The 230686-nt window shown below is 50.5% G+C and carries 208 protein-coding genes, 1 tRNA gene, 18 pseudogenes and 1 riboswitch (1 of these 228 cut by a window edge); of the genes and pseudogenes, 90 read left to right on the forward strand and 137 right to left on the reverse strand.

The features are described from left to right. Positions 1-217: 217 nt before the first annotated feature. Together ACM1PF_RS14255 and thiD are read right to left on the reverse strand one after the other, a co-directional pair. On the reverse strand, positions 218-724 hold the full coding sequence (locus ACM1PF_RS14255; protein WP_416675619.1) for a hypothetical protein: 507 nt from the start codon (positions 722-724) through the stop codon (positions 218-220). A gap of 57 nt (positions 725-781) precedes the next feature. Then, entirely contained in the window at positions 782-1597 is an 816-nt protein-coding gene (gene thiD, locus ACM1PF_RS14260; protein WP_416675620.1) for a bifunctional hydroxymethylpyrimidine kinase/phosphomethylpyrimidine kinase, read from the reverse strand. Between the two features lie 404 nt (positions 1598-2001). Here thiD and ACM1PF_RS14265 point away from each other — a divergent pair, with 404 nt between their 5' ends. Then, entirely contained in the window at positions 2002-4281 is a 2280-nt protein-coding gene (locus tag ACM1PF_RS14265; RefSeq protein WP_416675622.1) for a WD40 repeat domain-containing serine/threonine protein kinase, read from the forward strand. Between the two features lie 152 nt (positions 4282-4433). Here the strand turns inward: ACM1PF_RS14265 and ACM1PF_RS14270 are convergent, their stop codons facing one another. The 6 genes from ACM1PF_RS14270 to rpmI all read right to left on the reverse strand — a co-directional run bounded on the left by ACM1PF_RS14270 (position 4434) and on the right by rpmI (position 9873). Further along, the gene (locus ACM1PF_RS14270) at positions 4434-5810 is read right to left on the reverse strand and encodes a cytochrome P450 (RefSeq protein WP_416675624.1); all 1377 of its coding nucleotides are present in this window, start codon (positions 5808-5810) and stop codon (positions 4434-4436) included. Positions 5811-5888: 78 nt separating this feature from the next. Then, positions 5889-6989 carry an anthranilate phosphoribosyltransferase family protein gene (locus ACM1PF_RS14275; RefSeq protein ID WP_416675627.1) on the reverse strand — a complete coding sequence of 367 codons (1101 nt, stop codon included), beginning with the start codon at positions 6987-6989 and terminating at the stop codon, positions 5889-5891. A gap of 45 nt (positions 6990-7034) precedes the next feature. Beyond that, complete coding sequence (locus ACM1PF_RS14280) at positions 7035-7988, reverse strand: LysR family transcriptional regulator (protein WP_416675629.1); 954 nt, start codon at positions 7986-7988, stop codon at positions 7035-7037. A 240-nt stretch (positions 7989-8228) separates the two neighbouring features. Continuing rightward, on the reverse strand, positions 8229-9104 hold the full coding sequence (locus ACM1PF_RS14285) for a transporter substrate-binding domain-containing protein (RefSeq protein ID WP_416675630.1): 876 nt from the start codon (positions 9102-9104) through the stop codon (positions 8229-8231). Between the two features lie 137 nt (positions 9105-9241). After that, on the reverse strand, positions 9242-9592 hold the full coding sequence (rplT, locus tag ACM1PF_RS14290; RefSeq protein WP_416675632.1) for a 50S ribosomal protein L20: 351 nt from the start codon (positions 9590-9592) through the stop codon (positions 9242-9244). 83 nt (positions 9593-9675) lie between these two features. Continuing rightward, complete coding sequence (gene rpmI / locus ACM1PF_RS14295; protein ID WP_106170131.1) at positions 9676-9873, reverse strand: 50S ribosomal protein L35; 198 nt, start codon at positions 9871-9873, stop codon at positions 9676-9678. A gap of 515 nt (positions 9874-10388) precedes the next feature. Here rpmI and ACM1PF_RS14300 point away from each other — a divergent pair. Together ACM1PF_RS14300 and ACM1PF_RS14305 are read left to right on the forward strand one after the other, a co-directional pair. Beyond that, positions 10389-11102, forward strand: coding sequence for an NnrU family protein (locus ACM1PF_RS14300; RefSeq protein ID WP_416675635.1), 714 nt, complete (start codon positions 10389-10391; stop codon positions 11100-11102). Between the two features lie 47 nt (positions 11103-11149). Continuing rightward, entirely contained in the window at positions 11150-11515 is a 366-nt protein-coding gene (locus ACM1PF_RS14305; RefSeq protein ID WP_416675637.1) for a thioredoxin family protein, read from the forward strand. Between the two features lie 10 nt (positions 11516-11525). Here ACM1PF_RS14305 and ACM1PF_RS14310 read toward each other — a convergent pair whose 3' ends face one another. From ACM1PF_RS14310 to ACM1PF_RS14340, 7 genes are all read right to left on the reverse strand, one after another. Beyond that, positions 11526-13481, reverse strand: coding sequence for a serine/threonine-protein kinase (locus tag ACM1PF_RS14310; RefSeq protein ID WP_416675638.1), 1956 nt, complete (start codon positions 13479-13481; stop codon positions 11526-11528). Between the two features lie 158 nt (positions 13482-13639). Next, a complete protein-coding gene (locus tag ACM1PF_RS14315; RefSeq protein ID WP_416675639.1) occupies positions 13640-14293 on the reverse strand; it encodes a V4R domain-containing protein in 654 nt (217 codons plus the stop codon). A gap of 107 nt (positions 14294-14400) precedes the next feature. Next, a complete protein-coding gene (locus tag ACM1PF_RS14320; protein ID WP_416675641.1) occupies positions 14401-14901 on the reverse strand; it encodes a hypothetical protein in 501 nt (166 codons plus the stop codon). A 157-nt stretch (positions 14902-15058) separates the two neighbouring features. Then, complete coding sequence (locus ACM1PF_RS14325; protein WP_416675644.1) at positions 15059-15367, reverse strand: hypothetical protein; 309 nt, start codon at positions 15365-15367, stop codon at positions 15059-15061. Continuing rightward, the gene (locus ACM1PF_RS14330; protein WP_416675647.1) at positions 15364-16047 is read right to left on the reverse strand and encodes a V4R domain-containing protein; all 684 of its coding nucleotides are present in this window, start codon (positions 16045-16047) and stop codon (positions 15364-15366) included. The genes ACM1PF_RS14325 and ACM1PF_RS14330 overlap by 4 nt, the downstream gene beginning before the upstream one ends. An 807-nt stretch (positions 16048-16854) precedes the next feature. Beyond that, positions 16855-17247, reverse strand: a complete 393-nt coding sequence (locus ACM1PF_RS14335; RefSeq protein WP_416676648.1) for a flavin monoamine oxidase family protein — start codon at positions 17245-17247, stop codon at positions 16855-16857. Next, positions 17211-18527, reverse strand: a complete 1317-nt coding sequence (locus tag ACM1PF_RS14340) for a flavin monoamine oxidase family protein (RefSeq protein ID WP_416675650.1) — start codon at positions 18525-18527, stop codon at positions 17211-17213. Before ACM1PF_RS14340 ends, ACM1PF_RS14335 begins: the two co-directional genes overlap by 37 nt. Positions 18528-18560: 33 nt before the next feature. On the opposite strand from ACM1PF_RS14340, the gene ACM1PF_RS14345 reads away from it, so the two are divergent. The 3 genes from ACM1PF_RS14345 (at position 18561) to ACM1PF_RS14355 (ending at position 20563) form a co-directional block, all read left to right on the forward strand. Next, complete coding sequence (locus tag ACM1PF_RS14345; protein WP_416675653.1) at positions 18561-18827, forward strand: YciI family protein; 267 nt, start codon at positions 18561-18563, stop codon at positions 18825-18827. A 13-nt stretch (positions 18828-18840) separates the two neighbouring features. After that, entirely contained in the window at positions 18841-19308 is a 468-nt protein-coding gene (gene smpB, locus ACM1PF_RS14350) for an SsrA-binding protein SmpB (protein WP_416675654.1), read from the forward strand. 799 nt (positions 19309-20107) lie between these two features. Continuing rightward, entirely contained in the window at positions 20108-20563 is a 456-nt protein-coding gene (locus ACM1PF_RS14355; RefSeq protein ID WP_416675656.1) for an RNA recognition motif domain-containing protein, read from the forward strand. Positions 20564-20945: 382 nt separating this feature from the next. On the opposite strand, the gene ACM1PF_RS14360 is transcribed toward ACM1PF_RS14355, so the two are convergent. Next, on the reverse strand, positions 20946-21998 hold the full coding sequence (locus ACM1PF_RS14360; RefSeq protein WP_416675658.1) for a DUF1611 domain-containing protein: 1053 nt from the start codon (positions 21996-21998) through the stop codon (positions 20946-20948). A 63-nt stretch (positions 21999-22061) separates the two neighbouring features. Beyond that, positions 22062-22550 carry a hypothetical protein gene (locus tag ACM1PF_RS14365; RefSeq protein ID WP_416675661.1) on the reverse strand — a complete coding sequence of 163 codons (489 nt, stop codon included), beginning with the start codon at positions 22548-22550 and terminating at the stop codon, positions 22062-22064. Between the two features lie 351 nt (positions 22551-22901). Here ACM1PF_RS14365 and ACM1PF_RS14370 point away from each other — a divergent pair, with 351 nt between their 5' ends. Then, the gene (locus ACM1PF_RS14370) at positions 22902-23501 is read left to right on the forward strand and encodes a DUF2721 domain-containing protein (protein ID WP_416675664.1); all 600 of its coding nucleotides are present in this window, start codon (positions 22902-22904) and stop codon (positions 23499-23501) included. A gap of 12 nt (positions 23502-23513) precedes the next feature. Here the strand turns inward: ACM1PF_RS14370 and ACM1PF_RS14375 are convergent, their stop codons facing one another. The 3 genes from ACM1PF_RS14375 to ACM1PF_RS14385 form a co-directional block, all read right to left on the reverse strand. Then, positions 23514-24029, reverse strand: a complete 516-nt coding sequence (locus tag ACM1PF_RS14375; protein WP_416675667.1) for a hypothetical protein — start codon at positions 24027-24029, stop codon at positions 23514-23516. Next, the gene (locus ACM1PF_RS14380) at positions 24026-24919 is read right to left on the reverse strand and encodes a DUF3084 domain-containing protein (RefSeq protein ID WP_416675669.1); all 894 of its coding nucleotides are present in this window, start codon (positions 24917-24919) and stop codon (positions 24026-24028) included. The genes ACM1PF_RS14375 and ACM1PF_RS14380 overlap by 4 nt, the downstream gene beginning before the upstream one ends. A 152-nt stretch (positions 24920-25071) precedes the next feature. Continuing rightward, entirely contained in the window at positions 25072-25212 is a 141-nt protein-coding gene (locus tag ACM1PF_RS14385; protein ID WP_416675672.1) for a hypothetical protein, read from the reverse strand. Here ACM1PF_RS14385 and ACM1PF_RS14390 point away from each other — a divergent pair. Beyond that, positions 25211-26472, forward strand: a pseudogene (locus ACM1PF_RS14390) (lipid-A-disaccharide synthase-related protein). The gene ACM1PF_RS14385 and the pseudogene ACM1PF_RS14390 overlap by 2 nt on opposite strands. A 188-nt stretch (positions 26473-26660) precedes the next feature. On the opposite strand, the gene ACM1PF_RS14395 reads toward ACM1PF_RS14390, so the two are convergent. Further along, entirely contained in the window at positions 26661-27098 is a 438-nt protein-coding gene (locus ACM1PF_RS14395; protein WP_416675674.1) for a DUF4079 domain-containing protein, read from the reverse strand. Between the two features lie 365 nt (positions 27099-27463). Between ACM1PF_RS14395 and hpt the strand changes: the two genes are divergently transcribed. From hpt to speB, 3 genes and pseudogenes are all read left to right on the forward strand, one after another. Continuing rightward, entirely contained in the window at positions 27464-27976 is a 513-nt protein-coding gene (gene hpt, locus ACM1PF_RS14400) for a hypoxanthine phosphoribosyltransferase (protein WP_416675676.1), read from the forward strand. A 350-nt stretch (positions 27977-28326) separates the two neighbouring features. Next, entirely contained in the window at positions 28327-29163 is an 837-nt protein-coding gene (locus ACM1PF_RS14405; RefSeq protein WP_416675678.1) for a creatininase, read from the forward strand. 199 nt (positions 29164-29362) lie between these two features. Continuing rightward, positions 29363-30330 (forward strand): annotated as a pseudogene (gene speB, locus ACM1PF_RS14410) (agmatinase). A gap of 116 nt (positions 30331-30446) precedes the next feature. Here speB and ACM1PF_RS14415 read toward each other — a convergent pair. Both ACM1PF_RS14415 and ACM1PF_RS14420 read right to left on the reverse strand, forming a co-directional pair. Then, complete coding sequence (locus tag ACM1PF_RS14415) at positions 30447-30683, reverse strand: hypothetical protein (RefSeq protein ID WP_416675681.1); 237 nt, start codon at positions 30681-30683, stop codon at positions 30447-30449. Positions 30684-30919: 236 nt separating this feature from the next. Next, positions 30920-31147, reverse strand: a complete 228-nt coding sequence (locus ACM1PF_RS14420; RefSeq protein WP_416675684.1) for a hypothetical protein — start codon at positions 31145-31147, stop codon at positions 30920-30922. A gap of 625 nt (positions 31148-31772) precedes the next feature. On the opposite strand from ACM1PF_RS14420, the gene ACM1PF_RS14425 reads away from it, so the two are divergent. From ACM1PF_RS14425 to ACM1PF_RS14450, 6 genes are all read left to right on the forward strand, one after another. After that, complete coding sequence (locus ACM1PF_RS14425) at positions 31773-34421, forward strand: hybrid sensor histidine kinase/response regulator (protein ID WP_416675687.1); 2649 nt, start codon at positions 31773-31775, stop codon at positions 34419-34421. Positions 34422-34454: 33 nt separating this feature from the next. Next, on the forward strand, positions 34455-35168 hold the full coding sequence (locus ACM1PF_RS14430; protein ID WP_416675690.1) for a hypothetical protein: 714 nt from the start codon (positions 34455-34457) through the stop codon (positions 35166-35168). A gap of 46 nt (positions 35169-35214) precedes the next feature. Further along, positions 35215-35703, forward strand: coding sequence for a GNAT family N-acetyltransferase (locus tag ACM1PF_RS14435; protein ID WP_416675693.1), 489 nt, complete (start codon positions 35215-35217; stop codon positions 35701-35703). Positions 35704-35851: 148 nt separating this feature from the next. Then, positions 35852-38047 (forward strand): PAS domain S-box protein, encoded by a 2196-nt coding sequence (locus ACM1PF_RS14440; protein ID WP_416675696.1) that lies wholly within the window; start codon positions 35852-35854, stop codon positions 38045-38047. Further along, complete coding sequence (locus ACM1PF_RS14445) at positions 38047-39018, forward strand: putative bifunctional diguanylate cyclase/phosphodiesterase (protein ID WP_416675698.1); 972 nt, start codon at positions 38047-38049, stop codon at positions 39016-39018. Before ACM1PF_RS14440 ends, ACM1PF_RS14445 begins: the two co-directional genes overlap by 1 nt. Before the next feature lie 281 nt (positions 39019-39299). After that, positions 39300-40676 carry a cytochrome P450 gene (locus ACM1PF_RS14450; protein WP_416675701.1) on the forward strand — a complete coding sequence of 459 codons (1377 nt, stop codon included), beginning with the start codon at positions 39300-39302 and terminating at the stop codon, positions 40674-40676. On the opposite strand, the gene ACM1PF_RS14455 is transcribed toward ACM1PF_RS14450, so the two are convergent. Further along, positions 40660-41547, reverse strand: a complete 888-nt coding sequence (locus tag ACM1PF_RS14455; protein ID WP_416675703.1) for a bile acid:sodium symporter family protein — start codon at positions 41545-41547, stop codon at positions 40660-40662. The genes ACM1PF_RS14450 and ACM1PF_RS14455 overlap by 17 nt on opposite strands. Before the next feature lie 297 nt (positions 41548-41844). Beyond that, positions 41845-42081 carry a hypothetical protein gene (locus ACM1PF_RS14460; RefSeq protein ID WP_416675705.1) on the reverse strand — a complete coding sequence of 79 codons (237 nt, stop codon included), beginning with the start codon at positions 42079-42081 and terminating at the stop codon, positions 41845-41847. 452 nt (positions 42082-42533) lie between these two features. Here ACM1PF_RS14460 and ACM1PF_RS14465 point away from each other — a divergent pair, with 452 nt between their 5' ends. Continuing rightward, entirely contained in the window at positions 42534-43847 is a 1314-nt protein-coding gene (locus ACM1PF_RS14465) for an aminopeptidase P N-terminal domain-containing protein (RefSeq protein WP_416675708.1), read from the forward strand. 204 nt (positions 43848-44051) lie between these two features. Here ACM1PF_RS14465 and ACM1PF_RS14470 read toward each other — a convergent pair whose 3' ends face one another. Both ACM1PF_RS14470 and rnc read right to left on the reverse strand, forming a co-directional pair. Then, positions 44052-44252 carry a hypothetical protein gene (locus ACM1PF_RS14470; protein ID WP_416675710.1) on the reverse strand — a complete coding sequence of 67 codons (201 nt, stop codon included), beginning with the start codon at positions 44250-44252 and terminating at the stop codon, positions 44052-44054. A gap of 393 nt (positions 44253-44645) precedes the next feature. Continuing rightward, complete coding sequence (rnc, locus tag ACM1PF_RS14475) at positions 44646-45326, reverse strand: ribonuclease III (RefSeq protein ID WP_416675714.1); 681 nt, start codon at positions 45324-45326, stop codon at positions 44646-44648. Positions 45327-45729: 403 nt separating this feature from the next. On the opposite strand from rnc, the gene ACM1PF_RS14480 reads away from it, so the two are divergent. Further along, positions 45730-45948, forward strand: coding sequence for a hypothetical protein (locus ACM1PF_RS14480; protein ID WP_416675717.1), 219 nt, complete (start codon positions 45730-45732; stop codon positions 45946-45948). A gap of 1 nt (position 45949) precedes the next feature. Here ACM1PF_RS14480 and ACM1PF_RS14485 read toward each other — a convergent pair whose 3' ends face one another. Then, positions 45950-46492, reverse strand: a complete 543-nt coding sequence (locus ACM1PF_RS14485) for a GAF domain-containing protein (protein ID WP_416675719.1) — start codon at positions 46490-46492, stop codon at positions 45950-45952. A gap of 338 nt (positions 46493-46830) precedes the next feature. Between ACM1PF_RS14485 and ACM1PF_RS14490 the strand changes: the two genes are divergently transcribed. Both ACM1PF_RS14490 and ACM1PF_RS14495 read left to right on the forward strand, forming a co-directional pair. After that, a complete protein-coding gene (locus ACM1PF_RS14490) occupies positions 46831-48240 on the forward strand; it encodes a right-handed parallel beta-helix repeat-containing protein (RefSeq protein ID WP_416675722.1) in 1410 nt (469 codons plus the stop codon). 66 nt (positions 48241-48306) lie between these two features. Continuing rightward, complete coding sequence (locus ACM1PF_RS14495) at positions 48307-49260, forward strand: glycosyltransferase family 2 protein (protein ID WP_416675725.1); 954 nt, start codon at positions 48307-48309, stop codon at positions 49258-49260. A 16-nt stretch (positions 49261-49276) separates the two neighbouring features. On the opposite strand, the gene ACM1PF_RS14500 is transcribed toward ACM1PF_RS14495, so the two are convergent. The 6 genes from ACM1PF_RS14500 to ACM1PF_RS14525 form a co-directional block, all read right to left on the reverse strand. Beyond that, a complete protein-coding gene (locus ACM1PF_RS14500) occupies positions 49277-49540 on the reverse strand; it encodes a hypothetical protein (RefSeq protein WP_416675727.1) in 264 nt (87 codons plus the stop codon). 135 nt (positions 49541-49675) lie between these two features. Then, entirely contained in the window at positions 49676-50215 is a 540-nt protein-coding gene (locus ACM1PF_RS14505) for a hypothetical protein (protein WP_416675730.1), read from the reverse strand. Between the two features lie 62 nt (positions 50216-50277). After that, a complete protein-coding gene (locus tag ACM1PF_RS14510) occupies positions 50278-51411 on the reverse strand; it encodes a glycosyltransferase family 4 protein (RefSeq protein WP_416675733.1) in 1134 nt (377 codons plus the stop codon). A gap of 222 nt (positions 51412-51633) precedes the next feature. Then, positions 51634-52785: an NAD-dependent epimerase/dehydratase family protein gene (locus ACM1PF_RS14515; protein ID WP_416675735.1), complete on the reverse strand. Its 1152-nt coding sequence runs from the start codon at positions 52783-52785 to the stop codon at positions 51634-51636. A gap of 217 nt (positions 52786-53002) precedes the next feature. Then, the gene (locus ACM1PF_RS14520) at positions 53003-54310 is read right to left on the reverse strand and encodes an NF041680 family putative transposase (RefSeq protein WP_416666339.1); all 1308 of its coding nucleotides are present in this window, start codon (positions 54308-54310) and stop codon (positions 53003-53005) included. A gap of 200 nt (positions 54311-54510) precedes the next feature. Continuing rightward, positions 54511-54864: a hypothetical protein gene (locus ACM1PF_RS14525; protein ID WP_416675738.1), complete on the reverse strand. Its 354-nt coding sequence runs from the start codon at positions 54862-54864 to the stop codon at positions 54511-54513. Positions 54865-55179: 315 nt separating this feature from the next. Here ACM1PF_RS14525 and ACM1PF_RS14530 point away from each other — a divergent pair, with 315 nt between their 5' ends. The 4 genes from ACM1PF_RS14530 (at position 55180) to ACM1PF_RS14545 (ending at position 59534) form a co-directional block, all read left to right on the forward strand. After that, complete coding sequence (locus ACM1PF_RS14530) at positions 55180-56631, forward strand: lysozyme (RefSeq protein ID WP_416675740.1); 1452 nt, start codon at positions 55180-55182, stop codon at positions 56629-56631. A gap of 244 nt (positions 56632-56875) precedes the next feature. Beyond that, positions 56876-57460, forward strand: a complete 585-nt coding sequence (locus ACM1PF_RS14535; RefSeq protein WP_416675743.1) for a DNA-3-methyladenine glycosylase I — start codon at positions 56876-56878, stop codon at positions 57458-57460. Between the two features lie 175 nt (positions 57461-57635). Further along, entirely contained in the window at positions 57636-59177 is a 1542-nt protein-coding gene (locus ACM1PF_RS14540; protein ID WP_416675746.1) for a sulfatase, read from the forward strand. 75 nt (positions 59178-59252) lie between these two features. Further along, on the forward strand, positions 59253-59534 hold the full coding sequence (locus tag ACM1PF_RS14545; protein WP_416675748.1) for a hypothetical protein: 282 nt from the start codon (positions 59253-59255) through the stop codon (positions 59532-59534). Between the two features lie 101 nt (positions 59535-59635). Here the strand turns inward: ACM1PF_RS14545 and ACM1PF_RS14550 are convergent, their stop codons facing one another. The 3 genes and pseudogenes from ACM1PF_RS14550 to thiC form a co-directional block, all read right to left on the reverse strand. Next, complete coding sequence (locus ACM1PF_RS14550) at positions 59636-60394, reverse strand: Uma2 family endonuclease (RefSeq protein WP_416675750.1); 759 nt, start codon at positions 60392-60394, stop codon at positions 59636-59638. Between the two features lie 227 nt (positions 60395-60621). Next, complete coding sequence (locus ACM1PF_RS14555; RefSeq protein WP_416675752.1) at positions 60622-62289, reverse strand: CTP synthase; 1668 nt, start codon at positions 62287-62289, stop codon at positions 60622-60624. 219 nt (positions 62290-62508) lie between these two features. Further along, positions 62509-63880, reverse strand: a pseudogene (thiC, locus tag ACM1PF_RS14560) (phosphomethylpyrimidine synthase ThiC). Between the two features lie 9 nt (positions 63881-63889). Continuing rightward, positions 63890-63988, reverse strand: a riboswitch (TPP riboswitch). A gap of 490 nt (positions 63989-64478) precedes the next feature. Between thiC and ACM1PF_RS14565 the strand changes: the two are divergent. Next, positions 64479-64613, forward strand: coding sequence for a hypothetical protein (locus ACM1PF_RS14565; RefSeq protein ID WP_416675755.1), 135 nt, complete (start codon positions 64479-64481; stop codon positions 64611-64613). A 150-nt stretch (positions 64614-64763) separates the two neighbouring features. Here the strand turns inward: ACM1PF_RS14565 and ACM1PF_RS14570 are convergent, their stop codons facing one another. Continuing rightward, entirely contained in the window at positions 64764-64901 is a 138-nt protein-coding gene (locus ACM1PF_RS14570) for a hypothetical protein (protein WP_416675757.1), read from the reverse strand. Positions 64902-65049: 148 nt separating this feature from the next. Here ACM1PF_RS14570 and ACM1PF_RS14575 point away from each other — a divergent pair, with 148 nt between their 5' ends. After that, positions 65050-65859 carry an SDR family NAD(P)-dependent oxidoreductase gene (locus ACM1PF_RS14575; protein WP_416675758.1) on the forward strand — a complete coding sequence of 270 codons (810 nt, stop codon included), beginning with the start codon at positions 65050-65052 and terminating at the stop codon, positions 65857-65859. Positions 65860-66165: 306 nt separating this feature from the next. Here the strand turns inward: ACM1PF_RS14575 and ACM1PF_RS14580 are convergent, their stop codons facing one another. The 9 genes from ACM1PF_RS14580 to ACM1PF_RS14620 form a co-directional block, all read right to left on the reverse strand. After that, a complete protein-coding gene (locus tag ACM1PF_RS14580) occupies positions 66166-69063 on the reverse strand; it encodes an ATP-binding protein (RefSeq protein ID WP_416675761.1) in 2898 nt (965 codons plus the stop codon). 33 nt (positions 69064-69096) lie between these two features. Continuing rightward, complete coding sequence (locus ACM1PF_RS14585; protein WP_416675763.1) at positions 69097-69720, reverse strand: hypothetical protein; 624 nt, start codon at positions 69718-69720, stop codon at positions 69097-69099. 4 nt (positions 69721-69724) lie between these two features. After that, positions 69725-70348 (reverse strand): restriction endonuclease subunit R, encoded by a 624-nt coding sequence (locus tag ACM1PF_RS14590; RefSeq protein WP_416675766.1) that lies wholly within the window; start codon positions 70346-70348, stop codon positions 69725-69727. A gap of 5 nt (positions 70349-70353) precedes the next feature. Further along, entirely contained in the window at positions 70354-73608 is a 3255-nt protein-coding gene (locus ACM1PF_RS14595; protein ID WP_416675769.1) for a DUF559 domain-containing protein, read from the reverse strand. A gap of 65 nt (positions 73609-73673) precedes the next feature. Then, positions 73674-74096, reverse strand: a complete 423-nt coding sequence (locus tag ACM1PF_RS14600) for a DUF2281 domain-containing protein (protein ID WP_416675772.1) — start codon at positions 74094-74096, stop codon at positions 73674-73676. Then, positions 74093-74437: a DUF6883 domain-containing protein gene (locus ACM1PF_RS14605; protein WP_416675775.1), complete on the reverse strand. Its 345-nt coding sequence runs from the start codon at positions 74435-74437 to the stop codon at positions 74093-74095. The genes ACM1PF_RS14600 and ACM1PF_RS14605 overlap by 4 nt, the downstream gene beginning before the upstream one ends. Next, positions 74434-77415 carry a helicase-related protein gene (locus ACM1PF_RS14610; protein ID WP_416675778.1) on the reverse strand — a complete coding sequence of 994 codons (2982 nt, stop codon included), beginning with the start codon at positions 77413-77415 and terminating at the stop codon, positions 74434-74436. The genes ACM1PF_RS14605 and ACM1PF_RS14610 overlap by 4 nt, the downstream gene beginning before the upstream one ends. Then, positions 77334-77894: a hypothetical protein gene (locus tag ACM1PF_RS14615; protein ID WP_416675781.1), complete on the reverse strand. Its 561-nt coding sequence runs from the start codon at positions 77892-77894 to the stop codon at positions 77334-77336. The genes ACM1PF_RS14610 and ACM1PF_RS14615 overlap by 82 nt, the downstream gene beginning before the upstream one ends. Before the next feature lie 83 nt (positions 77895-77977). Next, positions 77978-78136: a helix-turn-helix domain-containing protein gene (locus ACM1PF_RS14620; RefSeq protein WP_416675783.1), complete on the reverse strand. Its 159-nt coding sequence runs from the start codon at positions 78134-78136 to the stop codon at positions 77978-77980. Between the two features lie 524 nt (positions 78137-78660). Between ACM1PF_RS14620 and ACM1PF_RS14625 the strand changes: the two genes are divergently transcribed. After that, the gene (locus tag ACM1PF_RS14625; protein ID WP_416675786.1) at positions 78661-79980 is read left to right on the forward strand and encodes an FAD-dependent hydroxylase; all 1320 of its coding nucleotides are present in this window, start codon (positions 78661-78663) and stop codon (positions 79978-79980) included. A 45-nt stretch (positions 79981-80025) separates the two neighbouring features. Here ACM1PF_RS14625 and ACM1PF_RS14630 read toward each other — a convergent pair whose 3' ends face one another. The 3 genes from ACM1PF_RS14630 to ACM1PF_RS14640 all read right to left on the reverse strand — a co-directional run bounded on the left by ACM1PF_RS14630 (position 80026) and on the right by ACM1PF_RS14640 (position 82802). Beyond that, the gene (locus tag ACM1PF_RS14630) at positions 80026-81492 is read right to left on the reverse strand and encodes an NYN domain-containing protein (protein ID WP_416675788.1); all 1467 of its coding nucleotides are present in this window, start codon (positions 81490-81492) and stop codon (positions 80026-80028) included. 48 nt (positions 81493-81540) lie between these two features. Continuing rightward, positions 81541-82485, reverse strand: coding sequence for an isoaspartyl peptidase/L-asparaginase (locus tag ACM1PF_RS14635; protein WP_416675791.1), 945 nt, complete (start codon positions 82483-82485; stop codon positions 81541-81543). A 155-nt stretch (positions 82486-82640) separates the two neighbouring features. After that, positions 82641-82802, reverse strand: a complete 162-nt coding sequence (locus ACM1PF_RS14640) for a DUF2256 domain-containing protein (RefSeq protein WP_416675793.1) — start codon at positions 82800-82802, stop codon at positions 82641-82643. A gap of 67 nt (positions 82803-82869) precedes the next feature. Here ACM1PF_RS14640 and ACM1PF_RS14645 point away from each other — a divergent pair, with 67 nt between their 5' ends. The 3 genes from ACM1PF_RS14645 to ACM1PF_RS14655 all read left to right on the forward strand — a co-directional run bounded on the left by ACM1PF_RS14645 (position 82870) and on the right by ACM1PF_RS14655 (position 85898). Further along, positions 82870-83853 carry an RNA methyltransferase gene (locus ACM1PF_RS14645; RefSeq protein ID WP_416675796.1) on the forward strand — a complete coding sequence of 328 codons (984 nt, stop codon included), beginning with the start codon at positions 82870-82872 and terminating at the stop codon, positions 83851-83853. Beyond that, positions 83846-84088, forward strand: coding sequence for a hypothetical protein (locus ACM1PF_RS14650; protein ID WP_416675799.1), 243 nt, complete (start codon positions 83846-83848; stop codon positions 84086-84088). Before ACM1PF_RS14645 ends, ACM1PF_RS14650 begins: the two co-directional genes overlap by 8 nt. 115 nt (positions 84089-84203) lie before the next feature. Continuing rightward, entirely contained in the window at positions 84204-85898 is a 1695-nt protein-coding gene (locus ACM1PF_RS14655; RefSeq protein WP_416675802.1) for a serine hydrolase, read from the forward strand. Between the two features lie 15 nt (positions 85899-85913). Here ACM1PF_RS14655 and obgE read toward each other — a convergent pair whose 3' ends face one another. Further along, positions 85914-87005 (reverse strand): GTPase ObgE, encoded by a 1092-nt coding sequence (gene obgE / locus ACM1PF_RS14660; RefSeq protein ID WP_416675804.1) that lies wholly within the window; start codon positions 87003-87005, stop codon positions 85914-85916. Between the two features lie 149 nt (positions 87006-87154). Here obgE and ACM1PF_RS14665 point away from each other — a divergent pair, with 149 nt between their 5' ends. Together ACM1PF_RS14665 and ACM1PF_RS14670 are read left to right on the forward strand one after the other, a co-directional pair. Beyond that, positions 87155-87796: a Uma2 family endonuclease gene (locus ACM1PF_RS14665; RefSeq protein ID WP_416675807.1), complete on the forward strand. Its 642-nt coding sequence runs from the start codon at positions 87155-87157 to the stop codon at positions 87794-87796. A 35-nt stretch (positions 87797-87831) separates the two neighbouring features. Next, a complete protein-coding gene (locus tag ACM1PF_RS14670) occupies positions 87832-88266 on the forward strand; it encodes a gamma-glutamylcyclotransferase family protein (protein ID WP_416675810.1) in 435 nt (144 codons plus the stop codon). A 418-nt stretch (positions 88267-88684) separates the two neighbouring features. Here ACM1PF_RS14670 and ACM1PF_RS14675 read toward each other — a convergent pair whose 3' ends face one another. Both ACM1PF_RS14675 and ACM1PF_RS14680 read right to left on the reverse strand, forming a co-directional pair. Beyond that, entirely contained in the window at positions 88685-89245 is a 561-nt protein-coding gene (locus ACM1PF_RS14675) for an anti-sigma factor family protein (protein WP_416675812.1), read from the reverse strand. Positions 89246-89433: 188 nt separating this feature from the next. Next, positions 89434-90093, reverse strand: coding sequence for a sigma-70 family RNA polymerase sigma factor (locus ACM1PF_RS14680; RefSeq protein ID WP_416675814.1), 660 nt, complete (start codon positions 90091-90093; stop codon positions 89434-89436). 103 nt (positions 90094-90196) lie between these two features. Here ACM1PF_RS14680 and ACM1PF_RS14685 point away from each other — a divergent pair, with 103 nt between their 5' ends. Then, positions 90197-90448 (forward strand): hypothetical protein, encoded by a 252-nt coding sequence (locus ACM1PF_RS14685; protein WP_416675817.1) that lies wholly within the window; start codon positions 90197-90199, stop codon positions 90446-90448. A gap of 165 nt (positions 90449-90613) precedes the next feature. Here ACM1PF_RS14685 and ACM1PF_RS14690 read toward each other — a convergent pair whose 3' ends face one another. The 7 genes from ACM1PF_RS14690 to ACM1PF_RS14720 all read right to left on the reverse strand — a co-directional run bounded on the left by ACM1PF_RS14690 (position 90614) and on the right by ACM1PF_RS14720 (position 98352). Then, positions 90614-91630, reverse strand: a complete 1017-nt coding sequence (locus ACM1PF_RS14690) for a glycosyltransferase family 2 protein (RefSeq protein WP_416675820.1) — start codon at positions 91628-91630, stop codon at positions 90614-90616. 216 nt (positions 91631-91846) lie between these two features. Continuing rightward, positions 91847-92806, reverse strand: coding sequence for a glycosyltransferase family 2 protein (locus ACM1PF_RS14695; RefSeq protein WP_416675822.1), 960 nt, complete (start codon positions 92804-92806; stop codon positions 91847-91849). Further along, on the reverse strand, positions 92803-93768 hold the full coding sequence (locus ACM1PF_RS14700) for a glycosyltransferase family 2 protein (RefSeq protein ID WP_416675825.1): 966 nt from the start codon (positions 93766-93768) through the stop codon (positions 92803-92805). The genes ACM1PF_RS14695 and ACM1PF_RS14700 overlap by 4 nt, the downstream gene beginning before the upstream one ends. Positions 93769-93851: 83 nt before the next feature. After that, positions 93852-94859, reverse strand: a complete 1008-nt coding sequence (locus ACM1PF_RS14705) for a glycosyltransferase family 2 protein (protein WP_416675827.1) — start codon at positions 94857-94859, stop codon at positions 93852-93854. 67 nt (positions 94860-94926) lie between these two features. Then, positions 94927-96150, reverse strand: coding sequence for a glycosyltransferase (locus ACM1PF_RS14710; RefSeq protein WP_416675830.1), 1224 nt, complete (start codon positions 96148-96150; stop codon positions 94927-94929). Further along, positions 96110-97486, reverse strand: coding sequence for an ABC transporter ATP-binding protein (locus ACM1PF_RS14715; RefSeq protein WP_416675832.1), 1377 nt, complete (start codon positions 97484-97486; stop codon positions 96110-96112). The genes ACM1PF_RS14710 and ACM1PF_RS14715 overlap by 41 nt, the downstream gene beginning before the upstream one ends. Beyond that, positions 97486-98352: an ABC transporter permease gene (locus tag ACM1PF_RS14720; protein ID WP_416675834.1), complete on the reverse strand. Its 867-nt coding sequence runs from the start codon at positions 98350-98352 to the stop codon at positions 97486-97488. The genes ACM1PF_RS14715 and ACM1PF_RS14720 overlap by 1 nt, the downstream gene beginning before the upstream one ends. A 452-nt stretch (positions 98353-98804) precedes the next feature. Here ACM1PF_RS14720 and ACM1PF_RS14725 point away from each other — a divergent pair, with 452 nt between their 5' ends. Continuing rightward, on the forward strand, positions 98805-99128 hold the full coding sequence (locus tag ACM1PF_RS14725; RefSeq protein ID WP_416675836.1) for a hypothetical protein: 324 nt from the start codon (positions 98805-98807) through the stop codon (positions 99126-99128). Between the two features lie 156 nt (positions 99129-99284). Next, positions 99285-99767 carry a Tic20 family protein gene (locus ACM1PF_RS14730; protein ID WP_416675838.1) on the forward strand — a complete coding sequence of 161 codons (483 nt, stop codon included), beginning with the start codon at positions 99285-99287 and terminating at the stop codon, positions 99765-99767. Between the two features lie 34 nt (positions 99768-99801). Here ACM1PF_RS14730 and ACM1PF_RS14735 read toward each other — a convergent pair. Beyond that, a pseudogene (locus tag ACM1PF_RS14735) lies at positions 99802-100613 on the reverse strand (fumarylacetoacetate hydrolase family protein). 158 nt (positions 100614-100771) lie between these two features. Between ACM1PF_RS14735 and rpsF the strand changes: the two are divergent. Next, positions 100772-101089 carry a 30S ribosomal protein S6 gene (gene rpsF / locus ACM1PF_RS14740; RefSeq protein ID WP_416675840.1) on the forward strand — a complete coding sequence of 106 codons (318 nt, stop codon included), beginning with the start codon at positions 100772-100774 and terminating at the stop codon, positions 101087-101089. Between the two features lie 221 nt (positions 101090-101310). On the opposite strand, the pseudogene cysS reads toward rpsF, so the two are convergent. Together cysS and ACM1PF_RS14750 are read right to left on the reverse strand one after the other, a co-directional pair. Further along, positions 101311-102821, reverse strand: a pseudogene (gene cysS / locus ACM1PF_RS14745) (cysteine--tRNA ligase). Beyond that, a complete protein-coding gene (locus ACM1PF_RS14750) occupies positions 102784-102954 on the reverse strand; it encodes a hypothetical protein (RefSeq protein ID WP_416675842.1) in 171 nt (56 codons plus the stop codon). Before ACM1PF_RS14750 ends, cysS begins: the two are co-directional and overlap by 38 nt. Positions 102955-103189: 235 nt before the next feature. Here ACM1PF_RS14750 and ACM1PF_RS14755 point away from each other — a divergent pair, with 235 nt between their 5' ends. From ACM1PF_RS14755 to ACM1PF_RS14775, 5 genes are all read left to right on the forward strand, one after another. Then, a complete protein-coding gene (locus ACM1PF_RS14755) occupies positions 103190-104386 on the forward strand; it encodes a CobW family GTP-binding protein (RefSeq protein WP_416676650.1) in 1197 nt (398 codons plus the stop codon). A gap of 9 nt (positions 104387-104395) precedes the next feature. Continuing rightward, the gene (locus ACM1PF_RS14760) at positions 104396-104842 is read left to right on the forward strand and encodes an HIT family protein (RefSeq protein WP_416675845.1); all 447 of its coding nucleotides are present in this window, start codon (positions 104396-104398) and stop codon (positions 104840-104842) included. 116 nt (positions 104843-104958) lie between these two features. Next, positions 104959-105618 (forward strand): sporulation membrane protein YtaF, encoded by a 660-nt coding sequence (gene ytaF / locus ACM1PF_RS14765; RefSeq protein ID WP_416675847.1) that lies wholly within the window; start codon positions 104959-104961, stop codon positions 105616-105618. Positions 105619-105688: 70 nt separating this feature from the next. After that, positions 105689-106147 carry a D-aminoacyl-tRNA deacylase gene (dtd, locus tag ACM1PF_RS14770; RefSeq protein WP_416675850.1) on the forward strand — a complete coding sequence of 153 codons (459 nt, stop codon included), beginning with the start codon at positions 105689-105691 and terminating at the stop codon, positions 106145-106147. Between the two features lie 154 nt (positions 106148-106301). Beyond that, positions 106302-107114, forward strand: a complete 813-nt coding sequence (locus ACM1PF_RS14775) for an HAD family hydrolase (RefSeq protein ID WP_416675853.1) — start codon at positions 106302-106304, stop codon at positions 107112-107114. Between the two features lie 79 nt (positions 107115-107193). Here ACM1PF_RS14775 and mreD read toward each other — a convergent pair whose 3' ends face one another. The 3 genes from mreD to ACM1PF_RS14790 form a co-directional block, all read right to left on the reverse strand. Then, a complete protein-coding gene (gene mreD, locus ACM1PF_RS14780) occupies positions 107194-107772 on the reverse strand; it encodes a rod shape-determining protein MreD (RefSeq protein WP_416675855.1) in 579 nt (192 codons plus the stop codon). 81 nt (positions 107773-107853) lie between these two features. After that, a complete protein-coding gene (gene mreC, locus ACM1PF_RS14785) occupies positions 107854-108660 on the reverse strand; it encodes a rod shape-determining protein MreC (RefSeq protein ID WP_416675858.1) in 807 nt (268 codons plus the stop codon). A 35-nt stretch (positions 108661-108695) separates the two neighbouring features. Continuing rightward, a complete protein-coding gene (locus ACM1PF_RS14790) occupies positions 108696-109742 on the reverse strand; it encodes a rod shape-determining protein (RefSeq protein WP_416675861.1) in 1047 nt (348 codons plus the stop codon). 464 nt (positions 109743-110206) lie between these two features. Between ACM1PF_RS14790 and ACM1PF_RS14795 the strand changes: the two genes are divergently transcribed. Beyond that, a complete protein-coding gene (locus ACM1PF_RS14795; protein ID WP_416675864.1) occupies positions 110207-110572 on the forward strand; it encodes a single-stranded DNA-binding protein in 366 nt (121 codons plus the stop codon). 52 nt (positions 110573-110624) lie between these two features. Here ACM1PF_RS14795 and ACM1PF_RS14800 read toward each other — a convergent pair whose 3' ends face one another. The 5 genes from ACM1PF_RS14800 to ACM1PF_RS14820 form a co-directional block, all read right to left on the reverse strand. Continuing rightward, positions 110625-111524 (reverse strand): IS982 family transposase, encoded by a 900-nt coding sequence (locus ACM1PF_RS14800; RefSeq protein WP_416670324.1) that lies wholly within the window; start codon positions 111522-111524, stop codon positions 110625-110627. A gap of 78 nt (positions 111525-111602) precedes the next feature. After that, a complete protein-coding gene (locus ACM1PF_RS14805; RefSeq protein ID WP_416675867.1) occupies positions 111603-112076 on the reverse strand; it encodes an NUDIX hydrolase in 474 nt (157 codons plus the stop codon). Between the two features lie 72 nt (positions 112077-112148). Then, complete coding sequence (locus ACM1PF_RS14810) at positions 112149-112616, reverse strand: DUF3531 family protein (protein WP_416675870.1); 468 nt, start codon at positions 112614-112616, stop codon at positions 112149-112151. Positions 112617-112891: 275 nt separating this feature from the next. After that, positions 112892-113839 carry an amino acid ABC transporter substrate-binding protein gene (locus ACM1PF_RS14815; RefSeq protein WP_416675873.1) on the reverse strand — a complete coding sequence of 316 codons (948 nt, stop codon included), beginning with the start codon at positions 113837-113839 and terminating at the stop codon, positions 112892-112894. 32 nt (positions 113840-113871) lie between these two features. Then, on the reverse strand, positions 113872-114732 hold the full coding sequence (locus ACM1PF_RS14820; protein WP_416675876.1) for a shikimate dehydrogenase: 861 nt from the start codon (positions 114730-114732) through the stop codon (positions 113872-113874). A 320-nt stretch (positions 114733-115052) separates the two neighbouring features. On the opposite strand from ACM1PF_RS14820, the gene gltX reads away from it, so the two are divergent. Continuing rightward, positions 115053-116510: a glutamate--tRNA ligase gene (gene gltX / locus ACM1PF_RS14825; RefSeq protein WP_416675879.1), complete on the forward strand. Its 1458-nt coding sequence runs from the start codon at positions 115053-115055 to the stop codon at positions 116508-116510. 40 nt (positions 116511-116550) lie between these two features. Beyond that, positions 116551-117066 carry a hypothetical protein gene (locus tag ACM1PF_RS14830; RefSeq protein ID WP_416675882.1) on the forward strand — a complete coding sequence of 172 codons (516 nt, stop codon included), beginning with the start codon at positions 116551-116553 and terminating at the stop codon, positions 117064-117066. A 134-nt stretch (positions 117067-117200) separates the two neighbouring features. On the opposite strand, the gene ACM1PF_RS14835 is transcribed toward ACM1PF_RS14830, so the two are convergent. Then, the gene (locus ACM1PF_RS14835; RefSeq protein WP_416675885.1) at positions 117201-117590 is read right to left on the reverse strand and encodes a VOC family protein; all 390 of its coding nucleotides are present in this window, start codon (positions 117588-117590) and stop codon (positions 117201-117203) included. Positions 117591-117918: 328 nt separating this feature from the next. Between ACM1PF_RS14835 and ACM1PF_RS14840 the strand changes: the two are divergent. Further along, a pseudogene (locus tag ACM1PF_RS14840) lies at positions 117919-118326 on the forward strand (universal stress protein); the annotation flags it as partial. A 13-nt stretch (positions 118327-118339) separates the two neighbouring features. Here the strand turns inward: ACM1PF_RS14840 and ACM1PF_RS14845 are convergent. The 3 genes from ACM1PF_RS14845 to ACM1PF_RS14855 all read right to left on the reverse strand — a co-directional run bounded on the left by ACM1PF_RS14845 (position 118340) and on the right by ACM1PF_RS14855 (position 120171). Continuing rightward, positions 118340-119218, reverse strand: coding sequence for a glycosyltransferase family 2 protein (locus ACM1PF_RS14845; protein ID WP_416676652.1), 879 nt, complete (start codon positions 119216-119218; stop codon positions 118340-118342). 159 nt (positions 119219-119377) lie between these two features. Beyond that, positions 119378-119872 (reverse strand): HpsJ family protein, encoded by a 495-nt coding sequence (locus tag ACM1PF_RS14850; RefSeq protein WP_416675888.1) that lies wholly within the window; start codon positions 119870-119872, stop codon positions 119378-119380. Beyond that, positions 119842-120171, reverse strand: a complete 330-nt coding sequence (locus tag ACM1PF_RS14855) for an HpsJ family protein (protein WP_416675891.1) — start codon at positions 120169-120171, stop codon at positions 119842-119844. Before ACM1PF_RS14855 ends, ACM1PF_RS14850 begins: the two co-directional genes overlap by 31 nt. Before the next feature lie 376 nt (positions 120172-120547). On the opposite strand from ACM1PF_RS14855, the pseudogene ilvB reads away from it, so the two are divergent. Continuing rightward, positions 120548-122441 (forward strand): annotated as a pseudogene (gene ilvB / locus ACM1PF_RS14860) (biosynthetic-type acetolactate synthase large subunit). Positions 122442-122598: 157 nt separating this feature from the next. Here the strand turns inward: ilvB and ACM1PF_RS14865 are convergent. The 3 genes from ACM1PF_RS14865 to ACM1PF_RS14875 form a co-directional block, all read right to left on the reverse strand. Next, entirely contained in the window at positions 122599-124275 is a 1677-nt protein-coding gene (locus tag ACM1PF_RS14865) for an ATP-binding protein (RefSeq protein ID WP_416675894.1), read from the reverse strand. Between the two features lie 658 nt (positions 124276-124933). After that, on the reverse strand, positions 124934-125419 hold the full coding sequence (locus tag ACM1PF_RS14870; RefSeq protein WP_416675897.1) for a 2Fe-2S iron-sulfur cluster-binding protein: 486 nt from the start codon (positions 125417-125419) through the stop codon (positions 124934-124936). Positions 125420-125444: 25 nt separating this feature from the next. Further along, complete coding sequence (locus ACM1PF_RS14875) at positions 125445-126320, reverse strand: hypothetical protein (RefSeq protein ID WP_416675899.1); 876 nt, start codon at positions 126318-126320, stop codon at positions 125445-125447. Positions 126321-126761: 441 nt separating this feature from the next. On the opposite strand from ACM1PF_RS14875, the gene ACM1PF_RS14880 reads away from it, so the two are divergent. Genes ACM1PF_RS14880 through ACM1PF_RS14895 form a run of 4 tightly spaced genes read left to right on the forward strand, consistent with a single transcriptional unit; the run spans position 126762 to position 131908 of the window. Continuing rightward, on the forward strand, positions 126762-127775 hold the full coding sequence (locus ACM1PF_RS14880) for a LysR family transcriptional regulator (protein WP_416675902.1): 1014 nt from the start codon (positions 126762-126764) through the stop codon (positions 127773-127775). A gap of 22 nt (positions 127776-127797) precedes the next feature. After that, positions 127798-129285 carry a protein kinase domain-containing protein gene (locus ACM1PF_RS14885; RefSeq protein ID WP_416675904.1) on the forward strand — a complete coding sequence of 496 codons (1488 nt, stop codon included), beginning with the start codon at positions 127798-127800 and terminating at the stop codon, positions 129283-129285. 48 nt (positions 129286-129333) lie between these two features. Continuing rightward, positions 129334-130758 carry an ABC transporter substrate-binding protein gene (locus tag ACM1PF_RS14890; RefSeq protein WP_416675906.1) on the forward strand — a complete coding sequence of 475 codons (1425 nt, stop codon included), beginning with the start codon at positions 129334-129336 and terminating at the stop codon, positions 130756-130758. Positions 130759-130777: 19 nt separating this feature from the next. Further along, complete coding sequence (locus tag ACM1PF_RS14895) at positions 130778-131908, forward strand: PstS family phosphate ABC transporter substrate-binding protein (RefSeq protein WP_416675909.1); 1131 nt, start codon at positions 130778-130780, stop codon at positions 131906-131908. Positions 131909-131940: 32 nt separating this feature from the next. Here ACM1PF_RS14895 and ACM1PF_RS14900 read toward each other — a convergent pair whose 3' ends face one another. Continuing rightward, positions 131941-132639, reverse strand: a complete 699-nt coding sequence (locus ACM1PF_RS14900) for a Crp/Fnr family transcriptional regulator (protein ID WP_416675912.1) — start codon at positions 132637-132639, stop codon at positions 131941-131943. A gap of 1259 nt (positions 132640-133898) precedes the next feature. On the opposite strand from ACM1PF_RS14900, the pseudogene ACM1PF_RS14905 reads away from it, so the two are divergent. Beyond that, positions 133899-134042: pseudogene (locus ACM1PF_RS14905) on the forward strand (hypothetical protein); the annotation flags it as partial. Between the two features lie 271 nt (positions 134043-134313). Here the strand turns inward: ACM1PF_RS14905 and ACM1PF_RS14910 are convergent. From ACM1PF_RS14910 to ACM1PF_RS14925, 4 genes are all read right to left on the reverse strand, one after another. After that, positions 134314-135045, reverse strand: coding sequence for a C40 family peptidase (locus ACM1PF_RS14910; protein WP_416675915.1), 732 nt, complete (start codon positions 135043-135045; stop codon positions 134314-134316). Between the two features lie 161 nt (positions 135046-135206). After that, a complete protein-coding gene (locus ACM1PF_RS14915; protein WP_416675916.1) occupies positions 135207-135677 on the reverse strand; it encodes a hypothetical protein in 471 nt (156 codons plus the stop codon). 122 nt (positions 135678-135799) lie between these two features. Beyond that, positions 135800-136936 carry a CobW family GTP-binding protein gene (locus tag ACM1PF_RS14920; RefSeq protein WP_416675918.1) on the reverse strand — a complete coding sequence of 379 codons (1137 nt, stop codon included), beginning with the start codon at positions 136934-136936 and terminating at the stop codon, positions 135800-135802. A gap of 117 nt (positions 136937-137053) precedes the next feature. Beyond that, on the reverse strand, positions 137054-137503 hold the full coding sequence (locus tag ACM1PF_RS14925) for a SufE family protein (protein ID WP_416675921.1): 450 nt from the start codon (positions 137501-137503) through the stop codon (positions 137054-137056). Between the two features lie 356 nt (positions 137504-137859). On the opposite strand from ACM1PF_RS14925, the gene ACM1PF_RS14930 reads away from it, so the two are divergent. Together ACM1PF_RS14930 and ACM1PF_RS14935 are read left to right on the forward strand one after the other, a co-directional pair. Continuing rightward, a complete protein-coding gene (locus ACM1PF_RS14930) occupies positions 137860-138567 on the forward strand; it encodes a Uma2 family endonuclease (protein ID WP_416675924.1) in 708 nt (235 codons plus the stop codon). Positions 138568-138659: 92 nt separating this feature from the next. Then, the gene (locus ACM1PF_RS14935) at positions 138660-139298 is read left to right on the forward strand and encodes a type I restriction endonuclease subunit R (protein WP_416675927.1); all 639 of its coding nucleotides are present in this window, start codon (positions 138660-138662) and stop codon (positions 139296-139298) included. Positions 139299-139368: 70 nt separating this feature from the next. On the opposite strand, the gene ACM1PF_RS14940 is transcribed toward ACM1PF_RS14935, so the two are convergent. Genes ACM1PF_RS14940 through ACM1PF_RS14950 form a run of 3 tightly spaced genes read right to left on the reverse strand, consistent with a single transcriptional unit; the run spans position 139369 to position 140081 of the window. Continuing rightward, positions 139369-139569, reverse strand: a complete 201-nt coding sequence (locus ACM1PF_RS14940; protein WP_416675929.1) for a helix-turn-helix transcriptional regulator — start codon at positions 139567-139569, stop codon at positions 139369-139371. Continuing rightward, positions 139556-139714 (reverse strand): hypothetical protein, encoded by a 159-nt coding sequence (locus ACM1PF_RS14945; protein WP_416675931.1) that lies wholly within the window; start codon positions 139712-139714, stop codon positions 139556-139558. The genes ACM1PF_RS14940 and ACM1PF_RS14945 overlap by 14 nt, the downstream gene beginning before the upstream one ends. Then, a complete protein-coding gene (locus ACM1PF_RS14950) occupies positions 139704-140081 on the reverse strand; it encodes a nucleotidyltransferase family protein (RefSeq protein ID WP_416671345.1) in 378 nt (125 codons plus the stop codon). Before ACM1PF_RS14950 ends, ACM1PF_RS14945 begins: the two co-directional genes overlap by 11 nt. 191 nt (positions 140082-140272) lie before the next feature. On the opposite strand from ACM1PF_RS14950, the gene ACM1PF_RS14955 reads away from it, so the two are divergent. Together ACM1PF_RS14955 and ACM1PF_RS14960 are read left to right on the forward strand one after the other, a co-directional pair. Continuing rightward, the gene (locus ACM1PF_RS14955) at positions 140273-142372 is read left to right on the forward strand and encodes a GNAT family N-acetyltransferase (protein WP_416675932.1); all 2100 of its coding nucleotides are present in this window, start codon (positions 140273-140275) and stop codon (positions 142370-142372) included. Positions 142373-142395: 23 nt separating this feature from the next. Further along, positions 142396-142875 carry an ASCH domain-containing protein gene (locus ACM1PF_RS14960; RefSeq protein ID WP_416671339.1) on the forward strand — a complete coding sequence of 160 codons (480 nt, stop codon included), beginning with the start codon at positions 142396-142398 and terminating at the stop codon, positions 142873-142875. Positions 142876-143007: 132 nt separating this feature from the next. Here the strand turns inward: ACM1PF_RS14960 and ACM1PF_RS14965 are convergent. The 9 genes and pseudogenes from ACM1PF_RS14965 to hemB all read right to left on the reverse strand — a co-directional run. Beyond that, positions 143008-143150, reverse strand: a pseudogene (locus ACM1PF_RS14965) (metal ABC transporter permease); the annotation flags it as partial. Between the two features lie 69 nt (positions 143151-143219). Next, a pseudogene (locus ACM1PF_RS14970) lies at positions 143220-143512 on the reverse strand (hypothetical protein). After that, positions 143509-143733: a hypothetical protein gene (locus tag ACM1PF_RS14975; protein WP_416671335.1), complete on the reverse strand. Its 225-nt coding sequence runs from the start codon at positions 143731-143733 to the stop codon at positions 143509-143511. Before ACM1PF_RS14975 ends, ACM1PF_RS14970 begins: the two are co-directional and overlap by 4 nt. 89 nt (positions 143734-143822) lie before the next feature. Further along, positions 143823-144170, reverse strand: a pseudogene (locus tag ACM1PF_RS14980) (ImmA/IrrE family metallo-endopeptidase); the annotation flags it as partial. 321 nt (positions 144171-144491) lie between these two features. Beyond that, complete coding sequence (locus ACM1PF_RS14985) at positions 144492-147089, reverse strand: fused MFS/spermidine synthase (protein WP_416675935.1); 2598 nt, start codon at positions 147087-147089, stop codon at positions 144492-144494. 26 nt (positions 147090-147115) lie between these two features. Next, positions 147116-147949, reverse strand: coding sequence for a metal ABC transporter permease (locus tag ACM1PF_RS14990; protein ID WP_416675938.1), 834 nt, complete (start codon positions 147947-147949; stop codon positions 147116-147118). Positions 147950-147961: 12 nt separating this feature from the next. Next, complete coding sequence (locus tag ACM1PF_RS14995) at positions 147962-148726, reverse strand: metal ABC transporter ATP-binding protein (protein ID WP_416675941.1); 765 nt, start codon at positions 148724-148726, stop codon at positions 147962-147964. Positions 148727-148737: 11 nt separating this feature from the next. Continuing rightward, positions 148738-149939: pseudogene (locus ACM1PF_RS15000) on the reverse strand (metal ABC transporter solute-binding protein, Zn/Mn family). A gap of 88 nt (positions 149940-150027) precedes the next feature. Continuing rightward, positions 150028-151107, reverse strand: coding sequence for a porphobilinogen synthase (gene hemB, locus ACM1PF_RS15005; protein WP_416675944.1), 1080 nt, complete (start codon positions 151105-151107; stop codon positions 150028-150030). 48 nt (positions 151108-151155) lie between these two features. Between hemB and ACM1PF_RS15010 the strand changes: the two genes are divergently transcribed. From ACM1PF_RS15010 to ACM1PF_RS15020, 3 genes and pseudogenes are all read left to right on the forward strand, one after another. Further along, positions 151156-151341 carry a hypothetical protein gene (locus ACM1PF_RS15010; protein WP_416675946.1) on the forward strand — a complete coding sequence of 62 codons (186 nt, stop codon included), beginning with the start codon at positions 151156-151158 and terminating at the stop codon, positions 151339-151341. Positions 151342-151369: 28 nt separating this feature from the next. Next, the gene (locus tag ACM1PF_RS15015; protein ID WP_416675948.1) at positions 151370-152302 is read left to right on the forward strand and encodes an MbnP family copper-binding protein; all 933 of its coding nucleotides are present in this window, start codon (positions 151370-151372) and stop codon (positions 152300-152302) included. A 10-nt stretch (positions 152303-152312) separates the two neighbouring features. Then, a pseudogene (locus ACM1PF_RS15020) lies at positions 152313-153487 on the forward strand (MbnH family di-heme enzyme). Between the two features lie 59 nt (positions 153488-153546). Here the strand turns inward: ACM1PF_RS15020 and ACM1PF_RS15025 are convergent. The 3 genes from ACM1PF_RS15025 to ACM1PF_RS15035 are packed head-to-tail and all read right to left on the reverse strand — an operon-like array spanning position 153547 to position 157111. After that, positions 153547-154272: a hypothetical protein gene (locus tag ACM1PF_RS15025; RefSeq protein ID WP_416675951.1), complete on the reverse strand. Its 726-nt coding sequence runs from the start codon at positions 154270-154272 to the stop codon at positions 153547-153549. Beyond that, complete coding sequence (locus ACM1PF_RS15030; protein ID WP_416675953.1) at positions 154254-156422, reverse strand: CAAX protease; 2169 nt, start codon at positions 156420-156422, stop codon at positions 154254-154256. The genes ACM1PF_RS15025 and ACM1PF_RS15030 overlap by 19 nt, the downstream gene beginning before the upstream one ends. A 2-nt stretch (positions 156423-156424) precedes the next feature. Next, positions 156425-157111 (reverse strand): YIP1 family protein, encoded by a 687-nt coding sequence (locus ACM1PF_RS15035; RefSeq protein WP_416675955.1) that lies wholly within the window; start codon positions 157109-157111, stop codon positions 156425-156427. A 73-nt stretch (positions 157112-157184) separates the two neighbouring features. Here ACM1PF_RS15035 and ACM1PF_RS15040 point away from each other — a divergent pair, with 73 nt between their 5' ends. The 6 genes and pseudogenes from ACM1PF_RS15040 to ACM1PF_RS15065 all read left to right on the forward strand — a co-directional run bounded on the left by ACM1PF_RS15040 (position 157185) and on the right by ACM1PF_RS15065 (position 160154). Next, positions 157185-157733, forward strand: coding sequence for a DUF2887 domain-containing protein (locus ACM1PF_RS15040; protein WP_416675958.1), 549 nt, complete (start codon positions 157185-157187; stop codon positions 157731-157733). A gap of 18 nt (positions 157734-157751) precedes the next feature. Next, positions 157752-157937: pseudogene (locus ACM1PF_RS15045) on the forward strand (DUF4351 domain-containing protein); the annotation flags it as partial. A 10-nt stretch (positions 157938-157947) separates the two neighbouring features. Next, complete coding sequence (locus ACM1PF_RS15050) at positions 157948-158223, forward strand: BrnT family toxin (RefSeq protein WP_416675960.1); 276 nt, start codon at positions 157948-157950, stop codon at positions 158221-158223. After that, on the forward strand, positions 158204-158494 hold the full coding sequence (brnA, locus tag ACM1PF_RS15055; protein WP_416675963.1) for a type II toxin-antitoxin system BrnA family antitoxin: 291 nt from the start codon (positions 158204-158206) through the stop codon (positions 158492-158494). Before ACM1PF_RS15050 ends, brnA begins: the two co-directional genes overlap by 20 nt. Positions 158495-158743: 249 nt before the next feature. Then, positions 158744-158971 (forward strand): hypothetical protein, encoded by a 228-nt coding sequence (locus ACM1PF_RS15060; RefSeq protein WP_416675965.1) that lies wholly within the window; start codon positions 158744-158746, stop codon positions 158969-158971. Positions 158972-159204: 233 nt separating this feature from the next. Beyond that, positions 159205-160154: pseudogene (locus ACM1PF_RS15065) on the forward strand (IS1595 family transposase). Between the two features lie 40 nt (positions 160155-160194). On the opposite strand, the gene ACM1PF_RS15070 reads toward ACM1PF_RS15065, so the two are convergent. Both ACM1PF_RS15070 and ACM1PF_RS15075 read right to left on the reverse strand, forming a co-directional pair. Continuing rightward, entirely contained in the window at positions 160195-161118 is a 924-nt protein-coding gene (locus ACM1PF_RS15070; protein WP_416675968.1) for an Rpn family recombination-promoting nuclease/putative transposase, read from the reverse strand. A gap of 60 nt (positions 161119-161178) precedes the next feature. Beyond that, positions 161179-161301, reverse strand: a complete 123-nt coding sequence (locus ACM1PF_RS15075) for a hypothetical protein (protein ID WP_416675970.1) — start codon at positions 161299-161301, stop codon at positions 161179-161181. An 85-nt stretch (positions 161302-161386) separates the two neighbouring features. On the opposite strand from ACM1PF_RS15075, the gene petJ reads away from it, so the two are divergent. Beyond that, positions 161387-161722: a cytochrome c6 PetJ gene (petJ, locus tag ACM1PF_RS15080; protein ID WP_416675972.1), complete on the forward strand. Its 336-nt coding sequence runs from the start codon at positions 161387-161389 to the stop codon at positions 161720-161722. 195 nt (positions 161723-161917) lie between these two features. Here the strand turns inward: petJ and ACM1PF_RS15085 are convergent, their stop codons facing one another. From ACM1PF_RS15085 to ACM1PF_RS15100, 4 genes are read right to left on the reverse strand one after another with little or no spacing between them, the layout of a single operon-like run. Further along, the gene (locus ACM1PF_RS15085; protein WP_416675974.1) at positions 161918-162658 is read right to left on the reverse strand and encodes a metallophosphoesterase family protein; all 741 of its coding nucleotides are present in this window, start codon (positions 162656-162658) and stop codon (positions 161918-161920) included. Positions 162659-162695: 37 nt separating this feature from the next. Continuing rightward, positions 162696-163397: a class I SAM-dependent methyltransferase gene (locus ACM1PF_RS15090; RefSeq protein WP_416675977.1), complete on the reverse strand. Its 702-nt coding sequence runs from the start codon at positions 163395-163397 to the stop codon at positions 162696-162698. 2 nt (positions 163398-163399) lie between these two features. After that, positions 163400-164236 carry a metallophosphoesterase family protein gene (locus ACM1PF_RS15095; protein WP_416675980.1) on the reverse strand — a complete coding sequence of 279 codons (837 nt, stop codon included), beginning with the start codon at positions 164234-164236 and terminating at the stop codon, positions 163400-163402. Beyond that, positions 164233-165006 (reverse strand): GTP-binding protein, encoded by a 774-nt coding sequence (locus tag ACM1PF_RS15100; protein WP_416675982.1) that lies wholly within the window; start codon positions 165004-165006, stop codon positions 164233-164235. The genes ACM1PF_RS15095 and ACM1PF_RS15100 overlap by 4 nt, the downstream gene beginning before the upstream one ends. Before the next feature lie 110 nt (positions 165007-165116). Here ACM1PF_RS15100 and ACM1PF_RS15105 point away from each other — a divergent pair, with 110 nt between their 5' ends. After that, positions 165117-166382 (forward strand): FAD/NAD(P)-binding protein, encoded by a 1266-nt coding sequence (locus ACM1PF_RS15105; RefSeq protein ID WP_416675985.1) that lies wholly within the window; start codon positions 165117-165119, stop codon positions 166380-166382. A 72-nt stretch (positions 166383-166454) separates the two neighbouring features. Here ACM1PF_RS15105 and ACM1PF_RS15110 read toward each other — a convergent pair whose 3' ends face one another. Next, positions 166455-166664 carry a hypothetical protein gene (locus ACM1PF_RS15110; RefSeq protein ID WP_416675986.1) on the reverse strand — a complete coding sequence of 70 codons (210 nt, stop codon included), beginning with the start codon at positions 166662-166664 and terminating at the stop codon, positions 166455-166457. A gap of 122 nt (positions 166665-166786) precedes the next feature. Continuing rightward, entirely contained in the window at positions 166787-167494 is a 708-nt protein-coding gene (locus tag ACM1PF_RS15115; protein WP_416675988.1) for a Coq4 family protein, read from the reverse strand. Between the two features lie 225 nt (positions 167495-167719). On the opposite strand from ACM1PF_RS15115, the gene ACM1PF_RS15120 reads away from it, so the two are divergent. The 4 genes from ACM1PF_RS15120 (at position 167720) to ACM1PF_RS15135 (ending at position 172412) form a co-directional block, all read left to right on the forward strand. Beyond that, a complete protein-coding gene (locus tag ACM1PF_RS15120) occupies positions 167720-168382 on the forward strand; it encodes a TetR/AcrR family transcriptional regulator (protein ID WP_416675990.1) in 663 nt (220 codons plus the stop codon). A gap of 198 nt (positions 168383-168580) precedes the next feature. Next, entirely contained in the window at positions 168581-170005 is a 1425-nt protein-coding gene (locus ACM1PF_RS15125; protein WP_416675993.1) for a sensor histidine kinase, read from the forward strand. Next, complete coding sequence (locus ACM1PF_RS15130; protein ID WP_416675996.1) at positions 170002-170448, forward strand: response regulator; 447 nt, start codon at positions 170002-170004, stop codon at positions 170446-170448. The genes ACM1PF_RS15125 and ACM1PF_RS15130 overlap by 4 nt, the downstream gene beginning before the upstream one ends. Before the next feature lie 14 nt (positions 170449-170462). Then, the gene (locus tag ACM1PF_RS15135; RefSeq protein ID WP_416675998.1) at positions 170463-172412 is read left to right on the forward strand and encodes a hybrid sensor histidine kinase/response regulator; all 1950 of its coding nucleotides are present in this window, start codon (positions 170463-170465) and stop codon (positions 172410-172412) included. Positions 172413-172452: 40 nt separating this feature from the next. Here the strand turns inward: ACM1PF_RS15135 and surE are convergent, their stop codons facing one another. Next, entirely contained in the window at positions 172453-173304 is an 852-nt protein-coding gene (gene surE, locus ACM1PF_RS15140; protein WP_416676001.1) for a 5'/3'-nucleotidase SurE, read from the reverse strand. A gap of 377 nt (positions 173305-173681) precedes the next feature. Between surE and pheS the strand changes: the two genes are divergently transcribed. Continuing rightward, positions 173682-174683 (forward strand): phenylalanine--tRNA ligase subunit alpha, encoded by a 1002-nt coding sequence (pheS, locus tag ACM1PF_RS15145; protein ID WP_416676003.1) that lies wholly within the window; start codon positions 173682-173684, stop codon positions 174681-174683. Positions 174684-174740: 57 nt separating this feature from the next. Here the strand turns inward: pheS and ACM1PF_RS15150 are convergent. Both ACM1PF_RS15150 and ACM1PF_RS15155 read right to left on the reverse strand, forming a co-directional pair. After that, positions 174741-175357, reverse strand: a pseudogene (locus ACM1PF_RS15150) (chorismate lyase). A 132-nt stretch (positions 175358-175489) separates the two neighbouring features. After that, a tRNA-Leu gene (locus ACM1PF_RS15155) sits at positions 175490-175570 on the reverse strand. Between the two features lie 171 nt (positions 175571-175741). Here ACM1PF_RS15155 and ACM1PF_RS15160 point away from each other — a divergent pair. Then, the gene (locus tag ACM1PF_RS15160) at positions 175742-176338 is read left to right on the forward strand and encodes a prepilin-type N-terminal cleavage/methylation domain-containing protein (protein ID WP_416676006.1); all 597 of its coding nucleotides are present in this window, start codon (positions 175742-175744) and stop codon (positions 176336-176338) included. A gap of 60 nt (positions 176339-176398) precedes the next feature. Here ACM1PF_RS15160 and fabI read toward each other — a convergent pair whose 3' ends face one another. Both fabI and ACM1PF_RS15170 read right to left on the reverse strand, forming a co-directional pair. Further along, positions 176399-177175, reverse strand: a complete 777-nt coding sequence (fabI, locus tag ACM1PF_RS15165) for an enoyl-ACP reductase FabI (RefSeq protein WP_416676009.1) — start codon at positions 177173-177175, stop codon at positions 176399-176401. A gap of 219 nt (positions 177176-177394) precedes the next feature. Continuing rightward, positions 177395-179005, reverse strand: a complete 1611-nt coding sequence (locus tag ACM1PF_RS15170) for a serine/threonine protein kinase (protein ID WP_416676012.1) — start codon at positions 179003-179005, stop codon at positions 177395-177397. Positions 179006-179504: 499 nt separating this feature from the next. Between ACM1PF_RS15170 and ACM1PF_RS15175 the strand changes: the two genes are divergently transcribed. Then, the gene (locus ACM1PF_RS15175) at positions 179505-180368 is read left to right on the forward strand and encodes a M48 family metallopeptidase (protein ID WP_416676015.1); all 864 of its coding nucleotides are present in this window, start codon (positions 179505-179507) and stop codon (positions 180366-180368) included. A gap of 345 nt (positions 180369-180713) precedes the next feature. Here ACM1PF_RS15175 and ACM1PF_RS15180 read toward each other — a convergent pair whose 3' ends face one another. Further along, positions 180714-180899 (reverse strand): hypothetical protein, encoded by a 186-nt coding sequence (locus ACM1PF_RS15180; protein ID WP_416676958.1) that lies wholly within the window; start codon positions 180897-180899, stop codon positions 180714-180716. Positions 180900-181067: 168 nt separating this feature from the next. Here ACM1PF_RS15180 and dnaK point away from each other — a divergent pair, with 168 nt between their 5' ends. Both dnaK and ACM1PF_RS15190 read left to right on the forward strand, forming a co-directional pair. Then, positions 181068-183797: a molecular chaperone DnaK gene (dnaK, locus tag ACM1PF_RS15185; protein WP_416676018.1), complete on the forward strand. Its 2730-nt coding sequence runs from the start codon at positions 181068-181070 to the stop codon at positions 183795-183797. Between the two features lie 314 nt (positions 183798-184111). After that, positions 184112-185160 (forward strand): annotated as a pseudogene (locus ACM1PF_RS15190) (DnaJ C-terminal domain-containing protein). A 323-nt stretch (positions 185161-185483) separates the two neighbouring features. Here the strand turns inward: ACM1PF_RS15190 and accB are convergent. Together accB and efp are read right to left on the reverse strand one after the other, a co-directional pair. Next, positions 185484-185978, reverse strand: coding sequence for an acetyl-CoA carboxylase biotin carboxyl carrier protein (gene accB, locus ACM1PF_RS15195; protein ID WP_416676021.1), 495 nt, complete (start codon positions 185976-185978; stop codon positions 185484-185486). 147 nt (positions 185979-186125) lie between these two features. Next, positions 186126-186683: an elongation factor P gene (efp, locus tag ACM1PF_RS15200; RefSeq protein WP_416676024.1), complete on the reverse strand. Its 558-nt coding sequence runs from the start codon at positions 186681-186683 to the stop codon at positions 186126-186128. Positions 186684-186987: 304 nt separating this feature from the next. On the opposite strand from efp, the gene ACM1PF_RS15205 reads away from it, so the two are divergent. Next, positions 186988-188049 (forward strand): peptidylprolyl isomerase, encoded by a 1062-nt coding sequence (locus tag ACM1PF_RS15205; RefSeq protein WP_416676027.1) that lies wholly within the window; start codon positions 186988-186990, stop codon positions 188047-188049. Further along, positions 188046-189107 (forward strand): thiamine-phosphate kinase, encoded by a 1062-nt coding sequence (gene thiL / locus ACM1PF_RS15210; RefSeq protein ID WP_416676030.1) that lies wholly within the window; start codon positions 188046-188048, stop codon positions 189105-189107. The genes ACM1PF_RS15205 and thiL overlap by 4 nt, the downstream gene beginning before the upstream one ends. 79 nt (positions 189108-189186) lie before the next feature. On the opposite strand, the gene ACM1PF_RS15215 is transcribed toward thiL, so the two are convergent. Beyond that, a complete protein-coding gene (locus tag ACM1PF_RS15215; RefSeq protein ID WP_416676032.1) occupies positions 189187-189381 on the reverse strand; it encodes a hypothetical protein in 195 nt (64 codons plus the stop codon). 580 nt (positions 189382-189961) lie between these two features. Here ACM1PF_RS15215 and ACM1PF_RS15220 point away from each other — a divergent pair. The 4 genes from ACM1PF_RS15220 to ACM1PF_RS15235 all read left to right on the forward strand — a co-directional run bounded on the left by ACM1PF_RS15220 (position 189962) and on the right by ACM1PF_RS15235 (position 192463). After that, positions 189962-190261: a ferredoxin gene (locus ACM1PF_RS15220; protein ID WP_416676035.1), complete on the forward strand. Its 300-nt coding sequence runs from the start codon at positions 189962-189964 to the stop codon at positions 190259-190261. A 226-nt stretch (positions 190262-190487) separates the two neighbouring features. Further along, positions 190488-191372, forward strand: coding sequence for a carbohydrate ABC transporter permease (locus tag ACM1PF_RS15225; RefSeq protein WP_416676654.1), 885 nt, complete (start codon positions 190488-190490; stop codon positions 191370-191372). Between the two features lie 18 nt (positions 191373-191390). Next, the gene (sfsA, locus tag ACM1PF_RS15230; protein WP_416676038.1) at positions 191391-192119 is read left to right on the forward strand and encodes a DNA/RNA nuclease SfsA; all 729 of its coding nucleotides are present in this window, start codon (positions 191391-191393) and stop codon (positions 192117-192119) included. Positions 192120-192247: 128 nt separating this feature from the next. Then, a complete protein-coding gene (locus ACM1PF_RS15235; protein ID WP_416676041.1) occupies positions 192248-192463 on the forward strand; it encodes a hypothetical protein in 216 nt (71 codons plus the stop codon). A 5-nt stretch (positions 192464-192468) separates the two neighbouring features. On the opposite strand, the gene ACM1PF_RS15240 is transcribed toward ACM1PF_RS15235, so the two are convergent. Then, the gene (locus ACM1PF_RS15240; RefSeq protein ID WP_416676044.1) at positions 192469-192636 is read right to left on the reverse strand and encodes a hypothetical protein; all 168 of its coding nucleotides are present in this window, start codon (positions 192634-192636) and stop codon (positions 192469-192471) included. A gap of 35 nt (positions 192637-192671) precedes the next feature. On the opposite strand from ACM1PF_RS15240, the gene ACM1PF_RS15245 reads away from it, so the two are divergent. After that, a complete protein-coding gene (locus ACM1PF_RS15245) occupies positions 192672-192989 on the forward strand; it encodes a thioredoxin family protein (protein ID WP_416676047.1) in 318 nt (105 codons plus the stop codon). A 349-nt stretch (positions 192990-193338) separates the two neighbouring features. Continuing rightward, positions 193339-195633 (forward strand): hypothetical protein, encoded by a 2295-nt coding sequence (locus tag ACM1PF_RS15250; RefSeq protein ID WP_416676049.1) that lies wholly within the window; start codon positions 193339-193341, stop codon positions 195631-195633. A gap of 12 nt (positions 195634-195645) precedes the next feature. Here the strand turns inward: ACM1PF_RS15250 and ACM1PF_RS15255 are convergent, their stop codons facing one another. From ACM1PF_RS15255 to ACM1PF_RS15265, 3 genes are all read right to left on the reverse strand, one after another. Continuing rightward, positions 195646-197211 (reverse strand): tetratricopeptide repeat protein, encoded by a 1566-nt coding sequence (locus ACM1PF_RS15255; protein WP_416676052.1) that lies wholly within the window; start codon positions 197209-197211, stop codon positions 195646-195648. Positions 197212-197527: 316 nt separating this feature from the next. Then, positions 197528-198022, reverse strand: coding sequence for an alpha/beta hydrolase (locus tag ACM1PF_RS15260; RefSeq protein ID WP_416676054.1), 495 nt, complete (start codon positions 198020-198022; stop codon positions 197528-197530). Between the two features lie 252 nt (positions 198023-198274). Beyond that, positions 198275-198988, reverse strand: coding sequence for an alpha/beta hydrolase (locus tag ACM1PF_RS15265; RefSeq protein ID WP_416676057.1), 714 nt, complete (start codon positions 198986-198988; stop codon positions 198275-198277). A gap of 701 nt (positions 198989-199689) precedes the next feature. On the opposite strand from ACM1PF_RS15265, the gene ACM1PF_RS15270 reads away from it, so the two are divergent. Beyond that, on the forward strand, positions 199690-200178 hold the full coding sequence (locus tag ACM1PF_RS15270) for a DUF2127 domain-containing protein (protein ID WP_416676060.1): 489 nt from the start codon (positions 199690-199692) through the stop codon (positions 200176-200178). Between the two features lie 15 nt (positions 200179-200193). On the opposite strand, the gene ACM1PF_RS15275 is transcribed toward ACM1PF_RS15270, so the two are convergent. The 3 genes from ACM1PF_RS15275 to ACM1PF_RS15285 all read right to left on the reverse strand — a co-directional run bounded on the left by ACM1PF_RS15275 (position 200194) and on the right by ACM1PF_RS15285 (position 202416). Beyond that, on the reverse strand, positions 200194-200583 hold the full coding sequence (locus ACM1PF_RS15275) for a hypothetical protein (RefSeq protein WP_416676063.1): 390 nt from the start codon (positions 200581-200583) through the stop codon (positions 200194-200196). Between the two features lie 51 nt (positions 200584-200634). Beyond that, positions 200635-200949 (reverse strand): helix-turn-helix domain-containing protein, encoded by a 315-nt coding sequence (locus ACM1PF_RS15280; RefSeq protein ID WP_416676656.1) that lies wholly within the window; start codon positions 200947-200949, stop codon positions 200635-200637. A 576-nt stretch (positions 200950-201525) separates the two neighbouring features. Beyond that, positions 201526-202416, reverse strand: a complete 891-nt coding sequence (locus ACM1PF_RS15285) for a hypothetical protein (protein ID WP_416676066.1) — start codon at positions 202414-202416, stop codon at positions 201526-201528. Between the two features lie 875 nt (positions 202417-203291). Between ACM1PF_RS15285 and ACM1PF_RS15290 the strand changes: the two genes are divergently transcribed. Together ACM1PF_RS15290 and ACM1PF_RS15295 are read left to right on the forward strand one after the other, a co-directional pair. Further along, complete coding sequence (locus ACM1PF_RS15290; protein WP_416676069.1) at positions 203292-204755, forward strand: AAA-like domain-containing protein; 1464 nt, start codon at positions 203292-203294, stop codon at positions 204753-204755. Beyond that, positions 204745-208242: an AAA-like domain-containing protein gene (locus tag ACM1PF_RS15295; RefSeq protein ID WP_416676072.1), complete on the forward strand. Its 3498-nt coding sequence runs from the start codon at positions 204745-204747 to the stop codon at positions 208240-208242. Before ACM1PF_RS15290 ends, ACM1PF_RS15295 begins: the two co-directional genes overlap by 11 nt. A 139-nt stretch (positions 208243-208381) precedes the next feature. On the opposite strand, the gene ACM1PF_RS15300 is transcribed toward ACM1PF_RS15295, so the two are convergent. The 9 genes and pseudogenes from ACM1PF_RS15300 to ACM1PF_RS15340 form a co-directional block, all read right to left on the reverse strand. Then, the gene (locus tag ACM1PF_RS15300; protein ID WP_416676075.1) at positions 208382-210907 is read right to left on the reverse strand and encodes a glycogen/starch/alpha-glucan phosphorylase; all 2526 of its coding nucleotides are present in this window, start codon (positions 210905-210907) and stop codon (positions 208382-208384) included. A gap of 144 nt (positions 210908-211051) precedes the next feature. Next, entirely contained in the window at positions 211052-212077 is a 1026-nt protein-coding gene (locus ACM1PF_RS15305) for a 2-hydroxyacid dehydrogenase (protein ID WP_416676078.1), read from the reverse strand. A gap of 196 nt (positions 212078-212273) precedes the next feature. Then, a pseudogene (pgi, locus tag ACM1PF_RS15310) lies at positions 212274-212511 on the reverse strand (glucose-6-phosphate isomerase); the annotation flags it as partial. A 38-nt stretch (positions 212512-212549) separates the two neighbouring features. Next, a complete protein-coding gene (locus ACM1PF_RS15315; protein WP_416676081.1) occupies positions 212550-213014 on the reverse strand; it encodes an EF-hand domain-containing protein in 465 nt (154 codons plus the stop codon). Positions 213015-213329: 315 nt separating this feature from the next. Continuing rightward, entirely contained in the window at positions 213330-215729 is a 2400-nt protein-coding gene (locus tag ACM1PF_RS15320) for a phosphoketolase family protein (RefSeq protein WP_416676083.1), read from the reverse strand. Between the two features lie 448 nt (positions 215730-216177). Then, complete coding sequence (locus ACM1PF_RS15325) at positions 216178-216747, reverse strand: hypothetical protein (RefSeq protein ID WP_416676084.1); 570 nt, start codon at positions 216745-216747, stop codon at positions 216178-216180. A gap of 8 nt (positions 216748-216755) precedes the next feature. Continuing rightward, positions 216756-216920 (reverse strand): hypothetical protein, encoded by a 165-nt coding sequence (locus ACM1PF_RS15330; RefSeq protein WP_416676085.1) that lies wholly within the window; start codon positions 216918-216920, stop codon positions 216756-216758. An 873-nt stretch (positions 216921-217793) separates the two neighbouring features. Beyond that, on the reverse strand, positions 217794-218456 hold the full coding sequence (locus ACM1PF_RS15335) for a potassium channel family protein (RefSeq protein ID WP_416676086.1): 663 nt from the start codon (positions 218454-218456) through the stop codon (positions 217794-217796). A 39-nt stretch (positions 218457-218495) separates the two neighbouring features. After that, entirely contained in the window at positions 218496-219392 is an 897-nt protein-coding gene (locus ACM1PF_RS15340) for a polyphosphate kinase 2 family protein (RefSeq protein ID WP_416676087.1), read from the reverse strand. A gap of 758 nt (positions 219393-220150) precedes the next feature. Between ACM1PF_RS15340 and ACM1PF_RS15345 the strand changes: the two genes are divergently transcribed. Then, positions 220151-220675, forward strand: a complete 525-nt coding sequence (locus ACM1PF_RS15345) for a hypothetical protein (RefSeq protein WP_416676657.1) — start codon at positions 220151-220153, stop codon at positions 220673-220675. Here ACM1PF_RS15345 and ACM1PF_RS15350 read toward each other — a convergent pair. After that, positions 220672-222378, reverse strand: a complete 1707-nt coding sequence (locus ACM1PF_RS15350) for an alpha/beta hydrolase (protein ID WP_416676089.1) — start codon at positions 222376-222378, stop codon at positions 220672-220674. The two genes, ACM1PF_RS15345 and ACM1PF_RS15350, sit on opposite strands and share 4 nt — an antisense overlap. A 661-nt stretch (positions 222379-223039) precedes the next feature. Here ACM1PF_RS15350 and ACM1PF_RS15355 point away from each other — a divergent pair. Beyond that, positions 223040-223993 (forward strand): helix-turn-helix domain-containing protein, encoded by a 954-nt coding sequence (locus ACM1PF_RS15355; RefSeq protein WP_416676091.1) that lies wholly within the window; start codon positions 223040-223042, stop codon positions 223991-223993. 180 nt (positions 223994-224173) lie between these two features. Next, a complete protein-coding gene (bchD, locus tag ACM1PF_RS15360; RefSeq protein WP_416676094.1) occupies positions 224174-226183 on the forward strand; it encodes a magnesium chelatase ATPase subunit D in 2010 nt (669 codons plus the stop codon). A gap of 44 nt (positions 226184-226227) precedes the next feature. On the opposite strand, the gene cobW is transcribed toward bchD, so the two are convergent. The 5 genes from cobW to ACM1PF_RS15385 form a co-directional block, all read right to left on the reverse strand. Further along, a complete protein-coding gene (gene cobW / locus ACM1PF_RS15365; protein WP_416676096.1) occupies positions 226228-227274 on the reverse strand; it encodes a cobalamin biosynthesis protein CobW in 1047 nt (348 codons plus the stop codon). A 20-nt stretch (positions 227275-227294) separates the two neighbouring features. Then, positions 227295-227675, reverse strand: coding sequence for a DUF1636 domain-containing protein (locus ACM1PF_RS15370; RefSeq protein ID WP_416676099.1), 381 nt, complete (start codon positions 227673-227675; stop codon positions 227295-227297). Positions 227676-227729: 54 nt separating this feature from the next. After that, positions 227730-229037 (reverse strand): class I SAM-dependent methyltransferase, encoded by a 1308-nt coding sequence (locus ACM1PF_RS15375; RefSeq protein ID WP_416676102.1) that lies wholly within the window; start codon positions 229035-229037, stop codon positions 227730-227732. Next, positions 229027-229872 (reverse strand): acyl-CoA desaturase, encoded by an 846-nt coding sequence (locus ACM1PF_RS15380; protein ID WP_416676104.1) that lies wholly within the window; start codon positions 229870-229872, stop codon positions 229027-229029. The genes ACM1PF_RS15375 and ACM1PF_RS15380 overlap by 11 nt, the downstream gene beginning before the upstream one ends. 416 nt (positions 229873-230288) lie before the next feature. Next, positions 230289-230686, reverse strand: partial view of a hypothetical protein gene (locus tag ACM1PF_RS15385; RefSeq protein ID WP_416676106.1) — the 3' portion only. The gene runs 52 nt beyond the window's last position; the window shows 398 of its 450 coding nt (coding positions 53-450); its start codon lies beyond the right edge, outside the window — the gene reads right to left on this strand; it ends in the stop codon at positions 230289-230291.

Raw genomic sequence — 230686 nt, forward strand, 5'->3', positions numbered from 1 at the left:
AACATATTCGATCAAAAAAATTCGGGAATTCCGAAAACCTCCTCACAGCAATCACTTCAGCTCTTCTCCCAACTCATCTCACACCCCCCTTCTCCAAACTCATTAAAGCTTCTTTCTGTCAATCCGGTTTTCTCTCCCCTGACCGTACATGATCTGAACCTGATTCTGATCGCAGTACTGGAGCAGTACTGGATAGGATTGGGAATCCTACAAAGCTTTATGCGTCTGACAGACTAGAAAAAATTTGCTCGATCGCCTGCCTGGCTTTTTGGTCTAAACGTTGCCAATCCACATCATTGCCTTCCTGATTGATCAGACTGGTATCGATTTCAACCACTAAGTCTTTGTCTAGGGCGTTGAGCACAGGGCTGTAGTTTCGGAAGCAAATCTGGTAGCAAAGTTGCCAGATATCGATCGTTACCCTATGTTCGTTACGCTCCAGACAGAGCTGATAGCCTGGATAGGGGCTGGGCAGGGTATCCAGTCTGCTCTGAATTTCCGCAGCTTCCTGGGGGGTTGCGGTTACCAACTGTTTTTGTAGTTCAACCACCAGTGCTTTTGTTTCTTCAGGGGTTCCTTCGGCCCATACCTGAATATCAGTGTAAGTACCCTTCCAATTGGTCTGCTCCAACTGCTTACCAATGTTGTCAATAATCCGAATAAAGGCAGGCTGCATGATCAATTCAGCTTGTTGCCAGGAGAGCATGTTGGCGAATTTAGGCATAAGTTTTGCGGAGATATGAAACGACAGCGGACAATCTTCTTCACTTCAGGAGGCTGGTTATTGTACCAGTGGGAAAAAATGTCCGACTGGGCCTTGCCCTTTACCAATATGGAGCGCATGGTGTAGAGCATTAGTCACGTAGGTTTTAGCAGATTTGACCGCTGTAAACGGCTCTTCTCCCAACGTTAGGTTAGCCACGATCGCCGCAGATAAAGTACAGCCCGTACCATGGGTATCGGTAGTATCAACGGTTTCAGTTTTGATCACCTCCAGACGATCGCCATCAAACCAGACATCCACCCCTCTCAATTCCCCCGACATATTGCCTCCTTTAACCAGCACCGCTCTCGAGCCTAATTTGTAAATGCGTCGAGCGGCCATCTGCATATCTTCTAGAGAATTGATTTGTAGTCCACCTAACATCTGGGCTTCATACCGATTAGGCGTGAGGATGTTTGCCAGCGGAATGAGCTGAGTGCGCAGGGTATGAATCGCGTCGTTGTCAATCAACTGCATACCGGTGCGGGATACCATGACTGGATCAACCACCAATGTGGTTAAACCGACTTGTGGCAGAGTCTGAGCTACCGCAGTAATGATTTCACGGTTCAGCAACATTCCTGTTTTAACTGCTTGAATGTCAATATCCTGGGCAACTGTCATGATCTGAGCAGCCACCGCCTCAGGGGGTAGGGCATCAACTCGATCGACTCCAAGCGTGTTTTGAGCTGTGATACAGGTGAGGGCACTGGTGCCGTGAACCTTATGAAAAGCAAATGTGCGAAGATCAGCCTGAATGCCCGCACCACCACCGCTATCAGAACCAGCGATCGTCATAGCAACTGGCACGGTTTTGTTGGTTGTTGAACCCATAGGGAATATTTCACCTGCTCACTTTTGATCATCACCTACCTGCTAGATTAGCGGTTTCGGGAATGGCTGAGATCCTTCTGGTGCCACTGCTGTCTCCAAAGGTAGACTTTCCAGACGTGGAATCCTCCAGAGGGGGGATATTAGAAGGGTGGACTGTGTGAAGTTCTGAATAAGAGATCGAATTGTACTGCCGTGATCCAGTTGGCGACCTTGAAACGCTATATAGTGGGTATATCGATGTCCCAATGGTTGTTGCCCGCATTCGCTGATCGCTGCTGCTTGTATCCGAAGATTGGATGCAGGTCTTGTGGAGCGGGAAGTGGTTTAGTTCAGTTCGCCCCGTTTGAAACTAAAAGCTTGAGAAGTTGAACTGAAAATTTTGTCGATTGGATGGAGTCTGACCCATGCACTCCTCTCAACCACTAGATGCCTGGTACGGGCGTTTGATTGGGGATAATCAGCGGTATCGAATTGAACAGCACTTGGGTGGCGGTGGTATGGGGGATGTGTTCCTGGCGACTGATATGTCGTTGGGGGGGCGCGTCGCCCTGAAACTGCTGAAAGAGAAACTGGCGATCGGTGAGCTGAGGAAACGGTTTGAGCGTGAGGTTGCGGTTTGCGTTGCCCTTCGCAGTGAGCATATTGTTCAAGTCAGTGACTATGGAGTCACACCTGAAGGGTATCCGTTCTATGTCATGGAGTATTTGAACGGACAAACGCTGCGGCAATTGTTGCGGAGTGAACCATTACTGTCTGTTGAGCGGGCGGTGCAAATTGTGGTGCAAGTCTGCGATGGGTTAAACCTGGCTCATCGGGGCGTGATCTTGTCTGCTTCAGGCACCCATGACACCCGTGGTCGCAATGGGGATCAAGTCAAAATTGTTCACCGCGATCTCAAACCAGACAATATTTTTCTAGTGCCGACTGCCCTGGGCGAGCTAGTCAAAATTTTGGATTTTGGCATTGCCAAGTTGCGGAGCGAGCAACCAGAGCACACGATCGCCACCACAATGTTCCTGGGCACGTACCGCTATGCAGCCCCGGAGCAGTTGGAAATTGAGCAGGACTTAGATGAACGAGCGGATATCTACAGTCTGGGAATGATTCTGTATGAAATGCTGAGTGGGACGGATCCCTTTGGGCTGGGGATGTCCCCAACTCCTGTCAGTGGAGTGACCTGGGCAGTTGCGCATTGCTCTAAACCTCCCATCCCCCTGCGGCAACAACCTGGATGTGCAGATATTTCACCTTCCCTGGAAGCGATCGTGATGCGCTGTTTGCATAAATCCCCCAGCGATCGGTTCTCCTCGGTGAATGAGTTGCAAAGGGCCCTGCGAGCAGCAATTCACCTCCCGCTTGATTCATCTTCAGAAACCGATGCAACCCGTCTGGTGGTTACAGCCGATACAACGGCCCATATAAATGCGACGGATTGGGGTACGACTGGTTTGGGTACGACTGATTTAGGTACAAGCTCCATCACCTCTGCGACCCAGGATCTGACTCCCACGGTGCTCCGAGCAGAATACAAAACCGTATTTGATAGCCCAGTCAATCGGTTCAAACTGTTCCGCAACCCTGTTTCCCTGGTGGTGGTGGTAGGGCTAACGGCGGTCTGCCTGGGCTTTGGGGTTCATTATGTGTCCCAATCCTCCACGGTTTCTGGCTTGTTCCCTGAAGCGATCGCAGAGGGTGCAGGTGCTTCAGAGGATTTAGAACATTCTGGTAATCCAGACCGATCGCCAGTTCAATCCGCGCCAATGGCTGGCATAACCTCAGGCAGTGCTTCGGGAGCGATCGAGGTCTCTTCTGCCCTTGTTAAATCTCTGGCAGGCCATTCAGACACGGTTTGGGCGGTTGCGCTGGCTCCGGATGATCAAACCATTGTCAGCGGAGGATTTGATGCAAGCATCAAGCTGTGGGATTTGCCAACGGGAACCCACCGGACTCTTTTAGGGCACTCCGATGCTGTGCGGAGCGTTGCCATCACTCCGAATGGGAAAACCCTGGTGAGCGGCAGTTCCGATACCACGATCAAGCTCTGGGATTTGCCAACCAGAGAATTACTGCAAACGCTCTCTGGGCACTCTGGGCCAATCTGGTCTGTTGCGGTTAGTGCAGATGGGCAAACGATCGCCAGTGGCAGCTATGACGGCACAGTGCGGGTCTGGGATCTGCCAACCGGGCAACTGATTCACACCTTACCCGAACACTATGACTCGGTTTGGTCTGTTGCCATCAGTCCCGATGGGGAAACCCTGGTGAGCGGCAGCTATGACGGCACCGCAAAAATCTGGAACCTGCGCACAGGGGAATTGATTCGATCGCTGTCTCGACATTCAGAACCCGTGCGATCGGTGGCAATTAGCCCCAACGGTCAGCTTTTAGCTACTGCCAGTTGGGACAAGACGGTCAAAATCTGGAATTTACAAACGGGAGAGCTGGTTCACACCTTAGAGGGGCATAGCGATCGCGTGATTTCCGTTGCCTTCAGTCCCTCTGGGGAAATGCTGGCCAGTGGTAGCCTCGATCGCACGATTAATCTCTGGAACCTCGCTGCGGGAACCCATCATCAAACTCTGTTTGGGCACTCAGATTGGGTCGTTGCAGTTGCCTTTGGTTTAAACGGGAAAACCTTGGTAAGCGGCAGCAAAGACCAGACGGTGAATCTCTGGCGATGGTGATTCAGTGGAATGGATCAAGGGGTAGTGGGATAATTGGGGCGATGACTGGCTCATTGCGTCATAACCATCATTGCGTCACCATGATCATTGCGTCACCATGATCATTGCGTCACCATGATCATTGCGTCACCATGATCATTGCTTCATAACCATCATTGCCTCATAACGGTGGACAACGCCTGTTTCTGAGTTGACCGATCGCCAGTGACGATCATCTGCACCCGATCGGGGGCGATCGTAACGCCACGACGAATGGGACGGGCAGGGCGACTGGTTGCCAGAGTAAGACCATACTGAGACAGAATCGTTGCCAGAACCAGCTTCATTTCAAACAGGGCAAAGGCTGCCCCAATACAGCGACGGTGGCTGCCCCCAAAGGGAAAATACTCAAACGGAGAAAATTGCCGTTCCAGAAAGCGTTCCGGTTTGAATTGCTGAGGATTGGGGTAAACATCCTCTCGCTGATGGGCCAGATAAATGCAGGGAACCAGATAGGTTTCTGCCCCAAACTCGTAGTCCATCACTCGAATCGGGGCTTTGGTAATCCGCAGTTCCGTGATGAAGCCAACCGGATAAATCCGCAATGTTTCCGAACAAACAGCATTGAGATAGGGCAAACGGGCGATCGTCATGGGATCGAAGGGGGGCTGCAAGCCATCCAACTCTGCCAAAAGCTTTTCTTTGACTGACGGCAAACGATGAATCCAATACAAAGCCCAGGTGATTGCGGTTGCAGTGGTTTCATGTCCTGCCACCAGCAATGTGAGCAACTCATCACGCAGTTCTTGATCAGTCATAGACTGCCCCTCTGCATCCTTTGCCGACAATAGCATCGACAGAATATCAGTTCGAGACGGATCCGGATGAGCACGGCGATCGTGGATTTCGGCATAGAGCAATTGATCGATCCTTTCTTTCAGCCGAATGAATCGACCACCTGGACTCCAGGCTCCAAAATCCTGCTGTAATACGGGAAAAAATGCCGTTGCGAACCCAAAACGACTGGTGGTGTAATCTAGCAGGGTTCCAATTTCCTGGGTTAACTGCTGGAGCCGATCGCCTTCTCGCAAGCCAAACACCGCCTGTAAAATCGTTTGCAGCGAAATTTCTTGCATATGAGGACGCACGGCAAAGGGTTGCCCAACCTGCCACTGATGAGTGACTTCCTCCGTAATCTGGACAATGAGCTGACCATAAGCCCTCATCCGCTCGCCGTGAAAGGGAGGGAGAAGCAGTTGGCGTTGGCGTTGGTGGCGTTCACCATCCAGCAGCAGAATGGAATGATCACCCAGGGTAGACCGCAAAATCCAGTTGCCTCGCCCCGAATCAAATAGGTTGGGATTGGCAGTAAAAATGGTTTCGATCGCCTGCGGATGGCTGAGAAATACTAACTTGGGCAAATTACCAAAGGGGATAGCAAAACAATCCCCGTAGCGTTTGGCACATTCATCTAGAAATGGCAATGGGCGGATGATCCACTGCATCAAATTCCAGAGTGTGGATGTTTGCGGGGAAGGGGGGGCTTTCATTGAGTTCCTCCAAGCTGTAGAAGATGAGGATTAAATCTAAAAGGTAGCAGGCTGTCCCCCTGGCTTGCCCCTAACAGGCTAGAGAGATGATCGATTGGAAGATGAGAAACGGGTTGAATAAGCCACATCAAACGCACCGATCGCTGTCTTTAATTCTGCAAGTTTCTTCAAGGCTTGTCCACTGGTCAAAAGACTGCGGGCATCCGCAAAGCCTGTTTCTAAGCTGGAACAAAGACCGCACTGCCAGAGGTAAAAGCCTGCATTCCACACAACCGCTTCCATCAGTTCACAGGGCATCCCTTGAAGGACTTGCTGCATCTGAGCCAACAATTCTGAGGTGGATAGCAAGGGTACTTCTTCCCCAGCAAAACCATAGTCGCGGGGATGTAAATGCAATCTTGTAAAGGTCGGATCGGTGGCTGGGTGATTCACGCCAACGATGCAAGTTCGATCGCGGGGCAAATCACAGCTACCTTCCAGCCCCTTCACCGTCATAAACCGATGGACTCCCCGTAGTGCAAAAGCAGTTTGGGCCATTCCTTCGGTCGGTGGATGAACAAACCCAGACACCACAATGCTTTCCCCCGCATAGGGACACCAAAATAGTTCGATCGTGGCAAAGGGAGGACGTTTACCAATCTGCTCCCGGTAGGGCACCAAACCTTCAGCCAAAGGAAAATGATTCGGTAAATAGACAAACCCCAGCCGCGTTTGCTCAAACACCTGTTGCGTTTGTTCCAGGGCTAATCCCGTCCAGTCTACACCTAACCCCTGCCATAGTTCCGCTAAAGGCAAACCCTCCTTCGTGGGCATCCGTCGTCCACCGTGCAGCACCACCGGACAACCGGCAGCCGTCAAAATCAAAGTAGTAAGAGGGCTGACTGGGGCCGTACGCGATCGTCCATCGTAGGGAATTCCCAGCACCAGGGTTGGACAATCGGCTGCGATCGGCTGGAGGCATGGGCCAAGTTGCTCGTAAGCATCCAGCATTCCCGCCAACTCTTCTCCTGTGGGTCGCTTAATGCGATGGGCAATCATAAACGCCCCAATCTGAGCCGGGGTCGCTTCCTGAAGCAGCATCATCCGGGTGGCAAGGGCAGCTTCCTCACGAGACAGGTCTTTGCTTGTATGAGAACCACTGCCAACTTTGCGGAGAAGGTCACGGAAGGCATTACTCATTGGAAAAACACGATGAAAAATAGTGGATAGGTAGCCAATGCCAGGTCATGGGTGCCCAGACGTAGATGCGGACAGCGGAGAACCTCTCAGGGCAGTTTGCTGCAACTGCTTCACCACCCCCTCTAACACCAGCTGGCGGAACCGCTGAATCGGCGGGATTTCTAATCGATCCTGGGTAGTTACCAGGACAACTTGACGCTTCAAGGTAGGTTCTTCCGTCGGTCGAATCGCCAGGGTCGGATCGTTTTGCATTTCCAAAAGAGCCGACTGGGGCAACAAAGCAATCAGTTCACCCTGACGCACCATGCCGCGAAATCCATCTAAGGTATTGAGTTCAACAACGGGCTTGTAATCGAGAGCATTGCGCTGGAATTGTTCCTGCACCAATCGTTGCATGCCATAGCCGTCCTTGAAAACCACTTGAGGATAATGGGCTAGCGCACGCCAAGCGACCTGCTCAGAATGGGTTAAGGGATGATTTGCAGACATGAGTACTTCGATCGACTCCTCAAAGAGCAAATCCACCACCATTTCAGGGCTGGCTGTCATAAAGCGATTGTTCATCACGATCGCCATGTCCACCAATCCATCCCGGAGTACCTTCAAAGCTCGATCGCTGCCCAGGGACGTAACCCGGAGTTGAACCGCAGGATAGTCTTGACAAAATTGTTGTAAAACGGGGGGCAAATACTGAGCAGAAATGGAATGGATCGCGGCCACGCAGAGTTCTGGCTGCTTACCCTCCAATAATTCCGTCAGTTCGGTCATTGCCGTTTGCCATTCCTGACAAATTTTTCGAGCGCGGGGGAGAAACCGCTCCCCTGCAACGGTTAATTTCGCCTGGGAGGTACGGTGAAATAACGGTAATCCAAGCTCTGCTTCCAATCCCTGGATCTGGCGGCTAATGGTAGATTGTGTGACTTGACACTGCTTTGTTGCCTGCTGAAAGCTTCCAGTTTCAGCCACCGCTAAAAACGCTTGTAACTGTTCTAGGCGCATAACGTCAATCCAGCCTGTGGGATAGGAGCAAAAACCGAGCAAGTTGCCACTGGTATCGCTAAGGTACGGGAATTAGAGCAGCGGCTTAGTATAGCACGATACTTTTAATCCGCCTATGAGGGAAGCCTGACCAGCCTGAACGCTAGCCGTCAAGCCGTCTTTGTCAGTTCAGTCTGAGTCAGTTTTGCCAGTTCAGTCTGAGTCAGTCTGAGTCAGTTCAGTCTGATTGGGAGCCTCTGGTCAATCTGCTCCCGGTAAATTTTCCAGCATCTCCCGAGTGCGCGACGGAATCCCTGCATCCGGCAACTCCCAGTACTGCACCCGTTCCCGCAGCCTGCCCTCCGTTTGCCACTGCTCGATCGCCCGATTCACTTGTTGGCGCAAACTGTCATACTGCAATCCTCTGGGCATCGCCACTGCCAATGCCTCCGCCGACAGCAAAATCGGTACCAGTCGATAGGAAGGATACTCCTGGGCCCAACCCGTTAGCACACTGGCATCGGCTGCAAATGCAACTGCCTGATCCATATCCAGTAATGCTTTAGCTGCTTCATAGGAATCAACGCCCACAAGCTGGGCCGTGGGAAGGTGGGAGCGCACGATGGCGATCGTGTTCGAGTCGTTGAGTACTGCAATCGTTTGGTGCTGGAAATCGCTGAGTCGCTGTAAAGAGCCACTCCGGGTAATGAATGCTGTGCCGTCAAAATAATAGGGCTGGCTAAAATCCACCAGACGCGATCGAGACACGGTAAAAGTGAGCCGCGCCACAACTAAATCCACTTCATCGTTTAGTAAAGCCGAAAGTCGATCCTGATTTGCCAACGGCTGAAGCATAACCGCTTGAGCATCACCCAATATCCTCTCGGCCAGCCAGTGGGCTAGATCAATCTCCAACCCAACTAACTCGCCTGCTGGATCAGTAAAGCCCAGAGGACGGAGATTATCCTTCACGCCAACAATCAGATACCCTCTCCGCTGAATTTCGGATAACTCAGCCCCCTCAGCCGCCGGAACCCTGCCACCCAGTACACTCAGCAGCGATAGTCCAAGGGTCAGGACAACCCACCAGGATATTTGCTGTCTCAGCTTTTGCTGTCCCAAACGGTTATAGGGCATACCCGAACCTTACATAAAAACAACAATTGGGGCGAAATCACCTTTCGCCCCCACCGTTAAAACTATGCATTGCTATTTACCGCGAAAATCCCGCGATCGCCCTTGTGATTCACAGGATCGATCGCTGAGCACTCGTCTTATGCGTTGCTAGCTAACTCAACAACTTTGCTGAATCCAGCCGGATCAAGCACAGCCATTTGGGCCAACATTTTGCGGTTGATTTGAACATCGGCTTTCTTCAAACCACCCATCAGCTTGCTGTAGCTCAAACCATGTTGCCGAGCCGCAGCATTAATTCGAGTGATCCACAAACGGCGAAAATCCCGCTTGCGTTTGCGGCGATCGCGGTAGGCATTCCGCAGAGCCTTCATGACCTGCTGATTAGCGGTACGAAACAGGCGAGAGTGAGATCCGCGAAATCCCTTCGCCAGTTTTAGAATTTTTTTGCGACGCTTGCGGGCAACATTACCACGCTTCACACGAGTCATAGGACTATTTCCTTATCGGTTCTAACTATGGTTTGACGATGTTTGAGACGATGTTTGATTGAAGGCTCAGACTGGATTGAGAATTAGAGGTAGGGAAGCATCAGCTCCACGTTTTCAGCATCGCGTTCGTTAACAACAGCAAGTCCGGTAATCCGACGCTTGCGTTCAGAAGACTTGTGCTGAAGGAGGTGGTTTTTAAATGCCTTCCGCCGCATAATCTTCCCACTTCCACTCCGAGAGAAACGTTTTGCAGCAGCTTTGCGGCTCTTAAGCTTAGGCATGGCGATCAATTTCTAGTTTTTAAGCACAGTCTATAATAATAGACCCTTACAACCATTTTTTGCAACCGCTTTGCTCGGAATTCTAAGATTCAAGATCCCCAGATTGTCTGCCTGGTTCTCTAATATCTGGTTGTCTATATAAAATCCTACCTTGAACGCGGAAACTGCACCTTTACAGGAGTTTCCCTACTGTAGGCATGGATCGATTTCCGTAGTGCAGGCATCTTGCCTGACAATGAAAGATAAGTCATGCAAATGCAACTGGTTGACTGACAAATCTTTTCCCCTCATCCCTAAATCCCTTCTCCCACAAGGGGCGAAGGGACTTCAACTCAAAAATCTGGCTCGGAAGCCCCTCGCCTGCTCTGGGAGAGGGGTTGGGGTGAGGGCAGTTCGACTTTTGTCAGTCAATCAGCCCAATTCCTATGCCTTAGCAACCATACTCAGCCTTGTAAGCTAGTACACTAAAACTATTTGTTTTTGCGTTCAGCTTTATCCTACTTCATTCTTCATTTATGTCCTACGATTGGCTTACTGCCAGCCACTTCATCATGTTTGGGCTGCTGATTGGGTTTGCGTTCATCCACAGTGGTCTTGCCGCGTTGCGCTCCTGGGGTGAGGCACGCCTTGGGGCACGTTTCTACCGAGTCCTGTTTGCCCTGGCCAGTCTTCCCGCAGCAACCGTGTTGATTATCTACTTTATTAACCATCGATACGATGGACTGCGCCTGTGGAACCTTCAAGGATTACCGGGAGTAGAACCGATCGTCTGGGGGCTATCTGCAATCTCCTTTCTATTTCTCTACCCTGCAACGTTCAATTTGCTGGAAATCGCAGCAGTCCAAAAGCCTCAGGTGCATCTTTATGAAACGGGGATCATCCGCATCACGCGCCATCCCCAGATGGTAGGGCAAGTGATCTGGTGTGTGGCTCATCTCCTCTGGGTGGGCACCAGTTTTATGCTTGTGACCTCCCTGGGATTGATCCTGCACCATTTGTTTGGGGTATGGCATGGCGATCGTCGTTTGAGCTTGCGGTATGGTGAAGCCTTCGCAGTTGTCAGGGATCGCACATCAATTATTCCATTCCTGGCAATCCTTCACGGTCGCCAAACCCTTGTCCTGAAAGAGTTTCTCCGTCCTGCCTACGGAGGAGTAGCTGGTTTTGTCTTGCTGTTTTGGTGGCTTCATCCCCTATTAATTCGTGCAACAGGGAACATAGGCTGGTAGCATGATCCCAAAGTTTGAATTAAGTATTTGCAAAATTGGTAAGAATAATGTCACTGACGGTTGATCAAACCACATTTAATCAAGAGGTTTTAGGCGCGTCTGTTCCAGTTCTAGTCAGTTTCTGGGCCCCTTGGTGCGGCGTTTGCCGGATGGTCAGTCCGGTGCTGCTCGAATTACAGACGCAATGGCAAGGACAAATTAAGCTGGTTAATGTCAATGCTGACGAAAATTTAAGGTTGGCGAATACCTATCGGCTCAAAAACTTGCCAACCATCATCTTGTTCGATCGAGGCAGCGTTCAATGTCGCTTTGAAGATTTTCAGAGCCGCGATGATTTTCGTAATGCAGCCAAAAATCTGCATTTCAGCCTGGAGACGTTGTTACTACAGCAAGGTTGCTCCGCTTCGGCCTGAACGCTCGGTATCAAAACAGCAAATCTAACCCGGACTCGCGTAAATCAACGGTGTGCAAGTGTCCCTGGGATGCGTGCCAGGTTGCAATCAATAAGCTGTGAGGAGAAACCCAGGTAAGAGCCGTGATCGGCAGATCCGTTTGCAGTTTTCCCAGGTGTCGTCCTTCTCGATCGAGGGCGACGATCGTTCCCTGCTGGTTTGAAAAAAGGTAGCCCCAGGGGGTTGCCACGAGTTCGTCCGGTACAATTTCCACGCCCAGCCGCGAAATTCGATAGGGTTTCAGATCAATCAAGAGTACCGAATTCAGATTTTGGCGATCGACCGCCATCAGTTGATCAGGAATCAGGGTCAACACAAATTTGCTGCCTAGGACTGGCAGATTCAATGTCCCTACCGCAGTTCCCCGGCGAGTAAACACTTTGACGATCGTACCTGGGGTAGCTTTGTCCTGCGCGGTTTGGGATGCAGGCGGAATGGACTCAGCAATGACGGCAACGTGGCTATTATCCAATACCAAAAGCTGAAGGGATGAAATCTGATATCCCTTGAGCGGAATCTTGATGGGATGAGGGGCTAACCAAAAGCGCGAACCGTCGCCCGGCAATGCCTGAAATTGAAGCGTTCCCATTGCAGTAGCCGGATCGGTTGTTGGATCAACCGTCAGAATCGCCATCCATCGCCCCGCAGGCTCGATCGCCACGCTGATATTTTGCAGGTTTGGGGCAAATTCAAGGATGGGTTGAAAGTCTGACTTCAGTGGTGTTTGATCCGTTGAGGCGAGGGAGGGAATGAGTCCGATCGATCGCTGGGTCATCACAAAGCAGCCCTGCGATCGGGGAAAAACTGCCTGAATCGGGGGGTGAGTTGTCACCGTTTGTGGTTTTGCAACCGGAAAATCCGCCAGTATAGGAGTTGATTTCAGCACTAACCCCGCCGTTGCATCTGGCTCAAAGATGCGGAGTGAAATCTGCGATTCTGCCACTCCATAAAGATAGGTGGATGGCGTAGCTGCTTGCAGTTGAACAGGCTGTGCGGCTAACTTTGTCAGGGGAGCTTCCAGAAATTCTTGGTGTTGGGAGCGTAAGGGCAGCGTAAAAACTGAAATCGGCTGTAAAAGTGGATGATCAGACATCTGGCGATCGAGCCAGGAACCAGACCCTTCCGTTGTGGCGATCAATTGCAGGGCAGCCAGCATTTCCTTCGCGGAACGAAAGCGACGAGCGGATAGTTTTTGCAGAGCAGTCAACAGAAACGAATGCCAGATCGCTGGAATGGTATCGGGAATCTGCACCGGACGATTCAGGTGCGCCGACATTAACTCCGTGGGTGTGCCAGAGAAAGGACGATAGCCAGCCAGTAACTCAAACAGAAGAATCCCCACTGCATACAAATCAGAAGTGAGTGAGTATTGGCCATAAAACCGCTCTGGAGCCATATAAGCCGGAGAACCAGTATTACCAGCATCCTGCTCGTTGAGTTCCTGACTGAGGCGAGCAATCCCAAAATCGGAAATGCGGGCAATCCATCCCGTCGGAGTTACACTGAGCAGAATATTTTCTGGCTTAATATCACAGTGAACGACTCCGCGCTGATGGGCATGCTCCAGCCCTGCCAGAATATCGGCAACCAGCTTCAAACTCTGCGATCGATTCAGGTAAACATCCTCCATCATCAAGCTGCGCAGGGTTCCCCCCTCACAGTAGTCCATCACCAGACACCGACCAGATGCAGTTTGCTCCAGAGCCTGACAGGTGACGATGTTGGGATGCTGTAAACTCAGTAAGATCCGCAGTTCCCGCAGAAACTTGTGGGTAGGAAAACGCTGTCGTTCCAGGCTTTTCAGCGCGACTAACTTACCCGTCCGTCGATGTACCGCACAAAAGACGCGGCCAAACTGCCCTTGCCCAACCAGACCGAGGAGCCGATACTTTGAATGCTTTAACTCAGTTCCCAGGTAGCTTGACACGATGGGGGGAGGGATGGGAGCGGCAGTTGGAGATACTGGCAGCAGATGGAAAGCCCAAACTGTGAAGGCACTGAAGCCAAAATCAATGATTCTGGAACAACAGAGCCCATCCTGATTGACTTTTCACCGTCTTGTAGAGTCCAAACCGGAAAGTAGACTTACTGACACAATTCTCGCATGATCGCGTCATGATCCAGGTTGGTCACCATCGTTTCAGCCGCCTCTAAACGTTTGGGAAGTCCCAGAACAAAATGATTACACTCTGCCTGTAGGGATTCACAAGTAGTCTGAATGCAGTGTAGATCGCGCCCAGTGATATGGCTAAAAAAGGCAGATAGCACTCCTGCCTCCAGATAGCACACAGGATGCTTCCAGTTTGGAGCCAGTTTGGCAAAGGGAGAATTCCAGGTTTTAACCACCAGGAAACCTCGATGCTGGTAGGTTTGATCAATATCCAATTTACCCCAGCCATGGGTAATCCAGCACTGCTGCAAGCTTTGCAAAAACTCGACCATCGCCATATCCGCCGTTGACACATTGTAATAATCCGTCAACTGCTCACAAAAACGGGTGTAGAAGCTTCTACCCCACCAGCGACCACAATTAAACAGCACCAGACGGGTAGCTTGCCCAGTTTCCTTATCCAGGCCGGAGTAAATCGCTTGAATCAAGGTTTCTGGTAAAGCCAGGAGCCGATCGCCCTGACGATTTTCCAGCAAGCCCATTTCCAGATCGCCCCGGACATAGGCATCAACGGCAAAGTAGTTACCGGGAATTCGGTTATCAACAAGTAAATCAGCGACGGAGATCATAGGTAGGGAGTGGGGAGTAGGGAGTAGAGAGTGGGGAATGGGGAGTGGGGAGTGGGGAGTGGGAGCGTGTTTGTCAGACGGCAGGAAACTGGAGCTTACCAGTGGGCTTACCAGCCGATTGCAGCACCGTTGACTGATTCGGTCGCAGTCGGAGAACTTTGAGCACTATAGACGAGCTTAAGCATAGGGGTGAGGTGGCGCATTTGTGAGGCTCCCAGCACTTCCGTTAGCCGCTGGTTGAGTAAGCGATGGAGCAGATGATCAATTTTTTCAGTGTTATACACCTTGGCAGCCTGGCTGACCCAATCGAGAAATCGCTTTTTGACTAAAGTTTCATCATTGAGCAACATTCCCATGCTGCAATAGCGCAACATCAACAGAGCATTTTTGATACAGCGTTCCAGACTATCCTGGTTTTCCTGGGGCAGTTGGGATTGCAATTGATCCGCAACCCATTGCATAATTTCGAGTTCTCGATCGCGCAAGTTGCGATACGTTTCCAATCGCTCTGGAAGTGACTCGACATATTGAGTGACACACTGTAGCTCCTCCGGTTTGAGGTAGCGAGCTTCAGCATTGTCAAAAATCTGATCGATCGTTGGATGCATAGTTAGAAAGGGTTAGGGGTGAGGGGTGGGGTAGGGAGTCAGGGGCAGGGGAAGGAGTCAGGGGTGGGGGAAGGAAGGAGAGGTGGAAAGCGTTTAACCTCAGTCCACTGCTTTGCAGAAGCAAGCTACAGTCCTCAGTCCTCCCTCAGCCCTCCCCTTAAAACAGGTCTGAAAAGTCTTCCAGGGTGAAGGCATCGACGGGGTTTTGGGGAGTGGATGGCTCAGGGGGTAGGGCTGCGATCGCATTACCATCCCAATCGATCGCGGTGAAAAATTGCTTGACCGTCAGCGACAGGCTCAGAGACTGTTGCCCGTTGGATGAAGTTTGGCGGAGTTGTTGGACTTCGGGAGGATTGTCGTTCCAGTTGAAGTTGCTAAAGAATTGCCGAACGGATTGCTGCATCCAGGGGCGATCGGCATCGGAGGACTTTGAGCCGTTCGTGTGGGGTAAAACCATGCTGGTCATCGCAATACATCTCCTGTCCGCAGTCGTTTTTCAATGTCTCTGGCGGTTGCCCCTTCATTCATCCAGAAAGCGGCTGCATCAATGCGATCCTGTCCACCGAGCAAGAATTTGCAGTAGGTTTCACCCATCGAGTAACACTGAATTTCAATGCAGCTCAATTGTTTCTTGACCAGTTCCGTAAAAAAGCCTGCAAACAAGCCGGCATAGAGATAACAAACGGGTTTACCCACATCGCCTAACGTCCGCGCTACCGCAGAGTCGAAGATGTTGATAAACATAAATCCCTGCTTCCGATCGCCCATATCCACTTCCCAGCGACCCCAGCCCTGCGATGTGAAGGGCCACCACCAGGTTTCTAACAGGAATAGCAGATTGGTTTGGCGTACGCCGCGATCGAATTCTTTTTCAAACCACTTTTCAAAGAAGAAGGCATCTTTCTGGCCCCATTCACAGCCGATCGTATACATGGTGGCGGCTGAAGCTTCGCCCACTTCTTCTTCCAGACCTTCTACTAAACCAATGATGAAATCTTCTGTGGTCAAAATGTTCTGGCTACCGTTCCAGTCCACAATGGTTCCTTTCTCAGGATCAAACTGAAAAAAATCTCGGAATCCGTAATGATTATGTTTTTTAGGATTTTTCCGTTGAGCAGGATGGGAAAGTTCGGGTACAGTTGCCATAGTTTTTCTCTTGACACATTCCAGAAGGGTTTGAAGTAGAAGCCAGAGCAGAGATGAATGACTAAAGATGAATTGCCGCAGTGAATCAATCACCAGCAGTATGCGTAGATATCAGCGAACCAGAGAATTAATCGATTAAACAATTGGATTGGCAGAATTGGCAGGATTAGCAGACCAGATCATTGGCAAACCCAAATATCTTGATTGACTGACAAAAGTTGTGTGCCCTCACCCCCAACCCCTCGCCCTTTGGGAGAGGGGAGCGATTCACTTTTCCAGTTCCCTCTCCCCTCGGGAGAGGGCTAGGGTGAGGGCTTGCAGGGTCTTGACTGAGAAGTTTTGTCAGTCAACCAGCCAAATATCCGCAATCTGCTCAAACATAGGCTGAGTTCACCCAATCATTCAGCTCAATGCGCCCAAATTCAAACGCCGAGCCGTTAGTTGGTTCAGGTGGCTCCATCAGGCAAGAACGCTAGCAGGACGTTCCACAATTAACATAATCATAATGCCCTGCTTTCTCCGCAAATAATTCACTGATTTAAAGTTCGTTAAATAGTTTGAGTACCGGGATGAGAGCGTGTAGAGTCAGAATTAAACAAAATTAGACGATCGCTCTGTAACTCCTTTTGATTTGTCTCTGCAATTTGAATATTCCCAAAGTTCTGCTTGATTTAACGCATTTTTTGCCTCAAGGTCATTCAGCCTCGATCCTGAAACAAAACTTCTTTGTTTTTAATTTTCCTTGATTTGAAATGACGCGATCGTTTGTCTGAATTGCCCTAACTGGATTGCCCTAACTGGATTGCCCTAACTAAAGGTTGAGGCAGGCTGTTCAATCCGTTGGGGAGCGACCCCCAATTCTGTCAGGATTTCCTGAGCAGCTTGTTCGGCCGTTTCACAGGCTCCATTCATATAGCCCTGAGAACCGATCGAACAATGTTCCCCAGCAAACCAGATGTTGCCCACCCGCTCAATTTCCGCTCCCCCAAATTTTGTCCATTGTCCAGGCAGATAACAGGCATAGGATCCTAATGCATAGGGATGGGAAGCCCAAATGGCTCGGAGGGGAGCACCCCGATCGGTCTGGCTGATGGCTGGAAAAATCACGTCCAGGTCATTGAGAAAAGCCTGAGCCAAATGCTCTGGATCCCTGGTTCCCAGCTTTAATCCCCCCCGGCCCCTCGTAAATCCGTCAACCAGCCTCCGGGGCCTTCAGAGTAGCGGGCACTTTCCCAGGTATTTTGAAACTCCATATCCGTATAGATAGAGATAGTAGACCCATAGCGAGTCCGCCAGATCCGTTCCTGGAAAGGGATAGCTAGCTTACTGCTGGTGCCATAACCCAATTCAGCAATCGCCGCTCGCTTCACTGGAGGCAAATCGATCGCCAGTTCAACCTGACGAAGCAGGGTAAACGGAACCGTTAGAACAATTCGATCGTAAATTCGCTCTGTGCTGGTGCTGCCACTACGAAGGCTGACTTGATAGCGATCGATTGCGGTTTGGCGAATTGACTCCAGAGCAGTATGGGTTTCAATGGCTGAATCGAGACGTTCTGCCAAACGCTGGGGAATCAACTCGTTACCGCCAACGACGTGATATCGTTCATCACTGATGCCGTAGGTGCTCCACTGTCCGGCTTCTGCCCCAATCAAAAACAGCAGATTCAAGCAGGATTGGGCATCTGCATCCAGTCCATATTCGGTGATATAGGCAACCCGCACTAACTGTTCAACGATGGGATGAACGGGAGTCAGGGAAAGATATTCTGCCAGAGATAGGCGATCGAGCTGGGCAGCCGCAGGATTGGAATCTCGATAGGTCAAGTTCCATTGGCTGAGGCGTTCAATATCTTTAGCAATTCGGTGGGCTAAGGGTGTAAATTCAACTGCCACCCAGCGATGGTCAATTTTTCGTCCCTGGAAGTAGAGGATTTCTGACTCTAAGCCCTCATCAGCCGCCCGCAGATCTGCCATTTCTAACCCCAGTTCCGCCGCCAGCGATCGAACCGCTGTGTGATGGGTGTCAATAAACTCTCCGCCCAGTTCTGCCACTCCTGGATTCTCAGCAGGCTTGGTGACACTCCGCAACCGGCCACCCACCCGCGGACTGGCTTCAATCACATCGACTGCAACTCCAGCCTGACTCAGCCGATACGCTGCGGTTAATCCTGCAATCCCTGCCCCTACGATCAATACCTTCGAGTCTGTGCCGCGATCGAATCCTGTGACGTTCCTTTGTCCTGAACCTGAAACCGAAACGACACCCGCCGCAGGCTTGAACGGATTCAGAGTTGCAACACTGGCTAGCCCCATTCCTCCTAAAACCTGTCGGCGCGACACAATCCTTTGCCCGAAAGGAGCACCATATCCTGCCCCATATCGCTCCACAGCTTCATCCAGGGAGCACTGAGTCGCCGCTGAAAGAGACACGATACGATAGGCACGGCGCAATAAATTCGTGAGAGTCTGTTTAGCCATATGGGTGATTAGCCACGAAGAGGAAGCGGGTTCATGCCTTGGTTTGTCAAAATTGAAAAGGGAATTGTTGATAAGTCCACATTTGATCAGTTTGTGCCTGCCCACCAAGCCTATGTTAAACGCCTGATTGCCGAGGGGCGTGAGGCTAAAACGGGTTACTGGGGCGAGTTCGGCGGCGGTATGCTGCTGTTTAAAGCGGCAAACCTGGAGGAAGCAAAGGCGATCGTTGTCCAGGATCCTTTGATTCAAAACGGCTGTGTAGACTATCAACTGCACGAATGGTGCATTGTCGTTGAGTAAAGGAGAAAACAAGATGGGCGACAGCAGCGACGGCTACAAAATCATTGCTGATAATCGTCAGGCAAGATTTCAGTACGAAATTCTGGAAACCTACGAGGCGGGCATCGAGCTAAGAGGGACAGAGGTGAAATCCATCCGTCAGGGAAAGGTTAACCTGCGGGATGGCTATGCCCTGATTCGCAATGAAGAGGCCTGGCTCCACAATGTTCATATTTCCCCCCACGACACGGCCGGACAAATTTTTAACCACGACCCCCGCCGCACCCGCAAACTCCTGCTCCATGCCCAGGAAATTCGCAAGCTGATTGGCCAGGTTGAGCAAAAAGGACTCACTTTGATTCCACTCAAACTTTTCCTGAAGCGAGGTTGGGTCAAAGTAACGATCGGGCTGGCACGCGGGAAGAAGCTCCACGATAAACGGGAAGACCTGAAGCGGAAGCAGGCGAACCGTGAAATTGAGCGAGCTATGAAGAATTACTAGCCCGATCGATCGGGTTAAAAACGCAAATTTGTTACGAAATGTTGCAGAGGACTGCCTGTTCATGTTATGTTTCTTTACATAACGATCTTGGGGTCATCCTAAAAGCATTGCACAGCAAAGGGGTTTAGCTGTTGTAAAGGATGTTCCGTAGGTATCGGGTTATCTCCTCCCAACACAGCGAGTCTAGTCAGCCCCTTCTTGAGGCTGACTTTTCTTTAGCCTTTTAGTCTTTAGGTTTTAGTCTTTAGCGTTTTGGGAGATCTGAGACACGATTGCTCCAGGGATTGCTCCAGGGATAGTTCCAGCCAGGTGCAAATGCTGGGTCAGGCATCCCGGCAACGAATGCCAGCTTCTTGCCAGCTTCTTCCCGATCGCCCCCATGCCCATTTGAAAGGATGGTTAGAAGATAGATAAAACAAAATCTTTAACGTGAAATCTTTGACCAAACCTGGCCGTAGACTCAACCGCGTGATAAGTTAGTGAATGGCGCAGATATACAGATGCTTCAGCCCTACAGTTTCACTCACACATTTTCCGTTTCAGTGTCGAATGCTTCCGTGAAAAAAGTTGACAGGCTCATTGGGCGATTGCGTCAGTTCTCTCCTTCTCAAGGTACAGTGTTGAGTCGAGAGGGTTGTGTAGCATTTATATGTACGTTTATTAAGTTGTATTCTCAGAGTTGGTTGACGATTCGCCGTGCTTACTATGGATTTTTGAGTGAGCTTTCCATTATCCTTGACCAGCATTTAATCCACCGTTTTGAAACGTTTTGTTTTTGAGCCTCTGGAGGTATCTTTTCATGTCCATCCGTCTGTACGTAGGCAATCTGCCTAAGGAATTGGAACGTCAGGAATTGGAAGCCGTCTTTTCTGAATTTGATGAGAGTGTTTCCACTAAAGTCATCACCGATCGTAGAACGGGCAAGTGTCGGGGATTTGGGTTTGTCACCGTTAAAAACGATGAACAGGCTGACCAATTGATCGAAAAGTTCAACGGCTACATGTTCAAAGACAGTCCTTTGAAGATTGAAAAGGCCCTGCCCCGTGCCAAAGGGAAGGGTGAAGAGGGAGCGGAACAGACTGCTTCATCCAATGCGGGGAGCAGCCCTTCCAGCAGTCGTCGGAACAATAAGAGCAAGTCTCGGAAGTCTTCTGGCGGTGGCGGTGATTCAGATGCCGTTCAACCCGATCCTCGTTGGGCTCAGGATCTAGAGAAGTTAAAGCAACTTCTAGCCACTCAAACGGCCAATTCCTAGTGTCACCCGCTTAGAGAGGGATGGTTTGAAAACTGTCCTTTCGTGCTTCCTTGCACCTACCCATGAGGTACTTAATGATTGCTGTCGTGAAGTATCCCTGTTGTAGGTGCTTTGTGTTTGCTGGGTACGTTGCAGCGAATTCCCTAGCCTGATACCGATTCAAATCGTTTGCACGGCAGATAGATTGCCTGTAGGAGCGTACTGCTGTGCGCCCTGACCGAGACGTGCAATTTCTGCCGATCAAATTGGTATGAAAAAGTAGGGTGGGCATTGCCTACCCAAACGCGGTCGCTTTGTCCGTTGAAGCATTGGGGAAGATGGCCACTCTACGAAATTCTATTCATTTTGCATTGCCTGTTGCCGGGTAATTCAATTACCATTTCTAACGCAAAATGGCTTCTAGCAAGGGTTCAGCACCATAGCGAATTGCATCTGTACAGGGCAGTCCGGTTTCTAACTGGGCCTGTTCGATCGCCTGTTGAGCTTCCAGGTCATTGAGATGAAAGGTGTTCAGGGCGATGCCAACAACCTTAGTGGGCGCGAAGGAACCCCCGGCGGCGGCAACCATTTCATAGACCTGAATCGCTTTGGTGAGGGATGGAATAGGGACGTGGGAAAAATTATGGATGTGGGTTTGTCCAGCTCGATGGGACAGGATCAGGTGGGTAGGCTGAGAACCACGAATCAGGGGGAGCGTTGCCGTAGAAGCTGGATTCATCAGCGATCCCTGACCCTCGACATACAGGACATCGTGATCATAGCCATAGCGCATCAACACTTGCTCCACTGCACCAGCAGCAAAATCAATTCGCACAGCATCCAGGGGAATTCCATCATGCCCCAGCATTAGAGCCGTCTGCCCGGTGGCTAAAAAGCGCGATCGCAAGCCTCGCTTCAGCGTGGCGTAATGCAGTTCCAGCCCGGTAGACATCTTGCCAATGCTCATGTCTGTGCCCACGCAGAGCACTCGCAAACAGGGTAGCGATCGGGCCATGCCGCTGCCCACCGTCAGTCCAGCCGGTTCCTGACGAATATCCCAGATCCACTGGTTGGGTTTTTGATTCTGGTTCAGTAAATTCTGAAGCTCCGGATCGGCTCCCATGGGCGTATGCAGGCCATTCATTACCGACAGACCCGATGCCACGGACTGTTTAATTTCCTGCCACCATGCCTCCGGTAAGCCCCCCCCAGAGGGGGCAATGCCGATCGCCAATACATCGGGCTGATAGGACAGAGCATCGACCACAGAAGCTACAATCGGCACATCTCGCTGAATTCCGGTGAGTTTGGGGAGGGATTGCCCGGCACAGTCCTGATCGATCACGGCAACGATCGGATTCTCACCATAGCGCAACAGCGAAATTCCAGTTTTCCCCTTCGAGCTTTGGGTTCCTTCGTGAAGCAAAATAGCAAGGCGATCGGATGGCTGCAACATATAGTAATGAGATTCGGAACGAGCTTTCTCATCCTAATGTCAACCGACTTCACCCTACAATCGCTATCCCTGCTTTTCACACACCCATTTCCAGAGGGGATGGCTCTTGCCCTGCCGCCGGATCTGTAGTACTTGCTCCTCCAGACGTTGAACGTACTCTTGGGGCATTCCCCAGAGAATATTGCGACTTTGCCACACCAGAATGGCGATCGTCATGGCAATGCAGAGAATTAGCCCTAACGCAGGCAAGCGATTGTACACGATGGTGTAGCGAACTGCCGTCCAGGTAAAGTAATCCCGCCACAGGGCAAACTCCGATCGCAACGCCCAGAGGCTCATCGGCGCAACAAACACCCAGAGGGCCACCACAAACATCCATCGGCTATAAACCGTAAAGTGATGGAGCCGCTGAACCTGCTGTTGAAAAATTGGATCTTTGGCAATGGTTTCTGTACCCTGTGCCGTATCGAAGTTTGAAACCTCATCCGGACTGGCAGGATGAAAGTTGGGTTGATGGGGAGGGGGGTTCCGTCGATCGTCGAAGTCGGTCATGCCAATGGTTAAGAAAAACGGGAAATGAACGATATGGCAGGCAGGTCAGGTTAGGGGGATGCGGCAAAATAACCTACCCGTTAGGAGCACACTGCTGTGCGCCCTGACAGCCGATTTTTTCAAAAATTGGGATGCCATTGGATTGCAGATCCCTAAGTTGATTAGGTTAATGGATCAGATTGCTACTCCAGGGTAACTGTTCTTAAAGTAACTGTTCTTAAAGTAACCGGTCTTTCCCAGAGTAGCTGTTCTTTCAGGGGAGTGATATCATCCCAAGCAAAGTTTATTGAACAGTGGTGCAGTCCGGTCTACTATCTTAGTACAATTGCACCAGTCTCCCAGGGAAGCAGCATGAGCATTGAGCAAACAGATCAACTAATTCGACTGGTTTTAAATTCACTACTGCTCGTTCTGATCTGCGTTGCAGTGGTAAATGGATTGCTCATGCGGCAGACTGCTTTTGCCAATCGTCTGCGGCAGACCCAAAAAGAGTATCTGGAATTGCTGGATGGAGGACTGTTCAGAAACGATCGCCGGATGCAGCTTAAGGGTCAGCTTCGACAGTTGCGGTATCACTATCGTGTGGCCCATGCCAGCCTGCTCACCGCCCACTACGCCCTCTTGCTATGTATGACCAGTACGGTGGTGGTGGCGTTCAGGATGCTGCTTCCATCCAACTGGCTCATTTACGCAGCCCTGGTTTTGTTTGTGCTGGGGACGATCGTACTGCTGTTCAGTATCGGACTGACCCTACTGGATGTCTACGCCACCAATCATTCCCTGGGAGAAGAAATTACCTGGATACTTCGCCTGGGAGCGATCGAAACTGGCTCTAGCCGCATTTCAGCCAAACCTACTTCACCCCAGAATGGATCATTGCCTTTGGCAGGTCATAGACCATCACGGCAACGGCAGCGGGTTCACCGTCAACTCAACCGAACTGCGAATTAGCCCGCGGCAGTGCTAAGGAAGGGGAATCTCGATCGGCTCAAATTGTCCCGTGCCGAACTGAATTTGCCCATCATCAATGGCGACTAGCTCCATCCGAATCCCAGCAGTATAGGCATCGTCGGCTGCAACGGCTTGAATTTCCAGCGCACCCCGATATTCTCGAATCTGGTCGATGAACTCGAGCGCCGTTTCCCGACGATTATCCGTAATTTCGATCGAATCAGCAAAAATTCCGGCTTGCCGGGCCCGAAATTGTGCAGCGGCAATCAACAATAGGATCCGTTCAGCCAATTCCTGATCGGTCATCGTTGTGGCATCAATCACCGTAGCGGTTACCACATCTCCCCGCTCAAACACTAACTGGTTAGGAGCCGTCGAAAAATACACGTTAATACAGGCATCTCCCGCCAGCAGACACGGTTCTCCAACAACGTAGTTTCCCGCCGCTTGCACCCGAATGACGTAATCCCGCCCGTCACCAATCTGGTTGATCACCTGCTCCACTTCTGCATTAGTAATTTGGATCACCTGCTCGTCCAGCTCTCCGGCCCCGGCAAGACCCGTTGAATCGCTACCCGGTTGGCTTGCTGCAATAACCGTTCAACCGCTTGAGGCGCAGCATTGGGATTGACAATTCGCACGACTCCAGAGGCCAGGGTTTGGTTGCGCAGCAGGGCGACATTCCCCTGCCGGAGAGCCTGAAATTCTCGCTCCAGGACTTGGATCTCTTGCGTCAGAAACACATACTGGTTTTCCAACTGGCGCAACTCTTCCTCGCGCTGCAAAATTGCCTGATCTCGCGCGGCAATTTCTAGATCGCGGGCGGCAATTTGTTCCCTCACTTCATCTCGCTGCCGGATCAGTTCCTGGCGATCGGACTGAAGCTGTTCAATTTCAGAGCGCAGGGTCAGGGCCTGGGTTGAAATGGTCGCCAGGAGGGATTGGGCTTGCTGGAATCGTCCCTGGACTTGCTGAAGCTGTTCCTGGGTATTCCCTAGCTCTGCCTCCGTTTCCGCCTGGCGAGTAATTGACTCCTGCAACGACTCATTAATATCCTCCAGCCGCTCCTGGGCAGTCATTTGTTCCTGGCGGGCACTGGCTAGCTCATCCTCAATTTCTTCTTTTTCAGAAGCAATTTGATCCAATTCCTGACGGGCATCGGACAGATCTCGCTGAATATTTTCCAGTTCAAATACACCCGTTCGCAGTTGATCGCTCACCAAAAACAGTAGGGCGAACGTAGAGGCAGAAATAACCGTTCCTGTGAGAATGGTAATCAGAGTTGCCGTCTGGCGAGGCCGCAGGTTAAACAAACTCAGGCGAGCTTTACCCACGCGCATGCCAATGCGATCGCCCGCAGTGGCAATCACCCCTCCTAACACCAAAATCGCTGCAATCAAGACCAGCCCAGTGGTCATCGTCAGTTATAAAAAGTCCAGTTCCAGCCTACTATCAGCAACCCGATTTGCGCCATTCGTAATTGACTTTCTGCTGGGTTTTTAGCACATTCGCTAAAACAGTAGCCCCAGGTTCAATCAACCGCTAAAATTCAAATCTTGTCCCTGCTTACCTATTCTCGCTGATCGACAGGTGATTTAAATTGCCCCTGTAAGCAGGCAAACCACGGCAGCCAAAAACTGCAACCCTGCATCCTTTCTCTTTTATCTTGCATCTTTTCCTCCTTGAACGTTCCTCCTTCATCCTTACCCATGAAACTCCTCTGCCTCAGTAACGGCCACGGCGAAGACACGATCGCCCTTCGCATTCTTCAAGCCCTCCAAACTCAATCCGCCCAAGAGATCGAGATTGCAGCCCTACCGATCGTGGGAGCGGGTCATGCCTATGTAAATCAGGGCATCCCGTTAGCTGGCCCAGCCAAACCCATGCCCTCTGGCGGCTTTATCTATATGGATCGCCAGCAATTATTGAGAGATCTCAAAGGGGGGCTGCTTTCCCTGACGCGGGCACAACTGCAAACGGTGCGATCGCGGCCAGAGCAGGTTGGAGCATATTAGCTGTCGGCGACATTGTGCCGCTGTTGTTTGCCTGGTGGAGTGGGGCAACCTATGCCTTTGTGGGAACGGCAAAATCAGAATATTACCTGCGGGATGAACGGGGGCAACTGCCTCGGCAATCCTGGTTTGACCGCATGGAAGGTTGGTCGGGGTCGGATTACCTGCCCTGGGAACGCTGGTTGATGCGGCATCGACGGTGCAAGGCCGTATTTCCAAGGGATCAGCTCACGGCCAGTACGCTGAAGCGATGGCACATTCCAGCCATCAGTATGGGAAATCCGATGATGGATGGGCTTGACCCAACGGGGATTGATTTCAATCTGGCGGCCGATCGGGCGACTGCTGAAGAAAGGGAACGACCGCTGACGTTTGTGCTGCTGCCCGGTTCCCGCCCACCCGAAGCCTATCGGAATTGGCAATTACTGTTCCAGGCAGTGTCGGCCTTGGTGGCGGCCTTTGCTAACAAACAACGGCTGCTGTTTTTGGGTGCGATCGCTCCGGGGCTGGATCTGGCTCCCTTCCAGCAAGATTTGAAAGCTTCTGGATGGTGGACTGCTCCGCAAACCGCAACAGAGCCAACCTTTCAGACCTTTCACCAGCTTGAGGCTACCCTGATTCTGACGCAACACGCCTTCAGCGATTGTTTACATCAAGCAGATTTTGCGATCGCCATGGCTGGAACGGCCACGGAACAGTTTGTCGGATTGGGTAAACCTGCCATTACCTTACCGGGACAGGGCCCCCAGTTCACAGCTAAATTTGCTGAAGCTCAAACTCGCCTCTTAGGCCCCTCGGTCACGCTAGTAGAACATCCACCGGCCGTTGTGGCAGCCGTTCAGTCCTTATTAAACGACCCCGATCGTCTTCAGGAGATTGCTGAAAATGGCCACAGACGGATGGGGGAAGCGGGTGCTGCTCGCCGAATTGCGGAACAGTTGCGATTGATATTTGGATAATCGATATTTGGATGAGGGTCTTTGACTGTGCGGGCAAGATGCCCACCCCACAAGAATTTCAGCACATCCCGGTCAGGGTGCACAGCAGTGCGCCCCTACAGGCAATCTATCTGCCGTGCAAACGATTTGAATCGGTATAACTTTGCATCCTAAGTTGCACGGTAAGTAGTTGTCATGGTGAATAATTGTCACGGTAAATACTTTTGCACAACGATCCAACCCGTTAGAGAGACGATCGCAAATCCGACAAACAGCACGATGTTCGTACCAATGTGGAGCCATCGGGCCCAGAGACGTTGTGGGCTGATTTGAGCAGCACTCCAGGCAGACAGCAGCGTTAAATCAACCACCACTAATCCCGCAGGCAGATGAACTGAATGCCCCAAATTGCCGTAGTGACCGATCGTGCCCACCAGCCCGATCCCCAGCAACAGCAGCACCAGAACGACCATCGTACTGCCGATAACATAGTGAAACGGTCGAAGCCATTTGGGACGGGGTTGACTGGATTGACGGGCAACAAACATCCAACCACCTGTAATCGCCAGAAGAAAATAGGCTGCGATCGATAGACCCATTGACCAGGCTGCAATTCGCCAGAGCCATAGAAAAGAAGGAAGGTTCACAGAGCCAATGCAGATAAAGGGAGCATTTTGCCTAGTTTAAGCTTCTTTAGGAACCACCAGCAAAGTTGAATGACTGGTTGAATGATTAAAAGGGTACTGATCGACTCCAGGAGTGCTCACAGCTAGAGTTTTACCTTGGACGGAACGAAAGATCCGCTGGTTCAAATCCAGTCATCCTGATTTTTTACCCCATGTAATAATTAATCAGCGGGTTTGAGAGTTAATTTCACTTTTCCCACAGAAGCCTTATGTCTGGCAGCTTTGGGGCTTTAAGATATGGAGGAAAGCGCAGGACACGGGGAATGCATCTCCTTGGCTGAGACAGGATAAATGGGATGAGGTTTATGGGAACAAGGTTAGTACCTTTGATTTCAGAGCGGGAAATTGCGGCTGCGGTGAAGCGGTTGGCGCAGCAAATTGATCGAGACTATACCGATCGCTCTCCCATTGTGGTTGGGGTTTTGAAGGGGTCGTTTGTGTTTTTATCGGACTTGATTCGGCAGATGCAAACACCGATTTGCTGTATTGAGCTACTGCGGTTGTCCAGCTATGGTTCAGAAACCACTAGTTCTGGAACCGTCAAAGTGCTAATGGGTCTCTCGGAGGGGGCATTGGCGAACAAGGATGTGATTTTGGTGGAAGACATTGTGGACACGGGGTTATCTACTACGACGGCCCTGGAACTGTTGCAGGAGCAGGAGCCTGCTTCTCTGACGCTTTGTAGTTTGTTGGATAAACCCGATCGCCGCCGGATGCCAGTGGAGATCGATTATTTGGGGATTACGATTCCCGATCGATATATTGTGGGATATGGATTAGATATGGATGAACAATATCGCCAGCTTCCGGCAATTTATGCCGTGGAGGCAGAAGGATGAAGGGATGGATTCCAGATCAGGACGTGCTGAACCAGACAAGTATCGAACTTGACATATCAGACGATCGAGTCAACATACTCTGGGATGGATAGTCATTAACCTGTACAAAAACGGCTGTTATCAGTCGATCGCCAACCCTGTTTAAGCCCCCTAGCCCATCAAAAAAGGGGAACCGAACCCAAAAAGGTTTGAAGTCCCCCTTCTCATGGGAAATTTCGAGGAATTTTGCGATGCACAGGTGGTGCGAACGAATACAGGGAGGTGTTGCCGTAAATGTCAATTCATTTCGGTCTACCGATCGATCGACTGATTATTGCTGAGTCGGCTATTTAAGTGGAGTAAAAGAATTAATGCATCCGTTGATGATGGGTTCGTTGAGTTGGGTTACGTATCAACAGCGTCTTCAAGAGGGAAACGCGATCGTTTTAATTCCGTGTGGTGCATTGGAACAACATGGGCCCCATTTGCCCCTGGGAACAGATGCATTATTGAGTACGTCAGTCGCGCAAGCTGTTGCAGAACAGATCAATGGTCTTGTCGCGCCGACCTTTAGCTATGGTTATAAATCTCAACCAAAGTCAGGCGGAGGGCAGAGTTTTCCGGGTACAACGAGTTTGGATGGCAGCAGTTTAATTCACCTAATGCGGGATGTGGTCAGGGAACTGGCGCGTCAGGGTGTGACGCAGATTGGGGTGGTGAATGGTCACTATGAAAATCAGTGGTTTCTCACCGAAGGAATTGAGCTGGCAATCCGCGAGATGGGAAACGATTCTGGCTTGCGGGTGATGCGACTGGAGTATTGGGATTTTCTCACCCAGGACATTTTGGACAAAGTATTTCCTGATGGGTTTCCGGGTTTTGCCCTAGAACACGCAGCGGTGATTGAAACTTCCCTGATGATTCACTATCATCCCAACTTGGTTCACCTGAATTTGATCCCAGACATTCCGCCTACCGATTTCCCGCCCTACGATCTGTTCCCCCAGTGTCCAGAATGGGTTCATCCATCTGGCGTTCTGTCTTCTGCAAAATCTGCCAGTGCTGAAAAGGGAAAACTGATGGCAGAGCATATTACGACGGGAATTGCTGCTGCTATTCAGCAAGCGTTTCCGCCCATTAGTCCATCCGATCGTTCGTTTTCCATCTTCAGTCATCCATCGCAGCGTTCTTCTCAATCAACTTGTTGATCGGCTTAACAGATCATCTTCATGGATGAGATGAGATACTTTCCGATCGTCGGGACTATAAACTGCTAGATTCAGTTTGAATTCAGTTTAGATTCAGCTATCAGTCTCATTTTCAATCCTGAATCGATCGCCCAGATCTGATCAATCGCAGACTCTATTTCATCCTTTCGTCATCTTTTTATCCTCCTCATGTAATCAAATGTCAGATCCAGATATCCCCCCCATTCAACCGATTAGCGGCACCATTCTGCCTCGCTATGCCGGAGCTTCCACCTTTGCTCGATTGCCCGAACTGCGAGATGTCTCTCACTGCGATGTGGCGATCGTCGGCATTCCATTTGACGCAGGCACTAGCTTTCGTCCAGGGGCACGGTTTGGGCCACAGGCGATTCGTCAGGCTTCCCGCAATCTCCGCACCCAGTATCATCCAGCCTATGATGTAGAACCGTTCAGGGTGCAGCAAGTTGCTGATGCGGGAGATATGGCTTGCAATCCGTTTCATATTAATGAGGCGATTCGTCAGATTGAAACGGCGGCAACAGAACTACTGGAACAGGTTGGGGCGATCGTCAGTTTGGGGGGAGATCATACCATTGCCTATCCCCTGCTGAAGGCGATCAATCAACGCTATGGGCCCGTTGCCCTCGTCCATTTCGATGCACACCTGGATACCTGGGATACCTACTTTGGCGCACCCTACACCCACGGCACCCCCTTTCGGCGAGCGGCAGAGGAAGGACTGTTTCTGGAGTCTGCCTCCATGCACGTGGGGATTGGGGCCCCCTTTACAGCCGTCAGGATTTCACGAGGGATGCCGAACTGGGATTTCGGATTGTGCATTGTGATGAGTTTGAGACGATCGGGATTGCAGGCGTAGTGGAACGGATTCGAGAACGGGTTGGGGATTGCCCGCTGTATTTGTCGATCGATGTGGATGTGCTGGATCCGGCCCATGCCCCCGGAACGGGAACGCCTGAACTGGCAGGAATGACCAGTCGGGAACTACTGGGGGTGTTGCGGGGGTTGGCGGGATTGTCCTTGATTTCAGCGGATGTGGTGGAGGTGGCTCCAGCCTATGACCATGCAGAAATTACATCATTGGCGGCGGCGACGGTGGCCTATGAGTTGATTAATTTACTGGCGTTGAGTCCTAAGCTGAAGGGATAGCTGTAAGGGCACACAGCAGTGCGCCCCTGCTGGGTTATCATCTTTCCGCACATCCCTAAGGGGAAGTTGGGAGGGGTTAAATGGGTAGCACTAAAAGGTGAAATCGGGTTTAGAGGCTACCGCATGGTGCGATATTCAGTGCTGATGGACATGAATACAGCGGGATCGGGTGCCGGTAAGAGGGGACTCCAGCTTTCAATGCGGCGGAAGTTCTTGAGATAGAGATCGTGAATCGTGGCACGAACCACTTCTTTAGAACCAAAGATGATAATCCGAACACGCTCTCGTCCAGCACTCGGATCAGCATCATCTCCAAAGGCAGGACGATCGAACAGGTTGAAATCACCTGTCATAGGAATTCTCCTTGTATGGGTTAGGGATTGTGGAATCAGAAGAAACCCACCAACCCGGTTGTCCCCCACATTCGACCACCGCAAAGCCAGGGATAGGAGGTGTTCAACAAAAGCGTTAAACTAATCCAAGCCCGACGGACAGCCACGGTCGTCTGTGGGGTTAGAGGTATGTTGTAGTAGGCGCTACTTCATACCTCGCCAGGTTGCTGGGGCCAGGCTACTGCGACACGCATTGATCACGCATAGATGTAGCCATAAATTAAGACATTACCAGATCGATCGCCCCAGTCAAGTGTTCTGTTGTACAAATTTACTGGAGTTGAGCGTCGGGAGCCAGGAGTCGGGAGGCGGGAGGCGGAAGAACCGGAAAAGAAAGAAAGCGATCGCTGTTTCAGATTAAGACAGTGAGACTTGAGATGAGTGTCTGGCTTTGATTCGGAGAGTTGGACGATCGGTGAATTCAAGGGTTCATGCTGAATCAACGAGAGCGGCGATGATCGGTTATTACGGAATTTTGCTCCGCACAGCACAACTTGTTTGACATTCCTTCTATCTCTGGGTAGATTATCATTGTTAAGGGCATAATCGAAAATTCACTAGAGTTTTTGAGAGTCAAAACCCCTGACGGGATTCTCGGATAGGGGATTAGGTCAACTCCTATTGAGGCAATATTTAGTTTTAGTAGAAAATTTTTTAGTCGGAAATACAGTTAATTGCTGATCAGAGAAATACGGTATTTTTAAGTTCCGTTAAGTTTACTTAATCCGACTGAAATTAATAGCCATAAACGTTAAATTAGCACCTGTCTACATGAAGTCTTAACTATCCTGTAAGTAAAGCTCTAGTGGCTGGCTTGACCTCCACTAGCCCCATCTCCGCACAACCCCTGACCTTTTCAGCTTGTGAGCAACGGAACTATTTGTGCACGACAAGAAATCCTTTAACGGGTCAAACTTCCTTCGGAATGCGGGAGAGACAGGCTCTCTCATACAGGCGTTTAACTGGTCAAATACGCCCCTGGGGCCCATAGAACAGTGGCCTCAGAATCTCAGGGTATCCCTGCAAATTTTGCTCTCCTCCAGATTTCCGATGCAGATTTTATGGGGAGCGGAGTATATTCAGTTTTATAACGATGCCTATATTCCCATTGCCGGAGACAAACACCCCACGGGTTTGGGGCAGCGAGCAGCAGAGTGCTGGCAGGAAGTATGGGATTTTTCAGGGCCATTACTCGATCGCGTCATGGCAACGGGGGAAGCCACCTGGTCTGAAGATCAACCCCTGATCCTCCATCGCAACGGTCGGCCAGATGAGGGATATTTTACGTTTTCCTATACGCCGATCTGGAATGAATCGGGAGAGGTTGCAGGCATTTTTATTGCGGTCAATGAAACCACTCAAAAAATTCTGGGACAGCGGCGAGAACAGGCTTTACGGGCAGAAGCTCAGGCGGCTACAGCGAATTTAGAAAATGTTTTGTTCAGCATCAGCGATGAGTTTATGATGTTTGACTCCAACTGGTGCTTTACCTACATCAACGATCGCGCCGTTACCGCCCTGGAGAAAACGCGCCAGGAATTGATCGGGCAATCAATCTGGGAGATCTATCCAGGGGCGATTGGTACGCCCTTCTACAAGGGACTTCAGCAAGCCGTCAACACTCAGCAAGCCACCAGTTTCGAGTATTTTTGTCCCGGAGAAGGACGCTGGTTGGAAAACCGGGTCTATCCTTTTGATCAGGGCGTATCGCTGCTACGAGTTGATATTACGCCACGCAAGCAGATTGAAATGGCCTTGCAGAACAGCGAGCAACGGTTGCAGTTGGCCTTGCAGGGAGCAGACTGTGGCACCTGGGACTATGACCTGATCAGCCAGACCCTGACCTGGTCAAACCGATGCAGAAGTATGTTTGGTATCGATCCAGCGGTTGAGATGAGCTACGCTGTCTTTTCCCAGGCGATTCATCCTGACGATCGAGAACGGGTTCATCAAGCGGTTGAAGCGGCAATCACGCAGGGGCAAGAGTACGACGTAGAGATGCGAACCCTGTGGCCCAATGGCACGGTGCGCTGGGTGCGATCGATGGGGCGGGTTTATTGTACTGAAGCGGGTGCCCCCTACCGGATGGCTGGCGTTGCTTTCGATATTTCTAACCTGAAGCAAACGGAAATGGCCCTGCGCGAAAGTGAGGAACGCTATCGGGTACTGGCGGAAGTCATGCCCCACATGGTCTGGATGGCCGATCGCACGGGTGTACAGTTCTGGAACCAACGCTGGTATGACTACATCGGTGTTCAGAAAGATGACCCGAACGTTGAATTGATGGGGTTAGGCTCAACTCAGTTTGTCCATCCTGATGATCAGGAACAGACGCTAGCATGCTGGCAGCAAGCCCTGGAAACGGGGGAAGGATTTCAAGCTGAACAGCGGATTCGTCGCCATGATGGAGTCTATCGCTGGTTTTTGAATCGTGGATTACCCGTTCAAGACAGCAGTGGTCGGGTCACTCGTTGGGTGGGTACTGTCACCGATATTGATGATCAGAAGCAGTTGGAAACCGAACGGGCCCGGCTGTTGGAACAGGAACGGGTGGCACGGGAAGCCGCAGAAAATGCTAATCGGATCAAAGATGAGTTTCTGGCGGTGTTATCCCACGAGTTGCGATCGCCCCTCAATCCCATTCTGGGCTGGGCCAAACTGCTCCAGATGGGGAAACTGGATGCCGCCAGAACTGCCTATGCCCTGGAAACGATCGAGCGGAATGCCAAACTTCAGGCGCAACTGATTGACGACCTGCTGGATGTCTCGCGGATTTTGCGAGGTAAGCTGGTTCTGGATCATCATCCCCTCTCGCTGGTCAGCGTGATTCAGGATGCCCTGGAGACAGTTCGATCCATCAGTGAAGCGAAGGGAATTCGGGTGCAAACCCGGTTTGATCCAGCCCCATTGCAAATGGTAGGGGATGTCAATCGGCTCAAACAGGTGGTCTGGAATTTACTGTCGAATGCAGTCAAGTTTACGCCCCAGGGGGGACAGGTCACGGTTCGGTTGGACTATGGAGAAGACTTTGCCCAAATTCAGGTCAGCGATACAGGGAAAGGGATTCATGCAGATTTTCTCCCCTATGTGTTCGATCGGTTTCGTCAGGCAGACAGCACAACGACACGGGTTTTTGGCGGGTTAGGACTGGGGTTGGCGATCGCCCATCAAATCGTTGAGATGCACGGGGGCACGATTCAGGCGGATAGTGCTGGGGAAGGGCAGGGAGCCACCTTTACCGTCCGGTTTCCCTTAATTTTTGATCCCGTCGAGTCGCCGCTGCCGGACAGTTCAGCGCAGCTCTCTACCGATCTGAAAGGGATTCATGTCTTGGTAGTTGAGGATGATGCAGACAGCCGCGATTTAATTGCCATTATGCTTGAACAATTTGGCGCAACGGTGACGAGCGTATCCTCAGCCGCGGCTGCGATGACTGCCCTGTCTCAGAGCAAACCTGATATTCTTGTCAGTGATATTGGCATGAGTGAAATGGATGGCTATATGCTGATGCAGCAAGTGCGGGAAGTCACCAATACTAGCCAGATTCCGGCGATCGCCCTGACCTCTTACACGAGCGAAGCCGATCAACAGAAAGCCCTCTCCGTGGGATTTCAACGGCATCTGTCCAAACCTTTGGAGCCAACCCAGCTAGTCGAGGCGATTTCAGCATTGGTGCAGTCCCATCCTAAAGCTGAATAAGGAGCTGAGAATAAAAGGCAATCGCTAACCCCTATGCAGCCACTCCGGATTTATGACATTGATGGCACGATTACCGTTTCAGGTCATGACTTGTGGTATCTGGTGACGCGATCGCTGTCTGCTGATCCGGATTCCTTCGATCGAGCCGTTGCAGCCTGGAAAGCAGATTTAAAGCGGGGAGCCTGTCCCTATGAATCATCCAGGTCGATGATGCAAAAAGGAATTGATTGGATTGAGCAAATTTACGATAAACGACATATTAAAAACCGTGCCAGGGAATTGGCTCATGCCATTATTCAGAACAACAATTACTATCCAGATGCAATTCAACACATCACAGCTTCGATCGAGGCAGGCTTTCAAGTGGTATTCTCAACGACGAATTATCACGAAGGAGCTGAGGCGGTTTTAGAGATACTCGTTGAACATCACCTGATGAAAGCCCACTATATCGATCGAATCATCTGTTCCGGTTCGATGATTGACTGGAAAACGCGATCGATTCTCCATTTCAATATGGCAGAAGATAAAATCGCTGGTATTTCCAGGATATTATCTATTCCAATCGCCGAACTGCCAAAACACACGGATTCAGCCTATGGTGATGATCCAGCCGGAAATGACTCAGGAATTTTGTCGTTGGGCAAAAGAGCCTTTGTGATTGCAAACCCCAAAAATTTGGAGGTGGCTCTCCCAGAGACAATAATCCGGACATCCTGGGAAGATATTCTGAGGCATCATTTCTAGCAACCGCAAGTGCTGACTTAGTTCTTTACAGTAGCGAATTCAGACAATGAACATCCGATCGATCGCAGAAAACGATATAGAAAAAATTACCGAAATCTATAATTGGTATATCCTGAATACGCCAATCACATTTGAGGTAGAAGCCATTCATGCTCTAGAAATGAAGCAGCGGGTTCAGGAGAAGCTTCAGAAGTATGATTGGTTGGTGGCAGAAGTCAACCAGGAGATTGTTGGGTATGCCTACTATGGCGCATTTCATCCTCGATCGGCGTATAGTCACACAGTAGAATCAACAATTTACCTGAAACAAGACCAGATCAGGAAAGGGTTTGGTCAGCTTTTGTATCGTGAATTAATTCGATCGGCAACCGAAAAAGGATTTAGAGAACTCATTGCATTGATTGCATTACCGAATCAGGGAAGCATCACCTTACATCAAAAGCTCGGATTTTCAGAAAGTGGCGTTCTGAAGAAAGTAGGATTCAAATTTGAACAATATATTGATGTGGGAATTTGGCAAAAGTCGCTGCTGTGATTTGTATCAATGATTTGTATCAATTTCTCCCACCCGGTTCTCAACTAGAATTAACGCAACTGATTGTAAAGAATGGGAATGTAGAATAAGGTTCAGAATGGTGGGCATACTTTAGGCAACAATATACAGGGTCGTAGGTGCTACGGTCATGACAAAACGGCAATTCTTTTCCCTCGAACAGGATTTCCCAGAAGGCTGGGAAAATACGCCAGAGCCTGTCAAACGGTGGGTGGAATCTCTGATTGCCGATCTGTTAACCGAAAATGAGAGCCAATGGATTCGGCGCGAACTGGAGCGGCAAATCAGTGAAAATACGCCCTCCGAAAATGAATCCCGCTACCTCCAGGTGATTCAGTCCCAAACAGACTTAATTTTGCGATCGCTGCCTGATACCACCATTACCTTTGCCAACCGTGCCCTCTGTCTGGCCCTGGGACGTACCCTGGATGAAGTGGTTGGGATGCAATGGAGTCGTTTTGTCCCGCTGGAAGAGCTAGAAACGGTTCACCAGAAGATTGCTGCCCTGACTCCAGAAGCCCCAACTTTTGAGAATGTCAATCAGGACTACCGGGCAGAGGGTCAGATTGGCTGGACTCAGTGGATTAGTTTGGGTATTTTTGACTCCCAGGGGCAATTGGTTGAAATCCAGTCCGTTGGGCGAGATATTACTGCACTCAAAGAGAAAATTCTGCGGGAACAGGCCCTCAATCGCGTCCTGCAAGCCATCCGCAACTCCCTGGAACTGGATACCATTTTTGCCACTGCGACAGCCGAAACGGCTCAACTCTTCGGGAAAATGGACTGTTATGTCGTGAGATATCTGCCAGAGCTGAGTCTTTGGCGGTATGTTGCAGAATTTCACCACCATCCCGATACCCCCTCCAGGATTGGGTTTGAGATTTCTGATCTCAACAATTCCCTGACTGACCAATTGAAGCAGTTTCAGCAGGTCAGGATTGCAGATACATCCCAGATTAATGATTCAGCGAATCGAGAAGTTGCCCAGACGATACCCGGAGCCTGGTTGCTGATTCCGTTAGTGGTTGAAGAAACGCTGTGGGGTTGCTTTGGCGTGGCTACCTCCCAAAGCCCCTTTACCTGGACTGAGAATCAGGTGGAGTTAGCGCAATTTGTTGCCGATCAGCTGGCGATCGCCATTCAGCAAGCCAATCTTTATCGCCAGGTACAACTGGAACTGGAGGAGCGTTGTCGGGTGGAAGTTGCACTGCGAGAAAGCGAAGCCCGATTTCAGAATATGGCAGCCAATGTGCCGGGCGCAATTTTTCGTTATCTGCTCCGCCCAGATGGGACAGATGGTGTGCTGTACATGAGTCCGGGCTGTTCTCGCCTGTGGGAAGTCAATGCTGAGGCTGTGGTGGCAGATGCCAGCATTCTTTGGCAAATGATCCATCCAGAGGATCTTCCCGCCATGTATGAATCGGTGATGGAGTCAGCGCGAACCCTACAACCCTGGGCCTATGTCTGGCGGATTAGAACCCCATCAGGGCAGGAGAAATGGCTGGAAGCAGCAGGGAGACCGATTCAACAACCTAACGGTGATGTCCTCTGGGATACGTTGATTCTGGATGTCAGCGATCGCAAACAGGCAGAAGCGTCCATGCGCGAGAGTGAAATGCGCTATCGGTTACTCGCCGAAAATATGAACGACCTGGTGTGTCTGCACGACTTACGGGGACGATATCTCTATGTCAGTCCATCCTGCGAAACGCTCCTGGGCTATCGCTATGAAGAAATGCTGGGACAGGATCCCTACAGTTTCTTCCATCCTGACGATTGCGATCGGATTCGCCAGGAATCCCACATTACAGCAATCAGCGGCAAACCCGTACCGATCACCTATCGAATGCGGCAAAAGTCGGGGAATTACATCTGGTTTGAAACCCTGACGCGACCGATTCTAGATGCCGCCGGAGAAGTGATTCAACTGCAAACCACATCGCGGGATGTCACGGAGCGGGTTCGAGTCCAACAACAGCTTAAGCATGATGCCCTGCACGATTCCCTGACCGGATTGCCCAATCGCCATCTCCTCATGGAACGGTTGGAATTAGCCATCCATCGCGCCCATCGCCTGGACGGGTATCACTTCGCAGTTTTATTTCTGGATCTCGATCGCTTCAAGGTGGTTAACGATAGCCTGGGGCATTTAGCCGGAGATCAGTTGCTGATTGCGATCGCCCACAAGCTGAGATCTATTCTCCGTAGCGTCGATCTGGCGGCCCGTTGGGGCGGTGATGAGTTTGTGATTCTGCTGGAAGAAGTAGACATTCAGGAAGCAGTTCGGCCACAGAACGGATTTTTGCCGCCCTCCAAACGCCATTGATGCTGGAAGGGCGAGAGGTTTATACGACTTGCAGTATTGGTGTCGTGTTGGGTTCCAGAGACTATACTCAAGCTGCCCATCTGTTGCGAAATGCGGATATTGCCATGTATCGAGCCAAGAATCAGGGCAAGGCACGGTACGAGATCTTCGGTGCGGAAATGCATACTCAGGCCCTACGTCGTCTGCATTTAGAAAATGACCTGCGCCGCGCCATTGAACATCAAGAATTTATCCTCCACTATCAACCGATCGTGATGCTGGACACCGGAAATCTGGTAGGGTTTGAAGCCCTGATCCGCTGGCAGCAACCGACTCAGGGGCTAAAATATCCAGGAGACTTCATTTCAGTCGCTGAAGAAACTGGACTAATCACGCCGTTAGATTATTGGGGACTGTGGACTGCTTGTCATCAGATTGTGGCATGGCAGACGGATTTTCCTGAGTATGCGAATTTGAAGATCAGCGTGAATCTTTCAGCGCAGGATTTACGACAGTCTGATCTCCTGGCAGAAGTCGATCGAATTCTGTCTGACACGCGCTTACCCGGACGGTATTTATCCTTAGAAATCACGGAAAGTATGCTGATCGAAGATATTGAATTTACCATTGATTTACTCAGACAGTTGCAAGAACGAGAGATTCAAATTAGCATTGATGACTTTGGCACGGGTTATTCATCTTTAAATTATCTCCACCGTTTACCCGTTGATTATCTCAAAGTCGATCGCTCTTTCGTTCAGCAAATTCAAGAGGATACTCGCAAACATCAAATTGTCGAAACCATTGCTGCCCTGAGTCAACAGCTAGAACTCGATGCGATCGCGGAGGGCATTGAAACCCCACAACAGCTAGAACGGTTGCGTGCTCTGGGCTACCAGTTGGGGCAGGGTTATCTGTTCTCGCAGGCGTTGAGTCGGGAGGCGGTGGAAATGGGTTTGAAGCATCGGGAATGGGCGATCGAGGAGCAGTAAGCGGGAGCGATCGGAAGAGGCAGATGTTTCATTCTTTTTAATTCTTTAAAACTCAGATGGGATTCAGCCGCTCTGAGATACCGTAAATGTATCTTCGTATAGTGCCCTGGTTGACTGACAAATCTTTTTTGTAGGTTGGGTTGAGCATAGCGAAACCCAACAGGTTCAGTGATTTGCGTTGGGTTTCGTCCCTCAACCCAACCTACGAATTTTCAGGGTTTCAGGAGTTTTGTCAGTCAACCAGGCATAGTGCCTCACCTATCCCTCAGTGGAGAAATGCCATGATGAGCCAATTACCCAACAGTATTTCCCGTCCCGCCTGGCGGCAACTGATCGAGTGGATTGCTGATCCGATCGAATTTCAGAGCCGATACAGACGTATGTATGGAGATGTTTTTACCGTGCGGCTGGGCCGACTGGGATCTTTTGTGCTTATCGGCAGTCCGCAGGTCATTCAGGAAATCTTCCACCAGGATGCCAAATTTATGGTTGGGCGCGGCAATGCTCTGGCAGGACCGCTACTGGGTCAAAATTCTCTATTGCTCATGGATGGCGATCGTCACCGACGAGAACGAAAGTTGCTCATGCCTTCTTTTCATGGAGAAAGACTGCAAACCTACGCCAACCAAATCGGTCAGATTACAGAACAGGTGGCCAGCCAGTGGCAAATCGGTCAACCGTTTGTCGCTCGCACCACCATGCAGCAGATTAGCCTGGAGGTGATTTTACAGATTGTGTTTGGCTTGAGTGAAGGGGAACGGTATCACCAACTGAAATCGCTCCTGGTGGATTGGACGAATATGACGGATTCTCCCCTGCGCTCCAGTATGCTGTTCTTTCCGGTGCTGCAACGGGATTTGGGAACCTGGACTCCCTGGGGACGGATGAAGCAGCGACAGCGACAAATTCATGATTTGCTGCAAGCAGAAATTGTGGAGCGCAAAGCCAAGGGGCAGGCAGAAAAAACCGATATCTTGAGCCTGATGATGGCCGCACGGGATGAACAGGGGCAAGCGATGACCGATGCCGAATTGCGGGATGAACTGCTAACGCTCCTATTTGCCGGACATGAAACCTCTGCAACCACTCTTGCCTGGGCGTTTTATCAAATTCATAATCAGCCAGAGGTTTTGGCAAAATTGCTCCAGGAGTTGGACAGTTTAGGGGAATTACCCCCCATCAAAATCGCTCAATTGCCTTACCTGACCGCCGTTTGCCAGGAGACGCTGCGGATGTATCCTGTGATTCCCGCCATTTTCCCCCGCATTACCCAGTCACCGATGAAAATTGCCGCATACCAATTTGATGCTGAAACGGTTTTACTGCCCTCGATCTATCTTGTCCATTACCGGGAAGATTTGTATCCCGATGCTCACCAATTTCAGCCAGAACGGTTCCTGACGCGGCAATACTCGCCTTCTGAGTATTTACCGTTTGGGGGTGGCAATCGCCGCTGCCTGGGGTACGCCTTAGCTCAGTTAGAAATCAAGCTGGTTCTGGCGACCATTTTATCCCGGTATCAACTGGCCTTAGCCGAGAATCAAACCGTTAAACTCCAACGTCGGGGATTTACGCTGGCTCCAAGTGGCGGAGTGCGGATGGTTGTGCAAGCGAAACGAAGCCGGCCGCTGCTCAACCCGCTTACACGAAATCTGTAACTTCAGGCACGCCACGACTGACTTTTCTCCCCAGAAAAACCGCTCCAAACCCCGTCAGGTACATCAACAAGCTATAAACAGCGGCAGGCACAGCCATATCTGCATCATTGAGCAAACCTGCGGTGATGGCGATCGCCAGGGTTCCATTTTGAATACCCACTTCAATGGCAAGACAGATCTGTTGCGGCAAAGGTAACTGAAACAGCTTGCCTGCCCCAAATCCGGTCAGCATTGCCAGGAGGTTGAGTAAGAGGACACCCATTCCTACCTGCACCAGGAATTGGGGAAGCTGACTCCCTTCGCGCAGCAGCAACAGTCCAATAATTAACCCCAGCAGACCGATCGCCAGACGACTCATCTGCTTTTCCAGGCGACGGGCGGTAGTGGGAAACTGCCGCCGAATCAGCATGCCGATCGCAATGGGCAACAGCGTAATCAGAAAAATTTGCAGCATGGTCTGACCGATGGGCAGGGAAATGGCCGCGGTTTGTCCCAGAAAATGCTGAAGGGCTAGATTGCTAATAATCGGAATCGTAAAGATAGTGATGATGCTGTTGATGGCGGTCAGGGTGACGGATAGAGCCACATCGCCCCTGGCCAGATAGGTCATAAGATTGGAGGAAGGGCCACCCGGACAAACTGCCAGCACGATTAAACCAACGGCGATCGCAGGCTGCATGGGAACGATCAGGGTAATGAGGGCCCCAATCAACGGTAAGAGCAAGACTTGACAGAGGATCCCCACTGTTACTGCTTTGGGATAGCGAGTGATTCGCTGAAAGTCTTGGGGAACCAAACTTAACCCCATTCCCAGCATGACAATGGCCAGGGCTAAGGGGAGCAAAACGGCGGTAAATAGGTTGCTCTGCATCGGTGGTAAAGATGGATAACGGGAGGAAATCTACAGGAATGTTTGCCATTCAACAGGCAGTCCTGAGACATTATAAGGGGATAGTCAAGTGAGTTCAGTCGATTGACTTGTCTCATATCTTGCAGCTTTCCCAATCCCCCGCCCTCGAATCAATTCGGGGCTAATTGCTGAAGTCCGTTTAAACGGACTAAAACCCTTGGCAGAGAAGGCTTTCAACCCATTTCAATGGGTTTGAGCCATTAGCCCGCAATTCATTGCAGGGCGGGTGGGAGAACCCGGTGCAAGATCTAAATTGTGCTATCGCATGACTCGATATTCGGTGCTGATAGACATGAACACAGTGGGATCGGGAGTCGGTAAGAGGGGACTCCAGCTTTCGATGCGGCGGAAGTTTTTCAGATAAAGATCGTGAATGGTGGCACGAACCACTTCTTTAGAACCAAAGATGATAATCCGAACACGCTCTCGTCCTGCACTCGGATCAGCATCATCTCCAAAGGCAGGACGATCGAACAGGTTGAAATCACCTGTCATAGGAATTCTCCTTGTATGGGTTAGGGATTGTGGAATCAGAAGAAACCCACCAACCCGGTTTTCCCCCACATTCGACCATCGCAAAGCCAGGGATAGGAGGTGTTCAACAAAAGCGTTAAACTAATCCAAGCCCGACGGACAGCTACGGTCGTCTGTGGGGTTAGAGGTATGTTGTAGCTCGCGACTACTTCATACCTCGCCAGGTTGTTGGGGGCCAGGCTACTGCGACACGCATTGATCACGCACTATGTAGCCATAAATTAAGACATTACCAGATCGATCGCCCCAGTCAAGTGTTCTGTTGTACAAATTTACTGGAGTCGGGAGTCGGGAGAATAGGGAAAGAGTAGGAGCGATCGCAGTCCTCAGTGAAGTTGCTACACTGCTTAAAAGCGATATTTCAAAAACGATATTTGCTGCAACTAACCCCTTTCTCTTTTTCATCTCTCCCCATGACCACACCCACCGAATACGCCACGCGCCGCGAACACCTGATGTCCAAAATTGGCAAAGGCACTGCCATCTTTCGGAGTGCGCCCACGGCCGTAATGCACAACGATGTGGAGTATAACTTCCGGCAGGATAGCGACTTCTTTTACCTGACGGGCTTCAACGAACCTAACGCCGTGGCAGTGCTGGCTCCCCACCACGAAGAACATCGATTTGTCCTGTTCGTGCAGCCAAAGGATCTGGAAAAAGAAACCTGGACGGGGTATCGAGTCGGGGTAGATGAGGCAAAGGAACGGTTTGGAGCTGATGCCGTTTACCCGATCGAAGAACTGAGCGAGAAACTGCCGCAATACTTAGAAAAAGCCGATCGAATTTACTACAAACTGGGGCGCGATCAGGGCTTTGATCACACGATTTTGCAGCACTGGCAAAAGTTGATGGCGGTTTATCCTAAAAAGGGAATCGGCCCAACGGCCCTGGAAAATCCCTCGCCCATCCTGCATCCGATGCGGCAGATCAAATCTGAACAGGAACTCGAACGAATGCGGAAAGCAGCCGCCATTGCGGTAGAAGCCCACAATCGGGCGCGGCAATTTGCCCAGGCAGGCCGCTATGAGTATGAAGTGCAGGCAGAAATTGAACATACCTTTCGCCTCCAGGGAGCGATGGGGCCCGCCTATCCATCGATCGTTGCCTCTGGAGCTAATGCCTGTGTGCTGCACTACACCGAAAACACGCGGCAAATGCAGGATGGCGATCTGTTGTTGATCGATGCGGGTTGTGCCTACGACTACTACAACTCTGACATCACCCGGACTTTTCCGATCGGCGGTCAGTTTTCACCCGAACAAAAGGCGATTTATCAGATTGTGCTGGAAGCCCAACGACAGACGATCGCCCAAGTGCATCCTGGCAATCCCTATAATCAAACCCACGATACGGCAGTGCGGGTAATTGTCGAAGGATTAATGGATCTGGGACTGCTTCAGGGAGACATTGAGGAAATCATTAAAGAGGAGAAGTACAAACCGTTTTATATGCACCGCACTGGCCACTGGCTGGGTCTGGATGTCCACGATGTAGGTGTCTATCAGCACGGAGAAACGCCGCACAATTTAGAACCGGGTCAGGTGTTAACCGTCGAACCTGGAATTTACATTTCACCCTACATTAAACCCGTTGAAGGTCAACCGGAAGTAGATCCTCGCTGGCACGGCATCGGCATTCGGATTGAGGATGATGTTCTGGTTACGGCTGCTGGCCATGAGATATTGACGGCTGGTGTGCCAAAGGCGATCGAGGAGTTGGAGGAGTAAAGTGGTGGAATGGGCGGGCAGGATGCCCACCCCACAAGAGTTAGTAGATCTAAAATGGGTTCGTTTCACAGTGAACCCTGGGGTTGATCCCCCTAAATCCCCCTTAAAAAGGGGGACTTTGAGTTCGGTTCCCCCCTTTTTTAAGGGGGGTAGGGGGGATCTAACTTGTTCAAAGGCACAACAGACCACTTTTCAAACACCCTCTTACCGCACCAGAACCGTCATGTATTTTCCGGTGGCAAAGGGAGCCGGAATGATCGGGGTGAACTGAACTCTGTCGGTGGCAATCCGTCGCACATAAAATTCGTTCATGGTGAAGATGACCTGATCGCGCGTACCGATAATCCAAATTTGTACCCGATCATCTTGGGCGACGGGCAGCAGTTCGTTGAACTCTGAAGACATATTTAGTTCCTCGCTGATGCGTATTAAGGGAAGAAAAGCTTAAGGTGTGGGGAGTGCCGAGAAGACAGCCCCCAAACATCGTCGTTCATCAGCAGGGCAGCCGAAAATAGACAGCGTGATCTACAATCAGACAGCCTGACTTTCTGGTTCGTGCAGAAGTTAGGTTAGCTGGTTAGGGTTGTTTGCGGCTTCCCTAATCAGCGCCGCACCTCACCTTAAGCGGGTTTGGTTCACTGGCTCCTTCTGGGTAGAAACAACCAGCATCGCAACAGCATAGCGGATACGTTTGGCAAACACAAGCGTATTCAGCTACTTTTTTGGAAGTCATGGTTGAGCCAGGACAGGGATTCAGAAGTAGGGGGAACAGCTACCACGCGATCATGAACCACTGAATCAAAGCCCCAAACGCTTGAGCGCATCTCTGGCCGCTGCTTTCTCCGCCTCCTGCTTCCGCCGCCCTTGCCCTTGCCCATAGGTCTGCTGCTTGACCTGAACGATCGCGGTAAATTCTTTCGCATGGTCAGGCCCGATTTCACGGATAACTTCATACTGCGGATTCACACCTATCGTTGCTAATGCCCAGGCTTGAAACTGACTTTTAGGATTGTCAGACGGAGAATCAGTGCAAGAATAGTTTTGGTAATAGTTGTCGAACAAAGGTTCAACAAAATCTTGTACGGCAGCGATATCAGAATCGGTATCTAAAAAATACGCACCCACGATCGCTTCAAAGGTACTGCTCAACAGGTTGGCATTGTGCCGCCCCCCCTCCTGTTCTGCCCCTCGCCCCAGCTTGATCTGGCTGCCCAATCCCAGCATTTCGGCAAATTGCGCTAACTGCCGCTCATCAACCAGGCTCGATCGCATTGCCGATAGCTGTCCTTCTGGTTTTTCGGGAAACTTCTTGTATAAATATTCACCACTGAGAAAATTTAGAATGGCATCGCCCAAAAATTCCAGACGTTCATTGTGTTCTCGCACGGCAGGATGTTCGTTCACATAGGAGCGATGGGTCAGAGCTAATTCTAATAAACTGCGATCGTGAAAGCGCGGCAGTTGAAAGGATGGATTCATGATGCTGGATAAAGGTGCTGGATAAATTCGTCCGAAGTTTCACTATACTTAAATTCGCTTAAACATATGTACTGAGTTAGTTACGGAAGTTCATCAAAAATTTATTGTTTTTTTAAGTTTTCTAAGAAAGCTGGGAATACTGAGCGTACTGTGGCATCTTTAGTTCATAGGGTGTGGGCGTATAGCTCGGATTTTACGGAAGTTCTGAGCTGGTTGTTACGTTGTTTCATTTAGCGGTTTTTACTGAGTTGACTCAAGCTAGTACCCAATCTAGCAATCGTTAGTGGGCACTGCCTGACTCCCAACTCGCAACAGTTCTCAGTGGTTTACTTGCATTACGCTTTGCACGTGAACCAGTCATTCATTTGTTCCCTGAAGTTTGCTTCTACCTATTGAATCTGCTATGAAAACGAATACCTTTGCGGCTGCGCCTTCGCCAACTTCCCTACATCCAGAACAAATTATCGATCGCATTTTGTCCTCTGGAAAAATTACTGCTGCCGATCGCGCCTGGTTCCTGACTGCAACTCGTTCTAATGCAACGCTAACCACCCAACAACTGGCTCAAATTCAGCAGGTGTTCGATCGGCTACGAATGGGTCTTCTCAAGGTCGTTGACTAACTCAGTTCTTGTGGCTCATCTTCGAGTCCTTTACCGACTGAACGTACTCCACCACGATCGGTGTCAGGTTTTGGATGAGTTGAGTGATCACAGCACGATCGAACTCACTCCAGGTGCGCGGATGATCAAACAGGCAGGGCTGTAAAATTCCCCAGAGTTTCCCCCCATCGCTTAAATGGGCATGGATCAGGGCCCGATGGCCAAAATTTTCTCGTTCAAATTCTCGGTTCAGCACCGTGGGACTGGCTGTTTCGATATCCTCGACAAAGATAGAAGGTTCAGTGCGCAAAGCAGCCGCAAACATGGGATCATCCTCTTCCCAGTTCTCTTCCAATTCCCATCCGGCTGTGGTTAAGTCGGGAAATTCGGGTTTGCGTCGCCAGCAGAAGTTGCGATAGATTCGCGTGTCAGGATGACGCACCACTAAAAAGCAGCGATCGGTGTTTAATACCTGACTAATTTCTGGCAAAAGTGCTTCAAACAACGATTCTGGCTGATGGTGTAGAGAGAAAATGGTTTGCAGGGAATCAGGCAGAGAATTCATTCCAGGCTTAATTGAGTTTGATATTGAACTTCTGGATTTTAACGTAAAGGCAATTTTCATGTAGATTGCGTGAAGCGGCATATCCTCAACTTTAAGTTGAATAAAATTTAGAGTAACGATGGTTGAATGACACTAATACAAGTAGTTTTGCATCACTGATGTTGTCCTTAAATTATTTTCGCCCTAAAAAAATAGGATATCTCGCGCTTATTCTATTACTGACTGCGCTATTGCTGATTCTCGGAAACATAGGATTAAAATCTTCGATTTCCTCACAATCCATCCATCACACTTTTTACGTTGCAACCATTGGCAATGATACCAATGACGGTTCGCTGATGCATCCTTGGGCAACGGTTTCTCATGCCACACAGGTCTTAAAGGCGGGCGATACCCTCTATATCCGTGAAGGCACCTACCCCCTCAGTGAACCCGTTCAAGCAAAATATTCTGGCACGGCAAGAGCCTGGATTACTTACCGTGCTTTTCCAGGAGAACGGGTGATTTTGGATGCTGAGGCTGTGCCTGTTGCCCCACCTTCCGGACAGCCTCCCTATGCCCACGATCAGGGAGCTTTTCAGCTAGAGAATGTTGGATATATCAGGGTACAAAATCTAGAAATCATCAACTCTCATAACTCTGGAATAACCGTTAGAAACAGCCATCACATTGCACTTTATAATAATACGATTAAAAACACATTTTCGCCGGGGATTGGCCTGTGGAATAGCCAGCATCAAAAAGTAATTGGTAACACCGTTATTAATGCTAATGATCCTGAAATGGCTGGGTTTTCCAATAATTTTCCAGAACCTCCGCACGAAGCGATTTCTTTGGGAAGTGTTGAGAACTTTGAGGTTGCGTTCAATTTATTGCAGGATGGCAAGAAAGAGGGAATTGATATTAAAGAAGAGAGTAAGTTTGGCACAGTTCATCACAATCATATCCACCATATGTTGCGGCAAGGGTTATATGTCGATAGTTGGTATGGGCAACTGAAAGACGTGGAACTTTACAATAATGTTGTCCATGATTGCCAGAGCGCGGGATTTGCCCTGTCAGTGGAGGGAGGAGCGATCGCCAAGCAGATTCGATTTCACCATAACTTGCTCTACGACAACTGGGGAACCGGAATTTTCTTCTCCCGCTGGGGAAACGATGGACTGCGCCAAAATATTGAGATTGAAAACAACACCGTTTATCACAATGGCTATGGTGAACCAAGTTCTGGCAAGGACTTTTATTGGCTGACTGGAGGGCTGTATCTATTCTCAGATCATCTGCAAAATGTTCAAATCAAGCACAATATTTTTAGCGAAAATACAGGATTTCAAATCGGATATAGCGATCGCTATCTAGATCACAACAGCACTATTGAAGAAAGCCTGGCTCAAAAAAATATTGCGATCGAGACAAATTTAATTTTTGGGGCAAATAGTAGTACCCAACCGATTTACGCAGGCTGGACAGATAACTATGCTCACATTTACGGCACCAACGGGGATTTTCCACTGCTGAAGCAACCTGAATTTGTCGATCCTGAGATGGGTAACTTCTACCTACAACCTGCTTTTCTCCGCGCTCTGGATTCCGCTTCACCCGAATCCCCCCCAGTGACCATCGGTGCCTTTCCCGCTTCTGAGCCGCCCGATCTATGGTGGCAGGACAATTTCCCACCGCAATTCCTGGATGAACCAGCAGCTCGCACCTTCAGGCAACGCTTGCCCCATTTTGCTCAACCCGCTTGATCCATCCTCAAATCTTAATACGCTATTCTTGATACGCTATAAAAGCTATTTCGATCGCAGAAGCCCGTGTTTTTTAGTGTTGTCATTCCCACTTACAATCGTCAGCCCATTCTAGAAAAGTGCCTGCGGGCATTGGAAACCCAGCAGTTGAGTCCGGCTACCCAGGTGGAAGGCTATGAAGTGGTGGTGGTGGATGATGGATCAACGGATGGCACTGTTCCCTGGCTGAAGCAAGCAGCAGCGGAGTTTCCCCACGTTCAGTTGTTTGAGCAAAACCATCTCGGCCCGGCAGCAGCTCGGAATCTGGGGGTGGAATGCGCCAGGGGCGACACGATCATTTTTATTGATAGCGACCTGGTGGTGACAAACACTTTTCTACAAGCCCATGCGGATGCTCTGACTCAGGGACAAAAAACCCTGGGAACCGATCGCCTCTTCACCTACGGCAGCGTCATCAACACCTGCAACTTTGAGCATCCCACCTCTGAACCGTACAAGCTGACGGACTTTTCAGCGGCTTACTTTGCGACGGGAAATGTGGCGATCGATCGCAAGTGGCTGGAACAGGCAGGACTGTTTGATACCCGTTTTCAGCTCTATGGTTGGGAGGATCTGGAGTTGGGGGTGCGGCTGAAGCAGTTGGGTCTGACGTTGATTAAGTGCCCGGAGGCGGTGGGTTATCACTGGCATCCTCCCTTTTCCCTGGCGCAGATGGATAACCTGATCGACAAGGAAATTCAGCGGGGACGGATGGGGGTGTTGTTTTACCAGAAGCATCCCACCTGGAATGTGCGAATGATGATTCAAATGACCTGGATTCATCGCATCTTGTGGGGGGTGCTGTCTTTGGGCGGCTTGCTGAACGAACGCACGATGGCTCCCCTGCTGCAATGGTTGATCGATCGGGGTAAACCGCAGCTTGCGCTGGAAATCGCCCGAATTTTTCTCAATTGGTATAACGTGCGGGGGGTGTATGCGGCCTATGCGGAGATGAAGCAGGGAAAGGTTGTTTCACCCTAATTCTTTAATCCATTCGCTAACTTGGCACCACCCAGCTATATGCCAAAACACCGATCGCCCCCAAACCCACAATCACCTCACGTTGCTCCTGCCAGATTCGGCGCACATTATCCATCAAAAACCTCACCGTTGCACGACGTTCCCGCCCCAACTCCGCCATCAATCCTTCTACCCTTGTATCCACCTCTTCCAGCGACACCTCACCCCGCTGGTAAGCAGCCTCTAGCTCATTCAACTTGCGCCAATACTCATTCGTGGCTTCTATTAAATTGGGAATCATCACCAACAGACACATTAAAGATGTACTTTTGTAAATAATCTAACGTGTCCAGTCGGGCGATCGGTTCTGTAAAAGGTTAGAACCGACATCATCATTGGTTATAGTCCTATATTTGGAAAGCAAAAGACCAAACAATTAACTCGTTGCTCCGGGTGTACCTGGTGGTTCCGCAGACGCGATCGGTGAATCCTCTAGCGTACTCTCCGCCGGATCGACGGCCCCGTCTAAAGTCGCCTTCCAGTTTTCGCAGATCAAATCAGACGTTCCCTTGGCAACCCGCTTTACAATCAGCGATCCCACCATCACCGCGATCGACTGAGGCAGTCCTAAACTCCCCACCAAAACCGGAGTCAAGGCCGCCGTCATTTTTGCTGCCGCCTCCGCCGTTTTCTGATTCATCAGCTTATCCAGTTCTGCCGCAAGTTCCCCCTCTCCGCCAATTGGCGAACACAGAATTTTATAAGCCTGGGCACTGGCGGGTGCAAACACATTCTTTCCCGCCTGCAAAAAATCATCAAAGGCTCCCCGTGGCACTGGCAGGTCTTCCTCCAAAGCATCGATCGAAGCCGCTTCAGGGCTAGACTCAATCACCTGCGATCGCACTCCAAGCTGCGCCATCAGATCATCTTCATCCAGAGCCAGCAAATTCTGGGCAACTGCTTCAACGTCTGCCATAGACCTTAGACCCTCTCCAATTCTTCTGAAATTGCCTCGGATTATACCTCAAAGGTCTGAACCTACGCTGCCGAAGGCATTACCCCAGCCGCCAGAACCGACTGATAAAAGTCTTGCAACTGCCGGGTCGCCGCTGCCCAGCCCCACTTCTCCGCTTCCAGACGCGCATTACGCCGTAACACTTCCCGTTCTATCTGATTTTCTAGCAGACGATGGGTGGCTGCGATCGCCCCTTGCTCATCATCTGGATCAAACAAATACCCGTTTACCCCGTCCGTAACAATATCTGGAATCCCACCTGCATTCGCCGCAATCACCGGACATCCCGCCGCCATCGCCTCCAGGAGGACTAACCCCAGCGTTTCCGTACGAGAAGGGAAGATAAAGGCATCGGCTGAGGCAAAGGCTGCTCCCAGGTCTTCTCCCGTCAGATAGCCGACAAAATGAGTGGCGGTTCCCTCAAAATGCTTTTCTAAATCCTGTCGATAGGGGCCATCCCCCACCAACGCTAACCGGGCATTGGGAATTGCCTCCAGCACTGGCTTGATCCGATCGATTTCCTTCTCCGCCGACAGCCGCCCCACGTAGAGCAGAATCGGACTCTCTGGATGGCCCTGGGAAAGGTGCGATCGTACCGCCTGACTGGCCAATTCTGGGCGAAATAGCTCCGTATCCACCCCCTTCTGCCACACCTCTACCCGCTCAATGCCGTGGGAAGTCAACGCCTCCTGCATTGCAGTAGACGTACAGAGATTAATCTGCGCCTGATTATGCAACGCCTTCAACAGCTCCCACAGCATTCCTTCCAGCATCCCCAAGCCATAGTGCTCCAGATACTTAGGCAGATGGGTGTGGTAAGAAGCCACCAGGGGCACATCCAACGATTTGGCATAATACAATCCGCCCAGCCCCAGCACCGCCGGATTGACAATGTGAATCAAATCAGGATTAAAATCCTCCAGAATTTGCCGAATGGAGGGTCGCGGCAGAGCCAGCTTTAATTCTGGGTAAAGCGGCAATGGAAAGCCTGGAATCCCGCAGATTTTCGCACCTTTATACTCTCTCAATCCGCCATCCGGGGAAAATACCATCACCTGATCACCCATTCGTTGCAGGTGATCAACGGTATGACTCAGGCGAGTCACAATCCCATCAACCTTAGGAAGGAAAGTTTCGGTAAAAAGAGCGATTCGCATAGGTTAGGACATCAGGGAAATAGGGAACGGCAAGGGGGAAGGGAGGGGAAGAACAGTTATTGGGGAGTCATGGCAGCCAGGAGATCCGGGTTTAGAAAAGCCTGAGCTGAAATCGTAGCCACCCATTGACAACAACGCGAGTCAACAATCGAGCCAATAACCGATCGCAACCTGAATGCCTTTCCAACTCCCAATTCCCGACTCCCGACTCCCCTCTTTTCTCTACCCCTTCCACTTCACTTTGGGCAGAATTTGCTGTTGATCCACACGGTTCTTATACTTCACAGCGAAGTTAAGCAGGGAGTCGAGCAGTGAATCAGAGAGGTAGTGGGGTTGCAAGCCCAGATCGATCAGCTTGGTATTCTTCGCGTTGAAGTAATGTTCCTCCAGTTCCACCCTGGGATTGTCCAGATGGTTAATTTCAATGTTGAGGCCCATCGCCGTTCCAGCCTTCTTCACCATCATGGCTAAATCACTGACGCTGAACATCTCAGTGAACTGGTTAAAGACGCGGAATTCACCTGCATTGGCCGGATTGTTGATGGCAATTTCAATACAGCGCACCGTATCCCGAATGTCCAGGAAGCCCCGGGTTTGCCCCCCTTTGCCGTAAACAGTGAGCGGATGCCCGATCGCTGCCTGAATACAGAAGCGGTTCAAAGCCGTCCCAAAGACACCATCGTAGTCCAGACGGTTGATCAGGAGTTCATCCATGCCCGTTTCTTCCGTCAGCACCCCATAAACCACCCCCTGATTCAGGTCAGTCGCCCGAAGTCCCCAGATCTTGCAGGCAAAGTGGATATTGTGGGAATCATGAACCTTGCTGAGGTGGTAAAAAGAACCCGGTTGCTTGGGATAGGGCAGGGTATCCTTCCGCCCGTTGTGTTCAATGGTGATATAGCCTTCTTCAATATCAATATTCGGCGTACCATATTCACCCATCGTGCCCAACTTGACCAGATGGCAGTCTGGAAAATGATGGTGCATGACATAAAGTAGGTTAAGATTGCCGATAACGTTGTTAACCTGGGTTAAAACAGCATGTTCTCGATCGATCATTGAGAAGGGAGCAGACCGCTGTTCTCCAAAGTGAACCACGGCATCTGGCTCAAACTGAAGCATTGCATTTTTGAGGAATTCGTAGTTATTGATGTCTCCCACGAATAGGTCAATGCTTTTACCCGTCAAGTCTTGCCAACGCTGGAGGCGCGTTTGAATCGGGGCGATCGGAGTGAGTGTTTCAACGCACAACTCCATATCCCAATGTCGTCGCACCAGGCTGTCGAGAATTCCGACTTCGTGCCCCTGATTAGACAGGTAAAGCGCGGTTGCCCAACCGCAGTAACCATCACCACCAATAACTAAAACTTTCATGCTGACTGCTCTGCTGAGTTAAATCTGCTTACTGATACTCCGCTAAATTTATCATTCTTGGTGGACGATTGAACGACTTTTTAGTAAAGCCAGGCACAATAGGCGGGCAATTTCTGTCTGGAGAATGATGGACTGGAGTTTAGACTAATCACAGCAGAAATAGCCCAACCCCCTTATCTGGATTGAGCGAGACTGAAGATTGGGAAAAATTTAGTGGTTAAGCGGTCTTGTTCGCCACCTTCTTGGGTCTGGTGAAGCGCTTTTTGACCGTTGGATAGCGAATACGGCGGGAACGGGGTTGCCCTGGAGTCCACCCCGGTGACTTTCCGCGTGGTTTGGGCGGGGGGGCAGGTGTGCCAATCAACGCTAAAACAGAGGCAAAGGCATTTGCGGTTCGTCCCGGAGATAGCTTAGCAGATGACTTTTGCCAGGGCAGGGGGGAGTCCTGGACGTGGCAACGAGCCAACCACAACTGCCAGGTGAGCAAGGGCATCAGATCGCTCCAGCGTTCGGATTGTTCGGGCGTTGCCAACTGGGGTAACGTCCAGTGCAATCGTTGCTTAGCGAAGCGATACCAGTGGTCAATGGCAAAGCGACGGAAATACTGTTGCCACACCGTCTCTAAGTCGGGTGGTGCTTGTCCCACCCAAATTAGCCACAAAGGTTTGGCGGGGTGGAGGGCAGAGTCATGGAGGCGTTGCAGTTGAATTAACCAGATCGTCTGGTTGGCAACGCGTCGCAGTCGCATTGATGACCACATCCGCACGTGTAATCGTCCCCACCGGGACTCTTCTACCTGGAGTTCGGCATCAGATGACCACCAGGTGGTGGCATCGTTAAGTTTGAACTTCTCCCCATACTGCCGAGGACGACCCGTTCCGCTATAAACAGGCGGTGGTCCATACAGTACTCGATTGGAACGCAACCGAATCAACTTGTCACAAGCAATATCCGCCGTACCATTGAGGAATGGGGCACAGCCATATTCGGCATCCCACAAAGATAAGGGACGAACCTGGAACTGCTCACACACCTGACGCAATTGCACTATTGCCTTGCTAATGGGGCTCTCTGCGCTAGTGATGCGTTCATGCAGCAACGGTAATGCCCAACTGCCCTGCTCCTCTGGAATCCACGCAATCGTACTATATCCTTGTCCCAACGTCACCGGTTTGGCTCCACTCATCGGAGTTGCTTGATGTTCATACGTCCGTTCTCGCAGGGTTTGTGCCTGTAACCTTGACCATGCCGTGTGGTCTCCCGCTAAGACAACCCGTTCGTCCTGGGGCATTTGCTCCAGGTACAACCCCATCCACTCCAGTCGAGGCGGGTTGCTATCCTGTAGGGCTTCATACAAACTCGGCCATTGGCGTCGAAAGACAGGGGCAACCGACAGTTCGGCAAAGGAGTACACACTGCGGCTCACTAGCACGGCATCCATCAGGTCGAAGAGAGCATCCTTGCCGTTGCCAATCAGCATGTAGGATTTATGTCGAAACGCCCTCAAGCGGTCAAAATTAGTCATGGTCAATCATTATTGATGCAACATGACCATTAAGCAGCCAAACCGTCGGGTTTGGCTGCTTTTCTTTCCCAATTAGTCTAAACTCCAGTGATGGAAGCTCTGTTGCAATATAGAGGTTTACTGACAATGGTTATGTCAGGGGCAGTGGGGTGTGTCCCAATTTTGCATCTATGTGACGAAGATCAAAACCAAGGTTTAGCTCAGGGCTGGGGCGCATCCAGGTGATTCAACCAACCATGCCAGCGCATTAACCAGCGGGTCGTTTGACGTAAGCCTAAATCCAGAGGGGAGGGGTCTGAATCTGAAGGCAGCACTTCCGACTGCAATAGATTCCAGCGAGATTCCCTTTGTAATTTACGCTGGCTGTGGTGCCACTGGGCCGCAGGGTTTGCAGGATAAGGTTTCGTTTGAGTGGACAGCAACCCCGGAAAGGTCGATCGAGTGCGCAGGGAGACTGTGGCTGGGGAATGGCCCGTTGAGAGCAGTTGCGCATAGGTAGCCAGACCGATAGTAATGATAGCAGCGGTGATCCAGGAGCAGTTTCGGCGAGTCATAGCACGTATCCCAAAGGGATTCCATCCAAAGGACTATATTTACAACTACCTGAATAGGCGGGTTTCCGAACAGCTCTGGTCGAATGAGGGCATTTTCACCTGATCGCATGAGATCCTCAGCCCCGATCGGGTGAATGTGATAACGATCACGCATCTTTTTAATGTTTCCCCGCATCTTGGAAACGGGAACGCTACTGATACCTCGATCGCCCAGGGGACTGCCCATCAGTCCGTACGCAGACTGCCATCAAACTTGAATGTTCCCGGCAGTTCTTGCATTGTGCGATCCTTTTCACACATCAGGACAAAGGCTTTATGACCCAAGCATCCATGACCGTCTCAGCTCAAGCTGAATCTTCATCGAGATATACCCTCAGAGTAACGATCGATACCTGGTTGAAAGTGAGTACCGCTCAAGGTTCAACCCTTCCAGAGGATCAAAAGCAATTTGTTCGGGCAGGTACGCTGCTTCCTGTGGAGACGATTCAACGGGTTGGCAATGACCATGCGCGCATTACCTTTGGCGAGGACAAAATTGGGCAGAAAATTCACATTCGTGGCCGTAGCACCTGGTATGTTTATCAACCTGCGGTTCAAGTCTTGAGAAACGGTGCAATTGTGCCTTGGGAGCAATTTTCGATCGCCGCTGAACCACCCCCAAACAATACGCCGACTCCCGTTTACCAACTTCGCACCACTGAAGATACCTGGCTCAAACTCAGTACCGCCCAGGGTTCTTCCCTTCCAGATGATCAGCGACAATTCGTGCGTGCCAACACGGTTTTACCCATCTCCAGCTTTGCCCGCGTTGAAAATGACCACCTGCGCGTTGCCTTTGGGCTGGATGCAGAGGGCAATCAGGTACAGTTCCAGGGACGCAATACCTGGTACATCTATCGACCCGTCGCTCAAATTCTCCGCAATGGGCAAGTCGTGAACCTGGGAGCCTCCCCAACCCCTCCCGCCCCGACTCCCGCCCCTGCGCCTGTCCCTCCTCCCGCACCTACCCCCACCCCTACTCCTGCGCCCACCGCTGCTGCCGTAACTCTCCGCGCCACCGAGGATACCTGGCTCAAACTCAGCACTGCTCAGGCTACCGCCCTGCCTGCTAATCAGAAGCAAGCCATCTCCAACGGGACGGTATTGCCGGTGTCTAGCTATGCCCTGGCTGAAAACGATCACATCCGAATTTCGCTAGGGGTGAACAACCAGGGAACGCAACTTCAGTTTCAGGGACGCAATACCTGGTTCGCCTACCGTCCATCCATCCAGCTTTTGCGAGGAGGACAGGTGATCAATCTTGGATCGACAGGACGACGACAAATTAATGCCAAAGGACTGCGTTTGCTGAAGTCGTTTGAAGGATTGCGCTTGCAGGCGTACCTGGATGCGGTCGGGGTCTGGACGATCGGTTATGGTACAACTGCGGGAGTTCGTCCAGGGATGCGGATTACGGAAGCTGAAGCCGAAGCTCTGCTGCAACGCGATCTGGCCCGGTTTGAACAGGCAGTGAGTCAGTTGATCACAGTGCCCCTTAATGAGGATCAGTACTCTGCCCTGGTTTCTTTTACCTACAATGTGGGCGAAGGAGCTTTGTCCGGTTCAACCCTGCGGCGATTGCTGAACCAGCGAGATTATTTGGGAGCAGCCGATCAACTGTTGCGCTGGAACCGGGGCGACGGCGGTCGAGAGTTGCCTGGACTGACGCGGCGACGACGGGCAGAAAGGGCATTATTCCTGGGGCAGGATTACACGGTTTTTCTGTAAGACATTTTTTCTTGAGACGGTTTTTCTGTGAGACAAACTATGGGAAATTGAGATCATCCGTAGCGCAGGCATCCTACCTGCAAGCGATCGCCAGAACACTCGTAGGGCAGGCATCTTGCCTGCCGATGAATCAAGGCATCTTGCCTGCCAGTGAATTATGCATCAGAGTTATAGCTTGTCGCTTTCTCTCCCATCTCCTGTATGCTTCTCCTGACTCCTGTGTGCTTTCTCTCCTGACTCCTGTATGCTCTCTACCTCTAACGTTTGTCGGTGCGCCTGGGTTAGCGATGATCCCCTGGATATTGCCTACCACGATCGAGAGTGGGGGGTTCCGGTACATGAAGATCATCGCCTGTTTGAGTTCTTAATTCTGGAAGGGGCACAGGCTGGGCTAAGTTGGAAAACGATTTTGCGGAAGCGAGAGAATTATCGGGATGCTTTTGATGGGTTTAATCCCGAACGGGTCGCCCAGTATGATGAGCGCAAAATAGCTGAACTGTTAACCAATCCTGGCATTGTCCGGAATCGTCTCAAGGTGCAGGCAGCAGTACAGAATGCCCGATCGTTTCTGGCCGTGCAAGCTGAGTTTGGTAGCTTCGATCGCTACATTTGGGGCTTTGTGGGAGGAACCCCGATCGTCAATGACTGGGAGACGATCGAATCTATTCCAGCCGAAACGGCAGAATCTCAGGCAATGAGCAAGGATTTACGACGACGGGGCTTTAAGTTTGTTGGCTCGACAATTTGTTATGCCTTGATGCAGGCTTGTGGATTGGTGAATGACCACACAACCAACTGCTTTCGCTACCAGGCGATCGTTTCGAGTTAGTTTCGGGTGACACCAATCAAAATCTCTACAGCGGCAGATGTGAAGTGCTCGATCGATCGCTTTACTACTAATTGGCGCAGTTATATTCAGTTCTGCTCATCCGGTTCACCTGCTAATCTGAGTAACATCTGAGTAACAAAGTATTAATCGCCCAACTATTTCCCTGCCGATTTTTATGGCTCACCCCCCCAATATTCTCTTCCTGGTCTTGGATACCCAACGCGCCGATCGCCTCTCCTGCTACGGGTATGATGCGCCGACTTCACCCCATCTCGATGCCTTTGCTGCCCGATCGACTCTGTTCCAACGGGCGATCGCTCCAGCCCAATGGACAATTCCGTCCCACGCCTCCATGTTTACGGGGGTGTATCCTTCGGTGCATCAGACCTTGCAGTCCTACTCGGTCGTACCCGATGGGTTGCCGACCCTGGCGGAACGGTTGCGGGATGGGGGCTATTTTACGGCAGGGTTTTGCAATAATCCTTTAGTTGGTGTGATTAACAATGGGCTGCGGCGAGGTTTCTACAGCTTTTTGAACTATAGCGGGCTACTCAATTCCTATCCGAATCAGGCGGGAATGACTCCTCGATGGCTCGATCGCTATCGTCAAGGATTTAAGCGGCTGGTAGCAAAATTACTGAATCAGGTACAGGATGCCTTCGCTCGATCGGATGCGCTGTTAGCTCTGTCCTTTACCCCGTTAATGGTGCCCCTCTGGCAAACGGCCCTCAGCTTTAAGGGCAATACGGTGAAGTCCCTGGAGGATGCAGCGAGATTGCTGATCGATCGCCAGGGGGTAAAGCCCGATCAGCCGGTGTTTGCCTTCATCAACTTGATGGGAACCCATATGCCCTATCACCCGCCTCGCCGCTACATGGAGAAATTCGCCCCCCATGTCCTGCGCGATCGGGAGGCTCAAACTTATTTGCGGCGATTCAATAGCGATGTCTATGGCTGGCTGGCTCCCCTGGCAGGGGCCCTGGACGATCGCCAGAAGGCTGCATTGGATGGGATGTACGATGCGGAGGTTGCCTGTCAGGATGAGCAGGTGGGAGTGTTTCTGCAAAAGCTGGAACAGGCTGGAGTTTTAGACAATACGCTGGTGATCATTTGCTCCGATCACGGTGAACACCTGGGCGAAAAGCAGTTCATCGGGCATTCTCTGACGCTGTATAACGAGCTGGTGCAGGTGCCCCTGATCATCCGGGAGCCACATTCTGACTTGCAGGGTGAAACGATCGATCGGGTAGTCTCCACCTGCCATTTGTTCCACACCATGCTGGATGCAGCGGGGTTAGCTACGGAGGAAGAATCCCAATTAAGCTTGCTCGATCGCACAAACCCTTCTACCAACCATCAGCAGGTCTTCTCTGAAGCAGTTCCACCTCAAAATGTGCTGAATCTCCTCCTGAAGCGGCAACCAGACTTAATCCGCGATCGCGCTTGCGATCAACCCCGTCGTGCTGTCTGGGTTGGGAGTCACAAGCTGATTGAGACAGGTGATCAGTTGTTGGAACTCTACGATGTCCAGGCAGATCCTCAAGAAAGTCTGAACCTGAGTGATATTTTGCCGGAAAATGTGGAAGTGTTGCAGGAGTGCCTTCAAGCCTTTGCAGGGCAGGCAGTTGCAACGGTTAGCTCATCCTCTCGCGCTCCCGGATTTGACGATCCAGAGGTGCAGCAACGATTGCGGGATCTGGGGTATTTGGAGGACTAGGGAGGCGATCGTCTTTCAGGGGAATGCTTGTCTCTACAATGGGAATAATCAGGTTGTCACCTTTCCCAACCCTCCATGACCACAACATCTGACAACGAACCGACCCTTCAAGATCTGGCAAATAAGCTGGATAAACTGTCGAGCAACGTTGAATCCCTCGCTAGCAACGTTGGATCACTCTCCAGTGACGTTGAATCCCTTTCCAGCGACGTTGAGGATTTTTCCAGTAACAGCAAGAAATTTGATGAGCGGTTTGCAGAATATCGGCAGGCAACGCAGTGGGTTGTGCAACTGGCGTTTACCCTCATTGCCAGTGCGACTCTCACCGTAATTATCACTTCAGTCATGCGAAAGTAGCCGATCGCTCAACCCAACTGATTGATTCTTCCAACAGCCCAAAATCATTCAGCTAACTTCTACTGTCCACCGTAGTATTCGACGCAATACCTTCAGCATCTTCAATCAGGTAAATCACCAAACTGCTGACGATAGCGGTTCAGTAGGGTTTCCATCTCTGTGGCGCGACGATCGGCTTCCTGTCTCTGGCGATCGGCTTCCTGTCTCTGGCGATCGGCTTCTATGCGCTGCTGTTGTTCTGCTTTGGCACTCTCCTCAGGTGTGGGAACCAGGGAACCATCGGGCAGGAAAAACCGTAATTGGCGATCGACGATTCCTAACCAGAGTTGTAACTGTTCACTCCACAACTGTCCCTGCTCGTTTGGCTCCAGCTCGTGGTACTTGCCATCGATGAGGTGAAAGCCTTTGAACTCCTGACTATCCGGGTCGAACCAGAAGTAGTCGGGGGTGCGGAAGGTGTCCTGGTAAATTTGTTTCTTTAAGCCACGGTCGGTTTTGGCGGTTGAATCTGAAAGCAGTTCGATAATCACATGGGGATACTTGCCGTCTTCTTCCCACACTACCCAGCTTTTGCGCGGTCGCTTTTCGGTGTCCAGGGCCACAAAAAAATCAGGGCCCCGAAAGTCTTCTGATTTGCGCTGATGGGGACTGTAATAAACCGTGAGGTTGCCTGCGGCGAAGTAGTCGTTGCGGTCTTGCCAGAGCCAGTCGAGGCATTTCATCAGCAGTAAAATCTGCTGGAGGTGAAGGGAGCTTTCCAAGGGAGGTTCGTCGCTGTAGAGGTCGCCAGGGGGAAAAACGATCGCGTTGGGGGAGGGCGATGGGGTGAGGTTGGGTTGTGGGTCTTTGGTGAGGGACATGGTGGCAACGGATGAGGGGTTGGCACGGTGGGGGTTGTCTGGTTCGGGGAACGGATGGGGCGATCGGTGGGGATGTTTGTGGGTGCAGAGTTGAGGATTTATGGGTGAAATGTGCCCGGTGAACTGAACTGAACTGAACTGTCACTGTCAATAAAGGACCAGTGATCGTACAAGCCTGGAGATATTTCATTCGAGCAGATTCATCTCCTAATTTACCAACGTCCCCGTTATCCCTCCACCAGGGATGGCGCAGAGGATTCAGTTGGTTCTGGGAGAGTAGAAGGTTGGATGATGGGCTGAGTAATGCCGATCGCCGCCTGGATAAAGCCCCGGAAGAGGGGATGGGACTGATTGGGGCGAGACTGAAATTCTGGATGAAACTGGCTGGCAATAAAGAAAGGATGCCCCGGTAGTTCGATCATTTCTACCAACCGCCCATCGGGAGAAGTGCCGCTAATCTGATAGCCCGACTCCAGAAACAGGGTGCGATAGGCATTGTTGAATTCATAGCGATGGCGATGGCGTTCGTAGACCACTTCTTCCTGATAAAGCCGGTCTGCCAGGGTATTCGGCGTGACGCGACAGGCATAGAGACCTAACCGCATCGTTCCGCCCAGATCGACCACATCCTGCTGTTCCGGTAGTAAATTAATCACCGGGTTCGGACTCTCTGGGTCAAACTCAGCGCTATTGGCATTTTCCAACTTAGCCACGTGGCGGGCCCATTCAATCACCGAACACTGCATCCCCAAACACAAGCCCAGAAACGGCACCTGATGCTCACGGGCATACCGAATCGCAGTAATTTTGCCATCAACCCCGCGTGGGCCGAAGCCGCCCGGAATCACCACACCATGCACGTCCGCCAGGTAGCGATCGACTGTCTGATCGGTGACATCTTCAGAGTTAATCCAGCGCAGATTTAATTCACCGCCATTTTCTAGGGCTGCATGGCGTAAGGCTTCCACCACTGAAAGATAGGCATCCGATAAACGAACATATTTACCAACGATCGCAATTTCAATCGGCTGTTTGGGTTGGTGTAGCCGATCGACCAGCAAATTCCACTGGTTCAAATCCGGCTGTCGTTGTTCCAACTGCAACAGGTCGATCGCCTGATGGGCCAATCCTTCCCGCTCCAGGGTGAGGGGCACTTCGTAGATGCTGCTGGCATCCTGGGAGGTAATGACGCACTCCGCTGGAACATCGCAGAATTCAGCCACTTTTTCTTTCAATCCAGGCGGTAGTGGGCGATCGCTGCGGCAGACCAGAATATCCGGTTGAATCCCGATCGATCGCAGTTCTTTGACTGAGTGTTGCGTCGGTTTGGTTTTCATTTCCCCGGCGGCCGGAATCCAGGGCACCAGGGTAACGTGCATATAAAGGACATTCTTTCGACCCACATCTTTGCGAAACTGGCGGATGGCCTCCAGAAAGGGGAGGGATTCAATATCTCCCACCGTACCCCCAATTTCTGTGATTACCACATCCGGGTTCGTGTCCTTCGCCACCCGATGGATACGTTCCTTAATTTCATTGGTGATGTGGGGAATCACCTGCACTGTGCCGCCCTGATAATCCCCTCGCCGCTCTTTATTCAGAACTGCCTGATAAATTGAACCCGTCGTAACGCTATTCAGCCGCGACATGGAGGTATCGGTAAACCGTTCGTAATGCCCCAAATCCAGATCCGTTTCGGCTCCATCCTGCGTCACGAATACTTCACCATGCTGGAACGGACTCATGGTGCCCGGATCAACATTAATATAAGGATCCAGCTTCAGAATCGACACTGAATAGTTGCGGGATTTCAGCAACCGTCCCAGACTTGCTGCCACGATCCCTTTACCAATGCTGGAAACTACACCACCCGTGACAAATACAAACTTAGTCATAGAAAAAGCCGCTTGCTCTACCGCTGCCGATCAACCCCATACATTTTGGCATAGGGAATTGATTTCATGGCATTGATTTCATAGCCACGATCGGATTTTTGCCCCCTGGAACGATCGGGATACTCAGGGAACTGGGCGGGCAGGACTTCGGCTTGAGCTCAGTCGAAACGCTGCCCACCCCACAAGAGTTTTAGGGAGCAACCCTCAGTCCTGAGATAATCAGGCTTGAACCGTGGGAGTTTGGTTGAGAAACTTCTCCAGTTCGCTCAAAGCTTCGGCATCCACCTTGGTTTGCATGGGACAGAATTTGGCCCACACATGGAGCAAAACTCCGCCGTCTTATAAATGTCTGCGGGTAAGGTTTCATCGTGATATTCTCGGGCCGATCGGGATCAAGGGATAATTCAAACTGACGATTCCAGTCGAAGTTATAGCGGGCGTGGGATAGGGCATCATCTCGATCGCGGGCACCAGATCGATGGCGGGCCACATCTGCGGCGTGGGCTGCAATTTTGTAAGCAATTAACCCATTTCGCACATCTTCTGCATCAGGTAAACCCAGATGTTCCTTGGGGGTGACGTAGCACAGCATTGCCGTACCGTACCAGCCTGCCATCGCTGCCCCGATCGCCGAGGTGATGTGATCATATCCAGGAGCAATATCCGTCACCAGGGGCCCCAGGACATAGAACGGAGCCTCGGAACACTCCTCCATCTGCTGGCGAACATTGAACTCGATTTGATCCATCGGCACATGACCTGGCCCTTCCACCATCACCTGCACATCAGATTTCCAGGCTGTTCGAGTTAATTCTCCCAACGTTTTTAATTCTGCAAGCTGGGCCGCATCCGAGGCATCGTGCAGGCATCCGGGACGCAGGGAATCTCCCAGGCTGAAGGAAACATCGTACTTCTGGAAGATTTCAATAATGTCGTGAAAGTGGGTGTAAAGCGGATTTTGCTTGTGGTGGTGCAGCATCCAGCGAGCCAGAATTCCGCCGCCGCGAGAGACAATCCCTGTAAGGCGATCGCGCACCAGGGGCAAATGCTCCATCAAAATTCCAGCGTGGATGGTCATGTAGTCCACTCCTTGCTGGGCGTGTTTTTCAATGATGTGCAGAAAATCCTCTGGGGTCAGGTTTTCCACCTTGCCATGCACACTTTCCAATGCCTGATAGATCGGCACAGTCCCAATCGGAACGGGAGAAGCCTGGATAATAGCCGTCCGAATTGCATCCAGATCGCCACCCCCGGTAGACAAATCCATCACCGTGTCGGCACCATACTTCACAGCCAGCCGCAATTTGTCCAGTTCTTGCTCAATGCCCGATGAATTCGGCGATGCCCCAATATTGGCATTCACCTTGCATTTGGCGGCAACCCCGATCGCCATCGGTTCCAGATTGGCATGGTTAATATTAGCTGGAATAATCATCCGTCCCCGCGCCACTTCCTCTCGAATCAAGTCAGGCGAAAGACGCTCTCGCTGCGCCACATGGTGCATTTCCTCAGTGATGACACCCTGCCGCGCATAATGCATTTGGGTCACGTTGGTGCGACCCCGCCGGTTGGCGATCCATGCTGCTCGCATATTCAATTCCTTGTGAGTAAACAGCTTCCCTCCGCCGGTATGAACCGGACTCAGGTTCTAAGGGTGTAATCTCAGCCTGGGAAAACTCAGGCACCCCTAGCTTGCGGATCATCCTAACATTCTTCTTCGGTTCCTGAACCGACGATCCCCATCGCTTTGCCATTCGTAACGATCGCTACTAGTTTGAATGCAAACTCATAACCTAAAACAATCGGCTTTGTTAAGTTGTGTAAACCGACTTGAGTGACTGTCCTCAAATGATTCCAGCCTGATTTCGTTAGCAGAAAAATGTAAAACAAGATTGAAAAACTTTATGAAATATTGCAGATAGTTGATCCCGTTGCTAGAGTGTGCGAGAGGCAATACAAATTCCTCGATGTCAGTTCCCTGATCGGCTGGTGTTACACAAACTGCATAGGCTGGATTAACGACCTATGCGTATGCTGATTGACCTGTTGCAAAACGATGTCACCTGAATCGATCGCTTATGTTCACTGCTCTTTTTTGTCGGTTTAATCCACTCGGCTTAATCGGCTTGCAATCGAAGTGTACATCCGCGATTGAAGCCCGTTTACTGACAGCGTTTATGGAGGATTCCATGCCCACACTCATTTGGATCTGCCAGGCGATCGGCTCTGTTGCCCTGCGAGTTCTCTGTAACCCTTTGCTGATCGTGTTTCTACAGTTTGTTGAAAATAGCCGGAAACGGCTGGGAGGGTTGACCAATGCTTGACGAAATCGGCTCGAAGGCTGTTTAGAACTATCGCAACAACCTGCGAGTGCCCATTGTCAATCTACCCTGTACAACTTAGTGCTCTGTACAACCTGTGAACCGTTGTTGGAATAAAGCATTCATTTCGTTAATTTCGCTATTTACCGTAAATCACGGTCTTGCTGGATCTAAATTCTGAAGAAAGTCAGGCAACTTGTAGAACACAAGAACGATTACCGATAGGATGACGATCGGATTGATGTGGATCAATCGAGGTGTCGATCGTTGGACTGCGGTTGCCTGCTTCATGGCGGGACTTAAGCACCACGTACTTTAACCTCTAGCTCCCCAACTTTGAGGGCAAGTGTGTCAGTCCTGCCCGTCTGAATGGATAGGTGTCAATCTGTTCAGAATCCGTCAGACCCAGTAAGACCTCAACTAGGAGGTTTCTACCGTCATGAATATTCAAGGAAAAACTGCACTTATTACTGGAGCATCTCGCGGCATTGGCCGAGCGATCGCCCTGGAACTGGCCCGACAAGGTGCCAAACGATTACTACTGGTTGCTCGAAATCAATTGCTCTTAACCGATGTGGCCGCCGAGGTCGAGGCATTAGGCGCAGAGGCGATCGTCCTGCCTCTGGATCTGACACAGGCGATCGAGGTGAATGTAGCGGTTGCCCAGGCCTGGCGATCCTATGGGCCGATCGACCTGTTGGTGAACTGTGCTGGAGTTGCCCATCAAACCCCATTCCTGCGCTCCCAACTGTTCCAGGTGCAGGAAGAAATTGCTGTGAATTTAATCGGGATGTACACGATTACCCGGTTGATTGCCCGGCGGATGGCGGCCCGCAAGCAAGGCAAAATCGTCAATGTGTCTAGCCTGATGGGGAAACTGGCGGCTCCAACCATGGCCACCTACTCCGCCACCAAGTTTGCAATTCAGGGCTTTACTCAGGCACTCCGAGCCGAATTAGCTCCCCAGAACGTACAAGTCGTCAGCCTCCTACCTTCCCTGACGGACACAGATATGGTTCGCAATTTCCAACTCTTCCGCTGGGTGATGCCCATGACCGCTGATGATGTGGCGCGATCGCTGGTGAATGGACTCCGCCGCGAATCCTCAGAAATCCTGGTGGGTTGGCAAAGTCATATCGCCGTTTGGTGCAGTCGCATCATGCCCTGGCTCATGGATAAAGTCCTTCAGATGGCATCTCCCCTGACCACACAGTCGAAACGCTATCCCACCTCATCCTCATCCATCTAAATTTCTTGTGGGGTGGGCATCTTGCCCGCCCAGTCAACTCAACTGCTTGGTGGGCATCTTGCCCGCCCAATCTACTCAACTCAGTTGAAAAAGTTCGATTAGACTGCTGGGCTTATATGACCTGAGATACAAACCAGAGTAATACAACCATTTCTGACTCAAAGCCTAAACTTGCTTAGAAGCGCAGGCAAGATGCTTGCCAGTTAGATATTGGCTATACAAATAGCAAAACTGGGACACACTCTACGAGCCTCTTAAATTCGTCGATAATCGTCTCAACCAAACGAAATAACTGGTGAGTAAAGTTTATTCGAGTCGAGTGGATGCTTTTATGTTTAGCTCATCTAAAGGCTCTTCAATTGCTCCACTAATCCAGGCTCGATCGAATTCCTTAGTTGTGTGCGCCCTAACCTCGATTTTGATTGTCATGTCTTCTGCTTTATCGGATAGGGATTGCAAAACATTGAACAGTTCAAAGAATTTCGATTTGTCGGTAATCGCCTCTAATTTGTAGTGACGAGCCGGTTGTACCCCGTTAACAATATCGACTAGAACTGAGCGTTCTATACTGCTGGTTTGGGATTTGTATTCAACGGTTGTTTGCTCCTCGCTGGCTGCTGGCGAAGTGGTTGAAGAATTACTTGGGAAAGCGGTGGAGGGTTCATCGTCATCCTCACCAGATGTTGTTTCAGTCTCGATCGGCTTCACTGGTTCGGGAGGGGTGGAGAGTTGTTTCGCCCAACTGGGAGCCAGCAGATACCCAGCTAAATCTAATTCGTTCAAAGGAATTGTCCGCTTAAAGCTGACCAGTGAAGGGTTTTCTACCTTGGGAACACCGTTGGAGGGAATGACCATGTAGGGAACGTAGCCCATGAGTCCTTGTTGAACTGCTTTGACGATCGCCTGCTTAATGGCATCGGCTCCCAAGACCTTTGGGTAGGTCGGGAAGCGGAAGAAATAACTAACCAATTCATCTCCGGTGATGTAGCTGGGTTCTCGATCTTCTAACCCAGACAGGCGCATCAATTTTGAAGTGGTGATGCTGCCAAAGACATGATTTTTAAGGGCATCCAATACACGGTCTTGAAGATTCTGGCTGGTGTTGAGTTGGGATTGGAGGTCGATCGTTTCTAAACGGATGGGGTTAGTTCCATCTGGGTTAGGTACTGGTAGCAGGATGTAGTCATAGAGCCGCCGCACAGCCGCGCTGATGTCGCCGATCGCCTCTTTGCGCTTTCCACTCAATTCCTCCAGGTCTTCGGGGCTGAACTTATATTTAGCTTTGTCTTTAATCAAGGAGGCGATCGCCTCTGCGGTGCGACTTGCTTTACGGGCTTTGTCAATCTGAGCTTTGTTGGGAATCACGAAGGCAAGGGCGTTCTTATACTCACGTTTGTCGTTGCCGCGTTGCTCGACCCAAGACATAATTTCTGTGAGAATGCTTTCTGGGCTTTTCTCTGCCCATTCGTGCCCCAGATAAACAACGCTGAATTGCGGTTCTCGATCAGCAACGGATGAGGAGTCTTTGGGCCATAGGGCGACCTTACCGTTGGTCGTTTGAATCGTTTTGCCCAATTCCTCACGGATTTTTTCTAAAACTTCGTCGCCAGAAACCTTGCTTTCCTCGTCAGCGATCAGCTTGTTGAGGTTTGGCTTGGTTTCAAAGCGATACCGTTTGCTGACGTAGTGAAGATAAAGTAGGTTTTCTCGTAGATCGCTCAAAGTCGCAGTAATGACGTTGCGATCGAGTCCTGGCGTAAGGCAAGATGCAGTGATCTCTTGTTCTAAGACACCTCGATCTTCACCACTACGGGCACCAAAGGAATACATCAGCACAGCCGAAGCAAGGCGTGTACCGACTTTGAGATGACTGAGTGCCGGAGAATCTTGGGCGATGCGATTATCTACAGTTTTAACCTTGGCTTTTCGACCAATTAAATCAGCCTCAATGACTGAGTTATACCGTTCGCGTTCCCCAACCTGGGTGAAGAACGCCCCTCTCACTGCCTCGTTGTGAAACAGTACATCACCTGGGCTAATGAGCAAGGACGTATGCTCTTCTTTCCAGAGGGAGTAAACAACGCTAGCCAGAAATTGAAGCGCACCACGAGTACGCTGATAACTGGGCAATGTTCCCCAACGGTGATACATCAAATCCAGCAAATCAGGATGGAACGGGTAACTAAGCTGGATTCGTTCTGCCAGGAGAGCGGCTTGCTGCTCCACCTCTTGTCTACCGCGATCGGTTTCGACATAGCTTTCGCGGAATTTGCGGAATAGGTCAGCTTGTTGGTTCGCAATTTCTTGAATGGTGGCAGGATCGCCAATATTCTGAAACAACCGACGTTGGACAACCTTCATCACCTCATCGCCGGAGACAGGCTCTTTCTTGGCATCGTTGCGCGAAACCAATTTATCTAGAGTACCGAGCAGACCTTCATTACCCACAGCCTCCTGTACACTTGCCTGGAGGGAATAAACCAGAACGGTTCTGGGCAATTCCGCGACAACATCAGGCAGTTTTTTGATGAAGGTGAGTACCTGCTTACCAAGCGTCGAGTCTTTAACTTCCACCCCTAAAGCGTTCTCAACGTAGTTGAGAAATTCATCTAGCAGAATCAGCGTCGGGCGATCGCCAATAATTTTGCGCCATACGTCATTACCGGGGGCGACTCGTTGTTGATCGTCTGCCCGAACAGCTTCATAGGCTTCCTTGCCACCCAGTTGCCAAGCTAAATAGCCCCAAGGGGTTAATATCTGTGAACCGTCAGGAATCTGGGTTCCCTGAGTCCCACTGAAGTCATCGCCAATAAAAGTCGCAACATCTACAGTGCCGGGGTTCGGCAGTTTTGCAAAGTCTGGATGCTCTAATAAATCCTGGCGATTTTTAGTGATGTGGTAGAGACTGATTAAGGCATGGGTTTTGCCGCCACCAAAGGGAGTCCGCAGTTGCAGAACGCGATCGCCTGCTTCGCCACACAGACGCTGCACCACACTGGTCAGAAGGTTTTTCAATTCTGACGTAAGGTAAGTGGCTGAAAAGAATTGACCCGCATAGCGATAGATGGGAGGACAAGTCGGGTCTTGCCGCACCACCGCACCCAGTTTGGCAGCGTAAACGGAATTATCAAGTTTGCCATCCAGGATGTCTTGGTGAGGAATGGCAACTTGAGTCCAGGGTTTGAGTTGGTATGCGCTGCTCATAGGGTGTGTAGGAGGTAAACGATGGGGATAGGGTTAGCGAACACCGACCAGATCAGATTCTGGTTGGAGGGTGGAAACGAGAATGCCGAGAATTTTGTCTATTTCGCTAATAAAGTAATCGCTGCTGTCTATGTAGGCGTTTTTCTGAACCAGTTTTAAGAATTTCCAGTCTGTACCTGTCGTAACAACGCCATAGATAGTGTCAACGGGATCACCTTCTTGCTCATTGAACTGTTTAGCCGCGATCATGGTCGCAATGCATTGCCCTAATCCAGAGGGAATGTTTTCTCGTTTGGCTTCAACGATCGTGATAACAGGTTTAGTAATAAAATATTGCTCTGCCGATCGTGTCAGGATAAAATCACAAGTGTCATTGAGACCTTGTTCAGGATCAACATTGAACTCTGCGCCAGAAAACAAGCTGACCTTTCCTTTCAAACTGCGTCTAACTTCTGTTAAGACGGGCATGATGATCAATTCTGACCGAGCTTTTTCGGTGTTAATTGCAGTTGCTAAGGACAGGTTTTCTTTCAGATTTAGGGTTAGTAGTTCGCTGGGTGGAACTGGCGTGATCTGAGGAAAAAGGATCTCAGTTTCAATCGTTGTGATACTGAAATCGCTTTTTACTTTGCTAAGGGTAAAGTTGCTGTAAGGCATAGGGTTACTCCACTAGCTGACCAAATCGTTTGAGAATGGCGAAGACGGTAGCCAAATCTTCTGGCTCCCGGATGCCAAACAGTTTGGAGACTGCGTATTGGGGCGGATTACCTTTGACGAGCTTGACAAACATGAAACTGCCGCCGCTGGTGATCATGCCGTAGCAGGGTTGCTCTGGATTGGGGCTTGCCAACATATCAGCCAGAATTTGAGCCAGTCCAGCTTCTACAGAGTAGGAGGCTCGTTTTGACTCGACTACTAACACCCACAGTCGATCTTTGAGAACGAGGGTGTCGAGACTGCCCGTGATAATGGTGCCTTCGTCTTCAGTTTGAATTTCGATCGACGGTTCCGATCTCACATGAAACGGCGATAGGTAAAACCCAACCAGAAACAGGAGCGGATCAACCACTGACATCCGAATCACTCCTTCGAGGAGAGGCGCGTAGTCAAGTAGATTAACAAAGCCAGCCCGAATGCGGTCAAGCTGTTGAGTTTCGAGATTGCTGACTTCTGGCAGATTTTGTTTCCATTCTGGGAAAAATGTTGGATCTTCCACTAGATGAATCCCAAAATCATCGATCAGCGTTCGGAGGGTAACGTTTTTAGCTTGGATTATTTGCACCATTGCTTTTACCTTCCCTGAGTGAATAAGTTATCTTCGACCAGTCTCTTCCAGGATGCTAACAAGGTATCAATGGCAGATTGCTCTTTTGTGCGCTGGGCTGTCGTGGTCTCCTGTCCAGGCTCTGGGGTGAGGGCGCGGCCTGCAAGGGCTTGAGCGACCAGGCGTAACTGGGTTGAGTCTGGTTGAGCAAGGCTCAGAAAGTTTGGGATTTCGGAGGGCTTATGGTCTGCCAACCAGAGGAGGCGATGGAGCACGTCGATGAGGGTTGGTGCAGCCCCAATTGCCTGTGGTTTGACGTTGAAGGTTTGTCGTCCTTCAGTGCGTTGGATGCCCAGATCTTCGTAAGCACCCCGATCGCTGTAGTCTCGTAGTTGAATAGTAGTTTTGACCTTTTTGACCAGTGCCAGTTTGCCATCGGTTAGACCACCTACGCCGTCGAGTTCGACCCCGACCCCTTTGGCGAGGGTGTTGGCTTCATCAAACTCCACTGCCAGTTCGCCATACTCGTAGCGACCCATGATGTAGTACTGGGTGGATTTGTCTACCAGGCTCACGCCGCGTCTGTCGCACTGCATCACACTGGTCAGAACGGCTTCGACGACTTCTTTTTGCACTTCACCTAAAAAGGAGTTTGCGTCAAGCTCGTCACCGTTGGGCAGTTCGACTCGTTCGTATTGGGTGTAAGCGCGGAGTCCAGCACCGATGCAGGCAATTACGAGATCGGCTCCACTGACCCCTTCTGCCATCAGGGTCGTGACTCGTTCGCGGACAATTTGCGATAGCTCTGGTTTTACGTCCATTGCATAGTCACCAACAGTTGCACCTTTGCGCTTGCGGGCAACCAGGAAAATGCTTGAAGCGAGTGCGGCGGAGTTGGTAGCGCGAAGGCGAGTGCCCATTTCAGTATCAAGGGGCCATGCTTCGGTAATGGTAAAACCAGCACGACGGAGGGAATCAATTAGGGTTGACCAGCCTGCTGTTGTTTTATGGGCATACACTACAACCATCATGCCCTCTGCCTTTAGCACTCTACTTCCCTCGCAGAATGCTTGGTGCATCATATCTTCGTAAGCCTTTGCCGCCTTCTTTTTGTCTCCATCATGGCGAGTAGGTTCCATGATGGCTTCATTCTTTTTGGGTGTGAGTTGTCCTGAGAGATGCTCTGGATAGAGATGTCCAATAGATCGCTTCAGCCAAACATAGAAAAAATCAGACAAATCAGCGTATGGAACGGAATCAAAGTAGGGCGGATCAGTGATGACTGCATCAAGTGATTCAGACTCTATCGATAAAGCCATTGATGAGCCACGCTTGCAAATTGCTGGCTCTCCACAGTTAGCTTCCTGTTTAATGACATTTAGAATCCAGGGGAGGGAATTACTTGCACTTCCAGAAGTGATGCCCGTAGGACATCCTTCTGCAAAATCCCATAGCATTGGCAAGGCTTGCCTAACAAATGTGTGGTTAACTCCACTGGCTGTAGGATTTGGGTCATATGTACATAAGGTGCTTGCTCGATCGGCAACTCTATTAATCATTACGCCAAGGTATGTGGCGATCGCCTTCCCAAATTCCTCCTCATACCCCTCATGAATCATCTTCTGATGCGCCAACCTGACCCACTTCACAAATGTCATCAGCGCCAGTAGTTGCCGGGAGGTGAACAACTTACCAAAGGTATCTAGCCCATAAAGATGTGTAAAAAATGCCCTCGTATCTGCTGAAAAGATTGGCTCAGTTGGAATCGTTAAACCTGCCTCCTGACAGAGCGTTTCTAATCTTGCTTGAATTGCTGCATCATCTGGAGCGTAGTGCTTGTAGGTGTCTCCGGAAAGATAAGTCTTTCCCTTCTCTCCTGAAGTGGTGCAGACAATTGATGTGAGTTGCTGACCTAACTTGCCAGCCTTCCCTTGCTCTTTAACCACTTCACTTTTGACTGTTGCACCGCAATGCCTACAAATTGAGGTTCCTCTGGCACTTCCTAACGATGGGTTAAACCCTAATCCCTGTTCGGTCTTCGATTCCACTACCTCAAATTCAACCCGTTTCGTTTCATGATTTGGAATGGTTTTCAGGGCAACATACTTATCCTTCTTCTTACACAGCCACGTTTGCCGCATCAACGGCACTTGCGCCCCACAAGCCGGGTTAGGGCACTTTACCGTCCGTGTCCAGAGGTAGGCGACGGGGGTTAAGCCCTCACCCCCTGCCCCTCTCCCTGGGGAGAGGGGAGTTTGATTGGAGGGAAGGTGTTGGGCGATGGTGGTTAGGACTGTTTCAAGGTCTTGTTCTATCTGCTGATTTTTGAACCGCAGAACTGTAAAGCCGTTTTGACTAAACCACTGGTCTCGGTTTACATCTTGGTCTTTCTGGCGATCGTGAACTAAACCATCAACCTCAATCACTAAGCGAACTTCGTGACAGTAAAAATCTGCAATATAAGACTCAATATTGTGCTGCCGCCGAAATTTTGCTCCATCTAAGCGGCGATCGCGCAAACATTCCCACAAAATTGTCTCCGATGGAGTCTGTTTCTTTCGTAATTCCCTTGCTCGTTCCAAAAGCACATCTGGGATTTGCCGCCCCTGCCCTGCCAAGATCGACAATTGAACCCCAGAATCTGAGAGAGATCGCCCACTTGGGTTCGGTTCCCCTTCTCCCTGGGGAGAAGGGGCTAGGGGATGAGGGCAAATCTTCGGATACAGGTCGCCAATCTCCTCCCGAACCTGCTCAATCACCCAGTTACCCCACTTTTCCACCTCATCCGCCAGCTTCTTGCCATACTTCTGCGGGTAAACCAGGGTACAAAGCTGAATGATGTGTGCTACTGGGTTCAGGTCAACGGCATAGGTCTCACACCCCAACCGCAATGACTCCAAGGGGATTGCCCCACCCCCAGCAAACATATCCAGCACCTTGGGCGGTGGCACATCCTTCAATGGCGTATTCGATGGAAGACCCAGGCGATCTCTCTGCGCCTCTAAAATCTGCCGTCTCGCCTTCTTGATCGTTTCCTCTCCTGCCTCCCACTTGCAGAAGTCGATCATTGCTTTGGTCAAAGCTGTTCGCTTTTGGGGCGTTTCCGGTGCTGCCACCAGCGAAGCAAACACCGCTGCCCGTGCCGCTACTAAAGGTCGCCGCGCCCACCACAAATGCAAGGTCGAAATATGACCTTTGCGAATCGACTTCTCCCGTGCCGCTTCGATAGAGATCTCACGGATAGGAATAAAGTCTTCAATTAAGCGGCGATCGGTAGTCATAGGAGAAAAAATCTAGGTTTTCATAGTCCCTCTCCCTGGAGAGAGGGGTTGGGGTGAGGGCAACGTCAGGCTTGTTTTTGTCGTTGTTTTTGCTGCAAAAATTCAGCAAAGTCTCGAACTTCTGCAATTAACTCTTCTGGTAAATCCTCCAAAATAGAAACCAGATGTCCTCTTGCACCCATCGTTTCCTTCGCAGGCTTTACTAACCGAAGTTGATGTGGATAGACCGTTTCAACCCCGATCGTTTCCCGAAATGCTTGAGGATCATCAGGCTCAGCAGAGATTAATTCATCCGCTTCAATCCCTGCCTTTGTCCAGCCACCAAATAACTCTACGAGGTAGGCTTCTCCGTCGTTAAACATCTCAACGATCGCTCCGCGTGTTCCGACTGGAGCAAAATCAGGCTGTACCGCTGCATTCGTAAAATCCCCCGACAAGGGAATTTCTTCTATTAGTTGCACAACATCAAATAGTTGAAATTGACTCATTTTTGCCTCCCCGATCGCTCTGGAACTGCCGTCACAAACCTTGCTACATCCTCACCATAACGAACAATCCAACCTGTTCTGACTTGCCAAGACACACCAGTCTGTCCTGTGATTAAAACCACTGCTTGAAACCGATACCCGTGGTCATCTTGTCCATTAGATTCCAGAAGGTCTATCGTCATATTTGCCAAGATCGCCTCTCGGATCGATTCTGGGGACTCAAAACCCATTACCTCTCGCCAAAACTTTTGCTTATCCCCTCCTTCCATCGGTTTTGTTTCACGAGTAAAGAGATAAGTGGCTTTCTCAATCGGAAAAACTAGACTGACAGGTTGAGTCATTCTGCATTTGCCTCCCAATCCGCTTGAGCATTGCGGGTAATTGCTTCCGCAGGCACTAAGTACCGAGTCACCTGCCGGATTTCTTTGGCATCACCCACCAGAACCTTCGCCGGATTTTCGATTTTCAACAGCTTAGGGTTACTCGTCTTACAACCCCAAACCACATAGAGCCAGTATGAATCCCCCAGTTGTTGTGCTTTACGCCACTCATTAGAAGTCAGAGAAATTTCTTGGTTCACCTGTGCGCGTCCCTTCACCTCAATCCGTCGGACGGGTGCTACTCCAGTTTCGGGGTCAATTGGCCCCACACTGCGGATGTCAAAACCACTCCCATCCTGGTTCTGGCTAACATCCTCTGGTTCCCATCCCCTTTGCCGCTCATAATCCATCACGTATTGCATCGCAAAGGCTTCAACTTCAGGATCATTCTTCATCCCTGGCATTTCCGCCACGAATGCCGGAGCCGGATAGACGATCGCGCAACCCAAATATGCAACCCTGCCAAAACTAACAATCTTGAGATAATCCAATTCGTTTTGCTTGGTTCTATATCGCTCTTGCAGATCTTTCACCCGCTTTTGGGCACTATCCCTTGCAACACGATAGGTTTCATCCCCGGCTGCCACCTTTGCCGCCAACTTCATCTGCGTGGATTGGGCTTCTCGAATCGCAGCCTCCATCGCCTTCTTCAGATAATCCTGCCGAATTTCAAGCTCACGCTGCCGCTGTTGTTGCTCCTGCTTCACCATTGGCACCTGAATTCTGACCTTCAGCCACTTCTCAATTCGTTCCTGATCTTGAGGCGCAGGAGGCGTGAGGGATTGGGAGTTGATAGGAATGGATTCAGCACTGGCAGGCGCGAGATCGTGGAGGCAATCTGGTGAAACCAGCACCAATTCACCTGATGCTTTTTCTAAGACAGCACATAACGCTGCCCTCAAAACGCTCGCCTGTCCTGTCCTCTGCTGCCCAGCAACCTGAATTTCAAAGAAGTAAACCCGGTAAGGTTCATCTGCATCTGCATCCAAAAACAGGGCAGAGCCAGTACAGATCGAACTGTCCAGTTCAATGTCTAGTCGCTCAGCGATCGCCGCAAATAGAGGATGACCGGGTGATAGCAGTTCTGCATCCTGGTGGTTGGGGTTTGCTAATTGCTCCTTATAAAAGGAGAGCTTAGGATAATTTTTCTCGACCGCTCCCAGCCGCCGAATCGCCCCCAGGTTATTAGAGCGGAATTCCTCCTTAACATAAGGGACTCGCCACAGCCCATCTGCCCGGACTTCCAAATTGACGCTCAAAAACTCACACGATCGTTTGAAAAACTCCTCGATATAGCGAGGCATCAACCGCTGCTCTTCCGATCGAAAGTCTTGGCTTTGAGTACGGCGAATTCGAGATAGATCAACGTGGCTTGTCGCTAATGCAAAACCCGTCGCCTGCTCTAACTCATCCAATCGCTTTGGATCAATTTGCTCAAGCTGCTCTAGGGCGTTCTCCTCAGAAGCCTTGCTGTAGGTCGCTTCCTTGACCACATCTTCAAACCGAATGTCGCTGAGTTGTAAGAGTTGACCGACAACATCAAAAACGCGATCGCCCATTGCTTCCCGGATCTCTTCCAGCTTGCTCAGAAGCTTATCCAGTACCCGACCTTCGACTGTGTTGATTGCGACAAAATTGAAGATGTAAACATCATGAGGCTGACCAATGCGGTGAATCCGACCCATGCGCTGCTCTAGGCGGTTAGGGTTCCAGGGAATGTCGTAGTTGATCATCAACCGACAAAACTGAAGGTTAATCCCTTCCCCGGCTGCCTCAGTTGCAAGGCAAATTTGCCGATTGAGTTGAAAATCCTTCTGCGCCTCTTTACGAGCGATCGGGTTCATGCCGCCATGAATTTGGCAAGTGGTGTAACCCCAATCCTCCAAATTTTGTTTCAGGTAGTCCAACGTATCCCGGTGTTCAGTGAAAATGAGCAGCTTGCCACGACCGTCCCGAAGTTCAGAAAATTGCGCTCCTTTCAGGCACTCTTTCAGCTTGTTGAGCTTCATCTCAGTACCAGTATCGATCGTCTGCTTAGCTAGCTTGACCAGGCGCTCTAGCTCATACAACTCATCGCGGAGTTGCTCCATACGCTCTGCCGCTGTGGACTCGATCGCTAAATTTTCCTGCTCGTCTTCCTCATAGTCGTCGCTTTCCTTCTCAGAATCAACAGGCTTCCCAAGGTTCATCAAGCGAGCATGTTGCTCCTCTGGAGAAAGTCCTTCTAATTCGTCTAGCAGATCAGCAAAGCGCTGTCGCCGTTTTTTCAGAGAACTGAAAATGGCATTGAGGCTACTAGCTAATCGTCGTTGCAACACCGTTCGTGCTAAAGCAACGGCTGCTTGCTTCCGCCCCTTGGCTTTCCCCAAGAATTTGTTGATGTATTTGGTGACTTCTTTATAAAGATGTTCTTCAGCAGGGGACAACTCAAAGGGAACCGTTTTAGCAAACCGTTTCTTAAACAGCTTTCGCCCATCAAAATCCTTAAGTTCCTCCTTAATGCGCCGTAAGAACCAGGGGCTATTCTCCATCCGCAGCATTTCTGGATTGATCTGATCAGAAATGAATTGCTCTGGATCTAGCAGCCGGAGGAAATTATGGAATTGGTCTACATCGCCCTGGTGAGGAGTAGCGGTCAGCAGCAGGATACGTTCACAATTTTTTGACAATTCCTCAACTAGCTCATAACGCCCAGTCCGTCTTAGGTCGTCTCCTTGAGTACGAGCAGAGCATTTATGCGCCTCATCAACAATCACTAAATCCCAATCCACCTGAAGGATGCCCGGAGCAATATCATCCCGTTTTGCAAAATCAATAGATGCTACACATTGCCGGAATCGCTCCCAGGGATTTCCTGCTAACTGCCCTTTTGCCAGAGTTGAGTTAATAACTTCAAACGTTTCAGAAAACTTGCTCTTAAGCTCATCCTGCCATTGCAATGTGAGGGGGCCGGGGCAAGGATCAGAACCCGTTCAATCGCCCCACGCAGCTTTAATTCCTTCAGCAGCAAACCCGCCATAATGGTTTTGCCTGCTCCTGGATCGTCTGCCAGCAGAAATCTGAGCCGAACTTGAGGCAAAATCCGTTCATACACAGCTTCTAGCTGGTGGGGCAAAGGGCGAACCCCACTGAGGCTGACCGCAAAATGAGGGTCGTAGGCGAACGCCAGTTTGATGCGAGCCGATTCAATGAAGAGAAAAAACTGATTGGCATCCACAGACGCTGAGGATGGGTGGGTTTGATTAGACAGGATCTCCGATACTTCATCGACACTGATAAAGGCATCGCGCAACTCACCCTGTTGCGTTCTAACTCGCAGTAATACCGTATCCTCAACGAGAGTGGCATCCTCGACAGTCACAGCCCCGGTGAACTGACCTGGTATCGTAATGCGTTTACCAACTAGCTGTGACTCCATCAATTGCCCCTATTCTCTGGAAAGAATTGCTCCAATAAATCCTGACCGCGATCGCCCATCTCCCGCGAAACTTCCTCAACCCGCTATAGTCCGAGGGGAATTGGCATCTGTTTCTGCTTTTCCCAACGGTTCACGGAAGTAAATGACACCCCAATTTTCCGAGCAAGCTCCTGCTGGGTCAGCCCGGTTCTGCGTCGTAATTCTTTAATAAGATGACTAACCTCCGGTTGCTGAATTGCCATAGATTATATCGGACGCTATAGTCCAGAATTCCCCTATTTTGGCTAGAGGCAGCATAGCAAGTCATTTTTTCCTGCACGTTTGTAACGTCTTCATCAACTAAAAGCTGATAGTTCGATTGTAGGCAGCGTTTCGACGGCTTGAGTGAGCCTCACCGAACTTTGAGTTCATGCCGAAGCCCGAAGTTTTGTCCGCCCAATCCCCTCAACCTAGCTTAAAAACAAAAAAATCCCTAACGCGAAGCCAGGGATTTGAATCAGGGTGCATCTACCACTTCAGTATTCAAGGTCACACTATCTCAACCGGAAAAAAATTAAAAAGTCATCTGCAAATCGATCGGTTCTGGCAAGCCCATCCATCAACTGTGCCAAATCGATCGCTGCCCTGCATCTGCAAAAGCCTGGCAACCATCTAGCAAACATCTAGCAAACACCTTGATTGAACCCACCGATCGCGTCACAATAATATTAAGCAACAATAACAATGTATAGCAACTGAGTCCCCGAATCGATTGAATTAAGGTTAGATGGTATTCCTGCACACATCGGCTGCTTCTTCTCATATATCGGCTGCTTCCCATGCAGACTCCTTGAGTCCTGTTCCACTCCCCACTCCCCACTCCCCACTCCCCATTCCCCCTACCTACGACCTGGCGATCGTCGGGGGTGGCATTGTTGGATTAACCCTGGCCTGTGCCCTCAAGCAGTCTGGATTACGGATTGCCCTGATTGAAGCCAGACCTCGGGAAGCGGGTTTGAGTCACCATCGCGCCTATGCCCTAACCTTAATGACCGGACGCATTTATAGCGGGTTGGGACTGTGGGAGCAGATTTTGCCACAAATTACCACCTTTGAGCAGATCCGATTAGCTGACGCGCTGTGCCCCGCTGTGGTGAACCTGTTGCCGCAGGATTTGGGAACAAAAACCAGGGAATTGGGTTACGTCGGCGAACATCACGTCCTGGTGCAGACGCTTCTGGATGCGCTAAAAGATGCTGATCTGGACTGGCTGTGTCCCGCAGAACTGATCCAGGCGGAATACGGAGCCGATCGCGTGACTTTAACGGTATCCGTTGCGAACCAACAGCAGACGATTCAAACTCGGTTACTGGTTGCGGCAGATGGCTCTCGATCGCCGATTCGGCAGCAGGCGGGCATCGGCACAAAAGGCTGGCAGTACTGGCAATCCTGCGTCACGGCTGTGATTCGTCCTGAAAAGTCCCATGAGAATGTAGCGCGGGAACATTTTTGGGAAAGTGGGCCCTTTGCCTCCCTTCCCCTTCCCGGCAATCGCTATCAGATTGTTCTCACTGCTCCCCATGCGGAAGCCAGACGATGGGCCGAGGTCAGTGAGGCTGAATTCCTGACAGAACTCGATCGACGGTATCAGGGGCAGTTGGGCAAACTAGAGCTAATTGGCGATCGGCTGGTGTTCCCAGTCAAGCTGATGCAGAGCGATCGGTATGCTCAACATCGGTTGGCGTTAGTGGGGGATGCGGCCCACTGCTGTCATCCCGTTGGCGGCCAGGGGTTAAATCTGGGCATTCGAGATGTGGCAGCCCTGGCGGATGTCCTGAAGACTGCCCATCAGAAAGGAGAGGATATTGGCGATGGGCGGGTGCTCCGTCGCTATGAACGCTGGCGTAAGCTGGAAAACTTGACCATTCTGGGCTTCACGGATTTACTCGATCGCACTTTTTCCAATCACTGGTTGCCGATCGTGGTGTCCCGACGATTGGGATTAGGCGTGATGCGAAATCTGCGTCCTCTAAAATTTTTGGCTTTGAAGTTAATGACTGGACTGAGTGGCCGACAACCTGAACTGGCAAGGCGAGAAGTCGGGTAAGCAGCAACCCATCTCCATCTCCTAAAACGGTAGAAATCTCCTAAGTCAATCTACCTGCTTGTCCGAGCGTATCGAAACATAGTGGCTTTGTCCTTCTTGTTGGATCTTTAATACCTCAATAGTGCTGGCAAATGCAAGAAAGCTGCCGCGAATGTCCAGAGTTTTCATTGCCTTTGTGATTGGTACGTATTGCCTGCTGAATTCACTCGCTAGAGCAGATAAATTGATCCGATCGTCTGACGATTTGCTCAACAGTTGCGTTGTGATTGTCACCAAAACCCTTTCAAGCTGCTGTTTTGTTTCAACTTCAGCCGGAAGAAAATCCAGATCAGATTGTGCTGGGGATGCGAAATTGTCGGGTGATTGAGAATTAGATGGGGCAGAAACGCCCTGAGTCGCCTCTGGCTCAACTTCAAGCTGAAACGCTGTCACATACCACTCCGTTTGTCCAGGAGGTTGATGGACGACAAAATCAGTAGGATATTCGGCTAGAAAATCCTTTACTTTACCTGCTAATTTGTGTTGACCTAATACATGGCTAATGGGCAGTCCTGATTTTTGCCGAAACAGGGTGGAAAGACGAGACAGTTTGACCCATTGCTGATGAGTTTGGTTCTGTTCTTCCTGAATTAATTGCTTGAGACAAGCGATCGTTTCTGACAAAGAAGGCGCGACCACAGGTGGCTGAAAGCTATACGAATCCAGCTTGCCCGTCATCCAATTTTTAACCAACAGTGCCTCGCTTTGTTTCCGTGCAGAATACACCGTTAAACCGTGCGTACTTAAAGTGTGGCAAAGGTGAGATAAGTCACCATCGGATGAGCAAATGATCACCTCTCGCACATTAGGATAGTGCACAAAAATTGAGGAGCCGATCGCCGTGATTTTCATATCGGCACTATTTGCCCCCGCCGGAACGTGGATCATCTGATATCCCCGCTGATGCATATCCAGATCTAATTTGCCGATCGCCCGCCAATTCGCAATGGCAATCTTAATCTGAATTGGATAGGTGCAGACCGTATTCAGGAATTTTTCGGCATCTGGAGGTAGGCGCAAATTCTCAACATCCAGTAGCAAAATTGCAATGCCAATCGTCGGTTCTGAAACGGGGGAAGGCAGCGGTTGGGAAAGGGCTGGTTCAGGGGCAGGGTCGGGGTCTGGCTCAATTGGAGAAGCGGAGGGCATCGCCTCCCCAATCAGTTGATCGATCGCCTGATTCAGTTGGACAAACAGTTGAGAATCAAAAAATCCTGGGAGAAATAGTTCTCGCAGGAAAGGTTCAATTTTAGCTTTAAGGGTCGATTGATGAAACGACTGGCTAAATTTGGAGGAAAAAGCCCGGATAAAATTCGCTTTAATTTGCGGGCTTTCCCACTGAAGATGCCGATATTTTTCTGCCAAATGCTCTGGAGCTTGCTGTTTCACCTGCACCGCAACTCGATAAATTTCCAGGACAATCTGACTGATGATGGCAGAGCTAGTATCCGGATAAGAGTCTGAAACAGTCATGATTCGCCCGATCGAGTAATGCGGTACTGGGAGAAGAACGGAACGGGTTTAACCCATCCCAACTTCCATTCCAGTTCCCATTTGTAATGTATCTCTCATATTTTTGCCATCGTGGAATGCCGCTAACAAAACTTCGCTGGTTTTGCCCCAGGCGATCGTCCCTGCGGCATCAATGCCGATCGCGCCAAAGTCCCGATTCCGTGAGTAGGCTTCCTTAAAAGATCTCTCAAAGGCAAGGGGTAAAGGCATCCCATCCGTCACCCGCACCACAATTCGGGCGGCTAAACATTCATCAATAATGTCTTCACCAATGCCCGTACAGCTAATTGCAGCATCCGTCGTCGCATAATTTCCCGCAGGCATAGCAGAATCGCTGACGCGCCCAATCCGCTCAAATCCCTTACCGCCAGTGGAAGTTCCTGCTGCCAGCCGTCCGTCCTGATCCAGGGCAACCACGCCGATCGTCCCTCGTCCTGCTTCCGTCACCAGCTCCCGTTCCGCCACAACGCCCGCCATATCCTTGGAAAAGTTGCCGCGTCGTTCCTGAATCCATTCCTGTAACCGCAGTTCCGTTAATGGATCGTAGGCAGGAAGTTGCAGTTCGCGCATTAGCTCCAGCGCCCCGTGATCCGACAACACTCGATCGTCTCCGCCCTGGAGAAAAGTCGCCAGTTCGATCGGATTTTTCACCCGCGACACATTGATCACGCCGCTGAATCGCTGCTGCAACCCATCCATTAACGAAGCACTCATACGAATGTGCCCATCAGACTGCAACACCGACCCCGTTCCCGCATTAAAACGCGGATCATCTTCCAGGAGCTGACAGCCGCGAACCACCGCATCATGGGCACTGGCTCCTGCCTGCAACAGGGCATACACTTCTTCCAACACCTGAAACAGCGATCGTCGGACAACCTCTGCACCACCTTTGAGCGAACTGCCTGCTCCACCATGAATAATCAGCTTGGGTTGTACCTGCGCCGTCGTCATACCTGAAAAATCTTCCTGTGTGTGAGGGACAATGATCGATTATGCCCTGTCTGCTTTACTTTTTGTGTCTTTAATGGAGCAATTCAGAGAGTTCAGCCGAATTCAATGTCTTTGAGGCGATCGCAGCTCCATAAACTGTGCCACAGTGCTGTTTTTTACTCTGGGGATTGGGCAGTCGATCGACGACGACGACATCGCTCTGAACAATACTTCACTTCATCCCAACAGGTTTCCCACTTTTTGCGCCATTCAAACGGTCGCTGACAAACTGGGCAAATTTTGGTCGGCAGGTTGGATTTAGAGTATTTTCGTCCCACGGGAATATTGCGATGAACAACTTAACATTCAGTTACATTTATTACTTTAACGAAGGAGAACGCAGAAATGTCCCTGGCGACTGTGCGGATTGTGCTGGTGGAACCCGCCGGAGCATTAAATCTAGGGTCGATCGCCCGTGTGATGAAGAATATGGGGTTACGCCAATTGGTGTTAGTCAATCCCCAGTGCGATCGATTCAGTGATGAAGCCCGACGAATGGCCGTCCATGCTACCGATGTTCTGGAATCTGCCCAGGAAGTGCCCACCCTATTGGATGCGCTCCATCATTGCCATCGGGTGATTGCTACCACTGGACGCGATCACACCACCCTCGACGTTACCCTGGAACCGCCGCGATCGGCCCTACCCTGGCTGCTAGAACCCGTAGAACCGCTCAATCTATCCGATCCAGTTGAGCGAATCGATCGATCGGATCCGGCAATCCATTCAGCCCTGGTTTTTGGTCGAGAAGACCGGGGACTATCCAACGAAGAACTCAACTACGCCCAACGCCACATCTTTATCCCCACCAGCCCCGTTTATCCATCAATGAATTTAGCCCAGGCCGTCGCAATTTGTTGTTATGAGTTGCATGGGATGGAGTTAGGGAGGAGGGAGGAGAGAGGAGAGAGGAGGGAGGAGGGAGAAGGGAGGAGAGAGGAGGGAGGAGAGAGGAGAGAGGAATCGGGAGTCGGGAGTCAGGAGTCGGGAGTCGGGAGTCAGGAGTCAGGAGAACTGCTTTCCACCCACCCACCCACTCACTCACCCATTCACCCACCTGCCGATCTCGCTCCACTTCATACCCTGGAAGGTTTCTACCAACACCTGGAAACCGTACTGCTGAAAATTGGCTATCTTTACCCTCACACGGCCGCCAGCCGGATGGAAACCTTTCGGCGGTTGTTCAATCGGGCTTACCTTTCTGGGCGGGAAGTTTCTATGCTGCGGGGAATTTTGCGGCAGGTGGAGTGGGCAGTGCGGGGGGCTGAGGGAGTTAAGGAAGGATCCAAAGGAGCCAGGCGATCGAATTCCCAGGATTCTGATGTCTGATTTTTACTCTGGTAATGGCTGGTGGGCAGTGCCCACCCTTGTATCTTCAGAGGCAGGCAAGATGCCTGCGCTACGGGCCCCACTCCCCACTCCCCACTCCCCACTCCCCACTCCCCACTCCCCACTCCCCCTCCGGATCTCTCCTACCAAATACGAAGAATGGTTAAAAATTCGCGCTGAAGCAATCAATCGCCAAAAAATTCCGATACTGTTCAGTGGAATATTTTTTGCCTGAACGATTTCTCCAATTTTGTTGCATACTTTGAGAGACTTTGCTCAGGATGTTGTCAATTCCCCCCCAAAGCCAGTTGTATTACGAGGTAGAGTCCGTGTTGGAACCGCGTCAGCCTATGACAAAATCACCCCATCGCCGTCCAGCTCGCAAACAGCCTTCCTCTGGTCAGCCCGGAGCTTCTCCAAGGCAGGAACCCCCACGGACACCACCAGCGGGAAGTAGACCACGCTCTGGCTTACAAAAGGTTTTACTGGCAATCCTGAGATCCAAATCGGGGGCAACTCCAGGGTCAAGGAAGCCGATGCCGCAGCGCGAACTGTCTCGACGAGAGCGACGACAACAGCAGCGACTGTCCACTCAGTCTCCCCAAGCTTCAGCCCCTCATTCTCCTGAATCATTCCGCCGGACTGCGGCTCCTCATCCGATGCGAGAGCAGGGGCGATCGGTGATTCCTATTGATGCTCAGTCGGAAGCCTTTCATTCTGAAGCCGTTCCCCGATCGGAAGTGGCTCCCAGAATGGATGATCCTCCTCGAACCAGGCTACATTCGGTGCATCCGAAGTCTGCTCAACGCAGGTCGCCTTCCCCATCCGCTGAGGTCAATCAGCCTCCAGCCCATCAGCCTCCAGTCGATCAGCCGACGCGCTACCCCCCTCAAGTGGCCGTTCTACGCAAGCGATCGGAGGGGCATACCAGACAGGGGCATCCGCGTCAGCGTCCTCCAGCCAAGGGAACAGCTCCGCGATCGTTTTCCATGATTGCTTTTGTTCAGGGAATGCGGCTGGTGATTCTGGGGGTAGGAGTATGGGCCATTATGGGTACCGTACTTTCGATGGCAAACCCTCAGATGCGGTCTAACCAGGGAGCTTATGCCGATGCTGAACCTCCCCAGGATTCTGCCTACGTTCAAGGGCTGAGTCCAAACAGTGCCATGGCCAGTTCCCTCATCACGGGTCAACCCATGAATGAACTGTTGCAAAGGGTGACACCGATCGCCCAGGGTACGCCCGATTTGACCCCAGGTGTCTTTGTCCTTGACCTGGATAGTGGGGATTACCTGAGTCTGAATGGAGAAATGACCTTTTCGGCTGCCAGCATGATCAAAGTCCCAATTCTGCTGGCCTTCTTCCAGGACGTGGATGCTGGAAAAATTCGATTAGATGAAATGGTGACGATGTTGGAGGGTGACATTGTTGGGGAAGCCGGGGAGATGCAGTTTGATGGGGCGGGAACGCAATACACAGCTCTGGAAACTGCTGCCAACATGATTATCATCAGCGACAATACAGCAACGAATATGATCATTCGGTTGCTCGGTGGGGTGGAAGTGGTCAATCAACGTTTTCAAGAATGGGGATTACAGCAAACGACCCTTCGCAATCCGCTGCCTGACCTGGAGGGAACCAATGAAGCATCTCCAAGAGAACTATCTCATCTCCTGGCCCGCGTCAGTGAAGGTGAATTCCTCACCATGCGCTCCCGCGATCGATTCCTGGATATCATGCAGCGTACCGTGGCCAACGGCTTGTTACCAGCGACCTTGGGACAGGGTGCAACGATCGCCCACAAAACGGGGGATATTGGTTCGCTATTAGGAGATACTGGGTTGATTGATATGCCCAGCGGCAAACGCTACGCCATTACGGTGATGGTGAAGCGTCCCCATAACGACGATCGCGCCTTTGAGATGATCCGTCAGATATCCGGGGTCACCTATGAGTACCTCAGCCAGGTTCCAGATACCTCAAATAATGTCGGCCCATCCATGCCCTCGGATGAGTCCTATGCAGAGGATAGTGGAGTCAGGTAAAGGAACGTGTTGCCCCTAAACTGGATCGGCATCAATCTGGGGTTCCCGAATCAAAAACTCCGTCCCACTCAATTCCATCGATTCGGGTTCTGCCTCTTCTTCCAGCTCGTTTTGTGCGTCCAACTGCTGCCAGAGTTCCTGCAACATTGCATCTAAGCCAATTTGAGCCACAGCGGAAATGAGAAAGATGGGAACCTCAGTAAATTGACGTAGTTGAGCGGCCAGGTCTTCCGGAGTGGAGCTATCGGCTGGCAGGGCATCAACTTTGTTTAATGCCAGGATTTGGGGGCGATCGGGTAGTCCACGATCGTAGGCCTCCAATTCTGATTGGATTGTCTGATAGGCTGCGATCGGATCCTCCTGAGTGATATCAATCAGGTGGAGTAAGACACGGGTTCGTTCGATATGGCGGAGAAAATCATGACCCAGCCCCGTTCCCTGATGTGCGCCTTCAATCAACCCTGGAATATCGGCAAACACCGTGCCATCTCCCGTTGGTTTACGCACTACGCCCAGGTTCGGGACGAGGGTGGTAAAAGGATAGTCGGCAATTTTAGGACGGGCTGAGGATAGGGAAGAGATTAAAGTCGATTTACCGGCATTGGGCAAGCCGATAATGCCTACTTCCGCCAGGAGTTTCAGTTCTAGCCGAATCCGCCGTTCTTCACCGGGGAGTCCGGGCAATGCTCTCTCTGGAGCGCGGTTGTGGTTGCTGAGAAAATGTTTGTTCCCTAAACCACCTTTGCCCCCTTTAGCCACGCAGAATTCCTGGCCAGGCTGCGTCAAATCCGCCAGAATTTCCTCGGTTTCCGCATCATAGATCACCGTGCCGCAAGGAACTTCAACGATGCGATCGCGTCCTGAGGCTCCGGTCATATTCTTGGGGCCACCACGCTGGCCATTTTCCGCCTTGAAGGTGCGAGCATAGCGAAAATCCAGCAGGGTTTGTAGATGTTCCACTGCAACCAGAATGACAGAACCCCCATAGCCCCCATTACCGCCCGACGGCCCCCCCGCAGGCACATACTTCTCCCGCCGGAAAGCGACCATTCCATCACCACCACTCCCCGCGATGACTTCAACTTCTGCCTGATCAATAAACTGCATGGAACAATACTCGATGAATAACTCGATCGGGATGGCTGGTTCACACCCAATCCCCCTCTATTCTGATAGTAGGCGATCGAGCTACAAAGCCGTTGCACGTTGGGGGAATCGCTTATGATCAAAATAACTTGCAACCCAGTTTTGCTGCCATGTCCAAGCTACAGCCTCGTTTCCTGACCGATACCTGGACGACTGCAACCTGGGCAGAATATCTTCAGGCGATCGAAGATCCCATTTGCGATCGGGCGAAGGGATATTACTACAACGGACACATGAGGCTGGAAATGCTGCCAGTGGGATCGGATCACGCCAGGGATCACAGCTTGATCCTGTTTGCGGTGAACCTATTTGCAACTTTAAAGGGCATTCCCCTCAACGCAAGAGACAACTGTACCTATCGCAAAGCAGGCCTGCAGGAATGTCAGCCTGATCTGTCCTACTACATTGGCGATCGCTCCCAGATTATTCCCTGGGGAGTCAGTATTATTGATTTGAACCAATATCCACCCCCTGATCTGGTAATTGAAATCGCAAAAACCACCCTGCTAGATGATCAGGGCGCAAAACGCTTGCTATATGAAAATCTCCAAGTGCAGGAATATTGGATTGTGGATGTGGAGCAAGCCCAGATTCTTGCCTTTGAAATCATTGAACGCGGCAGCAGACAGATCGATACCTCCCAGGTACTTCCTGGACTACAAATCGCTGGTTTGGAAGAGGCACTGCATCGCAGCCGATCGGTGGATCAAGCACAAGTTGGAGCCTGGTTAATCACCCAATTTCAGCCGTAAGCCAAACTAGTAACCAAGTACCAGCCAACCCACCCATGACCTCACCCTTCCACGTTTTTACTTACGGTACGCTCAAGCCCGGAGAACATTACTTCGATCGCTACTGCGCCAAGTGGGTAATCGAAATTCAGGAGGCGATCGCTTACGGCGAATTGTATGACCTGCCCCTGGGCTATCCAGCTATGACCTGGGGCGATCGAATCATCTATGGCACACGTTTGAGCTTCACTGAACCAGCCGTCCTCACCGCATTGGATGAGCTAGAAGACTACAGCCCCGATCGTCCACCCCAGGCTAATGAATACCTCCGGGTTCAACGCCCCATCTTTGATCTCAACACTCAACCCCTGGGGCTAGCCTGGGTCTACTGGATGGCACCCCAAAAAGCGATCGAACTGGGAGGTGTACTACTCCCGGACGGGCAATGGGCAGGTAGCAAAACGAACACCTTACCTATTGCAGAGTTCTGAGCAGGTGTTTCATTCAGGTAAATCTGTTTCGGGTAAATCTGTGAGGAATTCAGGCAAACCTGGACGATGGGGCAGGCAAACCCAGAACAAGGGGTAGGCAAGATGCTTACCCTACAGGGCATGGCTACCGTGTACACAGATCTTGGCTGAGAGGCTCCAACCCTGATAGATCCCCCTAAATCCCCCTTAAAAAGGGGGACTTCTAATCCGGTTCCCTCCTTTTTAAGGAGGGTTAGGGAGGATCAAACCCAGGCGTGGCTAGAGCAGATGACTTGTGTGTACACCGTAGACAGGACATGAAGCAGGTGGGCGTAAGCTGGAGTTGGGATGAAGCTCCCCCAGCCCTCAGTTCCCTTCAGCCTTCAACTTTCAGGGGTTTGCCTACATGCCCACTGCACTACCCAAACAGCCCTCAACCCTACTGCTGTTCATGATGCGGGTATCCAGATTCCAAGACTGCCGCTGGGATTTCAATCACTGGACGATCGAGGGCAATCATCAACCCATCACTGGGAACCGCCAACGATGCCGTTTGTTCGAGGTCAGGCGCTTGAACCATCGAAGGAGAGAGGTTAGTCTGTGGCATTCTGCCGATCAGCGCACCAACAAACAGGGCAGCGATCGCCATACCTCCCCAGGCGACAGTTCGCTTGGGACGACGCTCAATGCGGGTGATCACCTGAGCTGTGAATTGCTCAACGGGTTGTTCTGAAACCGGAACAGGAATACCTTTTAACCCCTGTCTCAGGTTCAGTAAGCGGGCATGGAGCCGTTGCATTTTTGGATCAGTAGCCAACCAAGACTCAACTTGGCGACGTTCATCCGCCGTGACTTCGCCATCCAAATAGGCACTGAGTAACTCAAAGCGATCGCGCTTCAGGTTATCTAATGCCTCCGGAGAGGACTGATCGCAACGATGACCCTGTTCATGCAACGGCAGGGGGGGGCTATAGTGGTTGCAGTCGTCAAAGTTAGACATTTTCAAAGTCTCTAAGGGTAGAGTCAGAGTTCAAGATAAACCACTCAAGAGGTGGATAGAATACAGAGCCAGGTACTAGCCACCATTACATCCCACATCCAGCAAAACTGTATTGGGAGGCACGGTACAAAGTCAAGACACTATCACACTCATTTTATTGATCCAGCATAGCCCAGCTATTTTCCCAGTCAATCCTCCAGATAAGCTTGAAGCTGTCCCTGAAGTCGCTGGCGTGCTCTAGCAATCCTGGATTTAACGGTTCCCAGGGAAACCCCTGTAATATCAGCGATTTCCTCGTAGGACATTCCCTCAATCTCCCGTAACACGATCGTGGTACGAAACACTTCAGGTAGGTCGGCGATGGCATCCCGCAGTTGGTCATAGAACTCCCGCGTAATCATGTCCTCTGCCGGCCCAGGATCAGCAGATGCAATTTCCCAATCCATTTCTCCATCATCAACGCTCAATGGGGCATCTAACGAAAGAGGGGGATTGGTGCGTTTCCGCTTCCGCAACTCGTCGTAAAACAGATTGGTTGCGATTCGGCTCAACCACCCCCGAAACTTAGGAGGTTCTTGCAGCCGATTAATATTGCGATAAACGCGAATCCAAACTTCCTGGGCTAAGTCGGCTCGATCCGTCCAGTCAGGAGCAAGATGATACAGCACTTTCTCAACGTGGGAGTGATAACGGCGGATTAGCTCGGCAAAAAGGGCTTTACCGGGGCGTAACCCTACCTGACATTGCAGGATCAGATCATAGTTTGAGAGCTTATTCACCTGTATAGGGACTTGATGAGACGCTACCTCAACGGCGAACCAGGACACAGGAAGAGATTCACTACTCATGGATAGAGTTTGTTTTTGAGGGATTCCATTTCTGAATGACGGTGACATGGATGAGATGTTCCCCATGATAAAAAGGTTTCTGATGTGACTTGGGGGTGCTGCCATGCTGACAATATCTCGGCTTACTTCAACGATATTTCCAGCTATGTCTATGGCAGTGGGGGTAGGTTCACGCCAAAGCTACTTTTCTGCGATCGATTACAGGTCGGCGGTTGAGCTATCCGGAGAATTAGACGTTTGTTTATCAATCATTCATTTACGATTTACCAATGATTTATCCACTGTTGATTGGTTAGCAAAACAAGATGTCTGTATTGATACTTCGGCTTGCCGCTCTAGCCGACTACTGTACTAGTTGGGTCAACCTGCATTTTGCGTTAAAGATGCAGCAGAAACACCCTACCGTAGGACGGTTTTTTATCTGCAACAGTTCTGAACGTTCAGAATTTTTTGAATCTTCTATTCATAATAAATCCGATCGCAGGCGATCGAGGGTTACAAATCTCAAAATGCCCCCTCTCTATTCCCGGCTCCCCACAACCCCTAAGGCCATAATTGGAGACACCATTCGCCTCAATAACTTGCTGAATAATTTCAGGTTCAATACCAGGAGATTTCGCCAGGCTATTGGGTTCCTGGGTGCAGCAAGGGCCGCTCGAACTCCAGAACGCCATGCTTGCCGCAGTTGTCCGGCTTCAAATTCTGACCAGGCACGACCCAGCAAAAAGGTTTGGATGTGGGATGCGGCTGAGAAGGCGGCCTTAATGTTGTCTTCGGGGGGAGGGGGAGGGCAGCCTCGCTGGAGGTCATCTTCGCCGATTGTTCGTCGTTGCTGTTGAAATTCCTGGGCAATGAAGTCAAAAAATTCGCGGCGGGTGGTGCTTTGGGTATGGGTAATGGAATGGCGATGAATTCGGTATTGGTAGCAGTTGATGGGCAGATACCAGATCCGAAATTGCTCTCCCAGTCGCAGTTGCAGGTCAATATCTTCTGCGGTTGTGAAGTAGGGGCGAAATCCGCCAAGTTGACGCAAGGACTCCGCCCGAATCGCGTAGGTGCAAAAATGGGTGCGCGTGATGCCAGTACAGAGTTCCTGCGTGATTTCTTCGGACTTTGTGCCACAGTTAAACTGAATGACTAAATCGCTTCTAGCATCGATCGCCACATAGTTACTGCAAACGGCGGCAAAATCTGGATGCTGCCTTAACCAGTCAGTCTGAATCCGCAGTCGATCGGCACAGTATAGATCGTCCGCATCACACCGCATGATAATTTGTCCTTGCGCGATCGATAGCCCAAAATTGAGGGCAGAGGCAATCCCTTTGCCTGGGTTAGAGACCACTTGTAGTCGATCATCTTGAATTGCTCTGACTGCTTTTAAGGAATCATCCGTTGAACCATCATCGACAACAATCACTTCCAATGAAATGGAGCTTTCCTGTAATAGCGATCGGAGTGCCTGAGTAATATACTGTTCGGCATTATACAAAGGAACAATAACGCTCACGAGCATTGACGGTTGATTAAGTGCGGGCACAGGTTAGACCTCTGGTGTTTGTTTTAGAAGATAAAGCGCAAGCCTGGCAACGGATGAATAGGGGAGAACCATTGCAGTTGACAAACTCCTAAAACGGATAGGCTTTAGCATATAAGCCCTGTTGTCACTGTTTCTGTCCATTGCCACACAACCAAAGGAACACACGATCGAATGAATGCAGCTAGCCTCGGTGGGCTATCTAGAAAAATTGCAGGTTTAGGGCTGAAGGGGGATGATGGGGCGATCGAAGGCGGGTGGCGGTAGGGGTTTGAGAAGGGCGCAACCCAGCAGGTTCCAGCCGTCTCGATTCCAGGGGAGAACTCCGATCGCTTTAAGTGCGTAGATCAGAGCGGTTGATCGCTGTTGACTTCCAAAAGCCCACCAGCCGTATTTCATATAAAAGTAATGCTGGGAAGTCCGAGTCCCTGTCGATCGCCAGGGTTCAGTCGCTTCAAAGGTTCCCGCAATCCCCCGTCGCTGCCAGGCCCGTTCGCAGGCTTCCCTGGCCTTTTGCCGTTGGTAAAGCTGATCCTGTTCACTGACGGATCGAGAATGGACTCGGTACTGGAGGACGGGTTCAGTCAGGTTTGCCAATTTGCCAATTTCTCCCAATTTCAGCCACACATCTAGATCTTCAGCTTGCCCCAATCGCTCATCGTAACCGCCAATTTGAACCAGGGATTCTCGCCGGATCAGAGCACAGGGGTTGCAGATGGGCGCGTGACCAACGATCGCCGCTTGCTGAATTTCCGCATCCTGAGTGGGGAGTTGCAGCCGAGTTAGCAATCGCCCTTTGTGATCAATCAAGTCATGCGCTCCCCCCACGCAGACGACCTCAGGATGCTGCCGCAAAAAATTTACCTGTAACGAGAGGCGATCGGGCAACGCCACATCATCGGAGTCCATGACGGCAATGAATTCGCCCTGAGATACCCTGAGCAGGTCATTACGAGTGCGAGGAATGCCCTGATTTTCGCGGCTGATCAGTCGAATTCGATCGTCCTGTTGGGCATGCTGTTCCAGGATGCGGAGGGAACCATCCGTTGAGCCATCGTTCAGGATCACGAACTCAAAATTGGTGAAGGTTTGCCGCAGAATGCTGTCGATCGCCTGAGCCAGATACCGCTCGGCATTATAGACCGCCATCACAACGGAAACAGTCGGAATTTGCGTCATGGGTTCAGGGTGGGTTGGGGGAGTGGTTTAATCAGAGCACAAGCGAGCAGCTTCCAACCATCGAGCGCCAAAGGTAAAGACTGAATCGATCGCCATCCATAAAGGATCGCAGCATAGCGTTCTCCCTGATTGAAGAAGTGCCAGCCGTAACGCAGCATAAACTCGTGGCGGGAAGGACGATCGAAGGGTCGCCAGGCCGCCGTGGCTGTAAATTCTCCTGTGATGCCGCGTCGTTGCCAGGCCCGTTCACAGGCTTTTCGCCGATTCTCAGTTTGTTCTAATTGCTTCAGTTCGCTGATGGCGCGATCGTGCTGGCGATATCCCAGGACGGTTTCTGGTAAGTTCGCCAACTGCCCAATTTCGCCGAGTTTCAAAAACAAATCCAGATCCGAGGAGGTCGATAGAGTTTCATCGTAGCCCCCCACTTGCAGCATCGCCGATCGCCGCATCATGGCTGAGGGATGGTTAATCGGTGTATTTCCCGTCAAAGCAAGCTGTTGAATTTCCGCATCGGTGGTAGCGGTCAGGTGATGCATTAATACGCGCCCCGCTTCATCAATAAAGTCATAGTTGCCCCCCACACAAACGACCTCTGGGTGCTGCTGCAAAAACTCCACCTGATGCAGGAGGCGATCGGGCAGGGCCAGGTCATCCCCATCCATCACGGCAATAAATTCTCCTTGAGCCTGCGCCAGCATTTCATTCCGCGTTTTAGGAATCCCCCGATTGGCTCGACTCGTGAAACGAATCCGATGATCTCGCGCCGCATACTCCTGCAAGATTTTCAGGGAGCGATCGGTGGAGCCATCATCCACAATCAGAAACTCAAAGTTTGTGAAGGATTGATTCAAAATGCTTTCAACTGCCACCCGCAAAAAGCGATCGTTGTTGTAGACCGACAGGGCGACGCTCACCAGGGGAGGTCGATCAGGCGGGTTAGAAGGATTCGTCGGGTTGCTCATCGGTCGATAATGAAGAAACAAGGGATGTGAATGCTGAACTGGATTTTAGGGAAAACAAGGGGCGCACTGCTATGTGCCCTGACTTATCGGGACAGCCAGGTGAGTCCATAGATAAAAATTTGCAGCTTGAGCATGAAATGTTTGCGGAAGCCCAGGTGGGGTAGCCAATCCATATATCGTTGGCGGATCAATTGCCTGATCTCGCGCTTGAGGGAATCAGAGGTGAGGGCATCTTGTTGAACAAAGGCTTGATAGAGTTGCCGCAACCGAGTTTGAATCATCGTTGCTTTTTCCCTGGACAGAACGACATCTCCGAAGTAGTACCAGTAAACTGGCACAATCCAAAATCCTCGCAACGCCCGCAGTTCCTCTTCGCTCAACTCTTCCCCAATCAGGTTCGCAATGTTTTTTCGGGTTTGAGCCAGGGATAAGGCTTCTTGCTCAGTCTTCTTCTGGGCGGAAATTGCCTGACCGTGAATCCGTTGGAGTTGGAGGAATTCCGGCAGGATCACAATTTTTCCCTGTTTGGTTAAACGGCTCCACAGATCATAATCCTGACTGTAGCGACGGGCTTCATCATATCCTCCGGCTGTCAGTGCTGCTTGCCGACGATATAGCACCTGACTGTGCCCCCCCACATGGTTATAAAACAGCAGATGCCAGGGAACCAGGTCTGCCTGACAACTGCGCTGCATCGAACCCAGAGATTGCCCCGCTGCATCAATCCACTCCATTTCACAGGACACCAGCACCACCTCCGGCTGTTGTTCCAGCACCTGCACCTGTTTTTGGAAGCGATCGGGCAATGCCACATCATCCGCATCCTGACGGGCAATGTAATTTCCCTCAGCAACCGCTAACCCTCGATTGAGTGACTTCGTTAAGCCTAAATTCTCCTGATTTTGCAGTAACCGAATTCGCCCATCTCGATCGGCATAGTCCTGTAAAATTTGCCAACTATCATCGGTTGAGCAATCGTCAATAATCAGAAACTCAAAGTCTGTAAAGGTTTGATCCAGAATACTGTCGATCGACTCCTTCAGGTAGGTGGAGCCGTTATAAACCGACATGAGGACGCTGAGGGTAGGCATGGGGAGTAGGGAGTGGGGAGCAACCGTAGGGTGGGCAGTGCCCACCATTCAGATCAGGACGATCGAGTTAGGGATATTGAGTGGTGAGGGTTCTGAAGCTGCGAACAAGTCGCTTGGGGAGCGGCACGCTGGGGGTGGAGTGCTGGGCGAGTCGATCAACGGCAAATTGGAGGATGCGATCGGCCCGTTTTTCCCAGGTGTATTGCTGAACATCTTGATAGGCTTGATTTGCCAGGGTTTGCGCGATGCTGGGGTGATCAATCAAAGTGGTGATTGCTTCTTGAAACGAGAGGGGATCGTCGGGTTGGGCCAGCAGGGCATTGTGACGATCGCGCAGGATAGTTTGGATTGTGGGCAGGGCAGAGGCGACGATCGGTTTTTTCACAGCCATATAGTCAAAGAGCTTCAAAGGACTGGTCGTATTAGCCAGTTGCCAGGTTTGGCTGGTGGGCAACAGCAGGACATCAGCCGCATAGAGATAGGTGGGTAGATCAGATTGAGGAACATGACCAATCAACTGAACATTCGTTAACCGCCGGGACTGAGCAATCGATTGAACCCGTTTCACATCCGTTGCCCAGCCACCTACCAAAATAAACTGATAGTGAGGTAAGCGTTCTGCCACCTCTAGGAGGGTGGGAATTCCTTTGTAATCTTGCAAATGACCAGAATACAAAATTAGCGGTTTTCCACCGGGCAATCCTAACTTTGTTCGTGCAGCTAGTTTAGATTGATTGGGTAAAAAGCTATCCAGATCAGTGGCACTCGAAGCTACACAAATTTTGTTTGGATCAACACCTTCTTTGATATACGACTCAGCCAGTTGTGGCGCGATTGTGACTAACCCCAGCAAGTGGGGACTCTGGACAATATCGTGATAGCCCTCATGGAGAAATTCATGCCATTCCCACATCACCGGAACTCCCATACTGAGGAGGTAACGGGCGATCGTTCCCGTGCGGGTATAGATCAAACGAGGTGATTTGTAATAAGCATAGAGCGTGGCCAATTTGTAATAATTCCAATTCCGGTAGCCTTCGGGAAACGGCAATTGACACCGCCGATGAATCGGTAAACGCACTAATCGAAATGGCTGATGGAGAGAATACCATTGCCAGAATTCTGCATCTGCCCCCGTTCTGAAGGTGCGCCAATCGCCGCCTGTAACTAGCTCAAATCCTGCCACTCGTTGGGCAAACGCCTGAGCCATTTTGGCAATTTGCCCTGTGTGGGCCATCTGAGACGGCAAGTTACCCGGAGATAGATAAATCATGGTTTGTATCCTGTCCATCGTGATCCCTACTCCTTTGAGACAGCGATGTTTGACTTACCAATTCCCAGTTGCGATGTTGATAGTAACTACCCCGATTTAAACTCTCCTGTTTTTCTACCCGAAACCGTAACCCATCCACTGCATCCAGGGTATAAAGGGTTCCATCTTTCAGGAATGCTTTCATGGTGTAACTGCCAGGCTTCAAACCCAAATAGGGCAGTTTGGCTTTGATTTGATGCTCTCCCGGTGTGACTTTGAATGCCCATTGATGTAGTTGACTATCGAGGTAGCCATTCAGGTGCAATGCCAAATTTTCATCTTCACCAAAGCGGTAAATGGCAATAAAAATACAGGCATTTTGAATTTCGATCGCCGACTTAAATTCAATACAGAGATGAACCGCCTTTCCGGTGACAGGAGATTCGATCGTTTCACCCTCTGGCGTTTCAAAATGAAATCCGGTAATCTCTGCTTCCAAATGTCGGGTCGTGTGGGAGAGCTGATGGTTCGTCCCAGATGCAGATCCGGCAATTCCAGCAGGCTGCGTCGTAAACAAATCCTCTTCGTACCGTTCCAGAACATCGCGTGGATCGCCCGATAAGGTAATCCTGCCCCGGGAGAGATAAACCGCAGAGGTGCAGATATTCAGCAACGACTGAGCATAGTGGCTAACCAGGACAAAGGAGGTTCCCTGTTCCAATAGGCCATGCAGTTTACGCTCACATTTCGATCGAAACTTGATATCCCCCACCGCCAATACTTCATCAATCAGCAGAATGTTAGGGTCGGTATGAACGGCGCAGGAAAACCCCAGGCGAGCCGCCATCCCAGAGCTGTAGTTCTGAACTGGAGTGTCGATCGCATCCCACAGTTCAGCGAAGTCCACCACTTCCTCAAACCGATCGTCAATCTGCTGTTTCGATAGGCCCAGAATCGACATATTGGCATAGACATTTTCCCGTCCCGTTAATACAGGACTGAATCCGGCCCCCAATGCAATCAGGGGAGCCACCTGTCCTCGGACTCGAACCGATCCCTTATCGGGCCGGATCAAGCCACTGATAATTCGCAGTAGGGTCGTCTTACCACTGCCATTGACCCCCACCAGCCCGATCGCCTCCCCCCGATGTAGCTCAAAGCTGACATCATCCAGGGCCCAAAACTCCTGGGATCGAAGTTTCGTATTTTGGCGACGGCTGCCCATTAATTCCCCAGCAATATCCTGAACGCCATAGAACAGCGATCGGCGTAAGCTGCGACAAAACTTTTTAGCCACCCCCTGCACCGACAGCACCACATCGCTTTCGAGGGGTTCCGGCAGAACTAAAGGAGAAGACGGATTTTCTGAAATCATTACGCACTCATCCGCTCAATCACAAACGGCATTGTGACTCGATACACTAGCCAACTTATCAACAGACCGACGATCGCAATGGCACTGGCAATCCAGAACCCCTGCGGATCAGAAATTTGTCCCCCCTCCGCTGCCAGTTCCCGCGTCGTCACTAACAGGGGAGTCACTGGATTGAGCCGTACCAACAGGGCAAACAGTCCTTCCTGGGGAGGCGGATAAATCACTGGCGTGAAAAACAGCCATGCCCCCATACCCAGGGTTAATCCTCTAGACACATCTTCATATAATGCGCCGATCGGAGTCAGCAGCAGCCCCACACAGGTTCCCAGAGCAATCATGTGGATCAATGCCACCGGAGCCAGCAGTACTGTCCAGGTGACAGGAATTTGGAACCAGAGAAACAGGGCCACAATCAAAATTAGCTTAATGCCAAAGTTAAAAAACACCTGCCCAATCCGGGACAGCATCAAGGCTTCGCGGGGGAAGTTGATCTTTGCCAACATAGGTCGAGATGTAACCACCGCCTGAATTGGCCCTGTCACAGACTCCACAAAGGTTTGCCACAGGGTCATGCCAAACATGACAAAGGCCGGATAGGGAATCTCCGTCTCTCCCACATTCAAAACATTGGCATTACTGGCGATCGTCAGTCCAGCGGCTGTCACGATCGGTGGCACAAATGCCCAAAAGACACCCAGTAGAGACTGGCGATATTGCGTACTCAGATCTCGAACCATCAGCCGCCAGGCCAGCTCCCGTGAAGCCAACAGATCGCGTCCCATCGCTTCAAATAACCGGAGGGGATGACGCAGCAGGCTTTCGGGGGTGTAGATTACTTCAGTCGAACGACGGTTTTGTTTTGGCATGGCACACCCAACGAATTGCTCTCACAACATCCAGATGAAATCCAGACGGAATCCAGATGCAGAAGCGATCATAAACCGCTCCGTAAGATTTTGTAATACTCTGGCAGCGATCTCTAACAAGTTTCCGTACAGCAACTGACCCATTCATGAAGATTTGATGAACTTGTATGCAGTCATTCTTTAAACCCGTCAATCTTACTGAGCGGATGGGGTGGGTGCAGAGGGTGGGTTCCATTTGAACTTTTTAAACTTTTGTGCAGTCAGTTTCAGAGGAATTAAACTCTGCCCCAGGTTGGGAATACTAATAATAGGTGTCGTTAAAGACATCATGGTTAACCGAAATTGACCGAAATCAATCGAACATCCATTGAATCTAAAACTTGATGACCGACCCTGATAACCGACCCTAGATAAACGACCCTGATCCCCGACCTTAGTTAGAGAGCAGCATAATGAACGCGCAGCCCTATCCCTCCGAACCCTTTGAAACAGCCCAGCACCATGAACTGAGCCAGGTTTATCCAGACGATCCCTGGCTGAACGAACTTTACCTTGACCCGCAACAAACTCCCTCAACCCCTTGCCACAGATTGAGTACTGTTCCTATCTATGCTCGGCTGAAGGCCAGGCAAATTGCGGAAGATCGCCTGATGCGCCTGTCTGAAGAACTGAGCCAACTGGCAGATGCCCTTCGCTACTTTAATCCTGTTGTTGCTGAAATCCTGGATGATGCCTGGGATGCCACTGAAGAGGCGATCGAGCTGTTGGCGGAATAATTCGGTCTAGGTCGATTTTGGATTTTAGATTTTAGATTTATGACTTTGGATTGAGTTAATGCCGGACAACCGACTGGAACCGGGCAATTACGCTATTCTAGGCTGTAGGTAAGTCGCTTTGGCGAACCCACTGTTTGTAGCTCTGGAGAGAACAGCATGACCTGGCGTAGTTCCACTACTGTCGCAGATCGGATTTTTGCCTGTCTGCCATACCTATTGCCCCTGATTGATGCCCTGCTCTTTTTTTCAGCCCCCTTCTTCAGGCAATTTCCTGAGTTAATGTTCCTGTTTGCCCCGATCGCGCCGATCGCCGGACTCTATCGCGGCATTCCTTTCATGGGGCTAATTGTCTTTGTTGCCCTATTTATGCTGGTGGTGCGGAACGAAAATATCAGCCGCTTCATTCGCTTCAACACCATGCAAGCGATCATGCTGGATATTATTTTGATTATTTGTAATCTAATTTTCACGCTGCTGCTCTCACAGATTTTCACGGGTGGGCTGCTGCTGGATACGATTTACAACGTGATCTTCCTGGGTACCCTGGCGGCAGTGATTTACTCAGTGGTTCAATGCGCCCTGGGTCGCTATGCTGAAATCCCGACGTTGTCTGAAGCTGTGCATATGCGGGTTCGGTAGGATTTGGCAAATTGAGGGGCAAAATTAATCCCCTTCACTCCCCATTCAAGGAAACGATCGCAGGTTCCTGCACTTGACGAACAGCGATCGTGTTCTCCAGTGCGCCAATTCCCTCAATCTCAACCCGTATTCGATCCCCCACCTTCAGTCCTCCAACTCCCTCCGGCGTTCCGGTCAGGATGACATCGCCTGGTAAGAGGGTCATGACTTGGCTGATGTAGGAAACCAGGACATCAGGGGCAAATACCATTTCATCGGTGGAAGCAGACTGAACCGGTTCAGGATCATCGTTAATGAAAGTCTGGAGCCTGGCTCCCGCCGTTAGCTCTCGAACGATCCAGGGCCAAGGGGGCAGAAAGTATCGAAGCTTTTAGCCCGCGTCCATTGCCCATCCCGCTGCTGTAAATCCCTGGCGGTTACATCGTTGGCGATCGTATAGCCCCAAATCTTGGTACGAGCTTCCTCTGGGGTGCAGTCGATACAGCGTTCCCCAATCACCAACGCCAGTTCTCCCTCGTACTCTACCCGTTGAGATTGCGCTGGATAGAGAATAGAAGTCTCTGGCGCAATGATCGTTGTCGAAGGTTTGATAAACAGGAGGGGTTCTTTGGGAACTTCTCCTCCCATTTCGATCGCATGCTTGGCGTAGTTTTTGCCCACTGCCACAATTTTGGAAGGTGCACAGGGAGCCAGGATCTGATAATCCGTTGGCTCCAGCCGTTCCTCCATCGGTTGTCCCTTCATCCAGGGTGGAGCATCCAGAATTTGCACCTGCCGATCGAGGTGAAGTAGACCGTAGAACAGTTGACCTGTTGGAGTTTGAACGCGGACGTACCGATGCGCCATAGCTAAAGTAAGTTAACCTGGTATATGATTGTAAATCCTTGCCTCTGATTCCAGACCCACTTCGAGCTGTCAAATGCAGGAAATTAATTAAAGCCTGCAATAAAACAGGTGCGAAGGAGTTTTAAGCGGCCTCATGTCCAAAAGGAGAGATTTTCGCCATGCCACAATACGAAACAATGTACATTTTGCGCCCAGATCTGGGTGATGAGCAAACGGATCAAGCGATCGGTAAGTATCAGAATATTCTATTAGAGCAGGGTGCTGAAGCAGTAGATACTCAGCATCGGGGCAAGCGTCGATTGGCTTACGAAATCCAGAACCACCGGGAAGGGGTGTATGTTCAGATGAACTATACCAGCAGCGGAAAGGCGGTGATGGCAATGGAAAAAGCAATGCGGCTCAGTGAAGATGTGATTCGCTATCTCACGACCAAGATGGAAATTCCGGCCGAAACCCCTGAGGCGATCGAAGCTTAGGAATACAAATTCAATAACCTGAAACTCTTGTGGGGTGGGCATCTTGCCCGCCCAGCCAACCCAGGACAATCGCCCAGGGCATCTTATCCAAAGTCCTTAGGGGATGCGGCAAAATAACCTACCCGTCAGGGGCGCACTGCTGTGCGCCCTTACAGCCGGTTTTTGCAAAAACTGGGATGCCCTTGGCTTATCCTCACTTTGTTTGATCGGATGTTTTCCAATCAAGCCCGATGCCATTCTGTGACTCCACCCGGTTTGTCGATTAGCACCACTCCCTGAGCCTTCAGTTCATCCCGAATCCGATCGCTCTCCGCCCAGTTCTTCGCTTTCCGGGCTTCCTTACGCTGTTCAATGAGAGCCTCAATGTCAATTCCTACTTCGCTAGACAAAGAAAGTTCACTTGAAATACGAATCTCGTTTGGTAGGCTTTCTTTTTTCTCGACCTTCAATCCCAACACCTGCGCCAACACAACCAGCGTTTGCCATTCGCTGCGTAGAGCCTGCGGATCGCTCTCTGATTTACCCGCATGGGTGATAATATTTCCTGCTTTCCGTAACTCCTTCGCCAGTTCAAACAACACCGCCATTGCCGCAGGGGTATTGATATCATCGTCCATTACTTCCTGGAAGCGTTTTACAGACTGGCTCTCCTCAGGAATTCGCATAAATTCCGGGTTGCCAAAGGAACTATCCTCTACATCCGTCCAGCCTATTTGCTTGCCGTACTTATAGCCAAACAACAGCCCTTCCTTCAGGGTTTCCCAGCTATTCTTGGCCGATTCGATCGCCTCATCGGTAAAGTCGATCGGTTTACGGTAATGGGCTTGCAGGACAAACAGCCGCAGGGCCATCGGATCAGGGGCATTGGGCGCATCCAGCAAGGCTCGAATCGTGGTGAAGTTGCCCAGGGATTTGGACATCTTCTCGCCCCCAACATTCACCATGCCGTTGTGCATCCAGTACCGCGCCAGCGCATGACCCGTCACCGCTTCCGATTGGGCAATCTCATTTTCGTGGTGCGGGAACACCAGATCGGCTCCGCCCACATGAATGTCGATCGTTTCCCCTAGACGATCGCGCACCATCGCCGAGCATTCAATATGCCATCCCGGACGACCTTCGCCCCAGGGAGATTCCCAGGCGGCTCTCCGGGCTTGGCTGACTTCCAGAGGGCAAAGTCAAACGGGTCTTTTTTCTTGGGAGCATCGGGATCGCTGTCTACCCGTCCGCTGGCTCCCGCCTGCATATCGTCCAGCTTGCGCCCGGAGAGCTTGCCGTATTCTGTAAAGTTCCGCACTGTGTAGTACACATCTCCCTGGGAAGCGTAAGCAAACCCTTTTTGCTCCAGTTCATGGATCAGGCGTTTGATGCCATCCAGGGTGTGAGTCGCTCGTGGGTACTCATCCGCCTCCAGGATATTCAGCCGCGCCATGTCCTCAAAGTAGGTTTGCGTATAGCGATCGGCAACTTCCTGCATGGTGGAGCCTTCCTGCCTGGCCCGGTTCAGGATTTTGTCGTCAATATCTGTAAAGTTCTGCACATAGCGCACCTCATAGCCGCGCCACTGTAAATACCGCCGCACCGTATCCCAGACAATGTACGATCGCGCATGACCCAAATGGCAATAGTCATACACCGTCACACCACAGCAATACATCTTCACCTTGCCCGGTTCGATCGGTTCAAAGGGTTGTTTACGGCGAGTTAGGGTGTTGTAAAGGGTGATGGACATTGGGAATAGGAGTGGGGAGTGGGGAATAGGGAGTGGAGAGGTTAGTGGGATTTCCCGTTCTTGTGGGATGAGCATCTTGCCCGCCCTTCTTGTGGGATGGGCATCTTGCCTGCCCTTCTTGTGGGATGGGCATCTTGCCCGCCCTTTCCACATCAGACTAGAAGCCTGCGCTACGGGTTTCGCCACAAATTCCAGAAACGAAGACTAAAAACTTAGCACTTTCCTTTGGATCTCTCATCCGTCATCTCGGTTGATCAGCAATAATAGGAATGACTATTGGTTGTAACCTGGCCATTCCGCATCCGACGCGCTGGCTGTTGCATCTCTTAAACTTTAGTCTATATCCTGACGTTTCCGATTACTGCGCTATGTCATCAGCAGTTACTTCAAACCCATCCTCCGCTATGGAGGTCGAAAAACACGGACTTCCCGTCACCATCATCACCGGCTTTTTGGGCAGTGGCAAAACGACCCTCCTCAACCATATCCTGACGAATCAGGAGGGCTTGAAGACTGCCGTTTTAGTGAATGAATTTGGTGAGATTGGCATTGATAATGAGTTGCTGATCTCCCTGGAAGGTAGCGACGACAACATGGTGGAGTTGAGCAACGGCTGCATTTGCTGCACCATTAACAATGACCTGGTAGATGCGGTGTACCGGGTGCTGGAACGCCGCGACAATATTGATTATTTGGTGGTGGAGACCACGGGGTTAGCCGATCCCCTGCCGATCGCCCTCACGTTTTTGGGCACCGAACTGCGGGATCTGACTCGGCTGGATTCGATCGTTACCCTGGTGGATGCCGAAAACTACAGTTTGGATCTGTTCAACAGCCAGGCGGCCTATAACCAGATTTTGTACGGCGATATTTTGCTGTTAAATAAGACAGATTTGGTGGATGAAGCCGATCTCGATCTGCTGGAGTCCAAAATTCGGGATGTCAAAGAGGGAGCCAGAATCCTCCGCACATCCCATTCCAAGGTTCCCCTTCCTCTGGTTCTCAGCGTGGGGCTGTTTGAGTCCGACAAGTACTTTGAGGCAGAAGACGGGCATTCTGACCACGATCATCACGATCATGACCACTCCGATCATGCGCATGATCACGCCCACGCCCACGATCACCATGACCACTCCAACTGCGACCATGATCACGGGCATTGCGAGCATGATCATCCTGATCACGACCATCATGACCACGATCATCACGCCCACGAGCATCATCACCACCACTCTGATCACCTGGCGATCGACGGCTTCACCTCCATCTCCTTCCAGAGCGATCGCCCCTTTGCCATCAAGAAATTCCAGTATTTTCTGGATCATCAACTGCCCCAGTCGGTCTTCCGGGCGAAGGGCATTCTCTGGTTTGATGAAAGCCCCAAACGCCATATCTTCCACCTGAGCGGCAAACGCTTCTCGTTGGATGATGAAGAGTGGAAAGGTCAGCCGAAAAACCAGGTGGTGCTGATTGGTCAAGATCTGGATGCTGCCACCCTGCGGGAACAGCTACAGCACTGTGTCTGTATGCCGTCTGCCAATCGCGGTAGGGGTTTTGGCAAATAAATTAATTTCATGACCTTATCCTGTTTTGCCTGCCAGACGGTTCGGGGAGAGGCAACGGCTCCAGGAGGCGTTGTCTATGAGAACGAATACTGGTTAGCCGATCACTGCATTGGAGCGATGGGGATCGGCTCGATCGTCGTGAAGACTAAAGCCCATCGGGAGAACCTGTGGGAGCTGACCGCAGAGGAGTCTACGACTTTGGGCCCGACCTTCAGGCTGATTTCGGAGGCGATCGTCCATGCCCTGGGGGCAGAGCGGGTTTATGTAACCCTCTGGGTTGATCAGTCCCCGTACCATGTCCACTTTGTTCTCCAACCCCGCTATCCAGAACCAGCCGAATGGAACTTGAAGGGATGGCAACTGCAATCAATGCGTAACCTTCAGGGAACGCCGGATCCGCTGCAAATGGCTGAAGCCGCCCGAAAGATACGACTTTACCTGCAAAACCGTGAATGAGGCTCGGTTATCCAGATGGACTATTCCATAAGTCGGGTTTATGCCATAGAAGGCTGACAAGTGTACGCATTTATTTTGATTTGGGATAAGGTTGGGAGGGCAAATCAACCAGACCTATGAATGTTTTTTCTTTGCTCATCCTGGCGATCGCAGTCAGTTTGGATAGTTTTGGCATTGGAGTGGCCTATGGCGTTCGGCGCATCTCTGTCCCGGTTGGATCGCTCATCGTTATTACTGTCTGTACCATGCTGACTTTGTTGCTCGCCGTTGGTACGGGAGGGGCAGTGGTTGCAGTGATCTCGCCAGAACTGACGGAGGCAATCGGTGGATTCTTGCTGATGGGAATTGGCGTATTTGCCATCTTAAACCAGTTGAAGGCGGAGTTTTTTGACCGCTCTCAGGCATCAAAACCCGATCGAGCCTTAGAGTCATCCAGAAATCGTCGTCAATCCCATCGTTTTCCAATCAAATCAATTTCTGCAATCCTCCGTAACCCAGTGGCGGCTGACTTCGATCGCTCCAGCTCAATTTCCGTTGATGAAGCGTTTGTTCTTGGGGTAGCTGTTTCTCTAGACTCCTTCATTGCAGGGATGGGAATTCGCCTCTTAGGATATTCCCCCTGGCTGATCATTATCATCCTGTCTCTGATGAGTAGTGGATTAATCTACTTTGGCATTCGGCTTGGCATCGCAATCTCCGAACATCGCTGGACGAAACAATTGCCCTACTTCCCCGGGACGCTACTGATTATCATTGGGGTTCACCGATTGATTTAGCGGTTTTAAGGCATTACTACAGAGCTGATGATCCGGAGACCATATGACGAAGAAGGGCATGAGATGAAGTATGCGCGTAGTGGTTCAACGAGTTAAATCTTCTCAAGTGACAATTGAGGGTGAAGTGGTAGGCAAAATTGGTCGAGGGCTAAACCTGCTGGTGGGCATTGCTGAAACCGATACCGAGGCAGAGCTGGACTGGATGGTGAAAAAGTGCCTGGATCTGCGGCTGTTTCCAGGAGAGGAGGGCGATCGCTTCGATCGCTCAGTGCAGGAGATTAATGGAGAACTGCTGGTGATCAGCCAATTCACGCTGTACGGAGACTGCCGCAAGGGTCGTCGTCCTTCCTTCGATCGAGCCGCCACTCCCAATTTTGCTGAAAAATATTACGAACGATTTGTAGAAAAATTGCGCCAAAGTAGGCTGAAGGTAGAAACTGGACAATTTGGAGCCATGATGCAGGTGGCGATCGAAAATGATGGCCCGGTTACACTTTTGTTGGAACGGGAGGCGGATCAGTCCCTCTAAACCAATCTCCTCAGGCAGAAAGATGAAGCAAATCTGTAATTTCAACGATATAAGTTTTCCAAATATAAAATAACCATTCCACGGTTGACGACTTATAAAATCACCTGTTAATGTGAAGAAACCTTTCAGAGTTTTGTAATCTCAGTAACGATTTATGGCAAAAACGGCCGTCTCTAGCTCAGAGCAACCCTATCCCAATCCCTGCTTTTATCGCTCTGATGCGCAGCATCGGTCGGTTCAAACCACTGTGTTTTGCGATTTTGACGGCCCCATTGTTGATGTGTCCGATCGCTACTACAGTACCTATCAACAAGGGTTATCGGAAGTAAAGTCCATCTACGAAGCTGAGGGAGAAATATTGCCTCTCGTCATGCTGAGTAAGGCTCAGTTCTGGCAGATGAAGCAAGAGCGTACCCCCGATCCTGAAATTGCCCTGCGATCGGGCTTGCGTGGGCAGCAAATTGAACGATTCTTGCAGCGAGTCCGTCAGATTGTGAACCAGCCTGATTTGCTCCACCGGGATCAGTTGCAGCCTGGCGTAAGATGGGCTTTATCGTTGCTTCAGGCAAGAGGGATGCGCCTGGTACTGGTAACGCTCCGTTGTCAGCAGCAAGCTGAAAGTATTTTGCAGCACTATGGCTTGATTCAGTTTTTCAGTGAAATTTACGGTTCAGACAATCAGCAGGCGGCCTACTTCAATCAAGCCGATCACAAAACGCAGCTCCTGAAGACTGCGATCGCCTCCTGGCAAAGCTCTGTTCGTTTCCCAGAAGCCGCTTCCGCCTGGATGATTGGTGATACGGAAGCCGATATTCTGGCAGGGCAAGCGACTGACATCCCCACGATCGCCCTTACCTGCGGCATTCGCAGCCAAAACTATCTGCAACGATTTCAACCCACCCACATCCATGCGGATTTGGTGGCTGCCACCCATTACTTAGTAAAGACTCAGGCGATCGCAGCATAGAGGTAGAAATTAGGGGATGCGGCAAAATAACCTACCCATTAGGGGCGCATAGCCATGTGCCCTTATAGCCAATTTTTCCTCAATCTGCCTCTAAATCGCTCATTTGCTCCCACCAGCGGCTGAGGGGATAGTAGACCGCAGGGGCCCATAGGCTGCTGAGGATAGCTGAACTGAGGGCAACCTGCTGATGGTAGAGCCAAATTTGCCCTAAATTTCGTCGGGTTTCGCCGCTTTCTGCCCAGAAACTTTGCCAGCTAAATTGTAAGGCAACGACCGTTTCAGCGAGTACCGCCATCCCAAACACAATTAAGGCGATCGAGATAAAGTCTTCTCGGATGTAGCGTTGTTTTTGTAGCCGTGCCGTCAAAATTCCAACGATCGCCAAACTGACAGCATGGGTAGGAGAAGGGGAAGTCATACCATCCTGAATCAGTCCCAAAATTAGACCCGCCAGTGCTCCCTGAACTGCGGTGCGTTTAACGCTCCAGGCAACGACCCAGATCAGCAGCCAGTTGGGACTAATGGACAAAATTTCCATCCCTGGGAAGCGCGTGGGCAACAGCAGCAGGCAGATCAGCACTGAGCCAGCGATTACGCCATAGTCGAGCAATCGCAGGGTGAAGGGATGCAACCGCGATAAATTCAGGGTACTGATCAATCGTTGCGCCTCCTTACATAAACCTGTTTTGGGGTAAACCCGTTTGGGCTAAATCCTGCGAGCTGGTTTGTCTCAGCCAGGTTAGTCGATCGGAGATGGCTCGATCGCCCCTTGCAAAAGCTCATTGGTTCCCTCGGTTAATTCATCTACTTTAGGGTTAGGGGAAACCAGTACCCACTCCAGCGAACTAATTGGCGCGGAAAGCTCGATCACCGCTTCAGGGGCTGGACTTTTGTTTAAATTGACTGATTCAATAATGCCAACGGGCAACCCTGGTGGAAAAAGCTGGCTGTAAGACGATGTAGACACTACATCCCCCGGACGAACATCGGGAACCTTGTCAAAAAATTCCATCACGACCCGGTTGGCTGACTGTCCTCGAATGTAGCCCATTGACCGCGATCGGCTGACCGCTACGCCCACCTGGCTCGTGGGATCACTAATCAGCAAAACCCGACTGGTATTGGGTGTAACTTGAGTCACACGCCCGACAATCCCCCCTTTGCCAGCTACAATAAATCCGGCTTGAATCCCATCTCGGCTACCTCGCCCCAAAATCACCTGCTGCCACCAATGGTCGGCACTACGCCCAACCACCGGAGCCACCACTCCATCGCCAGGATTTTCACCCACATAACCGAGTAGCTCTTGCAGTTGGCGATTCTGGCTTTCTAGCTCAACCAATCGTTGCTCTAACTCCAGGACTCGCGCACTTTCGATCTGCTGCTCCGGAGCGACTCCGCCTGAAAAAGGATGACTCAACCATCGGTAAAGCTCCAGCACGGCTGCACCCTGAGTTTGCCGAATGCCCCACGCCACCAGCAGAGCCAGGCCAATCATGCCCAGCCGAATTCCATTTCGATCCCACCAACGGCGTAGTGCGTACATTCAACCTCATTTATCCAGAAATTGACCAGGAGTTCCTAGAAATTCCGCGATCGGCCACTGAAGACCCGCTCTAGCTGCTTAAAGTTCTCTAAAACTCGCCCTGTTCCCAGAACTACACAACTCAGAGGGTCTGCTGCAACGTGAACCACAATTCCAGTTTCATGGCTAATCAACGTATCCAGACCGCGCAGTAATGCTCCACCCCCCGCCAGCATAATGCCGCGATCGATAATATCTGCTGCCAGTTCAGGAGGTGTACGTTCTAGAGTCCGCTTCACCGCTTCAATGATCACGGAGAGAGGTTCAGACATTGCCTCCCGGATTTCCGGAACCTTGACCGTTACCGTTCGGGGTAGACCCGAGAGCAAATGCAACCCTCGGACATCCATCAGAATGTCGTCATCATCGTCCATGGGGTAGGCAGAACCGACCGTGATCTTAATCTCTTCAGCCGTGCGTTCCCCAATCACCAGGTTGTGAACCTTCTTCATGTACTGCATGATGGCTTCACTTAGCTCATCACCCGCCACTCGGACTGATTCACTCAAAACCGTACCCTGCAAACTCAGGACAGCAACTTCAGTCGTACCGCCCCCAATGTCAATGATCATATTTCCGGTGGGTTCTGCTACGGGTAATCCTGCCCCGATCGCCGCCGCCACGGGTTCATCGATCAGATAAACATCCCGCGCCCCGGCCTGAGAGGCAGCTTCCATAACAGCCCGCCGCTCTACCCCCGTCACACCACTGGGAATCCCAATGACAATCCGAGGTGCAATCAGTCCGGTTCGCCCTTCATGAACACGGCGGATGAAGTGCTTCAGCATCAATTCAGCCGTGTCAAAGTCAGCAATAACCCCATCGCGCAATGGACGTAACGCAACGACGTTTCCGGGTGTCCGTCCCAGCATTTTCTTGGCATCCTCTCCCACAGCCAGGGGCAACTTGTCCTCCTGGTCTATGGCAACAACGGAAGGCTCCTGTAGCACAATACCTTTACCGGAAACATAGACAAGGGTATTGGCAGTACCGAGGTCGATACCCATGTCGCGTGAAAAGGAGAAGCGATTGAAGAATCCCACTAACTTCCTAAGCTCCCAAAACTAGATGCCTTGGCTAAAAACTAAGTCAACATCAAAATTACAAGCAGGATTTTATTACGTTTTCTACCGATAGTCTAGTCAGTTAAAAAAATTACCAACTGCCTTCACCGTAAAAAAATATGCTGACTGATTTTACTGAGTGACTTTGTATGCTTTGCCAAAAACAAGATTGCCATTGATGAAATAAATAGTCAAACAGGGAAACTTATACGAGCGATACCAACCAAATTGGACTGTTAATGCCTTGCATTCTATATCCAAATTCATAAAGTTGTGCAGCGTATTAGTAAAAAATTGTGCAAAAAATTGTACGCCAGAGTCTCAAGATTTGATTAGAATAGGGAATACCCGTATCAGTACCAATGTACTAACCTCATGCGCCCAATTCATGAGGTTGAACGTTGGAATGTGGAATGCTGCTAGATATTTGATTTAGGAGGAGTATGAGCCTTAATGTTGTAACCCTGGTGGGTCGAGCCGGTCGGGATCCGGATGTGCGCTACTTTGAGTCAGGTAGCGTGGTCTGTAATGTCACCCTGGCGGTCGATCGCAATCGCAAAAATAGTGATGAACCGGACTGGTTCAATTTAGAAATTTGGGGAAAAACCGCTGAGATTGCCGCCAACTATGTCCGTAAGGGTAGCTTGATTGGTGTAACAGGAGCCTTAAAGCTCGATCGCTGGCAAGATCGCAGTACCGGAGCCGATCGCACCAAGCCTGTGATTCGTGTTGATCAGCTACGACTGTTGGGATCTAAGCGAGACAATGAGGCGGATATGGGTGGATATGGAAGTGGTGATGAATTTTAGATAAAGATTTCAAGGACTCAAATCACGCCTAATGTGAATTAGACAGAGCAGTTTAAGACTGTTGGAAGGTTAACACATGGATGCCAAACTGCTGTTTGAGCAATAACCGCAGGGTATGGCTTGCCAGTTTAGCTGCAATGTGGACACAAAAGCCCTCTACGGTCTTGTTGAGCAAGCGTTCGGGGTTACGTCCAGTGTTTTGAATTTCATGAAACACCCCTTCAATGCGCTGACGCACTTTGGAGATGAAGCGATTGAGGGATGGGGGATGCTGCTGTTTCTGATTTTTGCGCAAGACAGTCCAAATCTGATTGCCGGTGCGCTGCTGCACTTGGAGTTGCCAGTCCTGGTCGATAAACCCCTTGTCACCGTAGATGGTGCACCCTCGGGCGACCGCTAAGAGCGACTCAATGGCAACCCGCTCATCGGTGTTGGCTGGGACTAAATCATAGGCAATCGGAATCCCGTTCCAGGTACTGAGTAAGGCGAGTTTGTAGCCGAAGTAATACATCTGGCGCGACGCACAATAGCCAGGGGTTGCATTGCCAGAAAAATCACTGCGTGTCTTGTCCCGCTTGAGTCCCAGTACGGGAATCGGTTTGGTGTCCACCAGCAGATGCGTTTGCTGGGTCGCTCCTAATGCCACGACCCAACTGCGTCGCAGTGATTCCAGCATCCCATCTAATTGGCGTAAGCGCCGATTGAATTGACTCTGATCCAACAACTGTGGAAACCAGCAGAGATAGTTGGCACGCATAAAGCCGAGAAACTGGGTTTCACCCGGAAAGGGCAGATAGTCCATCAGCAGTGCTAAGGTCAGCATTTCGCTATCACTCAATTGCGCTTGTACTCCTGGTCGGGGGCAGTCTAACGGTGCAATCTGCTGGCGATACCAATCGTCTACCAGAACAAAAATGGTGGTCATCAGGCTGGGAAAGTCTATGCTAGTCATGGGAGAGGTGAGCTTCAAAGGTGGTACTTCGATTCTCAACCTCTCCCACCTTTTTGTCCAATTCACATTAGACGTAAATCAGAAAAACTCTAAACACCTTTCTGGTACAAGGCGTAACATACCAGACTGGAACCGCTCGCCCTCTATCCATCGCGCTTCAAACGGCTCTGTACCTTCATAACCCATCAGCGATTCCTGCTCATAAAGGTGGGGATCGCTCAGATCGCAGCGATAAAGCTGGACAAGCTCATGACCAGGCTGTCCCTGGTAAGTAAACAAATTCTCCAGGCAGCCCAAATACTGAATGTTAGTTAGCTCCGCCTGAAGTTCCTCCCGAAACTCTCGCTGGAGGGCTTCGAGGCTAGTTTCACCAAACTCAACCCCACCCCCCAGCATTCGATAAAACGCCTGCTGCTCTAAGGAGTCATACCCTTCGGATACCAGTAAGCAATCCTCTCGTTGAATTAAACCTAAGGTGATCACACGAATTCGTAGCGGGTTGGATGAAGAAACGGCTTGGAGAGCATCCAGCGGATTGGGCAGAGTGGTCATTTGATCAAGAACCTCGACGATAGATGATACGAGGGTAGGCGATGCCCCCCTGCTTTGATTGGGCACAATGATTTAGTTGTAGTCACTACCTGAATTCCCGTCCAGAGCAGCCGATCGCTTGCCCCCCGGAATCTTCCAATCTGAATTTTCACCCCCAACGATCAGCCGTTCGATCGTGACGTAATCTTTACTCAGTTGATCGAACGCATTAATCAAAACATCCAACGCCAGAGCATCACTGGTGCCCAGATCAAACCAGCAGCGACCCCAGTTACCCTGATATTCGGGTTCGCTCATATTGTGCATCAGGGCCATGAAGCTACTTTCGGCAGAGTCCTGGTCGTAATCCATGTAGCTAATCTCCAATCCGGTGTCCTGCACCTGTAAGTTTTCAGCATTAAAGCCGCCTAATTTGCCCAATAAAAACCAGGAGTTAAACACCTCCTCGACATACTGCTGTTCCATCGCAGAGGGATTCGTGCTGAATTCTAGCCAAATCCAGAGATCGAAAAAATCACATTCGCGGAATTCTACTTTCATGGGCGGGGATGTAGGGGATAGGAAAGTGGGAGTCGGGCATCGGAAGGGGGAGAAGAATCAAGAAAGAGGGTTTGTCTCTTGTGGGGTGGGCATCTTGCCCGCCCAGTCAACTTAGCATCTCACTCGTTCAAATAACTAAAATCAGTCAACAACTAAAACCAGTCAACGACTAAATAAAACCAGTCAACGACCAAAATCAGCCAACAGAAAACTGAAAATTGCAGAGTTTGACCGCTTTTGGTTTTCACCTTTGACCTTTTACGCGGACGACCTTATTACTCGGCTGCATCCGGTTCCTCTTGAATGGGGTCTGGTTGCTGGTTATTTAGCCGTTCCTGGTAGGACTCTACCGTTTCTTGAAAAAAGCTCTGTAAAAAGTCTCGATCAGATGGTACTACGCCATCGTCTCCAAACCAGCGATCGAAGATGGCGACTTCCGGGGGATTGTTATTTAGAAAACCCGACATGAAGCTCACGAGACTGCGATCGACGATTTCCCTGAAGTCCAGATTATCTTGCTGCAAAATGCAGCTATAAACTTCTGGCGCAATGGGGGTTTGGGGAATCAGGGCATAGGTATCCGCATCATCCAGGGATTGGCGCATTCCTTCCAACAGGATGCCATCACTTGCCAGTGCATCAATACGTCCTGCATCCATTTCTAAAACTCCGGTGGCGCGATCGGGAATCCTGACGAATTCTGCCACTCGGAGATAGCCCTGTGCTGCACTGGCATTGGTGGAACTGGGAATAATGCCAACTCTAAATTCGCCGGAATTGAGCTGGACATCGCGGCGGACTAAAAACTGGGTTCCGGTTTTAAAGAAGCCAATGGAAAAATCAACAAACCGCGATCGATTGAAGGTAAAGCTGGCAGACTCACACACCAGATCCACTTCACCCTGGGCAACGCTGGAGAGACGATCTCTGGGGGTAACTTCAACGAGTTCTAGCTGAACGGGTCTGGATAGCTCTTGTTCTAGCTGCATCCGAATCCGTTCCAGGAGATCGATCGAGAATCCGACCCACTCTCCCTCCGCATTGACATAGGCAAACGGTAGGGCATCGGTGCGGGTTCCAGCTCGCAAAATGCCAGTCTGCTGAATCTGTTCCAGGGTCGTTCCAGCCCAACTGGGAGACGAGATCCCGCTAATTGCCAGCAGAGTGCTAAGGACTGCCACTGCGATCGGGTAACGCTTTTTGTGGGGTCTAGTTCGCATCATTCGCCCTCGGAGAAGGTTGCCTTTGGTTAAGCCTATTGCCATAAGTAGTCCAAGAGAGACTGCTGCATGACATCTATCGGAACTGCCTGTTGGAGCCATTGTTTCAGCCCTACGGCTCCCTGTTGTACCAGCATTTCCAGTCCGTCAATTGGGGTTGCTCCCTGCGCTGCGGCTTGCTGCAAAAACAGAGTGGGACGAGGTGTATAGATCAGATCATAGGCGATCGTCTTGGGGGTAATGTGCTGGAGATCCTCTGGGGTCAGGGGGGAGGCATTGGTGTGACCACTCATGCCGATCGGAGTCGTATTGACCAGGAGGGTAGCATCGGGCAGGAGGCGAGGCAACTCTTCCCAGAGATGGGTGGATAAATTGACGGAGATAGGAGAATTTTCCCAACTGCGAGCAAAATCCTGGAGCTTTTCAGCATTACGCCCGACTACTTGCACCTGGGCACAGCCTAATTGCGCACATCCTGCCACAACCGCCCTGGCTGCCCCACCATTTCCCAGGACGATCGCCTTCACCTGGCTCCAATCCTGAGCTTGAGAACGCAGGGGAGCGATAAATCCCTCTACATCTGTATTTGTGCCTGCCCATCCCGACTCCGTCCACCAAACCGTGTTGACAGCTCCCACCGCCTGCGCCAGATCCGAGGTATGAGCCAGTAAGGGCATGATGGACTGCTTATGGGGGATCGTGACATTGAATCCCTGCACACCGATCGCCCTCAAGCCTGCCACTGCTGCGGTCAAATCTTCAGGCGACACTGCAAAGGGGACATAGGCATAATCGACTCCCAACGCTTCGATCGCTGCATTTTGCATGACGGGAGAAAGGGAATGGGCAACGGGATAGCCAATAATGCCAAGGAGATGGGTTTTGCCAGTAATCATTGGGAGAAAAGCGAAACAACGAGGTTCAGATCTTGTGAAAAACAATCCGTAGCGCAGGATCTTGCCTGCCTTAGGCGATTATGGCGATTATTACAATCAAATGCCATCAAAGCTGAGATCATCAAAGTGAAATCCAGTAACTCAAATCCAGTCCTGTCCGACCATCAGATCATCAGAAGCTGCGACCCTTCCCATCACCCGCTAGAATTTTAAGATGTGATTCCCAACAACAGAAATTTTTCCTGTTCGATCGGTTCTTTTACAGTTTGTCATCCTTTTCACACCCTCTCGATTACCTTCATTAACTAACTGCACTCAATATGTCTGTTCGCGTTCGCATTGCTCCCAGTCCTACCGGAAACCTGCACATTGGTACAGCCCGCACGGCTGTATTCAACTGGCTATTTGCCCGTCACCAGAACGGTCAATTCATCTTGCGAATCGAAGACACTGACCTGGAACGATCGCGCCCTGAGTATACGCAGAACATCCTGGATGGCTTGTCCTGGCTGGGATTAACCTGGGATGAAGGGCCATTCTTCCAGTCGAAGCGGATGGAGTTGTATCAGCAAAAAGTGCAAGAATTGCTGGATCAGGGGTTGGCCTACCGCGCCTATGACACCCCCGAAGAACTGGAAGCCATGCGGGAAGCCCAAAAGGCAAAGAACCAGGCTCCTCGCTACGATAACCGCCATCGCAACCTGACTCCAGAACAGGAAGCTGCCTTTGTGGCAGAGGGACGACAGGCAGTGATCCGATTCAAAATTGACGACGATCGAGAAATTACCTGGACAGATCTGGTGCGGGGACAAGTCACCTGGAAGGGGCGTGACCTGGGGGGAGATATGGTAATTGCCCGGGCTGCCGATGCTGGAGAAATGGGTCAACCGCTCTACAATTTCGTGGTGGTCGTGGATGATATGGAGATGCAGATCAGCCATGTGATTCGTGGAGAAGACCATATTGGCAATACGCCGAAGCAAATCCTGCTCTACGAGGCATTGGGAGCCACCGTACCCCAGTTTGGCCATACCCCGTTAATCCTGAATCAGGCGGGAGCAAAGTTGTCCAAGCGGGATGGAGTCACTTCCATTTCTGATTTTCAGAAGATGGGGTATACCGCTGAGGCGATCGGCAATTATATGACCCTTCTCGGTTGGTCGCCCCCGGAAGGTATGGCGGAAATTTTCACCCTGGAGGCAGCCGCGCAACAGTTTGGTTTTGAGCGAGTCAACAAGGCAGGGGCAAAGTTCGACTGGGATAAGCTGAACTGGATCAACAGCCAGTATCTCCATGAAATGCCGATCGATCGCCTGACGGATTTGCTAATTCCCTACTGGCAGGCGGCGGGCTATGAATTCGACGCGACGGGCGATCGAGCCTGGTTAGAACAACTGACTGGATTAATTGCTCCCAGTCTGGTGCGGCTGGAGGATGCGGTGGAGATGACCCGGTATTTGTTTGTCTCTGATCTGGAGTTGACTGAAGCGGCAGTCCATCATCTGCATCAGACTGGCGTGGCTGAAGCGTTGCAAGCCATTATTGCTGCCACCGAGGCGATCGACTCCACCCTGACGGACGCAGAGGCTAAGGCCGTGATTCAGCAGGGGGTGAAGTCTGCCAATGTTAAAAAAGGATTGGTGATGAAGTCGCTCCGGGCTGCATTCACCGGGGATCTTCAGGGTCCCGACCTGGTGGAATCCTGGCTTTTACTCAATCAGCATCAGCTTGATCTTCCCCGACTGAAGCAAGCTCTGACGATCGCCACTACTCCCTAACTTCCTAACTCTCCACCTCCCCATCCACCCACTCTGCTCCATGCCCACCCCACGGTTCACCTCCACCCCCTCCTCCACTGTCCTATTCCTCGCGCTGGGACTACTGGGGGGATTGGGAACAGAGTCGATCGCTCAGGCTCAAACATTCCCCTCTGGACGCACTACTATCTTTGAGAATGTCACCCTCAGCCCCAACTTCACGCCAGATCCAACGACGGTGCGAGGCATTAGCGGTGGGGCCCTCACTGCCAGCGAGTTAGCCGGACGAGAAACCACTTCGACCGGAGATTGTGTGGGATATGTAGATCAGCAGCCTGATCACACAATCATCCTGACGGAGTTTTTTGACTATCTCCGCCTGGAGGTGCAAAGTCCCGAAAATACAACCCTGGTGGTTCGTGGGCCAGGAGGGGTGTGGTGCAATGATATTTATAACGGACAAAATCCAGGGATGGCGGGTCAGTGGTTCTCAGGAACCTATCAGGTTTGGGTTGGCTCCAGTGCGCCCAACACCTATCATCCCTACGTGATTCGGATTTCCCAATCGCGTCCCTGAGAGCTGTCTGGTGACAAACTGTTAAGGAATGCGAATTTAATAATCTGAAATTCTTGTGGGGTGGGCATCTTGCCCGCCCAGTCAACAAAGAAAAACATTACAGATTACTTAATCCATGATCCTGATAGCTTGATCTACAGGTTCAAATTATTAGCAATCTCAATCAGGTTGCCGTCGGGATCACGGATGTAAATAGACACAAGCTGACCGATCGCCCCAGTGCGGTGAATCGGGCCGTCAATTTGGGTGACTCCACTCTGACGCAAAGCATCCATGACCGCGTCGATCGGCTGTTGGGTAATGAAACACAGATCGGCAGAACCGGGAAACGGATGTTTGGCGCATGGCTCAAAGGATCTGCCATACTCATGCAAATTAATTTTCTGTTGGTCAAACCGTAATGCTTTCCTGCCCTCGTCAAAGGTGATCACATCCATCCCTAGAATGTGAGAATAAAAGTCGATCGATGCCGGAATGCTTCTAACGGTCAAAACAAGATGATCTAGCGACTCTAGTTTGATCATAGGATTTTTTTAACACAGGATTTTTTGATCATGATACGTTTTCTCGTTCCATCATCTCTCTGAGCTGGGAGCATCCCATTGATGTAAAGTGAGCGATTGCCGTAGCGCAGGCAGCGTTTCGACTGAGCGCTCAAGCCGAAGTCTTGTCTGCCAGTGAGATCGGCGTAACGTAAACACAAAATTTACACCCTCTGAGCTTCCCATTCGGCTTCCCATTCGGCCAAATATCAAGCCTTATTGCAAAAAGCAATTGCTACTCCCTAAGTGCGGTAGGTTTGGAGTAGAAGCCATCCACTTATTTTTTGTTCTGTGGCTAAGGGAGGTCACGATGGGGTTTAGAAAGATACTCGCTGCGATCGATCATTCTCCCCTATGCGAAACCGTATTTGAACAAGCTCTGGAACTGGCCAAAGCCAATCGGGCGAATCTGATGCTGTATCACTGTCTAACCGCAGATACTGTGCTGATTTCTCCTCCCTTTTCGGGCGAATTTGGCCTGCCGCCTCACTACATCAATCAATCCTATCAGTCTGAAATGGTGCGCCTGGAACAGCAGATGCAGCATACTAAATCCCTCCTGGCTCACTACTGCCAGCTGGCGACTGAACAGGGAATCTCGACCACATGGAACTACCAGACGATCGATCCAGGGCAGGGACTTTGTCAGATGGCCCAGCGATGGGGTGCTGATTTAGTGGTATTGGGACGTAGAGGCCGCACAGGATTGTCGGAGGCTCTGTTGGGTAGCGTTAGTAACTATGTGTTGCACCATGCTCCTTGTGCAGTGCTGGTGATTCAGTCGGAAACTGCTGAAGCTCCCACGCCTTCAACAGAATCAGATACTCATAAAACGCCTGCAACACGCACCAAGTAAATCCAGCCCGGCCGTCCAACCATCCGCCTAAAAAGAAATACATATAGATAAACCGCACGAACGGACGAAACGGTATTCGTAACGATAAGTCCTTGAGGGCACGACGGCGATCGACTTCTGTAGCTCCAAAGAATAAGTTGCGCCAGTTCACGGTGCCTGATTGCAATTGATGCAGGGTTTCGAGTGCCTCATCCGTGGAATAGCGATTGTGTTTTTCAATCCAGCGGCTCAAACCCTTGCTGCATGTGTAGTGGGGATAGGTTTCCTTCAAGAAGCCCGTTTTACCCTCGCATTCTTCCCGTTCTGTATGGCCATAGTCGCTAAACCAGACCCGCCCATGCTTCAGCAAGCGTAACTGATAGCGGGGATACTGGGTGCTGCGGCGAATCCATTGCCCCATAAACATCACCCGTTCCGCCACATAGTAGCCTACACAGTCTCCCGACTCGATCGCCTGAAGACACTCCCGGAATAGAGCCGGAGTCATCCGCTCATCTGCCTCCAGAATGTAAACCCACTCGTGCTTTGGTGGAATGTTTTCCAGCATCCAGGTGCGCTGTCTGCCATGACTTTCAAAGCGATGCTGCACCACCCGCACAGGAAACTGATTTGCTCGATACTGTTCGGCAATCTCAATGGTGCGATCGGTGCTCAGGGAATCCACCACCACCACATCATCCGACAGCAGGGCAGACTCAATGCAAGCAGCGATATCAATTTCTTCGTTGTGGGTGAGGATGTAGATGGAGAGCATGGGGAGTGGGGAGTCGGGTGTCGGGTGTCGGGTGTGGGACGAGTCGGGTGTCGGGTGTCGGGTGTCGGGTGTGGGACGAGTCGGGTGGGCAGTGCTCACTGGCAAAACCTCCCACCGTTCCAGCCATTTCTACAATTGCTGGTTCTACAATTGCCGGTTCTACAATTGCCGCAGGTTCTTTAACCCGATCCAGCCGATCAAAATAAAGCCGATCGACAGGAGGAGACTGCCCATGCCAACTCGTAAACCCGATCGCAGGGCGTTGTATCTCAGTTGTTGCTGGGCGGCTTCTCTACGAATCCCAATCTGGGTTTGCACCTCTTCCGCCTGTTGATTGAGCTGGCCGCGTCCCTGCTGCAAATAGGGTTCAATCTGGTCAGGATTTTCCCTGAACTGGGCGATCAGATCTGCCTGCTGTTGGGATAAGCGGCCCTGCTGCACGAGTTGATTAACCTGCTCGCTAGGCGCGCTTAACAGTAAATTAATCTGCTGCCGCTGAGTTTCAATTTCGGATTCAATTTGCTCACCAATTTGACCTTCTGCACTGGCTGCTTCCTGAACAATTCCCTGAGCCGATTCCTGATAAGCGACTCGGACATTATTCAGGTGCAGGGGGAACAGAATCAGGAACAAGGCACCCAGAATCGAGGACAATACCAGTGCCCAAAAGCGGGGATCGCGGCCCTGGCTGGACGTTCGATTACTGCCTCCGCTGCCCGATTGTCAATCCAGAATCCGGTGAGAAACAGCACAATCCCAAGCAGTGGCACAATGCCGCGATCGACAAACTGCGTCACGAAATCAATCTGCCAATCCCGTTCCGCCAGTTGAAAGGGAATGGACAGGATCACAATATCCAGCAGGGTTGATAGCGTGATCACAATCCCCACCACCTTCAGGGTGAGGGCGACTAAGGGCGTAATGGGGCGACTAGCGGCGTTTTTAGCTTGCATGATAAAATTCTTTGACTACAAAAATTAAGATCGATCGGTGGGTGGAGGCAGGTCGTGATGATTTTTGTTGATTTTAGATGCCAAAAGGATGGATTGGGATTCTAGATGTAGGTTTCCCGACAACCTACTCAGATTAAACAATCACCTTTTAATTTCCCCTGTCACCATCTCCTAACAGCGTCATGAAATCCTAACATCTGAAGCAATCCATCTGAAATTCGCGCAAACTAGACGAAACCATGGCAGTTCTATCGTGAATCTGCGATCGTTTCCGCCGAATATCTTCCTCTGAATGCCTCGACAGGAATCCACATTCAGAACTAGACTGGAGTATTAATTATTTGTGCATCAGCGGATACAAAACTCAAAGAACTCTATGCGTAAAGTCCTCCCTGTGCCCTCCCAAACGGTTACTGCCAAACAAAGTCCATCCTCCATCCCAGCCCAACCTGTCGCGGCTACCAAAGCGACGGGCGCGTTCGCCCTGATTGATAGCCTCAGGCGGCATGGCGTTGAACACATTTTTGGTTATCCCGGTGGGGCAATTCTGCCGATTTACGATGAGCTTTACCGCGCAGAAGAAGCGGGATTCATAACGCATATTCTGGTTCGGCATGAACAGGGAGCGGCCCATGCTGCCGATGGGTATGCTCGCGCGACCGGACGGGTGGGCGTATGCTTTGGAACCTCCGCCCTGGGGCAACCAATCTGGTCACGGGTATCGCTACAGCCCAGATGGATTCAATCCCAATGGTGGTGATTACAGGGCAGGTCAACCGCGCGGCGATCGGCAGTGATGCGTTCCAGGAAACGGACATTTACGGGCTGACGCTTCCGATCGTCAAGCATTCCTACGTGGTACGCGATCCGGCTGATATGGCGCAAATTGTGGCGGAAGCGTTTCACATCGCCAGTACGGGTCGTCCAGGGCCAGTGTTGATTGATGTACCCAAGGATGTCGGATTGGAAACGTTCGACTACGTGCCAGTTGAACCGGGCTCCGTCAGGCTGCCTGGATACAAGCCTACAGTGAAGGGCAATCCGCGTCAGGTGATTCAAGCTTTGAGGCTGATTCGCCAGGCCAAACGACCGTTGTTGTACGCCGGGGGGGGAGCCATTACCTCTGGAGCGCATCCTGAACTGAAGGAATTGGCTGAACGCTATGGTATTCCAGTCACAACGACCCTGATGGGCATTGGGGCTTTCGATGAACATCATCCGCTGTCCGTGGGCATGTTGGGGATGCATGGGACTGCCTACGCCAACTTTGCAGTGACGGAGTGCGATCTGCTGATTGCGGTGGGGGCCCGGTTTGATGACCGTGTCACCGGCAAGCTAGATGAGTTCGCCAGCCGTGCTAAGGTGATCCACATTGATATTGATCCGGCGGAAGTGGGTAAGAATCGCTCACCCGAAGTGCCGATCGTGGGAGATGTGCGGCAGGTGTTGTTCGATTTGCTCCAGCGGGATGCAGAAGACAGACCTTTAACTCAACCGGATCAGACCAGAGAATGGCTCCAGCGGATCGATCGCTGGAAGCACGACTATCCTCTCGTGGTTCCCACCTATCCCGACTGCATTTCTCCGCAGCAGGTGATTGCGGAACTCAACCGTCAGGCTCCCCACGCCTACTACACCACCGATGTAGGACAGCACCAAATGTGGGCGGCTCAGTTCCTCAAGAACGGCCCCGTCGGTGGATCTCCAGTGCGGGTCTGGGCACGATGGGGTATGGAATGCCCGCAGCGATGGGGGCAAAGGTGGCTCTACCCGATGAAGAGGTGATTTGCATCAGCGGTGATGCCAGCTTCCAGATGAACCTTCAGGAATTGGGGACGCTTGCCCAATACGGCATTAACGCCAAAACGGTCATCATCAACAACGGTTGGCAGGGTATGGTGCGCCAATGGCAGCAAGCCTTCTATGGTGAGCGGTACTCCAACTCCAATATGCAGCCTGGAATGCCAGATTTTGTCAAACTTGCTGAAGCGTTTGGCGTGCGGGGTATGGCGATTCGTCACCCCAATGAACTGGAGGCAGCCATTGCTGAAATGCTGGCGCACAATGGCCCAGTGTTGCTGGATGTTCAGGTGAAGCGCGATGAAAACTGTTATCCCATGGTGGCTCCAGGTAAGAGCAATGCCCAAATGGTAGGATTGCCCACTCCTCCAGAAGTTGCCAAATCTGCCGGGCCAGTGACCTGCGCCAGTTGTGGAGCTGAAAATGCTCCCAATAACAAATTCTGTCCAGAGTGCGGCACCAAGCTGTAGGACGGCAGTTGTTCCAGGGAGGGGTAATTCAATTATCCCGATCCCATCAGGGCAGACTGTGAAGGTTTGCCCTTTTTTGCGATCGAGCTTGAATCACTCGGAAACGTGAATGAATTGAGCGGTGGGCAGTGCCCACCCTGTCTCTTCTCAGTTCTTCTCAGTTCTTCATCGATCGTTGGCGGCTCACCGTTTCCCCTACCTTGAGGGAATCTGCTTCAGTTTCCCGGTAGATCGGTAACTGGACGCAAAAAACTGAACCTTCCCCAGGCTTACTTTTCACACTGATGGAACCCTGGCAGCGACGCACTAATTCCTGCACGATCGACAGCCCCAGTCCAACACCGCTGGATTCATCTCCCGTGCTACGGGCCCGGTAGAAGCGATCGAAAATTCTGGGAATATCTGCCTGGGCGATGCCAATGCCGGTATCTCGGAATTCCAGTTGGATCGATTGCGCTTGCTGCCTGGCTTTCACCCAAACTTGCCCACCCGTTTGTGTAAATTTAATACTGTTGTGCAGCAGGTGGATGACCATTTGCTTCAGCCATTGATTGATACAGGAAACAGGCGGCAAGTCTTCCGGCACTGTGTATCCCAACATCAAGCCCTTCTCTTGGGCGAGGGGCTGATAGGTGCTGACTACGCCCGGCACAAGATCAATCAGCCGCAATGCCTCCATTGGGGTTTGTTCATCGGAGCTTTCTAGCTGAATTAAATCCAACACGCTCGTGATCAGCAAACTCTGGCGATCGCACTCGCGGCTAATCATATCCATGTATCGCTGTTTTTGGGGCGGCTTCAACTGGGGGGAATTCAGCAAAGACAGGGCCGTTTTCATGTTGGTGAGCGGCGTTCGTAATTCCTGCCCCATCGTTTTGACAAACTCATCCTTCAGCCGTAACCCCGATAGCAATTCTTCATTCTCCAGGCGTAACGCATTTGCCTGTTCTGCCTGACGACGGTACACTGCGCCGCTGCGCCAAATTTCCTCCTGCCGCTGCACTTGCTTGGTAAGAAACTGACCGACCAAAAGCGGATTCAATGACGTAGCAATCCCGTTCTGGTTCAATCCTTCCCAGTCCACCAGCAGGTCTTGCACCGCAGTATCCGATCGAGTTTCGCTATGACCCGCCTTAATTGCCTGGTTTACGCCATCCAACACTCGCTGTAGCGTTGAGGCATCGAAGGAACAAAGCCCCAATAGGGGATGTTTTTGCTCCAATCCTTCTTCCATTGGATGGGATGACTGAGCTGCATCCTGAGCATTTGTCTCTGGCTTGGCCCGAACGGAGCGAGGCCGATGGGCCAGGAGCAGTCCATAAAAATCAGGGGTTGCCACCATAAGGAAGTACTCCCGCCTTAGCTGGCTGGTGGCTGCCAGAGGGAATGAATGAATGACTGTCCCAGGGGGTTGTGCCGGTGGATCGATCGCCTCAATTTCTGATTCTTCCTGTAAATTCAACAAACTGATCCGCTCACCCGTTTCCCCTCTGCCGTTTGCAGCAAAGCCATCCGAGGCTTCCAATGGGGTCAACGGAAGATGATTGGTAGACTCGGGAGGTTGAGAGGGGCGATCGGGCTGAGGCTGTAGGGCGTAGATCGTGTAGGGAACCGTTGCCGCTTGATACAGTCGCTCAATTTCAGCTTGCCAAAGTTCACCTTTCGGGAGTTTCAGCCAGAGCGTTGCCGGAATCTGTTGTTCGATCAGTAAATCAACCACAATGCCAATCAAAGACTTAAACGTGGTTGGGCTGATCTGTAACGGTGGTGGGGATGAACCTGAACCCGTTGCCAACTCATATAGGGACACATCTGGTGGGCGTAATGAAGTCATGGATCTAAAAACAAAAGTAAAAACAAGAAGAGAAAAAAGAATGCAACCTGGCAGTCTCCATGTCTGAATGAACCCCTTAACAATGGCTATGAGATTCCATTAATGAGCCAAGTTCAATCAATTCAGCTAAATTCTCGGGCCTATCTCTCGTTTCCATCTCTAAAGATGCCCCAAAATGCTCTGTGATCGATCTATGTCGATCTATGGAGTTCGATCGCCCCACAGGCGCACTAACGGTGCACTAGAAGTCATCAATCTTCGTGATGCGGTACAGGCATTCCAGGTTGGGCATTGATTGCGCGAACAGGCCAGTTATGGACAAGGTGCCTGCGTTGCGGGAATCAACAAGTTTGCCTGGGTTTGGAGATGCTCAGGCTCTAATAATTATTCTCCAATAATTATTCTCTGATCATCAAGCACTAGAAAAAGTCTTCACCGAACAATCTCCACTGAACAATCTCCATCGAACTCCAACAAACAATGAAACTGATCAATTCTATTAATCTCATCGATTGATGGAAGTTAAGAATTAAATTCAGAGATTGGAGGCGTCGATCGCCTCCTCAGGGCAAATCAATTTCCGTAACGCAGGTATCTTGCCTGCCAGTACGGTACCTGTTGTGCAAATGCAAAATGAGCATACACCCCTCAGCCTTCCCTACGTATCGCTGCTGTTTGAGAAGAAAGAGGTAAAGTTAAAGCTCGTTGTATTCTCAATTTGCATCAGCATCGATCGGGTGATCAGTTTGCCTTGTTCCACCAGCACCTGTCCAGTCATGGGGTGCAGCAAATTCTGTTCTGCCCGCCGACCAATTAACGCCTCAATATCTTTGATCGAGTTAATGTACATACCGGGGGGTAGTTCCACCACCACCCCTTCAGCCAAAACCCTGGCTTGACAGGCTAACCGAGAATTGGGTTTGCAGGTGGTGATCACTTCCAGGGTGCGCTGCTCCCGACGGTTAATCGGCGATAGGGCTGCCATCCCTTCTCTAACATAAACGTGACAGGTGGCACACATCCCGCGGCCACCGCATTCCTTCAGGACATCCAAATCTTCAGAAATCAGAACTGAGAGCAGGTTGCCGTTTGTTTCGATCGAAGTTTCCTGGGCAATGGGTTCAAGGCGAACAGTTTTAGCCATTTATAAAACTCTCCAGAAGGTAAAATTAGTCGCAGAGGATGAGGGCTTTTTGCTGGTCATCTAATCCAGCATTCCGCAAAGATTTGGGAAAATCACGAATTACTTTGGTACAGCGATCAATAAAGGCCGCCACCCAGTCCCGTAGCCATTGATGTTGCTCCGTTGTGAGGGGGGTAGACAGGGCGGTTCCGTCTGAGAGGCTGAGTTGGGCCGCGCGATCGATCTGGAACTGCGTTAACCAATCAACCTTGGGGCGGCTAGTTTTCCAGTAGTTTGCGACGACGATCGTGCCGAGATACTGGGTAGCGTATTGACTGAGGTGATTGATGGCCCCCAGGACATCCTTAAGGTTCACAGAGGAACTGGCGGCAGATATTGGGCTAGCCTGATGCGGAAGACTATTGCCGGAAAAAGAGACCTGCTCAGGGGGCGAGGATGCGGGCGGTTGGACGACTCCATGAGCGGGGGAAAGGTTGCTCTGGAATGGACTGCCCGCCTCTTGCTTCCAGTAGTTTTGCCCTGATAGCGTGGTACTGCCCGCCAGAAGCCGAAAGGTGGCGATCGTATTCGTTACATCTTGCTGGAGTTCCGCTTTGAGGTGTTCTATGACTTCAGCATAGGCAGGATGGGAAAGGGTATCGAGCGTTAAGACCAGTAGGATTAAACCGTGGTGCAGCTTGTAAATGTAAACCCGATGACCGCTGAACTGAAATTCAAAAAAATCAAAATCGGCGGGAGTCGTATCGATCACCTGCTGAATGCCCTGGGCCAGAACCTCCTTTTGCTGAAAGTTGAGCGATCGATCGACTCCACAAAAGTAGGGGCGCGATCGGCCATCCATTAAGGCAAGTCCCGTAATGCCAGGCAAGTTGAGAAAATTTTGGACAACCTCCCGCTTCATAGTGCTTTAAATACCTGTATCACAGTGAAGATTTTCCTGCTGCTGCAAACCCAACCGACAAAAATACAAAGATTCAACCCAGAGTATGTCAGCATAAAGATCATGAGGACGATGAAAGACTATGCTGGATGATGGCTAGCGGGAGCAATGCTGAAAGCAACGATGCGATTCCCCCGTTTCTCTCGACCTAGGATCTCCCTATCAATTATGATTCTCCATAGCTCCACTCATCTTACTCTCAGTTTACAAACCGTTCATTTTCAAACCCATCGCACCAAGCATCAGTATGGATAAAAGTGCCCTCACTCGGGCAGTGCCTCTGGTTTGAACTCTAGATGCACTGCTTTGTTAATTTTTCTTGAGGGATTTTTCTGCCATTTTTAGATAGGTTGTCTATCATGTTTGGTTTTCAGGCTCTTTTCCTTTTGTCATGTAGCAGCTATGTCTGATCTCCCGTTTACTTTGGATCAGTTACGCATTCTTAAAGCCATCGCCGCCGAGGGGAGCTTTAAGCGTGCTGCCGACAGTCTTTATGTGTCTCAGCCTGCTGTTAGCCTTCAGGTGCAAAACCTGGAACGGCAGTTAGACGTACCCCTGTTCGATCGGGGGGGTAGACGTGCCCAACTCACCGAAGCCGGACACTTACTGCTGAACTACGGCGATCGCATCCTGAGTTTGTGTCAGGAAACCTGCCGCGCCATCGAAGATTTGCAAAATCTGCAAGGGGGTACGCTCATTGTGGGAGCGAGCCAGACGACGGGTACGTATTTGTTACCCAGAATGCTGGGAGCGTTTCGGCAAAAGTATCCTGAAGTGGCTGTACAGCTTCATGTTCATTCCACTCGTCGCACGGCCTGGAGCGTGGCAAATGGACAGATTGATCTGGCAATCATTGGGGGGGAAGTACCTCCTGAGTTGCAGGATTCTTTAGAAATTATTCCCTATGCTGAGGACGAACTTGCACTGATTCTGCCCGTCTTCCATGCCCTGTCCCGCAATGCTCAGGTCGAAAAAGATGATTTGTACAAGCTTCAGTTTATTGCCCTGGATTCCCAGTCCACCATTCGTAAGGTGATTGACCAGGTCTTGACCCGTTGTGGCATCGAAACACGACGGCTTAAGATTGAAATGGAGCTAAATACGATCGAGGCCATCAAAAATGCTGTCCAGGCGGGGCTAGGAGCCGCATTTGTTTCGATTTCGGCGATTGAAAAAGAGCTTCAGATGGAAGTTTTGCACCGCGCCAAAATTGAAGGGGTGGTGGTAAACCGAACGCTGTCCGTTATCATTAATCCCAATCGATACCGTTCCAAAGCAGCCGATGCTTTCGTCAAGGAGGTTCTGCCTCAGTTTTCCACCTATCAACCCATTCAAGAGAGTAATCCGGCTGTGGTTGATCCCTCTGTTGAATCTCGCTCACTAGAACCTGCGCCATCTCACTCTGGTGGCAATTAGCTGAACGACTCTAGCACCACACATGGAACTTCAATGCACCCGTCCAACCTGTCCCCGACCGATCAATCGTTTTCTGGATCTGGACGACACCACTACATTGAAGTCCACATCACAGAAGTTTTGCGTCACCTGCGGCATGCCGCAAATTTTGGCAGGACGATACTTACCGCTCAAGCTATTGGGTCGAGGCGGGTTTGGGGCTGCATTTCTGGCGATCGATCGATATACGCCGACCATGCGGCAGTGTGTGGTGAAGCAGTTTCAGCCCTCTGGCAATCTCACGCCTGATCAGCTTCAGCTGGCCCAACGGCTGTTTGAGCGCGAAGCAGAAGTTTTAGAAAGTTTAGGCAACCGCCATCCCCAAATTCCCAATCTCCTGGCTTTTTTTGAGCTAGACGTGCCCAGCCGTACCCCCGGCGAAACCGAGCGGTTCTTTTACCTGGCCCAGGAATACATTGATGGCAAAAATATGGAGGAGCTACTGGAACAGCAGGGGGCGATGTCGGAAGCGTCGGTGACTCAGATGATGGAGGCGATCCTCAAGGTACTTAAGTTCGTTCACGACAACCACTCGATTCACCGAGACATTAAGCCGTCCAACATTATGCTACATCGGAACGGGGAGTACTTTCTGCTGGATTTTGGTGCCGTGAAGCAGGTGACAACGACCGCCTCAATTGCCGGACAGCCTCCGGGGCGATCGACGGGAATTTACTCCAGGGGGTTTGCCCCTCCAGAGCAGGTGTCCGGGAGCGTGGTTTACCCAGCCACCGACCTGTATGCCCTGGCTGTGACCTGCATTACGCTATTAACTGGGAAACAGCCCCACGATTTGTTTGATCCCCAGAGCAATAGTTTTAACTGGCAATCTCAGGTGCAAGTCAGCGATCGAATAGCGGCTATTTTAAATCGGCTCCTACTGCCTGCCCCCAATCAGCGGTTTCAGTCGGCGGAACAAGTCCTGGAAGCTTTACACGCTTCGGCTCGCCCCCAACCCGCTCCCACCCCCGCACCCACGGCCCAACCCGTTCCCCCCACCGTGCCATCGGTTCCCGCCCAACCCGTTCCTCCCACCGTGCCGTCGGCTCCCCCGAAACCCATGGCTGCCCCCCCGGTGTCCCGGACTCCCTTCTCCCTGATGGAGGTGATTGGAGATGCCGCCTTTACGGGTTTTGAAGGAGGTCTGGTGGCGATCGCCCTGGCCAGCGTCCTGGGAACGATCGTCACACCTGCTTTTTGGGTGATTCTCCTCGGTGTCCTCGGTGGGATCATTTTTGCCCAAAATCGTCGCTGGATTGAAAAAGTCGATTTAGTTATTATTGCTGTTATCACACTGCTGATTGTGCTGTTTATTCCAGGACTGAGCGGGATTGTTACAGCCGGGCTGGCGGAAGCAGCCGGGGGCAGGGTGGTGTTTATCTTAATTGCGGCTGGATTTGCAGCATTGCTGGCCGTTGCGATTACGATTGTATTTCGCTTAATTTACAACTTACTCTCTCAGTTCTTGTAAAGGCTAATCTGAGGTAAAGGTGTAATCTCCTATTGCGAATAGCCATCCATGACACAAAAAAACGAAACTTTTAAGTTACTTTTGGCATTGCTTGCTACGCTTGCCCTGATTGGTATTGGAGTCTCGTGGCTGGGGAATCGCTTCAACGTCGGTGGTTTTGAAGGTGGCACATCCATTCAACCTGGAGAAACAGGGACAGCGAGCAATCGGCCCAGAACATTACGCGATCGATTCAGTGCGGGCGATCGGCTGCTGGTAACGGAAGGGGCTACGGCTGAAAAGCAGGCAGCGATCAACGCCCTGGCAAATGGGGACTATGATCAGGCAGTGGCTGAATTAGAACAGCACTTTCAAGATCGGCAGAATCGAAACGACCCGGAAGCCCTGATCTACCTCAATAATGCTCGGATTGGCAATCAATCCTCCTACACGATCGCCGTTGCTGTTCCCGTGGATACTTCCCTAAATCCTGCCCTGGAAATTTTGCGGGGTGTGGCCCAGGCCCAGGATGAGATCAATCAGGCGGGTGGGATTAATGGGACTCCCCTGCGGGTTCTAATTGTCAGTGATGATAACGAGCCGGAAGTGGTGGCAGAAGTGGCAGAGTCCCTGGTGGCGGATTCAACTGTATTGGGTGTGGTAGGACATTTTGGCAGTGAGGCTTCTCTGGCCGGCGCAGAGGTTTACGATCAGGGCGGATTGGTGATGGTTTCGCCCACCAGTACCTCGGTGCAGCTTTCCAGTTTAGGCAGCCACGTGTTCCGAACTGTGCCGAGCGATCGGTTTACGGCTTCCACCCTGGCTAGCCATATGGTGGATGATTTACAGGAGCAGAATGCCGTTGTGTACTTCAACTCTGCCAGCGATTACAGCGTATCCCTGAAAAATCAGTTCATTACAGCTCTGAGTACGGGGGGAGGGCAGGTGGTTGACGAGATTGATGTCTCTGTCTCTGGCTTCAATGCGCGTTCCTCTCTACAACAGGCCGATCAGCGGGGAGCAGAAGTCCTGGTGCTTGCCACGAATACACCCACCCTTGATCAAGCTTTGCAGGTGATTCAAGAAAATCGGGGGGAGCGTCCTATCCTGGGAGGGGATAGTCTATTCAATCCCAGAGTGTTAGAACAGGGACAGCAGGATGCAGAGGGAATGGTGGTTGCCGTCCCCTGGGTGATCTCACCGAATTTTCGATCGCCCTTTGTCGCTGCCTCCCAATCCCTCTGGGGCGGAGATGTCAACTGGCGTACGGCGATGGCCTATGATGCGGTGCAGGTGTTAGCGGAAGGATTAAGCCGCAACCCGACCCGACAGGGGGTTCAACAAACGCTCTCTAACTCCAACTTTGAGATTGAAGGAGCCACAGGCATGATCCGCTTTTTGGCATCGGGGGATCGCAACCAACCCATGCAATTAGTGGAGATTCAACCCGGTAATCGATCGAGTTACGGTTATGATTTTGTCCCGGTAGACTAAGTAGGCAAATAAGAAACCTATGGCTCAAAAGAATGAGGCCCCTGCGCTGATCGCGTCCCTGTTGATTACCGCTGGATTACTTGGCGGTGGAGTCTGGTGGTGGATGCAGCGCACCAGCAACCCGCCTGGGCAAGGTGAGAACTCAGCAGCCTCCTCCCAGGGCAACTCAACCCAGGGCAACTCAACCCAGGGCAACTCAACCCAGGAAACAGGCAGCCAAAGCACCACTGAACCTGGAACTGCAACGACGACTCCCAACCCAACGAATCTCCGGAGCTTTAGTGACGTGCCCGATGTGCCAGAGGGTTTGTTTAACTACGGTGGCAGCACCACCTGGGCTCCCGTGCGGGGAGAAGTCGATCCTGAAATCCGAAGTGCCTGGAGTCGTTTTCAACTGCGCTATACCGATCCCGTCACGGGAACCCCTGGCTCGTCAGCAGGCATTCGGATGCTGTTATCCAATCAACTTGCCTTTGCTCAGTCCTCCCGTCCACTTGCATCGGAGGAATATCAGGAGGCGCAGCAACGGGGCTTTACCCTGCGGGAAGTGCCTGTGGCGATCGAGGGAATTGCGGTTTCGGTTCATCCAGACTCAGCCGTGACTGGGCTAACTCTGGAGCAGATCAAAGGCATTTACACCGGACGCATCACCAACTGGAGTGAAGTGGGCGGTTCTAACGGGCCCATTACTCCCTACTCGCGTCGTCTGGAGGATGGCGGCACAGTCGATTTCTTTGTGGAAAATGTTTTAGAAGGAGAAGCCCTGGGCAGCACAGTTCAGTTCCTTGTCAATACGACCACGGCGATTCGTCAGCTCTCTGAAAATCCGGGCGGGATCTACTATGCTTCTGCGCCCGAAATCGTTGGGCAATGTACGATTAAACCCATCGCCCTGGGTCGTCGCCCCGATGAACTGATCACTCCCTATCAAGTTCCACTGATTCCCCCCGATCAGTGTCCTGCCCAGCGCAATCAACTGAACGTTGAGGCGTTTAGAAGCGGGGACTATCCTTTGACGCGCCGGATGTTTGTCATCATCAAACAGGATGGCCAGCTTGAGCAGCAGGCTGGGGAAGCCTACGCCAATTTACTGTTGACGCTACAAGGGCAGGAGTCTCTACGACGAGCCGGGTTTGTGCCTCTGCGGTAGATTCAGCTTCAACCAGACCATTCATCAGCTCATCAGGCTTGATTCCGCACCACTGCCTCTGCGGGTAAGCAGAGTAGGTTATCTCCGTAGGTACGAATCAACCCCTTCTGGCGCAGCTTACCCATTAGACGGGTGACGGTGACGCGGGTAGAACCGATCGCACTACCAATTTGGGCATGGGTCAGGGCCCAGGGCAAATAGTAGCCTTCCTCACAGGGTTCGCCAAACTCTTCGATCAGCAGGGTCAAAAAACCCAACAGGCGATCGATCGTGCGGCGTTGTCCGAGGGTGCTCAACCACAAAAGCTTCCGCTGATGTTGATAGCGAAAAGCATCCAGAACTTCGCGGCGAAAGTGGGGCCAGTTGTCCAGATCGTGCCAATACAGCCAGATCACAGAGGTTTGATCGACGTGGGCAAAACTCTGGAGCGTAAATGGAGACTGCGCGACAATCTCAAAGGGCTGACCAGCACCGACAAACCCTAGAAACGCTTCCTCTGAGTTAATTCGGGGCATTCGAGATGAACCACTTTGAGCAGATGCACTGACCTGGGCCTCGCCCACTAGACGGACTGCACCCTTTTGGACAAGATAGAGCAACCCAGCGCGGGCTGGGATTCGTTCATCTTTATTGAAAGAGCGACAGCGGTAATGCTCTTGCGCCCAATCTAAGATCCTTTGCCAGGTTAGGAAAGGTCGTGATGTTTCGGATTGTGTAGACACTGAGAACATACAAGGGAGCTACTAAGGTTCAGTAGAGAAGGGGGGACTCTGGACTGAGAATAGGTAAGAAGTTGAATAAACTCCCTAATCAAATTTGCAGGGTAGAATCAGCTTACCTTTCTTTTTTTAACAGGGTAGAGAGAAGCACTGAGTTATCAATATTACATTAAATACTCTAACGTTCTCTTTATGCTCCTTATTTCAAACTTTATCGTGACTTTAAAGATTTAGTGAAAGATTTCGTAAATCTGCAATTTAGAAAACCGAGAAAATACGGAACTAACGCAAAAGGCTCCTCAAAGAAACTGCAAGGCTGGAAGAATAACTGGAAGAATAACCGATTGGAGCAAAAACGACATGAGCCTGTCGCATATCGTATATCTTGCCCCCAAAGTAATACTAGTCAATAGGCTACAAAAAATCCTATTTTTCCCTGAAAATACGCAGTCTCTTTCTGAAGAGGTAGGCCATCTCCGATCGCTGATTCCGCTTCTAGCGCAATCCTCTGACCTCCAGAAGATTCCCCTCCAGCGGATTCATCGGGACGATCGCATCTGCTATGCCTCGGCGATCGCACTTAAGATGGCTCAAACGCCGACCGTAACTCCTCTGGATCTGGCTGACTGGATCGGGGAGGAACTCCAGCAAGCCTTCTGGAACCTCAGGACGGAGCAGCCCCTTGACGTTGAAGAAGCAAGCCCAGTTGGGTACAGGTACGGAAACCTCACAGCAGAGGATGTGACGATTTCTGTGGAATCTTCAGGGTGGATTTACTTCAGTCTAACCGATCGCGGTTTGGCGAAATGGCTGCAAGAACTAGTTGAATTTACGGCATGGGGCGATCGAGTCCTGATCGAGCCGGATCAGAAAAATCCCTCAGGGTCAGTGGCTGCCAGTCCAACCCCGCCCCAGCTAGAATCGATCGATTTTTTCCCAATTTTGCACAGCCATGCTCGGTGCTGCTCATTGCTAACTTTAGGAGGATGGATCCGTGGGTTTCATCCAGACCAACAAACCGCCTCACGCAAAAGCAGCCAGTCCATCCTTCAACCCTATCCTATCCCCTGGCTCCAATGCGATCCCGCCCAGGACATCCCCCCCGCGCTCCGCTGCACCCATCCCGCAGAACTGCAATTGATTATTCAGATCATTGATGTGCTCGATCGCCTCGCTGCAATTGCTCCCACCGCCAGTCATCCCGCTCCACCCACTGCCTCAGCCAGGCTGGGGAAACTGCCCAGGATCTCAGCCAGGCATTTGAGCAATTTCACGCCCACTGTCGAATTTTTGGAGCAGAGCAATCGACCCACCCTGAATTGGCTCAAGCGCGCTTGGGGTTGGTGTTCATTTGTCAAAGCGTTCTGCATACCCTGCTCCAGGCGCTTCAGATGGATGCTCCCGTTCGGCTGTGACGGGGAAAAGCACTCAAGCATAACTAAGTTTTATTCCTTGACAAATAAACCATTTGTCATACCGATGTAATATTTTCTCCAAACAGGTGACAAATCCGTGCCAGTTTGCTATCGTTAGCATTGTGTGAGGAGCGAACCAGCGAGGGCATCGAGACGAAACACGGTCAGTCGTCGATGCCCTTTCTGATTTTTAAAGTATTTGTCCGACAGTCCAGAGGTAGGTTGAGAGGATTGGCGCACCGAAGCCTGTACCACGGAGATTGTGGGATAGCTACGGGATACGAGGCTGATAGCACTGCGTTACCCGTCCGACTCCGCGAAACAGCTTGTAGTAGGCCCGGCTGATTTCATCGCCCTCTTCGGATAGCACATCAATTCCAATCCCATTCCGGCCGCGATCGCGCCCTGAACTGTGGATATAATATCGATCGCCCAAATGCAGTCCCACATGGTTAGCCCGTTCAGGTGGCCCAAAAAACACGAGGTCGCCCGGTTGGAGGGCATCCAGCGAAAGGGGCTGGGTGAAGGCTTCCTGCTGATAGGAATCTCTGGGGAGCCAAATTCCTGCCGCTGCAAAGGCAGTTTGCATCAGTCCAGAACAGTCGTAGTTTGGCCCCACCGTTCCGCCCCAGAGGTAGTGATTGGGTTGGTTCATGGCTGCGTGGGCAAAGGCAATCACCTGGGGAATTCGATCGCAGATTTCGGCTGCCGTGAGGGCGAGCGGTTGATAGGCGATTTCAGCCACTTCCAGCAGGTCTAGATCTTCCAGAGCCAGCCAACCGGGGTAATCATCTTCACAGAGCCGCACCTGAACCGCCATTCCCTGGAGTTTGCCTTCATTTTCCACGGGCAGGGGCAAAACCCGCAGTTGCCGACCCGCTACAGCCTGAGTCACCAGTCCTTGCAGCAGAGACGAATCATACAAATTCAGATTTGCCTGACATTGATACTCTAAAAACTGGCCTGCCTGCAAACTGGATTGAAGCTGAGGAATAGAAATCATTAGGAACGTCGAGATGCTTGCAAGGGTAAGAGTTTACAGACGCATCCGCCTGCTTCATCATTCTGAATCATAAACCTTTCAGTTTTGATCTGAAGCGGTGTACAGCCACGAGTGAAGGTCAGGATAAGAGCAGGATGGATGCATTTTCTGATTTTCCTGGTTTACTCCTCGATCGTCTGCAACGGTTGCAGCGGAAAGTCAACGCCCGTAATCAGCCCGGACTCATCAAAAATAATCACGATCGTATCCGTCACATGCTCAAACTCGGTTGTAATCAACACAACATTTTCCACCGCTCGTGCATCCCGACGTTCTTGGAACAGACCAGTCACCTGCTGAAATCGCTCTACCCGTGCTTCCAGGCTATTTTCTGCGGTTGCCTCCCGAAGGATCGGGTGCAGGTATTCCAGTGCCTCGCCATACTGGGCAGAGAAAATCAGGTCAACAAACTGTTCGGCCCTTGCTGTGTAGGACATCGATTGGGCGATCGCTTCAGCCGCAGTCCCATCAAAAATAGGCGTATCGGGAGCGGAAAGCACTTGGGCCGGCAGGGCTGCGATCGGCAGAGTGGAGATTAAGATACCGCCTAGTAGGGCCGAGGGAGTTACCCAGTTAGATAAACAGAAGTTCATAATTGCATCCTAATAATTTTTCTCTACTCAATCACTTTACCTGGATCTTGCCACGCCAACGCACTGCCCGGATCTCGTCATAGAGCCGTTCTTGTTCAGCTACAGCCATTTGTCAGTTGGGATCAGGCAAGGCAGGCAGCTAACTGTTGTCGCAGTTCATCTGCATTCAGGTTACGCCCGATCAAAACCATCTGGGTTTTCGGCGGAGTTTGCCATTCTTCTCCCTGCACGTCAAACCGAGGACCGCTGAGTTGGAAGACGTTGCGGAGGTTGCTTTCTGCAAACCAGAGGATACCTTTGGCTCGAAATATCTCTTTGGGTAACTGTTCTTGCAGGAAGATTTCAAATTTTTTCACCTTAAAGGGCCGATCGCTCTCAAAGGCGATCGACACAAACCCATCATTATCCAGGTGGGCAGAGTGGTGATGGTGATGCTCATGGGGGTGATGTTGCTGTTCATGATCGTGGTGAGCGTGCTGGTCATGATCATGATCGTGGTCGTGACTATTGGAATGAGCGTGGGCGTGATCATGGGCGTGATCATGGGCGTGATCAGGGCGATCGCGCTGAGTTTGCTCAATTTCATCCTGAACTAAATCTGCATAGGCTTCTGGGTTGTTATAGCCGACATCTAAAATCAACGGCAGGGGTACTTTGCCATACTGGCTATGTAGGATTCTGGCACCTTCTTTGACGGTACTAATATAAGCTTCCAGGTTCTGGATCTGGTCTGGATCTGCCAGATCGGTTTTGTTCAAAATGGTAACATCCCCATAGGCAATTTGCTTGAAAGCTGCTTCGCTGTCAAAGTGTTCCGGCGTAAAGGCCTCGGCATCAACAACGGTGATAATTGAATCGAGTCGGGTCAAATCGCGTAATTCGGTGCCCAGGAAGGTCAGGATGATCGGTAAGGGATCGGCAACTCCGGTGGTTTCAATCACCATGTAATCAACACAATCATCCCGTTCTAATACCCGGTAAACGGCATCCACCAATCCATCATTAATGGTGCAACAAATACAGCCATTACTCAGTTCCACCATGTCGTCATCGGTCGTAACCAATAATTGGCTATCAATGTTAATGTCACCAAATTCATTCACTAGAACGGCTACTTTCAAATCCTGACGGTTGCTCAGAATTTGATTGAGGAGTGTTGTTTTGCCACTCCCTAAGAAGCCCGTAATAATAGTAACAGGCATTCCTCGCTTAGGAATTTCCAACGATGCGCTTTGTGTTTCGTTAATCGTACCAGTCATTTCAATCCTCCTGGATAAAGCGGTTTATCGATCGGATGTAATATTGCTGCGAATTGCGGGCAAAATCTGATTCGTTTTTGGGTTAAAACTTAGTGATTAAAATGGTCATTCTCTTCTTTAATTCAGGGAGGAAGCATTAGCAGATTGAAAGGTCGCTACCTGAGCTTGCATGAATCTGAAGATGTTGTAAAACCCATTGCTGCGGGAGGGAGTAAGGCTGACATCCAGTCCCGTTTGCTGAATAAAGTCTGGAGTTAACTGGAGAATTTCATCAGGGGTGAGTCCATTCAATCCCTCGATCAGTAAACCTGCCAGCCCTTTTGTGATTTGGGCATCTGAGGTGCCGCGAAACGTGACCTTACCATCGTGGAGATCGGCTTTGATGTAGACCTGAGACACACATCCCGGAACCTGATTGGCTGTCACCTGCTCTGTTTCTGGCAAAACTGGCACCCGTTTGGCAAACCAGAGCAAATATTCATACCGACGCTTCGGCTCAGTGATTTGCTGAAACCGCCGAACAATTCGTTCCAGGTTTGGGGGCAGAGGTCGAGAAGCAGGGGACATGTCGATCTAGCCTGAGAGCTAAAATGATAATCGTTCTCATATTATAAGATGGTGGCGCAAAAATGAAAGTTAAGAGGTTGGTATGGGGCTGAAGAACAGAGCTGACTAGGGTTAAACAAAGATAATTATCATTCTTGATTCAAATGATTAGTGAAAATGCAGTGCCTAGTAGACCTTGGCGTGAGTTTAGCTACCGTAGAGCGGGCATCCTGCCCGCGCAGGCTAGAAGCCTGCCCTACAAATGGTAGGCCTAAGCCGCAGTGTACTAGTGCTTTCTCTGGTAAGAGTATGCTGATGTCTGGTGATGAGGGATTTGTTACAGTGAACGGTGTGCAGCGATTTCGGGGATTTATCCTATGGTTCGCGAATACTTGCCTCAGACGCAATCCAATCAGGAGCAGAACTACCCTCCCCTGCAAAGTGGCGATCGCCTGGCTCGCCCTGAATTTGAGCGTCGATATGCCGCCTCTCCCCACATCAAGAAAGCAGAACTGATCGAAGGAATTGTGTACGTGGCATCTCCCTTACGACATGAACAACACGGCAAGCGCCACAGTCGAGTTATGACATGGTTGGGGGTCTATCAGGCGATGACTCCTGGGGTTGACTTGAGCGATGCGCCAACGGTCAGACTGGATTTAGATAATGAACCGCAGCCGGATGCCGTCTTGTTTATTGAAGCAAATGCAGGTGGGCAGACCCGCATCAGCCCTGATGGCTACATTGAAGGATCACCAGAATTGATTGTGGAAATTGCTGCCAGTAGTGCTGCCATTGATACCGGAATCAAGAAGCAGGTTTATCGCCGCAATGGGGTGCTGGAATATGTGATCTGGCAATCCTATGACAACCAACTGGAGTGGTTTGGGCTGACGGATGGGGAGTATCAATTACTCTCTCCTGATCCCGATGGCATCATTCGCAGTCGGGTATTTCCAGGGTTATGGTTGGTAGTGGAGGCGTTGTTAAGTCATCAGATGGCGCGGGTGTTGGAGGTGGTTCAGGAAGGATTACAGTCACCGGAGCATAGAGCGTTTGTGGAGCGGTTGGGGGGAGGGCAGTAGGAGGGACGATCGCTGTCTTGAAACGCTCACGAATTAACGAATGCTAAAATCGATCGCATTGCCTTACTGAACAGTCCCATACTCATCAGGCTATGTCCATTGCGATTACTGAGGCAGTTACAACGCTGGCTGAAGCAGAGCGACAATTTGAGCTGTCGCGCACGGAGGATGAGGCGTTTTTCCTGGAATGGCAAACCCAGTTGCCGGAACTTTCTGAGACTGAACGATCGGCTCTGGAGGAGTTGCGGCGGCGGTATCTCTACCAGCGATCGCAAGGACAGTTATTAGAAGGCACTGTGACGTTGTTGCTGGCATCTCCCCTGTTGGCAATCGCAGGCTTTTATGATCCCCCGTTTCGGGTGCGGGCAGAAGCATCGGTGCAGTTGACGCTGGAGGATGGGAAAGAGGTGCTGCAAGGCCGCATTTATGTGTTGGTGCTGCTGAATCAGTTTTGGGTGGTGGTTTTGGAGTCTAAGAAAACGGCGTTGTCGGTTTGGACGGCACTGCCGCAAACGTTGGCGTATCTAATGGCGAATCCTCAACCGGAGCAACCGAGTTTTGGCATGGTAACGAATGGGGATGAGATTCTGTTCGTGAAACTGGTGCAGCAAGAGCAAGGGCTGTATGGGCTATCGCGGGTGTATGCTCCGTTTACGTCGGGTGAAGAACTCCGCAATGCGCTGCAAATTTTGAAGCAGATCGGGCGGGCGATCGGAGCAGGAACAGGTTAGGAGCGATCGCAATTGTGGGCAATTGTGGCACATTGCCGTTCAGTTGAACGTTTTTTGAACGACCCATTGTTTACTGACCTTCGATCGCCTCTAGCAGTTCGTCAAAGGTACAGTCCAGTACTTCCATCATGGTTTTGGTCTGGCGCAGACTTAACTTGGGTTCAACGCTTCCCTTTTCCCAAATTGAAATGGTTTTTTGAGTCACGCCAAGGGCATCAGCAAGCTCTTGCTGAGTCAATCCTGCTTGCTGTCTTAATTTAAGCAGGGTCATGTGTCTGATTTGCCAGAAGGGCGATCGGATGTAGGAGATGTGGGCGATCGGCTATCAGAGATTCATAATCCATGCCTGCCGTAAAGCTGAGGATTTCCTGGGCTGCGTTCCATGTATCCCGAATGGACTGCTGATCACGCGACATAGATCACCTGAGCCGATCGCAAAATGGCTTGACTGCGGCTGGTGTTCTGGCTCTGTTCGATCGATTTCTTCGTCGAAATATCGACTTCCCGCCCAAACAATTCCTCTAACTCATGCTTGATCCGTGCCAGAGTCAACAGTCCTTTTCGGACATTGGGGGCAAAGGTGATGAGTACGTCAATATCACTCGTTGGGTTGAAGTCATCCCGCAAAACTGAACCAAATAGGGCAAACTCCGTGATCTGCCAGCGATCGCAGAGTGCTTTGATATGGGCGATCAATAAGTCAGGATTCTGAATGGTCATGTTCAATCTCAACCACGCTGCCTCATAGTCTCTAGTATCTTCGATAAACAACTCTTTACCCATTGCTTACAATTTTGTGACCGTGACAGGTAGTAGAGGTGTTGATGAGCCGTCAGATGGTATCGTTGTTGGGGGTATTGCAAGCAGATTGCAGTTGCCGGAACATAGGGTGGTTGGGGAGAGGGAAGTAGGAGGGGTAGCTTCTGTGGGTACACTAAACTTATCAACAATCTTCTCAAATAAACCAATTACCCATGAAAGCTGAAATAAGGATTGAAACAATAGACCACCACTCACCTCATTTAGAGGCTGTAATGGCATTGGGGCGTACTAATGCTAAAACATTGGGACAGATGCCTAAAGGAGGTTTTATTGATCATGCAGCTAAGGGGCATGTAATTGTTGCACTTTCACCGCAAGACGAGTGCGTTGGGTACCTGATGTATCGAGTCGCCTACCAAAAGGCTTCTATAGTCCATCTTTGTATTGATAAAGCTTGGAGAGGTAAGCATGTCGCCCAGAGGCTTGTTAATAAATTGATTCAGATAACACGAGATTTATATGGAATTCAGTTGTCGTGTCGGCGTGATTACGGGCTGGATAGGATGTGGTCTTCTTTTGGCTTTATTGCCCGGACGGATAAGCCAGGGCGAAGTAAGGATGGAAAGCTTTTAACAATTTGGCAATTAGAGCACGAACATCCGAATCTACTCACTATTCTGGCACAGAAAGAAATTGGTTCAAAATTATGTACAGTAATCGATGCAAACGTTTTTTATGACTTAGATATAGATAACGTTGATCGAGAAACCGAAGATTCTAAATCAATACTAGCCGACTGGCTTCAATCTGAAATTGAACTATGTCTAACTGATGAAATTGATAACGAAATCAATCGCCATGAAGATAAAACGCGACGAGAAAAATTAAGAAGTTTTTCTACAACTTTTACAAGGGTAACCTGTAATCAAGCAGACTTTGAAAAAATCTCTCAAGCTCTAGCAAAGTATTTTCCAGATCGAATGACAGTTAATGATGCCTCAGACTTTAGACATTTAGCTAGAGCCATTGCTGCCAATGCCCAATTTTTTATTACTCGTGACCAAGGAATTCTTGATAAAGAGGAAGCAATTTATCAAGAATTTCAAATTTCCATTCTTCGTCCTAGCGACCTAATTATTCGGCTAGATGGATTAAGAAGAGAAGCTGATTACCAACCAGTGAGATTAGCAGGAACCTCGATTGAGAGACGATTGCTCCAAACCGGACAACAAAATCTACTGGCAGAATCATTCCTTTCGCACAAGAATGGCGAAACTAGAGTTGATTTCAAGCAGCGACTACAGAATTATATTGCTGAACGGGCTCGATTTGAGTGTAATGTAATTTGGGATGAGAAAGAAGATCCACTGGCATTGATTGTCTATGATAGATCTAAAGATTATGAGCTAAGAATACCAATGCTTCGCGTCAGGCGAAATTATGCTCTTTCACCAACAGTTATACGGCATTTATTGCTTTTATCAATCAGAACTTCTGCACAAGAAGGACGATTCTTTACAAAGATTATTGACCGATATCTTGATGAGTTCGTTGTGAACTCAATGGTACAAGATAAGTTTGTTCAAGTTGAGAATGGATGGTTAAGGGCAAACTTAGCAACTGCTAAAACTTCTTCTGAGTTATCTAGATATATAAACTCATTAATTGACGAACTATCTCAAGAATATCGCTTTTGTCTTCAATTTTCTACGGTTCTTAGTCAACCAGATTCACTTGGTGATGTTCAGCTCATATCGCATATTGAGCGTAGCCTCTATCCAGCAAAAGTTATTGATGCTGAGATTCCTACTTTTATTATTCCTATTCGCCCTGAGTGGGCAGAAAATTTATTTGATGAGGAATTAGCGAAACAGGATCTTTTTGGAGCTAAGAAAGAGCTTGCTCTTCGGCGTGAAGTTGTTTATTATCGCTCTGCTAAGAATTCAGGTGGTTTAGCAGCACCAGGACGCATTCTATGGTACGTGAGTCAAGGTGGAAAAGCTGGACATTACTATCAAGTAAAGTCAATTCGAGCATGTTCTAACCTCGATGAAATCATTATCGATACTCCAAAAAATCTTTTTCATCAATTCAGGCGACTAGGTATATACACTTTTAATGATGTACTCAAAACTGCTGATAATAATTTCGAGAAAAAAGTAATGGCAATTAAGTTTAGTGATACTGAGATCTTTAATAAACCTATACCATTTGAAGAGGTTCAAAACATCTTAGAGAAGAAAGTAACCCTTCAATCTCCCTATAAAATTTCTCCCAAAGAATTTGAAAGGTTGTATAATAAGAAGGTTTAAATCTAGTAGAGAGGATTAGCCTGATGTCAGGCAGAATACTACTACTATCAATACGCCCGGAATATGCTGATAAGATATTCAGAGGCATCAAGAAGGTTGAGCTACGGAGAACACGTCCGCGACTCTGTGGAGGTGACCTAGTTATTGTTTATGCTTCATCACCTAGAAAAGCTTTAATTGGGGTATTTGAAGTTCAGCGAGTCATTCAAAAACCACTCGAAGATTTGTGGGAGGAGGTTCAAGAAAAAGCTGGTATATCCTATCAAGATTTCTGTTCCTATTATGAAGGTGTATCTATAGGCTGTGGCATTTTTTTAAGTAAAGCTTGCTATTTTCATGAACCTGTAAATTTAGAGCGTCTTAGACAGGAATGGGATAATTTTAGACCGCCTCAAAGTTATCGATATTTGACACCTAATGAGGTTAATATAGTGGAGACTATAGCCGATTTTGACGTAAGTAAATTTTCTCAATTCTATCAAATTACACTAAATGTAAGTTGAATGAAATAGATATTGTTATCTGCATCTATCCGTCATTGCTTTAACTTTGTATCTAAACTATCTTCCTCGAATTTAATCTAGTTTATCTGTACATCAAGCGTGATCGCACCATGTAGCTTGTAAATGTAGTCTCAACAACTGGGCTGCACAGGCAGAAATTACCACAAACGCCCTGACTAACAACACCCCGATCGCTTCAATTGAAATTCACACTACCAGTGACAGCAAGACAATAAATGCTGTGTGATGGCAGAAACCGATACCCCACGCACGATCGTCACCCTACTCAACAAATTAGGCTTAAAGTTATCTGTAACGGTCAAACAAGGGCAAGCTGCCTGAGATCAGGTCATGTTACCTGGCTCCCAATCCTCTACCTGTAACCCCTCGACCCGCCCAAACTCTCGCGTGTTGTGAGTGACCAGGGTTAGATTATTAGCTAAAGCGATTCCTTCGGAGAGCTTCGCTAACGCCGCAATTTGTAAGTTATAAGCCCCAATCGGCGTTCCTTGAGTTTCTAACTGCGATCGAATCACCCCAAAGTCGTAGCCGCAAGATCATCAAAAGGCAGCTTTAAGTTCAAATTCCTGCCCTTTAAGTAGACGATGCAGATATTGGTATCAAGAAGATAATTCATTCCAGAAGTTCGCGTTCCGGTTGTTCGGGTTGAGGGTGTCTGAAGAATGAGTCATCCTGAATACAGCCGTAAAACTGCGAAAGATCGATCGCTTCAACCTCTTTGGGCCCGCTAGTTTGGTAAACAATGACAACTTCAACATCCGTATCTTTCATATCAGGTAAATGAACCTTCAAAAGACCATCACTACCGATATGAGATTTCAGTGTGATGCTGCGCATAGTTTTCCCTCCGCCCCTACAAGCTAATATCTTCATTCAATTCTGGCAAAATTCCTTGCAATTCGGCACAGCCACAACCATTCTGTTAATCAACGGACGAGGTTGACTGGCTCAAAAAATAGGCTAACTTTGACCAGAAGTGTTCTCAAACTTCTGTGAGGAATAACACCCTCATTGTGCAATCGTCCCAAAATAATACCCGGATGCCGTCTTTGCTCTTGTGCAAACTGTTCGATCGCCTTTCGAGAAAACCGGGGTTGATTCTTCGCAACAAACTCTTGAAGTGCGATCGGGTCAATCAGCCAGTTAGCAGCCAGTTGGTTTGCTTCCAACTCCTCATCATTCACCGCCAGATTCCCCAAATCATCCAGATAACTTCCCTGATGCCCTGCCACAATATGCCCCAACTCATGCATTAGCGTGAACCAGAAGGAATCATCGAGATGGAGAATGCCATCTTGACCAACACGCCGACGTACCTTAATACTTTCCATCGTCGCTACCTCCGCACTTACCAATTCATATCCTCACCCAATTTTCGCAAAATTCCCTGCAACTCTGCTATGTCCGCTTCCACCTAACCGATCGCGCCCTGAACCAGAATTACAAGTTCAGGCAACCCAGCGTTCTCTTCGCGTTCATCCTTGAGAAGAGAACCAAATTTTCGTTAAGTTCAGCAATCCGCCACGGTCAATTGTCTAAAGCGTCCTGCTTCTCAGTATCTTTGTGTTGTCAAACTCACAGCACTCCCCAATGTATCATCGGCTCAATAGCACTCTGGCGGGAGATAAATTTCTCACGGCATCGGGAGGAGAAAGCGCCTGAAACTTCTCAAGATCCGAACGGGCTTGCACTTCGTTCCCCTGGTCAGACAACTGAGCATATCGGGAGTAATGGTACCCTGCTGCCACAGCGCCATACTGAGTTGGCGTGAGGTTTGCCAGGTAAGGATCAGCTTCAGGGGTGACTGCCGCCCGAAGTTCCTCATAGAGCCGTTCTCGCTCAGAACCCACCAGGAAACGGGTAGCCCCCGTTTGCACCTGGCGATGGGTTTGGGGAGCCAGATATTCAATCAGTGGATAGTGATCGGTGTTGAGGGGAGAGTCATCAAACAACCCGCTGGCGGTGATATTGCCGACATACAGGCGGAGCAGGAGCGCGATCAGGTCATCATCAGTCATAGCGCGATCGCTCACCCCCAAGTGGTTCACCAACTGCCGTCCCTGCCGTGCAATCACCTGTGGCTCAAGCGGTTGTGCCTGGTTTTGTCCCACCAGTGCCACGATCGATCGACTGGGGGCTAAATCTCCGCGCCACAGCACCACCTGGGGAAACACCTCTGCCATCGTGCGGGCAATGATGCCAAACTCTCGCTGCGACACCTGATAGAGGGGAACCCACTGAACAAACATGCCGTCGGACTCCAGGCGTTCTTTCGCCATTCGATAATTTTCCAGGGTATAGAGATTCCCCGTTCCCCGCTCCCAGGGTGTAAACAAATCGCTGATGATCATGTTGTAGCGATCGCCACTCCGACTCAGGCAATTGCGCCCATCCTCGGCATAGACCGTGACTCGCTCATCCTCAAATAATCCGCGAGTCCAGGCGGTGAAGTGCCGTTGCGAGAGTGCCACCACCTCCGGCAATAGCTCACACACCACCACCCGCTCCACCGGAAACGCCAGGGCTGCCCCTGCCGTGATGCCTGTTCCCATCCCCAGGTAAAACACCGAGTCTGGTTTTGGATGGAGCATCAGGGGAACGACGGTCTGGTTTTGCTCCAGGTGCAAATTGCGGGAACTGCCCAGGGTGTAGTACGTATTGACCCGAATCGCCCGTCCGCCACCTGCCGCATCGACCACGGCAACTGTGGCATGGGAACCCTCCTGCACTTCTACCACGCGATCGCTGGCACGGGTGCCGATCGGGACAGCCTGCAAGGTTTCCAGATTGATTCCCGTGAGCAGAATCACCATCGCCACCGCTAATCCTGCCCCGATCAGGCGAGGGACGGTGAACCGACTGAGCGCGATCGCCGTCAGCGTTACCAGGTAAAGTCCAGCCAGCAGGAGCAAACTCCGCCACGCTCCCACCGTGGGCAGCAAGAGAAAGCCTGCGGTCAGCGAACCCAAAATTGCCCCCGTTGTATCTGCTGCGATCAACCGTCCAATGCGTTCACTGGGCTGACGCGGATCGGCTTCTAGCAGTCGCATCAAGTAGGGTAATACGGCTCCCAGCACTATTCCCGGCAAGAGCATCACCAGACCTGCCCCACGGGCGATCGCCAGCAAGTACCCACCCCATCCCAGATCGCGCCCCAGGTACGAGAGTCCATCGGTGCTGTGATAAAACAACCAGGGAGACACTGCCGTCACACTACTCACCAGCAGCAGGAGTCCGCTTAGAATCAGCAGGGGAGCCGGACGCGGGAGCCGAGCCAGGGCATTGGCGATCGTCGCGCCCAGGGACAGGGCAAGCAGGAATGTCGAAAGCACCAGGGCATAGGTATAGACTGAGTTTTGCAAGACCTGGGAAAACAGCCGCGTCCAGATCACCTCAATTCCCAGGGTGGCAAACCCGGAGGAGAAGGCTGTAACCCAGATCAGAGGCAGCGGAAGGGAAAGGTGGGGCGATCGCGCCTGAGACAGGGGTGGGCGATCGGGCTGAAGGGGCTGTTGTGACACGTTTGAGGCGATCGCCTGAGATTTGCCCTGCCCCACCCAGAACACCGACAGTAAGACCGCCAGCAGCCCCACCGTGAAGTCGATGCCAATCGCCAGCAAATAGGTATGACGAAACCCCAGCACCAACGGCAACACAAATCCCGTTGCCAATGCTCCCGATGCTGATCCTGCCGTATTGACCGCATAGAGCCGAGTACCGACCCTGGCTAATTGATCGGGATAGCGCACGCAATGCTGCACCATCAGCGGCAATGTACCGCCCATGAGAAACGCAGCAGGCAGAAGCAACGTAGCGGCAATCAGGGCTTTTGCCAGCGTATCCAGAATCACAGAATGACCGACCGTGGCGTAAAGCAAGGGATACAGCGCATGGTAGGCATCCACCAGCACAAAATGCCCCAGGGCAGTGACCGCCACCCCTATTTCCACCCAGCCAAACCCGCGCAAACTGGAGGCAAACTGGTGGGCGCGATGTCCCCAAAACCAACCGCCAGCCGCTAACCCCGTAAAGAAAATGGCGATCGTCAGAGCCGCTGCCTGAGCCGTACTGCCAAACAATAGCCCCAACTCCCGCACCCATAGCACCTGATACACCAGGGCTGCAAACCCAGAGAAAAACAGCAGAATGAGCAGCAGAAAATTTGGAACCAGGGGGCGATCGGGGTGAGGCATTGTTTTTGGGGCAGGGTGCCTTAGAATCAGCGTTTGGACAGAAGTAGCAACCGGGGAAAAATCATCGTACTCAAAAAGATGGCGAGTTGGGTAACAACAATGCTGGGGCCGGAAGGGAAATTAAACCAGGCAGAAAGAATCATGCCCAAAACGGCACTAACTGCGCCAATTAAAGCAGAGAAAATGACATAGTGAGAAAACCTGCGGCTGATCAACCGTGAGGCGCAGGCAGGAATCACCACAAACGCACTGATCAACAATACCCCGATCGCCCGAATGGATATTCCCACGACCAACGCCAGTAACACAATAAAGATAGTCCGGTGAATTGATACAGACACTCCCTTAGAAATCGCCAATGGCTCATGCAACGTTAAGAGCATCTGCGTTCGTAGCGTCAACCCAATGAACAGCGTACAGGCAACCAGCAGCACCACACTAAACATCAAATCAGCCTGTCGCACTGCCAAAATATCGCCAAATAAAAGATTATTTAATCCGCCTGTATAGGTGCCCACAAACGTTAAGAGAATGACGGCGATCGCCAACGAGGAAGAATACACAATATTCAGCAGTGCATCCGTCCATAATTGCGTTTTTTCTAACAGGTACGTCACACCCAACGCAAAGATCACCGCAAAGGGTAACAGTACGGCGGTCGGATTGATTCCCAACAACACGCCGATACTAATTCCCAACAAAGCAGAATGCCCCAAGGCATCACTAAAAAATGACAGTTGCCGCAGGATTGTAAAACTGCCCAACATTCCCCCCATCAACCCGGTAAGAATGCCGCTCATTACGGCACGCTGCATGAAGGGGAGTTGGAAGAGTTCGATGATGCGGGTGAGGTCGGTCATGGGGAGTGGGGATTAATGCTGATGACGATACCGTACAAACTCTGTCCCATAGGCTGCTACTAGATTATCCGCAGAGAGGGTATGTTCTGGAATTCCCTGGCAGCGCAAACTTTGATTCAGGCACAACACGCGATCGCAGTGCTGCCTGACCATATCCAGATCATGGGAAACTTGTAGGATTGTCCACTGTTGTTCGTATTTGAGTTCGTACAGAAGACGATAAAAATCCGACTCACTGCGAATATCTAATCCGGCTGGCGCTTCATCCAGAATCAACAGGCGACGGGGACGCACCAGACAGTAGGCTAACAGCACTCGCTTCATTTCCCCTCCCGACAGCCCGCTAATCAGCTTGCGGCTGAGATGGAGGGCATCCACTCGCGCCAATGCCTGCCGGATCGCCAACCGCCGTTCCCGTTGACCTACCCAGGGCAATTGCATGCCGACCCGATCCCAGCCCAGTCCAACCAACTCGGCAGCGGTAATGGGAATGCGGCGATCGAACAAAAAGTTTTGCGGCAAGTAGGCAAGTTGCTGACGAATGGAGGAGGGCAGACGACCCGATCGGCTCAGGGGTTTTCCTAAAACTAAAACCTGACCGGACTGGCGTGGCAAGATTCCTAAAATCGCCTGAATCAAGGTACTCTTTCCAGCTCCATTGGGTCCGACGATCGCCGTATCGGTTCCCTCCTCTAAAGCAAAGGAAACTTCCTTTACCGCCAGGTGCGTCTCCCGGTAAACCGTCAAATCCTCCACTGCCAAAACCGGCTCTTTCAACTCGCACCTCGTCAACTTCTTAAACGCACTGCCTGAGGCATCATAGCAACTGGCTGGGGCTTCCACAATCGCAGGAAGGAGGGTAGAGAAGACTGAGCCGAGCCGCCAAAGGCTTCCACCAGATTCTCAACATTCTGGCGCATGACCGTAAAGTAGTATTCGGGTTCGAGAGATTCTGGCCCGCTACCCACCTCGATCGGGTTAAAGGAACTGACCCCTACATCCAGGTCTTGGGCAGGGAAACGAATTGACCTTCGGCTGCGGGTTCCGCCAACAGGGCTTTCAAGTTCTCAGCTTGCACTGTCTCTGAGATGCGCCGGACATCCTCTGGGGAAGGATTGGCAGCGGGAATATCGACCAGGTATTCAGTTTCCAGGTTGTAGCGATCGGCAAAGTAAGGAGCGAAGTCATGGAAGGCCACAAAGGTCTGTCCCGCAAAGGGTTGCAGCATTTCTGCGAATTCAGCATCTAATTCCTGAAGCTGTTCAATAAAAACGGCTGCATTGGCCGTGTAAGTTTCCTCTCCATCGGGATCAGCCGCAATCAAGCCATCGCGAATATTTTCCACCTGCTGCATGGCTCGCATGGGGTCAAGCCAGATGTGGGGGTTATACTCACCGTGGGCATGGTGATGTCCAGATTCAGATTGATCGTGGTCGTGGTCATGATCATGGTCGTGATCATGGTCATCATCGTGGTCATGATCATGGCTGTGCCCGTGACTGTGCCCCTCGACTCCAATGTCTTCATTTGAGATTAAGGCAATGCCTTCACTGCTGTCGATCGTTGTTAAATTTGGATTTTCTGCATTCGCAATTAAATCATCCAAAAAGAACTCCATCTCTAACCCATTGATGACGAGCACATCCGCCTGGGCTAGCCGTTGCACATCCTCTGGACGAGCTTGAAAATCGTGGGGATCAACATTGTAGGGCAAGAGCTGAGACACTTCCGCCCGATCGCCTGCCACTGCTCTGGTGAATTGGGTCACGGGCAAGATTGTGGTAACGACCTGTAATTCTCCAGTGGGTGATGCTCCAGTTTCAGTCGCCACCTCAGCTTCAGGAGAATCCCCTGCTCCCGTTGGCTCATCCGGAGGAGCACAGCTACCTAAACCGATCGCCACAGCAGCGGAAACAACTGCCAGGGAAACTCGCTGAATTGCCCCACCAGATATCTGAAACAGAGTAGTTTTGCGATTTAGATGGCTCATTTTACAAGTCCTCATGGATAACAGCTGGATTACTCAAATCGCATCGCTCATTGAGAATTATAATCATTTTTACTCGATCATTGAAAACTCAATTCTCTGCCGATCGCAGTTTCAAAGCCACCTGTTTGGCGAAGTAGGTCAAAATCAAATCTGCCCCGGCTCGTTTCATGCTGGTTAAGGTTTCCAAAATCACCTTATCCTCATCAATCCAGCCCTGAGCTGCTGCGGCTTTGATCATGGCGTACTCCCCACTGACGTTATAGGCTGCAATGGGTAAATTCGTGTGCTGTTTAATCTGGCAAATCACATCGAGATACGCCAGAGCAGGCTTGACCATCACTACATCCGCCCCCTCAGCAATGTCTAAATCCACTTCTTTGAGTGCTTCTCTGGCATTGGCGGCATCCATCTGATAGGTTTTCTTGTCGCCAAACTTGGGGGCTGAATCCAGGGCATCCCGAAACGGCCCATAGTAGGCAGAGGCATACTTGGCAGAGTAGGCCAGGATTCCCACATTGATCCAACCTTCCGCATCCAATGCCCGACGAATCGCTCCCACCCGACCATCCATCATGTCCGAAGGGGCAACAAAATCAGCACCAGCTTCTGCCTGCACGAGGGCTTGCTTCACCAGCACGACAACCGTTTCATCATTGAGAATCTTGCCATCCTGCACAATGCCGTCATGCCCCTCGCTGCTGTAGGGATCGAGGGCAACATCGGTAATAACTAGAACATTGGGAATTGCTTGTTTAATGGCTCGTACGGTGCGAGGAATCAACCCGTCCGGATTGTAGCTTTCGGTTCCGGCGTTGTCTTTTTGATCGTAGGGAATCAGCGGAAATAGGGCGATCGCTCCAATACCCAACTGTTCTGCTTCCCGCACTTCCTCCAGCAGCAAATCCAGCGTGTAGCGGTAGCACCCTAGCATGGAGGGTACTGCTTCCCGTTGCCCCTCTCCTTCCATGACAAACAGCGGATAGATCAAATCCTCGACTCGCAACACATTCTCCCGCACCATCCGCCGCAGGGTTTCGGTTCGTCGCAACCTTCTGGGACGATGGGCGATCGCTGGCACAGTTGATTGGGTCTGGCGACCCGAATCCGATGGGGTAATTTCTGTTGGCGGAGTTTGAGGGGTAAGGGTTGAGGCTTCAATCCGGCTCATGGTTTTTAATGAGAATGATAATCATTCGCCTATTCTACAGCACCCGTTGTGAAAAGTGACTCGTCATCTCAAGCAAGTGCAACCTATTCACCTCACCAGACTCGCAATCAGCAAGCGGTGCTGGATGTCCTGCATCGGCAACCGGCATCGAAGTATGACATCTTGTCTTTTTACAGGGCGGAATCAGCCGTTTATCCTTTTAAGGCCATGTTGATTCAAAAACAGTTCAACTAACTGAAACGATCATTTTCAATTTGCGCATATGAAAAATTTATATCGTTCGATCGCCTCTGCTGCCCTCGTTTGCCTGGGAGCGACTTGGCTCCATCCCACGAGCACCTGGCAAGCCAGGGCCGCTGACGTGGAACCTGTAACCATTCAATTTCAAGCCAACGTTGGCGATCAGCCGTTTAGCTGTGATCAGAGCTACACGATCGGCACACCTGCCAGTCGCGTTACCCCACTTGACTTCCGGTTTTACGTGTCAGAAGTTGCGCTGATTGATGCAGAGGGCAACACTGTACCGCTCACGCTGGAGCAGGATAGGCGATGGCAGTACGAAAACGTCGCCCTGCTTGACTTTGAAGATAAGTCGGGTGGCTGTGCCAATGGCACGGTGGAAATGAACGATCGCATCATCGGCACGGTTCCCGCCGGAGACTACACCGGGCTACAGTTCACCGTTGGCGTTCCGTTTGAGTTAAACCATGCCGATGCAACCCTGGCTGCTTCGCCGCTCAATCTCACCTCGCTCTGGTGGAACTGGCAATCCGGCTATAAGTTTGCGCGAATTGACCTCAGCCTTCAAAATCAAACGGGAATGCTCCCTGAAGCTGTGAAGCATGAAGGCAGTTATGATTCGCCCCACGGAGAGGAACAGAGCAGTCAGGCATTCTTCATCCATCTGGGCAGCACGGGTTGTGAAAGTGCAGAAGGAAATCAAAGTCCATCAAGTTGCAGCAATCCGAATCGGGCTACCGTCACACTGCCAGAGTTTGATCCCAACCAAAATGTGGTTGTGGCGGATTTGGCAGTGCTGGTCGCAAACACAGATCTGAGTAGTAATCAACCGGACACGGCTCCTGGTTGTATGTCCGCACCCAATGACAGTGATTGCGTTGGTATCATGAACGCGCTGGGCTTACCCGTTAATGGTGCCGCTGCGCCACAGCAGACCTTCTTGAGAGTGGAATAATTCGAGGGGAATGATGCGCCGTTTGCCAGCCCTTGCGATCGCCTGCCTTCTCTCTTTCCTGCTCTCGATCGGGTTCAGCCGCGTTTTAGCCACACCGTCCAATCCACCCAGCTACCAATGGGATCTACCGGATTGGACACCCAAACCGATTGTGCCTGAAGACAACCCCATGAGTCAGGCAAAGGTAGAGTTGGGCAGGCATTTGTTCTACGAAAAACGCCTCTCCATCACAGGAGACTTTTCCTGCGGTTCCTGTCATCTGCAATCGCGGGCATTTACCGATGGGAAACCAGTGAGTGTGGGGGCAACGGGAGAACTGCATCCGCGCAACGCCATGAGTCTTGCCAACATGGCTTATAACTCGGTGCTGACCTGGGCAAATCCCCTCATGACCACTCTGGAGCAGCAGGGGTTAGTCCCCTTGTTTGGTGAACATCCCATCGAACTGGGAATGGTCGGCAGAGAGAATGAAATTCTATCCATGCTGCGCAATGATCCACAGTATCATGAGATGTTTGCCGCTGCCTTTGGGGCTGAAGAAGAGAACATCAACGTGAACCATTTGATGAAAGCGATCGCCACCTTTGAACGATCGCTGGTTTCCTTCAATTCACCCTACGATCACTACCGCTATGGTGATGAACAAAATGCGATTTCAGCGTCTGCAAAACGGGGGGAAGCCTTATTTCACAGCGAACGGTTTGAGTGTTTTCATTGTCATGGGGGATTGAACTTTAGTGACTCGATTATGCACGAACGGCTTGCGTTTCGAGAGATTGCCTTTCATAACACTGGACTCTACAACCTTGACGGCAATGGAGCCTATCCGCCCAACAATACTGGCGTATATGAAATCACCCATAATCCGGCTGATATGGGGCACTTCAAAGCACCGACACTACGAAATATTGAACGAACAGCTCCCTACATGCACGATGGCAGTGTGGCGACGTTGGAGGAGGCGATCGCCCATTACCAGGCAGGGGGTAGAACGATTGATTCCGGCCCCATGCTGGCGTTGGCAGCACCAACCCGCTCAAGAGCCAATTTATTGTAGGGTTTGAACTCACTGAACTGGAAAAGCAAGATTTACTGGCTTTCTTACGGAGCTTAACGGATGAAACGTTCATTCATAACCCAGCCTTTGGCGATCCGCACGACGAAGTCGCATCCAGGACTAACTGAGGAGAAAGCCTTGCATCAAACAACAGACGCAACTGAACATAAAAAATACCAAATCGGTTCTATAACGCCAGAGGGGCGATCGGTTCAATGTCTGGATTCGTTCCACCCACCTGGCTCGTACGCAGGACAAGTAAGGTCGCTCCCTGATGAATAAACGAAGTCATCAGACAATCACTGGCAACACGGGGCAGCATGGTTCGCCAGCTTACCAATCCCATCAACACTTGTTGGAGCGGATCATCCTCCAGACTGCTACCTAAAACGGCTTTATGCGCTTTCCAATCTGCCCTGGCTGCGCCGAACGGTAGCAAATCTCGTTTCAGCGATCGCCCCAACTGTACCAAGGGCTTCAGTTCATCGGCCAGGGCTGGATCGAGTTGCCCTCCTGACTGCATGGCGGAATGATTCTGTTTCATCTTAAGGATCTGTTGCATTGCTGCGTACAGGGCTTGATTGGAGTCCTGGGCACAATTATTGGCTGGCCCAACGTAAGTGCTGCCCGTACCATCGCCAATGCGATATCTCGCCATCATGATTTGCAATTGGTAAATCAGGGCATCCAGGGGTGACCGTTTCACGCCTGCGATCTCGTAGTCCCCTGTCAACGCCGGAAGCTTGATCACAATATCGCGCACCGGACGCAGGTTGAGCCAACCGTATTGCCGATCGCCCATGTAGTGAGACCAGTGATGGCGGCAGGCAATTAATCCATCGCCATTGTGGGTATACACCTGGAAGTATTGAATTTCCAGTCGCAATTCATCCGTTAACGGTTCGCGCACCACTTCAGCGACCCCATAGGCAAAATGCCCGAAGTAAACCGGCCCTGGGCCGCAGGTTCTCGCATTTTGCCACCAATGCCACCATACACATGACTGAGCAGCAGCCGATCGCCTTCCTGAACCGCTTCAGAGTCGGTCGTTCTGGTACGGAGCATCACTGAACTGATGGTGCCTTTAACCCCGTCTACTGACCAGGATTCTTGTTTGAGATAGTCGATCGCCGGTTTTTTACCCACTACATCGCGATCGGGCTGGAGGCTGAACAGGTGCCGGGGGGCGAGGGCTTGAACCACAAACTGTCCCCGATGATTTTTGGCTCCATAGATATACCACCCAGTGGCATTACAGGGGGATTGCTCCAGGTTTTGGTGACTGGAGGGGCGTAAGCCGTTTTTATTTGGAATCACCTGAGGGAGCCAGACGGTTTCTTCTAAACCATCAAACTGACGAGTCGCCAGGTTAAAATGCCGCACTCGATACAGTTGCCCATCTGCCGCATCAGGGGTAGTATCCTGTTCAGGCGCGATAAATTGGACGATCGCATAAAAGCGTCCTGTGATTTCAGCCGGATCTTGGGCAATCAGTAATCGAGGGATAACGTTACCGTTCGCCTGGGTGGAGGATTGAACCATCACAGTCCCATTCAGCATGACAATCATATTATCGGTCGGTCTGGCTCCCGCCAGAGATTCCAGCGGATCAACCAAACGCCATCCGTTTAATCGTTCTGGCACAATCTTGCCCTGGCGCAGGCTATATTCCGCATCCGCACTGAAATGGAGATCACGAGTTACCGCTTTCCCATAGGCGGCGACGGTGGGATCTGCCTGCCAACCTAATTCCACCACCTGACCGACTAGATGAGCATACTCCGCCTCCGCATAATAGACCTCAAACCAAACTCCATTTAAGGTTTGACGTTGCTCCAGCGTTGGCAAAATCAATCGTCCCATCCAGGGGGCGATCGGGCGGTAATGGTTCAAGTCAACCGTTTGCTGGATCGGGTAATGCTCCGGATGGTTAAAGGCTCCCTGCAGCGCGAGCGAGTAGGTGCTGGGTTTGGCACTGGTGATGGGGCGATCGACGGGTAGCCTTTCCTGCAAAATGCCCACCACCCAATCCAGGGTTTGCTGCAAGTGGGTGCGACCATCCGGCAGGGTTTGATGGGGATCTAAGACCCCTCCAGGGGTTTGATGCCCCACCGGGCCAAGGGAGATGAAGGTAACGCCCCCCCGTTGCTTTGCCCGATTCCAGTAGGACAGGAACATCAGTTTCCAGCGTTTGGGAAACAGAATCGGCCCCAGCCGCTCTACGGGGTCTTTATCCCCGACCAGGTGATAGATATGTTCCAATCGCAGAATGTTATTGTGACCACAAAATACCCCAGCCATCGAAATAATATCGATCGGCGCATCCAACACCTGCTTTAACAGGGGTGCAGCCCCCATCGACATTTCACCCCCACCGCTAAATCCCAGCAGCGTAATAGGAGTTCGGCTGCCGGGTCGATAACCGTGATCGATCAAACTGTTGTAGATCAACTGCGCCATTCCCTGGTTGTAAATGGGGCCATAGCGCCCATCTGCGGATACCGCAACCACCAAAACATTGCGAATATTGATCAGCACCCCCAATATTCCCAGGGAACGTTTGGCTCGTAACCAGTTAACCAACCGCCAAAACCAGGAGAGGGGACGATCGCTGGTGAGAGAACGATTTAACACCGAGTAGGGCATGATGCCCCGGATGAGCACCATGTTGGGCAGGGCTGCCCCTAATTGCTGAAGAAACGCTTCAGCTTCCGGGGAATAGGTGTATTCAGATTGACCAATGCCATCCAGGTAAACGATGTAACGGCTGATGGGTGTGTCAGCAGCCACGGCATCCTCAACGGTTCCCGGAGCCTGACTTGTCTTGACCCGATCGCCATACCACCCAGCCCACCACCCTAATGCTTCCAGCGGACTCAGCAACGCTGCAATAACCAGCGCCACAAAGCCAATTTCCACCAGGTCAAGGATCAGCCGTTCCGTACCACTCAACGTTGCCAGAAACTTGCTTCTTAATCCAGGCAGGTGAAATAGCAGCAACCCCAACCCCACACCCAGTAACGCCAATTTAATCAACCGATTGCGCCGAGTTCGCTGATTCATCCCTAAGCCCCCCTATCATTGCGACTGTCTCCAGGGGTTTTCACAGCAGATGGACTGCCCAATCCCGCTTGAAGTCCCTGCTCTAATTCTTGAATATTTGTGATGAGTGGTTTACCCGCCACTGCATTCGATAGCCACTGACTCAAGGCGGCAGCAGGACGACCGATCGTTCGCTGCATAATTTGAAAGACAATCCAGCCCAAAATCGCACACCACAACGCCTGCCATCGTCCCAACCCAGTTACCACATCAAAGCCGCGGACAAACGCAAGCAAACTCCAGATCGATAACACGACTCCAATGGGAACCCCCAGGTAAGGCATCGCAATTAAAAAGCTCCATAGCAGAGGCGCGTAGGCTAGCCCCAATACCCGAAAAACAGTCCCAAAAGCGGTATCCGCGCCAAACAGCACATGGCTAACGCCCCACACGCTCAATACCCAAAATGCCGTACTAATCGCAAATAGAATGGCGGCAATGCCCAGACTAAGCACAAACCGGAGCGGCTTCACCTGATTGACAAACAGAACAATGCTCTGAGCGATCGCTTGAGACAACCCTGCGAGCAGCAATACATACACGACCAACCGCGTTCCATCTGGGAGCGTCTCAATCCAGCGAAACACATCAGGGTCAAGGGTAGTGGCTCCCTGTACCAGTTCCCTAAATCGATCCAGGGCTGTTGGCATAATACTTATAGTTGATTTTTATAGCTCCATTATTCATCACTTTACGTTCTGAAGCGGAAGAAGGGAAGCGATTATGGCAGAACGGGCAATCAACCATCAGTTCTCGCGGAATGACGGTGGAAACCGTAGTGCAGGCTCCCAACCTGCGTGGGCAAGATGCCGCTCTACCGTGATGCAAGTGGATTTGGGCATAGGGCTAGGGAATACTAATCGAAACCGCGATCGTTTCTACACCTGGCACGTTGTGGTAATCTATCCGGCACGGAGCGTGGAACAGAGCCAATTTCATCCGTATCAAGCGTTGCTCAATAGTGAGCAGGTGAACCGGGTCTACCTAGATGAGCTAGGGGAGATTCGCATGTTGTCGCTATGGCTGGCAGTGATGGTGTTGACGACGGTGGGGATAGACCAGGCACCGGATGAAGCCCGATACTTGTTGGACAGAACCCGTCAAGAAGTGTCCGAGCCGAACAGTCGCGCCATAATGGAATTGATCACAACGATTGTGGCGTATCGCTTTGACCAGTTGAGTCGTAGGGAGATTGAAGCCATGTTAGACATTACCTTGCAGGAAACACGGGTGTATCGGGAAATCAAGGAAGAGGGACGAGAGGAAGGATGAGAGGGAGGACGGCAACAGGAGGCAGTTAGCTTTGTGATGCGGCAGTTGACGAAGCGGTTTGGGAAATTGCCTGAGGCAGTGCGGGTGCAGGTTGAAGCCCTGTCGTTGGAGCAGTTGGAGGCGTTGGGGGAGGCGTTGTTGGATTTTGGGGGTGTGGATGAGTTGGTGGGGTGGTTGGTGAAGCGGGGATTGCATTTAAAGTAGGTTTGTAGGGATGCGATTTGACTGGGATGACCGCAAGAGTCAACTGCTTCAGCAAAATCGGGGATACTCTCTTGCCGAGGTCGCTGAAGTTCTAGCAGGTGACTATGTAGAGCAAATTAAACGGGATGATCCAGAGCAGTTCATTGCCATTGGCTATTTTGGGAATACTCTTCTATCGGTAATTTATGAGATACGTTTTGACGGTGAGGGCGAGTATGTTTGGCTAATTACTTACTGGCGAAGTACAAAAAGAGAGCGAGAAATTTATGAACAATATTTTTATTGAAGAAATTGAGCAGAAAATTGAGGCTGGTGAAGAGGTCATTGATCGTTATTTCGATCCTGATACTACAAGGGTGGGGACACCTCGCCCAATGACTTCACGGAGGGGTCAAGAGCAGACGGCAACTCATCTGGAAATACCGAACCTAATGCTGGATGAGCTTGACAAAATGGCAAGTGAACTCAATATTAGCCGTCAGGCGGTGATTAAGATGATGCTACGCCGTGCGCTCGATGAGCACTATTTAGCTAAGCGATCGCTCGGTGCCGAATGACGTTAGCAACATAGGTTATGCAGTCGGGCTGCGGATTGGTCGGGTTCTGGTTTTTGTTGGCATGTGGTTCATGGGGTTTATTCAACTGACTAGGGATTGCAGGGAATGATGATTTCGCCTGTTGATGTTGGGGATGAGCGAGTTTTAGGTGATATGTTACGTTGCGCTAAGGCATCCTACAAGATCGGCGATCGCATAGCCTGTGCAGAACACAACCATACTGTTTAGGGTGAGTAATGGATATTGATCATGTCGCAGATTACTCGATCAGAAGCAGATCAACCGGAGATGATGGAGCATCTTAGCCCAGTTGTCGCCCGAATGGTTTTGGTAGCATTGCCTGAACCTATTCGAGAAGCATTTGAGCAACGGGCGGCTGAAATTGAGTATCCTGTGGAGGCAGTGTTGGAGATGGCGCTGGCTGGTTTTCTAGATAGTGAAGCTTTGAGTTTTACGGACTGTAAGCCTCGGTATTAGGGGTGTGAGATTGCCGCTTCCTAACTCCCCATCTATTCATCCACCCGCTGCTGGAATCTTGGCGATACTAGCAGACTGCAATGCTTCGGGAAATTGTTTCCAAGGAATGTCGCCTGTGTTGCTATCGAGGTAGAGTTTGCCAAATTGAAGGGGCTCAATAGGTGTTTCAGGGAGATGGAGGTGTAGGGGAAGCTGCTGTTAGGATAGCAGAAGCATTGTAGGGGTTAGGTGCGATGAGTATCAACTTGAGTACTCTGATTGACGATGCCAAATGCTATCAACTGATTCGCCAAACTCGTTGGTCTGAAGGGGTGAGATGCCCTCGCTGTCAGAGTGAGCAGGTGGTCAAAAATGGCCGCGATGAAACTCAACCTCAGCGACAACGTTACTGCTGCAAATCCTGTAAAGCCCATTTCGACGACCTGAGCGATACGATTTTTGCAGGGCATCATCAACCCTTGCAAAAGTGGATTGGCTGCTTGTATTTGATGGGACTGAACCTATCGAGTGAACAAATTGCCACCGAGTTAGCCCTGGACAAGGACGATATTTACCAGATGACGATGCAACTGCGTCAAGGCATTGTGGACAACAAGCCGGAGGTGCACTTAAGTGGAGAGGTCGAATTCGACGAAGTGTATCTGACAGCGGGGCATAAAGGCCAACCCCATGAAGTCAAAAAAAGGGGCGCAAAGGACGGCGCCATAAGCTCAAAGGGATTCGGGGACGGGGGACGCTTGCCCAAGAAAAGCCGCCGATTTTCGGCATGATCCAACGTCACGGCTTGGTGGTGATTCGGATGCTGGAAAATGTCCAGCAAGAGACGATTAAACCCCTCATCCAAGCAACGGTCGCTCCTGGAAGCCAGATTTATACAGATGAGTATGGCATTTACAATGGGTTGACATGCTGGGGCTATGAGCATAAAACCGTGTGTCATGGGAGTGGGGAGTATGCCCGCGATGAGGATGGCGATGGATTCTATGAAATCCATGTCAACACAATGGAAGGGTTTTGGTCGTTGCTGCGTTCATGGTTACGACCTCATCGAGGGATTTCTCAAGAGAAGTTGCCGGTGTACCTGGGCTTTTTTGAAGTGGTTCACAATGCACGTAAAAGAGGCAGAGCTTTAATTTCCACTCTCCTGGAAATCCTGCTGCCTATCTCCCCGAAACAGCTATAGAGCCTAAAAATATATCTTTGCAGTATCGTCCCACAGCACCCTACTCCAGATTCTCAAACCAGGCTTCCAGATCAGCGATCGTCTCAAAATCCAGTAATGCCTCACCTAGGGTTTCGAGTTGTTCCAGAGAGAGGGCAGCAAGACGCGATCGCAGATCCTCCGGCACCGCTTTAACCCGTCGGGTTAACTGACGCAGAATCAGCGATCGTTCTCCTTCCTGTCGTCCTTCCTGTCGTCCTTCCTGTCGTCCTTCCTGTCGTCCTTCCTGTCGTCCTTCCTGTCGTCCTTCCTGTCGTCCTTCCTGCCGTCCTTCCTGCCGTCCTTCCTGCCGTCCTTTTTCCAAAATGTCCTGATAAACGACTGACTCTCGCATCATATCCTCCTGCAACAGTTGCTCAATCAACGCTCTCTCAAATTTTAACCCAGCTATGATCTGGGTGTACCCAGAAACTTCCTGACGCTGTTTTGCGTCAAGTTGTCCAACCTGCTCTGCCACCCGCCGTAACAATCCTTCTGCTTGTGTCGTTGCTGCCAAAGGAGCTAGCGGCAACAGAGCCGGATCATTTAGAAATGTCTCTGGGTCCTCCTGCCACAACTGAATGACGCGATATTCATGGCGAGTTGTCTCAACTTCAAAGGCGGTTTCAATTACCGTTCCCGCCGCAGGTGGTAGCAGCAAGACAACAACTTGGGTTACAGGCAAGCGATACAAGCGGTATAGCCGCACCCAATAATCCATCATTCGCAGTGAAAGCGGAGGATTCGACTCAACCCTGACCTGAAACTCTAGGTGCAGAATTCGTCCCTGAAGCTGCAAAAAAGTGACTGAATCAGCACGGATCGGCTCAATGCTTAACTCAGTCTTGAGGACTTCTACAGAGGACTGCGGTTCATCTAAGATCCAACGGGCAAAGCGTTCTGGATATTTTTCAGATAGAAGCTTGCAAACATTATCAAACGACATAGGGAGGACTATACGATCCGAGTCGCAAACAATCTTTTTGTCTGTCAGCTTTTCAATGTATCAAATATTAAAGCTCAAGATTGCTCTGCTGACAGCGCGATATTGCGCGATCGTCCGATCGTGAGTGTTGGCGTAGATGCTGGTATGGAAGGTCTGCTGACTCAGCAACTTCCAACATGACAAGTTTGACCACCTGTCTTTTGACGCAAGGAAGCATTTTTAGACAGGATAGTGAGCGGATTCATGTGCTCAATGAGAGGAGGCTACTTTGAAACGCTTATTGTCGATTGTTTTGATGGCGATCGCTCTGGTAACGGTGCTGTTCACCCCTCCGGCTTTAGCCGATGCTGATATTGCCAACGGTGCGAAAGTTTTTGGTGCGAACTGTGCGGCTTGTCATATTGGGGGCGGAAATCTAGTCAATGCCACTAAGACGTTAAAGCAAAGCGACCTGGAGCAATATTCAATGGCATCGCTGGATGCGATTAAAACTCAGGTGACAAACGGTAAAGCAGCCATGCCAGCCTTCAGAGGACGGTTGACAGATGCACAAATTGGGGACGTAGCCGCCTATGTTCTCGATCGGGCAGAGAAGGGCTGGTAGTAACAGTTCGGTCTGTCCTGGAATTGGGAATCAGGGGATGGGGATTGAGGGACAAGGAGCGAGATTGCCCGCAGATCAGGAGCGCGTGGTGATTAGCAACCCAGATTCTTGTGGGGTGGGCAACGTTTCGACTGAGCTTAAGCCGAAGTCTTGCCCACCCAGTCAACTGAGCAAAACCACAGACGAGAACTGCATTCAGGTTCCCTTCGCTGTTTGGAACCCTTTACCCGAACCATACCGTACCGCTCTGAATTCAACCTGATTCGTGTAGGGATTGTAGAGTGTGTAGGATGCCTTTCCAGGAATCCGTCCAACATTACCAACACCAATTACCTGTTTAGGCTTAATTGAAACCACTTGCGGTGAAGTTGCCTGATCTAAAGTGGTAACACTGGATGTCACTGCCCCTTGTTGAATTTCATACTGAAACGTCAAGCCAGAGCGACCACAAAAGAGAATATTTGCATCCATGCGTAGGAGACGATCGAGCATTTGAATTGGATGCGTGTCTGGCGTTAGCTCATCACTGACACTGACACTACTCCCATGAATCAACAAGGAGTCAAACTCAAAGAAACCAAAGTCAAGCGATCGCACCCACTCTACTATTTCTCGCGGAATCGCATCCCACAAGGTTTTTACCATTTCCACACCATATCGCTCAATCAGTTCAGTCGGTTCTCCGGTTCGTCCTAAACCATGCAAGATCAGCAACTGTTCTTCCCACCACCCCTGACACACCTGGGGCACAGGCTCATTGGCACGAGGAGATTGAATTCGTTGAATCACTTTTAGACTGGCAGGGGTTGCCGCAATCACATCACCCAAAATATACAGTTCTTCTACCGGATGTCGTTGCCGCTTGATATCTGCCAGCACCGCTTCATATGCCGCTAAATTCCCTTCAATGCCACTCAAAATTGCCCAACAGGTCATCTGATGCTACACGCCTTTGTAATTTGGAAATTGTCACCTATTCTGCAAACGCAAACCAACCTGCGAAAATAAAGCCAGTATAAAAACGAGTTACTTTGGTGAAACCAGCTTGAGCCAGCAACTCCAGGGTTCGTTCTTCTGAAATACATTGAATGTGTTGCCACACTCCATCAGCAAGCTCATTGAGTCGCTGCGATTCCATCCCTACCATTTGCGCTCGTTTCTGCCATCCATCCATCAATCGCTTAAACACCTCTGATTGCTTATCTCCATGCGAATCCACCAGCACAAATGGGCTACCGGGTTGAAGCCGAGCCGCGATCGCCTTGAGGTAATCCAGTTTGGTGCCATCGTCCGGTAGAAAATGCATCACAAGTAGGCTAGTAGCGGCACTGTACCGCTGCATCGGCAGTTCTTGCACGACGACCTTGTGCAGCGTGACACGATTTTCGATTCCCAAAGATTCAACCTTGGATTGAGCCACTGCCAGCATTTTTTCAGAAGGATCAACACCCGTAAACTGCCAGGTTGAATGCGTTTGGCTCAAAGCACTGATTTCATTGCCGCCACCTGCTCCAACCACAAGAATGTGAGCATCATCCATCAAATAGAGTTGGAATAAAGCTGTCAGCATTGTGAGCATCACATCATAGCCCGGAATACTCTGCCGTACTGCAATGTCATAGTCAGTCGTTGGCAAATTAGGATTCTGATCAAAATCAAACGGGTTTTCACTCATGGTTATCGCTCACATACATGAGTTGGGTCATCGGCTCGTTCGGCAAACTCCATTCCTCTGGCTAATCGCCACGCAAAGATCGGCGGTAGACCTTTTTCAACAATGGCAGCACAGGTTTTGTGATAGTTGTATTCCACTTCGCGGAGCCTAATCTGATCCGTATCTGCGTCATAAATCACGTAGGTTGCATTCGGTCTACCATGACGGGGTTCTCCCACCGATCCGGCATTCACGATTCGTTTAAGTGGTGCAGAAAAACTGGTTTCCTGTTCCGATTTGTCTGTCAATTGGACGCGGATTTGCATTTGACTGGCATCCAGCGAATCCGCTTCGCGGGAGCCAAGGCACCGCACATAGGGCACATGGGTATGCCCACAAAACAAAACATCGGCACCTGTCGCCAGTACTCGCTCCATCGCCACAAACGCATCCACTTCTGGCATCAAATACTCATGCTGATTGTGAGGACTGCCATGCACAAAACACAGGTTGCCATCGCGCAAGCTCAGGGGTAACTGTGCCAGATATTCCCGCACTTCAGGGTGAATCACCTGGTTCGTCCACTCATGGGCTAACTTGCCGCGTTTCTCCGCCAGCACAGAGGGATAGCTACATTCACAAGCATTTAGCCCTTCCACAATATCTTCATCCCAACATCCCTGACAGGTCGGAATATCCAGAGACCGAATCATTTCAACCACCGCATTAGGATGAGTCCCGTATCCCACTAAATCACCGAGACAGTAGATTTTATCTACATTGTGATCATCCATATCCGATAGCACAGCATTCAACGCTTCATAGTTGCCGTGAATGCAAGACATTACTGCAATTTTCATGCCACCTCATCTCCTGGTTCTAATGAATCTTTAATCTGTTGTTGGTAGTACGCAATCACTTGATCATTCAAGCAGCATTCCTTGATTGTTTGTGCGATCGCCTCTTGATCCAGCATTTCACCCACAACTTCAATGCCACTGAAGCGATCGGGTCTGCCATTCAGCCAACGCGGTAAATTTAGTTCCAGATCCGTTGTTTCAGCCAGTCCAGCCACAAAGTCAAAATAGAACGATCGCCCATCTGCCACATCAAAAATGCCTTTTGCACGCTGAATGGTGCCATAAGCCCCGTTAGTCAACTCGTACCAGAAGGTATTGAGGCTGGCTGGATCAAGCACCTCTCCCGACAAAGCAGAACGCCAAAGATGAGGTTGCTGTAACGTGAAGTGAGTTTCAGCCCCCGTCACAATTTCGTCTGCCCAGCCATGCCAATCTGTATCACGACTTCCCGGCGGCAGCACTGCGACTCGGCGGCAGTCTGTCATGGGGTCTGGCAAAATGAGTGAGGACAGATCGATATAAAAGCCCAGTTCCAAATAAACGGTAGACCCAGGAATGGGATGGGCTAAAAAATCACCCATCTGCGTCATTGGGAGTATTGTGAGTCCAGGAACTTCAGCGGCTAAGTAGGTACTGTCAACTGAACCCGCATCTGCACCTAAACTGAGATACAGGGTAGAGCCAGCGATCGAACGAATCTGCTGCTGTATCCAGGTGGTTTTGCCTGCACCAGACGGACCAGAGACCAGAGTAATATCCAACGTTTGCATTGAGTTCTAACTGACTCCTTCTCTCTGACTGGGGTTCATCGACCTTGGGGTGAACCTCAGATCATGATACAACTAAAATGATAATCATTCTCGTATTTTAGATTTGATCTATGGCTGATGTTTCGTTGGCGCTGCCTGCTTCGATTGATCTGGCGATCGTAGGAGCCGGGCCTCATGCGCTCACTCTGGTGACGCATCTCTTGCAAAAGAAAAAGGCAATGCGAGGGCGGTTCATCGTCTTCGACCCCAGTGGTCAGTGGATGAGGCAATGGAACCATCAATTTGCGGCACTGGAGATTCCCCACTTGCGATCGCCTGCGGTGCATCAACCCGCCCCTGATCCCCATGCCCTCCGCACCTTTGCTGAAGGTCGCTCCAACGAACTCTTTCCACCCTACGACTTACCTGGAACCAGGCTGTTTCAAGATTTTTGTCAGGAAGTGATTCGCCGCTGGCAACTGCAAACCTGTGTGTATCCAGCCCAGGTTGTAAGGATTGAACCTTTAACTGAGCGTCGTTCTCGCTTTCGTTTGGCATTATCAGATGGTCAAACGCTGGTTGCTCGTCGGGTGGTGATTGCCAGTGGTGGCGGACGGCCTCATCTTCCAGCATGGGTTGAGCAAATTTCCCAGAATTATCCGAGCGATAATGCTCCGCATCGCTGGCGCGATCGCCTCCTTCACTCCCATCAAGTTGATCTGCGGGGATTGCATCTCCGAGGGGAACGGGTGCTGATTATTGGGGGTGGGTTAACCAGTGGACATTTAGCTGTCGGCGCAATTCAGCGAGGCGCACAGGTGATGCTGATGTCTCGGCGCAGCGTTTATGAGAAATTATTTGATGCTGATCCGGGCTGGTTGGGCCCCAAATATCTCAAAGGCTTCTGGGCAGAACCCAATTGGCACACTCGCTGGCAGATGATTCAGCAGGCACGCAATGGTGGTTCCCTGACTCCAGCCATGCTGACCCAGCTTCGACGATTAGAGCGAGATGGCAAGATGACTTTCTATGAACAATGCCAGGTATCTCAAGCCCAATGGATAGACAATGCCTGGCGAATCGGCTGTACCAATTCAGCGGTGCATGAGTGTATCCACCATCAAGCAATCGACCATATCTGGCTCGCAACCGGAAGCCAATTGGATGCCACCACCCATCCCTTGCTCCAACAGGTTTTGCACACCCACCCCCTGGAGGTTGTAAATGGTTTACCCGTTGTCGATGAACACTTGCGCTGGCATGGCTGCGAACTATTTGTCATGGGTGGGTTAGCGGCATTACGAGTGGGGCCCACCGCACGTAATTTGTCAGGCGCAAGAGCAACCAGCGATCGCATTGTTCCAGCCCTCACAAAACCCAGCCTCTCAAAAAGGTAGATCCTGGCGTTGATTCCTAAAAAGGTATTCAGCTTATATGGGTTCTACAAATTGCGTTATACCCAGATTGCGTTACACCCAGAACTCTGGTTGAGCCAGGTCAACTACGATCGCCAATAGTTCAGCGTAATCCACCTGAATCAATAACCGCCAGAAGCGCATTAGCTCACGGTTGGGAGGGTTACAGACGATCGCAATTCGTCCGGTTTGAATCAGGAGCGGCAGCCAGGGATAGGTGCGTCGGAGCAGGCGAAACCAGACCGCAGAAAGAATGCAGAACATTGGTGGGGAGTGGGGAGTGGGGAGTGGGGAGTCAGGAGTCAGGAGTCAGGAGTCAGGAGTGGGGAATGGGGGAGTAGGGCAAAATTTTAGAGTGGGGAGTGCCCACCGCTAGCTTGCAACTTCTATCCACCAACCGGATTAAAGGGTTGAAGATTTAATTCAGCCTGCCACTGGGAAACGGGCTTTTCCCAGGCTTGTTCCCACCTTTGGGCAAATAGCGGTTTTGCCTGTACCCCCATCCGCCATCCCTGCTCGATCGCCCTGAGCAACTGAGGCATTCCTTCAGGAGAGAGCAAGGTGGCACTGATTAGAGCATTGGCAATCAGCAGACCAGCCAGCGGCAGCCGAAACTGCGCTAAATAAAATGCTTGCAGTCCAATTTCTTCAATGCCACTGGTGCTGAACCCGGTGACAATATGCCAGATATCGTGGGTTTGCTGCCAGCGATATTCGATGTAGCTGGTATCTGAACGAACGGGAAGTTCTGGGTCAATGCGATCTAACCCCTTTTGCTGGAGGCTGGAGGCATACTGATAGCCCAGCGAATCCGGCGGACATTGCAAGAGGCGATCGAGGTCATGGGACGGGGGCAGATACCGTTCCTGGATCAAGGCAGCGACTTCGGGATCGGCTTTCATTGCCTGGGCAGCAAGCTGAAAGGCAGGACTATGAACCAGGGTGAGACTAAGTTCATCGACGGCATCCAGATCATCGGTCGTCAGCAAAGTGAAAAAGGCTTTCAGGGTCGTCAAAAACTGAAAATTCAGAAGAGGCTGCATATCGGTGTGTTGACCGATCGCCTCAAAAGCATCCCAATCGATCGTTTGCATCGTAAGACTCCAAAAAATACAGAAGTGGGGTAGGGGATGGTGAAATGCGGCTGGTTGAAGTGGCTGAGTTGGATCAATGGATGGGCTTGAAGGTACAGAAACAGTCCAGATGATTCTGCCCATCGCCCTACAGTCCAACAAACAACCTGAGCCTCCAAAAATGAACAATGTTCATGTTTCTAAAATACGAACAGTGTTCATATTTTGTCAAGGGTAAGATGGGTCATGTTAGCCCGATCGATTCAAAGCACCGTCATGCGTCGCCAACCGCAGCAAACCCGTAGCCAGGAGCGAGTCAGCCACATCCTGACCGCAGCCGAAGCCTTATTTATCGAAGTGGGATATGAGCAAACCACCACACGATCGATCGCTGCACGGGCGAAGGTGGCAGTGGGGACGCTTTATCAGTTCTTTCCCGACAAAGAAGCGATTCTCAAGGCCCTGGCGACCCGCTACTTTCAAGCGGAGTATCAACTCTTTGCCGCCTTGCACACCCCGGAAGCAGAATCCTTATCGCTCAGTGATTACGTCGATCGGGTGATTGATGCCTTTGATCACTTTATGAACAGCCAACCGGGCTATCGGGCGGTGTATGAGCAACTGCTCAGCCTGATGACCTATTCTGCAATTGAAGCAATAGATGATTATGAATACCGCATTGTGGATGAACTAGCGGCCTTCTTCGCACGCCTGAATCCTGATTTAGCGGGGGAGCAAGCTCAGACGATCGCTCTGGTTGTTGTCAAAGTAGTCGGTGATTTACTGTGGCTCTCAGCCAGCCAAAATCCTGAACAGCAGCGATCGTTGGTTGCCGAAACCAAAGTTTTGATGCTGGGGTATCTCGGTCAACATTTGGGCGATCGGATGGGTCAGGGGGATGTTCGGTAGGCTTTTAGGGGGATGTGGAAAAGTAGGGGCACACAGCAGTGTGCTACGAAGATTGGTATCCGATCGAGGCCCCATTCTTGATATCATCCCCTTACGCTCTAATCTTTTGTCAACAGGTTTACGGGGGTAATGCCAACCCCTTACACCGGAAACTAGGAGTTGGATGAAATTCGCATTCCTGATCAGGAGGACTCATTCATGAACCGAAAGCGATTGACAAGAATACGAGACCTCTGCCGAGATGATGATGCTTTTGAGCAACTCCAACAGTTGCTGAATGAGGACAAGCAACCCCTGGAGCAAGAGATCCGTCATGCGCTGTTTCAGGTTGAACAGCAAAAAGCCCTATTCAGCGTGATTGCTCGACTGCGACAATTTCTTGATCTGGAAACGATTTTTCAGGCAACGGCGGCTGAAGTGCGTCAACTGTTGGCAGCCGATCGGGTGGGCATGTTCCGCTTCTATCCGAATTCTGGTTGGGATGATGGCGAGTTTGTCTCGGAAGATGTTGATCCAGAATTTTCTTCAGCGATCGCCCAAAAAATTCATGACCATTGCTTTGGTGATCAATTCGCTGTCCATTATCAGGAAGGACGGGTGCAGAACGTTGCCGATATTCACAATGCCGGTTTGAGCGATTGCCATATTCACATCCTTTCACAATTTCAGGTACAGGCAAACCTGGTGGTGCCACTGTTGCAGGGTCGCCATTTGTGGGGATTGCTCTGCATTCATCAATGCCGGTCTCCTCGGCAGTGGCAGGAAACCGAAATTGACTTTGTGCAGCAGATTGCGGGTCATTTGGGAGTGGCCCTGCAACATGCGGAACTGATGGCAGAACTGCGGGCAGAAGTGGCGGAACGGCAGCAGGCAGAACAACGGGCCCAAGAGTTGAATCAGGGGTTACGGCAAGCGATCGGTGAGCTGAAGGCGGTAAATAAGGAACTGGAAGCCTTTAGCTATTCGGTTTCCCACGATTTGCGCGCCCCCCTACGCAGTATTGATGGGTTTAGTCAGGCCCTGCTAGAAGATTGCCTTGACCAGCTTGATGCCACCGGACAGGACTATTTGCGGCGGATCCGCTCTGCTTCCCAGCGCATGGGACAGTTGATTGATGACCTGCTGACCCTATCGCGGGTGACGCGCAGCGATATGCAGAGAGAAGCGGTTGATCTCAGCCAGGTCGCCAGCCGCATCTGCACCCAACTTCAGCAAGCCCATTCCGAGCGTCAGGTGGAATTCGTGATCCAAACGGGGTTAGTTGTCCAGGGAGATGGGCGGCTATTGCAAGTCGTATTAGAGAACCTGTTGAGTAATGCCTGGAAATTTACCTCTCGGCAGCTAGAAGGGAGAATTGAGTTTGGGGCGATCGAGCCGGAGAACGGCACCCCAGCTTATTTTGTTCGGGATGATGGGGTTGGGTTTGATATGGCGTATGTTGATAAATTATTTAAGCCCTTTCAACGGTTACACCGGATGCACGAATTTCCGGGTAATGGAATTGGGCTGGCGACGGTACAGCGTATCGTTCATCGTCATGGCGGTCGGGTTTGGGCAGAAGGAGCCTCTGGAGAGGGGGCAACATTTTATTTCACACTAGCAGAGGAGAATGGCAGGGCATGAGTAGGGACAATCAGAGGGTGATTCTCTTGGTGGAAGATAATCCCGATGACGAAGCATTGGCCATTCGTGCCCTGAAACGGCATCACATTGGAAATGAAATTGTTGTCGCCCATGATGGGGTTGAGGCGATCGATTATCTGTTTGGCACGGGGATGTACGCAGGCCGGGATGTGAACCACAAGCCCACCGTAGTCTTGCTCGATCTCAAACTGCCCAGAGTAGATGGCTTTGAAGTTTTGCGCCGCATTCGGGAGCATGAAGCCACCCGATTATTACCTGTGGTGGTTTTGACCACATCCAATGAAGAACAGGACTTGCTCAATAGCTACAGCTTAGGGTGCAATAGTTACATTCGCAAACCCGTCGATTTTCTTCAGTTCTCCGAAGCGATTCGGCAATTGGGAATGTATTGGCTGTTGATGAATGAACCCCCACCCCTGTAGTAGAGGTGATTAACATGCATCCTCACTTGCACGTTCTGATTGTCGAAGATTCAGAAGACGATATGCTCCTGATGCTGCGGGAGCTACGTCGAGGTGGCTATACGCTGGATGCCGTTCGGGTAGAGACACCAGAGGAAATGCAAGCTGCTTTAGATCTCCAGACCTGGAATGTGGTGATTGCAGACTATACCCTACCTGAATTTAGTGCCCCAGCCGCCTTGCAACTGCTTCAGCAACAGCAGCGGGATATCCCTTTTATTATTGTGTCTGGCACGATCGGCGAAGAAACGGCGGTGGCGGCCATGAAAGCGGGGGCCCATGACTATATCACGAAGGGAAATTTGGCCCGGTTGGTGCCTGCGGTGGAGCGGGAGTTGCGGGAGGCAGAGGAACGGCAAAAGCGCAAGGTTGCCGAACGGGCTTTTAGGGAAAGCGAGGAGCGGTTTCGTCAGTTAGCAGAAAATATTCTGGAGAGCGTGTTTTGGATGGCTGATCCAAAAACGAATCAAGTGCTTTACATCAGCCCAGCTTACGAACAAATTTGGGGGCGATCGTGCCATAGTTTGTATCGTAATTCGATGGAATGGCTGGAGGCGATTCATCCAGAGGATCAGCAGCGCATTCAAACCAATTTCTTTGAGCAGGCTTTGATAGGTGGCTATGACGAAGAGTATCGCGTGATTCGTCCGGATGGTTCTGTCCGCTGGGTGCGCGATCGGGGGTTTCCTATTCAAGATGCTTCCGGCAATCCCTATCGGGTGGTAGGAATTGCAACGGATATTACTGAAAAGAAACAGTTGGAAGTTCAGTTTTACCGCGCTCAACGCCTGGAAAGTATGGGAACTTTAGCGAGCGGCATTGCCCACGATCTCAACAATGTATTGACTCCAATTCTGGCCATTTCTCAGCTCTTGCGCCTGAATCACCCCGATCTGGATCAGCGATCGCAGCAAATGTTGCAGGTTTTGGAGGAAAGTGCGCAACGGGGGGCAAAAATGATCAAACAAATTCTGACCTTTACGCGAGGCACCAGCGGAGAACGGGTTCCCGTACAGCTTGCACCGCTGTTGCAGGAAGTGATCGATGTAGTGCAACAAACTTTTCCAAAAACGATCGAGATTCGGCAAGATTTTTCAGGTTGTTCATCTAATCCAGATAATCCAGATCAATCCCTCTGGTGGGTTTCTGCAGATTCAACTTGTTTGCATCAGGTGTTTATGAATCTCTGCGTCAATGCCCGTGATGCCATGCCTGAGGGAGGGATTCTTGCTTTCTCTATTGATCATTGTTTTGTGGATCACGCTTTTGCCCAAACCCATCTGGATGCGCAAGTAGGGAACCATGTGGTTGTTACCATTGCCGATACGGGGACAGGAATTCCTTTGGATGTGCGCGATCGGATTTTTGATCCCTTTTTTACCACCAAAGCACCCGGACAGGGGACAGGATTAGGACTTTCAACGGCACTGGGAATTGTCAAAAATTACGATGGGTTTTTGCAGGTTGTTAGCGAATTGGGGCAGGGCACCCAAGTGAAGGTATACTTACCCACTATTGAAGGCATTTCAACCCACCCTGCCCAATTAGGGCAGCAGTTTCATGGGAATGGAAAACTTGTGCTGCTTGTCGATGATGATGATGCGGTTCAGTGTGTCACTCAAACGCTGTTAGAGAGCCATCACTGTACCGTATTAGCGACAAATGATGGAATGGATGCGATCGAACTTTACACGCACCATCAGGATGAAATTAAGGTGATTATTCTAGACATCATGATGCCGAATATGAGCGGAACTGCATTGATCCAAAGATTGAAAGCAATCAATTCCAAAGTAAAGATTATTGCCATCAGCGGATTGCCCGCCAACCGAGAACCTGCTCTGGCAGCGGGCGCAACTGTATTTTTGGCCAAACCTTACACCCTGGACAATCTTCTGGAGAATCTCTGTAGGCTGATCACATAGACTGATCACCGCTTAGGCAGGCAGCTTAAGTTTCAAGGATTTACCCCTCCATAAAAGAAGATTGAATTTGCCACTTTTGCAAACTCTCCAATCCCAGAGCGCAGGTGAGATTATACTGCAAGGGGGTAACCGTGATGTAGTTTTTGCGAATCGCCTGAACATCCGTCGCCGTTTTGCGAAACCATTCTGCATCCCCTCCAGACGCTTTAAGTCCAGACATTCCCGCTTCCTCCAGTTCAGCTTCATCCACATCTTCTAGAACTTCGCCAGCCAACCAGTAGTAAGTTTTGCCCCTCGGATCAATCCGCTTTTCAAACATATCGAAGTAGCGTCGTACGCCCTGGCGCGTCATGATCACCCCAGCAATTTCATGGTCTGGCACAGCGGGAATGTTGATGTTGAGCAACGTTAGTTTAGGGAGAGGGTGTTGGGCAATGCGATCGATCAGCGATCGGGCAAAGTTGGCAGCGGGCTGGAAGTCCTGGGAGGAAAAGCTGGTGAGGCTAAAGGCAATACTGGGAATCCCTTCAATTACCCCTTCCATGGCGGCAGACACGGTGCCAGAGTACAGCACATCGGTTCCCAGGTTAGAGCCATGATTAATCCCAGACAGCACCATGTCAGGCGGATGGGACAATAACGCCCCCAATGCCAGCTTGACACAGTCGGAGGGTGTCCCAGAACAGGCCCACGCCTGTACAGAGGGTTCAAACACCGATTCAATTTGCTCGGCGCGAATGGGATCGTGCAGCGTTAATCCGTGCCCTGTGGCCGATCGCTCTCGATCGGGGCAAACCACTGTCACCCGATGTCCGGCGGCTGCCAGCGTATTTGCCAGGGTGCGAATGCCCAGCGCGAAGATGCCATCATCGTTGCTAATTAAAAGATTCATGGAGGATTAAACTGAAGGAGTTGATGAACCAGAGACCAGTTTGAGATTGTCTAGATTGTCTAGATTAAGCTCATCTAGATTCAGTAGATCGAAAATGAATTGCGTTCACGGCAATGCCTGCGTTCGATCCCCCTAAATCCCCCTTGAAAAGGGGGACTTCAAACCTTTTTCGGTTTGTGCTGCGCACACGCTCCGCGAACGGTTCCCCCTTTTTTAAGGGGGGCTAGGGGGGATCTCAACAGGGTTTGCGATCGACTGAGATTAAGATTGTCCAGATCCAGTTTAGGCGCAACCAGGTTGAGAAGAGATCGATCGTAAACTGGTAGAGGTAAACTGCAAGAGACGTTTATTTCCCTAGCGAACTTATTCCCCTGAGCATGACCACACAGCTTAGCGATCTCGAAACACAACTGACTGCCCTCAAACAAGACGCTCAACAGGCGATCGCTGAGGCAGATACGCTGAACCAGCTTGAACAACTACGGCTTAAATATTTGGGCAAGAAAGGTAGCTTGTCTCAGGTGTTGGGCGGCATGGGGAAACTGGATGCGGCTGAACGTCCCCGGATTGGGGCATTGGCGAACGAAGTGAAGGAAGCCGTACAGTCTGCTCTGGAGCAAAAGCGATCGGACTTACAGGCAGCCCAAATTGAGGCACAACTGGAGGCGGAAACCCTGGATGTCACCATGCCGGGGGTTTACCTTCCTCAGGGCCATACCCATCCTCTGACCAGCACCATCGAACGGGCGATCGACATTTTCGTGGGCTTGGGCTACACGGTCGCAGAAGGGCCAGAGATGGAATCGGACTACTACAACTTTGAAGCCCTGAATACACCTGCGGATCACCCTGCCCGCGATATGGCAGATACGTTTTACCTGCCCGACGGCAACCTGCTGAGAACCCACACCTCGTCGGTGCAAATTCGCTACATGGAAAACAATGAACCCCCAATTCGGATCGTGGCTCCAGGGCGGGTCTATCGGCGGGATACAGTGGATGCCACCCACACCGCCGTCTTCCACCAGATTGAAATTCTGGCCGTCGATGAGGGGTTGACCTTTACAGATTTGAAGGGAACCATCAAAGTTTTCCTGGAAGCCATGTTTGGGGAATGCCCCATCCGGTTTCGCCCCAGCTTCTTCCCCTTCACTGAACCCTCCGCCGAGGTGGACTTGCAGTGGCGCGGTCGCTGGCTGGAGGTCATGGGCTGCGGCATGGTAGACCCAAACGTACTCAAAGCAGTGGGCTACGATCCGGAAGTCTACACTGGCTTTGCGGCTGGGTTTGGAGTGGAACGTCTGGCGCAGGTGCTCCACCAGTTGGATGACATCCGCCGTTTGTACAATAGCGATTTGCGGTTCTTGCGGCAGTTTTAGAATCATAAATCCGTAGGGGCGCACCGCAGTGTGCCCTTTACCTTTCACCCTTCGCCCTCACTCCTCCAGCGTCATTGCCCCCAGATACTTCGTTAAATAGGGGGAAAACACCTCGTAAATTAGGGTGAGGGGTCGCCCGTGATGCCAGAACAGATAATGCCGTCCCCAAAACGGCCCGGACTGACCAAAGGCAAGTTCCAGGGCTTGGGAGTGTCCCCAGTGGATACCCTGGACATCCCGGTACAGTTCAGTGCGGAGCCGGGCCAGACTGCCCAGATGGGGAGCGATCGATTTTGCAGGTATTCATCGACATGACTGGCCTCCCACCAGGAAGTCGCATAGGCTAACCGTTGCCCTGAGGCAGTTCGCAGCCAAACCTGTCGTCGCAGGCGTGGTCCAGGCACCACCTGAATCAGGTCTGGAGCATGATCCAGATCCTCCCCGATCAGAGACATATCAATCACATCAACTTCGGTGGGTTCACCCGTAAGCAGTTGTAAATGCCGAGTCGGGGAACCATCCCCCAGCATCAGAATTTGCCAGGCGGGGGCAAGCTGAGAGTGGGGCAATCCGCGCTGGACAACCTCCTGTCCACCCTGCCAGAGGGGTTGGAGCACGTGCCAGGCTGCTGGCAGCTTCTTTGAACCTTGGGTGGATTGAAACGTTGAAGTCAAGACTTTACAAATCTTTAATTTTCTATACTTCTATTCTACAGGGATAGACGGAAGGACTGAGGCGCGATCGTCCAGTTTTTAGGTCAGTTTAAAAAATAATAGGGGTGATCAGAAATCACCCCTACATGGAAATGCGGATGGCGAGACTCGAACTCGCAAGGCAAAGCCACACGCCCCTCAAACGTGCGCGTATACCAATTCCGCCACATCCGCAGGTCTTTCGTTCAGGAACAATTCAACAGTGAACTATTCCAGTTATTCAGCATAGCTTAAAAGTTCCCATTCTGTACATTTTATTTTGGTGAAGCTGATTGGTGAGCCGATGCTCATTCTTGGTGCTGGGAAAACTGGCAATACATCAATTCATCCGATCAGGGAACTACCGTGAAGCATCCACTCCAGCATCGACGAGATCGCCCGACTTTCATCGCCCATGTCCGACGGCACAGAAACCGATCGCGCTCCAGACTGGCTCCATCGGGTTTTACCCTGGTGGAGATGCTGGTTGTCATTGCCATTATCGGCATCCTGGCTGCCATCACCACCGTTAGCGTTCAGGGGATTTGGAATGCGCGTGTACTGACAGCCGCCCAGGATGAAGTTTTCCAGGCGACTCGCCAGGCTCAAATTATGTCTGCTCGAACCCGCTCCACCTGGCGGGCCAGCTTTCGAGATTTGAATAATACCGCTCAATGGGCTATCCACCCCAAAACCGCGGCCCCGAACCAGGTCAACTGGTATAGTCTGAAGCCTGGAGTCCGTATTGATCTGAGCGAAACAACCCTGCCGCGAACCAATGGAGTGTACCGAATTGAATTCAATCATCGGGGGCAAATTCCACCGCCCTTCGGACGACTTACCTTAATGATGCAAAACGGGGGACGGCTCAGACGGTGTATTTTCACCTCTACCCTATTGGGCACGCTTCGCAAAGCCAAAAACCGATCGCACCCCGATCAGAGTGGTAGGTATTGCTATTGAGAAGGGTTGAGTAAAATTGAGGGCTATTAAGGGTAAAGAACGAACATCCAGCACGAACCTTTACATTCCCATGATCTCGTACCCTGCATCCACGTACAGAATTTGTCCGGTAATGCCGCTCGACAAATCACTGCACAGAAACGCAGCCGCATTACCTACCTCGGTTTGAGTCACATTGCGGCGCAGGGGAGCCACTTGCTCAACATGGTTCATCATGTCATGGAAACCGCCGATCGCTGAGGAAGCCAGAGTACGAATTGGTGCAGCTGAAACGGCATTGACTCGAATATTCTGAGAACCCAGCTCTGATGCGAGGTAGCGAACGGTCGTTTCTAATGCGGCCTTCGCCACGCCCATGGTGTTGTAATTCGGCACAACCCGCACGCCACCCAAATAGCTCATCGTGACAATGCTACCCCCTTCGGTCATCAGCGGTTTCGCGGCGTGACTGAGCTGAATCAGGGAAAAGGTGCTGATCTCCAGGGATTGGCTAAAGTCTTGCCGAGAAACGCTGCTAAAATCGCCACCTAAGGAATCTTTGCTGGCAAAAGCAAGACTGTGAACCAGAATATCCAGCTTGCCCCACTTCGCCTGAATAGCATCAAAGGTGGACTGCACCTGAGCATCATCCTGTACATTGCAGGGCAGGAATAGGGATGGCTGTAAGGGTTCAACTAGCTCTGAGACTTTCTTTTCAAAGCGTCCTTTATCGTCGGGTAGGTAGGTTACACCAATATTTGCTCCGGCTTTGTGGAGTTGTTGAGCAATGCCCCAGGCGATCGATCGATTATTGGCAATGCCTGTCACCAATGCATTCTTTCCAGTCAAATCCAGCATAGTCATTTACCCACTGCGATGATCAGCGGATCAAGAATACTGAAAAACGGGGACGCAGGGAAAGGTAAGAGGGATGCGGCCAAATAACATACCCGTTAGAGGCACACTGCTGTGCGCCCTTACAGCCGATTTTTTCAAAAATTGGGATGCCATTTAATTGCAGATCCCTAAACGGGGTTTGAGGGCGAAGATTAGGAGGGCAAAGATTTAAGAAATCGGTTAGTTTCCGCGACCGCGACCGCGATTGCTGTCTGCCTGCTCAGAGCCGCGACCTCGTTCCCTTCCCCGGTCTGAACCGCGCACTTCTTCAGGCATTACTGGAATGGATTCCGGTGGAGCATCCACGGTGGCTTGGGGTTCCGGAGAGGGAGTGGAAGTGGGAGGAGTAATGGCGTTTGGAGACTCGATCGGAGATGGCGTGTCGGGTAGGAGTAAATTCGGGGATGGAACGACTTCCGGAGAGTCGATCGGTTCTTCTGGCAGTGGAGGTTCTGGGGCTTCGGGGGGGAGAGTGGGTTCCAGTTCTTCTTCTGGTGTCTCTTCCAGTTCCCCTTCAGTCTCCGCCTCTGGAGTGGGAGACTCTTCCGGTGTGGGAGAGGGTTCAGGGGTGGGTTGGACTTCTTCGATTGGAGCGGGTGGAGCATCCGGGCGGGGAGATCTGGGAGCAGTGGGAGAGGGGGCTTCGGGCCGGGGAGCCTCGGGTCGGGGAGAGGGAGACTGAGGACGTAAAAGTGCATTGCCCAGGACGATCGCACCCAGAACTCCCAGGGAAGTGAGGGCAGCAATGAGCCAGGGACGATCGTTAAAGTTCGATCGAGGTGGATCTGAGCTTGGATCTGATGCTGGAACTGGGGCAGCCGATCGTTGACCTCCCGGCGGCTCAGACGCGACTCGTCGGGGAGTAAAGGGTGGTTCAGGGGCAAGATGGGGAGGAGGGGGAGGGGAAACCGCTAGAGTCGGAGCATTGGTTGCAGGGGAGGTGTAGCTGTGTGGTGCTGGCCCCTGGGTAGAACTGGTCTGGAGGTTTGGCAGTAAAGCCATCCATTCATCCACGCTGGCGGGTCGCTGTTCGGGTTCAACGGCCATGCCGTGTAGGACAGCCTGATTGATCAAAGGGCTGAGTTCAGGACGCAGGTCACGGGGAGTGGGTAGGGGTTGGCGGTGCCGCAGGGTGGCTGGAACGGGAACTTCTGCGGTCAGTAAGGTATATAGCGTCGCGGCCAGTCCATAGACATCGGTTGCCGGAGTTCGTTTGGCGCGAGGCAGGTATTGCTCGATTGGGGCATAGCCTACGGATAAGACTCCCGTATGGGTTTGAGTTTGCCCTGGGGTAAATTCCCGCGCAATGCCAAAGTCAATTAACACAACCTCCTGGGTTCCCTGCCGCAAAATCACATTCTGAGGTTTGACATCCCGATGCAGCAATCCGTGGTAATGAACCACTTTCAAGGCATTGGCAATCTGCTGAATGTATTGAATGGCAACAGATTCGGGCAGCGGATTATTTGGAATGACTAGTGTTTTCAACGTTTGCCCTGGAATAAAATCCATCACAATATAGGGCAATTCTTCTTCTACAAAAAAATCTGTCACCCGAACAATATTAGGGTGAGAAAATTTAGCCAGCCGTCTTGCTTCATCCTGGAATTGCCGTTGAAACTCCCAAAATTTTGGATCCTGCCGCAGGGAGTCGTTTAGAGTCTTGATGACGACAATATGCCCCAATGTATTATGGTGCGCTAGATAGGTGATGCCGAACCCGCCTTGTCCGAGTTCTTGATCTAGCGTGTATTTGCCGTTCTGTAGATATTTCCCGATCGCATTGGTCATACACAATAAAGACAGTATGGGGCAAAAACACAAGACACGAAACAGGGCTAGCTAGGCTGACGAATTTTGCAAACCACTGGTTCCTATATTGATGAAATTTTTTTTAAATGGCTAGTGGTCAGTCGATCTTCTGTCTACGGAGTGAGGGATGGGGCAGGCGATCGTTACATCGTTTATTTTGGGAGCATCCCAATTTATGCAAATTGATCGATTTCCGTAGCGCAGGCATCTTGCCTGCCAGTGAACTATCCTTCATGCAAATGCAAAAGTGGGATACACCCTTTATTTTGTGATGTAAGTTACTGGCAGGTTGCATGGTTGCTTGAATCCGGTTGGCAGTTACGGTCAGGCAATTCTGGGAACTTTAGAATGGAGGGAGGAGCCATTTTTAAGCAACTTCAGCTGGTGGAACAAGCTGTCTGCTGATGCGTCAAAGCGTTTAGTGATTCGCGCGCCCTCAACTTCTACCCGCTCCGTAGCTATTGACTAAATTCGTAACATGTTGAGCAACTTTTCCCGATTCCTTCCCTTCAGTTTTTTCCGCCAGGTGCATCGCCGTTGGATGTATGGGTTGATGTCTCTGGTGATGGCAGTCAGTGTGGTGGTGAGCACCCCCCAACCCGGACAAGCCTTTCCATTGATTGATCTGATTTTCCGAGGTATTCAGATTATCCAACTGTCTTCAATGTCTGACAGTCAAGAAGTCTCGCTCGGTTCACAAATTAACAATCAACTGGTGCGTCAGCAAATCAGACTCTACAACAATTCCAGCATTACTGGGTATGTCGATCGCATTGGTCAAAGCCTGGTTCCCCATAGCGATCGTCCAGATATTCCCTATGTTTTTCAAGTGGTGGATGACAATCAGGTGAATGCCTTCGCCACGATGGGGGGCTATGTTTATGTCACAACTGGGTTAATGCGGGCGGCTGATAATGAAGCGCAACTAGCCAGCGTCATTAGCCATGAAATTGGCCATATCGTACCTCGTCATGCGGTGAAGCAAATGCGAGAACGGGCGATCGCAGGGGGTGTACTCACTGCGACAGGACTCGATCGCAGTCAGGCGGTGAATATTGGTGTGGAGCTAGCCATCAGCCGTCCCAACAGTCGTCAGGATGAACTGGAGGCGGATGCACTAGGACTTAACAATTTGGTTCGAACTGGTTACGCGCCAGGAGCAATGGTGGACTTTATGGAGAAGCTCCTGCGTCAGGGAGGTGTGCCTGCAGTGCTCAGTACTCACCCTGCGACCAGCACTCGCATCGAACGGTTAAACACGATGATCGATCCAGCAACGGCTTACACCGGGGCAGGTCTGGATGCAGCAGCCTATCAAGCCCAAATCCGACCGTTGCTGTAAGGGATCTGCAATTAAAGGGATCTGTAGTTAAATGGCATCCCATTTTTGAACAAAACGGCTGTAAGGGCGCACAGCAGTGCGCCCTTGACTAACGGGTATGTTATTTTGCCGCATCCCCCTTAGTTCTGCAATCACCGCGATCGCAGAATGTAAAATAAAGGGCAGTTATCTACGGGATCCCAAATGTTACTGCTCGATCAACATCCAGCCAGGAGATTGAGACCTTCTGCCAGCACTGGGGAATCACTAAAATGGCATTGTTTGGCTCAATCCTGCGCGACGATTTTCGAGCGGACAGCGACAGCGACCTAATTGCTGACCTTCGCCCCCGATGCACGGCAAGGACTACTGACTCTCCCAAAGAACCCAATGTTCATAGAGGGGCTTGCCAGCTTCAAGTCCTGGAGGGAGTCCATTTAGAGCTAACAGCCGAGCAAGTTTTTGCATGGTTGAAAATAGAAAAGCGTTGATGCTGATGGACAGTGCGATCGCCGTAAGAACCCGATCGCCCTCTCTGGGAACCAAATTCACATGACCGAACCTGTTGAATAAAGATACCTACCCTTGACGGAAATCCCCACCGTGTCCATCATCTTTAGCAAGATAGAATGAATTTAGCAACGATTCTTAGTAATTCTGGTTGCGGTAGTTTATTCTCAAGTCATCTAGTTGGGTATCAGGCGAGGAGTTTCGCAGCGAATGGGAAAAGTAGTTGGCATTGACCTGGGCACCACCAATTCCGTCGTCGCCGTTATGGAAGGCGGCAAACCTGTGGTTATCGCCAACAGTGAAGGGATGCGGACTACGCCCTCAGTGGTTGCCTTTTCAAAAGAGGAAGAACGGCTCGTTGGGCAAATGGCGCGGCGGCAGTCGGTGCTGAACCCCCAGAACACCTTCTTTGGGGTGAAACGCTTCATGGGGCGCAGATATACTGAGCTGAACCCAGAATCACGCCGGGTTCCCTACACCATTCGCAAAGACGAAATGGGCGGCATTCAGCTCAAATGTCCTCGTCTCCAACGGGATTTTGCTCCGGAAGAAATTTCTGCCATGATTTTGCGGAAGCTGGCTGAGGAAGCCAACCGCTACCTGGGGGAACCCGTCACTGGAGCGGTAATCACGGTTCCGGCCTACTTTAACGATTCCCAACGTCAAGCCACACGAGATGCCGGACGCATTGCGGGGCTGGAAGTGCTGCGGATTTTGAATGAACCGACGGCTGCATCGCTGGCCTATGGACTCGATCGCCGCGACAATCAAACCATCCTGGTGTTTGACCTGGGGGGCGGCACGTTCGACGTTTCGGTGCTGGATGTGGGCGATGGGGTGTTTGAAGTCCGAGCCACCAGTGGGGATACCCAGTTGGGCGGAAATGACTTTGACAAGCGGATTGTCGATTGGCTGGCGGAACAGTTTTTAGAGCAGGAAGGGGTGGATCTGCGGCGCGATCGCCAGGCTTTGCAACGGTTAATGGAGGCGGCTGAGAAAGCCAAGATTGAGCTGTCTGGGATGAACGTGACGGAAATCAACCTGCCCTTCATCACTGCTACAGAAGATGGGCCGAAGCATTTGGAAACCCGGCTGAATCGCTCCAAGTTTGAAGGACTTTGTACGGATCTGGTGGGTCGGCTGCGAGGTCCCGTGAAGCAAGCCCTTAACGATGCTGGACTTTCACCCCGCCAAATTGATGAAGTGGTGCTGGTGGGCGGTGGTAGCCGGATGCCGATGGTGCGGGAACTGGTGCGATCGATTATCGATCGAGAACCCAACGAGAATGTCAACCCGGATGAAGTGGTGGCAGTCGGTGCCGCGATCCAGGCGGGCATCCTCACCCAGGAAGTGAAGGACATTCTGCTGCTGGATGTGACTCCCCTTTCCCTGGGGCTGGAAACCATTGGCGGTGTGATGAAGAAGCTGATTCCCCGCAATACGACGATCCCGGTGCGGCGATCGGACACTTTCTCCACCTCTGAAAATAATCAGACGATGGTGGAAGTCCATGTAGTGCAGGGCGAACGGGAAATGGCTTCGGATAATAAATCCCTCGGTCGCTTTAAGCTGATGGGCATTCCTCCGGCTCCCCGTGGCATTCCCCAGGTGCAGGTGTCCTTTGATATTGATGCGAACGGCATTCTCCAGGTGACTGCTCTGGATAAAACCACCGGGCGGGAACAGGGGATCACGGTGCAGGGAGCCTCTACCCTCAGCGAAACCGAAATCCAGCGGATGATTCAGGAAGCGGAACTCTACGCCGATGAAGACCGCCAGAAGCGCGATCGGATTGAAAAACGCACCAAGGCAGAAGCCCTGACCTTTGAAGCGGAACGGCAACTGCGGGAAGTAGCTCTGGACTTTGGCATGCAGTTTGCCAGTCCTTACCGTCGCAAGATTGAGGGATTGGTACAGGAATTGCGCGAATGCTTGAAACGCCAGGACGATCGCGGTATTGACATTGCCCAGGCAGATCTGCGGGATGCGCTGTACGACTTGCAGCAAGAGGTCTATCAGATTACCAGGGAAGAAGACGAAGAGAGCGATTTCTTTGGCTCGATTCGCCGGACGTTATCCAATCTGGGTGAAGACTTGTTCGGTGATGATGACGATTTCTACTACGACGATCGCCCCTACGGACGGGATACCTATGGGCGTGATCCCTACGCTCGTGATCCTTACAGCCGCGATTCGTATAACCGTGATTCTTACAGTCGGGACTCCTACAGCCGAGACAATTATTCCAGAGATAATTACTCCAGAGATAATTATTCTAGAGACAATCGGAGTGCCTACGATCGCCGCTCCGAGCCAGATGCTTATTCTAGAGATGAATACACCAGGGATACCTACTCCAGAGAACCCCGTGATCCCTACTCACCATCGGAAACCCGTGATTCCTATCCCAGAGAGACTCGTTCTCCCTACCCAGATGCCCGTGACAGCTACAGCCGAGGGGGGAGTGATCCCTATTCCGGCGATACCTTCAATCAGGACGACTGGGAACCCGAACCACCTGCTCCGCGCAGAAGCGATCGGGAATATGAGCAGGATTATGATCAGGGCTACCGCGATTCAGGATATGGCTCTGGCGGTATGACGGATTCCTACTCCGAACGGCGCGATCGCAGTCGTTCTTCCCGAAAAGATTACCCACGGGACGAATATCAGGATAGCGGCTCAAGGGATGCCTACCCCCAGGATGCCTATCCTCAAGACACCTATCCCCAGGATACCTACCCCCAGGATGCCTACCGGAGCGATCGGGAACCTCCCACCCGAGGCAGCCGCGATGCTTATAGTCCACGCAGTTCCTATCCTGACTCCAGCCCACCCCGTAGAGATCCCAACCGTCGAACTTCTTCCTACAACAGTGGTGCAAACCGCTATAGCAACGCTCCCGATGATGAGTGGGACGATGATGATGAATGGCTTTAGGGAGTGAGGAGTGAGGAGTGAGGAGGGAAGAGGGAAGAGGGAAGAGGAAAGAGGGAAAAATGGAGAATTTGATTGGGATCTTCTTCTTTTCTCGGTTCTCTACTCATCCTTCCGCCTGCTTCGCACGGACATAGCCCTCCCGCCTTCATCCTTCTATCGTCGTACTTTCCTCTTTCCCTCAGTCCTCAGTCCTCAGTCCTCACTCCCCACTCCCCACTCCCCACTCCCCACTCCTCAGTCCTCAGTCCTCAGTCCTCAATCCCCACTCCTCAGTCCTCAGTCCTTCCCCCTTCCACCCTCACCTCTGTTCACCTATGCAAAATTTTCGGAACTACTACGCCATCTTAGGAGTTTCTAAGGACGCGACGATCGAAGAAATTAAGCAAGCGTATCGTCAGTTGGCTCGGAAATACCACCCTGACATGAATCCCGGTAATCGGGAAGCGGAGGAAAAATTTAAAGACCTGGGGGAAGCCTATGAAATGCTGTCGGATACGGAAAAACGCGCCGAATACGATCAGTACAGCAATTTCTGGAATCAGAGCGGCTTTCAGGGGGTGGCTTCCAAGGTGCGCAACTGGGGGCGAAATGGGCGATCGTCTGACATGGACTATAGCCAGTACGGTGATTTCAATACTTTTGTCGATCAATTGCTGAACCGCGAACCGTCCCAGACCCGTACAACGCGCACCCGGACTCAAACCCGCACGACCCAAACTCGTACTAACCCATCTCGCACCGCCCAAACCCGCACCACTCAAACCCGCACCGCTCCTAAAGACACCGCAGAAGCAGATCCCTATCGCCCAGGAACGACGAAAAAAACCTACACGGTGCCTCGATCGCCCCGTAATGCAGAGGCCGAATTAACGGTTCCCCTGGAACGGGCCTACAGTGGCGGACGGGAACGGATTCGCCTGGAAGATGGGCGATCGCTGGAGGTGAACATGCCTTCGGGCATGCTGACGGGGCAGAAAATTCGTCTGAAAGGGCAGGGCGTGAACGGTGGCGATCTGTACCTGACCATTCATGTGTCACCCCATGCTTTCTTCACCCTGGATGGAGCCGATATTTACTGCCAGGTTCCAGTTACTCCAACTGAAGCAGTTCTGGGTGGGCCGATCGAAGTGCCGACCCTGGATGGCATTGTCAAAATGATGATTCCCCCTGGCGTGCGCTCAGGGCAACGACTTCGCCTGGGCGGGAAGGGCTACCCAATGGACGACGATCGGGGCGATCAAATTGTCGAGATTCAGATTGCGGCCCCAGGGATCTAACTCCTCAAGAGCGCGATCTCTACGAAAAGCTCCGCCAGCTCGAAAGCTATAATCCCCGCGAAAGCCTGCTGGACGAAATAGACTAAGGGATCTGCAATAAACACGGCTGTAAGGGCACACAGCAGTGAGCCCTTTGGGGGTACGTTGTTTTTCCGCATACCCCTAAACCCCAAATTCCTGTAGGGTGAGCATCCTGTGCCCATCCAGTCAGCAGCATCCTCTTGTGGGGTGGGCATCTTGCCCGCCCAGTCAGCAGCATCCTCTTGTGGGGTGAGCATCCTGTGCCCATCCAGTCAGCATCCTCTTGTGGGGTGGGCAGCGTTTCGACTGAGCTCAAGCCGAAGTCTTGCCCGCCCAGTCAGCAGCGTGCATTCACCCGATGCAAACCCAGCCTTCAACCCAACCCAATCTAACCAGGATTCACCCGCATCAACACCTGCCCATACTCCACCGACTGAGCATTCTCCACTAAAATCTCTACAACCTCGCCCGTCACCTCCGCCTCAACCTCATTCATCAGCTTCATGGCTTCCACAATGCACACCACCTGACCCGTCCGAATCCGATCGCCTACATTCACATAGGGTGACTCATCCGGCGACGGAGCGCGGTAGAACGTACCCACCATCGGCGAAGTAATATCCACCAGGCGATCGTTCACCAGGGGGGCAACGGGTGGCGGAGTCGGCATACTGGCAGGAGTCGATGGCACAATCGACAGAGTGGGCATCGGGGCTGTCCCCTTATCTCCCCCAACCGTTTCAGCAGAGAGCGCGTGATGGACTGGCTGCGCTGCCTTGCGAACAACTAACTCAAAATCACCATTTTTCAACGTAAATTCTGCAACGTCCGTCTGGTTAATTGCCGCCAATAGCTCACGGAGTGCATTAAAGTCTAATTCCACAATGCGTATCGCCTAATCGATGACCTGTAAAACAGCTTGTTTGTCAGAAGCTTGGTTATAAAGCCTGTGTCATAAAGCTATGCATAAAGCCTATCAGTTGCCAGCAGCCAGCAGCCCAATGATTGAGCCGACATTCTGGCCACTGAACTATTCTCGTCCCAAATAGCTATCTGTCCGAGTGTCTACCTTGATGCGTTCTCCAATGGAAATGAAGAGCGGCACCATCACCTGTGCGCCAGTTTCCACGATCGCAGGTTTTGTTCCTCCCGTAGCTGTATCCCCTTTCACACCGGGGTCAGTCTGAGTCACTTCTAGAACCACCGAGTTGGGAAGTTCGACTTCCATCACCTGATTGTTCCAGCGCACCACGTTGACTTCCATTCCCTCTTTCAGGTACTTAACGCGATCGCCAATCTGAGCCACAGTCAGCCGGTTTTCTTCGTAGGTTTCCATGTCCATAAAGACATAGTCCTCCCCATCCTTGTAGGTATGCTGAATCGTGGACTTTTCCAATACCGCCTGGGGAACCGTTTCCCCTGCCCGGAAGGTACGCTCTACCACACTACCGGTTTGTACATTCTTCAACTTAGTTCGCACGAAGGCAGATCCCTTCCCAGGTTTTACGTGAAGGAATTCCACAACGCGCCATACCGCTCCGTCTAGCTCAATACTGACACCGGGACGAAAATCATTACTGGAAATCATGAATTCTGCTGTTGTTTGGAGAACAATCGGCAATCCATTTTACCGCATCCCTACGGCATCCTATATGGGAAGATGAGGAATGAGATTTCCTGTACTGACCGATACGGTTTTTCTGATTTTCTGATTTTTCTGAATATAAACCGATCGGTGAGGATTGGAACGATATTCATTGCTGAACTCGACGTGAAATTCCATGATTAGAACGCTTGCGAATTTAGGCATCCTATCCGTAAGCGGGAGTCTGACCCCCCTATATAAGAGGTCTGTGGCTACCGTTCGATGTTCCAAAATAGGCATTCTGGCAATGCTCCTTTCTATTTGCATAGTGGGGCTGAGTTTAGGGGGATGGGCGAGTCCGGCACTGGCCCTCCCTCCAGGGAATGCCATCACCGATGGAAAAGCCCTGCTGCGCTACTCGCTACCCATTGACAATGAACCTATCCGCACCATTCAGCGGGATCTAGAAGAATTGTCGGAAGGACTGCGAGGACGACGACGCATCAGCGGTTTGAATCGTAATCTGGATGCCGTTGACCGGGTATTGAATCGAAAGCGAGATGCATTGCTGTCTAGCGTGCCCGACCCGCGCAAACCCCAAGCCGAAGCACTCCTTGCCGAGTTGCAGTCTGGCGTTGAGGCCATGCGATCGGATGTAGAAGCGAATGATAAGGAAGCGGTTTGGAGCCGAAGGAGTACATTGCTCGATCGGGTTGGGGAACTGGAAGAATTGATGGTGGACAAATTTCCCTTTGAAGTCCCTGCCGAATATAGCAATCTTCCCCAACTCAAGGGTAGAGCCACGATCGAATTTGAAACCAGTAAGGGAACGCTCAGAGCCGTTGTGGATGGATATAACGCTCCTGTTACCGCCGGAAATTTTGTTGATCTGGTGAATCGCGGCTTTTATGACGGGTTAGAATTCACGCGGGCAGAAGATTATTACGTGGCGCAGGTGGGGGATCCCCCTGGCAAGGAAGAAGGTTTTGTTGATCCAGCCACCGGCCAGTATCGGGCGATTCCCCTGGAAATTATGGTACAGGGAGATGAAAAGCCAATTTACGGTATCACCCTGGAAGATGCCGGACTGTACTTAGAACAGCCGATGCTACCCTTCTCTGCCTTTGGTGCCCTGGGCATGGCCCGTCCGGGAGATGATCCCAACGGCGGCTCCTCTCAGTTTTTCTTCTTCCTGTTTGAACCAGAATTAACTCCCGCTGGATTAAACCTGCTGGATGGTCGCTATGCCGTCTTTGGTTATGTGACTGAGAATAAAGAAGTACTGGACAAAATCAAAGTGGGAGACAAGATTGTTTCCGCCAAAGTGGTGGGCGGTTTGGACAATCTGGTTGAACCGCAAGCAGCATGAGTCAGGAACCGCACCAGGAAGAACAAGTTCAAGACCTGGGAGAACAGGAGATTTTGAAGCGGCTTTACACCTTCTGCCCGATCGATGTGGTGGGGGATGATGCGGCTTTGCTGTCCCTTAGCCCAGGTCATTGCCTGGTGGTTACAACAGATATGCTGGTGGATCAGGTTCACTTTAGCGATCACACAACTCACCCCTCGGATGTCGGTTGGCGGGCTGCGACGGCAAATCTATCGGATCTGGCAGCGATGGGAGCAGAACCCTTGGGGATCACAGTCAGCCTCGGACTTCCAGGAACCCTGCCCATAACCTGGGTGGAGGAGTTGTACCGGGGCTTAACCGACTGCCTGAATCAGTACCAAACGGCGATCGTGGGGGGAGATGTCTGCCGTTCATCAGTGACGACTGTTTCTATCACAGCTTTTGGGCAGGTTCATCCCAGCCGCATATTGAAACGGGCCAACGCCAAACCTGGTCAGGTCATTCTTGTCACCGGCGTTCACGGAGCCTCTAGAGCAGGACTGGAATTACTATTGCATCCTGAAAAGGGACAAACCCTGGATCAAATCAGCCGCGATCGACTGATTCAGGCTCACCAGCGTCCCTGTCCCCGGTTGGATGTCATTTCGCTGATGCGGCAGGTGATGACAAGTGGGGAGTGGGGAGTGGGGAATGGGGAGTGGGGATCAGAAATTGCGGCAATGGATAGTAGTGATGGGTTGGCGGATGCGGTGGTGCAGATTTGTCGCGCCAGTGGCGTGGGCGCGGTATTAGAGCGCGATCGATTACCGATTTCTGCTGATTTAAACGCTCTGGTTGCAGAGGGTGAGATCTCTGAGGCAGAGGCGATCGATTGGGTGCTGTATGGTGGAGAAGATTTTGAGCTGGTGATCTGCCTTCCTCCGGCAATGGCTGAAGCGGTGATGAGCCAGTTGGGAGAAGACGCGGCGATCGTGGGCAGGATTACGGAGAATCAGGATATGATCCTCAGTGATCCAACCGGAACCTACTCAGACGATCGACTGGGTTTGGAGCGAGGGTTTCAGCATTTCCAGTAATACATCCCCACGCAGGGACTGTTGCTGGGAACTACGCTGGGAATTGCACTGGGAACTGCACTGGGAACTGCACTGGGAACTACAATCCGGTATAGAACAGCCCCCTGCTGTTGCTCATTTGAATCAGTTTTTCAGAAGTCCACTCATCCGGTGCCATCGCTTCAAGGCGATCAAAATCGGCGGCTGAGATGAAGGCCCAACTTCTGCTTAGTGTAATGTGCTGCTGGGTTGTCCAGGGCTGCGAGTGCCGGGATTGCCGCTTAAATTTAGCCATTGGGTTGCCTCTTTAGTTTCAATTCAACTTTGCTAATAGCTTTAGTATAAAAAACCGTAGCTCCTGATACAAAAACTAGCTCGCATACTCTTACATAAACAGGTTTTATGGCAGGAGATATAAGCTGATTTTGCAATTTCAGGGTCGTGAGCAGTTTTTAGATAAGTAGAGTTTATTTGCTTACCTGGACTCATTGAATATGTAAAAGCAATAATTGCAGCTGATTTATAGCTCTATATCCTGTTAGTAAATCCTATAAAAAATAGCTTAATTCAACTAAAAGTCTGTCCCACGACATAGGGGTTCAATGATGCGAGATAGAGGTTTAGCTAATGACATCATTAAATAAATCTAAAGTATAAGTAATTCAGGGCTAAACTCGGTATTTTCATTACGAATCCCATTCGGCTGCTACCTGAATCTAGGGTTACAGAGATAGGGTTTTCCCGTAGTATCAGAGAAGAGTCAGCCCTAGACGCGCTTCTTAATTGATTAATAAGGATTGATTAATAAGGAAACGCTGAGTTTGCTGAGGGTGAACTCTTATTACTGCCGTTCTAAATATTGAGAGGACTACTGCATGGCATCCTATAAGGTCACGTTAATTAACGAGTCCGAAGGCCTGAATACCACGATCGATTGCCCGGATGACGAATACATTCTTGATGCTGCTGAAGAAGCAGGACTCGATTTGCCTTACTCTTGCCGCGCAGGTGCTTGCTCAACTTGTGCTGGTAAGATCCAGTCTGGAACTGTTGATCAATCTGATCAATCCTTCCTGGATGATGATCAAATCGAGGCAGGCTATGTGTTGACCTGTGTGGCCTACCCCACTTCTGATTGCACGATCCTGACTCATCAGGAAGAAGAGCTTTACTAAAAAGCCGCTTTTGGTTTAAGTACCTGTCCGAGAACTCAATTCAGTGACGAGAGTTTTCGGATGGGGAAGGCAGGCGAAAGAGGTTCCGTTCTCCAGAGAGCAATTTTTCCGGCTCGTCATCAGGTCGGCTTTGGTCAGGGCAGAAGCGCATGGCGTTTTTGTCCTCTATTTTTTTGTTCTCTATTTTTTATGATGCTATCCTGAGTTGTCTGCTTTTCTTCTTGGGATTGCTGTCGTGTCTCCTCGCCTCACTCCATACCTTTTCCTCTTTCCCGCCTTAGCGATTCTGGGGCTAACGGTCTTCTATCCAGCCCTCCAGGCTTTTTACCTCAGTTTCACCCGCTATGAGTTTGACATTACTCAACCGCCCCTATGGATTGGTTTGGAGAACTTTCAACGGCTCCTGTCCGATCGCCTCTTTTGGCGCAGTCTCACCAACACACTACTCTATCTTGTGATTGTCGTACCGATCTTGGTCGTGGCTCCACTAGGAATAGCCATTTTGGTCAATCGGGCGTTACCGGGAGTCTCCTGGTTTCGGGCGGCTTACTACACACCCGTGGTGATTTCAATGGTGGTGGCGGGGATCGCCTGGCGGTGGCTCTATGCTGAGAATGGGTTGCTGAATCAATTGCTGCGCTGGTTAAATCTGTCCCAGGATGGTATTCCCTGGTTAACCAGTCCTCAGTTTGCTCTGTTTAGCGTTATGGCGGTGACGATTTGGAAGGGGCTGGGCTACTACATGGTGATTTACCTGGCAGGATTACAGGCGATTCCAGCAGATTTGTATGAAGCAGGGGCGATCGACGGTTCCGATGGCTGGCGCAAACACCTGGATATTACCGTCCCCCTGATGCGACCGTATCTATTTCTGGTGGCCGTGATCTCTGCCATTGCCGCGACGAAGGTGTTTGAAGAAGTGTTCATTATGACCCAGGGCGGCCCTCGCAATAGCTCTAAAACTCTGGTGTATTACGTTTACGAGCGAGCGTTTCAGGATTTGGAGATCAGCTACGCCTGCACGATCGGCTTAGTCATGTTTTTGATCATTTTGACCCTCTCGGTGATTCGCCTGGGATTGAGCCGGGGGACAGAAGAGGTGGGGTTTTAAAAAGTTTAAGGTAATTGCATGAACGATTGGATATATCCCTATCCGCCGTTGCTGGCGGGGCGGTTGGTTAAGCGGTACAAGCGATTCTTTGCCGACATTCTGCTGGATTCGGGAGAAGAAATTACGGCACACTGTCCCAATACGGGCCCGATGACGGGGGTATATTTGCCCGGAAATCGGGTTTGGGTATCGCGGAGTGAAAGTAAAACGCGCAAACTCCCCTATACCTGGGAATTGATCGAAGTCACAGATACCACCCCAACCTGGGCTGGTGTGAATACCGCTTTACCCAACCGCGTGATTAAATCGGCTCTGGAGGCACGGTTATTTCCAGAGTTGGGAGACTACAGCCAGATTTTGAGCGAAGTCTCCTATGGGTTGGACAAAAAGAGCCGGGTTGACTTTTTGCTGACGGAGGGTGATCCAGCCACGCCACGGATTTACCTTGAAGTGAAAAACACCACCTGGGCCCAGGAAACGATCGCCCTTTTCCCTGATACGGTCACAACAAGAGGTCAGAAGCATCTGCGGGAACTGACGAACCTCCTGCCTGAGTACAAGGCGGTGATGCTCTACTTTATCAATCGCGGTGACTGCACCCACTTTTCTCCGGGTGATAGTGCGGATCCAGTCTATGGGCAACTGTTGCGGCAGGCGATCGATCAGGGGTTGCTCGTTTTACCCTGTCGGTTTGAGGTGACCCCAGAGGGGATTCAGTACAAGGGGCTGGCGGAGTTGGTAGTCTAGAAATGAGGTAGGGTGAACCTGCCGGATTGCGCTACATCGTGATTGGATCTGGCTCATTGAACTGGATCTAAACCCGGTCTCAACCCGATCGGGGGTCACTGGCGGACGATCCTTGAGGAGAAATAACAATGAATCCAAATGAAATTGATTGCAAAACCGCTTGTGTAAATGGCTGTGTGTTGGGGGATGATTGCCCGAACAAAGAGTTTCAAGAACAGGCTTCTAAATTTATTGAAGAAACGTCACTGGATGATATGCTGTCGATCGCGGAGGAAGCCCTGCGGAAAAAAATGTCAGCTCCACCGAAGTGGGTGTTCCCCGAGGATGGCATCAATCCAGAGTAGGTTGTTTAGCCGTCCAGCGTCATTCGTAGGGGCAGATTTTGCCAACACCCGATCTGCAAGCCGAGCAGGGATTGGCTGAACTGCCCTTCCAGAGATTTTTCAATCCAGTAGGACAGGGACTGCTTGCCCTGCTTGTCAATCCTGGCTGAAGCCGCTACCGGCTTTGATATCATTGGTTGATCTGACTATTTCACTGAACTAGAAGATTATGAGTCTAAGCATTATCAAATTCTCTTCAGAAGATTGTGGACTGTGCCACAAAATGTCCTTTTACGATCAGAAGGTGGCGGATGAGTTGGGGCTGACCTTCATTGATGTCAAAATGCAGGATACAGCGACCTACCGTAAATATCGGAAGGTTTTGTTGTCTAAGTATCCCGATAAGTCGGAAATGGGCTGGCCCACTTATATCATCTGTGAATCTCCTGAAGCTGAGGACTTTAAGATCGTTGGTGAAGTGAAAGGGGCCCATCCGAAGGGAGAATTTCGGACGAAGCTCCAGGAGGTAGTCGCTCAACTCAACTGAAGTCCGGGTGGGCAGAACTTTAGTTGGGGTAGTCAGTCGAAATAGGGTGTATCCCGATTTTGCAGTTGCAGGGCAAGCTCCCACGGGCAGGCAAGACTTCGGCCCTCGGCGTGAGCTCAGTCGAACGCTCAGTCGAGCCGTCGAAACGCTGCCTGCGCTACGGAAATCGCTCCATTTGTCTCAATGGGATACGCCTACTCTAAAGGGCGATCGACTTCACGATCGCTTGACTGAACTTTGCAGAAAAAAAACCTGAAGTCTCCTTAGCACGAATATTGAGTCGTTAGTATGAGGATTAAGCCGACCTGCTAATCAGCTTCTACTAACTTACTCATTGCGTGATTTTAGGATGTCAAGTATTCAATTAACCCGCAGGGCCATTAGGGATCTCAAGCATTTATCAGAGCAAACTGGCTTGCTTAGAATACCGGATCTTCTGGCTGATTTGCAACAGGATCGGCGGCGTTATGACACTCGCAGGCTGGAGGGTGTTAACAATGGCTTGAAGCGGGTCAAATACGATCGTCTGCGGCTAATTTTTCAAGATGAGTCAGCCGGGGCAGTGGTGAAGGCCGTGCGCTTGAGGGACGATCGAACCTACACCAGTGATTACAATGCCTTAGCTCCGTGGCCAAGCTACGAGTGGCATGGAGAACAGGGTGGAGAATGGCTGCGGTTTGTGACAGGCTCCTATCGGTATTCTCCGGTGATCACCCAAGCGCAAGAGGAATCCATTACCGTCAACAATTGGCAATCTGCGGGATTAAAGGTTTCACTGGTGCAGAATCCACCGGGAACCGGAAAAACCCTGGCAGCCTTGCTTCGAGCCTGTGAATACTATCAACAAGGATGGGATATTGCCTTTCTTGTGCCTGCTCCACTGATTCAAGATGTAGAGAGGTTTAAAGCCTATCAAACGCTCGATCGCAACCAACCGAATCAGTTCTTTTTGGGAACCTTTCGAGACTGGCTTGCCAAGTTTTTTCAGGCGCAAAATTTTGCTAGTGCAGAGGAAGAATTAATTGCCTTTCGTCAAGCCGCTAAAAACATTTATCAGCACGAACAACGGCAAGATCTGAGCCACCGAGATGTTTTACTGTATCAGGCATTTATCCTCGATCGGGCAGTAGGAAATCAGGATCGCAGTGCCATTTACCAGGATAATGCCAGGCGAATTGAATGGCTTCGTCAGCAAGTCAAACAAGCTGATTGGAATGCAGCATTGGGGGAAAAACTGAGTCGGTGGAAAGTGGCTCAACTGATTCAAACGAACCAGCTTCCAAGGGTTGAACCTCAGCGATCGAACGTTCGAGGCACGATTATTGTCATTGATGAAGCACAGGACTATTTACTGTCTGAACTTAAAGCCATGATTCATTTGGGGCGCACCTGGGGCAGTTTAAATTACCCCGTGCATCTCTGGCTATTTGGTGATTTGAATCAACGCATTCAACCCGTGAATTTTACCTGGGGACACCTGGAAATTGACAAGGTATGTACCCCCTCCTGGCAAAACTTCAGGAATTCCAGACGAATTTTAGAATTTGCGAACCCCTTCCTTGATCGGGTTCCTCGCTCTGCAAAGGTGAAACAGGAAACGCCTGCTCCTGGAAATCCAGAGCTTGCCAGTGAGGAAGGAGAACCTGTACGACTGGTTGTTTATAACTCCAAAGCTGAGGCCAATGCATTCCTGGAACAGCTTCAACAGACCCTTCCCTCAGTGAACTCAGAACATACAGCACCCGATCGATCGCTGTTGCAGTCCCTCTCCCGACAGGTGAAAGTTCTGGTATCGGATGCTGACCGACAGTCCCCTACCCCAGAAGTGGAATTTCTGACCGTTGAACAAGTTAAAGGGCGAGAATTTGAATCCAGTATCGCTTTTTGTTTATTTGATTCAGCACCTCCGATTAACCGGGAGCAAGTTTACCGCTGGTATACCTTGTTGACCCGGACTCGATCGCGGCTGTTGATCATTGCGACACAGCAGGAGATTGAGCAGATTGGAGAGAGCTACTTTGCCCACTGTCAGCGGATTGTGCCGGAAAACGCCCAAGCCGTTCATCATGCCATTCAGTGGGTCACGTCCGTTATTCACGATGCGGATGCTGCCGAGCGGGTCGGAGATATCAAGCAGCAAATTCTAGATGGATGTATTACCCAACCCCTCTATCTGTACTGGGATATGTATGATGCGTTGCGGGCGGCCGAATGTAGCGATGAACATCTGACGGATTTTGAGCAGGAATTGATCAAACTTTTAAGCACCAAACCGATCGCCGATCGGGAACGAGAATTAATGGCTGCCACAACAACTACCCTTTCTACCGTTTCATTGCAGTGTTTACTGTTGCGATCGATGCATCGATCCTGGGATGCAGTTCAGTTGGCTCGTCAGCTCATTGGAATCAATAACTCAGAATATCAACGGCTGATTCAGGCGATCGCCAACGACCTGGAACGCAAAGGATTGCCCTACGAAGCTGCCCGAGTGCGCCACCCGATCGAATCCTCCAGTCAAACGGAACTCTTAACCTCCATTTATCCCTACCCTGAGCTGCTGTCCCGTTCAGGGAACTTAATCCCGCTCCTCAGTCAGGCAGTACGCGATCGGTTGTCGGGATTGCTGGATGAAGATGCTTAGGACGGCTGTTTACTACGCAAACTCCTGGGCGGGTGGAAACTGAAGCTGGAACTGCAACTCTCTAAGATCCCGTTGAGCATCCTCATAATCTGGCGCAATCTCGATTGCCCGAGTAAATTCCTCTAGTGCTTCCTGCAAGTTGCCTTGCCGCCAGAGAATCGTACCAAGGTTGCGATGGGCAAACGCATGAGCGCTGGGGGAGCCTAAGCCAGGGACATCAGGAAGAGTAAGGGCATAGTGAAATGTCTCCATTGCCTCTACAAGCTGTCCTTGCCTCAGTAGAACTGCTCCTAAATTGTTATGAACCATTGCATCGCCAGGGGCTAAGGTAGTAGCCATGTGGCAGGCATCCAGAGCGGAATCCCACTGCCCTTGTTGCGCCAAAATCAGGCATAGTCCACCATAAGCTTGTACATTATTCGGTTCTAATTCCAGGGCTTGTTGAAATTCTAGACCTGCTTCTGCGACTCGTCCCCGCCTCCATAAAACAAAGCCCAGCTCGTTGTGAACCCAGACAGGCAAGGGGTTCAAACTTAAGGCATGCTGAAGCTGAAGCTGCGCTTCCTCAAATTGATGGGTACGAATGAGGACATGACCCAGCAAAGCATACGGTTCAGCCGTCTCTGGATCAAGAGAAATGGCGCGACGATAGTGGAGGATGGCTTCCTCATAGTGTCCCTGATCATACAAAGCATTGCCAAGGTTCCTGTACGCTAAGGCATAGTTAGGATTACAGGCGATCGCCTTGCGGAAGTACGTCGCCGCTTCTACCGGATTCCCCTGGTGTGCAAGGACTCTACCCAAAGCATTGTAGGCATAGGCATACTCTGGATCACGGGCAATTGCCTCTCTATAGTTGGCGATCGCTGCTTCAACCTGTCCTTGTGCAAATTGCACATCCCCTGAGGCTGCATAAGCAACCGAGTTTTCTGGCTCTAACTCCACTACCTTTTGATAGGCTGCAAGTGCGTCGTCCAGGTTTCCATGCCACTCTAAGGCTACTCCCAATTCATAATAAGCGCGTACATAATTTGGCTCTAGCTCAAGGGCACGATGATACTGAGTAATTGCTTCTTCGTAGTTTCCTGAATCATCAAGCGCATTGCCTAGAGTCACGTAAGTTTCCACATCGGATGGGTCTAGCTGCAGCGCATAACGGTAATGGGCGATCGCTTCTTCATAGCGTTGCTGGATGTATAGAACGTCACCCAAATTAACGTAAGGGGCTTGGAAGGTTGGATCAAGGGCAATCGCATTGTTGTAGTTGGTTATTGCACCTTCTGTATCTTCGAGGGCGTAGAGAACGGAGCCTAGCCAATTATAAGCAGGTGCATAATTGGGGTCTAGCTCGATCGCCCATAGACAAAACTCAAGGGCATCCCTGGCCCGATCCTGGCGGTAAATTGCTGTACAGAGATGGGTATGAGCAATTGGATCTTTTGAATTGAGCTGAATAACCTGTCGCCAGATTGTTTCTGCTTCAGTGTAGTTTTCTGCTGCTTGTGCGGTCTCTCCTTGTTTGAATAGGGCATCTACAGATTGGGGAACAACTTGGGCAACAACAGGCTGAGAGAGCAATGTGAGGAAAAGTGTTAAAAGAAGGGAAAGTGAACATTGGGATTTCATCATCCACCTCCTAACGGAAATGTCCCTAATGATCACTACAAAAGGAGAACCCCGTTTTTCATGGGAAATTCCCAACTCGTCGTGCTTTTTGTCAATATCCTACAAACTCAGATATAGCGTTCACAAATTGTTTGTGAACAAGGGGGTAGGGGCAACGCCCCCACGCCAGGGTTTTACCCCTGCACCCCGTTCAAATCCTACAGAGGATAGCTATAGATGTGCAGATCGTTAGGAATCAGACCTCATTTCTACTAAAATCGTCTGGAGGTTATTGAGTTGTGGCAGTTGGCTGAGGGGCTTCGCAGTCACAAATTAAACCTCCCAAAAACTCTTCAACTGAAGCAACAACAGGTTCGATATTGTCTATCACACCTCTGACTCTATTAGCGGTACGTGCCAGAACAACCCCATCGACGTGAATGCCTTGAGTCGGGTAATTCTCCATAAATTCTAGAAGCGACAGCCTATTGTCTTCACTAACGGATAGGATCAGCGACGATCGCAGGGCTTGAATGTTGGCTTGACGCGATGGAGTATGAATTATCTGTCCCAATTGGAAGAGGAAAAACTCACCGGGAACGGAGTGCGTGATGCGATCGACCAATTGCAGATTGAGGGTTACTTCCCTGGTTAAAACAGCGCGAAATCGCTCTGGCTCCAGGTTAGCAACATTTAAGTACCAACGCAGTTGCCGGGAGGTTTCTCCAGTTTCTGCAAAGTTTCTGAGTTCTGCAATGGAGATTGAACGTCCCAAATGAACCATAGGTGAAATAGAGCCGTTCCGCCGCATGGGTGGGTTGGCTTACTGCCAATACAATTGCTGCTGCCCCCAGGAACAGACTCCCAAAACTGGCGAGTGAAGCGAAAATCCCACCTTGAGTCGATCGACGGACTTGTTTCGCAAGAGCCATGATGATAACAGTCAGTATTCAAGTGGATAATTTGAGAACAACCACGGGATCAGTCAGGGAGAAGAACGATTACAGAAGTCAGTCATTCTCTCCTAACCAACCGATTAGGGCTGCGTAGAAGAAAGCTGGTTTGCGGTTAATCCTTCACTGAGACACGCTGAATCTAACCCAGCTGCGACAGACGTTCCCAAATCAATGTTGTGGTTTTGGCTTTGGGGCGACGAAGTCGTATCAGTATCTGTCTCCGGATTGGCATCTGTTTGCTGAGGAGTTTCGCATTCACAAATTGCATTCTGGAGAAAGTCTCTCGCCACCTCTAACGCTGGAATCACTCGTTCTACAAAGTTTTTGACATCAGTGTAGGTTTGTCGCAACCCCACAAGATTGACTGTAACCTGATTAGCATCGGTATAATTTTCCAGCAGTTCAAGGACTGAAATGGTGCGGTCTTCCATGGTGCGATCGAGGGCATTCTTCAGTGCCGTTATGTCCCCAGAACCTTGAACAATTTTGTCAATTTCATACAGGATAAACTGCCCGATTGAACTCTCTTCCAACCTCGTTCGGATTCGCTGCCGCAAATTTTCGGATAGAGTGATTTCTTCGGTCAACAAGCGAGCAATGACTTCTGCGGGTTGCCCATTATCCAGCAAGAACTGCTCAATCTCAGCTGGAGGTTGTCCAGTTTGGGCAAACGCCCTGATATCGTCCAACGACACAACCGCATCATTGCTTTCAAAAACGAGCCTGACCGTTTCAACTGCATTGGCACGCCCACCAAAGGCAAGCACTCCCCCAACGACACCCAGCCCAACCATGAAACCTAAAACTTTTGTTTGAGCGATATGATGCTGAAGATGGTTACGGAAGGAATTTGAGTTAGTTTTTCTCTGAATCATAATGACAAGGAACAAAGAATTACAAGGGGAACAATGAATGCACCGCTATTAATCAAGAATTACCGATATCAAAAAGCGGCAATTCTTGAATACTGAGCAGTAACTTTTTGTGCTTTGTGTTGTGAATGGGAAAATCCTTCCTCTCATCAGGAAGGATTGTGACGTGCGGAACTTGTGTGCAGATGTTATTGATAAAACAGCGATCGCAAAACGAATCTGCTCAACAACTAGCTTCAGTATCAGCCCATTAAACGATTGCTACTATCAAAAAACGGCAATTTCTCTTCGCCAATTCGATCATTAACAGATTCTGGGGTTGAGGGAAGCCAAAACCAGTAATAGTAATTCGTCTGCCCTGCGAGAAATCAAGGCTCACAGCGATTCAAAATTGCTTATGTCAGTGCCATTTATTGGTAAATCCTTTTAATACTGCTAGTATTTCAGCATCAGAGCTTTAACTTTCGCAGTACCCTGAGAGTGTTCTTCTCCAGATGAGCAAACTGCCTGCTGGCGACCTTCGCATTGATAGAAATCTAACGAAAGACGTTCTGGATAGGTACGGACAGTGACATAATTCCCAATCATTATTCCTGATCATTCCTGATTTATTTTTTGTCAAGATGATAGTGCAAAACCAAACAGCTCAGAACCAAACAGCTCAACCTCAACGTTCTGCAGGTTTAAAGGCGATCGTTGTCTACAAAGGGTTGGTGGTGCTTGCGTTGATTGTGATTAGCTTAATCTCAGGATTGAGCTGGAGACATTACGATGCATTAGTCCTTCTGGCTCAAGAGAATTTTGTAGATGGCGAATTTGCGTTCAGTGATTGGTTTCTCAAGACCGTACTTCACAGGCAAGTTCCAGAACTACGGTTGGTTGCTCGCATCGCCGGAATTTATGCGATCGGGATGGGTATTGCAACGATCGGTTTGTGGTATGCCAAAAAATGGGCAAACCCCTTGATGATTCTTCTGGTTGGGTTGCCGCTTCCTGTAGAAGTTCAGGAGTTGCTCCACGAGCGATCCTGGCAACGGCTAATCATTTTTCTGCTCAATCTAGCGGTATTTAGCTATCTGGTAAAACACCAGATTTCCCAGGAAACCGCTTAATGGTTAGGAGCTGAGCTACTCCTCTACAGGCTGCCTTTTCGCTACTTTATGTTGCAAATAATCGCACAGCATCTCATGGGCTTCAGCTTTTTTTTCGTACTCGATCGCCAGCCAGCGATAGTGCGTGAAGTGCTCTCGGTGCTGTTCAGCCTGCAACAGATGGTATCTAACTTTCAGCTCGTAGTGCAGGTGTAGTGCGCCTTCAGGATCAGTCTCCAGCTTCAACTTGTATCGCTGTGATATTAGCCAATGGCTATCGGATATTCGAGCATGACTGGTGGCTCGCGTTCTATAACTGACAGCTTGCAAATTCTGCTGAACTACGTGTAATTCGTGCAGTTTGAGCTTGGCTTTAAGCTGCTCAACCTCAACTCTGGAACATAGCGTTTGTAACTTGGCGGGCATATTTCGTCGGTTAGTGAAGCAGCGTTAAACCCATTATAGGCAGGTCGCAATTCAGACAGTCAAGGCGTGATTCTGTATACTGCCTCCTCTCTCCACGTTACGTTGGTAATATCGTAAAGTCTCAGAGGGCCGTTCACCAAACATCTTTCGATAATCTTGGGCAAATTGTCCCATGTGCCAGAACCCGTACTGAATGGCGATATCGGTCACGGTTGTCTGGTTCTGATCGGGTGCCTTTAACTGGCGACGTACTTGCTTCAGGCGTTGAGTTTTAAGGTAAGTCATGGGAGACATACCCAAGCATTCTTGAAAGGCATAGCGGAGGGTACGTTGACTGACATAAAGTTTTTCGCACAGCTCTTGAATGGTTCAGGGATAACTCAAGTTTTCACCTATCATCTGCTCCGCCTGCTGTATGAGTTGATGATAGTGGCTTTGATGAAGAGCAGAAATGTTAGCTTGAGGTGTAAGAAGCTCTGGCATGAGTGGAAATACCCTTTTGCCGAATAAATGTCTAAATGTCTCAATGAATGCTTGGATTGAAGCCGATCGTGCCTGTCTGCTGTACCAGGGATACTTAGCTGGTATTGAACCGATCGAATCCTACGGCTTGTAATTATTTATGCCTGGAATGCAGACAGCAGTCCTTGAAAGTTTTAGATGAACTGTCCAGATAAAGTCCAGATAAAAATGGAGCGAGAGAAAAATTAATGGTTTGATATAAAGAGAGTTGCATAGGGGGTAATGCCAGGGGGAGGCTAAACAAGATCAGCAACGCGAACGATTGTTGATGCGCCAGCCCTCATACCTTGTCATCTTTCACCCTATGTCAGTGGCGAACATAAAAATAGAATGGGATAACTTAAGGAATAAGATTAGCCTTACAAAAAGCAACAAAGTGGACAGCGAACCCACTTTCAGCGATGTCTATCCACTGGATATCTATCCACTGATTGTTGTATCCAGTCTCGGTTGGTTCCATCTGGAGTAAGCGATCTCCAGTCCAACTGACATCAACACATAGATGGCGATCGTGGGAAGGATGGCAACATTCGGTAGGTTCGTAGCGGCGATAAAGAGGGCGAGGGCGATGTTGTGGGTTGTCAGCGTCAGTGCCAGCAGGGTGCGCGTCGCAATTTCTCTTCCCCCAAGCCAATGCCCGATCCAGAGAGATAGGAGTGCTAATAAGCCGATCGCCGCAATAGAGCGCATACCCACCTGGAGCAAAATATTAAACTGTTGTCCCAATGCCCAAATCAGTAGAGCATAAAGCAATCCAGCAGTCATTGTCATCAGTCGTTTCGTGTTCCTTTCTAGCAGTGCTAAATGGAACTGCTGTAATGTGATGCCAATGACCAGGGGCAGCAACTGGAATACAAGGAGCTGTTGAGCTACCGCCAGTGGAGCAATTCTGACATCGGCTGGCATAAACTCATTGACGATCGCCAGGGTGATTGGCACAGTCACGATCGCCAGGAAAGCCGTTGTCGTTTGCAGTGCGCCTGCGTATAAATGCCCCTTAAATGTTTTGACAAAATAGTGCCACGGGAGTGACGTACCCGGAGAAATGCTCACGATCACCAATCCCACTTTGGCTTCCACAGGCAAGTTCATCCCAACCCCAATCGCGATCGCCAGAATCGGCGTAGCCACACTGATTCCCCAAATGGCTCGGTTTAGTAACCCCGGTCTTTGCCAAAGGCACATCACCTGCTTGAGATTGACCGTGAGGCCTAATGACAATAGGAGTAAAAATAGCGTCAGCTTTGTCAGACAGATGAAGAATGGAGAAGTGAAATCTGACATGGCGAAGATTAATCGTCGCGTTGGCATCGATTTGAAATGGGTTGAAACCTTTGCAACTTTGGGATTCAGTCCGTTTCAACAGACTTCAGCTCTTAACCCCGAATTCATTCGAGGGCGAATGACCAGGAAAGCTGCAAGATCGACGTTCAACTATTTCACCTACTCACGATTCAGCGGCAAATACTTGCAGAACAAATCCCTTGCTCAAACAGAGCAAATGTTTTAATGTTCCAAGGACATTTCCTCAATCGATAGTATTACATCAGGTACTTCAATAAAGAGTTGAAGTTAGGGAAATAATATGAAGATCAGGGAATAACTTTAGGGGGATGCGGCAAAATAACATACCCGTTGGGGGCGCACAGCAGGGGAGCATGTCACTTTTGTAGCCCTCACCCTAAATTCCTATCCCAAAGGGATAGGGACTTCCGATCCCCTTCTCCCCAGGGAGAAGAGGGGCTGGGGGATGAGGATAAACTTTCAAAGGGACATGCTCCCCACAGCAGTGCACCCTTGCAGCCGATTTTTTCAAAAGTTGGGATGCCCTTTGATTGCAGATCCCTGAGGTGAACCTTAGTCCAGATTCTCTTCAGTACAGATTCTCTTCTGATTGAGACTCACAACATAATTGCCGAAAAAAGATATTAATTTTCTGATAAGGGTTGTAAAGACTTTTGCATCTTCATGCTGTTTACCTTACAGTGGAGGTGTTGTAAGTTAAGATAAGCTCAGCTTAACAAATTGATTATTTTATTAAATAAGGTTAATACTTCCCTGGAGGTGTAACCCTGCTATGATTCAGTCCTATCACTGTTCGGCGCGTTTCGTTTATAGTTTAGCTCCTTGAGATCGATCGAGTTTGATATTGCTTTAATGCATAAACTATTAATATTTTTTATTGAATGTCTCTTAATTCGCCTAAGCGCAATCGAGGATTCATCCTGAGTCTGCAAGGATGGGAAAAGCTCCAGGCTCGCCGGAATCAGATTGAGAAAGACACAGGTCACAAGTTGTCTCAACAGGCATTAATTCGGCAAATTCAGCTCATTGATGCTCAAGGGCTGCATCCCATTACCCTGAGAAAAATTATGGGTCGGCAGGTGGGGGTAGACGAACGATCGCTCCGTCTAGTTTTCCAGGCAATGAAACTGGAGCTGGCCCCGCTCGATTACAAGCTGGCTTCCTTGAAGGAAGAAATTGAGCCAGACCAACCGATCCAGGCTACGCCATTGCCGCTCGCTCAGTCATTACCGATCGCTCCAGCGGCAACGGTTCCTGATTTTCCGGGGGGAACGATCCCACTCGAGTCTCCATTTTATATTGAATCCGAACGGCAGCTCACAAGTGCCTATCAGGAGATCAGCCGTCCTGGGGGGTTGGTGCGGATTAAAGCACCTCAGAAGTCGGGAAAAAGTTCATTTGCCCTGCGATTACAGCACCATGCCGAAACGCTGGGGTATAAAACCTTACGGGTTGATTTTCAGCAAGCGGATGAGGAGCTTTTCTCTAGTTTCGATCGCTTCCTGCGCTGGTTCTGTACCACCCTCAGCTATCAACTGGACTTGCCCTCTACTATTCAGGAACACTGGAATGAGGAGGCAGGGAGTAAGGTAAGCTGTACGATTTACTTGCAAAAAGTACTGCTGAAGCCGCTTCCGTCGCCCGTTGTGCTGGTACTTAACGAGGTCAATCGCCTGTTCGAGTATCCGGTGATTTATCAAGAATTCTTACCCCTGCTGCGATCGTGGTATCAGGAAGCAAAGTGTCACCCCGTTCTGCAAAAACTACGCTTTGTGCTGATCTACTCCACAGAAATCTATGTTTCCCTGCATCTCAATCAATCCCCCTTTAATATTGGATTGCCGGTTGAGCTGCGAGATTTAACCCTGGAGGAGATCCAGAGGCTAGCTATCCTCTACGAACTGCCAGAAGCGGTTGCTCTGCCGCTCAGAGATCTGGTTGGAGGTCGCTCTTACCTGATTCAGTTAGGGCTGTATTACCTGTCGCATCATGCCATCAGCCTGGAGCAATTCGTGGATGAAGCTGCAACGCCTAGCGGAATTTACGTGAATCACCTGAATGAGTGTCTAGCGACTCTTCAGCAAGATCCGGAACTGACCGAGGCGTTTAAACAGGTTTTGGAAAACAAAAATCCAGTCCCGCTCAATCCGATCGTTGCCTACAAGTTAGAGCGGTTGGGGTTGATTAAGCTGGATGGCTACAACGCAATGCCAAGCTGTAAACTGTATCAGCAGTTTTTTGCAGCCGTTCTCTGTCAGTTAGCTCCATTTCAGGGACAAAAGGCTTCATCTGATTCCAGTTCCACTGTTTACTCTGCTACGGTCTATCAATTCCATGCCAAATGATCTGTATCAGGTGGGTGGAGGGTTGAGTGCTGATGCGTCAACCTACGTCGTCCGTCAAGCGGATACGGAACTGATTACAGCGTTATTGGCAGGGAAATTTTGCTATGTTTTTAACTCCCGGCAAACGGGTAAGTCCTCTCTGTTGTTTCGTGCCCGGTACCTACTGACGCAGAAAGGATTTCAGACGGCATTTCTGGATATGACCCGGATTGGGGGCGAGGGACTTTCCTCCCACCAATGGTACAACGGCATCCTGTGGGATCTCTGGCGTAGCTTTGATCTGGAAGCTGATCTCGCCTCCTGGCAACAACAGGTTAGCCATCTTTCCACGACGCAACAGCTGAGCCTGTTTATTGAAGATATTCTTTTGCCGGCCTTCCCCGATCGCCCACTCTGCATTTTTATCGATGAAATCGACAGTATTCTCAGCTTAGATTTTACCGTTGATGATTTCTTTGCCTTCATTCGGTTTTGCTACAATCAGCGATCGGTCAATCCCAGCCTGCGTCGCCTCAATTTTGCCCTGTTTGGCGTGACCACTCCCTCTGATTTGATTCAAGACCGATACCGCACCCCCTTTAATATTGGTTGCGGCATTGATTTAAGAGGGTTCCAGTTCGAGGAAATTGATCCACTGGTGCAACCGCTGATTGGATTAGTTAAAGACCCCCACTCAACGCTAAAGCGAATTCTGTACTGGACGGGCGGACAACCCTTTTTAACCCAGAAATTATGCCAGCTCGTAGCACAAAGTAGAATTCAGACTGTTGGAGCACTAGACAGTTCAGATGAAGACCTGATTGATCAACTGGTTTACGCATCCATCATCCAGAATTGGGAAGCCCAGGATAATCCAGAGCATTTGCGAACCATTCGCGATCGAATTATGCGCCATGAGTCTGGAGCGGGGAGGATGCTGACCATCTATCAGCGCATTTTGCAATCTGCTCCCGTTAAAGCGAACGATAGTCGTGAACAACTGAAACTGCTGCTATCCGGATTAGTAATTCAACAGGACGGATCGCTCAAGGTTAAATGCCCCATTTATCAAGAGATTTTTAACCTGAGCTGGGTTGAGCAAAACCTGGCAGATTTACACCCCTACTCTCAATCCTTTGATGCCTGGATCGCATCGGGTCGGACTGATACATCGCGTTTACTGCGAGGGCAAGCATTAGAAGATGCGTTGCGGTGGGCAAAAAACAAAAGCCTGAGCGACTTAGATTATCAGTTTTTATCTGCCAGTCAGGAAGAAGAGCAGTTAGCAGCTCGTCTGCGGCTAGAGGCTGCGATCGCCCAGGAAACCAAAACCCGTCTGACACTAGAGAAGCGGAACTCGCGTCAGCAAAGCTTGATTTTGTCGATCGTCAGTGTGGCTCTGCTATTTTTGCTGGGTTTAGGTGCAGCACTCCTGTTACAATACCGAAAATTATTCGAGCAACAGGTGCAACTCCAGCAGAGCGAAGTCTCAGCGATCGTCAGCTTGTCCTCTGCCCTGTTTACCTCTGAACAGCGATTAGATGCACTGGTAGAAGCGGTGAAAGCTCAAATCAGGCTGCAAAGTTTAAGCCCGATTGACCCAACCCTCGCCCAGCAAACTCAATTCGTCTTGCAACAGGCGGTATACGGTGCGCTGGAATCCAACCGCTTCTCCGGCTTTCAGGGTGGCGTAAATGATGTGGCTTACAGCCCGGATGGACAGCGAATTTTGCTGGCTCAGCTCAATGGCACCCTACAGATTCGCCAACCCGACGGCACGATCGTCGCAACGCTGCAAAGCAATCAGGGACGGGCATGGGGAGTTGACTTTAGCCCTGATGGCAGCCAGTGGGTTTCAACCGGACTAACCGATGAAATCAAACTCTGGAGTCCAGACGGCAGGTTAATTAGAACCCTAACAGCCCACAAGGGGGGAAGCTGGCGCGCCATTTTCAGCCCCGATGGTTCAATGATTGCTTCCTGTGGAGCCGATCAGACCGTCAAATTATGGACTCAGGACGGCAAGCTGTTGAGAAGTTTTCCCTATGATGGGCTGGTATTTGCTGGAGCGTTCAGCCCCGATGGGCAAACCCTGGCTACCGGCGGAGCGGATAACAATATTTGGTTATGGCGGCTAGATGGCACCTTATTCAAGACCTTAACGGGTCATCGCAGCACCGTTACCAGTATCGCCTATAGCCCGGATGGAACTGAGTTTGTCTCTTCTAGCGAAGATGGCACCCTCAAGATGTGGCGGGCGGATGGCACCCTCCTGAAAACCTTAACGGATCACGCAGATGCCACCCTCGATGTGACATTCAGTCCAGATGGACAAACCTTCGCCTCTAGCAGTCGTGACAACACCCTGAAGCTCTGGCAGCGGGATGGTACTTTGCTCGTTACCCTTCAGGGGCACGAGGGGGAATTGCGTGGCATTGCCTTTAGCCCCGATGGTTCAACCCTCGCCTCCACCAGCCTGGATAACACCGTCAGGTTTTGGAAGCCCCAGGGGATAGATGCGATCAACATCCTGCGTCAGGGGAGTGAGGTGACAGGGTTAGACGTTAGCCCGGATGATCAAGAAATTGCGACGGGCGATCGCCAGGGCAACCTGAAACTCTGGGATCGCAACGGCAAGCTCCTGAAAACCATTGCAGCGCATCAGGGCGTGGTCAAGCGCATTGCCTACAGCCCCGATGGTCATACCATTGCCACCGCCAGTTGGGACTTCACCGTCAAACTTTGGAGCCGAGACGGGGTTTTGCGTCAGACTTTAACTGGACACACGGCAAAAGTAGAGGATGTGGCCTTTAGCCCCGATGGTGAAACGATCGTCTCTGTCGCCTGGGATGGAACGCTGAAGTACTGGAATCAGGACGGAATCTTGATCAGAAGCATCACTGCCTGTTCTAACTCCGTCAATTCACTGGACTATAGCCCCGATGGACAAACCATTGCCTTTGGCTGCGGTGATTCCACGATTAAATTTGTGGATCAAGCAGGACAGTTACAACACACCCTGAAGGGGCATACCGCTGCTCCGAGCAGTTTGGCGTTTAACGCAGATGGGACGTTACTCGTTTCTGCCTCTAATGATGGTACCGCGAGAGTTTGGCAGCGAGATGGCACGTTGCTGACCACCTTTACCGGACATCAAGCAGCCGTTTTGAATGCCAAGTTTAGCCCGAATGGACACCTGATCGCATCTTCCTCGAACGATCGCACTATCCAATTCTGGAAACTGGATGGAACGCTAATCTCAACCATTAATGGACACAGAGGCTCGGTTGGTGGACTCGCCTTTACAAAAGACGGAAAGCAGATCATTTCAGCCAGTATTGATCAGACTACCCTGATCTGGGATCTCGATTCTGTGACTCATCCAGAAACCCTTTTACCCGTAGCGTGTGAGTGGCTCAGAAATTACTTAACCACAAATGAAAAGTTGTCGGATGGCGATCGCAGAATCTGTAATTCTATCCCTAATGCCACATCCCTATCTCGATAGAAACCAGGTGGCGACGGCTTGCGCCACAATAATCCAGCGTGCTCTGCTCAGTAATCCAATGAACAGCACTGCCCCCACGCCTAACCGAAATCCTGTGTTCGGAAAAGGCAGGCACGATGCCTGCCCCATACTGATCTGGCTAGAAAGTGAGCTTCAAATCACTGTGGGATTGGGTGTACTCTGGCACGTCCACCTTCACAGCAGGAGCTTTCCAAATGTGTTGGAGGTAATCCTGAATCGATCGATCGCTGGAGAATTTGCCCATGCGTGCCACGTTTAAGATCGACATGCGAGTCCAATAATCTGAATCGCGATAGGCTTGACTCACCCGCTCCTGACATTCGACGTAGGACTGGTAATCCGCCAGCAGCAGATATTCATCCCGGTACAGCAGCGAATCCAGTAACGGCTTAAACAGATTCGGATCACCGTGGGAGAAGAAGCCAGAGGCGAGGCGATCGATCACCAGCTTCAGTTCAGGATTGCTGTTGTAGTAATCCCAGGGATTGTAACCGGATGCTTTTTTCGCCAGTACTTCTTCTGCCGTCAACCCAAAGAGGAAGAAGTTATCAACGCCGACAGCCTCACGAATTTCAATGTTCGCACCGTCGAGTGTACCAATGGTCAATGCACCGTTCATTGAAAACTTCATGTTGCCAGTCCCAGAGGCTTCCTTCCCGGCAGTAGAAATCTGTTCCGATAAATCCGCAGCCGGATACACGCGCTGAGCAAACTTGACGTTGTAATCTTTCAGAAACACCACTTTAATTCGATCGCGCACATCGGGATCGTTGTTCACCACATCGGCGATCGAGTTAATCAATTTAATCATCAACTTTGCCATGTAGTAACCGGGTGCGGCTTTACCCCCAAACAGGAAGGTGCGGGGGGTTATATCCAGATCTGGATCGGCTTTGAGCCGGTTGTAGAGGGTAACGATATAGAGCGCATTCAGATGTTGCCGTTTATATTCGTGAATGCGTTTGGCTTGAATGTCAAACAGCGAATTCGGATTAACGTCAATGCTGTAGTGGGTACGGATATGATCGGCTAGATCTTGTTTTACTGCTTGCTTCACTTGACGGAAATCGTGGCGGAAGTTGGCATCATGGACGAAGTCTTCCAATTTCCGGAGTTCGTCCAGACGTTTGATCCAGCCATCCCCAATCTTGTTCGTAATCAGGTTAGCCAGGCGAGGATTGCTTAAGAGCATGAACCGACGCGGTGTCACCCCATTCGTAACGTTAGTGAACTTCTCTGGATACATCTCGTAGAAGTCGTGCAGCGTCGTCTGTTTCAGCAGTTCACTATGCAACTCAGCCACCCCATTGATAGCAAAACTACCAACACAGGCTAGATTTGCCATCCGCACATACCGCTCACCGCTCTCATCAATAATGGACATGCGCCGGAGGCGATCGCCATCATCAGGGAATTTGATGCGAACTTCATCGAGGAAACGACAATTGATTTCGTAAATGATTTCCAGGTGACGGGGTAGGAGACTGGCAAACATAGCCAGAGGCCAGCGTTCCAGCGCTTCCGGTAAAAGCGTATGGTTGGTGTAGGCAAAGGTTCTCGTGGTAATATTCCAAGCTCGATCCCACTCAAAGCCATACTCATCCAGCAACAGCCGCATCAATTCCGCTACCCCGATCGTGGGGTGGGTGTCATTCAACTGAATCGCATAGTGTTCATGGAACCGTTCCAGCGTCAGATTTTGGATCTGCATTATCCGAATCATATCCTGCAACGAACAGGAGACAAAGAAGTACTGCTGTTCTAATCGCAGTTGCTTCCCTTGATGGGATTCATCATTGGGATAGAGAACTTTCGTGATGTTTTCGCACTCGCTCTTGGCGTGAACGGCTCCAAAATAGTCTCCCTTATTGAACGCTTCAAAATCAAAGGATTCTGGTGCTTCTGCTTTCCACAACCGCAGGGTGTTGGCGGTATTCGTCTGAAAGCCCAGAATGGGTGTGTCGTAAGGAACGCCCTTCATCACTTTAAAGGGAACCCACCGGATGCGATAGCGTCCATGTTCATCGGTATACACTTCGGTACGACCGCCAAACTTGACCTCTAGTGCTGCCTCCGGACGGGCCACCTCCCAGGGATTGCCATACTGCAACCACAAATCTGTAATCTCCACCTGCCACCCGTCCTTGATTTCCTGGTCAAAGATGCCGAATTGGTAGCGAATGCCGTAGCCGATCGCCGGAATTTCCAGCGTGGCCAGCGAATCAATATAGCAAGCCGCCAGCCGCCCCAAACCGCCATTCCCCAATCCGGGTTCTTCTTCCTGTTCCAGCAGGTCGGTCAGGTTCAGCCCAAGTTCCTCCATCGCCTGCTTCACGACGTTGTACAGCCCCAGGTTAATCAGGTTATTCCCCAGATGGGGCCCCAGCAGAAACTCGGCAGACAGATAAGCGACGGTACGTGGGGCCTTCTCTAAATAGGTCTGGGTCGTCCGCAGCCAGCGGTTGAGCAGGCGATCGCGCACGGTGTAGGCTAAAGCCATGTAATAGTCGTTCTTCGTAGCAATTCTGGGAAACTTCGCCTGAATGTAGAACAGGTTATCCAGGAAGGCTCGCTTCAGGGTTTCGATATCAATCCCCGTGCGATCGTCTTCGATTTGAATGTTGTTGGGAACAATGCTGACCATAACTGTAATCTCCTAGTAGCTGTGGATAGGGAATGGGGTAGTTGGTAATGGGGAGTCGGGAGTCGGGAGTCGGGAGTTGGGAGTCGGTAATAGAAAAATGATGATCAATCACCCATTACCCATTACCCATTACCCATTACCTTGTTAAACACCCGCTTTTGTCGGTGCTGGAGCTTGATAAGCAACTTCGTTCTTTAAGGGTTGCCCCTGCTCAAATTCCGTGATGTTGGATAAGGTCGTTGTGGCGATATTTTCTAGAGCATCGCGGGTAAAGAAGGCTTGATGGGCAGTGATCATCACGTTGGGAAAGGATTGCAGCAATTGGAAGGTATCGTCCTGGATGACGGTGTCAGACAAATCTTGAAAGAACAGTTCATCTTCCTGTTCGTAAACATCAATGCCCAAATAGCCAATTTTTCCTGATTTAATTCCCTGGATGACCGCAAGCGTATCAATCAATCCACCCCGACTGGTGTTAATAAGCATCATCCCTGGTTTCATCTGAGCGATCGTTTCGGCGTTGATCAGATGATGGGTTTCGGACAACAACGGACAATGCAGTGAGATGATATCGGAGTTGGCTAAAAGCTCTGAAAGCGGAACATACCGGGCATTGGCGATCGCTTCAAATTGCGGATTTGGATAAGCATCGTAGCCCAACAATGAACAGCCCAGACCCTGGATGATTTGGGCAAATACCATCCCGATTTTGCCTGTACCCACGACACCAACCGTGCAGCCATGCAGGTCAAATCCCAGCAAGCCTTCCAGGGAGAAATTATCGTCCCGTACCCGGTTATAGGCTCTGTAGAGTTTACGATTCAGTGCCAATATCAGGGCAAGGGCGTGTTCGGCAACAGCATAGGGAGAATAAGCGGGGACGCGCACAACTTTGATGCCGAGTTCACTGGCTCGCTCGAGATCAACGGTATTAAACCCAGCGGAGCGTAACGCGATCAAGTGAGTTCCCTGAGAGGCGAGTATATCAAGGGTTGCTGCATCTGCAATGTCGTTGACAAACATGCACACGGCTGGAAATTCCGCAGCTAAAACGGCGGTTTTGGCATTGAGCTGGACATCAAAAAAGGTCAGTTCGTGATTGTAGTTAACATTGACCTCTTCAAAGGATTGGCGATCGTAGGACTTGGTGCTAAAGAATGCGACTTTCATAGGATAAACTCCACATCAGTATCTCGATCCGCATCCTGTTACTTAAGCGAAACCAGCAAGCTGGACGGTTTGGTGCGATCGCCCTCCAAGGCAATTCCCCGCTGATTGGCTGCCAGGTGGCGCACAATTTTGTAAACAGTTTCAACGTGATCAGATGCACCTGCTTTTTCCGCCAATGCTGCCAATCCCAGGGCAGAGGGGGCGCGATCGGGGTCACGCAACCAGTAATGCCCCACCATGCGGTTTTCGTCCGGGTTGGCGATCGCTCCTGCCTCCAGTGCTTCCATATCTTTGAAAGCTTTCTCAAACTTCAGCTTCAAGGTATTAACCAGGGCATCATCAAAGCGCATCCGGCTGATGTCCAGATACAAATCCAGACCGTCGTGGTAGTAGAGCCAGTCTTCGTAGCGTTGCCAAAGTTCACTGGCGTTCATATAAACCTCTTTTTGAATAATCAGCAATACAGCGCGAACTACTGGAACCCAATGTGAGCGATCGCCCCCAGATATTCGTAGTAGGTGATTTGTCCATCTCCATCGCGATCGATTTTGCGAAGGATAGCTTCAATCTGGGTGGTGTTGAGGGGTAAAACCAACTGATCAGCAATATTGATTGCTTCTTCCAGCGAAAGTAACCCATTCCGGTCAAGATCCAATTCTTGGAACCGTTTGAGGATATGGAAGTTTGGCTCCAGTACAGCAACGAACTCTTCAAACTCAACGCATCCATCCTGATCGGTATCTGCCGCAACGAACTTGTCGATCAGGCGAGCTTTCTCCTTCGCCAGCGCAAAGTTGAGGTATTCCTCCAATTCGATTTTGCCGTCCTCGTTGGAGTCGAGGCGAACAAATGCTTCGATCAGTGACGACAGCTTTTCCTCAGGAAATAAGGCTTTTATGTCCTCAGATACTTCAAACTTTAATTTGCCGATGGTCATACATCTAAACCTCCCGTTCAGAATTGCGAGAACACGCGATTGTCACCTCGGTTTAATAGGTTGACAGCAGCATGGTTAAGCCACAGGCTGCTTTAACTTCAATGCTGATAATCCTGCATACTACTTCCAGCATTTTTGCTCGATCGCACCTTGGACAGTGGCATCCATGCGGTTGAGGGCAGTGGCGATCGTCTCATTCACGTTCTTAACCGCTCTCATGAATGAACTGGAGCATCCCGTAGTCCTATCATTTCAAACAACTGGAAACTACGTAAAGAGGTGCAGGATACACCCACACCTCTTCTTAAGCATGAATTAATATGGCCATGTCCAGTGACTGATTTCATCCCTGTCTGTGCCCTGTTCATAGGCATAGGCGCAGTGATTGATAATGGCGTTCTTCATCCGTTCCCGGACATGGGCACCCCTGGAGCCGAGCGTAGGAACGCGATCGATCACATCGATGACTAGATTAAATCGATCGATCTGGTTATTGATTGCCAGTTCCAACGGTGTGTTGATATTGCCCTTCTCCTTGTAACCCCGCACATGAATGCGATCTTGATTGGAACGGCGATAACACAGCTTGTGAATCAACCAGGGATAGCCGTGGAAGTTGAACATCACAGGCTTATCCGGGGTAAACAGCGTGTCAAACTCACGGTTGGATAAACCATGCGGATGCTCGGCATCGGGCTGCAGTGTCATTAGATCCACCACATTGATGAATCGCACCTTCAACTCCGGAAACTCTTCCCGCAGAATGGCTGTTGCTGCCAATGCCTCTTTAGTGGGAATGTCTCCACAGCAAGCCATGACCAGATCGGGTTCATCCGGTTCTGTCCCACAATCATCGTTGCTGGCCCAGTCCCAGATGCCAATTCCCTTCGTGCAGTGCTGAATCGCCTCTTCCATATTGAGGTACTGCAAGTGCAGCTGTTTATCTGAGACGATGATATTGGTGTAGTCAGTGCTGCGTAAGCAATGATCGGCCACCGAGAGCAGACAGTTGGCATCCGGCGGGAAATAGATGCGAACCACTTCCGCACTCTTGTTCGTCACCAGATCCACGAATCCCGGATCTTGGTGAGAGAAGCCGTTGTGATCTTGCCGCCACACCGTAGAGGAAAGCAGCACATTCCAGGATGAAACCGGAGCACGCCACGGAATCTCACGCTTGCTGATGTCCAACCACTTGGCGTGTTGGTTAAACATGGAATCAATCACATGGGCAAAGGCTTCATAGGTGTGGAAGAAGCCGTGTCGCCCGGAGAGCAGGTAGCCCTCCATGCAGCCCAGCAGCGTGTGTTCACTCAGCATCTCCATCACCCGGCCATCGGTAGACAGTTCGCTGCCATCAGCATCCTCTGGCCTGATTTCTGCCAGCCACACCTTCTTGCTGACCTCATAGACCGCTTGCAGTCGGTTTGATGCCGTTTCATCAGGGCCAAACATGCGGAAGTTGGTCATGTTGTTTTTCATGATGTCCCGCAGAAATGCCCCCAAGGGGCGCGTGTTTTCGGCTTCGACCTGAGCCGGTTGCGGCACATTCACAGCATAGTTCCGAAAATCGGGCATATTTAACTGCCGACGCAGCAAGCCACCATTGGCGATCGGGTTGGCTCCCATACGACGGGTGCCGGTTGGAGGCAGTTCCTTCAGGGCGGGAATCAACGTACCGTTGTCATCAAATAACTCTTCCGGCTTGTAGCTCCGCAGCCAATCTTCCAGAATTTGCATGTGTCCAGGGTTATTGTGCATCCCCGACAACGGCACCTGGTGCGATCGCCAGAAGTCCTCGGTTTTATGCCCATCCACAGAGGCAGGCCCCGTCCAGCCCTTGGGCGATCGCAGCACGATCATTGGCCACTTGGGACGTTTTGACACCCCATTAGTCCGGGCTTCCTGCTGAATCTCTTTGATTTCGGCAACTACCGTGTCCAGCGTTGCTGCCATCAGTTGGTGCATAGTTTCTGGATCGCTACCTTCGACAAAGTAGGGCTTGTAGCCATACCCTTTGAACAAATCCTCCAGTTCGTCGTGATCAATCCGCGCCAGAATCGTCGGGTTGGCGATCTTATACCCGTTCAGGTGCAGAATCGGCAACACTGCCCCATCCCTTGCCGGATTGAGGAACTTGTTCGTATGCCATGCAGTTGCTAAAGGCCCCGTCTCGGCTTCTCCGTCTCCCACCACACAGGCAACGATCGTCTCTGGGTTATCAAAGGCAATCCCATAGGCATGAGACAGGCTATAGCCCAGTTCCCCGCCTTCATGAATGGAACCCGGTGTTTCGGGGGTGCAATGGCTACCAATACCGCCCGGAAAAGAAAACTGCTTGAAGAACTTCTTCAACCCCTCGGCATCTTCGCTTTTGTCGGGGTAAACCTCTGAATAGCTTCCCTCTAGGTAGACCGGAGCCAGCACGCCAGGCGCACCGTGTCCCGGCCCGGCGACATAGATCACGCTCTGGTCATGTTTTTTAATAATCCGATTGAGATGGGTATAGATAAAGCTAAGACCAGGACTGGTGCCCCAATGTCCCAGCAACCGCTGCTTCACATGCTCAGGCTTGAGGGGTTCCTTTAAAAGGGGATTGTCTCTAAGATAAATCATGCCCACTGCCAGATAGTTACAGGCACGCCAGAAGGCATGCATCTTGTGCAGTTCTTCATCTGAAAGTGGTTTTGTTTGTAGAGGTGTGGCTACAACCATAATTAAGAATTTCCTGCATCTATTTTTGATTGATCAAACAACTTTGCTTGTCCTGGCTAAATCTGTACAAAAAGTTTCTTTTCGCTTTAGCCCTGAGGGATCTGCAATAAAATGGCATCCAATCTTTGAAGAAATCTGCTGTAAGGGCACACTGCTGTACGCCTCCTACCGGGTACGTTATTTTCCGCCTACCCCGAAGCCGTGGAACATTGAGTTAGCTACCTTGTGATGATGAAGGAAGCTAACAGTCTGATCTATCAAAAAACGGCAAGATTTGAACTCAAAATCGTCCCTTTAGTACAGTTAAAAGAGCACGATCGAAAGATAAACTTAAGAAATTTAGAAGATAAGGTTAAGAAGGTCAGAAGACAAGGTTAAGAAAGCAGGAGAGAGACTTAAGCGTTATTTCAGTACAGAAAATGCGTGAAGGAATAAAAATTTAGTTACTTTAATCGGGGTTTTGCAGCGTGAGCGTGTACGCTCCTCCACCGCCTGCCGTGGCACTCGTAACCAGAATATTGTAAGTTCCAGTCATTGGCAAATTCATGCGAATTAAGGCATTCGCCACATCAGCCTGTTCAGGTTGTTGAGCAATAATTTCCCCATTAGGAGCGAGCAGAACCACCACAGGATTAATCAGTAAGGAACCCGTTTGTAACTGACCGGGAGTTCGACTTCTAGACGAGCCTCCCACCAAATTGATGCGCACCAACTGCCCTTCTTCTCCTTCAAAGCGATAGATCGAAAATCGTCTGCCTGCATGGCGAAGGCTGCTCACATTCAATGCACCATTAACCCTGTCACCATACTCCAAGGTTGAGGCATTGGACAGGTGATCAGCACCGGGAAGTTCCTCGGTTGTCAGTTGGGCTTGCGCGAGTCTAATTTCGTTGGGATGAATCTGACTTGCCCAGGCTGAAGGGACGATCGCATAGCTCGACAGCACCAAACTGGCTCCCAGGATGAAACGAGCAGCACCTGGATAGAATTTGATAGAACTGGAACTTGAACGAAACATTGGTCGCATCACCATTTTGTCACCCTATTTCTAAACATCAGTTGCCTCTGCCTCGATCGCATCCATTGCTCAACAATCGCTCCCAGGGCTGTTTTCGGGAACAGAGACAGCAACGGACGCAAAAACAGCACCAGCAGCAGCAGCACGCTAAAGACAACTATAGAGTTATTCATCGTAGTAGAGGTGAACGACGAGTGCTATCAAGAAACGGCAAATTTTTTCAGCTAAAGTGCATTTCTGGTGGGAAACCCATTTGGCTCACAAAGTCTGGAATCCGTTAGGAGATAGAGTCAGTCATTTAGGTCATCTACATGAGGAATTCATTTCCTACATTGATTAAGACTTTCAATAGCTGTACTGCCTCTATTTAACAGCCACTTAATTCAGCCCGTCACAAATCGATAAGATTCATTCTGGCAAAAATCGAGGTTTTCGAGCTATTATAATAGCCAGGCTTACATTACGTCAGAAAAGCCAATTTCAATAAATTAAAACGAACATTTGATAAGCGATTTCCAGAAGAAAGGTAATGCACTTTCTTTTTCGCAAACACTTGCAAATATTCATCAGTTTTTGATGAATTGAGCACAGGAATTTGCTTGGCAAACATGAAGTAAATTGTTGAGCCTGCATTCTATTACTGTTTAAAGTTTTGGAAAACAAGGGGAATTTTATGAAAAATCTATCATTGTTTTTAGTTACTCTTTTAACGATGTCACTGGTTGTTTCTACGGGCAGCGTTCTTGCAGCAGGAGGTGGTTTTTGTCGTTCGGTTCAACCATCATCTGAGGTATGCCAGCAATTTGAAGGTATGAAGAGGTAACAGTTATTGAATATGGTTCCAGGGTAGTTCTTAGGGCGGAGAAGATTCAATTTTTCTAATCTTCTGCACATCTACCGGCAAACCAGACGAAATGATGCTCGCAGCGGTGTTGCACCATGCAATTAAACAATAATTGCTAGCAAACAATCCGTTGCGAGTTTTTGAGTTGCTGGATTAGTAAACCCGACGTACATCATTTGGTTGTGTTCCAAATTGTAAAAGATTAATCTTTGCTGTATAAACCGACCAGACGAGCAATGAAAACCGCCGGATACATTACACCCACCATTCCTTCCAGGTTGGCTAGAACTCTGGCAATTTCACTGGCGGGAGAGATATCTCCATACCCGACTGTGGTGAGCGTTGTGAAACTGAAATGCGCCAGATCGGAGCGACTGATACTTTTTGATGGAGCAGTGAACGAATTTGCATCAAAACTGTAAACAATATTGTACATTTCGAGCCAAAGAAATCCAAACAGAAAGTAGACGCAAATTCCTCCTTTAATCATATCGGCTGTAACTTGTTCAGCGATCGCCAATTCCCGCAAAATCAAGTAGATTGATAGCGCGAAAAATGCCATCAGGATGCCTGTACTGAGAACTTCAAATACTGGACTGAGATGCCGTAAAGCAGAGGTCAAATAGTTTAGAACTTTCAGCACCATTGCTAAAACGAGCAAACCAATATGCAGCCTCAGTGCCCTTTTACTGTGCTGAATTTGGTAGATAACGATGACAATGACTCCCAAAAAAAGGAAAAAAAGAATGACATTGCCGATCGCCCAATCTACTAAAAACGGTGAAGAGAGATACATCAAAATTAAGAGAGTCAGGAGGCGATTGTATTTATCTTCTACCGCACGAATTAGGTCACGTAGTCGCATGGCTCATACCATCTCGAGATCGCAGCTTGTAGGCATTATTTACTCTCCCTCGTTTTCTAGCAGTTCTTTGGCTTTTAGCAAAGATTGCCGGTGTTCTTCGGTCACAGTTGGGTATGCCAGCCCCAATGATTCCAGCGTCATGTAAATCACTGCCCCCACAGCAAGACGGGTAAACCATTTGCGATCGGCAGGAATAACGTACCAGGGTGCCCATTCGGTACTGGTATTGTTAAACACATCTTCATAGGCATTCATGTAGTCATTCCAGAAACCGCGTTCCTTCGCATCATTTTCCGAAAACTTCCAGTTCTTTTCGGGGCGATCAATCCGTTCCAAAAATCGTTTCTTCTGTTCCACTTTCGACACGTTCAAAAAGAACTTCAGCACAATAATACCGTTGTCTACCAGATATTTCTCAAAGTTGTTAATCTGTTCAAATCGCTGCTGCCAGATCTTTTTGGTTTTGGCTTCCGGAGGAAGCTGCTGTCGTTCCATCAAGGCTTCATGAACCCGCACTACCAAAACTTCTTCGTAGTAGGAGCGGTTGAAGATGCCAATCCGTCCTCGCTCTGGTAACGCCTTAAAGTATCGCCACAGATAGTCGTGATCGAGTTCTTCCGCCGAGGGAACTTTGAAGCTGAACACCTGGCATCCCTGCGGATTTAACCCGGACATCACGTGCTTGATCGTGCCATCCTTTCCCGCTGCATCCATTGCCTGGAGGTTAATCAACAGTCCATAGTTGTTCTGAGCATAGAGCTTATCTTGCAACTCTGCCATTCTGCCAATGCCGGTTTGTAGCAGGGCATTAGCATCTTCTTTGGTGATATAGTCTGGCTTGAAACTGGGATTGTAATCTTTCTTAAGCGAAATTTTTCTGCCCGGCGGCACGATGAGAGACTGCAAGAACTCCTCTTTGTCAATTTTTTTTGCCATACCGCTTTCCTTTCTATTTTTCTAAGAATTGTGAATTAAATAACCTGACCACTGTTCTGCGGCTTTGACTGGGCAGGCAAGATGTCCACCCCACAAGAATTTCAGGTTATTCGGTTTGTATTCCTAAGCCGGTTTGCGCTGATTTACCAGAGTCATTCCCGTACATATCCAGGGATTTCGCTGGTTGAAACGGCAAGAATAGTAGTTTAACAATCTATTCCCAATGTTTGCTCCAGTGCCTCCAGAACAATATCTGTCATCATCTGAACGCGATAGCATCCACATAAGGAAACCAATCTCTCCAGGTTCCATCCGTCAGGATTCCGGTACGAGCGACCTTTTCCATTACGGTTTCTGTTCAGGCAGGTTGGGCAATTTCCATTGCGAGCAACAAGCCAAGACCAATCAGTGATAGGGTTTTGTTCATACTCACGAAAAACTCACAATTTTGCATTACATTCTGAGGCATAGAGCAGCAGAAAATCTTTAATCCCTTGTCAAAGTTGGGCTAATCTCGATCGCAAGGGCTAGGTAATTCAAATATAGAAAGCAATCATAGAAGTAGAACAGGGAGCATTACTATCAAGACACGGCAACAAATCTAGAACCATAGCACCACTACTGCAACGATACAGCGCATCGCGCATCAATCATTAAGAATTCATGTTATTTCTTTTAGCAATTAGCGATATCAGGAGACGAAACAAGCAGCAGAGTTTGCCTCCTACCTCTTGTTGAAACCCAAGGACAACAATGGAATGACAGACCAAACAAATGACGGCAATGACGATTATTTAGAGCTTCGGAAAGAGTTTCTTGCAGGTCGGCAATTTTCCTTAGCTGAAGTAATTGGGCGGGAGGGTGGCTCTTTTTTGAAGGGAGAATCTCCGGTTCCAAAACTGCTACAAGCAAAAGCGGAAATTAATCTCTTTATCGATCGCAATTTGGTTGATTCATCAGGAGCATTAAAAGCGGTCTTACAAATCCTCGTTGCAACGGATGACGTGGATATCAGTCGGCAGCTGAACTCGCCTCTGAATGCTCTGCGTGAATTTCTAGAAACACTTATTCACAATCCTCAACTTTTGTATGAGTTTGTGAAGCAAGTTGATATTAAATGGGGTCAGTTTTACGGGGAGCGTCCCTATTTTCAGCAGCCTGGACAACTTCCCCATCCAGACGATGAATATACCCATGAATCGGTACATCAACAGCTCGTTGAACTTTTGCATAGGCTCAATTCTTATTTGTCAGCATACAGGCTCCCTACAAGCTCCTTCTAAAAATGATCTTCCTCTCTAACCAGCTCTCCGTTAATCATTTGCAATAATTGTTCCTGACTCAGCGATCGAATCAAACTGAACTCAAACGGGGGATCATCTAACGTTTCAACATAGAAGGGTTGAAGAAAAGCGCGATACTCTGAATTGTCGGCTAAATAAACTTGCAGAAACGCCAGCAGTAATGCTCTGAGATTGCTGCGAAAGACGCGCACTTCTGCTTCAATCTGCTCGATCGCCACAGAAGGGTCAACCGTCCGATTAATTAAAGTCGTCAACTCAACTGTATGAGAAGCACCCCGAACCACAATCAAATACTTCTCTGGTGCAGTGAGCCAGGTAAACGCATTTGCCTGCTCTGGAATGAGCGGAGCTGCCGGATCAAAACCACTGGACACTATCACCGTCGGGAGTTGAATCTGAGGTAAGCCCTGTTCTCCCAGAATGACGCTGTTGACTGGATTAACGGCGATAACCAAACGCACTCGCGGATCTTGTAAGCCCTGGGTCAACTGCTGTACTGCCTCAGGCTCAGTGGTTTCCAGTTCCAACGCCCGACACTGAAGCAGTAAAGCTGGATTGAGAAACTCAATGAAGGATTCTCGATCGCAGGAGCGATGCAGGTTATCAAAATCAGCAGTTGCTCCACCCAAAACGAGAGCGGTGTATGCCCCAAAGGAATGTCCTCCAACTGCCACTTCTTTCAGGTTCAAGCGTCCCTGCCACTCCGATTGATTACGTCGCTCCAGTTCATCGAGCAAATAGGTGACATCCAGAGGGCGATCGACAAATTCACGCGCTCTAAAAAACTCATTGGCTCTTCCGGCTAATACAGCCTGTTGCAGGTCTTTGTTGCTCCCAATATGTTCAGGTAGAACAGCGGCAAAACCATGAGAGGCAGAGTGTTGAGCAATTTCAGAAAAATCTTTGCGGCTGGAGCCTAGTCCATGGGAAATGACAATCACCGGAACAGAACCAGGTGCAGCATCTGGAATTTCAGGTAAATACAAATCAGCTGGATAAGTTCGATCGCGCTGGTCGTCTCTCAAGGTAATGGTTTGTGTAGAAACCTGAAAAGGGCCAGGCTCGCTTAAGCTGAGTACTTCAGCCGGAATCGGAATCTCGGTTTCAGAGGAGGCCCGGGCTAAGAATTGAATACCATCAATCACTTGATTGGTTTCTTCCAGGAATGTCTTCGCTGCCCGCAATCCTTCAATCAACACTTTCAGATCAACTCGCATTCCCTGGGTAGGAAACCGACGCAGCACATCAAGGATAGTAAACCCACCCGGTTCTGCCGCAGCCTGAACCAACGCAGCCCGCAGGGCATACAGTCCATTCTGTCGTCCTCCGGTTTGAATGCCCCGGCCGATATAGCGGAGGCTGGTTTCCCCGATCGGGTCATAGAAGCTCTGGGAAACGGCAACGGGATCTAGCTCATACCTTGTATTGAGAGCCCTTTGCAGCTCTTCCTCAAGGTCAGAGTCGAGAAAGCTTAAGAAAAACCGTAGATCAGCGTTGACCGTTCCATCCTCTGCATAGGACTCTAGGGAGGAAACGGAGACAGAACGCTCAAATAATCCGTAGCTGACGTAGAGCCTTTCGGCGGCACGGGCAGGTATAGCCGTTAAGAAAACCGAAACCGTAGCGAGAATCTGAAAGCGAAACCAGGAAGGGCAACGGAGGCAACGAAATTTAACGCGCATTGGATATGTTTAAGTAATCTATGAGTATCTTGAATCGATCGATACGAACTTGAACTGGCTTCACAAGATGTAACAAAGTGCGATCGCTGGGGAGCATCCCAATTTAGGCAAATTGAGCGATTCCCGTAGCGTAGGCAGCGTTTCGACTGAGCGCTCAAGCCGAAGTCTTGCCTGCCAGTCTAGCTATCCATCAAGCAAATGCAAAAGTGGGATACACCCGATCGATCAAACAAGATCTGCAAGCTATCTATAGTCACGGGCTGATTATAAGTTAGTGCTTCAATGATTGCCGTTTTTCGATAGATATCTTTAGCTTCTATGCGAATAATTAAGAAAACTAGTGTAATACCCTACGCAAATGCAGTGGAGCTTCATTGAAAGTTCTAACCATTTTGTTTTGAGTCGTTCTATGACTACTTTTACTGAAGTGCATCCATAACAAACCCTTGAATTATTCTTCTTTAAGCCAACACTGTTGAGGATCGGAAGCGGTTCAGGGTATCACCAACTGCGATGGACTACTCGGCAGTGTTGATGCTACTGAGCGCAGCAGACTGGAGGAGCCAACGTGTAGGGGCAGTTTCCCTACACCGAGATGAAAGTCTTAAACAATCTTTTATAGTTGTGAAATTTGCTATAAGTCATACAGCAGAATCAGCAGATGGGCAGTGAGCAATTCTTTTCTTTAACGAGCCAAGACATTGATGAAATTCCCACAGTTTTATCTGAGTGGAAAATGGAGTGGCGGCAGCTCTCTAGAGGTTGCTTTCATGGTCAACTGAAGTTTAGCCAGTTTGAAAGCATTGCGTTATTTTATATAAGCTGGAACCAAGCTGTGCAAATTCAAGGCATTTCACCACCAGAAACAATTGCTTTTGGTATTGAAATCAGCTCGCAGGGACAAGCCATCTGGCGAGGGTTTAAGTATGGTAATCAGGACGTTTTGCTCAGTTCGAACCGAGAGATTGATCTCAAAGTTCCTGCTGGATACGAAATGTTCATCATTGCAGTAAAACGAGATCTGTTTTTAAAGTATGCCGATTTACAGCAATGCCGTTTATGTTCAGAAGATTTGCAGAAGAGCCTGGGGCGAGCCAATGCATCTGCTCTAAACGCCATCAAAGCCTACCTTCAATCGAACTTTGCGCTGCTGGAGCAAGATCTTGATAGTAAAAAAATATATCCTGATGCCCAATCCATTACACAAGATGTCGTATCGCTGCTAATTACAGTACTTCTCTCTATGGAAGATTTCTCTGCACAGCCCTCCCATTCACTGCAGCGGATGCAACTTGTCAAACAGTTGGAACAGTATATGTTGGCTCACCTTGACCAGCCTCTCACCATTGAGCAACTTTGTGCAGTTGCGGGGATCAGCGAACGATCGCTCAACAATTATTTCCACGACTTGTTGGATATGAGTCCGATCGCTTACTTCAAAGCCCTCCGCCTCAATCGCGTCCGATCTGCACTGAAACTAGCTGATCCAACGATTGATAGGGTCGCCTCTATTGCCAAACAGTTGGGCTTTCAGCACATGGGCTATTTCTCAAGGGAATACAAAGCGATGTTTGGCGAATCGCCTTCCAAAACACTGTGGCGATCGGCTTATTAAACTCAAGCTTTGCAGAATTCTGATAGTCGTCCTGGTAGACTCTGTGCTAGAAATTAAAGCTGAAGCAATGGAACAGCTCAAATGCACGTCAGCGATAACCGTTGGATTACTGCCTGAGGATAATCTAATGCTTACTAATGTTTAAAAAAACCATTGAACGGGCTAGTGCTGATCCTGCCTATGACCGTGGCATCGGGGAAAACTTGCACCTCCACGATTACGACCTTTCCGTTAATGGCGATCGTAGGGCAGGCTGCAATCAAACTGGCACTGTTACTGCTAGCCGTCGATCCAGGCTTGGGAGGGGTGATCATTGCTGGGCGACGGGGGACGGCAAAATCAGTTATGGCGCGCGCCCTCCATGCCCTCCTGCCGCCTATTGAAGTGATCCAGGGTTCGTGCTTTAACTGTGACCCGGCTCACCCGGAGGATTGGGGCGATACAACTCCCCATTCCCCCCTTGCCACCCAAATCATTCCCACGCCCTTCATCCAGGTGCCAATTGGTGTGACTGAAGACCGTCTGCTCGGTTCTGTCGATGTCAACCAGTCTGTCCAACGGGGAGAAACCGTTTTCCAGCCGGGGCTGCTGGCAGAAGCCCACCGGGGAGTGCTTTACGTGGATGAAATTAACCTGCTTGATGCACACATCACCAACCTGCTGTTGACCATTCTGGCGGAAGGGTACAACCGAATTGAGCGGGAAGGCATCAGTATTCAACATCCCTGCAAGCCGCTGTTTATTGCCACCTACAATCCGGCAGAGGGCGATCTGCGGGCACACTTGATGGATCGATTTGCCATGGTGCTCAGTGCAGATGAGACGATGACAGTTTCAGATCGGGTTGAAGCCGTGAACCGGGCCATCCGCTATATGGAATCTCCCAAGGATTTTCTGAGTCAGTATGTGGATGAGATTGAAAGCCTCCAAACCCAGATCGTACTGGCGCGGGAAGGGTTGAAGCAGGTGCGGATCACGACCGAGCAAATTACCTATCTGGTGAACGAAGCCATTCGCGGACAGGTGGAAGGGCATCGGGCTGAATTGTTTGCCGCCCGGATCGCTAAAGCCCATGCAGCTTTGAATGGACGATTAGCCGTGAACGCCGAGGATCTGCGCTGTGGTGTGGAGTTGGCGATCGTGCCTCGGGCGATCGTGCCGGACATTCCCCCCGAACAGCCATCGCCACCACCGCCCAGCCCGGAACTGCCCCCCGAAGCACCACCTCCCGATCGCGTTGAACCACCGGAATCCCCAGAACCACCGGAACTAGAATTGGCTGAGATTCCAGACGAGTTTATCTTTGCCCCAGAAGGGGTCATTCTCGATCCGTCTGTTCTGTCCTTTACGCACCTGGCCCACCGTCGGCACGGTAAGGCAGGAGGACGCGGGGTGATCTTCTCTCAGGATCGGGGACGTTACGTCAAACCCATGTTCCCAAAAGGTGTGGTGAAGCGGGTGGCGGTGGATGCTACCCTTCGGGCGGCGGCCCCTTACCAAAAGGCCCGTCGTCAACGGCAGCCCGGTCGGCGTGTGATTATTGAGGAGAGTGACATCCGCATCAAACGACTGGCTCGTAAAGCCGGAGCCTTGATCATTTTCGTGGTGGATGCCTCTGGATCAATGGCCCTGAATCGCATGCAGTCTGCCAAAGGGGCCGTTCTGCAACTATTGGCAGAAGCGTACCGCAGCCGTGACCAGATTGCCCTGATTGTGTTTCATGGTGAACAGGCAGAAGTCTTGCTACCTCCCACGCGATCGATTACGGCTGCTCGTCGTCGCCTGAATCGCCTGCCCTGTGGAGGCGGTTCTCCCTTATCCCACGCCCTGGCACAAGCGGTACGCATGGGACAAAATGCCAGACAATCCAAGGATATTGGGCAAGTGGTGATTGCCTTGATTACCGATGGTAGAGCCAACATTTCCCTATCGCGCTCCCTGGGGCAACCGCTGTTGGGCACCGAGAAACCCGACATCAAAGAAGAACTCCTGAAGATTGCAACTGCCATTCGCACCCTGGGGATGCAACTCCTGGTGATTGATACCGAAAATAAGTTTATTTCCTCTGGTTTAGCCAGGGATCTTGCCCAATACGCCGCCGGTAAATACTATTACCTGCCTAAGGCAACGGATCGGGCGATCGCAACGATGTCCCAAAGTGCTCTACATACCGTTGTATCAGGGAAATAAAAGCTGCGGCTCACTCCAAAATCACCTGGATGTCGCTGGATTGATCAAGCAAGGATTCCCTCCTGAATGGCAGTGGTCACTTGCCCTGGATTGAGCGATCGCCCAATGAACACTAAACGAGTTTGGCGGGGTTCATCTGGCTGCCAGGGGCGATCGTAAAACGTATCAAACCGATTGCCAACGCCTTGAACGACTAACCGCATCCCTTTATTGGGCACCGCTACAAAGCCCTTAATCCGATAAATTTCATGCTGCTGTACCAGAGATTGCAAGCGATTGACCAACTCTGTCGAATCAAATGGCTGGTCGAGTACCACATGAACTGAAGTGATGTCTTCATCATGCTCATGATCCTCTTCCGTATCATGATGGCTGGAGCGGGAGTCGAGGTTATCTTCAACGGCTGCATTGAACCCCAGTAAAAGCTCGGAGCTAATTTCTCCTTGTTTACAGGGCACAACCTTTACCCCGTCTGGAAGTTCTTTTTGTAACCACTGCTGGATTCGGTGTTGAGTTTGCGAATCAACCCGATCGACTTTAGTAAGTAGCACCATATCGGCACAGGCCAACTGATCTTCAAACAGTTCTTCAATCGGAGTCTCATGCTCCAGGCTATCATCGGCTTGCCGTTGGGCTTCCAGGGCATCCAAATCACCCACAAATTGACCACTGGACAGGGCTTCGCAATCCACAACGGTCACAACGCCATCGACGGTTGCCCCGGTGCGAATTTCCGGCCAGCGGAAGGCCTGTACTAGAGGCTTGGGTAGGGCTAAACCCGAGGTTTCGATCAGGATGCAGTCGAGGCGATCGCGTCTTTTTAATAACTCCTGCATTGTCGGCAAAAACTCTTCCTGTACGGTGCAACACAAACAGCCATTGGCCAGTTCCAGGATGTTCGTATCGGGATCTTCATCGTCATCACAAACTTGACAGGATTTCAACAACTCAGCATCAATGCCCACTTCGCCAAACTCATTCACCAACACAGCAATGCGGCGACCCTGATTGTTCTGCAATAAATGACGCACGAGGGTGGTTTTTCCGGCTCCTAAAAAGCCTGTAACGACGGTGACTGGAATTTTGTGCATGAGTAAACTCCTGAATGGTTTTAAGGATGGGTCGGCAAGGGTGGTAGAACAGCATGAATGTTCTGCTTGACGGTTGCAGGGCGGTCTTTGTAGGGAACTCGGCCATCTAAAGCAGCGGTGTATTGACGGCTAAATTCCAGCAGATCTGATACTGAATCCGTGGGAGAAAGTTGACTCAAGATAAACGTAAGTTTGTTGGGAGCCATAAATGCTGCTGCACAGGCATGACTACACGCTCCCATACACCGAACAGGTTGGAGATTAATGGTTGCTTGATCAGACTGGGCCAGTTCGTCGCTCAATCGGTCAAAGAGCATCTGACCCGGAATAAAATCAATTTTATTCAATTGTGTTTCTGAAAACCGACAGAGGATGCAAACAAACAAAGTATCTTCAGACATAACCGTTGGATAAAAAATTCAGGTCAGTCAGTATTGCAAGAACTGTACCGATCGCTAAACAGAAAATGACATTGGTACATGCAATTGCCATTGCTTACCTTTGTAAAAGAGAAGTTGATAAACGTGTAAACCACCATAGCGAAATGATGCTTCAAACGATTGCAGATAGAGATACCACATGCGGAAAAATCGTTCATCGTAGCGGGGATCAAGGGCGGTGATCGTTGTCCAATTGGTTGTAAAATTCTCCGCCCATCGTTTCATCGTTTCAGCATAGTGCGGTTTCAAATTTTCGCAATGTGCGACTGAGAGTTTGGCTGCCCATAGTTCTTGAGTCAACTCATGCAGTTGCGGTGCATAACCACCTGGAAAAATATATTTATCCACCCAGGCTCCATTGCGTTCATTACTTTGAGTGGCGATCGTGTGCAGTAATCCAATGCCATTGGGTGTTAGCAGTTGGAAGGACTTTTGCATGAACGTGGCAAAACTCCCTTTACCCACATGCTCAAACATACCAATACTGACAAACTTATCGTATTGTCCCTGCACCTCTCGGTAATCAGCAATGACGATCTTGAGCCGATCGCTCAATCCTTTTTGCTCAATCCGTTCGCGCGCCAGCGTGGCCTGTGGCTCACTCAGCGTTATTCCAGTTCCAGAAATGCCGTAATGTTCGGCGGCATAGATCAACATTCCGCCCCAACCACAACCGATATCAATCAGCGATTCTCCGGGTTGGAGTGCCAGTTTGCGACAGATCAACTCATACTTCTGACGCTGCATTTGTTCCAAAGAGTCGGTTTCCTGAAGCTGATAGCCACAGGAATAGGTCAGCGTCGGATCCAAAAACTGCTGGTAAAAATCATTGCCCAAGTCATAGTGATGCTGAACATTCTTGCGACTGTTTTGAATCAGAATGGGTACGGTTCGCAACCGTTGTGCGATGATTTTGAGTGCCAGGGCAAGGGTGACTCGATCCCGCGCTTTTGCATAAACATTACTACGATAAAATAGCCCAATCAGTTCAACTAAATTATTATTCTCTTCATCCCACCAACCATCCATATAGGCTTCACAAAAGCCCAGCGTACCGAACGCTAAAAGGCGATCGCAGGTACCAGAATTGTGAATGATCAGATGCAGGGGCAGATCAGAACCCACCTGACCAAAGTGGAATACTTTGCCTTGCGGATTTGTAACCGTTAGATCACCAACTTCAATCAGGCTAAAAAGCTGATAAAGATAGCGTTCTCCATCGGGTAGTTCATGGATACAATCTGCCAGGTCAACGGTATGCCTATCACCCAACGCTGGGTGATCCGGTTGAAGGGAGTCTGGTTGAGATCGGTTAATCACCATCTGCTGATTCCTCTGCATCCAATGTTAAATGTGCGGTTTTGACATTCGTGGCTAGTTTCAACTTCTCCAGTAATCGAATTGTCACCCAGATCAGATCAATTTCCCACCACCGCCAGCCAAACCGGGCTGAGGATTGACAGCCATGATGATTGTTGTGCCAGCCCTCGCCAAAGGTGAGCAATGCCACCCACCAGCAATTTGTAGAGCGATCGCCCACCTCAACATTACGATAGCCAAACTTGTGACAGGCACTATTGACAAAACAAGTGCTGTGAAAGCCCACAAATAAGCGAACGAAAATACCCCAGATCACAAAGGGCATTCCCCCCAACCCGTAGAGGAAGACCGCTAAGGCAATTTGCAGGGCAATGTAATGGTTGTGACAAAACTGATAGAACGGATCATCGGCAATATCTTTAGTGAAGCGGCGCAGTTCGCTACGCATCGGAACTTCATGCATCAGCCAACTGATGTGACTCCACCAGAAGCCCTGGGTAGAATCATGGGGATCGCCAGAGCGATCGGCATACAGGTGGTGCATCCGGTGATAGCCCACCCAGCCTTTAACCCCACCTTGACCGGCCAACGTGCCACAGAGAATCAGGAAATATTCCAGCCCTTTTGGAACTTTGAAACTGCGATGACTGGCCAGGCGATGAAAGCCGAGGGAAATACCCAGGCCGATCGTCAGCCAGTAGAGAAACAAGGCCACTCCAACGGCTGCCCAACTGAAATTAGCCGGAAAAACGGCAAATAATGCTCCCAAATGTAGTAGAACGGTGAATGTAATCACATTCCAGCGAGGACGAGGGAAGGTCGAATCAAGGTTAATCAAGCAGTCTCTCCTGATTGGGAATAGGTTTGATGAGTAGGGTGTCTATCTGTAAGATCTATAAGATCTATCTCTAAGATCTATCTGTAAGACCAGTAGAAGGACGATCGCTCCTAAGAAAATGTTCATCCTGTGAACACTTGAAATGATGTAATACCAAATTGAGGAAGTGAATTGGTTTGAGAGACAACTTGATGTTTCACAAATGGATAAACGGATGGGGGAATTTTTCCAGCGCGATGCAGATGATACTTGAGCATAATGGGTTTCAAGGCAGTAACCGATCGCCGGAGAATGAGTGCTACAAATGAGTACACCACGTTCTCCACTCAGGTATCCTGCCCAGGCATTGTAGCCGATTGCCAACCAATTCGTAGCAATAAATTCCTGCTGCCAGTCCATTGGTTCAGCAGATTCACTCATAGCATCCTCCGGGGTGTAGGGTCTTCCAGTTGGAATTCTGACCAACGCTGCTGCATCTGCTGGTAACAGTCTGCGATCGGGATCGCAAAATTTTGGAGCAGATTAATCTCGGCTCGTCCATTTTCGTGAATCAACAGCAGAATTTGTTGAACGGGATCATAGGTTTGAACAGTATCGGTCAGACGTTCAATTAAGGTTGCCTCCAGGTTAAGAGACTGTAAATAGGCTGAAACATTGGGTAGAGGCACAAACCGGACGGTATACTCCACAATGTCAGTGTGCCAATCCACAGACCCATCCGCGACAATGAACCCATCGCAGACCACCATACCCCGTCCCTGAGTGATAAACCCCTGCCATGCGGCATGTCCCAGCGGTAGCAGATTTTCCCGAA

Source organism: Egbenema bharatensis FJBBOT/2019 (assembly GCF_048077055.1).
GTDB lineage: Bacteria > Cyanobacteriota > Cyanobacteriia > Elainellales > Elainellaceae > Egbenema > Egbenema bharatensis.

Bases quoted from the DNA above. Each gene is read 5' to 3' on its own strand.
- ACM1PF_RS14255 (WP_416675619.1), bottom strand. From the start codon at position 724: ATGCCTAAATTCGCCAACATGCTCTCCTGGCAACAAGCTGAATTGATC.
- thiD (WP_416675620.1), bottom strand. From the start codon at position 1,597: ATGGGTTCAACAACCAACAAAACCGTGCCAGTTGCTATGACGATCGCT.
- ACM1PF_RS14265 (WP_416675622.1), top strand. From the start codon at position 2,002: ATGCACTCCTCTCAACCACTAGATGCCTGGTACGGGCGTTTGATTGGG.
- ACM1PF_RS14270 (WP_416675624.1), bottom strand. From the start codon at position 5,810: ATGAAAGCCCCCCCTTCCCCGCAAACATCCACACTCTGGAATTTGATG.
- ACM1PF_RS14275 (WP_416675627.1), bottom strand. From the start codon at position 6,989: ATGAGTAATGCCTTCCGTGACCTTCTCCGCAAAGTTGGCAGTGGTTCT.
- ACM1PF_RS14280 (WP_416675629.1), bottom strand. From the start codon at position 7,988: ATGCGCCTAGAACAGTTACAAGCGTTTTTAGCGGTGGCTGAAACTGGA.
- ACM1PF_RS14285 (WP_416675630.1), bottom strand. From the start codon at position 9,104: ATGCCCTATAACCGTTTGGGACAGCAAAAGCTGAGACAGCAAATATCC.
- rplT (WP_416675632.1), bottom strand. From the start codon at position 9,592: ATGACTCGTGTGAAGCGTGGTAATGTTGCCCGCAAGCGTCGCAAAAAA.
- rpmI (WP_106170131.1), bottom strand. From the start codon at position 9,873: ATGCCTAAGCTTAAGAGCCGCAAAGCTGCTGCAAAACGTTTCTCTCGG.
- ACM1PF_RS14300 (WP_416675635.1), top strand. From the start codon at position 10,389: ATGTCCTACGATTGGCTTACTGCCAGCCACTTCATCATGTTTGGGCTG.
- ACM1PF_RS14305 (WP_416675637.1), top strand. From the start codon at position 11,150: ATGTCACTGACGGTTGATCAAACCACATTTAATCAAGAGGTTTTAGGC.
- ACM1PF_RS14315 (WP_416675639.1), bottom strand. From the start codon at position 14,293: ATGATCTCCGTCGCTGATTTACTTGTTGATAACCGAATTCCCGGTAAC.
- ACM1PF_RS14320 (WP_416675641.1), bottom strand. From the start codon at position 14,901: ATGCATCCAACGATCGATCAGATTTTTGACAATGCTGAAGCTCGCTAC.
- ACM1PF_RS14325 (WP_416675644.1), bottom strand. From the start codon at position 15,367: ATGACCAGCATGGTTTTACCCCACACGAACGGCTCAAAGTCCTCCGAT.
- ACM1PF_RS14330 (WP_416675647.1), bottom strand. From the start codon at position 16,047: ATGGCAACTGTACCCGAACTTTCCCATCCTGCTCAACGGAAAAATCCT.
- ACM1PF_RS14340 (WP_416675650.1), bottom strand. From the start codon at position 18,527: ATGGCTAAACAGACTCTCACGAATTTATTGCGCCGTGCCTATCGTATC.
- ACM1PF_RS14345 (WP_416675653.1), top strand. From the start codon at position 18,561: ATGCCTTGGTTTGTCAAAATTGAAAAGGGAATTGTTGATAAGTCCACA.
- smpB (WP_416675654.1), top strand. From the start codon at position 18,841: ATGGGCGACAGCAGCGACGGCTACAAAATCATTGCTGATAATCGTCAG.
- ACM1PF_RS14355 (WP_416675656.1), top strand. From the start codon at position 20,108: ATGTCCATCCGTCTGTACGTAGGCAATCTGCCTAAGGAATTGGAACGT.
- ACM1PF_RS14360 (WP_416675658.1), bottom strand. From the start codon at position 21,998: ATGTTGCAGCCATCCGATCGCCTTGCTATTTTGCTTCACGAAGGAACC.
- ACM1PF_RS14365 (WP_416675661.1), bottom strand. From the start codon at position 22,550: ATGACCGACTTCGACGATCGACGGAACCCCCCTCCCCATCAACCCAAC.
- ACM1PF_RS14370 (WP_416675664.1), top strand. From the start codon at position 22,902: ATGAGCATTGAGCAAACAGATCAACTAATTCGACTGGTTTTAAATTCA.
- ACM1PF_RS14380 (WP_416675669.1), bottom strand. From the start codon at position 24,919: ATGACCACTGGGCTGGTCTTGATTGCAGCGATTTTGGTGTTAGGAGGG.
- ACM1PF_RS14385 (WP_416675672.1), bottom strand. From the start codon at position 25,212: ATGGGTAAGGATGAAGGAGGAACGTTCAAGGAGGAAAAGATGCAAGAT.
- ACM1PF_RS14405 (WP_416675678.1), top strand. From the start codon at position 28,327: ATGCATCCGTTGATGATGGGTTCGTTGAGTTGGGTTACGTATCAACAG.
- ACM1PF_RS14415 (WP_416675681.1), bottom strand. From the start codon at position 30,683: ATGACAGGTGATTTCAACCTGTTCGATCGTCCTGCCTTTGGAGATGAT.
- ACM1PF_RS14425 (WP_416675687.1), top strand. From the start codon at position 31,773: ATGCAGATTTTATGGGGAGCGGAGTATATTCAGTTTTATAACGATGCC.
- ACM1PF_RS14430 (WP_416675690.1), top strand. From the start codon at position 34,455: ATGCAGCCACTCCGGATTTATGACATTGATGGCACGATTACCGTTTCA.
- ACM1PF_RS14435 (WP_416675693.1), top strand. From the start codon at position 35,215: ATGAACATCCGATCGATCGCAGAAAACGATATAGAAAAAATTACCGAA.
- ACM1PF_RS14440 (WP_416675696.1), top strand. From the start codon at position 35,852: ATGACAAAACGGCAATTCTTTTCCCTCGAACAGGATTTCCCAGAAGGC.
- ACM1PF_RS14445 (WP_416675698.1), top strand. From the start codon at position 38,047: ATGCTGGAAGGGCGAGAGGTTTATACGACTTGCAGTATTGGTGTCGTG.
- ACM1PF_RS14450 (WP_416675701.1), top strand. From the start codon at position 39,300: ATGATGAGCCAATTACCCAACAGTATTTCCCGTCCCGCCTGGCGGCAA.
- ACM1PF_RS14455 (WP_416675703.1), bottom strand. From the start codon at position 41,547: ATGCAGAGCAACCTATTTACCGCCGTTTTGCTCCCCTTAGCCCTGGCC.
- ACM1PF_RS14460 (WP_416675705.1), bottom strand. From the start codon at position 42,081: ATGACAGGTGATTTCAACCTGTTCGATCGTCCTGCCTTTGGAGATGAT.
- ACM1PF_RS14465 (WP_416675708.1), top strand. From the start codon at position 42,534: ATGACCACACCCACCGAATACGCCACGCGCCGCGAACACCTGATGTCC.
- ACM1PF_RS14470 (WP_416675710.1), bottom strand. From the start codon at position 44,252: ATGTCTTCAGAGTTCAACGAACTGCTGCCCGTCGCCCAAGATGATCGG.
- rnc (WP_416675714.1), bottom strand. From the start codon at position 45,326: ATGAATCCATCCTTTCAACTGCCGCGCTTTCACGATCGCAGTTTATTA.
- ACM1PF_RS14480 (WP_416675717.1), top strand. From the start codon at position 45,730: ATGAAAACGAATACCTTTGCGGCTGCGCCTTCGCCAACTTCCCTACAT.
- ACM1PF_RS14485 (WP_416675719.1), bottom strand. From the start codon at position 46,492: ATGAATTCTCTGCCTGATTCCCTGCAAACCATTTTCTCTCTACACCAT.
- ACM1PF_RS14490 (WP_416675722.1), top strand. From the start codon at position 46,831: ATGCATCCTTGGGCAACGGTTTCTCATGCCACACAGGTCTTAAAGGCG.
- ACM1PF_RS14500 (WP_416675727.1), bottom strand. From the start codon at position 49,540: ATGATTCCCAATTTAATAGAAGCCACGAATGAGTATTGGCGCAAGTTG.
- ACM1PF_RS14505 (WP_416675730.1), bottom strand. From the start codon at position 50,215: ATGGCAGACGTTGAAGCAGTTGCCCAGAATTTGCTGGCTCTGGATGAA.
- ACM1PF_RS14510 (WP_416675733.1), bottom strand. From the start codon at position 51,411: ATGCGAATCGCTCTTTTTACCGAAACTTTCCTTCCTAAGGTTGATGGG.
- ACM1PF_RS14515 (WP_416675735.1), bottom strand. From the start codon at position 52,785: ATGAAAGTTTTAGTTATTGGTGGTGATGGTTACTGCGGTTGGGCAACC.
- ACM1PF_RS14520 (WP_416666339.1), bottom strand. From the start codon at position 54,310: ATGACTAATTTTGACCGCTTGAGGGCGTTTCGACATAAATCCTACATG.
- ACM1PF_RS14525 (WP_416675738.1), bottom strand. From the start codon at position 54,864: ATGACTCGCCGAAACTGCTCCTGGATCACCGCTGCTATCATTACTATC.
- ACM1PF_RS14530 (WP_416675740.1), top strand. From the start codon at position 55,180: ATGACCCAAGCATCCATGACCGTCTCAGCTCAAGCTGAATCTTCATCG.
- ACM1PF_RS14535 (WP_416675743.1), top strand. From the start codon at position 56,876: ATGCTCTCTACCTCTAACGTTTGTCGGTGCGCCTGGGTTAGCGATGAT.
- ACM1PF_RS14540 (WP_416675746.1), top strand. From the start codon at position 57,636: ATGGCTCACCCCCCCAATATTCTCTTCCTGGTCTTGGATACCCAACGC.
- ACM1PF_RS14545 (WP_416675748.1), top strand. From the start codon at position 59,253: ATGACCACAACATCTGACAACGAACCGACCCTTCAAGATCTGGCAAAT.
- ACM1PF_RS14550 (WP_416675750.1), bottom strand. From the start codon at position 60,394: ATGTCCCTCACCAAAGACCCACAACCCAACCTCACCCCATCGCCCTCC.
- ACM1PF_RS14555 (WP_416675752.1), bottom strand. From the start codon at position 62,289: ATGACTAAGTTTGTATTTGTCACGGGTGGTGTAGTTTCCAGCATTGGT.
- ACM1PF_RS14565 (WP_416675755.1), top strand. From the start codon at position 64,479: ATGCCCACACTCATTTGGATCTGCCAGGCGATCGGCTCTGTTGCCCTG.
- ACM1PF_RS14570 (WP_416675757.1), bottom strand. From the start codon at position 64,901: ATGAAGCAGGCAACCGCAGTCCAACGATCGACACCTCGATTGATCCAC.
- ACM1PF_RS14575 (WP_416675758.1), top strand. From the start codon at position 65,050: ATGAATATTCAAGGAAAAACTGCACTTATTACTGGAGCATCTCGCGGC.
- ACM1PF_RS14580 (WP_416675761.1), bottom strand. From the start codon at position 69,063: ATGAGCAGCGCATACCAACTCAAACCCTGGACTCAAGTTGCCATTCCT.
- ACM1PF_RS14585 (WP_416675763.1), bottom strand. From the start codon at position 69,720: ATGCCTTACAGCAACTTTACCCTTAGCAAAGTAAAAAGCGATTTCAGT.
- ACM1PF_RS14590 (WP_416675766.1), bottom strand. From the start codon at position 70,348: ATGGTGCAAATAATCCAAGCTAAAAACGTTACCCTCCGAACGCTGATC.
- ACM1PF_RS14595 (WP_416675769.1), bottom strand. From the start codon at position 73,608: ATGACTACCGATCGCCGCTTAATTGAAGACTTTATTCCTATCCGTGAG.
- ACM1PF_RS14600 (WP_416675772.1), bottom strand. From the start codon at position 74,096: ATGAGTCAATTTCAACTATTTGATGTTGTGCAACTAATAGAAGAAATT.
- ACM1PF_RS14605 (WP_416675775.1), bottom strand. From the start codon at position 74,437: ATGACTCAACCTGTCAGTCTAGTTTTTCCGATTGAGAAAGCCACTTAT.
- ACM1PF_RS14615 (WP_416675781.1), bottom strand. From the start codon at position 77,894: ATGGAGTCACAGCTAGTTGGTAAACGCATTACGATACCAGGTCAGTTC.
- ACM1PF_RS14620 (WP_416675783.1), bottom strand. From the start codon at position 78,136: ATGGCAATTCAGCAACCGGAGGTTAGTCATCTTATTAAAGAATTACGA.
- ACM1PF_RS14625 (WP_416675786.1), top strand. From the start codon at position 78,661: ATGGTATTCCTGCACACATCGGCTGCTTCTTCTCATATATCGGCTGCT.
- ACM1PF_RS14630 (WP_416675788.1), bottom strand. From the start codon at position 81,492: ATGACTGTTTCAGACTCTTATCCGGATACTAGCTCTGCCATCATCAGT.
- ACM1PF_RS14635 (WP_416675791.1), bottom strand. From the start codon at position 82,485: ATGACGACGGCGCAGGTACAACCCAAGCTGATTATTCATGGTGGAGCA.
- ACM1PF_RS14645 (WP_416675796.1), top strand. From the start codon at position 82,870: ATGTCCCTGGCGACTGTGCGGATTGTGCTGGTGGAACCCGCCGGAGCA.
- ACM1PF_RS14650 (WP_416675799.1), top strand. From the start codon at position 83,846: ATGTCTGATTTTTACTCTGGTAATGGCTGGTGGGCAGTGCCCACCCTT.
- ACM1PF_RS14655 (WP_416675802.1), top strand. From the start codon at position 84,204: ATGACAAAATCACCCCATCGCCGTCCAGCTCGCAAACAGCCTTCCTCT.
- obgE (WP_416675804.1), bottom strand. From the start codon at position 87,005: ATGCAGTTTATTGATCAGGCAGAAGTTGAAGTCATCGCGGGGAGTGGT.
- ACM1PF_RS14665 (WP_416675807.1), top strand. From the start codon at position 87,155: ATGTCCAAGCTACAGCCTCGTTTCCTGACCGATACCTGGACGACTGCA.
- ACM1PF_RS14670 (WP_416675810.1), top strand. From the start codon at position 87,832: ATGACCTCACCCTTCCACGTTTTTACTTACGGTACGCTCAAGCCCGGA.
- ACM1PF_RS14675 (WP_416675812.1), bottom strand. From the start codon at position 89,245: ATGTCTAACTTTGACGACTGCAACCACTATAGCCCCCCCCTGCCGTTG.
- ACM1PF_RS14680 (WP_416675814.1), bottom strand. From the start codon at position 90,093: ATGAGTAGTGAATCTCTTCCTGTGTCCTGGTTCGCCGTTGAGGTAGCG.
- ACM1PF_RS14685 (WP_416675817.1), top strand. From the start codon at position 90,197: ATGCTGACAATATCTCGGCTTACTTCAACGATATTTCCAGCTATGTCT.
- ACM1PF_RS14695 (WP_416675822.1), bottom strand. From the start codon at position 92,806: ATGACGCAAATTCCGACTGTTTCCGTTGTGATGGCGGTCTATAATGCC.
- ACM1PF_RS14700 (WP_416675825.1), bottom strand. From the start codon at position 93,768: ATGAGCAACCCGACGAATCCTTCTAACCCGCCTGATCGACCTCCCCTG.
- ACM1PF_RS14705 (WP_416675827.1), bottom strand. From the start codon at position 94,859: ATGCCTACCCTCAGCGTCCTCATGTCGGTTTATAACGGCTCCACCTAC.
- ACM1PF_RS14710 (WP_416675830.1), bottom strand. From the start codon at position 96,150: ATGGACAGGATACAAACCATGATTTATCTATCTCCGGGTAACTTGCCG.
- ACM1PF_RS14715 (WP_416675832.1), bottom strand. From the start codon at position 97,486: ATGATTTCAGAAAATCCGTCTTCTCCTTTAGTTCTGCCGGAACCCCTC.
- ACM1PF_RS14720 (WP_416675834.1), bottom strand. From the start codon at position 98,352: ATGCCAAAACAAAACCGTCGTTCGACTGAAGTAATCTACACCCCCGAA.
- ACM1PF_RS14725 (WP_416675836.1), top strand. From the start codon at position 98,805: ATGAACGCGCAGCCCTATCCCTCCGAACCCTTTGAAACAGCCCAGCAC.
- ACM1PF_RS14730 (WP_416675838.1), top strand. From the start codon at position 99,285: ATGACCTGGCGTAGTTCCACTACTGTCGCAGATCGGATTTTTGCCTGT.
- rpsF (WP_416675840.1), top strand. From the start codon at position 100,772: ATGCCACAATACGAAACAATGTACATTTTGCGCCCAGATCTGGGTGAT.
- ACM1PF_RS14750 (WP_416675842.1), bottom strand. From the start codon at position 102,954: ATGCCCATCCCACAAGAAGGGCAGGCAAGATGCCCATCCCACAAGAAG.
- ACM1PF_RS14755 (WP_416676650.1), top strand. From the start codon at position 103,190: ATGTCATCAGCAGTTACTTCAAACCCATCCTCCGCTATGGAGGTCGAA.
- ACM1PF_RS14760 (WP_416675845.1), top strand. From the start codon at position 104,396: ATGACCTTATCCTGTTTTGCCTGCCAGACGGTTCGGGGAGAGGCAACG.
- ytaF (WP_416675847.1), top strand. From the start codon at position 104,959: ATGAATGTTTTTTCTTTGCTCATCCTGGCGATCGCAGTCAGTTTGGAT.
- dtd (WP_416675850.1), top strand. From the start codon at position 105,689: ATGCGCGTAGTGGTTCAACGAGTTAAATCTTCTCAAGTGACAATTGAG.
- ACM1PF_RS14775 (WP_416675853.1), top strand. From the start codon at position 106,302: ATGGCAAAAACGGCCGTCTCTAGCTCAGAGCAACCCTATCCCAATCCC.
- mreC (WP_416675858.1), bottom strand. From the start codon at position 108,660: ATGTACGCACTACGCCGTTGGTGGGATCGAAATGGAATTCGGCTGGGC.
- ACM1PF_RS14795 (WP_416675864.1), top strand. From the start codon at position 110,207: ATGAGCCTTAATGTTGTAACCCTGGTGGGTCGAGCCGGTCGGGATCCG.
- ACM1PF_RS14800 (WP_416670324.1), bottom strand. From the start codon at position 111,524: ATGACTAGCATAGACTTTCCCAGCCTGATGACCACCATTTTTGTTCTG.
- ACM1PF_RS14805 (WP_416675867.1), bottom strand. From the start codon at position 112,076: ATGACCACTCTGCCCAATCCGCTGGATGCTCTCCAAGCCGTTTCTTCA.
- ACM1PF_RS14810 (WP_416675870.1), bottom strand. From the start codon at position 112,616: ATGAAAGTAGAATTCCGCGAATGTGATTTTTTCGATCTCTGGATTTGG.
- ACM1PF_RS14815 (WP_416675873.1), bottom strand. From the start codon at position 113,839: ATGATGCGAACTAGACCCCACAAAAAGCGTTACCCGATCGCAGTGGCA.
- ACM1PF_RS14820 (WP_416675876.1), bottom strand. From the start codon at position 114,732: ATGATTACTGGCAAAACCCATCTCCTTGGCATTATTGGCTATCCCGTT.
- gltX (WP_416675879.1), top strand. From the start codon at position 115,053: ATGTCTGTTCGCGTTCGCATTGCTCCCAGTCCTACCGGAAACCTGCAC.
- ACM1PF_RS14830 (WP_416675882.1), top strand. From the start codon at position 116,551: ATGCCCACCCCACGGTTCACCTCCACCCCCTCCTCCACTGTCCTATTC.
- ACM1PF_RS14835 (WP_416675885.1), bottom strand. From the start codon at position 117,590: ATGATCAAACTAGAGTCGCTAGATCATCTTGTTTTGACCGTTAGAAGC.
- ACM1PF_RS14845 (WP_416676652.1), bottom strand. From the start codon at position 119,218: ATGCTCTCCATCTACATCCTCACCCACAACGAAGAAATTGATATCGCT.
- ACM1PF_RS14855 (WP_416675891.1), bottom strand. From the start codon at position 120,171: ATGCAAGCTAAAAACGCCGCTAGTCGCCCCATTACGCCCTTAGTCGCC.
- ACM1PF_RS14865 (WP_416675894.1), bottom strand. From the start codon at position 124,275: ATGACTTCATTACGCCCACCAGATGTGTCCCTATATGAGTTGGCAACG.
- ACM1PF_RS14870 (WP_416675897.1), bottom strand. From the start codon at position 125,419: ATGGCTAAAACTGTTCGCCTTGAACCCATTGCCCAGGAAACTTCGATC.
- ACM1PF_RS14875 (WP_416675899.1), bottom strand. From the start codon at position 126,320: ATGAAGCGGGAGGTTGTCCAAAATTTTCTCAACTTGCCTGGCATTACG.
- ACM1PF_RS14880 (WP_416675902.1), top strand. From the start codon at position 126,762: ATGTCTGATCTCCCGTTTACTTTGGATCAGTTACGCATTCTTAAAGCC.
- ACM1PF_RS14885 (WP_416675904.1), top strand. From the start codon at position 127,798: ATGGAACTTCAATGCACCCGTCCAACCTGTCCCCGACCGATCAATCGT.
- ACM1PF_RS14890 (WP_416675906.1), top strand. From the start codon at position 129,334: ATGACACAAAAAAACGAAACTTTTAAGTTACTTTTGGCATTGCTTGCT.
- ACM1PF_RS14895 (WP_416675909.1), top strand. From the start codon at position 130,778: ATGGCTCAAAAGAATGAGGCCCCTGCGCTGATCGCGTCCCTGTTGATT.
- ACM1PF_RS14900 (WP_416675912.1), bottom strand. From the start codon at position 132,639: ATGTTCTCAGTGTCTACACAATCCGAAACATCACGACCTTTCCTAACC.
- ACM1PF_RS14910 (WP_416675915.1), bottom strand. From the start codon at position 135,045: ATGATTTCTATTCCTCAGCTTCAATCCAGTTTGCAGGCAGGCCAGTTT.
- ACM1PF_RS14915 (WP_416675916.1), bottom strand. From the start codon at position 135,677: ATGAACTTCTGTTTATCTAACTGGGTAACTCCCTCGGCCCTACTAGGC.
- ACM1PF_RS14920 (WP_416675918.1), bottom strand. From the start codon at position 136,936: ATGACTGGTACGATTAACGAAACACAAAGCGCATCGTTGGAAATTCCT.
- ACM1PF_RS14925 (WP_416675921.1), bottom strand. From the start codon at position 137,503: ATGTCCCCTGCTTCTCGACCTCTGCCCCCAAACCTGGAACGAATTGTT.
- ACM1PF_RS14930 (WP_416675924.1), top strand. From the start codon at position 137,860: ATGGTTCGCGAATACTTGCCTCAGACGCAATCCAATCAGGAGCAGAAC.
- ACM1PF_RS14935 (WP_416675927.1), top strand. From the start codon at position 138,660: ATGTCCATTGCGATTACTGAGGCAGTTACAACGCTGGCTGAAGCAGAG.
- ACM1PF_RS14940 (WP_416675929.1), bottom strand. From the start codon at position 139,569: ATGACCCTGCTTAAATTAAGACAGCAAGCAGGATTGACTCAGCAAGAG.
- ACM1PF_RS14945 (WP_416675931.1), bottom strand. From the start codon at position 139,714: ATGTCGCGTGATCAGCAGTCCATTCGGGATACATGGAACGCAGCCCAG.
- ACM1PF_RS14950 (WP_416671345.1), bottom strand. From the start codon at position 140,081: ATGGGTAAAGAGTTGTTTATCGAAGATACTAGAGACTATGAGGCAGCG.
- ACM1PF_RS14955 (WP_416675932.1), top strand. From the start codon at position 140,273: ATGAAAGCTGAAATAAGGATTGAAACAATAGACCACCACTCACCTCAT.
- ACM1PF_RS14960 (WP_416671339.1), top strand. From the start codon at position 142,396: ATGTCAGGCAGAATACTACTACTATCAATACGCCCGGAATATGCTGAT.
- ACM1PF_RS14975 (WP_416671335.1), bottom strand. From the start codon at position 143,733: ATGCGCAGCATCACACTGAAATCTCATATCGGTAGTGATGGTCTTTTG.
- ACM1PF_RS14985 (WP_416675935.1), bottom strand. From the start codon at position 147,089: ATGCCTCACCCCGATCGCCCCCTGGTTCCAAATTTTCTGCTGCTCATT.
- ACM1PF_RS14990 (WP_416675938.1), bottom strand. From the start codon at position 147,949: ATGACCGACCTCACCCGCATCATCGAACTCTTCCAACTCCCCTTCATG.
- hemB (WP_416675944.1), bottom strand. From the start codon at position 151,107: ATGAGCCGGATTGAAGCCTCAACCCTTACCCCTCAAACTCCGCCAACA.
- ACM1PF_RS15015 (WP_416675948.1), top strand. From the start codon at position 151,370: ATGAAAAATTTATATCGTTCGATCGCCTCTGCTGCCCTCGTTTGCCTG.
- ACM1PF_RS15030 (WP_416675953.1), bottom strand. From the start codon at position 156,422: ATGAATCAGCGAACTCGGCGCAATCGGTTGATTAAATTGGCGTTACTG.
- ACM1PF_RS15035 (WP_416675955.1), bottom strand. From the start codon at position 157,111: ATGCCAACAGCCCTGGATCGATTTAGGGAACTGGTACAGGGAGCCACT.
- ACM1PF_RS15040 (WP_416675958.1), top strand. From the start codon at position 157,185: ATGGCAGAACGGGCAATCAACCATCAGTTCTCGCGGAATGACGGTGGA.
- ACM1PF_RS15050 (WP_416675960.1), top strand. From the start codon at position 157,948: ATGCGATTTGACTGGGATGACCGCAAGAGTCAACTGCTTCAGCAAAAT.
- brnA (WP_416675963.1), top strand. From the start codon at position 158,204: ATGAACAATATTTTTATTGAAGAAATTGAGCAGAAAATTGAGGCTGGT.
- ACM1PF_RS15060 (WP_416675965.1), top strand. From the start codon at position 158,744: ATGTCGCAGATTACTCGATCAGAAGCAGATCAACCGGAGATGATGGAG.
- ACM1PF_RS15070 (WP_416675968.1), bottom strand. From the start codon at position 161,118: ATGTCGTTTGATAATGTTTGCAAGCTTCTATCTGAAAAATATCCAGAA.
- ACM1PF_RS15085 (WP_416675974.1), bottom strand. From the start codon at position 162,658: ATGACCTGTTGGGCAATTTTGAGTGGCATTGAAGGGAATTTAGCGGCA.
- ACM1PF_RS15090 (WP_416675977.1), bottom strand. From the start codon at position 163,397: ATGAGTGAAAACCCGTTTGATTTTGATCAGAATCCTAATTTGCCAACG.
- ACM1PF_RS15095 (WP_416675980.1), bottom strand. From the start codon at position 164,236: ATGAAAATTGCAGTAATGTCTTGCATTCACGGCAACTATGAAGCGTTG.
- ACM1PF_RS15100 (WP_416675982.1), bottom strand. From the start codon at position 165,006: ATGCAAACGTTGGATATTACTCTGGTCTCTGGTCCGTCTGGTGCAGGC.
- ACM1PF_RS15105 (WP_416675985.1), top strand. From the start codon at position 165,117: ATGGCTGATGTTTCGTTGGCGCTGCCTGCTTCGATTGATCTGGCGATC.
- ACM1PF_RS15110 (WP_416675986.1), bottom strand. From the start codon at position 166,664: ATGTTCTGCATTCTTTCTGCGGTCTGGTTTCGCCTGCTCCGACGCACC.
- ACM1PF_RS15115 (WP_416675988.1), bottom strand. From the start codon at position 167,494: ATGCAAACGATCGATTGGGATGCTTTTGAGGCGATCGGTCAACACACC.
- ACM1PF_RS15120 (WP_416675990.1), top strand. From the start codon at position 167,720: ATGTTAGCCCGATCGATTCAAAGCACCGTCATGCGTCGCCAACCGCAG.
- ACM1PF_RS15125 (WP_416675993.1), top strand. From the start codon at position 168,581: ATGAACCGAAAGCGATTGACAAGAATACGAGACCTCTGCCGAGATGAT.
- ACM1PF_RS15130 (WP_416675996.1), top strand. From the start codon at position 170,002: ATGAGTAGGGACAATCAGAGGGTGATTCTCTTGGTGGAAGATAATCCC.
- ACM1PF_RS15135 (WP_416675998.1), top strand. From the start codon at position 170,463: ATGCATCCTCACTTGCACGTTCTGATTGTCGAAGATTCAGAAGACGAT.
- surE (WP_416676001.1), bottom strand. From the start codon at position 173,304: ATGAATCTTTTAATTAGCAACGATGATGGCATCTTCGCGCTGGGCATT.
- pheS (WP_416676003.1), top strand. From the start codon at position 173,682: ATGACCACACAGCTTAGCGATCTCGAAACACAACTGACTGCCCTCAAA.
- fabI (WP_416676009.1), bottom strand. From the start codon at position 177,175: ATGCTGGATTTGACTGGAAAGAATGCATTGGTGACAGGCATTGCCAAT.
- ACM1PF_RS15170 (WP_416676012.1), bottom strand. From the start codon at position 179,005: ATGACCAATGCGATCGGGAAATATCTACAGAACGGCAAATACACGCTA.
- ACM1PF_RS15175 (WP_416676015.1), top strand. From the start codon at position 179,505: ATGTTGAGCAACTTTTCCCGATTCCTTCCCTTCAGTTTTTTCCGCCAG.
- dnaK (WP_416676018.1), top strand. From the start codon at position 181,068: ATGGGAAAAGTAGTTGGCATTGACCTGGGCACCACCAATTCCGTCGTC.
- efp (WP_416676024.1), bottom strand. From the start codon at position 186,683: ATGATTTCCAGTAATGATTTTCGTCCCGGTGTCAGTATTGAGCTAGAC.
- ACM1PF_RS15205 (WP_416676027.1), top strand. From the start codon at position 186,988: ATGCTCCTTTCTATTTGCATAGTGGGGCTGAGTTTAGGGGGATGGGCG.
- thiL (WP_416676030.1), top strand. From the start codon at position 188,046: ATGAGTCAGGAACCGCACCAGGAAGAACAAGTTCAAGACCTGGGAGAA.
- ACM1PF_RS15215 (WP_416676032.1), bottom strand. From the start codon at position 189,381: ATGGCTAAATTTAAGCGGCAATCCCGGCACTCGCAGCCCTGGACAACC.
- ACM1PF_RS15220 (WP_416676035.1), top strand. From the start codon at position 189,962: ATGGCATCCTATAAGGTCACGTTAATTAACGAGTCCGAAGGCCTGAAT.
- sfsA (WP_416676038.1), top strand. From the start codon at position 191,391: ATGAACGATTGGATATATCCCTATCCGCCGTTGCTGGCGGGGCGGTTG.
- ACM1PF_RS15235 (WP_416676041.1), top strand. From the start codon at position 192,248: ATGAATCCAAATGAAATTGATTGCAAAACCGCTTGTGTAAATGGCTGT.
- ACM1PF_RS15240 (WP_416676044.1), bottom strand. From the start codon at position 192,636: ATGATATCAAAGCCGGTAGCGGCTTCAGCCAGGATTGACAAGCAGGGC.
- ACM1PF_RS15245 (WP_416676047.1), top strand. From the start codon at position 192,672: ATGAGTCTAAGCATTATCAAATTCTCTTCAGAAGATTGTGGACTGTGC.
- ACM1PF_RS15250 (WP_416676049.1), top strand. From the start codon at position 193,339: ATGTCAAGTATTCAATTAACCCGCAGGGCCATTAGGGATCTCAAGCAT.
- ACM1PF_RS15260 (WP_416676054.1), bottom strand. From the start codon at position 198,022: ATGGTTCATTTGGGACGTTCAATCTCCATTGCAGAACTCAGAAACTTT.
- ACM1PF_RS15265 (WP_416676057.1), bottom strand. From the start codon at position 198,988: ATGGTTGGGCTGGGTGTCGTTGGGGGAGTGCTTGCCTTTGGTGGGCGT.
- ACM1PF_RS15270 (WP_416676060.1), top strand. From the start codon at position 199,690: ATGATAGTGCAAAACCAAACAGCTCAGAACCAAACAGCTCAACCTCAA.
- ACM1PF_RS15275 (WP_416676063.1), bottom strand. From the start codon at position 200,583: ATGCCCGCCAAGTTACAAACGCTATGTTCCAGAGTTGAGGTTGAGCAG.
- ACM1PF_RS15285 (WP_416676066.1), bottom strand. From the start codon at position 202,416: ATGCCAACGCGACGATTAATCTTCGCCATGTCAGATTTCACTTCTCCA.
- ACM1PF_RS15290 (WP_416676069.1), top strand. From the start codon at position 203,292: ATGTCTCTTAATTCGCCTAAGCGCAATCGAGGATTCATCCTGAGTCTG.
- ACM1PF_RS15295 (WP_416676072.1), top strand. From the start codon at position 204,745: ATGCCAAATGATCTGTATCAGGTGGGTGGAGGGTTGAGTGCTGATGCG.
- ACM1PF_RS15300 (WP_416676075.1), bottom strand. From the start codon at position 210,907: ATGGTCAGCATTGTTCCCAACAACATTCAAATCGAAGACGATCGCACG.
- ACM1PF_RS15305 (WP_416676078.1), bottom strand. From the start codon at position 212,077: ATGAAAGTCGCATTCTTTAGCACCAAGTCCTACGATCGCCAATCCTTT.
- ACM1PF_RS15315 (WP_416676081.1), bottom strand. From the start codon at position 213,014: ATGACCATCGGCAAATTAAAGTTTGAAGTATCTGAGGACATAAAAGCC.
- ACM1PF_RS15320 (WP_416676083.1), bottom strand. From the start codon at position 215,729: ATGGTTGTAGCCACACCTCTACAAACAAAACCACTTTCAGATGAAGAA.
- ACM1PF_RS15325 (WP_416676084.1), bottom strand. From the start codon at position 216,747: ATGTTTCGTTCAAGTTCCAGTTCTATCAAATTCTATCCAGGTGCTGCT.
- ACM1PF_RS15330 (WP_416676085.1), bottom strand. From the start codon at position 216,920: ATGAATAACTCTATAGTTGTCTTTAGCGTGCTGCTGCTGCTGGTGCTG.
- ACM1PF_RS15335 (WP_416676086.1), bottom strand. From the start codon at position 218,456: ATGCGACTACGTGACCTAATTCGTGCGGTAGAAGATAAATACAATCGC.
- ACM1PF_RS15340 (WP_416676087.1), bottom strand. From the start codon at position 219,392: ATGGCAAAAAAAATTGACAAAGAGGAGTTCTTGCAGTCTCTCATCGTG.
- ACM1PF_RS15345 (WP_416676657.1), top strand. From the start codon at position 220,151: ATGACAGACCAAACAAATGACGGCAATGACGATTATTTAGAGCTTCGG.
- ACM1PF_RS15350 (WP_416676089.1), bottom strand. From the start codon at position 222,378: ATGCGCGTTAAATTTCGTTGCCTCCGTTGCCCTTCCTGGTTTCGCTTT.
- ACM1PF_RS15355 (WP_416676091.1), top strand. From the start codon at position 223,040: ATGGGCAGTGAGCAATTCTTTTCTTTAACGAGCCAAGACATTGATGAA.
- bchD (WP_416676094.1), top strand. From the start codon at position 224,174: ATGACCGTGGCATCGGGGAAAACTTGCACCTCCACGATTACGACCTTT.
- cobW (WP_416676096.1), bottom strand. From the start codon at position 227,274: ATGCACAAAATTCCAGTCACCGTCGTTACAGGCTTTTTAGGAGCCGGA.
- ACM1PF_RS15370 (WP_416676099.1), bottom strand. From the start codon at position 227,675: ATGTCTGAAGATACTTTGTTTGTTTGCATCCTCTGTCGGTTTTCAGAA.
- ACM1PF_RS15375 (WP_416676102.1), bottom strand. From the start codon at position 229,037: ATGGTGATTAACCGATCTCAACCAGACTCCCTTCAACCGGATCACCCA.